This is a genomic window from Arthrobacter sp. 10N410 (assembly GCF_056394945.1).
In genome coordinates this window covers 343,916-565,133 of record NZ_JBFTIP010000003.1, presented here as the reverse complement: position 1 = coordinate 565,133, position 221,218 = coordinate 343,916, and the positions used below count along the sequence as shown (strand labels likewise).

Annotated in this window: 208 protein-coding genes, 4 tRNA genes, 1 other RNA gene and 1 pseudogene (2 of these 214 cut by a window edge); 105 read left to right on the top strand and 109 right to left on the bottom strand. The window is 69.1% G+C overall.

Annotated elements, in window-relative coordinates; genetic code table 11:
* Both AC1DB8_RS10345 and AC1DB8_RS10340 read right to left on the bottom strand, forming a co-directional pair.
* A protein-coding gene (locus AC1DB8_RS10345; RefSeq protein WP_476892955.1) for a GNAT family N-acetyltransferase crosses the window boundary here: on the bottom strand, nt 1-272 show its 5' portion. The gene continues 268 nt to the left of window position 1, outside the view; 272 of the gene's 540 nt are visible here — the first part of the coding sequence; the start codon lies at nt 270-272; its stop codon lies off the left edge, out of view.
* Between the two features lie 5 nt (nt 273-277).
* Nucleotides 278-1,588, bottom strand: a complete 1,311-nt coding sequence (locus AC1DB8_RS10340; protein ID WP_476892954.1) for a DUF445 domain-containing protein — start codon at nt 1,586-1,588, stop codon at nt 278-280.
* Nucleotides 1,589-1,638: 50 nt separating this feature from the next.
* Here AC1DB8_RS10340 and AC1DB8_RS10335 point away from each other — a divergent pair, with 50 nt between their 5' ends.
* A complete protein-coding gene (locus AC1DB8_RS10335) occupies nt 1,639-2,526 on the top strand; it encodes a glycerophosphodiester phosphodiesterase (RefSeq protein WP_476892953.1) in 888 nt (295 codons plus the stop codon).
* An 81-nt stretch (nt 2,527-2,607) separates the two neighbouring features.
* Here the strand turns inward: AC1DB8_RS10335 and AC1DB8_RS10330 are convergent, their stop codons facing one another.
* Both AC1DB8_RS10330 and AC1DB8_RS10325 read right to left on the bottom strand, forming a co-directional pair.
* On the bottom strand, nt 2,608-4,200 hold the full coding sequence (locus AC1DB8_RS10330) for an ABC transporter permease (RefSeq protein WP_476892952.1): 1,593 nt from the start codon (nt 4,198-4,200) through the stop codon (nt 2,608-2,610).
* Nucleotides 4,193-5,182, bottom strand: coding sequence for an ABC transporter ATP-binding protein (locus tag AC1DB8_RS10325; protein ID WP_476892951.1), 990 nt, complete (start codon nt 5,180-5,182; stop codon nt 4,193-4,195). The genes AC1DB8_RS10330 and AC1DB8_RS10325 overlap by 8 nt, the downstream gene beginning before the upstream one ends.
* Before the next feature lie 144 nt (nt 5,183-5,326).
* Between AC1DB8_RS10325 and AC1DB8_RS10320 the strand changes: the two genes are divergently transcribed.
* From AC1DB8_RS10320 to AC1DB8_RS10305, 4 genes are all read left to right on the top strand, one after another.
* Entirely contained in the window at nt 5,327-5,782 is a 456-nt protein-coding gene (locus AC1DB8_RS10320) for a DoxX family protein (RefSeq protein WP_476892950.1), read from the top strand.
* Nucleotides 5,779-6,534, top strand: coding sequence for an AzlC family ABC transporter permease (locus tag AC1DB8_RS10315; protein ID WP_476892949.1), 756 nt, complete (start codon nt 5,779-5,781; stop codon nt 6,532-6,534). Before AC1DB8_RS10320 ends, AC1DB8_RS10315 begins: the two co-directional genes overlap by 4 nt.
* The gene (locus tag AC1DB8_RS10310; RefSeq protein ID WP_441418032.1) at nt 6,531-6,842 is read left to right on the top strand and encodes an AzlD domain-containing protein; all 312 of its coding nucleotides are present in this window, start codon (nt 6,531-6,533) and stop codon (nt 6,840-6,842) included. The genes AC1DB8_RS10315 and AC1DB8_RS10310 overlap by 4 nt, the downstream gene beginning before the upstream one ends.
* Nucleotides 6,843-6,910: 68 nt before the next feature.
* Nucleotides 6,911-7,189, top strand: a complete 279-nt coding sequence (locus AC1DB8_RS10305) for a hypothetical protein (protein WP_476892948.1) — start codon at nt 6,911-6,913, stop codon at nt 7,187-7,189.
* Nucleotides 7,190-7,249: 60 nt separating this feature from the next.
* Here AC1DB8_RS10305 and AC1DB8_RS10300 read toward each other — a convergent pair whose 3' ends face one another.
* From AC1DB8_RS10300 to AC1DB8_RS10290, 3 genes are read right to left on the bottom strand one after another with little or no spacing between them, the layout of a single operon-like run.
* The gene (locus tag AC1DB8_RS10300; protein WP_476892947.1) at nt 7,250-8,173 is read right to left on the bottom strand and encodes an NADP-dependent oxidoreductase; all 924 of its coding nucleotides are present in this window, start codon (nt 8,171-8,173) and stop codon (nt 7,250-7,252) included.
* Between the two features lie 60 nt (nt 8,174-8,233).
* Nucleotides 8,234-8,650 (bottom strand): YkvA family protein, encoded by a 417-nt coding sequence (locus tag AC1DB8_RS10295; RefSeq protein ID WP_441418029.1) that lies wholly within the window; start codon nt 8,648-8,650, stop codon nt 8,234-8,236.
* A 19-nt stretch (nt 8,651-8,669) separates the two neighbouring features.
* Complete coding sequence (locus AC1DB8_RS10290; protein WP_476892946.1) at nt 8,670-9,323, bottom strand: TetR/AcrR family transcriptional regulator; 654 nt, start codon at nt 9,321-9,323, stop codon at nt 8,670-8,672.
* Between the two features lie 122 nt (nt 9,324-9,445).
* On the opposite strand from AC1DB8_RS10290, the gene AC1DB8_RS10285 reads away from it, so the two are divergent.
* From AC1DB8_RS10285 to ppsA, 7 genes are all read left to right on the top strand, one after another.
* Entirely contained in the window at nt 9,446-9,772 is a 327-nt protein-coding gene (locus AC1DB8_RS10285) for a thiamine-binding protein (protein WP_476892945.1), read from the top strand.
* Between the two features lie 70 nt (nt 9,773-9,842).
* Nucleotides 9,843-10,520: an O-methyltransferase gene (locus AC1DB8_RS10280; protein ID WP_476892944.1), complete on the top strand. Its 678-nt coding sequence runs from the start codon at nt 9,843-9,845 to the stop codon at nt 10,518-10,520.
* A 152-nt stretch (nt 10,521-10,672) separates the two neighbouring features.
* The gene (locus AC1DB8_RS10275; protein ID WP_476892943.1) at nt 10,673-11,764 is read left to right on the top strand and encodes a hypothetical protein; all 1,092 of its coding nucleotides are present in this window, start codon (nt 10,673-10,675) and stop codon (nt 11,762-11,764) included.
* Nucleotides 11,758-13,170 (top strand): PIG-L family deacetylase, encoded by a 1,413-nt coding sequence (locus AC1DB8_RS10270; protein WP_476892942.1) that lies wholly within the window; start codon nt 11,758-11,760, stop codon nt 13,168-13,170. Before AC1DB8_RS10275 ends, AC1DB8_RS10270 begins: the two co-directional genes overlap by 7 nt.
* A 65-nt stretch (nt 13,171-13,235) precedes the next feature.
* Nucleotides 13,236-13,973, top strand: coding sequence for a glycosyltransferase family 2 protein (locus AC1DB8_RS10265; RefSeq protein ID WP_441418177.1), 738 nt, complete (start codon nt 13,236-13,238; stop codon nt 13,971-13,973).
* A 162-nt stretch (nt 13,974-14,135) separates the two neighbouring features.
* On the top strand, nt 14,136-16,805 hold the full coding sequence (locus tag AC1DB8_RS10260) for a cation-translocating P-type ATPase (protein WP_441418023.1): 2,670 nt from the start codon (nt 14,136-14,138) through the stop codon (nt 16,803-16,805).
* Between the two features lie 82 nt (nt 16,806-16,887).
* Nucleotides 16,888-19,311 carry a phosphoenolpyruvate synthase gene (gene ppsA, locus AC1DB8_RS10255; RefSeq protein ID WP_476892941.1) on the top strand — a complete coding sequence of 808 codons (2,424 nt, stop codon included), beginning with the start codon at nt 16,888-16,890 and terminating at the stop codon, nt 19,309-19,311.
* Here ppsA and AC1DB8_RS10250 read toward each other — a convergent pair.
* On the bottom strand, nt 19,259-21,193 hold the full coding sequence (locus tag AC1DB8_RS10250; RefSeq protein WP_476892940.1) for a heavy metal translocating P-type ATPase: 1,935 nt from the start codon (nt 21,191-21,193) through the stop codon (nt 19,259-19,261). The genes ppsA and AC1DB8_RS10250 overlap by 53 nt on opposite strands.
* Before the next feature lie 160 nt (nt 21,194-21,353).
* Here AC1DB8_RS10250 and AC1DB8_RS10245 point away from each other — a divergent pair, with 160 nt between their 5' ends.
* Nucleotides 21,354-22,286 carry a polysaccharide deacetylase family protein gene (locus tag AC1DB8_RS10245; protein ID WP_476892939.1) on the top strand — a complete coding sequence of 311 codons (933 nt, stop codon included), beginning with the start codon at nt 21,354-21,356 and terminating at the stop codon, nt 22,284-22,286.
* Nucleotides 22,287-22,347: 61 nt separating this feature from the next.
* Complete coding sequence (locus AC1DB8_RS10240) at nt 22,348-25,560, top strand: HAD family hydrolase (RefSeq protein ID WP_476892938.1); 3,213 nt, start codon at nt 22,348-22,350, stop codon at nt 25,558-25,560.
* A 68-nt stretch (nt 25,561-25,628) separates the two neighbouring features.
* Here AC1DB8_RS10240 and AC1DB8_RS10235 read toward each other — a convergent pair whose 3' ends face one another.
* The 6 genes from AC1DB8_RS10235 to AC1DB8_RS10210 all read right to left on the bottom strand — a co-directional run bounded on the left by AC1DB8_RS10235 (nt 25,629) and on the right by AC1DB8_RS10210 (nt 30,746).
* Nucleotides 25,629-26,633, bottom strand: a complete 1,005-nt coding sequence (locus AC1DB8_RS10235) for a zinc-dependent alcohol dehydrogenase family protein (protein WP_476892937.1) — start codon at nt 26,631-26,633, stop codon at nt 25,629-25,631.
* 65 nt (nt 26,634-26,698) lie between these two features.
* The gene (locus tag AC1DB8_RS10230) at nt 26,699-27,550 is read right to left on the bottom strand and encodes a universal stress protein (RefSeq protein ID WP_476892936.1); all 852 of its coding nucleotides are present in this window, start codon (nt 27,548-27,550) and stop codon (nt 26,699-26,701) included.
* Nucleotides 27,551-27,636: 86 nt separating this feature from the next.
* Nucleotides 27,637-28,752 carry a YihY/virulence factor BrkB family protein gene (locus tag AC1DB8_RS10225; protein WP_476892935.1) on the bottom strand — a complete coding sequence of 372 codons (1,116 nt, stop codon included), beginning with the start codon at nt 28,750-28,752 and terminating at the stop codon, nt 27,637-27,639.
* Nucleotides 28,753-28,833: 81 nt separating this feature from the next.
* On the bottom strand, nt 28,834-29,430 hold the full coding sequence (locus AC1DB8_RS10220) for a DUF3618 domain-containing protein (protein WP_476892934.1): 597 nt from the start codon (nt 29,428-29,430) through the stop codon (nt 28,834-28,836).
* Nucleotides 29,431-29,445: 15 nt separating this feature from the next.
* Entirely contained in the window at nt 29,446-29,877 is a 432-nt protein-coding gene (locus AC1DB8_RS10215) for a phage holin family protein (RefSeq protein WP_441418014.1), read from the bottom strand.
* Nucleotides 29,874-30,746 (bottom strand): ATP synthase subunit B family protein, encoded by an 873-nt coding sequence (locus AC1DB8_RS10210; protein ID WP_476892933.1) that lies wholly within the window; start codon nt 30,744-30,746, stop codon nt 29,874-29,876. The genes AC1DB8_RS10215 and AC1DB8_RS10210 overlap by 4 nt, the downstream gene beginning before the upstream one ends.
* 181 nt (nt 30,747-30,927) lie before the next feature.
* Here AC1DB8_RS10210 and AC1DB8_RS10205 point away from each other — a divergent pair, with 181 nt between their 5' ends.
* On the top strand, nt 30,928-31,908 hold the full coding sequence (locus AC1DB8_RS10205; protein WP_476892932.1) for a spermidine synthase: 981 nt from the start codon (nt 30,928-30,930) through the stop codon (nt 31,906-31,908).
* Nucleotides 31,909-31,936: 28 nt separating this feature from the next.
* On the opposite strand, the gene AC1DB8_RS10200 is transcribed toward AC1DB8_RS10205, so the two are convergent.
* Nucleotides 31,937-32,854, bottom strand: coding sequence for a LysR family transcriptional regulator (locus tag AC1DB8_RS10200; RefSeq protein ID WP_476892931.1), 918 nt, complete (start codon nt 32,852-32,854; stop codon nt 31,937-31,939).
* Nucleotides 32,855-32,987: 133 nt separating this feature from the next.
* Between AC1DB8_RS10200 and AC1DB8_RS10195 the strand changes: the two genes are divergently transcribed.
* The 3 genes from AC1DB8_RS10195 (at nt 32,988) to AC1DB8_RS10185 (ending at nt 35,960) form a co-directional block, all read left to right on the top strand.
* A complete protein-coding gene (locus tag AC1DB8_RS10195; protein WP_441418010.1) occupies nt 32,988-34,367 on the top strand; it encodes an MFS transporter in 1,380 nt (459 codons plus the stop codon).
* A gap of 68 nt (nt 34,368-34,435) precedes the next feature.
* Nucleotides 34,436-35,185, top strand: a complete 750-nt coding sequence (locus tag AC1DB8_RS10190) for a 3-hydroxybutyrate dehydrogenase (RefSeq protein WP_175322546.1) — start codon at nt 34,436-34,438, stop codon at nt 35,183-35,185.
* A gap of 142 nt (nt 35,186-35,327) precedes the next feature.
* Nucleotides 35,328-35,960, top strand: a complete 633-nt coding sequence (locus tag AC1DB8_RS10185) for a flavin reductase family protein (protein ID WP_476892930.1) — start codon at nt 35,328-35,330, stop codon at nt 35,958-35,960.
* A gap of 149 nt (nt 35,961-36,109) precedes the next feature.
* Here the strand turns inward: AC1DB8_RS10185 and AC1DB8_RS10180 are convergent, their stop codons facing one another.
* Nucleotides 36,110-36,409, bottom strand: a complete 300-nt coding sequence (locus AC1DB8_RS10180; RefSeq protein ID WP_476892929.1) for a hypothetical protein — start codon at nt 36,407-36,409, stop codon at nt 36,110-36,112.
* A 229-nt stretch (nt 36,410-36,638) separates the two neighbouring features.
* On the opposite strand from AC1DB8_RS10180, the gene AC1DB8_RS10175 reads away from it, so the two are divergent.
* Nucleotides 36,639-37,091, top strand: coding sequence for a DUF5956 family protein (locus AC1DB8_RS10175; RefSeq protein ID WP_476892928.1), 453 nt, complete (start codon nt 36,639-36,641; stop codon nt 37,089-37,091).
* Here the strand turns inward: AC1DB8_RS10175 and AC1DB8_RS10170 are convergent.
* Entirely contained in the window at nt 37,079-37,453 is a 375-nt protein-coding gene (locus tag AC1DB8_RS10170) for a hypothetical protein (RefSeq protein WP_476892927.1), read from the bottom strand. The two genes, AC1DB8_RS10175 and AC1DB8_RS10170, sit on opposite strands and share 13 nt — an antisense overlap.
* Entirely contained in the window at nt 37,450-37,788 is a 339-nt protein-coding gene (locus AC1DB8_RS10165; RefSeq protein ID WP_441418005.1) for a hypothetical protein, read from the bottom strand. Before AC1DB8_RS10165 ends, AC1DB8_RS10170 begins: the two co-directional genes overlap by 4 nt.
* A 205-nt stretch (nt 37,789-37,993) precedes the next feature.
* On the opposite strand from AC1DB8_RS10165, the gene AC1DB8_RS10160 reads away from it, so the two are divergent.
* The 4 genes from AC1DB8_RS10160 (at nt 37,994) to AC1DB8_RS10145 (ending at nt 42,722) form a co-directional block, all read left to right on the top strand.
* Complete coding sequence (locus AC1DB8_RS10160) at nt 37,994-38,869, top strand: IclR family transcriptional regulator (protein WP_476892926.1); 876 nt, start codon at nt 37,994-37,996, stop codon at nt 38,867-38,869.
* A 159-nt stretch (nt 38,870-39,028) separates the two neighbouring features.
* On the top strand, nt 39,029-40,732 hold the full coding sequence (locus tag AC1DB8_RS10155) for a urocanate hydratase (RefSeq protein ID WP_441418003.1): 1,704 nt from the start codon (nt 39,029-39,031) through the stop codon (nt 40,730-40,732).
* Nucleotides 40,729-42,321, top strand: a complete 1,593-nt coding sequence (hutH, locus tag AC1DB8_RS10150; protein WP_441418002.1) for a histidine ammonia-lyase — start codon at nt 40,729-40,731, stop codon at nt 42,319-42,321. Before AC1DB8_RS10155 ends, hutH begins: the two co-directional genes overlap by 4 nt.
* 164 nt (nt 42,322-42,485) lie before the next feature.
* Nucleotides 42,486-42,722: a hypothetical protein gene (locus tag AC1DB8_RS10145; protein WP_441418001.1), complete on the top strand. Its 237-nt coding sequence runs from the start codon at nt 42,486-42,488 to the stop codon at nt 42,720-42,722.
* A gap of 92 nt (nt 42,723-42,814) precedes the next feature.
* Here the strand turns inward: AC1DB8_RS10145 and AC1DB8_RS10140 are convergent, their stop codons facing one another.
* Entirely contained in the window at nt 42,815-43,051 is a 237-nt protein-coding gene (locus AC1DB8_RS10140) for a hypothetical protein (protein ID WP_441418000.1), read from the bottom strand.
* A gap of 190 nt (nt 43,052-43,241) precedes the next feature.
* On the opposite strand from AC1DB8_RS10140, the gene AC1DB8_RS10135 reads away from it, so the two are divergent.
* On the top strand, nt 43,242-44,546 hold the full coding sequence (locus AC1DB8_RS10135) for a cation:proton antiporter (protein WP_476892925.1): 1,305 nt from the start codon (nt 43,242-43,244) through the stop codon (nt 44,544-44,546).
* 35 nt (nt 44,547-44,581) lie between these two features.
* Here the strand turns inward: AC1DB8_RS10135 and hutG are convergent, their stop codons facing one another.
* A complete protein-coding gene (gene hutG / locus AC1DB8_RS10130; protein ID WP_476892924.1) occupies nt 44,582-45,553 on the bottom strand; it encodes a formimidoylglutamase in 972 nt (323 codons plus the stop codon).
* A gap of 170 nt (nt 45,554-45,723) precedes the next feature.
* Nucleotides 45,724-47,166: an NCS2 family permease gene (locus AC1DB8_RS10125; protein ID WP_476892923.1), complete on the bottom strand. Its 1,443-nt coding sequence runs from the start codon at nt 47,164-47,166 to the stop codon at nt 45,724-45,726.
* 112 nt (nt 47,167-47,278) lie between these two features.
* On the opposite strand from AC1DB8_RS10125, the gene AC1DB8_RS10120 reads away from it, so the two are divergent.
* A complete protein-coding gene (locus AC1DB8_RS10120; RefSeq protein WP_476892922.1) occupies nt 47,279-47,956 on the top strand; it encodes a copper resistance CopC family protein in 678 nt (225 codons plus the stop codon).
* Between the two features lie 21 nt (nt 47,957-47,977).
* Here AC1DB8_RS10120 and AC1DB8_RS10115 read toward each other — a convergent pair whose 3' ends face one another.
* The gene (locus AC1DB8_RS10115; RefSeq protein ID WP_476893036.1) at nt 47,978-48,631 is read right to left on the bottom strand and encodes an FAD-binding protein; all 654 of its coding nucleotides are present in this window, start codon (nt 48,629-48,631) and stop codon (nt 47,978-47,980) included.
* A 379-nt stretch (nt 48,632-49,010) separates the two neighbouring features.
* On the opposite strand from AC1DB8_RS10115, the gene AC1DB8_RS10110 reads away from it, so the two are divergent.
* The 5 genes from AC1DB8_RS10110 to AC1DB8_RS10090 all read left to right on the top strand — a co-directional run bounded on the left by AC1DB8_RS10110 (nt 49,011) and on the right by AC1DB8_RS10090 (nt 55,981).
* Nucleotides 49,011-50,048 (top strand): universal stress protein, encoded by a 1,038-nt coding sequence (locus tag AC1DB8_RS10110; RefSeq protein WP_476892921.1) that lies wholly within the window; start codon nt 49,011-49,013, stop codon nt 50,046-50,048.
* A 47-nt stretch (nt 50,049-50,095) separates the two neighbouring features.
* A complete protein-coding gene (locus AC1DB8_RS10105; RefSeq protein WP_476892920.1) occupies nt 50,096-52,903 on the top strand; it encodes a PEP/pyruvate-binding domain-containing protein in 2,808 nt (935 codons plus the stop codon).
* Nucleotides 52,904-52,963: 60 nt separating this feature from the next.
* Nucleotides 52,964-54,106, top strand: a complete 1,143-nt coding sequence (locus tag AC1DB8_RS10100; RefSeq protein ID WP_476892919.1) for a LolA family protein — start codon at nt 52,964-52,966, stop codon at nt 54,104-54,106.
* An 83-nt stretch (nt 54,107-54,189) separates the two neighbouring features.
* On the top strand, nt 54,190-55,128 hold the full coding sequence (locus AC1DB8_RS10095; protein ID WP_441418175.1) for an ABC transporter ATP-binding protein: 939 nt from the start codon (nt 54,190-54,192) through the stop codon (nt 55,126-55,128).
* A 7-nt stretch (nt 55,129-55,135) separates the two neighbouring features.
* On the top strand, nt 55,136-55,981 hold the full coding sequence (locus tag AC1DB8_RS10090; protein WP_441418174.1) for an ABC transporter permease: 846 nt from the start codon (nt 55,136-55,138) through the stop codon (nt 55,979-55,981).
* A 27-nt stretch (nt 55,982-56,008) separates the two neighbouring features.
* Here the strand turns inward: AC1DB8_RS10090 and AC1DB8_RS10085 are convergent, their stop codons facing one another.
* From AC1DB8_RS10085 to AC1DB8_RS10065, 5 genes are all read right to left on the bottom strand, one after another.
* Entirely contained in the window at nt 56,009-57,439 is a 1,431-nt protein-coding gene (locus AC1DB8_RS10085) for a C40 family peptidase (RefSeq protein WP_476892918.1), read from the bottom strand.
* A gap of 242 nt (nt 57,440-57,681) precedes the next feature.
* On the bottom strand, nt 57,682-58,602 hold the full coding sequence (locus tag AC1DB8_RS10080) for a cation diffusion facilitator family transporter (protein ID WP_476892917.1): 921 nt from the start codon (nt 58,600-58,602) through the stop codon (nt 57,682-57,684).
* Between the two features lie 29 nt (nt 58,603-58,631).
* Nucleotides 58,632-59,084: a metallopeptidase family protein gene (locus AC1DB8_RS10075; RefSeq protein WP_441417990.1), complete on the bottom strand. Its 453-nt coding sequence runs from the start codon at nt 59,082-59,084 to the stop codon at nt 58,632-58,634.
* A 10-nt stretch (nt 59,085-59,094) separates the two neighbouring features.
* Nucleotides 59,095-60,144: a DMT family transporter gene (locus AC1DB8_RS10070; protein ID WP_441417989.1), complete on the bottom strand. Its 1,050-nt coding sequence runs from the start codon at nt 60,142-60,144 to the stop codon at nt 59,095-59,097.
* Nucleotides 60,145-60,279: 135 nt separating this feature from the next.
* A complete protein-coding gene (locus AC1DB8_RS10065; protein ID WP_476892916.1) occupies nt 60,280-61,161 on the bottom strand; it encodes an ArgP/LysG family DNA-binding transcriptional regulator in 882 nt (293 codons plus the stop codon).
* Between the two features lie 68 nt (nt 61,162-61,229).
* Here AC1DB8_RS10065 and AC1DB8_RS10060 point away from each other — a divergent pair, with 68 nt between their 5' ends.
* A complete protein-coding gene (locus AC1DB8_RS10060) occupies nt 61,230-61,832 on the top strand; it encodes a LysE/ArgO family amino acid transporter (protein WP_476892915.1) in 603 nt (200 codons plus the stop codon).
* 30 nt (nt 61,833-61,862) lie between these two features.
* On the opposite strand, the gene AC1DB8_RS10055 is transcribed toward AC1DB8_RS10060, so the two are convergent.
* Complete coding sequence (locus AC1DB8_RS10055) at nt 61,863-62,906, bottom strand: PHP domain-containing protein (RefSeq protein ID WP_476892914.1); 1,044 nt, start codon at nt 62,904-62,906, stop codon at nt 61,863-61,865.
* A gap of 197 nt (nt 62,907-63,103) precedes the next feature.
* Between AC1DB8_RS10055 and AC1DB8_RS10050 the strand changes: the two genes are divergently transcribed.
* The 15 genes from AC1DB8_RS10050 (at nt 63,104) to AC1DB8_RS09980 (ending at nt 74,591) form a co-directional block, all read left to right on the top strand.
* Nucleotides 63,104-63,176 (top strand) — tRNA-Glu (locus AC1DB8_RS10050).
* A 114-nt stretch (nt 63,177-63,290) separates the two neighbouring features.
* A tRNA-Asp gene (locus AC1DB8_RS10045) sits at nt 63,291-63,364 on the top strand.
* A 48-nt stretch (nt 63,365-63,412) separates the two neighbouring features.
* A tRNA-Phe gene (locus AC1DB8_RS10040) sits at nt 63,413-63,488 on the top strand.
* Between the two features lie 371 nt (nt 63,489-63,859).
* Entirely contained in the window at nt 63,860-66,616 is a 2,757-nt protein-coding gene (locus tag AC1DB8_RS10035) for an ABC transporter transmembrane domain-containing protein (protein ID WP_476892913.1), read from the top strand.
* A 169-nt stretch (nt 66,617-66,785) separates the two neighbouring features.
* The gene (locus AC1DB8_RS10030; RefSeq protein WP_441417981.1) at nt 66,786-67,232 is read left to right on the top strand and encodes a hypothetical protein; all 447 of its coding nucleotides are present in this window, start codon (nt 66,786-66,788) and stop codon (nt 67,230-67,232) included.
* 111 nt (nt 67,233-67,343) lie between these two features.
* Entirely contained in the window at nt 67,344-67,802 is a 459-nt protein-coding gene (locus tag AC1DB8_RS10025; RefSeq protein WP_441417980.1) for an Asp23/Gls24 family envelope stress response protein, read from the top strand.
* Nucleotides 67,799-67,990, top strand: a complete 192-nt coding sequence (locus tag AC1DB8_RS10020) for a hypothetical protein (protein WP_441417979.1) — start codon at nt 67,799-67,801, stop codon at nt 67,988-67,990. Before AC1DB8_RS10025 ends, AC1DB8_RS10020 begins: the two co-directional genes overlap by 4 nt.
* Nucleotides 67,987-68,355, top strand: coding sequence for a hypothetical protein (locus tag AC1DB8_RS10015; RefSeq protein WP_441417978.1), 369 nt, complete (start codon nt 67,987-67,989; stop codon nt 68,353-68,355). Before AC1DB8_RS10020 ends, AC1DB8_RS10015 begins: the two co-directional genes overlap by 4 nt.
* Nucleotides 68,352-69,038 carry a hypothetical protein gene (locus tag AC1DB8_RS10010; RefSeq protein ID WP_476892912.1) on the top strand — a complete coding sequence of 229 codons (687 nt, stop codon included), beginning with the start codon at nt 68,352-68,354 and terminating at the stop codon, nt 69,036-69,038. The genes AC1DB8_RS10015 and AC1DB8_RS10010 overlap by 4 nt, the downstream gene beginning before the upstream one ends.
* Complete coding sequence (locus tag AC1DB8_RS10005; RefSeq protein ID WP_441417976.1) at nt 69,035-69,646, top strand: hypothetical protein; 612 nt, start codon at nt 69,035-69,037, stop codon at nt 69,644-69,646. Before AC1DB8_RS10010 ends, AC1DB8_RS10005 begins: the two co-directional genes overlap by 4 nt.
* A 251-nt stretch (nt 69,647-69,897) precedes the next feature.
* Nucleotides 69,898-71,187: an ABC transporter substrate-binding protein gene (locus AC1DB8_RS10000; RefSeq protein WP_441417975.1), complete on the top strand. Its 1,290-nt coding sequence runs from the start codon at nt 69,898-69,900 to the stop codon at nt 71,185-71,187.
* Between the two features lie 6 nt (nt 71,188-71,193).
* A complete protein-coding gene (locus AC1DB8_RS09995) occupies nt 71,194-72,231 on the top strand; it encodes a carbohydrate ABC transporter permease (protein WP_441417974.1) in 1,038 nt (345 codons plus the stop codon).
* Nucleotides 72,228-73,118: a carbohydrate ABC transporter permease gene (locus AC1DB8_RS09990; protein ID WP_441417973.1), complete on the top strand. Its 891-nt coding sequence runs from the start codon at nt 72,228-72,230 to the stop codon at nt 73,116-73,118. The genes AC1DB8_RS09995 and AC1DB8_RS09990 overlap by 4 nt, the downstream gene beginning before the upstream one ends.
* Nucleotides 73,119-73,142: 24 nt before the next feature.
* On the top strand, nt 73,143-73,397 hold the full coding sequence (locus AC1DB8_RS09985) for a hypothetical protein (protein WP_441417972.1): 255 nt from the start codon (nt 73,143-73,145) through the stop codon (nt 73,395-73,397).
* A 96-nt stretch (nt 73,398-73,493) separates the two neighbouring features.
* The gene (locus tag AC1DB8_RS09980) at nt 73,494-74,591 is read left to right on the top strand and encodes a LacI family DNA-binding transcriptional regulator (RefSeq protein WP_476892911.1); all 1,098 of its coding nucleotides are present in this window, start codon (nt 73,494-73,496) and stop codon (nt 74,589-74,591) included.
* Between the two features lie 49 nt (nt 74,592-74,640).
* Here the strand turns inward: AC1DB8_RS09980 and AC1DB8_RS09975 are convergent, their stop codons facing one another.
* Together AC1DB8_RS09975 and AC1DB8_RS09970 are read right to left on the bottom strand one after the other, a co-directional pair.
* Nucleotides 74,641-75,552 carry a DUF8083 family protein gene (locus tag AC1DB8_RS09975; protein WP_441417970.1) on the bottom strand — a complete coding sequence of 304 codons (912 nt, stop codon included), beginning with the start codon at nt 75,550-75,552 and terminating at the stop codon, nt 74,641-74,643.
* Nucleotides 75,553-75,583: 31 nt separating this feature from the next.
* Complete coding sequence (locus AC1DB8_RS09970) at nt 75,584-76,390, bottom strand: exodeoxyribonuclease III (protein WP_441417969.1); 807 nt, start codon at nt 76,388-76,390, stop codon at nt 75,584-75,586.
* Nucleotides 76,391-76,547: 157 nt separating this feature from the next.
* On the opposite strand from AC1DB8_RS09970, the gene AC1DB8_RS09965 reads away from it, so the two are divergent.
* From AC1DB8_RS09965 to AC1DB8_RS09945, 5 genes are read left to right on the top strand one after another with little or no spacing between them, the layout of a single operon-like run.
* Nucleotides 76,548-78,047 carry a CoA-acylating methylmalonate-semialdehyde dehydrogenase gene (locus tag AC1DB8_RS09965; RefSeq protein WP_476892910.1) on the top strand — a complete coding sequence of 500 codons (1,500 nt, stop codon included), beginning with the start codon at nt 76,548-76,550 and terminating at the stop codon, nt 78,045-78,047.
* Complete coding sequence (locus tag AC1DB8_RS09960; protein ID WP_476892909.1) at nt 78,047-79,153, top strand: enoyl-CoA hydratase/isomerase family protein; 1,107 nt, start codon at nt 78,047-78,049, stop codon at nt 79,151-79,153. Before AC1DB8_RS09965 ends, AC1DB8_RS09960 begins: the two co-directional genes overlap by 1 nt.
* Entirely contained in the window at nt 79,146-80,126 is a 981-nt protein-coding gene (mmsB, locus tag AC1DB8_RS09955; RefSeq protein WP_476892908.1) for a 3-hydroxyisobutyrate dehydrogenase, read from the top strand. The genes AC1DB8_RS09960 and mmsB overlap by 8 nt, the downstream gene beginning before the upstream one ends.
* The gene (locus tag AC1DB8_RS09950; protein ID WP_476892907.1) at nt 80,123-80,899 is read left to right on the top strand and encodes an enoyl-CoA hydratase; all 777 of its coding nucleotides are present in this window, start codon (nt 80,123-80,125) and stop codon (nt 80,897-80,899) included. The genes mmsB and AC1DB8_RS09950 overlap by 4 nt, the downstream gene beginning before the upstream one ends.
* Before the next feature lie 47 nt (nt 80,900-80,946).
* The gene (locus AC1DB8_RS09945) at nt 80,947-81,501 is read left to right on the top strand and encodes a hypothetical protein (RefSeq protein ID WP_476892906.1); all 555 of its coding nucleotides are present in this window, start codon (nt 80,947-80,949) and stop codon (nt 81,499-81,501) included.
* A gap of 10 nt (nt 81,502-81,511) precedes the next feature.
* Here the strand turns inward: AC1DB8_RS09945 and AC1DB8_RS09940 are convergent, their stop codons facing one another.
* The 4 genes from AC1DB8_RS09940 to AC1DB8_RS09925 all read right to left on the bottom strand — a co-directional run bounded on the left by AC1DB8_RS09940 (nt 81,512) and on the right by AC1DB8_RS09925 (nt 84,990).
* The gene (locus AC1DB8_RS09940; protein WP_441417963.1) at nt 81,512-82,144 is read right to left on the bottom strand and encodes a class I SAM-dependent methyltransferase; all 633 of its coding nucleotides are present in this window, start codon (nt 82,142-82,144) and stop codon (nt 81,512-81,514) included.
* Between the two features lie 117 nt (nt 82,145-82,261).
* On the bottom strand, nt 82,262-82,690 hold the full coding sequence (locus AC1DB8_RS09935) for a DUF1761 domain-containing protein (protein ID WP_441417962.1): 429 nt from the start codon (nt 82,688-82,690) through the stop codon (nt 82,262-82,264).
* Nucleotides 82,691-82,747: 57 nt separating this feature from the next.
* On the bottom strand, nt 82,748-83,254 hold the full coding sequence (locus AC1DB8_RS09930; protein WP_441417961.1) for a MarR family winged helix-turn-helix transcriptional regulator: 507 nt from the start codon (nt 83,252-83,254) through the stop codon (nt 82,748-82,750).
* Nucleotides 83,255-83,256: 2 nt separating this feature from the next.
* Nucleotides 83,257-84,990, bottom strand: a complete 1,734-nt coding sequence (locus AC1DB8_RS09925; protein ID WP_441417960.1) for an AMP-binding protein — start codon at nt 84,988-84,990, stop codon at nt 83,257-83,259.
* A gap of 289 nt (nt 84,991-85,279) precedes the next feature.
* Between AC1DB8_RS09925 and AC1DB8_RS09920 the strand changes: the two genes are divergently transcribed.
* A complete protein-coding gene (locus AC1DB8_RS09920) occupies nt 85,280-86,413 on the top strand; it encodes an acyl-CoA dehydrogenase family protein (RefSeq protein WP_476893035.1) in 1,134 nt (377 codons plus the stop codon).
* Between the two features lie 66 nt (nt 86,414-86,479).
* Here the strand turns inward: AC1DB8_RS09920 and AC1DB8_RS09915 are convergent, their stop codons facing one another.
* From AC1DB8_RS09915 to AC1DB8_RS09900, 4 genes are read right to left on the bottom strand one after another with little or no spacing between them, the layout of a single operon-like run.
* Nucleotides 86,480-88,237, bottom strand: coding sequence for a sensor domain-containing diguanylate cyclase (locus AC1DB8_RS09915; protein WP_476892905.1), 1,758 nt, complete (start codon nt 88,235-88,237; stop codon nt 86,480-86,482).
* A gap of 11 nt (nt 88,238-88,248) precedes the next feature.
* Nucleotides 88,249-88,863 carry a DinB family protein gene (locus tag AC1DB8_RS09910; protein ID WP_476892904.1) on the bottom strand — a complete coding sequence of 205 codons (615 nt, stop codon included), beginning with the start codon at nt 88,861-88,863 and terminating at the stop codon, nt 88,249-88,251.
* Nucleotides 88,864-88,894: 31 nt separating this feature from the next.
* Nucleotides 88,895-89,569, bottom strand: coding sequence for a response regulator (locus tag AC1DB8_RS09905; RefSeq protein WP_476892903.1), 675 nt, complete (start codon nt 89,567-89,569; stop codon nt 88,895-88,897).
* Entirely contained in the window at nt 89,566-92,250 is a 2,685-nt protein-coding gene (locus AC1DB8_RS09900) for a DUF4118 domain-containing protein (protein WP_476892902.1), read from the bottom strand. The genes AC1DB8_RS09905 and AC1DB8_RS09900 overlap by 4 nt, the downstream gene beginning before the upstream one ends.
* Nucleotides 92,251-92,419: 169 nt before the next feature.
* On the opposite strand from AC1DB8_RS09900, the gene AC1DB8_RS09895 reads away from it, so the two are divergent.
* Nucleotides 92,420-94,396 carry an APC family permease gene (locus tag AC1DB8_RS09895; RefSeq protein WP_441417955.1) on the top strand — a complete coding sequence of 659 codons (1,977 nt, stop codon included), beginning with the start codon at nt 92,420-92,422 and terminating at the stop codon, nt 94,394-94,396.
* A gap of 35 nt (nt 94,397-94,431) precedes the next feature.
* Here the strand turns inward: AC1DB8_RS09895 and AC1DB8_RS09890 are convergent, their stop codons facing one another.
* Nucleotides 94,432-95,067: a PAS and ANTAR domain-containing protein gene (locus AC1DB8_RS09890; protein ID WP_476892901.1), complete on the bottom strand. Its 636-nt coding sequence runs from the start codon at nt 95,065-95,067 to the stop codon at nt 94,432-94,434.
* A 172-nt stretch (nt 95,068-95,239) separates the two neighbouring features.
* Complete coding sequence (locus AC1DB8_RS09885; RefSeq protein ID WP_013599688.1) at nt 95,240-95,443, bottom strand: cold-shock protein; 204 nt, start codon at nt 95,441-95,443, stop codon at nt 95,240-95,242.
* Between the two features lie 160 nt (nt 95,444-95,603).
* Here AC1DB8_RS09885 and AC1DB8_RS09880 point away from each other — a divergent pair, with 160 nt between their 5' ends.
* The gene (locus AC1DB8_RS09880; RefSeq protein ID WP_441417953.1) at nt 95,604-96,347 is read left to right on the top strand and encodes a glycosyltransferase family 2 protein; all 744 of its coding nucleotides are present in this window, start codon (nt 95,604-95,606) and stop codon (nt 96,345-96,347) included.
* On the opposite strand, the gene AC1DB8_RS09875 is transcribed toward AC1DB8_RS09880, so the two are convergent.
* From AC1DB8_RS09875 to AC1DB8_RS09850, 6 genes are all read right to left on the bottom strand, one after another.
* Nucleotides 96,344-97,309, bottom strand: a complete 966-nt coding sequence (locus AC1DB8_RS09875) for an alpha/beta fold hydrolase (protein WP_441417952.1) — start codon at nt 97,307-97,309, stop codon at nt 96,344-96,346. The two genes, AC1DB8_RS09880 and AC1DB8_RS09875, sit on opposite strands and share 4 nt — an antisense overlap.
* A gap of 58 nt (nt 97,310-97,367) precedes the next feature.
* On the bottom strand, nt 97,368-98,438 hold the full coding sequence (locus AC1DB8_RS09870) for an alpha/beta hydrolase (RefSeq protein WP_441417951.1): 1,071 nt from the start codon (nt 98,436-98,438) through the stop codon (nt 97,368-97,370).
* Nucleotides 98,439-98,541: 103 nt separating this feature from the next.
* A complete protein-coding gene (locus tag AC1DB8_RS09865) occupies nt 98,542-101,277 on the bottom strand; it encodes a PEP/pyruvate-binding domain-containing protein (protein ID WP_476892900.1) in 2,736 nt (911 codons plus the stop codon).
* 11 nt (nt 101,278-101,288) lie between these two features.
* Nucleotides 101,289-101,603, bottom strand: coding sequence for a hypothetical protein (locus AC1DB8_RS09860; RefSeq protein WP_441417949.1), 315 nt, complete (start codon nt 101,601-101,603; stop codon nt 101,289-101,291).
* 93 nt (nt 101,604-101,696) lie between these two features.
* Nucleotides 101,697-102,752, bottom strand: coding sequence for a zinc-dependent alcohol dehydrogenase family protein (locus AC1DB8_RS09855; RefSeq protein WP_441417948.1), 1,056 nt, complete (start codon nt 102,750-102,752; stop codon nt 101,697-101,699).
* Nucleotides 102,753-102,792: 40 nt separating this feature from the next.
* On the bottom strand, nt 102,793-103,368 hold the full coding sequence (locus AC1DB8_RS09850) for a TetR/AcrR family transcriptional regulator (protein WP_476892899.1): 576 nt from the start codon (nt 103,366-103,368) through the stop codon (nt 102,793-102,795).
* A 105-nt stretch (nt 103,369-103,473) separates the two neighbouring features.
* Between AC1DB8_RS09850 and AC1DB8_RS09845 the strand changes: the two genes are divergently transcribed.
* Both AC1DB8_RS09845 and AC1DB8_RS09840 read left to right on the top strand, forming a co-directional pair.
* The gene (locus AC1DB8_RS09845) at nt 103,474-104,688 is read left to right on the top strand and encodes an MFS transporter (RefSeq protein ID WP_441417946.1); all 1,215 of its coding nucleotides are present in this window, start codon (nt 103,474-103,476) and stop codon (nt 104,686-104,688) included.
* A gap of 11 nt (nt 104,689-104,699) precedes the next feature.
* The gene (locus AC1DB8_RS09840) at nt 104,700-105,560 is read left to right on the top strand and encodes a 3-hydroxyacyl-CoA dehydrogenase family protein (RefSeq protein WP_441417945.1); all 861 of its coding nucleotides are present in this window, start codon (nt 104,700-104,702) and stop codon (nt 105,558-105,560) included.
* 23 nt (nt 105,561-105,583) lie between these two features.
* Here AC1DB8_RS09840 and AC1DB8_RS09835 read toward each other — a convergent pair whose 3' ends face one another.
* The 8 genes from AC1DB8_RS09835 to AC1DB8_RS09800 all read right to left on the bottom strand — a co-directional run bounded on the left by AC1DB8_RS09835 (nt 105,584) and on the right by AC1DB8_RS09800 (nt 113,515).
* Nucleotides 105,584-106,387, bottom strand: coding sequence for an SDR family NAD(P)-dependent oxidoreductase (locus AC1DB8_RS09835; RefSeq protein WP_441417944.1), 804 nt, complete (start codon nt 106,385-106,387; stop codon nt 105,584-105,586).
* A 10-nt stretch (nt 106,388-106,397) separates the two neighbouring features.
* Complete coding sequence (locus AC1DB8_RS09830; protein ID WP_476892898.1) at nt 106,398-107,990, bottom strand: class I adenylate-forming enzyme family protein; 1,593 nt, start codon at nt 107,988-107,990, stop codon at nt 106,398-106,400.
* Entirely contained in the window at nt 107,987-109,288 is a 1,302-nt protein-coding gene (locus tag AC1DB8_RS09825; protein ID WP_476892897.1) for an MFS transporter, read from the bottom strand. Before AC1DB8_RS09825 ends, AC1DB8_RS09830 begins: the two co-directional genes overlap by 4 nt.
* 169 nt (nt 109,289-109,457) lie before the next feature.
* Nucleotides 109,458-110,615 carry a PucR family transcriptional regulator gene (locus tag AC1DB8_RS09820; protein ID WP_441417942.1) on the bottom strand — a complete coding sequence of 386 codons (1,158 nt, stop codon included), beginning with the start codon at nt 110,613-110,615 and terminating at the stop codon, nt 109,458-109,460.
* Nucleotides 110,608-110,844, bottom strand: a complete 237-nt coding sequence (locus AC1DB8_RS09815; RefSeq protein ID WP_441417941.1) for a hypothetical protein — start codon at nt 110,842-110,844, stop codon at nt 110,608-110,610. The genes AC1DB8_RS09820 and AC1DB8_RS09815 overlap by 8 nt, the downstream gene beginning before the upstream one ends.
* Nucleotides 110,831-112,027, bottom strand: a complete 1,197-nt coding sequence (locus tag AC1DB8_RS09810) for an acetyl-CoA acetyltransferase (RefSeq protein WP_441417940.1) — start codon at nt 112,025-112,027, stop codon at nt 110,831-110,833. The genes AC1DB8_RS09815 and AC1DB8_RS09810 overlap by 14 nt, the downstream gene beginning before the upstream one ends.
* Complete coding sequence (locus AC1DB8_RS09805) at nt 112,024-112,725, bottom strand: CoA transferase subunit B (RefSeq protein ID WP_441417939.1); 702 nt, start codon at nt 112,723-112,725, stop codon at nt 112,024-112,026. The genes AC1DB8_RS09810 and AC1DB8_RS09805 overlap by 4 nt, the downstream gene beginning before the upstream one ends.
* A 43-nt stretch (nt 112,726-112,768) precedes the next feature.
* Nucleotides 112,769-113,515 (bottom strand): CoA transferase subunit A, encoded by a 747-nt coding sequence (locus tag AC1DB8_RS09800; RefSeq protein ID WP_441417938.1) that lies wholly within the window; start codon nt 113,513-113,515, stop codon nt 112,769-112,771.
* Between the two features lie 230 nt (nt 113,516-113,745).
* Between AC1DB8_RS09800 and AC1DB8_RS09795 the strand changes: the two genes are divergently transcribed.
* Nucleotides 113,746-114,519, top strand: a complete 774-nt coding sequence (locus AC1DB8_RS09795) for an IclR family transcriptional regulator (protein WP_476892896.1) — start codon at nt 113,746-113,748, stop codon at nt 114,517-114,519.
* Nucleotides 114,520-114,801: 282 nt separating this feature from the next.
* On the top strand, nt 114,802-115,782 hold the full coding sequence (locus AC1DB8_RS09790) for a plastocyanin/azurin family copper-binding protein (RefSeq protein ID WP_476892895.1): 981 nt from the start codon (nt 114,802-114,804) through the stop codon (nt 115,780-115,782).
* Between the two features lie 39 nt (nt 115,783-115,821).
* Here AC1DB8_RS09790 and nadE read toward each other — a convergent pair whose 3' ends face one another.
* A complete protein-coding gene (gene nadE, locus AC1DB8_RS09785) occupies nt 115,822-116,646 on the bottom strand; it encodes an ammonia-dependent NAD(+) synthetase (protein ID WP_441417935.1) in 825 nt (274 codons plus the stop codon).
* A gap of 208 nt (nt 116,647-116,854) precedes the next feature.
* Here nadE and AC1DB8_RS09780 point away from each other — a divergent pair, with 208 nt between their 5' ends.
* Entirely contained in the window at nt 116,855-118,108 is a 1,254-nt protein-coding gene (locus tag AC1DB8_RS09780) for an FAD-dependent oxidoreductase (protein WP_441417934.1), read from the top strand.
* A 77-nt stretch (nt 118,109-118,185) separates the two neighbouring features.
* On the opposite strand, the gene AC1DB8_RS09775 is transcribed toward AC1DB8_RS09780, so the two are convergent.
* From AC1DB8_RS09775 to acsA, 5 genes and pseudogenes are all read right to left on the bottom strand, one after another.
* Nucleotides 118,186-118,428 (bottom strand): acyl carrier protein, encoded by a 243-nt coding sequence (locus tag AC1DB8_RS09775; protein ID WP_441417933.1) that lies wholly within the window; start codon nt 118,426-118,428, stop codon nt 118,186-118,188.
* 13 nt (nt 118,429-118,441) lie between these two features.
* Nucleotides 118,442-119,842 carry a dihydrolipoamide acetyltransferase family protein gene (locus tag AC1DB8_RS09770; RefSeq protein WP_476892894.1) on the bottom strand — a complete coding sequence of 467 codons (1,401 nt, stop codon included), beginning with the start codon at nt 119,840-119,842 and terminating at the stop codon, nt 118,442-118,444.
* Nucleotides 119,835-120,816: pseudogene (locus AC1DB8_RS09765) on the bottom strand (alpha-ketoacid dehydrogenase subunit beta). Before AC1DB8_RS09765 ends, AC1DB8_RS09770 begins: the two are co-directional and overlap by 8 nt.
* Complete coding sequence (gene pdhA, locus AC1DB8_RS09760; protein WP_476893034.1) at nt 120,813-121,820, bottom strand: pyruvate dehydrogenase (acetyl-transferring) E1 component subunit alpha; 1,008 nt, start codon at nt 121,818-121,820, stop codon at nt 120,813-120,815. The pseudogene AC1DB8_RS09765 and the gene pdhA overlap by 4 nt, the downstream one beginning before the upstream one ends.
* 8 nt (nt 121,821-121,828) lie before the next feature.
* Nucleotides 121,829-123,727, bottom strand: coding sequence for an acetate--CoA ligase (gene acsA / locus AC1DB8_RS09755; RefSeq protein ID WP_476892893.1), 1,899 nt, complete (start codon nt 123,725-123,727; stop codon nt 121,829-121,831).
* Between the two features lie 145 nt (nt 123,728-123,872).
* Between acsA and pyrE the strand changes: the two genes are divergently transcribed.
* From pyrE to AC1DB8_RS09735, 4 genes are all read left to right on the top strand, one after another.
* Nucleotides 123,873-124,457, top strand: coding sequence for an orotate phosphoribosyltransferase (gene pyrE, locus AC1DB8_RS09750; RefSeq protein WP_175322180.1), 585 nt, complete (start codon nt 123,873-123,875; stop codon nt 124,455-124,457).
* 105 nt (nt 124,458-124,562) lie between these two features.
* On the top strand, nt 124,563-125,330 hold the full coding sequence (locus AC1DB8_RS09745; protein ID WP_476892892.1) for a GAF and ANTAR domain-containing protein: 768 nt from the start codon (nt 124,563-124,565) through the stop codon (nt 125,328-125,330).
* Between the two features lie 96 nt (nt 125,331-125,426).
* On the top strand, nt 125,427-125,978 hold the full coding sequence (locus tag AC1DB8_RS09740) for a hypothetical protein (protein WP_441417928.1): 552 nt from the start codon (nt 125,427-125,429) through the stop codon (nt 125,976-125,978).
* Between the two features lie 173 nt (nt 125,979-126,151).
* A complete protein-coding gene (locus AC1DB8_RS09735; RefSeq protein WP_476892891.1) occupies nt 126,152-127,192 on the top strand; it encodes a thioesterase domain-containing protein in 1,041 nt (346 codons plus the stop codon).
* Between the two features lie 30 nt (nt 127,193-127,222).
* Here AC1DB8_RS09735 and AC1DB8_RS09730 read toward each other — a convergent pair whose 3' ends face one another.
* Nucleotides 127,223-128,089: an HAD-IIA family hydrolase gene (locus AC1DB8_RS09730; protein ID WP_441417926.1), complete on the bottom strand. Its 867-nt coding sequence runs from the start codon at nt 128,087-128,089 to the stop codon at nt 127,223-127,225.
* 52 nt (nt 128,090-128,141) lie between these two features.
* On the opposite strand from AC1DB8_RS09730, the gene AC1DB8_RS09725 reads away from it, so the two are divergent.
* The 4 genes from AC1DB8_RS09725 to AC1DB8_RS09710 all read left to right on the top strand — a co-directional run bounded on the left by AC1DB8_RS09725 (nt 128,142) and on the right by AC1DB8_RS09710 (nt 131,571).
* The gene (locus tag AC1DB8_RS09725; protein WP_441417925.1) at nt 128,142-128,828 is read left to right on the top strand and encodes a TrmH family RNA methyltransferase; all 687 of its coding nucleotides are present in this window, start codon (nt 128,142-128,144) and stop codon (nt 128,826-128,828) included.
* A 144-nt stretch (nt 128,829-128,972) separates the two neighbouring features.
* Entirely contained in the window at nt 128,973-129,920 is a 948-nt protein-coding gene (locus AC1DB8_RS09720; RefSeq protein WP_476892890.1) for a hypothetical protein, read from the top strand.
* Between the two features lie 203 nt (nt 129,921-130,123).
* Nucleotides 130,124-131,143, top strand: coding sequence for a class II fructose-bisphosphate aldolase (gene fbaA / locus AC1DB8_RS09715; RefSeq protein WP_175322196.1), 1,020 nt, complete (start codon nt 130,124-130,126; stop codon nt 131,141-131,143).
* Nucleotides 131,144-131,145: 2 nt separating this feature from the next.
* Entirely contained in the window at nt 131,146-131,571 is a 426-nt protein-coding gene (locus AC1DB8_RS09710) for a DUF3151 domain-containing protein (protein ID WP_476892889.1), read from the top strand.
* Nucleotides 131,572-131,719: 148 nt separating this feature from the next.
* On the opposite strand, the gene AC1DB8_RS09705 is transcribed toward AC1DB8_RS09710, so the two are convergent.
* Together AC1DB8_RS09705 and AC1DB8_RS09700 are read right to left on the bottom strand one after the other, a co-directional pair.
* Complete coding sequence (locus AC1DB8_RS09705) at nt 131,720-132,352, bottom strand: uracil-DNA glycosylase family protein (RefSeq protein ID WP_441417922.1); 633 nt, start codon at nt 132,350-132,352, stop codon at nt 131,720-131,722.
* 196 nt (nt 132,353-132,548) lie between these two features.
* A complete protein-coding gene (locus AC1DB8_RS09700) occupies nt 132,549-133,757 on the bottom strand; it encodes a cobalamin-independent methionine synthase II family protein (protein WP_441417921.1) in 1,209 nt (402 codons plus the stop codon).
* Between the two features lie 378 nt (nt 133,758-134,135).
* Between AC1DB8_RS09700 and AC1DB8_RS09695 the strand changes: the two genes are divergently transcribed.
* The 4 genes from AC1DB8_RS09695 to AC1DB8_RS09680 all read left to right on the top strand — a co-directional run bounded on the left by AC1DB8_RS09695 (nt 134,136) and on the right by AC1DB8_RS09680 (nt 137,621).
* Nucleotides 134,136-135,425, top strand: coding sequence for an adenylosuccinate synthase (locus AC1DB8_RS09695; RefSeq protein ID WP_441417920.1), 1,290 nt, complete (start codon nt 134,136-134,138; stop codon nt 135,423-135,425).
* Nucleotides 135,426-135,815: 390 nt separating this feature from the next.
* Nucleotides 135,816-136,283, top strand: a complete 468-nt coding sequence (locus AC1DB8_RS09690) for a hypothetical protein (RefSeq protein ID WP_476892888.1) — start codon at nt 135,816-135,818, stop codon at nt 136,281-136,283.
* 88 nt (nt 136,284-136,371) lie between these two features.
* Nucleotides 136,372-136,920, top strand: a complete 549-nt coding sequence (locus AC1DB8_RS09685) for an RNA polymerase sigma factor (protein WP_441417918.1) — start codon at nt 136,372-136,374, stop codon at nt 136,918-136,920.
* Nucleotides 136,917-137,621, top strand: coding sequence for a hypothetical protein (locus tag AC1DB8_RS09680; protein ID WP_476892887.1), 705 nt, complete (start codon nt 136,917-136,919; stop codon nt 137,619-137,621). Before AC1DB8_RS09685 ends, AC1DB8_RS09680 begins: the two co-directional genes overlap by 4 nt.
* Nucleotides 137,622-137,730: 109 nt before the next feature.
* Here the strand turns inward: AC1DB8_RS09680 and AC1DB8_RS09675 are convergent, their stop codons facing one another.
* The 7 genes from AC1DB8_RS09675 to AC1DB8_RS09645 form a co-directional block, all read right to left on the bottom strand.
* Nucleotides 137,731-138,228 (bottom strand): CoA-binding protein, encoded by a 498-nt coding sequence (locus AC1DB8_RS09675; protein ID WP_476892886.1) that lies wholly within the window; start codon nt 138,226-138,228, stop codon nt 137,731-137,733.
* Nucleotides 138,225-139,580 carry an O-acetylhomoserine aminocarboxypropyltransferase/cysteine synthase family protein gene (locus AC1DB8_RS09670; protein ID WP_476892885.1) on the bottom strand — a complete coding sequence of 452 codons (1,356 nt, stop codon included), beginning with the start codon at nt 139,578-139,580 and terminating at the stop codon, nt 138,225-138,227. The genes AC1DB8_RS09675 and AC1DB8_RS09670 overlap by 4 nt, the downstream gene beginning before the upstream one ends.
* Complete coding sequence (sfnG, locus tag AC1DB8_RS09665) at nt 139,580-140,785, bottom strand: dimethylsulfone monooxygenase SfnG (protein ID WP_476892884.1); 1,206 nt, start codon at nt 140,783-140,785, stop codon at nt 139,580-139,582. The genes AC1DB8_RS09670 and sfnG overlap by 1 nt, the downstream gene beginning before the upstream one ends.
* Nucleotides 140,778-142,883 carry an acetate--CoA ligase gene (locus tag AC1DB8_RS09660; RefSeq protein WP_476892883.1) on the bottom strand — a complete coding sequence of 702 codons (2,106 nt, stop codon included), beginning with the start codon at nt 142,881-142,883 and terminating at the stop codon, nt 140,778-140,780. Before AC1DB8_RS09660 ends, sfnG begins: the two co-directional genes overlap by 8 nt.
* Complete coding sequence (locus tag AC1DB8_RS09655; protein ID WP_441417912.1) at nt 142,874-143,785, bottom strand: ABC transporter permease; 912 nt, start codon at nt 143,783-143,785, stop codon at nt 142,874-142,876. The genes AC1DB8_RS09660 and AC1DB8_RS09655 overlap by 10 nt, the downstream gene beginning before the upstream one ends.
* Nucleotides 143,785-144,825: an aliphatic sulfonate ABC transporter substrate-binding protein gene (locus tag AC1DB8_RS09650; protein WP_476892882.1), complete on the bottom strand. Its 1,041-nt coding sequence runs from the start codon at nt 144,823-144,825 to the stop codon at nt 143,785-143,787. Before AC1DB8_RS09650 ends, AC1DB8_RS09655 begins: the two co-directional genes overlap by 1 nt.
* 123 nt (nt 144,826-144,948) lie before the next feature.
* Nucleotides 144,949-145,809, bottom strand: coding sequence for an ABC transporter ATP-binding protein (locus AC1DB8_RS09645; RefSeq protein ID WP_476892881.1), 861 nt, complete (start codon nt 145,807-145,809; stop codon nt 144,949-144,951).
* Between the two features lie 338 nt (nt 145,810-146,147).
* Between AC1DB8_RS09645 and AC1DB8_RS09640 the strand changes: the two genes are divergently transcribed.
* From AC1DB8_RS09640 to AC1DB8_RS09615, 6 genes are all read left to right on the top strand, one after another.
* Nucleotides 146,148-146,573 carry a CoA-binding protein gene (locus AC1DB8_RS09640; RefSeq protein ID WP_476892880.1) on the top strand — a complete coding sequence of 142 codons (426 nt, stop codon included), beginning with the start codon at nt 146,148-146,150 and terminating at the stop codon, nt 146,571-146,573.
* Between the two features lie 65 nt (nt 146,574-146,638).
* Nucleotides 146,639-147,052: an MmcQ/YjbR family DNA-binding protein gene (locus AC1DB8_RS09635; protein ID WP_441417908.1), complete on the top strand. Its 414-nt coding sequence runs from the start codon at nt 146,639-146,641 to the stop codon at nt 147,050-147,052.
* Nucleotides 147,049-147,597 (top strand): DUF1990 family protein, encoded by a 549-nt coding sequence (locus AC1DB8_RS09630; RefSeq protein WP_476892879.1) that lies wholly within the window; start codon nt 147,049-147,051, stop codon nt 147,595-147,597. Before AC1DB8_RS09635 ends, AC1DB8_RS09630 begins: the two co-directional genes overlap by 4 nt.
* A gap of 12 nt (nt 147,598-147,609) precedes the next feature.
* A complete protein-coding gene (locus AC1DB8_RS09625) occupies nt 147,610-148,212 on the top strand; it encodes a tetratricopeptide repeat protein (protein WP_441417906.1) in 603 nt (200 codons plus the stop codon).
* 50 nt (nt 148,213-148,262) lie between these two features.
* A complete protein-coding gene (locus AC1DB8_RS09620; RefSeq protein ID WP_441417905.1) occupies nt 148,263-148,580 on the top strand; it encodes a putative quinol monooxygenase in 318 nt (105 codons plus the stop codon).
* A gap of 67 nt (nt 148,581-148,647) precedes the next feature.
* Entirely contained in the window at nt 148,648-148,941 is a 294-nt protein-coding gene (locus AC1DB8_RS09615; RefSeq protein ID WP_476892878.1) for a DUF503 domain-containing protein, read from the top strand.
* Between the two features lie 83 nt (nt 148,942-149,024).
* Here the strand turns inward: AC1DB8_RS09615 and purL are convergent, their stop codons facing one another.
* The 3 genes from purL to purS are packed head-to-tail and all read right to left on the bottom strand — an operon-like array spanning nt 149,025 to nt 152,366.
* The gene (gene purL / locus AC1DB8_RS09610; RefSeq protein ID WP_441417903.1) at nt 149,025-151,358 is read right to left on the bottom strand and encodes a phosphoribosylformylglycinamidine synthase subunit PurL; all 2,334 of its coding nucleotides are present in this window, start codon (nt 151,356-151,358) and stop codon (nt 149,025-149,027) included.
* Entirely contained in the window at nt 151,355-152,113 is a 759-nt protein-coding gene (gene purQ, locus AC1DB8_RS09605) for a phosphoribosylformylglycinamidine synthase subunit PurQ (protein ID WP_441417902.1), read from the bottom strand. Before purQ ends, purL begins: the two co-directional genes overlap by 4 nt.
* 1 nt (nt 152,114) lies before the next feature.
* Nucleotides 152,115-152,366: a phosphoribosylformylglycinamidine synthase subunit PurS gene (gene purS / locus AC1DB8_RS09600; protein WP_011690410.1), complete on the bottom strand. Its 252-nt coding sequence runs from the start codon at nt 152,364-152,366 to the stop codon at nt 152,115-152,117.
* Between the two features lie 245 nt (nt 152,367-152,611).
* On the opposite strand from purS, the gene AC1DB8_RS09595 reads away from it, so the two are divergent.
* The gene (locus AC1DB8_RS09595) at nt 152,612-152,797 is read left to right on the top strand and encodes a hypothetical protein (RefSeq protein ID WP_441417901.1); all 186 of its coding nucleotides are present in this window, start codon (nt 152,612-152,614) and stop codon (nt 152,795-152,797) included.
* Nucleotides 152,798-153,087: 290 nt separating this feature from the next.
* Entirely contained in the window at nt 153,088-156,348 is a 3,261-nt protein-coding gene (locus AC1DB8_RS09590; RefSeq protein ID WP_476892877.1) for a S8 family serine peptidase, read from the top strand.
* 101 nt (nt 156,349-156,449) lie between these two features.
* Here the strand turns inward: AC1DB8_RS09590 and AC1DB8_RS09585 are convergent, their stop codons facing one another.
* The 4 genes from AC1DB8_RS09585 to AC1DB8_RS09570 all read right to left on the bottom strand — a co-directional run bounded on the left by AC1DB8_RS09585 (nt 156,450) and on the right by AC1DB8_RS09570 (nt 158,909).
* A complete protein-coding gene (locus AC1DB8_RS09585; protein ID WP_441417899.1) occupies nt 156,450-156,830 on the bottom strand; it encodes a serine protease inhibitor in 381 nt (126 codons plus the stop codon).
* Nucleotides 156,827-157,807 carry a 3-methyladenine DNA glycosylase gene (locus AC1DB8_RS09580; protein ID WP_476892876.1) on the bottom strand — a complete coding sequence of 327 codons (981 nt, stop codon included), beginning with the start codon at nt 157,805-157,807 and terminating at the stop codon, nt 156,827-156,829. Before AC1DB8_RS09580 ends, AC1DB8_RS09585 begins: the two co-directional genes overlap by 4 nt.
* Nucleotides 157,782-158,345 (bottom strand): SSI family serine proteinase inhibitor, encoded by a 564-nt coding sequence (locus tag AC1DB8_RS09575; RefSeq protein ID WP_476892875.1) that lies wholly within the window; start codon nt 158,343-158,345, stop codon nt 157,782-157,784. Before AC1DB8_RS09575 ends, AC1DB8_RS09580 begins: the two co-directional genes overlap by 26 nt.
* Before the next feature lie 69 nt (nt 158,346-158,414).
* Entirely contained in the window at nt 158,415-158,909 is a 495-nt protein-coding gene (locus tag AC1DB8_RS09570) for a MarR family winged helix-turn-helix transcriptional regulator (RefSeq protein WP_476892874.1), read from the bottom strand.
* 78 nt (nt 158,910-158,987) lie between these two features.
* Here AC1DB8_RS09570 and AC1DB8_RS09565 point away from each other — a divergent pair, with 78 nt between their 5' ends.
* Nucleotides 158,988-159,212, top strand: a complete 225-nt coding sequence (locus AC1DB8_RS09565) for a hypothetical protein (RefSeq protein ID WP_175322223.1) — start codon at nt 158,988-158,990, stop codon at nt 159,210-159,212.
* Between the two features lie 183 nt (nt 159,213-159,395).
* A complete protein-coding gene (locus AC1DB8_RS09560; protein ID WP_441418171.1) occupies nt 159,396-159,629 on the top strand; it encodes a hypothetical protein in 234 nt (77 codons plus the stop codon).
* 93 nt (nt 159,630-159,722) lie between these two features.
* Here the strand turns inward: AC1DB8_RS09560 and AC1DB8_RS09555 are convergent, their stop codons facing one another.
* The 5 genes from AC1DB8_RS09555 to ffs all read right to left on the bottom strand — a co-directional run bounded on the left by AC1DB8_RS09555 (nt 159,723) and on the right by ffs (nt 165,991).
* Nucleotides 159,723-161,081: an aspartate kinase gene (locus AC1DB8_RS09555; protein ID WP_175322225.1), complete on the bottom strand. Its 1,359-nt coding sequence runs from the start codon at nt 161,079-161,081 to the stop codon at nt 159,723-159,725.
* A 452-nt stretch (nt 161,082-161,533) separates the two neighbouring features.
* The gene (locus AC1DB8_RS09550; protein ID WP_476892873.1) at nt 161,534-162,121 is read right to left on the bottom strand and encodes a GNAT family N-acetyltransferase; all 588 of its coding nucleotides are present in this window, start codon (nt 162,119-162,121) and stop codon (nt 161,534-161,536) included.
* Between the two features lie 8 nt (nt 162,122-162,129).
* A complete protein-coding gene (gene recR / locus AC1DB8_RS09545) occupies nt 162,130-162,729 on the bottom strand; it encodes a recombination mediator RecR (RefSeq protein ID WP_476892872.1) in 600 nt (199 codons plus the stop codon).
* 51 nt (nt 162,730-162,780) lie between these two features.
* Complete coding sequence (locus AC1DB8_RS09540) at nt 162,781-165,867, bottom strand: DNA polymerase III subunit gamma and tau (RefSeq protein WP_476892871.1); 3,087 nt, start codon at nt 165,865-165,867, stop codon at nt 162,781-162,783.
* Nucleotides 165,868-165,894: 27 nt separating this feature from the next.
* Nucleotides 165,895-165,991, bottom strand: an RNA gene (gene ffs / locus AC1DB8_RS09535) — signal recognition particle sRNA small type.
* Nucleotides 165,992-166,216: 225 nt separating this feature from the next.
* Here ffs and AC1DB8_RS09530 point away from each other — a divergent pair.
* A tRNA-Ser gene (locus tag AC1DB8_RS09530) sits at nt 166,217-166,301 on the top strand.
* 101 nt (nt 166,302-166,402) lie between these two features.
* Here AC1DB8_RS09530 and AC1DB8_RS09525 read toward each other — a convergent pair.
* The gene (locus tag AC1DB8_RS09525) at nt 166,403-167,314 is read right to left on the bottom strand and encodes an oxygenase MpaB family protein (protein ID WP_476892870.1); all 912 of its coding nucleotides are present in this window, start codon (nt 167,312-167,314) and stop codon (nt 166,403-166,405) included.
* Between the two features lie 313 nt (nt 167,315-167,627).
* Here AC1DB8_RS09525 and AC1DB8_RS09520 point away from each other — a divergent pair, with 313 nt between their 5' ends.
* From AC1DB8_RS09520 to AC1DB8_RS09505, 4 genes are all read left to right on the top strand, one after another.
* Complete coding sequence (locus tag AC1DB8_RS09520; protein WP_476892869.1) at nt 167,628-168,839, top strand: M23 family metallopeptidase; 1,212 nt, start codon at nt 167,628-167,630, stop codon at nt 168,837-168,839.
* 101 nt (nt 168,840-168,940) lie between these two features.
* Entirely contained in the window at nt 168,941-169,426 is a 486-nt protein-coding gene (locus AC1DB8_RS09515) for a glutathione peroxidase (protein ID WP_476892868.1), read from the top strand.
* A 259-nt stretch (nt 169,427-169,685) separates the two neighbouring features.
* Nucleotides 169,686-170,897 carry a formaldehyde dehydrogenase, glutathione-independent gene (fdhA, locus tag AC1DB8_RS09510; protein ID WP_441418939.1) on the top strand — a complete coding sequence of 404 codons (1,212 nt, stop codon included), beginning with the start codon at nt 169,686-169,688 and terminating at the stop codon, nt 170,895-170,897.
* Nucleotides 170,898-171,103: 206 nt separating this feature from the next.
* Complete coding sequence (locus AC1DB8_RS09505; protein WP_441418940.1) at nt 171,104-172,048, top strand: phosphodiesterase; 945 nt, start codon at nt 171,104-171,106, stop codon at nt 172,046-172,048.
* Between the two features lie 47 nt (nt 172,049-172,095).
* Here the strand turns inward: AC1DB8_RS09505 and AC1DB8_RS09500 are convergent, their stop codons facing one another.
* Nucleotides 172,096-173,736, bottom strand: coding sequence for a stealth family protein (locus AC1DB8_RS09500; protein ID WP_175322233.1), 1,641 nt, complete (start codon nt 173,734-173,736; stop codon nt 172,096-172,098).
* Nucleotides 173,737-173,774: 38 nt separating this feature from the next.
* Complete coding sequence (locus AC1DB8_RS09495; protein WP_476892867.1) at nt 173,775-174,686, bottom strand: hypothetical protein; 912 nt, start codon at nt 174,684-174,686, stop codon at nt 173,775-173,777.
* A 212-nt stretch (nt 174,687-174,898) separates the two neighbouring features.
* Here AC1DB8_RS09495 and AC1DB8_RS09490 point away from each other — a divergent pair, with 212 nt between their 5' ends.
* Nucleotides 174,899-175,198: a type II toxin-antitoxin system VapB family antitoxin gene (locus AC1DB8_RS09490; RefSeq protein WP_175322235.1), complete on the top strand. Its 300-nt coding sequence runs from the start codon at nt 174,899-174,901 to the stop codon at nt 175,196-175,198.
* Nucleotides 175,191-175,871, top strand: coding sequence for a LytR C-terminal domain-containing protein (locus AC1DB8_RS09485; protein ID WP_441418942.1), 681 nt, complete (start codon nt 175,191-175,193; stop codon nt 175,869-175,871). Before AC1DB8_RS09490 ends, AC1DB8_RS09485 begins: the two co-directional genes overlap by 8 nt.
* A 73-nt stretch (nt 175,872-175,944) precedes the next feature.
* Here AC1DB8_RS09485 and AC1DB8_RS09480 read toward each other — a convergent pair whose 3' ends face one another.
* Nucleotides 175,945-176,583, bottom strand: a complete 639-nt coding sequence (locus tag AC1DB8_RS09480; protein WP_441418943.1) for a TetR/AcrR family transcriptional regulator — start codon at nt 176,581-176,583, stop codon at nt 175,945-175,947.
* A 242-nt stretch (nt 176,584-176,825) separates the two neighbouring features.
* Between AC1DB8_RS09480 and AC1DB8_RS09475 the strand changes: the two genes are divergently transcribed.
* Nucleotides 176,826-177,074 (top strand): hypothetical protein, encoded by a 249-nt coding sequence (locus AC1DB8_RS09475; RefSeq protein ID WP_476892866.1) that lies wholly within the window; start codon nt 176,826-176,828, stop codon nt 177,072-177,074.
* A 15-nt stretch (nt 177,075-177,089) separates the two neighbouring features.
* Here AC1DB8_RS09475 and AC1DB8_RS09470 read toward each other — a convergent pair whose 3' ends face one another.
* Complete coding sequence (locus AC1DB8_RS09470) at nt 177,090-177,800, bottom strand: DsbA family oxidoreductase (protein ID WP_476892865.1); 711 nt, start codon at nt 177,798-177,800, stop codon at nt 177,090-177,092.
* Between the two features lie 114 nt (nt 177,801-177,914).
* Complete coding sequence (locus AC1DB8_RS09465; RefSeq protein WP_476892864.1) at nt 177,915-178,451, bottom strand: N-acetyltransferase family protein; 537 nt, start codon at nt 178,449-178,451, stop codon at nt 177,915-177,917.
* Between the two features lie 194 nt (nt 178,452-178,645).
* Between AC1DB8_RS09465 and AC1DB8_RS09460 the strand changes: the two genes are divergently transcribed.
* Nucleotides 178,646-179,794, top strand: coding sequence for an MFS transporter (locus tag AC1DB8_RS09460; protein WP_476893033.1), 1,149 nt, complete (start codon nt 178,646-178,648; stop codon nt 179,792-179,794).
* A gap of 242 nt (nt 179,795-180,036) precedes the next feature.
* Here AC1DB8_RS09460 and aceB read toward each other — a convergent pair whose 3' ends face one another.
* Nucleotides 180,037-181,701: a malate synthase A gene (gene aceB, locus AC1DB8_RS09455; RefSeq protein ID WP_476892863.1), complete on the bottom strand. Its 1,665-nt coding sequence runs from the start codon at nt 181,699-181,701 to the stop codon at nt 180,037-180,039.
* A gap of 205 nt (nt 181,702-181,906) precedes the next feature.
* On the bottom strand, nt 181,907-183,235 hold the full coding sequence (gene aceA / locus AC1DB8_RS09450) for an isocitrate lyase (RefSeq protein ID WP_441418948.1): 1,329 nt from the start codon (nt 183,233-183,235) through the stop codon (nt 181,907-181,909).
* Nucleotides 183,236-183,376: 141 nt separating this feature from the next.
* Here aceA and AC1DB8_RS09445 point away from each other — a divergent pair, with 141 nt between their 5' ends.
* From AC1DB8_RS09445 to AC1DB8_RS09435, 3 genes are all read left to right on the top strand, one after another.
* Nucleotides 183,377-184,888, top strand: a complete 1,512-nt coding sequence (locus AC1DB8_RS09445) for a helix-turn-helix domain-containing protein (RefSeq protein WP_441418949.1) — start codon at nt 183,377-183,379, stop codon at nt 184,886-184,888.
* A gap of 165 nt (nt 184,889-185,053) precedes the next feature.
* Complete coding sequence (locus AC1DB8_RS09440) at nt 185,054-186,802, top strand: pyruvate dehydrogenase (protein WP_476892862.1); 1,749 nt, start codon at nt 185,054-185,056, stop codon at nt 186,800-186,802.
* A gap of 188 nt (nt 186,803-186,990) precedes the next feature.
* Complete coding sequence (locus tag AC1DB8_RS09435) at nt 186,991-188,265, top strand: serpin family protein (protein WP_476892861.1); 1,275 nt, start codon at nt 186,991-186,993, stop codon at nt 188,263-188,265.
* Between the two features lie 98 nt (nt 188,266-188,363).
* Here AC1DB8_RS09435 and AC1DB8_RS09430 read toward each other — a convergent pair whose 3' ends face one another.
* A complete protein-coding gene (locus AC1DB8_RS09430; RefSeq protein ID WP_476892860.1) occupies nt 188,364-189,227 on the bottom strand; it encodes a hydroxymethylpyrimidine/phosphomethylpyrimidine kinase in 864 nt (287 codons plus the stop codon).
* 142 nt (nt 189,228-189,369) lie between these two features.
* On the opposite strand from AC1DB8_RS09430, the gene AC1DB8_RS09425 reads away from it, so the two are divergent.
* Together AC1DB8_RS09425 and AC1DB8_RS09420 are read left to right on the top strand one after the other, a co-directional pair.
* The gene (locus AC1DB8_RS09425) at nt 189,370-190,761 is read left to right on the top strand and encodes an MFS transporter (RefSeq protein WP_476892859.1); all 1,392 of its coding nucleotides are present in this window, start codon (nt 189,370-189,372) and stop codon (nt 190,759-190,761) included.
* Nucleotides 190,762-191,093: 332 nt separating this feature from the next.
* Nucleotides 191,094-191,792: a queuosine precursor transporter gene (locus AC1DB8_RS09420; protein ID WP_476892858.1), complete on the top strand. Its 699-nt coding sequence runs from the start codon at nt 191,094-191,096 to the stop codon at nt 191,790-191,792.
* Nucleotides 191,793-191,851: 59 nt separating this feature from the next.
* On the opposite strand, the gene AC1DB8_RS09415 is transcribed toward AC1DB8_RS09420, so the two are convergent.
* The 7 genes from AC1DB8_RS09415 to AC1DB8_RS09385 all read right to left on the bottom strand — a co-directional run bounded on the left by AC1DB8_RS09415 (nt 191,852) and on the right by AC1DB8_RS09385 (nt 198,592).
* Entirely contained in the window at nt 191,852-192,814 is a 963-nt protein-coding gene (locus AC1DB8_RS09415; RefSeq protein ID WP_476892857.1) for a type IV toxin-antitoxin system AbiEi family antitoxin domain-containing protein, read from the bottom strand.
* Nucleotides 192,815-192,998: 184 nt separating this feature from the next.
* Nucleotides 192,999-193,748: a dienelactone hydrolase family protein gene (locus AC1DB8_RS09410; protein WP_441418956.1), complete on the bottom strand. Its 750-nt coding sequence runs from the start codon at nt 193,746-193,748 to the stop codon at nt 192,999-193,001.
* 123 nt (nt 193,749-193,871) lie between these two features.
* Nucleotides 193,872-195,170 (bottom strand): tRNA guanosine(34) transglycosylase Tgt, encoded by a 1,299-nt coding sequence (gene tgt, locus AC1DB8_RS09405; RefSeq protein WP_476892856.1) that lies wholly within the window; start codon nt 195,168-195,170, stop codon nt 193,872-193,874.
* Between the two features lie 33 nt (nt 195,171-195,203).
* Nucleotides 195,204-195,929 carry an SRPBCC family protein gene (locus AC1DB8_RS09400; protein ID WP_476892855.1) on the bottom strand — a complete coding sequence of 242 codons (726 nt, stop codon included), beginning with the start codon at nt 195,927-195,929 and terminating at the stop codon, nt 195,204-195,206.
* 90 nt (nt 195,930-196,019) lie between these two features.
* Nucleotides 196,020-197,087 carry a DUF6707 family protein gene (locus AC1DB8_RS09395; RefSeq protein WP_476892854.1) on the bottom strand — a complete coding sequence of 356 codons (1,068 nt, stop codon included), beginning with the start codon at nt 197,085-197,087 and terminating at the stop codon, nt 196,020-196,022.
* Between the two features lie 121 nt (nt 197,088-197,208).
* Complete coding sequence (locus tag AC1DB8_RS09390; RefSeq protein ID WP_175322253.1) at nt 197,209-197,748, bottom strand: NUDIX hydrolase family protein; 540 nt, start codon at nt 197,746-197,748, stop codon at nt 197,209-197,211.
* Nucleotides 197,749-197,794: 46 nt separating this feature from the next.
* Nucleotides 197,795-198,592, bottom strand: coding sequence for a VOC family protein (locus tag AC1DB8_RS09385; RefSeq protein ID WP_476892853.1), 798 nt, complete (start codon nt 198,590-198,592; stop codon nt 197,795-197,797).
* Between the two features lie 43 nt (nt 198,593-198,635).
* On the opposite strand from AC1DB8_RS09385, the gene AC1DB8_RS09380 reads away from it, so the two are divergent.
* The gene (locus AC1DB8_RS09380) at nt 198,636-199,253 is read left to right on the top strand and encodes a YdeI/OmpD-associated family protein (RefSeq protein ID WP_476892852.1); all 618 of its coding nucleotides are present in this window, start codon (nt 198,636-198,638) and stop codon (nt 199,251-199,253) included.
* 41 nt (nt 199,254-199,294) lie between these two features.
* Entirely contained in the window at nt 199,295-200,110 is an 816-nt protein-coding gene (locus AC1DB8_RS09375; protein ID WP_476892851.1) for a phosphatase PAP2 family protein, read from the top strand.
* On the opposite strand, the gene AC1DB8_RS09370 is transcribed toward AC1DB8_RS09375, so the two are convergent.
* From AC1DB8_RS09370 to AC1DB8_RS09350, 5 genes are all read right to left on the bottom strand, one after another.
* The gene (locus AC1DB8_RS09370; protein ID WP_476892850.1) at nt 200,107-202,026 is read right to left on the bottom strand and encodes a glycogen debranching N-terminal domain-containing protein; all 1,920 of its coding nucleotides are present in this window, start codon (nt 202,024-202,026) and stop codon (nt 200,107-200,109) included. The genes AC1DB8_RS09375 and AC1DB8_RS09370 overlap by 4 nt on opposite strands.
* 105 nt (nt 202,027-202,131) lie before the next feature.
* Nucleotides 202,132-203,307, bottom strand: coding sequence for an ABC transporter ATP-binding protein (locus AC1DB8_RS09365; RefSeq protein WP_441418964.1), 1,176 nt, complete (start codon nt 203,305-203,307; stop codon nt 202,132-202,134).
* Nucleotides 203,304-204,896, bottom strand: a complete 1,593-nt coding sequence (locus tag AC1DB8_RS09360; protein WP_441418965.1) for an ABC transporter permease — start codon at nt 204,894-204,896, stop codon at nt 203,304-203,306. Before AC1DB8_RS09360 ends, AC1DB8_RS09365 begins: the two co-directional genes overlap by 4 nt.
* 3 nt (nt 204,897-204,899) lie before the next feature.
* Nucleotides 204,900-205,952: an iron ABC transporter substrate-binding protein gene (locus AC1DB8_RS09355; RefSeq protein WP_476892849.1), complete on the bottom strand. Its 1,053-nt coding sequence runs from the start codon at nt 205,950-205,952 to the stop codon at nt 204,900-204,902.
* A 164-nt stretch (nt 205,953-206,116) separates the two neighbouring features.
* Nucleotides 206,117-207,463 (bottom strand): glycoside hydrolase family 76 protein, encoded by a 1,347-nt coding sequence (locus AC1DB8_RS09350; protein WP_476892848.1) that lies wholly within the window; start codon nt 207,461-207,463, stop codon nt 206,117-206,119.
* Between the two features lie 159 nt (nt 207,464-207,622).
* Between AC1DB8_RS09350 and AC1DB8_RS09345 the strand changes: the two genes are divergently transcribed.
* Together AC1DB8_RS09345 and AC1DB8_RS09340 are read left to right on the top strand one after the other, a co-directional pair.
* On the top strand, nt 207,623-208,447 hold the full coding sequence (locus AC1DB8_RS09345; RefSeq protein ID WP_476892847.1) for an SDR family NAD(P)-dependent oxidoreductase: 825 nt from the start codon (nt 207,623-207,625) through the stop codon (nt 208,445-208,447).
* A gap of 80 nt (nt 208,448-208,527) precedes the next feature.
* Entirely contained in the window at nt 208,528-209,661 is a 1,134-nt protein-coding gene (locus AC1DB8_RS09340; RefSeq protein ID WP_476893032.1) for an acyl-CoA dehydrogenase family protein, read from the top strand.
* A gap of 17 nt (nt 209,662-209,678) precedes the next feature.
* Here the strand turns inward: AC1DB8_RS09340 and AC1DB8_RS09335 are convergent, their stop codons facing one another.
* On the bottom strand, nt 209,679-210,506 hold the full coding sequence (locus tag AC1DB8_RS09335) for a DUF1684 domain-containing protein (protein ID WP_476892846.1): 828 nt from the start codon (nt 210,504-210,506) through the stop codon (nt 209,679-209,681).
* 79 nt (nt 210,507-210,585) lie between these two features.
* Nucleotides 210,586-211,221, bottom strand: a complete 636-nt coding sequence (locus AC1DB8_RS09330) for a TetR/AcrR family transcriptional regulator (RefSeq protein ID WP_441418970.1) — start codon at nt 211,219-211,221, stop codon at nt 210,586-210,588.
* A gap of 209 nt (nt 211,222-211,430) precedes the next feature.
* Here AC1DB8_RS09330 and AC1DB8_RS09325 point away from each other — a divergent pair, with 209 nt between their 5' ends.
* The 3 genes from AC1DB8_RS09325 (at nt 211,431) to AC1DB8_RS09315 (ending at nt 215,522) form a co-directional block, all read left to right on the top strand.
* Nucleotides 211,431-212,111, top strand: a complete 681-nt coding sequence (locus AC1DB8_RS09325) for an NADPH-dependent F420 reductase (protein ID WP_441418971.1) — start codon at nt 211,431-211,433, stop codon at nt 212,109-212,111.
* A 243-nt stretch (nt 212,112-212,354) separates the two neighbouring features.
* A complete protein-coding gene (ppc, locus tag AC1DB8_RS09320; RefSeq protein ID WP_476892845.1) occupies nt 212,355-215,174 on the top strand; it encodes a phosphoenolpyruvate carboxylase in 2,820 nt (939 codons plus the stop codon).
* A 42-nt stretch (nt 215,175-215,216) separates the two neighbouring features.
* Nucleotides 215,217-215,522 carry a hypothetical protein gene (locus AC1DB8_RS09315; RefSeq protein WP_441418972.1) on the top strand — a complete coding sequence of 102 codons (306 nt, stop codon included), beginning with the start codon at nt 215,217-215,219 and terminating at the stop codon, nt 215,520-215,522.
* 61 nt (nt 215,523-215,583) lie between these two features.
* On the opposite strand, the gene AC1DB8_RS09310 is transcribed toward AC1DB8_RS09315, so the two are convergent.
* Together AC1DB8_RS09310 and AC1DB8_RS09305 are read right to left on the bottom strand one after the other, a co-directional pair.
* Entirely contained in the window at nt 215,584-216,228 is a 645-nt protein-coding gene (locus AC1DB8_RS09310) for a DedA family protein (RefSeq protein WP_441418973.1), read from the bottom strand.
* A gap of 43 nt (nt 216,229-216,271) precedes the next feature.
* Nucleotides 216,272-217,207, bottom strand: coding sequence for an RluA family pseudouridine synthase (locus AC1DB8_RS09305; RefSeq protein WP_476893031.1), 936 nt, complete (start codon nt 217,205-217,207; stop codon nt 216,272-216,274).
* A 198-nt stretch (nt 217,208-217,405) separates the two neighbouring features.
* Here AC1DB8_RS09305 and AC1DB8_RS09300 point away from each other — a divergent pair, with 198 nt between their 5' ends.
* Together AC1DB8_RS09300 and AC1DB8_RS09295 are read left to right on the top strand one after the other, a co-directional pair.
* Nucleotides 217,406-218,098: a helix-turn-helix domain-containing protein gene (locus AC1DB8_RS09300; protein ID WP_476892844.1), complete on the top strand. Its 693-nt coding sequence runs from the start codon at nt 217,406-217,408 to the stop codon at nt 218,096-218,098.
* Nucleotides 218,091-218,783, top strand: a complete 693-nt coding sequence (locus tag AC1DB8_RS09295; RefSeq protein WP_476892843.1) for an SRPBCC family protein — start codon at nt 218,091-218,093, stop codon at nt 218,781-218,783. The genes AC1DB8_RS09300 and AC1DB8_RS09295 overlap by 8 nt, the downstream gene beginning before the upstream one ends.
* A 105-nt stretch (nt 218,784-218,888) precedes the next feature.
* Here AC1DB8_RS09295 and yczR read toward each other — a convergent pair whose 3' ends face one another.
* Entirely contained in the window at nt 218,889-220,409 is a 1,521-nt protein-coding gene (gene yczR / locus AC1DB8_RS09290; protein WP_476892842.1) for a MocR-like transcription factor YczR, read from the bottom strand.
* A 61-nt stretch (nt 220,410-220,470) separates the two neighbouring features.
* Between yczR and yczE the strand changes: the two genes are divergently transcribed.
* On the top strand, nt 220,471-221,151 hold the full coding sequence (gene yczE, locus AC1DB8_RS09285; RefSeq protein ID WP_441418977.1) for a membrane protein YczE: 681 nt from the start codon (nt 220,471-220,473) through the stop codon (nt 221,149-221,151).
* A 43-nt stretch (nt 221,152-221,194) separates the two neighbouring features.
* Here yczE and AC1DB8_RS09280 read toward each other — a convergent pair whose 3' ends face one another.
* Nucleotides 221,195-221,218, bottom strand: the 3' portion of a protein-coding gene (locus tag AC1DB8_RS09280; RefSeq protein WP_476892841.1) for a DNA-formamidopyrimidine glycosylase family protein. The gene runs 813 nt beyond the window's last position; 24 of the gene's 837 nt are visible here — the last part of the coding sequence; its start codon lies beyond the right edge, outside the window; its stop codon occupies nt 221,195-221,197.

Sequence of the window (221,218 nt, the reverse complement as noted above, 5' to 3'; positions counted from 1 at the left end):
AGCCCGCAGTAGCCGATGACCTGCCCCGAACTTTTTTGCTCCGCCGCCAGCAGCCCCGGGAAGGGGAGCCCGTCGTACCGACGGATCCCGTCGGCGATTTCCTCCAGCGTGGGGTGGCCGTCGGGACTGATGCGGCGATGCGGCGGGACACGGGGGTCGCGTTCGGTCCAGAGCTCGTGCTGGACCGCGGCGTCGGACACGCGCAATGGCCGCAGCAGCAACCGGCCGGTTTCGAAGGCGGCCTCCGGGCGGGGTGTCTGTGCCGGATCCATCCGGGTCAGCCGAAGACGAAGTGCGCGGCGGTAAAGATGGCCAGCCCGGCGAGGGCGCCCACCACGGTGCCGTTGATCCGGATGAACTGCAGGTCCTTGCCCACCTGGAGTTCGATCTTCTGCGAGGTCTCCTCGGCATCCCAGCGGGCCACGGTATCGGTGATCACGCCGGCAATGTCCGAGCGGTAGTTGTTCACCAGGTACCCGGCGGCGTCGCCGATCCAGGTGTTCACCTTGCCGGCCAGCTCGGGGTCGACCACCAGCCGGGTGCCGAAGTCGTGCACGGCGGCCTTGAACTTCACCGTCAGTTCGCTGTGCGGATCGTCGACGGCGGCCAGCAGTGCGGCCTTGACCGTGCCCCAGGTGCGGGAGGCGAGTTCGCGGACCTCCGGGTCGCCCAGCACCTGCGCTTTGACGCCCTCGGCGCGGGCGATCATGACCGGATCGTGCTGCAGGTCCTGGGCCAGTTCTTTGAGGTATTTGTCGATGGAGAGCCGGACCTGGTGTTGCGGATCCGCCTGCACGGCCCGGGTGAATTTCAGGATCTCCACGTAGACCTTGTCGCCTACGAGCCCGTCCACGAACGTAGGCACCCAGGTGGGGGAACGGTCCGTGACCAGCCGGTTGACCGTTTCGTGGTTGTCCCGCACCCAGTCCACCGTACGGTCCACGAGCAGGTCCACGAGAGCGTGGTGGTGGCCGTCGTCGAACACGCGCTGGGCGAGCCGGCCCACCGGCGGTCCCCACGGCGGCGCCAGCAGGTGCCGGCGGACCATGCCCTCGATGACGGCTTGGACGTCGTCGTCGTTCAGCACCGTGAAGGCGCCGCGGATCACGGCGGCACCTTCCTTGGCCACCCGCTCGGCTCCGCCGGCCCCGGACAGCCAGCCGCCGACCTTGCGCGCAATGTCAACGCTGGCCAGTTTCTCCTTCACCACCTGTTCGGAGAGGAAGTTGGTCTCCACGAATTCGCCCAGCGACGCCCCGATCTGGTCCTTGCGCCGCGGGATGATCGCGGTGTGCGGGATCTTCAAGCCCAGCGGGTACTTGAACAGGGCCGTCACCGCGAACCAGTCCGCGAGGGCGCCCACCATGCCGCCCTCGGCCGCTGCCCGGACGTACTCAAGCCACGGGTACTGCTTCTGCAGGGCGAAGGCGAGTACGAAAATGACGGCCATGCCGATCAGCAGCGACACCGCCAGCAGCTTCATCTTCCGCAGCGCCGCGGCCTTTTCTGCGTCCGCGGCGGAGAGTCGGTGTTCGACGCCGGCCGGGGGGACGGCGGGACGGGCGGGTCGTTCAGTGTTCACCTGCATGTGCCCAGCCTAGCCGCGCATCCGTAACCGACGTCCGCTAACGTGTCAGCATGACTACCGAGGAGTCCGCCGCCGCCCGCCCGCTGGTCTACGCCCACCGGGGCGCCAGCGGAGCCTTCGCCGAGCACACCCGTGCCGCCTATTTGCAGGCGATCGCCGATGGGGCCGACGGCGTCGAATGCGACATCCACCTGACCCGCGACCAGCACGCGGTGCTGCTGCACGACGCCAACCTGGACCGCACCTCGGACGGCACCGGCCCGGTCGCGGACCACACCCTGGCGGAGCTGCGGCTGCTGGACTTCTGCTCCTGGAAGGGCGCCCGGATTCCCGAGGAGTACGGCGCCCGGTCCGAGCAGTTCCTGACCCTCCCCGAACTGCTCGACATCCTGCGCCTGGCCGGCCGCGAGATCGGCCTGGCGATCGAACTCAAGCACCCCAGCCCCTACCAGCTCAAGCTCGAGGACCGGGTCCTGGCTGTCCTCGAGTCCGAGGGCTGGGACCGGACCACCTCGATGCTGGACAACATCCGGGTCTCCTTCATGAGCTTCAGCCCCGACTCGGTGAAGCACCTGCTCCAGAGCGTGCCCGCCGCGGCCATCTGCCAGCTCGTGGACGACGTGAACGTGGAGGAAATCCGCGAAGAACTCGGCCTCGGGGCGATCACCGGCGGCGCCCTCGCCAACGTCATGAAAGCTGCGCAGACCGAGGGGGAGCGGATCCTGGACGACTGCGAGGTGGGCCTGGCCGGGCCCGGCATCGGCTACGTGCGCGGACACTCCCGCACCGTCCGGCGCTGGCTCGAATCGGGCCGCCGCTTCCGGGTCTGGACTGTGGACTCGGCAGACGATGTCGACCTGTGCCGTGAACTGGGCATCCACGAGATCACCACCAACCGACCCGCCGAGGTCCGCGCCCAGCTGCTCGCCCCGCTCTAGGGCATTGCTGCGGGCCGGGGGCCACGCCCGGGGCATGAGGGCAGCCCTCTGCCCCCCCGCGGCGAGGTCGGAACGGTGCCCTTAGGCGGCCAGATCCCGCCGTCGCCAGCCCAGGTAACCCAGCGCGGCGAGCCCGACGGCGACGGCGGTCAGGCCCAGCAGTGCCGGCACCGCGTCGGTGCCCACCGGCAGCAGTGGGGAGTGCCGGAACGGGGAGAGGTCCATCAGCCATCCCGGGGCGTTCCAGAGCACGCCGAACTCTCCGAGCGCCACGAAGGCAAGCAGCACGCCCCAAACCGCGCCGGCCAGCCGGGGCACCCAGCCAAACACTGCCAGCGCCACGCTGGTCAGCACCCACGCGGCGGGGATCTGCGCGAGCGAGGCGACCATGGCGCTGCCCACCAGCCCGCTGTCCTGGACGGCGGCTGCGGCGCCGACACCGATCGAGACCCCGGCCAGCACCATCAGCACCGCGACCCCGGCCAGCGCAAAGATATAGTGGCTGCTCGCCCAGCGGCTGCGCGTGGTGGCCGTCCCCAGCAGTGCTTCGGTGTGCCCGGCGGACTCCTCGCTGCGCAGATGGTTCACCGACGCCACCCCGTAGGCCGCGGCGAGCAGGCCCATGATGCTGATCTCGGCGGCCAGGAAGGCGTCCCGCAGCGCGGACGCGCCGCCGATCAGTTTGATCAGCTCCTGCGCGTTGGGGGAACTGAGCATCTCCGCCACGTTGCTGACCAGCGAGCCGATAACGACGCCGAAGACGACGAACGCCGCTGCCCAGGCCAGCCACACCCTGTGCTGCAGGCGCACGGCCAGAGCCCAGACCCCGGAGAGCGAGCCGACGGCGGGGCCGGGACGCTCGTCGCGGAGCCCCGCGCCCAGGTCCCGGCGTGCCCGGAGCACAAAGGCCGCCGGGATGAGGAGAAGGCAGAGTGCGACCGGCAGCGCCAGCACCCACCATCGGTCCCCGGCGAACGCACGGATCTGCTGGTTCCAGCCGATCGGCGAAAGCCAGGAGAGGAACGATGGGCCCGGTTCGGCAAGGTCTCCGACGGCGCGCAGGCCGTAGGTGACGGCGACGACGCCAACGCTCAAGCCGGTGGCAGCGCGGGCGCTCGCGGTCAGTTGCGCGGCTACGCCGGCCACGGCGCTGAAGGCCATCCCGGTGGCGGCCCAGCCGAGGCCGAAGGCCAGCGACCCGGCAGCTGGCAGGCCGCCGGCGGCGAGGGCGGCGGCGGACAGCAGTCCCACGCCCAGGCTGGCGCCCAGGCCGATCATGAGGGCGGCGGCCAGGGCGGCGTCGCGTCCCAGCCGGCCGCCGCCGAGCAGCTCCAGCCGTCCGCCCTCCTCGTCTGCCCGGGTATGTCGGATGATCAGGATGACCATGAGGACCGCGAGGATGGCGGTCATGAACGCGGTGTATTTGATCACCGAGAGCGCCCCAAGGGAGGCAGGATCGTAGATGCGACCGAACATCGCCACCATTGACGCGGTGGCGTTCACCGCATTGGCGGCTTCGATCCGGCTCCGGACGTCGGGGTAGAGGTCCGCGCCGGCCACCGCCGTCGAGTAGGCAACGACGGCGAATCCCAGCACCCACACCGGCAGCAGCCAGCGGTCCCGCCGCAGCCACAGCCGGACCAGCGTTCCGGTGCCGGCCAGCGTCTCAGGCATTGCCGGATCCCGGCGCGGCAGGCCCCGCAGCCGCGGATCCCACGGCTTCGGCCCCGGTGTCCCGCGGGGCCGCCCCGGTCCCGGCGTTAACTGAGCCGTTCCCGGGGCCATAGTGCCGCAGGAACAGGTCCTCCAAGGTCGGCGGCTGGCTGGTCAGCGCCCGCAGCCCGGCCGCGGTAAGGGCCTGCAGGAAAGGGCCCAGCCCGGCGGGATCCACCTGGGCGCTAACCCGGTGGTTGACCACCACCACATCGTGCACGCCGGGCAGCAGTTCCAGCCCCGGCGGCACGGCGGCGACGTCGGCGGTGACGGCGGTTCGGGTCAGGTGGCGCAACTGCTCGAGCGGGCCGGCCTCCACCACCCGACCGGCGCGGATGATGCTCACCCGGTCGGAGAGCGCCTCGGCTTCGCTGAGGATGTGGCTGCTCAGCAGCACGGTGCGCCCCTGTGCCCGGAGTTCGCGGACGCAGCCCCGGAAGGCGTCCTCCATCAGCGGGTCCAGTCCGCTCGTGGGTTCGTCCAGCAGGAACAATTCGGCGTCGGTGGCCAGCGCGGCGACAAGGGCCACCTTCTGCCGGTTGCCCTTGGAATAGGTGCGGGCCTTCTTGGTCGGATCCAGCTCGAAAAGCTCCAGCAGACGGTCCCGCCGTGCCCGGTCCTGGCCGCCCTGCAGCTTGCCCAGGAGACCGATCACCTCGCCGCCGGTCAGGTTGGGCCACAGGGCCACGTCGCCGGGAACGTACGCCAGCCTGCGGTGCAGCGTCGCGACGTCGCGCCAGGGATCCAGTCCCAGCACCCGGATGGATCCGGCGTTAGACCTCAGCATGCCCAGCAGCAGCCGCAACGTGGTGGACTTGCCGGAACCGTTGGGTCCCAGGAAGCCATGCACTTCGCCGGCGGCCACCTCGAAGTCCAGGCCGTCGAGGGCGGTCACGGCCCCGAAACGCTTTACGACGCCGGTCATCTGCACGACACTGCTCATAGTCAACAAGGTACTCCCGGGCACCGCTCCCGGACCCCTGCGGAAGGTCCTGCTTTCGCGGCCCACGCCCGGGTGGCGCAGCGCACCCGGCGCAGGTTAAGGCCCCGGTTACCGGGCGCCCCGCCGCTGTGGTTGCATGGTTGCATGCCTTTCCGCTGGTCCCCCCGGGCAACCCAGACACTTTCCGCGGCCGCCCTGAGCGGGCTGCTGCTGGCCAGCGCGGCCAAACACTTCCGCGATCCGGACTTCTTCACCCCGGTGGTCCCGGAGTTCCTCTGCCGCGACGACTCAGGCAGCCGGCGCAATGGACCCCTCGCCGTGCTGTCCCGGGAGGAATGGGTGGCGGCGAGCGGTCTGCTGGAGGTCGGCGCCGCCGTCGGACTCCTGATCCCGCCCACCCGCCGTGCGGCGGCCGGCTGCGTCACCGGAATGTTCACCGCCTTTCTTGCCGGACACCTGGACGCGCTTCGCAGGGCGTTCGGACCCGGGGGAACGCCCGCGCAGCGCCGCATCCACAGCCTGCGGCTGCCGCTGCAGGCACCGCTCATCGCCTGGGCCTGGAGCCTGACGAAGCCGGTCCCGAAGCGTCGGCGCCGGTGAAGCTCGCGCAATCCCCGGCCGTCCGGGTGGGACTCTCCATCAGCATCGCCACCGGGCTCTACGGGGTGTCCTTCGGGGCGCTGTCCGTCACCTCCGGCCTCGATTTCTGGCAGACCATGGCCCTGAGCCTGCTGCTCTTCAGCGGCGGCTCGCAGTTCGCGTTCATCGGCGTCGTGGCCGGGGGCGGCTCCGGCGTCGCGGCGATGAGCGCCGCCACCCTGTTGGGCATGCGCAACGGCATCTACGGGATGCAGCTCAACGCCTTGCTCCAGCCGCGGGGCTGGCGCCGGTTCGCCGCCGCCCACGTGACCATCGACGAATCGACGGCCACGAGCACCGGCCAGACCGACCCGGCGGAGCAGCGCCGGGGTTTCTGGACGGCGGGGCTGGGCATCTTCGTGCTGTGGAATCTGTTCACCGCCGTCGGCGCGCTGGCCGGCAGCGCCCTTGGCGACCCGAAGCAGTGGGGGCTCGACGGCGCCGCGGTGGCGGCGTTCCTCGGCCTGCTGTGGCCGCGGCTCAAGGGCCGCGAACCCGTCGCGATCGCCGTCGTCTGCGCCCTGGCAACCGTCCTGGCCGTCCCGCTCGTGCCAGCCGGGGTGCCCATCCTGGTCGCCGCGTTCGTGGCGGCGGTGGTCGGCTGGTTCAGTCACGGCCGCAGCGACGAGGGCCTCGAACCCGACGTCGACCCGTATGCCGAGGAGCATGAGGCTGTCCGTCGCTCCGGACACAGCCCGGGGGAGGCCTCATGACGCTCTGGCTCTGGCTCCTGCTGTCCTGCGTGCTGGCGTACGCCTGGAAACTGGTGGGATACCTTGTCCCCGCCAGCCTGCTGCGCAATCCGCGGATGTCCCGGATCGCCGGCACCATGACGATCGGGCTGCTGGCCTCCCTGACCGTCGTGAACACAGTGGCGTCCGGGCAGTCCCTGGCGCTGGACGCGCGGCTCGGTGCCCTGGCCGCGGCCGCCGTCGCCCTGTGGTTGCGGGCGCCGTTCCTGGTGGTGGTCCTGGCTGGCGCCGGCGCGGCGGCCGGGCTGCGGTTGCTCGGCTGGAACTGACGCTCCGCCGTCGGGCGCTCAACGGTCTTTAGCCCCTAGCCGGGCCGGGCGCCCAATGGGAGCATTCGATGATGACCGAAAAAGACGTTCCGAATGCCGCTGCGTCCGGGCCGGGCGATGCGGACGCGGTGACCCCGGAAGCCGCGGGAGCGGATGCCGCCGGGAAGGCGCACCATTCCAAGCCGCATGAGCACTTCGTTTCCCCGGGCGCGGAATCCACTCGGGAACTGCGCGAAATGGCCCGCCGCCGCCGTGAGGCCGAAGAGAAGCTGCAACAGCATTTGCAGGAGGCGCACCACCTGCACGAGGTCAAGGAAAAGCCCGCGGAGGATCAGGGCGGGCACTGACGGGTTCAGTTTCAGGGGTCGGCGGGACGGCGGCAGCCGGACTCCGGCTGCCGCCGCTCATCAGGCGTCGACGGTCACGACAATCTTGCCGCGGGTGTGTCCTTCCATGCTGAGGCGGAAGGCGTCTGCCGACTGCGCCAGCGGGAAGGTCTGCGCCACCTCGACCCGGAGCTTGCGCTTATCGACCAGCTCGGCGAGCTCCCGCAGATCGGCGCCCACGGGGTTCACCCACATCCAGGTGCCGCCGTGCTGCTCAACGTCGCTGTCAGCGATGGAGGCGTGCCGGCCGCCGTCGGCCAGCACCGCCAGGGTGGTGTCGAGGTTGCCGCCGACGAAGTCCGCCACGATTTCCACTCCTTCGGGGCGAAGTGCCCGCACCCGGTCCGCGAGCCCATCACCGTAGCTGACGGGTTCGGCGCCGAGGGAGCGCAGGAACTCGTGGTTCTTTTCTGATGCCGTCGCGATCACATGGGCACCCGTCGCCGCGGCGATCTGGATTCCGAGGGACCCGACGCCGCCGGCCCCGCCATGGATCAATACGGTCTCGCCGGCCTTGAGGCCCAGGCGCGTGAGGACCTGATAGGCCGTCAGTCCCGCCAGGGGAAGCCCGGCGGACTCGTTCCACCCCAGCGAGGCGGGCTTGCGGGCGAGGAGGCGTTCCGGGAGGGCGATGTATTCAGCGAAGCTCCCGCCGTGGACATAGTCTTTGCGGCCATAGGCGATGACTTCATCGCCGGGCTGGAAATGCGGCGCGTCGATGCCGACCGATTCCACGACGCCGGCCACATCCCAGCCGGGAATCGCCGGGAACTGCAGGTCCATGACGGCATCCAGGTAGCCGGCCATGATCTTCCAGTCGACCGGATTTACCGAGGCTGCCTTGACCTTGACCAGGACCATGCCCGGCCCGACCTTTGGCATCGGGCGGTCGGCCAACTCGAGGACGTCCGGATTTCCATATTCGCTGTACGTTATCGCCTTCATGCAGGCGTCAACGACTGCTTCCGGGACCCTATTCCGCGTCCGGCCAACGAGTGGGCCAGCTCACCGGGCGGTGCCGAGGCCGGCCAGTTTCAGGATCAGCTGCAGGCCCTCCGGCGTCCCGGGCCAGTGCCGTTCGACGGACTCCGCGCCGGCCCGGGCGACCACGGAGCGCAGCACCAGGGCGACGATCACGACGTCGTCCGCGTAGCCGATGACGGGCAGGAAGTCGGGCACCAGGTCGATCGGCGAGAGCAGGTAGGCCAGCAGCAGGGCGAGCCGGACGCGCACGCCCACCGCGACGGTGCGGTCGGCCACCAGCCGCCGGATCAGCCGGAGCAGGTCCGGCAGCAGCCGCAGGGCGTCCTTCATGGTGACAGTTTCGGGGTGCCGCCGCGCGTAGCCCCAGAGCAGCACCAGCAGCGCGGCATACACCAGCAAGAGGCCGCCGAGGACGCCGGCAGCGGTTTCCCATGTCATGGGCTCAACGGTACGTGTTTCAGTAGGTAGAGCCGAAGCCGACGCCGAATGCGGTGCCGTACGCGGTCCCTGGCACCAGCGACTGCGGTGGCAGCGGACGATCGGGCCGTTCTGCGCGGATGGCGTCCTCGACCAGGGCGACCGGACGGCGCCAGGCATCCGAACCTGCCTCCATCGTGTCCACCACGCCGATCAGCATGGCCAGCAGCCGGATCATGTCCGTCATCGAGATGTCGCTGCGCAGCGTGCCCTGGCCCTGGCCGCGGCCCAGCAGCACGGCCACCGATTCGATCAGGTCGCCGGTGATGCCGGTCAGCACGCCGCGGCGGCCGGCCACCGCGCCGAGGAGGTTGGCTTCGTCGCTGGCAACCCCCATCAGCGCGTCGACGACGCGGAACAGGCCCTCCGCCGCGTCCTTGCCGGCCAGGGCCTCTTCGATGACCGGGTTCACCCGCAGTTTCAGCTGCTGGTGCAGCGCGGCAAGCACGAGTTCTTCCTTGTCGGCGAAGTTCCGGAACAGCGTCGCGGGGCCCACCCCGGCCGTGACGGCGATGGTCTGGAGCGGGACTTCGGGGCCGTGCTCACGGAAGCACTGGCGGGCCGCGGCAATGATCTTGTTGACGTTGCGCGCTGCATCCGCACGGAGCGGCCTGCGGTCTACTGCCCGGTTCATTTGCTCAGGGTAGCAACGCGGAGGTGGAGGAAACCTGTTACCGGCGGGTACGCCCAATTGTGACGTGTCGGCCCGAGATTGCGGGCCCGGGCAGGCCGGATCCCGCGTGGCAGACTGGAGCCATGTTGCTTGCATTTTCTGTCGCACCCTCCGGCCGTCCCAGCGGCGCTCCCGCCGGCTCCGAAGCCGACGACGCCTCGGTCCACCATGCCGTCGCCGAGGCGGTGCGGATCGTCCGTGAGTCCGGGCTGCCGAACCACACGGACTCGATGTTCACCACCATCGAGGGCGAATGGGATGAGGTGTTCGACGTCGTGAAGCGCGCCACGCAAGCCGTGGGCCGCTATGGCAGCCGCGTCTCGCTCGTGATCAAGGCCGACATCCGCCCGGGCTACACGGGCGAACTGACCGGGAAACTGGACCGGCTGGAGAAGGCCCTGGGCGAGTAGCCGCTCCGGGCCTGGGCCGGGCGGCCGCCGGCCCTACCCACCGGCGGGGGTAGCTGAAAGACTGGGCCGCATGATCGAGCATCAGCCCACATCCCGCTGGATCGCCGTCGAGGAGTACCTCTCCGGCGTGGTGGTCCGGCCCGATACCTCGCTGCGGCGCGCCGTGGCCGCCGCCCTGGAAGCAGGGATGCCGCCCATCGAGGTCGCCCCGAACGCCGGCAAGCTCCTGAAGCTGCTGGTCCAGCTTTCCGGCGCCCGCCGGGTGCTGGAGATCGGCACGCTGGCCGGGTTCAGCACCATTTGGATGGCACAGGGCCTGCCCGACGGCGGCCGGCTTGTCACCTGCGAATACCTGCCCCGGCACGCCGAAGTGGCGCGCGCCAATCTCGACCAGGCCGGGCTGGGCCACCTCGTGGAAATCCGGCTGGGCGCGGCCCTGGACACGCTGCCCGCGCTGGAAAGCGAGGGCGCCGGGCCTTTCGACTTTGTGTTCATCGACGCGGACAAGGAACACAACCTGCAATACCTGGACTGGGCCATCAGGCTGGGCCGGCCCGGCACCACGGTGGTGATGGACAACGTGGTGTGGGAGGGCGCGGTGCTGGACCCGGCCCTGGATCCTGTCAACGCCCCGGGGATCATCGCGGCGCTGGAGATGATGGGCGAGGACCCGCGGCTGGACGCCACCGTGATCCAGACTGTCGGCTCCAAGGGCTGGGACGGCTTCGCGCTCGCCCGCGTGCGGTAGTGCGGGGTGGTGTGCGGTACGGCGGCCCGGTCCGGCGGGCGAGAACCGGGCGAAGTGCTAAGTATGCTTAGATTTACCCAGCGGCGGCTTCGACCGGCCGCTACAGGCACGGACAACACCAGGCGCACATCGCAAAGGACACGGACGAGGCAATGAACGCGACCCAGGAAGCCCGCCCTCCCAAGGCCGTGCGGATCAGCTCCACGCCGGGCGAGCTGGCCGGGATCTCACCGCTGCTGGACGCCGCCGAGGCGGGCGTCGGGGACGTCCCGGCCCTGCTGGCACTCGCCAAGGACGCGGGGGAGTGCGCCCCGAAGCCCGGGGCGGGCAACACCGCGTTGCTGTGGGAGATCCTCGCGTCGGTCACCGCCGTCGACGTCGCCGCCGGACGGATCCTGGAACCCCACCTCGACGCCGCCGCGATCCTCGCCCAGGCCGCTGCGGCGGATTTCGATGATGCCCCCGCCGATCTCCCCTTCGACGGCACCTGGGGCGTTTTCGCCGCCGAGGCCCCCGGGCTGAGGCTGGAAGCCAAGGACGCCGGCGGCGCCGTCGTGCTGACCGGCTCCAAACCGTGGTGCTCCATCGCCGCGCAGCTCGACCACGCGGTGCTGACCGCGCATCTCGACGGCGGCGGCCGCGCCGCCTTCGCCGTCGACCTGCACGCCGCCGGGGTCGGCTTCGCGGACCCGGAATGGACCAGCCTGGGCCTGCGCGAGGTCCCCAGCGGCACCGTGCACTTCGACGCCGTGCCGGCCATACCGCTCGGCCCGGCCGGCTGGTACTACCAGCGTCCCGGGTTCGCCTGGGGCGGCATGGGGGTCGCCGCCTGCTGGTTCGGCGGCGCCGTCGCCGTGGCCCGCAACTATGTTGAGTCCCTGAAACAAGCGGCCGACGGCGGCCGCGAACCGGACCAGCTCGCCCTCGCCCACCTCGGCGAAATCGACCGCACGCTGACCGGGCTCACCCAGTACCTCGCCCGGACCGCGGCCCGGATCGACGCCGGGGAGCTCTCCGGCGCCGGCGCGTGGAGCGAGGCGCTGCGCGTCCGCGGCAGCGTGGCCGCCGCCGTCGCACGCATCCAGTCGCTGGTCAGCCAAAACCTAGGGCCCGCCCCGCTGGCCTTCGACGCACGCTACGGCAAACGCATGGCCGACCTCTCCCTCTACGTCCGGCAGCACCACGCCATGCGCGACGACGCCCAACTCGGCGCCCTGACGTTCAAAGGGGACCACCCATGGTGAGCTTCACGCACAACGACGCCGGGACGCCCGAAGAGGACTGGGCCCGCAGCGGCGCCGCCGCCCTGCCGGAACTCCCGCTCGACGCCGGGGAGCTGACCGGCACGGCGTTCATCGTCCTGGCCGCCCACCCCGACGACGAATCCCTCGGTGCCGGCGGCCTGATGGCCCGGCTGCACGGGCTCGGCGCGGAGGTGCGGGTGCTGCTGTGCACGGCAGGGGAGGCCTCCCACCCCGATTCGCCCAGCACCACACCGAAACAGCTTGCCGACCTGCGGCTGCGCGAATTCGCCGGCGCCCTCGGGCGGCTCGTCCCGGACGCCGGCTGGCAGTACCTCGGGCTGCCGGACGGGAAGCTCGCGGGCCACCGGGACCAGGTCCTCGCCGCGATCCGCGAGGCCGCGGCTGCCACCGGCCGGCCCGCGGACCGCGTCGTCCTGGTGGCGCCCTACCGGAACGACGGCCATACCGACCACGACGCCCTGGGCTCCGCCGCCGCGGAAGCGGCAGCCGCCTCCGGCTACGGGCTGCTGGAGTACCCGGTCTGGTACTGGCTCTGGGCCGGCCCCGAGGACCCGGCCTGGCAGTCCTGGCTGCGGCTCCCGCTGACCCCGGCCGAGGCGCAGGCCAAGGCGCAGGCCATGGCGGCGCACACCTCGCAGGTCCGGGCGCTCTCGGACCAGCCGGGGGACGAAGTGCTGCTCCCGCCGGCCTTCCTGCAGCACTTTTCCCGGCATTGGGAGACCTTCGCCTGGCAGCGGCCCGGCACTCCGGCTGTCCCACCGGCCGGTGCGGCGGCACACGCCGCAGTCGCGCCCTCCGCCTACGCCGCGGCGGACGCGGAGGGCCTCTTTGACACCGTCCACGCCCGGAGCGAGGATCCCTGGGAGTACGCCACCAGCTGGTACGAACACCGCAAGCGCGCGCTGACGCTCGCGGCGCTCCCCGGCCGGAGCTACTCCGCCGGCCTGGAAATCGGCTGCTCGATCGGCACCCTCAGCGTGGAACTCGCCGAACGCTGCGGCAGCTTCCTGGCCGTCGACGCGAGCAGCGCGGCACTGGCCCACGCCGCCCGGCGGCTCGCGCACCTGCCGGCCGCGCGGACCCGCCACCTGACGGTGCCGCAGGACTGGCCGGAGGGCGCATTTGACCTGATCGTGGTGTCGGAAGTGGGCTACTACCTCTCGCCGGAGGAGCTGGCGGCCCTGTTCGACCGGGTCGAGGCCACGCTGCTGCCCGGCGGCACCCTGGCGCTCTGCCACTGGCGGCACCCGATCGAGGGCTGGGAGCTCGACGGCGACACCGTCCACGCAGCAGCCCGCAGGCAACTTCGCTGGGCCGACGCCGGCCTCTACCGGGAGCGCGACTTCGTGCTGGAAGTCTTCCGCGCCCCGGAGCCGCTCGCGTGAGCAACGTGGCGGCCCCGGCCGGGCCCCCGCAACGACGCCCCGGCATCGACGCCGTCGCCGTCGTGATGCCGGCCCACAACGAGGACCAGCACCTGGACCGGGCGCTGCGGGCAGTGCAGCGCGCCGCCGACGAGCTGCAGCGGCAGCGGCCCGGCGTCGCCGTCCGGGTGACAGTGGTCCTGGACAGCTGCACCGACCGCTCCGCCGAGATCACCGCAGGTTACGTCGACGCCGACCCGCGCTTCGGCGCGCTCGACGTCCGGCTGCGCAGCGCCGGCGCGAGCCGGGCGGCAGGCGTCCGCGCCGCCGTGCTCGGCCCGCAACGGCGCGCCCCCGGCCAGCGTTCCGAACCGCGGCCCTGGCCGGGACGGACCTGGCTGGCCAACACCGACGCCGATTCGCAGGTCCCGGTGAACTGGCTGGTGCGGCAGCTCGAATTCGCCGAAGCCGGTGCCGACGCGGTGCTCGGCTCGGTGGAACCGGACCCGGTCGGGATGGACCCGGAACTGCTGCGCCGCTGGCTGGACCGCCACCCCTTCGAGGAAAACCACCCGCACATCTACGGCGCCAACTTCGGCGTCCGGGCCTCGGCCTATCTGGCCGCGGGCGGGTTCTCGCACCTGGAAACGCACGAGGACCGCACCCTGGTCCAGAGCCTGCGCAGCCTCGCCTTCACCGTCCTCGCAACGGACAGCATGCGGGTGCTGACCTCAGGCCGGACCCACGCACGGGCGCCCCACGGCTTCGGGACGTACCTGCGTTCGCTGGGACGGCAGCGGCCGCCTGCCGCCACTGGCAGCTGAGGGCGGGCCCGGCAACCGAAGCCGTTCCGGGGCAGCGTAGCCGCGCGCCGGCGCCCGGTGACCTTTGGCCCTAACCAGGGGTGCCGCGCCGGAGCATCCTCGGAGGCATGATGCACCTGGGCAGTGCCGGCGTTAGGTGCTGCGCATGACGGGCGGCGGACGGTGAACCCTGCCGCGGCCGGGCCGCTGCCCGGGATCTCCGGACTGAGCTCGGCGGAGGCTGCCCTGCGGCTGGAGCGTGCCGGGGCAAACCGGCTGCCCGAGGTCCGTGCCGTGCCGGGCTGGCGGCGGCTGCTGGCAGAACTGACCCACTTTTTTGCCGTCATGCTCTGGGTGGCGGCCGCCCTCGCCTTTGTCGCCGGCATGCCGCAACTGGGCATCGCCATCATCGTGGTGATCGTGGTGAACGGGGTATTCGCCTACATCCAGCAGGAGCGCGCCCAGCACGCGGCCGCCAAGCTGCGCGAATTGTTGCCCGCCATGGTCTCGGTGCGCCGGGACAATCGCATCGTCAAAGTGCACACCACCGAGCTGGTGCCCGGAGACGCCGTCGTGCTGGTTGCCGGCGATCGGGTGCCGGCGGATCTCCGCCTGGCCCTGGCTGCGGGCTGCACGGTGGACGAATCGATGCTCACCGGCGAAAGCGAAGCGGTCAGCAAGGCTGCGGGGGACACCGTGTTCGGTGGAACCTTCCTGGTCATCGGCACGGCCGAAGGGGTGGTGGCCAGCACCGGGGGACAGACACGGCTCGCCGAGATCGCGTCACTGACCGGCAAGGTCGAGGCGCCGCCGAGCCCGCTGGCCCTGGAACTGCAGCGGATTGTCAGGATTGTCGCCGGCGTGGCCCTGGGCATCGGCGCCTTGTTCTTCATCCTCTCGCTGCTGGTGGGCATCTCCTGGCGCGATGCGTTCCTCTTCGCAATCGGCGTGGCGGTGGCGCTGGTGCCCGAGGGCCTGCTCCCCACCGTCACCCTCTCGCTCGCCATCGGAGCCCAGCGGATGGCCGCGCGCAAGGCCCTGGTGCGGAACCTGCAGGCGGTCGAGACGCTTGGCTCCACCACGTTCATCTGCACGGACAAGACCGGAACCCTCACCCAGAACCGGATGAACGCCGTCGAGGTCTGGACACCCTCCGGGCTGCTCGGCGTCACCGGGAACGGCTACGCGCCGGAAGCCGAGGTCACGGGGGAGGGTGGCGCGGACGCCGGAGCGGCGGCGTTCCAGGCGGGGCAGCGGCTCAGCGCCGCCGCCCGTGCCGCCTCGGTGGGCCGGGCGGTCCCGCACGACGGGCAGTGGATCGCCGAGGGAGATCCGATGGAGGCCGCCATCGACGCGCTGGCCACGCGGCTGGCCGGCCCCGGCGGCGGGCCGGCGGAGCCAACGCCGTCGCACCGCTTCGCCTTCGATCCGCGACGGCTGCGCGAGTCCGCCATCGTCGGTACGACGCTGTTCGTCAAGGGGGCCCCGGAGTCCGTGATCCCCTTGTGCCGGGGCGACGGCGACAGTGAGGGCGACGGCGACGTGGACGGCGCCGGCGGCGCCGACCGTGCCCTGCAGATGGTGGACCAGATGGCCTCGCACGGGCTCAGGGTCCTCGCGGTCGCGCAGCGGAGCCTGCCCGGACCGGTGCGGGACGGCACGACGGCGGACGAAGTGGAGAGCGGGCTGACGCTGCTGGGCCTGATCGGCCTGCACGATCCGCCCCGCGCCGAGGTCCGGCTCTCGCTGCAGGCGGCCCGCGACGCTGGCATCAAGGTGGGTATGGTCACCGGCGACCACGCCTTCACGGCCGCCGCCATTGCCCGGGAAACCGGCCTGATCGGCTCCCCGGAGCTGGTGCTGGAGGGCCACAACCTGCCGGAGGATGACGAGGTCCTGGCCGCGTTGCTGGACCGCGACGGCGTCGTGGTCAGCCGGGTAACGCCGGAACAAAAGCTCCGGGTGGCCCGGCTGCTGCAGCACCGCGGCCACGTGCTGGCCATGACCGGTGACGGCGTCAACGACGGGCCTGCGCTGCAGCAGGCGGACATCGGCGTCGCGATGGGCCTCAGCGGCACGGATGTGGCCCGCGAGGCGGCGGACCTGGTGCTGCTCGACGACGACTTTGCGACGATTATCGCGGCCGTGGAGCAGGGCCGCGCCACCTACGCGAATATCCGCCGTTTCCTGACGTACCACCTCACGGACAACGTCGCCGAGCTGACGCCGTTCGTGTTCTGGGCCCTGTCCGGTGGCCGGTTCCCGCTGGCCCTGAGCGTGCTTCAGATCCTCGCCCTGGACATCGGCACCGACCTGCTGCCGGCCCTGGCCCTCGGCAGCGAAGCGCCCAGCAAAGGGGCCCTGAAACGTCCGCCGGAGCGCCGGCACCTGATGGACCGGGCCCTGATGTTTCGGGTCTTCGGCCTGCTGGGCCCGGTAGAGGCGCTGATGGAGATGACCGCTTACACCGCCGTTCTCTTCGGAGCCGGCTGGAGCCCCGGAGCCGCACTGCCGCCGTCGGACGCGCTGATGGCGGCCTCCGGCGCCGCGTTCACCACCGTGGTCCTGGCCCAGCTCGCCAACGCCTTCGCCTGCCGCAGCGCCACCTCCCCGCCCTGGCAGCTGGGCTGGTTCACCAACCGGCTGCTGCTCTGGGCCGTGCTGGCGGAGCTGGGGCTGCTCTCCGTCTTCCTGTTCCTTGGCCCTGTCGCCGGCCTGCTGGGGCATGCCCCGCCGACACCCGGCGGGCTGGCCGTGGCCCTCGCCGCCATTCCGGCGGTCTTGGTCGCGGACTGGCTCTACAAGCTGGCCCGGCACGGCACGTCCGGGCGGCCCGCCCAACGCGCCGGCTAAGAGGTCCAAAGCCTCTGACCCCACACCGCCCCGGGCCGCAGGATCGGACCATGGATGGACAAACGCCCAAAGGAGCGCCGGCATGCCCGAGCACGTGAAGTGGTTTGAAGAAATTGGCATGGGGGACGTCCCGCAGGTCGGCGGCAAGAACGCCTCCCTGGGCGAGCTCATCCAGTCCCTCAAGGCCCGGGGTGTGCGGGTTCCCGATGGCTTCGCCACCACCGCCGCGGCCTACCGGACCTTCGTCGCGGCGAACGGGATCGAACCGGCGATGCGCTCGCGGATCCTGGCCTACCGCTCCGGGGACGCGACGCTGCGCGAGACCGGGGAAGCCATCCGGGAGCTGTTCCTGGCCAGCGATTTCCCGCCGGACATCGCCGACTCCATCCGCTCGCACTACCGCGATCTGGGCCAGCGCGCCGGGCTGGAGCGGCTGTCGGTCGCGGTACGCAGCAGCGCCACGGCCGAGGACCTTCCCGATGCCAGCTTCGCCGGCCAGCAGGAAACCTTCCTGAACGTCACCGGCGACCGGGAACTGATGGACGCCTGCCGACGGTGCTACGCCTCGCTGTTCACGGACCGGGCCATCAGCTACCGGGAAGTCAAGGGCTTCGACCACCTCGACGTCGCACTCTCGATCGGGGTCCAGCGGATGGTGCGCTCCGACGTCGGCGCCTCCGGAGTGATGTTCTCGATCGATACAGACTCCGGGTTCCCGTGGGCTGCCGTGATCAGCGCCGCCTGGGGTCTCGGCGAGACGGTGGTGCAGGGCACGATCAACCCGGACAAGTACCTCGTCTTCAAGCCGCTCCTGAGCGAGGCCGCGGCGGCGGAAGGACCGGCGGAAGGGCTGGCGGAAAGGCCCAGCCCGATCATCGAAAAGACCCTCGGCTCCAAGGCGCAGAAGATGGTCTACAGCCGCGGCGGCCACGCCCGCACCCGCACCGTCGACACCTCGGAAGCGGAACGCCGGTCCTTCGTCCTGGCCGACGCCGAGATCCTCACCCTGGCCCGCTGGGCCGTGAGCGTCGAGGAGCACTACCGCCGGCCGATGGACATGGAATGGGCCCGGGACGGTGTGACGGGCGAGCTCTTCATGGTCCAGGCCCGGCCGGAGACGGTGCAGTCGCAAAAGACCGGTTCCCGCTTCACGCTCCACCACCTGCTGGAAACCGGGGCGGTGCTGGTGACCGGGGCGGCGATCGGCGACTCGATCGCGCAGGGGACGGCGTGCGTGATCAGGAGCGCCGCTGACATCGACAAGTTCCGGGACGGCGCCATCCTGGTCACCGAAATGACCGACCCGGACTGGGTGCCCATCATGAAGCGCGCCGCCGGGATCGTCACCGACCACGGCGGCCCCACCAGCCACGCGGCCATCGTGAGCCGGGAACTGGGGGTGCCCGCCGTCGTCGGGACCGGCAACGCCACCAGTGTCCTGGCCGAGGACCAGGCCGTGACCCTGTCCTGCGCCGAAGGCGATACGGGCCGCGTCTATGCCGGCAGCCTCGCGTTCGAAACCGAGGACGTGGATCTGGGCGAGCTGCCGGCGACGCGCACCAAAGTCATGGTGAACATCGCCAGCCCCGCGGCCGCCTTCCAGTGGTGGCGGCTGCCCGCGGACGGCGTCGGGCTGGCCCGGATGGAGTTCATCATCAGCGCCCTGATCCGGGTCCACCCGATGGCGCTGGTCCACCCGGAACGGGTCGCGGACCCGCAGGAAGCAGCGCAGATCCGGGAACTGACGCGCGGCTACGCCGATCCAGGCGACTACTTCGTGGACGCCCTGGCGCTGGGCATCGCGAAGATCGCCGCGCCCTACCATCCGAACCCGGTGATCGTGAGGCTCAGCGATTTCAAGACCAACGAGTACGCGCACCTGATCGGCGGCGCCTCCTTCGAGGAGGCCGAGGAGAACCCGATGCTCGGCTTCCGGGGTGCCTCGCGCTACTACGACGCGCGGTACCGGGAAGGCTTCGCGCTCGAATGCCGGGCGCTGAAACGGGTCCGGGAGCGGATCGGCTTCAGCAACATCATCGTCATGGTCCCGTTCTGCCGGACACCGCAGGAGGCGGACAAGGTGCTGGCGGTGATGGCTGAGAACGGGCTGGTCCGCGGCGAGCACGGCCTACAGGTGTACATGATGTGCGAGATCCCGTCCAACGTGGTCCTGGCTGAAAAATTCGCCACCCGCTTCGACGGCTTCTCGATCGGCTCGAACGACCTCACCCAGCTGGTCCTCGGCGTGGACCGGGACTCGGCGCAGCTGGCGGCGCTGTTCGACGAGCGCGACGAGGCCGTCATGGCGATGATCAGCGAGGCGATCCGGAAGGCGCACGCGGCAGGGATCAAGATCGGTATCTGCGGCCAGGGCCCCAGCAACCACCCGGAGTTCGCGGCGTTCCTGGTTGGCGAGGGCATCGATTCGATCTCGCTGAACCCGGACAGCTACCTCAGGACCGTCCCGCGGATCGCGGAAGCCGAGAAGCTGGCGTCCGCGGGCTAGGCCGGCCGGCCGGCCTGCCCGGCCGCGGGGTCCGCATCCCGGAGCCCAACGCCCGGAGCGCGTTCAGGATGGTGGCGAGGTCCACCACCTCCTGGGAGAGGGCGCCGGCGATCGCCGGAACGTAGCCCGCGGCTGCAGCCAGCATCAGCGCCACGCTCAGCGCGATGCCGATCCAGATGCTCTGCAGCGCCACCTTCACGGTGCGCTGGCCGATCCGCACGGCCGAGGCCACCTTGGACAGGTCGTCCAGGATGATCACGACGTCGGCGGACTCGCCGGCCGCCGTCGAACCCCGCGCGCCCATCGCGATCCCGACGTCGGCGACGGCCAGGACGGGGGCGTCGTTGACGCCGTCGCCCACCATCATGACCGGACGGCGGGGCAGAGAGCGCACGGCCTCCACCTTGTCCGGCGGCAGGCACTCGGCGCGGACATCGGTCAGCCCGGCCTCTGCCGCGATGTGCTCGGCGGTGGCGAGCGCGTCGCCGGTGAGCATGACCGTCCGGGTGGCGCCGAGTTCCCGGAGTTCGGCCACGGTGCGGCGGGTTTCCCCGCGGATCGGGTCGCTCATCACCAGGGCCCCGGCGAACTCCCCGGCCACACCCACGTAGATGGCGAGCTCGCCGCTGGCCAGCTCGGTTTCGACGACACCGGCGGCCGATTCCGACACGAAATTTGGCTTGCCGACGACGACGTCCCGGCCGTCGAAGCGCGCCCGGACGCCGTGCGTGGCGAATTCGGTGGCCTCCGTGGCGGACTCGAAAACCAAGCCACGGGACCGTGCCGCGTCCATCACCGAGGCGGCGAGCACGTGGGAAGAATATTGCTCGGCGGAGGCCGCGAGCCCGAGGACCCGGTCCTCGGTGAAGGACCCCGCGGTCCGGATGCCCACCAAGGAGGGGCGGCCGTAGGTCAGGGTGCCGGTCTTGTCGAAGGCCACCGTTTTGATCCGGCTCAGCTGCTCGAGAACCCCGGCGTACTTGACGATGATGCCGCCACGCGCGGCACGGCTCATGCCGCCAAGGAACGCCACGGGGGCGGCGATCAGCAGGGGACACGGCGTGGCCACCACCAGCACCTCCGCGAACCGGACCGGGCTGCCGCTGACGATCCAGCCGATCGCCCCGAGAACGTAGGCGAGGGCGGTGAACGGGACGGCGTAGCGGTCGGCCAGGCGGACCATGGGTGCCTTGCTGTCGGCCGCTTCTTTCACCAGCGCGACGATGCGGCTGTACTGCGAGTCCTCCATCAGCGCCGTGACCTGCATCCGGATGGCCGCTTGGCCGTTCAACGACCCGCTCATCAGGCCCTCGCCGGCGGCACGCTCCACCGGCAGGCTCTCCCCGGTCAGCGAGGATTCATCAAAAGTTCCGGACTCGGAAAGCAGCACTCCGTCCAGCGGCACCACTTCGCCGGGCCGCACCAGCAGGATGTCGCCGACTTCGACGTCGGTGGCCGCCACGTCCTCGTGCTGGCTGTCGGTTTCGGCGGCGTGGCTTCCGGCGGCACCGCCGTTGCGTTCCCGGTGGGCTGTCTGCGGGACGCGCTCCAGCAGGGACGTCAGTTCCTTCTTGGCACGGCCGGCGGCGTAGTCCTCAAGGGCGGTGCCGCCGGCCATCATGAGCACGATGATCATCGAGGCGACGAATTCGCCCACCAGTACGGTGCTGACAATGGCGGTGACGGCCAGGATGTCGATGCCCCACTGGCCGCCGACCAGGCGGCGGACCATGCCGACGGCGAGGTAGGCCGCCACAGCCAGCGCATAGATGCTGGCGGCGATCCGCGCGATAGCTTCCTGGCCGGAGGCAAGCAGCAGGATCACCGCCAGGAGGGCGGCGACTGTGCCCGTGACAAGCGGATACCGGAGCGCAATTTTCACGGTTGTCCCGCCTCGTTCCTCGCGCAAGACCCGGCGTCTGCGCCTACTTGCATCCTACTGCGCGGCCCTCCCCTCCCGGGCTCCCGGCCGGGCGGACACCTGGGGGTTCGTCGGGCCTTTCAGCCCTACCACGCTGGGGCCTGTGGTGCCATGGTGAGGCATGTGGTCGATCTTCGCCGGGCGCCGGCGCCGGGTGCTTGCGCTGGTGGCTGCGGTGCTGCTGGTGGTCGGCGCGGTGGTGACGGCAGTTGTGCTCTCCGGGGGACCCCCTGCCGCCGCTCCGTCGACGGCCCCGGCCACCGGCGCGGCGTCGGCTTCCGTTACCTCTTCGCCGACGCGCACTGCGCCGGGCACCCCCTCACCCGCTGCGACGCCAAGCCGGTCGCCCCTGCCGCCGTCGAGCGCCGCTCCGATCCCTCCGCCGCCCCCGCCGCCCCCGACACCCGCTGCCCCGTTCCCCGCGGCGCTCCGGGGCGCCGACGTCGAGGTCATCCCCGGCGCGGGCCGCGTGGTTGCCCTGACTTTCGACGCCGGGGCCAATTCGGCGGGCCTGCCCAGCATTCTGCGCACCCTCGGCGCCGCCGGAGTGCGGGCAACGTTCTTCCTGACGGGCAACTGGGCCAGCGCCAACCCCGCGGGCGTCGCCTCGATCGTGGCCGCCGGCCACCGGGTGGGCAACCACTCGATGACGCATCCGGGGTTCACCTCCCTCACCGACGCCCAGATCGCCCAGCAGCTCGCCGGCGCGCAGGCCGCTATCACGGCCGGAGGCGCGGATTCCCGGCCGCTTTTCCGCTTCCCGTTCGGCGAGCGGGACGCACGGACCATCGCCGCCGTGAACGCGCGGGGCTACCTGCCGGTGCGCTGGACGGTCGACACCCTCGGCTGGAAGGGCTCCAGCGGCGGCGTTACGGTCCAGATCGTCGCCGACCGGGCGCTCGCCGGCCTGCAGCCGGGGGAGATCGTCCTGATGCACATCGGCTCCAACCCCGACGACGGCACCACCCTGGACGCCGACGCGCTGCCGCAACTCATCAACCGGAGCCGCCAGGCCGGTTACGGCTTCACGACCCTGGACGCGCTCCTCGGCTGACCGCCCGTAACCGGGCCGACCGCCACTGTTCCCCGACGGGGATGACTGCTACGAATAACGCATGACGGAGTCGCCCACAGTTGCAGCTGCCCTGGCACCCGTCGACGCGGTGGTCTTTGAACTGGACGGCGTGGTGCTTGATACCGCGGAACTCCGTGCCGCTGCCTGGAAGCGGCTCCTCGATGACGTCTTCCGGGACCCCCGGTTGCCGTCGCGCGCCCGCCGGGACCCGATTGCCGACGCCGACTACACCCTTTACATCGAAGGCAGGACGCCCGCCGAGGCTGCCTCGGCGTTCCTGGCCTCGCGCGGCGTCTCGCTTCCGCCGGGTTCGCCGGCGGATGGTCCGGGCGACTGGACGGCATTCGGACTCGGGAAACGCCAGGACGAACTCTTCGGCCAACTGCTGCGCGGCCAGCCGCCCCGGGCCTTCCCCGGCACCCTGGCCCTGCTGGAACGGCTCCGGGCCGGCCGGATTCCGGTGCTGCTGGCCACGTCGGCGCCCAACGCGGGCGCGCTGCTCGCCACCGTCGGCCTGGAAGGCTTTTTCGACCATGTCGCGGACGGCCAGGCGGCGCTGCGGCAGGCCATCCCCGGCAAGCCGTCGCCGGCCCTGGCCCTCGAAGCGGTGCGGCGGCTGGACATCCCGCCCGGCCGGGCCATGGTCATCGAAGCGGCCGTCGCCGGGGTCGAAGCGGGCCGCCGCGGCGGCTTCGGGCTCGTCGTCGGGATCGACCGGACCGGCCGGCGGGCCGAACTGGAAACCGCCGGCGCCGACATCGTGGTCGAAGACGTCAGCGAACTGGACATCGGCCTGGTCATCACGCACCCCTGGATGCTGGTCTACGAGGGTTTCGACCCGGCCCACGAAGGGCACCGGGAGGCGCTGACCACGCTGGGCAACGGCTACATGGCCACCCGGGGTGCGGCGCCGGAGCACCGCGGCGGTGAGATCCACTACCGCGGGAGCTACCTGGCAGGGGTCTACAACCGGCTGGCCAGCGTCGTGGAGGGCCAGAAGACGGTGGACGAGCACATGGTGAACATTCCGGACTGGCTGCACCTTGACCTGCGGATCGAGGGCGGCGCCTGGTGGTCGGAGGGAGGCCTGGTGCTCAAGCAGGAGCGCCGCACCCTGGACCTCAAACGCGCGCTGCTCACCCGGGAGGCGCTGCTGGAGGACGACGCCGGCCGGCGGCTGAGGCTGGTGCAGCGCCGCCTTGTGTCGATGGCGGAGCCGCACCTAGCCGCGCTGGAGACGGTGCTGACCGCGGACGGCTGGAGCGGCAGCATCAGCGTCCGCAGCGGCTGCGACACGGACGTGACCAACTCCAACGTCCCGGAGGACGCTCAGCTGTCCAACCGGCACCTGACGGCGGTGCAGGTGACGGAATCCGACGGTGGGGAGTCCGCCGGGGGGCACACCGCCCGCGGGCAGAGTACTGCCCGACGGGGCGCCGTCGTGCTGAACGTCCAGGTGCAGACCAGCCAGAGCCGGGTCGGCATCGCCCTGGCGGTCCGCACCGAGGTGTCAGGGCCGGCTAACTCCGCCTTCGAGCAGCTTGGCGGCCTGTACGCGCACCGCTTCGAGGTGGCGGCCGCGGACGGGACAGCGGTGACGGTGACCAAGACGGTGGGGGTCGCCAGCTCCCGGGACCACGCGGTTTCCTCTCCGCTGACCGGGGCGGAGGCGGTGCTGGCGCGCGCGGGCGGCTTCGAGGCGCTGCTGGCGGAGCATGAGAAGGCCTGGTCCCTGCTGCTGGCTCCGTTCATCATCGAGTCCGACGCCCCGTCGCAGGCGCAGCTGATCCTGAACCTGCACGTGTTCCACCTGCTGCAGACACTGACGACGCACACCGCCGAGCTGGACGCGGGCGTGCCGGCCCGCGGACTGCATGGAGAGGGCTACCGCGGGCATGTCTTCTGGGACGAACTGTTTGTCCTGCCGGTGCTGAACTCCCGGCTGCCCTCGCTCGCGCGGGAGCTCATCGACTACCGCTGGCGCCGGCTCGGCACGGCCCGGGATGCGGCGCGGGCGGCCGGGCTGCGGGGCGCGCTGTTCCCCTGGCAGAGCGGCAGCGACGGCACCGAGCAGACGCCCAAGCTGCTCTTCAACAAGCTGTCCGGGCACTGGATGCCGGACTACTCGCACCTCCAGCGCCACGTGGGCCTGGCCGTGGCCTACAACGCCTGGCAGTACTTCGAGGCCACCCAGGACCGCGGCTGGCTGACCCAGCACGGCGCGGAACTCATTGTCGACGTCGCCCGCCTGTTCGCCTCGATGGCGGACTACGACGCCATCGAGGACCGGTTCCATCTCAGGGGTGTGATGGGGCCGGATGAGTACCACACCGGCACCCAGGGCAACCCGGGCGGAGGCCTCGACGACAACGCTTACACCAACATCATGGCCGCGTGGGTGTTCGACCAGGCGGAGTGGATTATGCGCTCCGTCCAGGGGTTCGACATGGAGGACCTCCGGGCCAGGCTCGGCGTTACGGCAGCGGAAATCGCTGGCTGGGAGCGGCTGAGCCGGCGCATGTTCGTGCCCTTCCACGGGGACGGCATCATCAGCCAGTTCGCCGGCTATGGCGCGCTCCGGGAACTGGACTGGACCCACTACCGCCGCAGCTACCGCAACATTGAACGGCTGGACCTGATCCTGGAAGCCGAAGGGGACAGCACCAACCACTACCGGCTGGCCAAGCAGGCCGACGTCCTGATGCTGCTCTACGTCCTGGGCGAGGACCAGCTCGTGGGATTCCTCGGCCGGATGGGCTACAACGTCACCGCCGCCCAGATGGCCGCGACCGTGGACTTCTACCTGGCCCGGACCGCGCACGGCTCCACACTCAGCCGGGTGGCGCACGCCTCGGTCCTCGCGCAACGGGATCCTGAGCGGGCGTGGGCCACGTTCCGCGAAGCCTTGGACGCGGACCTGGACGATACCCAGGGCGGGACCACGAGCTCGGGCATCCACCTGGGCGCCATGGCCGGCTCGATCGACGTCGTCCAGCGCAGCTTCGCTGGACTGCGGATCACCCGGGACGCCCTCGACTTCACGCCCAGGCTCCCGGCTGAACTGCGCCGGGTCGAGTTCCAGGTCCGCTACCGCGACCAGCTGCTGGCGGTGCATCTGGAAACGGACCGGCTCATGGTCTCCGCCGCCCCCGGGGACGCCGCCCCCGTGCTAGTCCGGGTTGGCCCCCGGAAGGTGCTGCTGCGGGCCGGCGAACAGCATGAATTCCTCCGCGCCGATTCCGCACCCAACTAGCTGGCAGTTGTTGTCGTTTTGAGCCCTCAAAACGACAACAACTGCGAGCCAGTTGGGCGGGGCCTGCTTCAGGAGGCCACGCGGATGACGGCGGCGCCGGTCACCCGGTCCCCGGCGAGGTCCCGCAGCGCCTGGTCTGCGGCGTCGAAGGGGTAGGCCACCGTGGTGGGGCGCAGCGGAATCTCGGCGGCGAGCCGGAAGAACTCCTCGCCGTCGGCCCTGGTGTTGGCGGTGACGCTGCGCAGTTGGCGCTCCTGGAACAGCTCGGCGGCGTAGTGCAGCGGCGGAATGTCGCTGAGGTGGATGCCTGCGACGGCGAGGGTTCCGCCACGGTCGAGGGCACGCAGCGCCGGCGGCACGAGGGTCCCGGCGGGAGCGAAGAGGATGGCGGAGTCGAGGGGGTCCGGGGGCTCATCCTCGGCTCCGCCGGCGAAGGTGGCGCCGAGGGCCAGGGCGAGGCGGCGGGCTTCGGGAGACCGCGTCATGACGTAGACCCGGGCCCCCTGGTAGAGCGCAATCTGTGCGGCGAGGTGGGCCGAGGCGCCGAAGCCGTAAATGCCCAGCCGGCCGCCGATCGGCAGTTCCGCCCGGCTCAGGGCGCGGTAGCCGATGATGCCCGCGCACAGCAGCGGAGCCGCCTCCTCGTCCGGGAAGATTTCGGGCACCCGGTAGGCGAAGTCCTCGGCGACGGTGATGAGTTCGGCGTAGCCGCCGTCGCGGTCCCAGCCCGTAAAGGTGGGGGACAGGCACAGGTTTTCCTGCCCGCGCAGGCAGAACCGGCAGGACCGGCAGGTGCCGCCGAGCCAGGCCACTCCCACCCGCTCGCCCGGGCGGAACCGGTCCGCGCCCGGGCCGGCGCCGATCACCTCGCCGATCACTTCGTGCCCGGGAACGACGCCGGCCCGTCTGGGGGCCAGCTCGCCTTCGGCCAGGTGCAAGTCCGTGCGGCACACCCCGCACACCCGCACGCGCAAAAGGACTTCCCCGTGGCCGGGGCTGGGGTCCGGGCGCTCGCCGGATACCAGCGGACCCGTCGCGATTGGTCCGGGCTGCGCAACCCACCAGGCTCGCACAGGGCCTCCTTTTCTGGCTTCTCTTCCTGACCCGGGCTGCGGCGGCCGTGATCCCGGGGTCGGAATCAGCACGTGATCATGACGTTGCAGGCCGCCTTGTGCAGCACCGCGGAGACGGTGTTGCCAATGCCTCCGCCGCGGTTGTGGGTGCCCAGCACCAGCACATCCGCATCTTCGGCCGCCTCCACGAGTTCCTTGGCCGCCGCCCGGCCCTCCTTCAGCGTGCCGGAGACTGCCAGCCCGGGGGCGAGTCTCCCTGCTTCGCCGAGGGAGTACTCCAGCAGTTCCGCGCCGTGGAGCGGGGCGTGGCGGCCGTGCTCCGCCAGGTCGCCGCCATGGTCCGGATCAACATGGACCAGCTGCAACTCGGCGCCCATTGCGACGGCGAGGCGGGCGGCGTCGGCCAGCACCGCCGAGCTGTGGGCCGCGGCATCGACGCCGACGACGACGGGCCTGCCGGGCAGGTGCGGACGGCGGACCACCATCAGCGGGCACGGGGCGGCGCCGGCCAGCTCCAGGCAGACCGAGCCGGCGAGGTGGCCGAGCACGCCGCCTATACCCCGGCTACCCACCACAAGGAGGGAGGCGTCCGCGGCGGCCCGGCGCAGGACCTGTGCGGGCAGTCCGGCCTCCATGACACCGTCGACGGCGAGCCCGGGGTCAACGCCGTGGGCCAGCCCCACGCCCTCGGCGAGGATGGTCTCGGCGGAATGCCGGAGGCCGCTGCCAGCCACGCCTTTGACGGGTCCCAGGTCCTTGGTGAACATCGGCCAGACCCAGGCGTGGACCACCCGCAGGGGGACTCCCCGGAGGGCGGCGTGGTCGGCGGCCCAGCGGACAGCGAGTTGAGAGGATTCGGAGCCGTCGTAGCCCACGGCGACGGCGGCGGGCCGGGGACCTGCTGCGGGTGCCGGCATGGATCCTCCCGGGTAGGCGGACGTAGCACTCCCCAGCGGTGCGTCCCCCAGTACTACCCGTGCGGGGAACGGGACGGCTAGGGGCTTTAGTCCCCCGCCCGTTCGGGGCCGCTGTGTTCTTCCCGCAGCTCCCGTCCGCGGCGGATGTCCTCTTCCTCCTTGGCCTGCAGCTTGTCGCTCTTCTTCGTGTCGCGCGGCGGCAGCTGGATGGTTTCCTCGGCCTCGATGCCGGCCTGGAGCTGGCGGCCGCGTTCGGTTTCGGCGTCGAACTCGGCGCCGAAGAGCAGCGACATGTTCAGGATCCAAAGCCAGAGCAGCGCGATGATGACGCCGCCGATTGCACCGTAGGTCTTGTTGTAGCTGTTGGAGTAGGCCACGTAGAAGCCGAACGCCAGGGATGCCAGCAGGAAGACCACCAGGGCGATCGCCGATCCCATGCTCATCCAGCGGAATTTGGGCTGCTTAACGTTGGGGGTGGCGTAGTAGAGGATGGCAATAGCCACGATCACGAGCACCAGCATCACCGGCCACTTGGCGATGTTCCAGACGGCCAGGAACGCCCCGCCCAGACCGATGATGTTTCCGACGGACTCGGCCACCGGGCCGCTGAGCACGAGCATCGCGGCCAGCACGACGACGATCAGCAGGTTGACGACCGTGACACCGAGCATGGTGCCGCGCAGCTTCAGGAACGGCCGGCCCTCGTCGGTCTCATACACCCGGTTCATGGCCCGCCCGAACGCCCCGACATAGCCGGAGGCGGACCAGAGGGCGGTGAGGAGGCCCACGATGAACGTCAGGCCCGCGGCCGAGGAGCTGGCCAGTTCTTCGACTACCGGGCGGATCGTGTCCACGGTCTGGCCGGGTGCGATGCCCTGGACGATGTCCAGCAGCGCCGAGGTGGTTTTCTGGGCGTCTCCGAAGAGACCCAGCAGGGACACCAGCGCCAGGAGCGCCGGGAAGATTGAGAGCACCGAGTAGTAGGTCAGCGACGCCGCGAGGTCGGGGCACTGGTCTTTGGTGAATTCCCGCAGGGTCTTCTTGGCGATGTACTTCCAGGAGGGCTTGGTGACATCGGTGGGGCGGTCCGGCTTGCGCGCGTCGTCCGGGGCGGGGGCAGTGCGCGCCTTGGCGGTGCTGCTCTCGGGGGTTTCGGCGTCGTCCATGGAGCCAGTGTCCGCCTTGGTGAGGTTCTTGGCCATCGGAATCTTCTTTCGTGGTTAAGCGCAGCGGCCGGCTGCCCAGCGCGTCAGCGAGGGCAACCGGCCGTCTTCCGGGTCGGGCTAGGCCTGCTGGACGTTGTCCTTGGCGTCGGCCGCACGGTCCTTCACGTCGGCGACGGCCGTCTGGCCTTCACCCTTGACGTTCTGGGCGGCGTCGGCGGCCGTGGCCTTGACGTTCTCCATGGCGGCCTGGGCAGGCTCCTTGAGACCCTCGGCCACGTGCTGCGCGGCTTCGGTCAGCTCCGTGGTGAGCGGCTCGGCGGCCGTCTTCAAGGCGTCCGCTGCCTCGCGTTCCTTCTGGCTCGCCGGGATCAGCGAGGACACCAGCAGGCCGGCGCCGAAGGCGATGAGCCCTGCGGCGAGCGGGTTGCCCTGCGTCTTGGTCTTGGCCAGGTGCGGTGCGTCGGCGACGGCGGAGCCGGCGTCGTTCAGGTGCGAGGCGGCACTGCCGCCTGCGGAATGCACGTTGCCGGCGGTGTGGTCGGCTGCTCCCATGACTTTCTCCTTCACTCCGAAGACGGCGTCCTTGACCTTGTCGGTTTGGCGCTGGACGATGTGCGACGGCGTGACCTTGTCGGCCACGGCGTCGACGTTGGTGCCGAGCCGGGCGCGGGTTGCTTCAATGTCGGCGCGGATGGCATCCGGGTTTTCAGTCATTGTGTTTTCCTCGCTCTAGTGGCTGGGCTTGAGGGTCGGGGGGATTTCCTGGAGGGTTTCCGCGGTCTGCGGCATGCCCTTCATCGCCTTGAGTTCCTTGCGGCCCATCGAGGCCAGGACGGCGCCGATGATGCCCCAGATGATCGCGACGACGACGCCGGACCATCCCAGCCCCATCAGCGTTCCCAAACCCCACCAGAGGGCGAGGGAGAGGAACAGCAGGACGAAGTGGCCTGCGACGCCGGCGCCGGCGAACATGCCGCCGCCCTTGCCGGCCCGGCCGGCGGTCTGCTTCAGTTCGGCCTTGGCGAGCTCCACTTCCTGACGCATCAGGGTGGACATGTCCCGCGTGACGTCACCTAGTAGATCGCCCAGGGAGTTGGTTTCCGCTTTCACATGGGCCTCGGTGGGAGGCATCGGGGCGCCCGTGGGCATCTCGCTGCTCATCGACGGCCTCCGTCGAACGGATCCTTACGGTCGGGGTCGACGGTGGGATCAATGCGGTACGGATCGGCGGCCAGCGGGTCGTTAGCCCACTGGTCGGCGTGCGCGCCGGTGCCCTCAAGCGGGCTGGGCGGGTAGGTATCGGCTACGCCGGCGGTCGTCGTCTCCGGGTAGGTCACCGGCGGCGGGGGGACCGCGACGCCGGCGTCGGGCACCCGGGTGACCGGGGCGCTGTACTGCGCCGGGGTGCCGGTGGTGCCGGTGGTGCCGGTGGACGTCGTATCCGGAGCCCCGGCGCTGAGGCTGCGGCTGAGGCGTCCGGCCAGGATGCCGGCGCCGGCAGCGGCCAGCAGGAAGGTGCCGGGCCGCTGGCGGGCGAAGGACTTGACCTCATTGAGCAACGAACCGGGGTCGCGGTTGTCAAGCCACGTCGCCACGGACTGTGACCGCTCGGCGGCCTGGCGGATCAGGTCGGTCGCGACGCCGGGCTGGTCCGAGGCCTCAGCCATGGTGTGGAGTTCGCTGGAAATGGAGCGCAGGCCCTGGGCAGCCTTCTGCTGCTGCGTGCCGGCCTGGGCGGTCAGGTCCGTCCGGGCCTGGTTGATGAGGTCCTTGGCGTTGCTCTTGACCTCGCCGGCCACGTTGGCCGCTTCGGCCTTTGCCGTTTCGGTAACGTTCTGGGCCGATTCCGCGGCCTGCTGCTTGACCTCGCCGGCTTCGCCCTTGGCGGTGTCGGTCTTCGAGGGCGTCCCGGTGGAGGCGGGCGGGAACGTCGAGCTCTGCCGCAGTGCCGGCTCTGTACCTAGCTCCGTGCCCTGCGTCGCCGTCGGGGTTCCGTAGCTACCGTCCTGGGGCCATTGGTTCTCTGTCATCGTCGCTCTCTTTCCTTGTAGATCTGCTGCCGGTTAGCAAACCAGCAGCGCCGAACGCGAATAGTAAGCATGATTACTATTAGATAGTAAGCACGCTTCGCATTTGATTACAAGGAAATTTTGAAAATCGGCCGGCGCTGGCCAGCTAGGGTTGGTCCATGAGCGGAATGGCGGATAGCTGATGGCAAAGCGCGGCAGGGCGGCCGGGCGAAACGCCGGGACGTCGACGCCGGGAGTGGTGGAAGTGCCGAAGGGCAGCCGCCCGGACGGCCCGGTCGCGGGCGTCTACTACATCGACACCGGCGACTGCGAGCTGATCCCGGACCAGGACAACTCGACCGGGTGGCTGCTGCGGATCAACGGCGTGATGAGCTCCCATATCGACCTCGCCGACCCGCTGTTCCTTGACTTCGAGTACATGCGCTGGATTGCGGCGCTGGTCGAGTCGCGTTGGCCGCCGCCGACCCGGCCGAAGCTGCGTGCCCTGCACCTGGGCGGGGGGGCCTGCTCGCTGGCGCGCTACTTCCACGCCGCCTATCCGGACGCCCGGCAGGTGGTGGTGGAGCTGGACGGGAAACTTGCCGAGTACGTCCGCGGCTGGTTCGACTTGCCCAAGGCGCCGCTGCTGCGCCTGCGCGTGGGGGAGGCCCGCGAGGTTACCGAGAGCCTCACGCCGCAGACGCGGGACCTCATCATCCGCGACGTCTTCGCCGGCTCCGTCACACCGCGGCCGCTCACCACCAGCGAATTCACCGGCCACGCCAAGCGTGTCCTGGCGCCCGGCGGGATCTACCTGGTGAATTCCGGCGACGCCCCGGCGCTGGCCAACGCGCGCGAAGACGCTGCCACGATCGCTGCGGCCTTCGAGCACACGGTAATCATCGCCGACCCGGCCATGCTCAAGGGCCGGCGCTACGGCAACATGATCATCGCCGGCAGCGACGCGCCGTTCGACGACGACCCCGGCCTCGCACGGCGCCTGCTGGGCGGCGCGGTGCCGGCGCACATCTGGCACGATGCCAAGGTGCGCGCCTTCGCCGCCGGCGCCGCCGTCCGCCACGACCCGGAGGCGGCGGTCCCGCTGGCGGCAGTCCCGACGTCGGCGAACCCGAAAGCCGCGGACCCGAAAGCCGCGGACCCGACGTCGTCGACTGCTCCGTAACGGCCCTTTTGCGGCCCCAAAACGGCGCCTACGGAGCAATCGCTGCGTAGCCGCCCCGGCCCATCAGCGCCTCGCGGTGAGCGTCGGTCTGCTCGCGCAGGGCCTGGACCACGGCGGCGACGGCCGGCCGGCGCATCGAGTCGGGCCGCAGGACCATCCAGTAGGGCAACCGCTCGGCGAACTCATCGGGCAACAGCCTGACCAGGTCCGGATGCAGGTCCGCGGCGAAGCAGGGCAGGAAGCCGATTCCGGCCCCGGCCCGCGTCGCCTCCACGTGGACAAAGACATTCGTGGAGCTCAGCCCGTCCCGCATGGTCGGCACCAGCCGCCGCGGGGCGTCGAGGTCGTCCACCTGGAGCATGGAATCGACGAAGTAGACCAGCGGATGCGCCTCCAGTTCGTCCACGGAGCGCGGCGTCCCGTACTCGGCCAGGTAGCTCCGCGAGGCGTACATCCCCAGCATGTATTCGCCGAGCCGGGCCGCCTCGGCCCGGTGCACCTGCGGCTCGCCGACCACCACCTCGATGTCCAGGCCGGAGCGCTGCTGCAGCGCCCGCCGGGTCACCGTGATGATCTCCACGCTGAGCCCGGGGTGGTGGCGGCGCAGCCGGGCCACCGCGGGGGCCGCGATGTAGGCGCTGAAACCGTCGGTGGCGGTCATCCGCACGACGCCGGTGACGGGATCCGGCGTCGTGCCGGGCTTTTCGAGCGAGCGCACGGCGCCTTCCACCTGCTCGGCGACGGCGACCGCGGAGGCGCCGAGTTCCGTCAGTTCCCAGCCGCCCGCGGCCCGCGACAGCACGCGGCCGCCGAGGGCCTTCTCCAGGGCAGCGATCCGGCGGGAGACCGTGGTGTGGTTCAAGCCCAGGACCTGGGCCGCCGTCGTAAATTTGGCCGAGCGCGAGACCGCCAGCAGCACCAGCAGGTCGTCGGGATTTGCATTCATATCTGCAATTCTGCACATACATCGTGCCGGTTTGGCCATTGAACCGCAAGGAATCTGCGGCAATACTCGATGAAGCCCATTTTCAGTGCTGTGCATCACGGCGCGTGTCATCGTGGACACTAAGGAGAACGAGATGAGCGTAGACCAACGCTCCGCAACACCCCCCGCCGCAGCCACCAAGGGTGCAGGCCTGAAGAAAATCGTCGCCGCATCGATGGTCGGCACCGTCGTGGAGTGGTACGAATTCTTCCTCTACGCCACCGCCGCCACCCTGGTGTTCGGCAAGTACTTCTTCCCCGCCACCGGCAATGAACTGGACGGCATCATCCAGGCGTTCCTGACCTACGCCGTCGGTTTCGTCGCCCGCCCGCTCGGCGGCATCGTCTTCGGCCAGATCGGCGACAAGCTGGGCCGCAAGCCCACCCTGCAGCTGACCATCGTGATCATCGGTGTGTCCACCTTCCTGATGGGCTGCCTCCCGGGCTTCGTCGACATCGGCTACCTCGCGCCGGCCCTGCTGGTGGCGCTGCGCTTCATCCAGGGCTTCGCGCTGGGCGGCGAATGGGGCGGCGCCGTGCTGCTCGTTGCCGAGCACAGCCCCAACGAGTCCCGCGGCTTCTGGTCCAGCTGGCCCCAGGCGGCGGTCCCGGTCGGCAACCTGCTGGCCACCCTGGTCCTGTTCATCATGTCCAACGTGCTCAGCGCCGCGGATTTCCTCGGCTGGGGCTGGCGCGTGGCGTTCTGGCTCTCCGCGGTGATCGTGTTCGTCGGCTACTACATCCGCACCAACGTCTCCGAAGCCCCGATCTTCCTCGAGGCCAAGGCGCAGCTGGAGCAGGAGCAGGCCGCCAGCTACGGCGTCCGCGAAGTCATCCGCAAGTATCCCAAGGGCATCCTGCAGGCCATGGGCCTCCGGTTCGCGGAAAACATCATGTACTACCTCGTGGTGAGCTTCGCGATTGTCTACCTCAAGAGCGTCCACAAGTACGACACGTCCTCGCTGCTGCTGGCCCTGTTGATTGCCCACCTCATCCACTTCCTGGTCATCCCGCAGGTCGGACGGCTTGTGGACAGCTGGGGCCGCAAGCCGGTCTACCTGGTCGGAGCCATCACCGGAGCCACCTGGCCGTTCTTCGCCTTCCCGATGTTCGACACCCGCAACCCCGTCGTCATCGTGCTCGCCGTGACGATCGGCCTGTGCCTGCACGCCTTCATGTACGCCGGCCAGCCGGCGCTGATGTCGGAGCTGTTCCCGACCCGGATGCGTTACGCGGGCGTCTCGCTGGGTTCGCAGGTCACCTCGATCTTCGCCGGCTCGCTCGCGCCGCTGCTGGCCACCGCGTGGCTCAAGGACACCGGTTCCTGGCTGCCCACCGCCATCTACCTCCTGGTGGCCTGCGCCATCACCACGGTGGCAGTGCTCAGCCTCAAGGAAACCAAGGGCATCGCCCTCGAGGACGTGGACCGGGCCGACGCCGAACGTGAAGGCCTTGCAGTAGCGGCCGTCCGCTGAGCTGCTTGAACGTCCGCTGAACTGCTTGAATCTGATGACCGTGAATCTCTGAACTGGAAGGCTGGGTAATGGAAAATACACTCAACGGCCGCAAGGCATTGGTCACCGGCGGCGCGGGCGGGATCGGCGCTGCCAGCGTCCGTGCCCTCGCTGCCAGGGGCGCGAAGGTGGTGGTTGCCGACGTCGACGAAGCCGCCGCCACCGCCCTCGCCGACGAAGTCGGGGGCACCGCGTGGGCGGTGAACCTGCTCGACGTCGAGGCCCTGCAGACGCTCAGCCTGGATTGCGACATCCTGGTCAACAACGCCGGGATCCAGCGCATCAGTCCGATCGAGGACTTTGATCCGGCAGATTTCCGCCGCATCGTCACCCTCATGCTTGAGGCGCCGTTCCTGCTGATCCGGGCTGCGTTGCCGCACATGTACGCCAACGGCTTCGGCCGGATCATTAACCTGTCGTCGGTCCACGGGCTTCGGGCCTCGCCGTTCAAGAGCGCCTACGTCTCCGCCAAGCACGGCCTGGAAGGGCTGAGCAAGGTGACGGCGCTGGAGGGCGGTGCCCACGGTGTCACGTCCAACTGCATCAACCCCGGGTATGTCCGGACGCCGCTGGTCGAGTCGCAGATTGCGGACCAGGCCAAGGTGCACGGCATTCCGGAGTCCGAGGTGCTGGCCAAGATCATGCTCACCGAGGCGGCCGTGAAGCGGCTGGTCGAACCCGAGGAGGTGGCCTCGCTGGTGGCGTGGCTGGCCTCGAACGACGCCGGCATGGTCACCGGCGCCAGCTACACCATGGACGGTGGCTGGTCCGCCCGATAGGGCGCTCACAACTCCGACCCGCTGGCTCTGACGCGCTGGCCCTGACCCGCCCGGGCATCTCTGCCCGGGCGGGTCAGTTGTCTGTCAGCCGGGCCAGGTTTGGTGGCGGCTTCGCCGCGGGGCGTGCCGCTAGGCTGGGGGCATGCGCAAGGATTTCAGCCCCGCCGACTTGCCCTCCGAAGAGTTTTACCGGCTGCTGACAGCCGTCGTCGTGCCCCGTCCTATTGCCTGGGTTTCCAGCACCTCCGTCGAGGGGGTGGACAACCTCGCTCCGCATTCCTTCTTCACTGTCGCGTCGGTGACACCGCCGATCATCCAGTTCACCTCGGTGGGCCGGAAGGACACGTTGCGGAACATCTCCGCGCGAGGCGAATTTGTGGTCAATCTTGCGCCGGCCGACTTCCTCGCCGAGGTCAACGCGACCGGCACCAACTTCCCGCCGGAGGTCAGCGAGTTCGATGCCGCCAATCTCACCCGGGAGGCCAGCCTGACGGTCAGCGTGCCCCGGGTGGCGGAGTCGCCGGCGGCCCTGGAGTGCCGCCTGCATTCGACGCTGGCCATGGGTGACTGCGTGCTGGTGTTCGGCGAGGTCACCCACGCTGCGGTCTCTGCCGATGTCCTGGATGGCAGCCACCCGCGCATCGACCTGCTCGGGCCGCTGGCCCGGCTCGGGCGCGACGAGTGGGGGCACCCGGGGCCGGTTCAGGAACTAGGCCGGATCCGGAGGTCCGACTGGCCGGGCGATTTCCGGCGGAGGGCCGAACGGGAGGCTTAGCCGCCCGCGTAGGGGCCCGGGCCGGCGAGCAGCCGGCTTGATGCTGCCAGGAGGTCGGTGTGGCGGTCTGTGGGGTGCCGTCCTGCAGCGCCGAGTCGGGGAGACGGAAGGACTTCCCGGAGCGGACTGCAAAGGACGTCCTGGTCTGCCTATTCGGGTTGCCGTACGTTGCGGTGATCGAAGTAGAACAGGGTTCCGGCGGGAGTCCCGGGGATGCGCAGGCCGACGAACGGGGCGCGGATGACCTCGACCGTCCCTTCCCTGCGCCCATTGAACGGGTCGTCGCCCACGACCAGTTGGCCGATGCGGAACGGGACGCGGCCTTCGTAGACGCGGCGTGCAGCCTGCCGCAAGGCCCGGGCGACACGGGCAGCCGGCTGCGGGCGTGCGGGCTGGGCTGTCCTGATTGGCTGTTCTGTGCTGATTGGCCGTGCTGGGGAAATGCGCATCGGGCTGCTCCTTGCCAGCGAACGAAGTTCCTTCACGGGGGACCGAAACGACGTGGACAGACTCCCCAGCCTTGCCGTCTTCGTTCCGGCGCCCCCGTCCGCCCACTGTACGAACTCGTCCCACCAGTAACACGCGTAACACGTACCCCTTCTTCGCCGACCACCACTTGGATCCCGGTCACGGGATACTCGGGGCAACGAATTCCGGCGCGACGGTTAGGGTGGGCCCATGAGTGAGGACCCGTGGGGTGCCAGGCAGGCGTCCACCGCGCCCGAAGGCTGGATTCCGGCGCCCGAAAACGGCTGGGGTGCGCTTATGGTGTGGGCCGCGGGTCCGCCAAACGTCGTGCGGGTCCCCGCCGCGCCCCGCAACCGGGAGACCGTCGTCGTCATCCAATACAGCGACGGACGCGTGACCCGGGAACCTTCGCTCCTGACCGACGCGGACCTGGAGTCGATCGACGACGATATCGACACCTATCTGGTTCATGCCGGCCTGCCGCCCCGCCCGCGCGGCTTCGACTGGTACCTGCGCCCGCCGGCCGCTGCCGCTAATGGTCCCGATGCTTTCTGGGCCGCCGTCTGGGAAGGCGCGACGGCGGGGCTGCCTAACGACGGGATGCACCCGTCGCGGTTGAGGGCAGCCACCCCGGCGGCGATGGTCCGGCTCTACCGGGGCTGACGGCGAAGGTTCCGCCAGTGGAGCGCCACCGCCGCGACTATTAGCGGGACGTGGATCGCCGGGAGGTTGTGGGCAAACCACTTCGGCAAATAGATGTCCGTGACGGAGCCGGTGCTGTCGCCGAGCCGTTGAGCGACCGCCGTGAGCGGGCAATGGAAGCCGTTGCCCGCAAAGACCGCGGTTTCGGCGAAGACCACGGCGCCGGCGACGCCCGCCCTCCGGTCGGAGCGTCCCCGGATCCCGGAGTACAGGACATAGACCATCGCCGCCTCGATCGTGAACCACGCCAGGGTATGGACCGCCTTCACCGCTTTCAGCTGCGCCCCCTGGAACTCCGTGCGCCGGGTAACCACACCCGTCACCCGGGCTGCTGCAGGGCGAGGACGATGATGGCTGCGTTAATGCCCAGCCCGATCAGCCACCACGGGTTGAACGTGAGCACCAGCAGGGCGGCCGAGATTCCGGCCCCGGCTACCGTGACCGGGATCCACCACGGCGCCGCCACCAGGAGTCCCAGGCCCGCCAGCCCCAATACCGCCGCGGCGGCGATGGCCAGGGCAACAGCGAGACGGCGCACCTCCCCGGCGAAGGGGGACCGGCCGACGTCGAACGGCGCCTTTTCGTCCGGCCGCGGCAGCCAGATGGCGAGATGAACGAGGCCGTGGGCGATTAAGAACAGTCCTGCGATCCAGCGCACGGCGGTCCTCCTGATGTTCCGGCGGCTTCGTTCAGCGAAGCACCTTCTCCCGTGGCCGGGCTAGGGGCGGAAGTCCCCCGCCCGGTCTAGCATGATTGTCTGGTATTCCAGACAATGTGAGATGCGCTGGGTCCTTGAGAGTGGAAAGCCGGGCGCATGCTTAAGTACGGGATACCGGACACACACCCGAAACGAAGAGGACCACATGTCAGCCGCCAACGCCACCACCCCGCCCGTGGGAACCCCCAGTGCCCCGCCGAAGCCGGCTGCGGCCAGGCCGGCCGCCGCCAGGCCGGCGTCCAAGGTGCCGGCGGCCGAGAACACGCTGCGGATCCTGAAACTGCTGGCCTCCAAGCGCGGGCCGATGGCGGCGTCGAACATTGCCACCGCGCTGGGCCTGCCGCGCTCCAGTGTCTACCATCTGCTCGGCGTGATGGAGGCGAACGGTTTTGTGCTGCACCTGCACGAGGAGCAGCGGTACGGGCTCGGCATCAGCGCCTTCGAGCTCAGCTCCGCCTACTCCCGCCAGGAGCCGCTCTCCAGGCTCGGCCGGCCGATGCTTGCGACGCTGGTGGACGTGATCGGGGAGAGCGCCCACCTCGCCGTGCTGCACGGCAGGGACGTGCTCTACATCGTCGAGGAGCGGGCGAAAAACCGGCCCTCCCTCGTGACCGACGTCGGCGTCCGGCTACCCAGCCACCTCACCGCGAGCGGCCGGGCGATCCTGGCCGCGCTGCCGAAGTCCCAGGTCCGGGCGCTATACCCGAACGCCGCGGCCTTCAGTGCCCGGCACGAGACCGAATCGCCGATCACCAAGTACTCCGCACTGTCCTCGCATCTGGACCAGGTCCGGCAGCGGGGCTACGCCACCGAACACGGCGAAGTGACCCCCGGCTTCGGCTCGATCGCGGCCGCCGTCACGGACCACACGGGCTGGCCGACGGCCGCCGTCGCCGTGACGTTCCTGGAGGACAAGCTGCCCACGGACCAGTGGCCGGTCCTGGCCGCGCGGGTCAAGAAGGTCGCGGACGATCTCTCGGTCCGGATCCACGGCCGCCCCAGCCCAACTAGCTCGCAGTAGTTGTCGTTATGGCTGCGCAAAACGACAACTACTGCTAGCCAGTTGGGTCTGGAATCCCGGACAGCACCCTCACGAAGCCCCTGTTTCCGGGGCTCCGGACAGGCTTTAGTTGATACAGAACCTCTCCCAGGAACCACCCGAAACAACGAAGGAGCCCCCATGGCACCCGCCGATTTCACCACCGGTGCCCGCCCGGTCAAAGCAGCCCGCGGCACCGAGCTCACCGCCAAGAGCTGGCAGACCGAAGCCCCGCTGCGCATGCTGATGAACAACCTGGACCCCGAGGTGGCCGAGCGCCCGGATGACCTCGTGGTCTACGGCGGCACCGGCCGCGCGGTCCGGTCCTGGGCGGCGTTCGACGCGATCACCCGCACCCTGGAAACCATGGAAAAGGACGAAACCCTCCTGGTCCAGTCCGGCAAGCCGGTCGGCGTCTTCCGCACCAACGAGTGGGCGCCGCGCGTGCTGCTGGCCAACTCCAACCTCGTCGGCGACTGGGCCAACTGGCCCGAATTCCGCCGGCTCGAGGCCGAGGGCCTGATGATGTACGGCCAGATGACCGCCGGGTCCTGGATCTACATCGGCACCCAGGGCATCCTGCAGGGCACCTTCGAGACCTTCGCCGCGATCGCCCGCAAGCTCACCGGGGACGAAAACGGCACCCTCGCCGGCACCCTGACCCTCACCGGCGGCTGCGGCGGGATGGGCGGCGCGCAGCCGCTCGCCGTCACCCTCAACGAGGGCGCCTGCCTGATCGTCGACGTCGACGAGAGCCACCTGCGCCGCCGGGCCGGCAAGCGCTACCTCGACGAGGTGGAGACCGACCTCGACACCGCCATCGCCAAAGTGCTCAAAGCCAAGGAGGAGCGCCGCGGCTGGTCGGTGGGCTACGTCGGCAACGCCGCCACCGTCTTCCCCGAGATCCTGCGCCGCCACAACGCCGGCGAGCTCACCGTGGACATCGTCACGGACCAGACCTCGGCGCACGACCCGCTGAGCTACCTGCCCGAGGGCATCACGGTGGAGGAGTGGCACCGCGAGGCCGCCGCCGACCCGGAAGGCTTCACCAAGAAGGCGCAGGCCTCGATGGCCAAGCACGTCCAGGCCATGGTCGAATTCCAGGACGCCGGCGCCGAGGTCTTCGACTACGGCAACTCCATCCGCGACGAGGCCCGCAAGGGCGGCTACAACCGCGCCTTCGAGTTCCCCGGCTTCGTGCCGGCCTACATCCGCCCGCTCTTCTGCGAGGGCCTGGGCCCGTTCCGCTGGGTGGCCCTGTCCGGCGACCCCGAGGACATCGCGGTGACGGACAAGGCCATCAAGGAGCTGTTCCCGGAGAACAAGCACCTGCACCGCTGGATCGACGCCGCGCAGGAGCGCGTCGAATTCGAAGGCCTGCCGGCCCGCATCTGCTGGCTGGGCTACGGCGAGCGGGCCAAGGCCGGCCTGCTGTTCAACCAGCTGGTCAAGGAGGGCAAGGTCAAGGCGCCCATCGTGATCGGCCGCGACCACCTCGACTCCGGCTCCGTCGCCTCCCCGTACCGCGAGACCGAGGCGATGGCGGACGGCTCCGACGCGATCGCCGACTGGCCGCTGCTCAACGCCCTGCTCAACACCGCGTCCGGCGCCACCTGGGTGTCCATCCACCACGGCGGCGGCGTGGGCATCGGCCGCTCCATCCACGCCGGCCAGGTCTCCGTCGCCGACGGCACCGAGCTCGCCGCGCAGAAGCTTGAGCGCCTGCTCACCAACGACCCCGGCATGGGTGTCATCCGCCACGCCGACGCCGGCTACGAGCGCGCCGTCGAGGTCGCCAAGGAACGCGGCGTCCGCATCCCCATGAACGAAGGAACCACAAAGTGACCCTTACGACCCACTCACCGCTCACCGTCACCCTCGGCTCCAGCGGCGTCACCCCCGAGGACGTCGTCGCCGTCGCCCGCCACGGCGTCCACGTGACCATCGCCCAGGACGCCCTCGACGCCGTCGCCAAGGTCCGCGCCCACATCGACGACCTCGCGCACAGCGAGACGCCGGCCTACGGCATCTCCACCGGCTTCGGCGCCCTGGCCAACCGGCACATCCCGGGCGGGCTGCGCACCCAGCTGCAGAAGTCGCTGATCCGCAGCCACGCCGCCGGCATGGGCCCGGCCGTGGAACGCGAGGTGGTCCGCGGCATCATGTTCCTGCGCGCCAAGACCCTCGCTTCCGGCCGCACCGGCGTCCGCCCCGTGGTGCTGCAGACCATGGTGGACGTGCTCAACGCCGGCATCACGCCGGTGGTCCGCGAATTCGGTTCGCTGGGCTGCTCGGGCGACCTCGCGCCGCTCTCGCACTGCGCCCTGGTCCTGATGGGCGAGGGCGAAGCCGTGGGCCCGGACGGCGAACTGTTCGGCGGCAAGGGCGGACGCCCCGTCGCCGAGCTCCTCGCCGCGCACGGCATTGAACCCGTCACCCTCGCCGAGAAGGAAGGCCTGGCGCTCGTCAACGGCACCGAGGGCATGCTGGGCATGCTGCTCATGGCCATCGCGGACATCCGCCAGCTGCTCACGACGGCGGACATCACCGCCGCGCTCAGCGTCGAGGCGCTGCTCGGCACGGACCAGGTGTTCCTGCCGGAGCTGCACGCCGCGCTCCGGCCGCACCCGGGCCAGGCCGCTTCCGCGGACAACATGCTGCGGGTGCTGTCCGACTCCCCGATCGTGGCCTCGCACCGGGTCAACGACACCAAGGTCCAGGACGCCTACTCGCTGCGCTGCGCCCCCCAGGTGGCCGGCGCCGTCCGCGACACCGTCGACCACGCTGCGCTGGTCGCTTCGCGCGAACTCGCCGCCGCGATCGACAACCCCGTGGTCCTGCCGGACGGCCGGGTCAGCTCCAACGGCAATTTCCACGGCGCCCCGGTGGCCTACGTGCTGGACTTCCTCGCGATCGCCGTCGCGGACCTGAGCTCCATCGCCGAGCGCCGGACCGACCGGATGCTGGACCCGGCCCGCTCGCACGGGCTGCCGGCCTTCCTCGCCGCGGATCCCGGCGTCGACTCCGGCCTGATGATTGCGCAGTACACCCAGGCCGGGCTGGTCTCGGACAACAAGCGGCTGGCCGTTCCGGCGTCGGTGGATTCGATCCCGAGTTCGGCCATGCAGGAAGACCATGTCTCGATGGGCTGGCACGCGGCCCGCAAGCTGCGCCGCGCGGTGGAGAACCTGCGCCGCGTCCTGGCGATCGAGCTGGTGACCTCCGCCCGGGCCCTGGACATCCGCACCCAGCTCTCCGGCGGCGAACTCACGCCGGGCCCGGCAGGGGCCGCAGTGATCGCGGTGCTGCGCGACGTCGTCGAGGGGCCCGGAACCGACCGGTTCCTCTCACCTGAGCTGGAGGCAGCCGACCTGCTCGTGGCCTCAGGCAAGGTGCGCGCCGCCGCCGAATCCGCCGTCGGAAATCTGGCCTGACGGCAAAGAAAATACGAGCCGGCCGGGCATTTCCCGGCGCCCCCGAAATGTTCGGCAACACGGCCGCCGGGGGCGCAGCAAATGTAGTAAGAATATGATGTAGCCCACACCAAAGACGTTGTGGCGGAAAAGTAAAAAACGAACCTACAAAGGGGTAGAAGTTCATGAAATCACGCGGGACGGTCATGTCCAGGCGCACGGCGTTCGCCGCCACGGTCTCCGACTGGAGGAGCCTCAAGGCGGGGGACCAGGTCGAAATCCTCAAGCACGCACAGCTGCTGGCAGCCGGGGAAGTCGAAGAAGTGTCGTCCAGCGGAAATGTGCTCTGGCTGGTGCCGGGTACACCCTCGGAGGCGCAGCTGTTCCTGAAGTCCGACGGTGTGCAGGTGCGGCGCAGCTAGGCGCCGGCGCCGCGGCGCAGAATCAAGCACAAAGAAGGGCCGGTGAGGGGTGCATCCCTCACCGGCCCTTGGCCTGTTCCGGCCCGCGCTGACTAGGCCGCGACGTCCTCGTGGGTCTCACCGAAGGGCACGGTGTCGTCCAGCGCCACGGTGTAGGCGCCCGGCTCGTGGCGGGTAACCCGGATCCCGCAGCGGCGGTCCTGGACGGCCGAAGCGATCAGGGTGTTAACGGCGTTTTCGAGGCCGTGGTGGACCTCCTCCGCCCTGGCAAACGAGAGCTTGATGGACGTGGCGTCAGAGGCCTGGGTCCGCATGGTGTGTGTGTTCATTGACTGGTCTTTCCTAGAATCTGGCCGGTTGGCCACCCGCTATTCTAGTCTGTCCGGCGTGGCGTCCCGGTCCGGAGCCGATAGTGTGCAGGTGGCGGTATATCTTTTTAGGCGAGGGGCGCCGTTCTGTTGGAACGGCGCCCCGACCCATTCCGGGCCTGCACCCCGGTTGTGGCAGGAGGGCGTGCACATGTTCGAAGCTCCCAGTATTGTCTTTTTTGCGGCCGGAATCGCCGTCTTCATCGCGGCGGTGCTGCCCAAGCTGCTGCGCAACGCGCCCCTGTCGATGCCGATGGTTTTCCTCGGGGCAGGGATGCTGGCGTTCACGCTGATGCCGGCCCTGCCGAACCCCGACCCCCTGCAGCACGGGGAGTTCTTCACCCACCTGACCGAAGTCTGCGTCATCATCTCGCTGATGGGCGCCGGACTGGCGCTGGACCGGCCCGTCGGTCGCCGGCGGTGGTCCACGACCTGGCGGATGCTGGGCCTGGCCATGCCGCTGTGCATCATCGGCCTGACCCTGCTGGGAATGTGGTTCCTGGGGCTCGGCCTTGGGGCCGCGCTCCTGGTCGCGGCCGCCCTGGCCCCGACCGACCCGGTCCTGGCCTCCGAGGTGCAGGTGGGGGAGCCCGCGGACGAGGAAGGCGAGACCGAGCGCGAGGACGAGATCCGCTTCGGCCTCACCTCCGAAGCGGGCCTGAACGACGGGCTGGCGTTCCCCTTCGTCTACCTGGCCATCGCCATCAGCTTCGTGGGCGCCTCGCCGTCGGGCTGGCTGGGTCACTGGCTGGCCGTGGACGTGCTCTGGCGGATCGGCATCGCTGTGCTGCTGGGACTCGCGACGGGCAAGCTGCTGGGGCGGCTTTTCTTCACGGCCCGGCATGAGAGCGTCCGGCTCTCCAACCACTCCGAGGGCTTTGTGGCCCTCGCGGCGACATTCCTTGCCTACGGCGTCACGCAAATGGTCGAGGGTTACGGCTTCGTCGCAGTGTTCGTCTGCGCTGTCACCATCCGGGCCGCCGAGCGCACGCACGGCTTCCACCGGGTGATGCACTCGTACGTGGAGCAGCTGGAACGGCTCATGACCGTGGTCATCCTGGTGCTGCTGGGCGGGGCGATCGCACGCGGCCTGCTGGCCGGGATCGGCTGGACAGAGGTGCTGGTGGCGTTGGCGTTCCTGCTCCTGGTCCGACCGCTGGCGGGCTGGCTCGGGCTGGCCCGGGGCAAGACCGGCCCGCGGGAACGCATCGCCATCTCCTTCTTCGGCATCCGCGGCATCGGCTCGCTGTACTACCTCGGCTACGCCCTCGGCCGCGGCAACTTCAGCGCCCAGGCGCAGGAACTCTGGGCGTTTGTGGGACTGGTCGTGGCCATGTCGATCGTGCTGCACGGCGCGACGACGGCGCCGGTGATGAACCGGCTGGACCGGCTGCGTGAGCGCCGCGCGGTGGAGCAGCACGGCGACGAGGGGCAGGCGCCGCGCACCGCCATCTGAGCGCCCCCGGCGAGCCGTGCCGCGCCGCCGGCCAGCTACCGCAGCAGTGTGTTGATCAGCCTCGCGGCGACCCTTGCGGTACGGCCGTCGACGTCGAAGTCCGGGTTCAGCTCCGCGACATCAAGGTGCAGCAGTTTCCCGCTCGCGGCCACCTGCCGGCAGACGGCGCTGATCACCGGCAGCGGGACGCCGTAGGCCGCCGGGGCGCTCACCCCGGGCGCCACCGACGCCGGCAGCACGTCCAGGTCGATGGTCAGGTACAGCGCGTCCACCTGGGCCAGGAACGCGGCCACGAAAGCCTGCGCGGCGTCCGCGGTACACTCCTCGTCCAGCAGGTAGTCCACGCCCAGTTCCGCGGCGGTCCGGAACAGCGCCTTGGTGTTGTTCGGTTCGGAAATCCCGACGACGGCGTACTTTAGTTCGCGTCCCGCGGCGGCTTCTGCCCGGGCCATCTGCAGGAACGGGGTGCCGGAACTGGGCACCGGCTCGTCGCGGAGGTCGAAGTGCGCATCCAGGTTCAGCACGCCCACCTTCAGCCCCTCCCGGACCGCGGCGGAGCCGGCCACGCCCAGGTAGCTGGCGAAGGCGGTCTCGTGGCCGCCGCCGAGGACCACCGGCAGGGCGCCGGCGTCGAGCAGGCCGGTGATGGCGAGCCCGGCCCGTGCCTGCCCGGCCTCCAGCGCGTCCCCGGTGACGGTGACGTCGCCGGCGTCGTGCACTTCCCGGTCCAAATGGAAGGCCAGTGGGCCGAGGGCGGCGCGGATGGCGGCGGGCGCGGCGGCGGCCCCGACCCGGCCCTTGTTGCGCCGCACTCCGGCGTCGCTGCCGAAGCCGAGGATGACGGCGGGACGCGCGCCGGCGGACGCGGCCGGCTGCCGGTGCCCGAGCGGGTGGGCAGTGTAGGGCGTCACGGCCTGCCACCAGCGGCGGTGGTCGGCGCCGTCGCCGTCGAACCGTCCGGTCCAGGGCTGCGGCGGGACGTCGGCGGTGCGGGCGGAAGAAGGCATGTCCCTAGCTCACCGCAGCCCGTGCCGGAAAACCAGCAGCGCCGCCGTCGGAGTGTCCGAAATCCCGGAAACCCTGCTTAAACGCCGCCGAGATGACATTTCACGGCAATGTTTTCCAAAAACACTGCCGCGAAATGCCATCTCGGCGGATGGGAGTCGGTCCGGGATCCTTAATGGATGCCGAGCGCGGCCTCGATCGGGCCGATCCCGAAGAACAGCAGGAACGCGGCGGCCACGGCCCACATCAGCGGGTGCACCTCGCGGGCGCGGCCCTGGACCAGGCGGATCAGCACGAAGGAGATGAATCCGGCGCCGAGGCCGTTGGCGATCGAGTAGGTGAACGGCATCAGCGTGAAGGTCAGGAACGCGGGAATCGCGATGCCCCAGTCCAGCCAGTCGATCTTGCCGACCTGGGAGACCATCATGAAGCCGACGACGACGAGCGCCGGAGCCACGGCTTCGAACGGCACCAGGTTAATCAGCGGGGTGAAGAACATGGCAACGAGGAACAGCAGGCCGGTGACGATCGAGGCCAGGCCCGTGCGGGCGCCTTCGCCGATGCCTGCGCCCGATTCGACGTAGATCTGGTTGGAGGAGACGGACGCGCCGCCGCCCACGATTGCGCCCAGGGCGTCAATCTGCAGCACGCGGTCCACGTTGGGGATGTTGCCGTCCTTGTCGATGGTGCCGGCCTCGGTGGCCAGGCCAACCATCGTGCCCATGGCGTCGAAGAAGATGCTCAGCAGGATCACGAACGCCAGCAGGGTCGCGGCCACGAAGCCGAGGTGCTCGAAGGCGCCGAACGGGTTGGCCTTGCCGATCAGGGACAGGTCCGGGGCGGCCCATTCGGTGAACTTGGGCGCCACGAGGGACCAGCCCTGCGGGTTGAAGTTCTTGCCATCGAAGCTGGGCCCGATGTGCAGGGTGAATTCCAGGATCACGGACAGGATTGTGGAGGTGATGATGCCGATCAGGATCGCGCCCTTGACCTTGCGCACCACGAGGGCGATGGTCAGGACCAGGCCGATCACGAACACCAGCGTGGGCCAGCCCAGCAGCTTGCCGTCGAAGCCGAGGCCGACGGGGACCGTGGTGCCCGCGACGTCCGGGATGCGGCGGACGAAGCCGGCGTTGACCAGGCCGATCAGGGCGATGAAGAGGCCGATGCCGACGACGATCGCCGTCTTCAGCCCTTCCGGGACCGCCCGGAACACGGCGGTCCGGAAACCGGTGAGCACCAGGATCAGCATGGTGACGCCGGAGAGGACCACCAGGCCCATCATGTCCGGCCAGGTCAGGCCCGGGTTGGTGGCGACGGTGACGGCCACGAAGGCGTTGACGCCGAGGCCGGTTGCCAGCGCGAAGGGATGCTTGGCCCAGGCTCCCATCAGGATGGTCAGGATGCCAGCCACGAGGGCGGTCACGGCGGCGACGGCCGGGAAGCCGAGCGTTCCGCCGGACGAATCCGGGCCGGAAAGGATCAGCGGGTTCAGCACCACGATGTAGCTCATGGCGAAGAACGTGGCGAACCCGCCACGGATCTCGCGCGAGAAGTTCGACCCCCGCTCGGAAATCTTGAAATACCGGTCGAGTGCAGAGCCCTGCTTAAGCATTGGTCCTCCGGGAGGGAAAAGGGGTGTTAGCTAAATCCTATTAGGCGTGACGGCGCCCACCCGCCAAACTCGCCTAGTCTGTAAGGAAGCCAACACAAGGAGCAGGCCAGCCATGCGTTTCATCCGACAACTTCCGGGCGCCCTGCTGGGCCTGATCGTGGCGGCCACGGTCCTGCTGGGCTCAGCCCTCCTGGCTGCCGGTCCGGCGTCGGCCCACGACGCCGTGGAGTCGACCAGCCCCGCCGCCGGCGCGACGGTGCCCACCCCGCCGGCAGCGGTTGCGATCACGCTCAGCAATCATCCGCTCGCCCTCGGCACACAGATCAAGGTCAGCGACGCCACCGGCAGCAACTGGGCCGATGGCGGTGTGGACATCGTGGACAACGTGGCCTCGCAAAAGCTCAAGGCGGGCGCGCCGGCCGGGCTCTACACGGTGCAGTGGCGGGTGGCCAGTTCGGACGGCCACCCGATAGAGGGCACCTTCACCTTTACCGCGGCGGCAGGCGCGACGGCGGCCGGCAGCGCACCTGCGCCGGGCACGGTCCCGACGCTGGGTACCGCCCAGCCGGGAGCGACCATCGCCCCCTCGCCGGCGCCGGACGCCTCGCAGCCCTTTCCGTGGAGCATCGTCATCTTCGTGGCGGTGGCAGTCGGCATCCTGGTGGCCCTGGGACTGATGGCAAAGCGGCGGCTTAATGGCGGCGACGACGAAGACGGCTATGGCGACGCCGAGACATACGCCGACACAGCCACCAACCCGGACGAATCCACCGGGGGACCCCGGAGCTAGGCTGGAGGCGGGAGACGGCTCCTAGGCTGGCAGCGCCAGCCCCGCGGACAACAGCGCGGGCATGCCTTCCGGATGGACTTTGGCGGAAATCGCCTGGCCCACCAGCTTGGCCTGGCGCAGGACTTCCTTCGGCGTGGGGGTAATCAGCTCGCCCACGCCGACGAGGTACATGCCGAGTGCGTGCATGGCCGCCATGAGGTTCTGGCCCGCGGCAACCCCCAGCTCAGCGAGCATGCGGCGCAGTTGGCTGTGCGCGCAGCGGGTGAGGACCAGATGGTCGGCGTACAGGATTCCGTTGGGGGTGCTGACGGCCCACTGCTGTGCCGGCTGCGCGGTTCCTTGGAAGTCCAGGCTGGCGTCCGCCGGGCCATCCGCGTCAAGGTGGTCCAGTTGCAGCGCGCGGACGTTGTTACGGACATCGAGGTGGTGGCTGGCTGCGTAGTTCCGCAGGTGGCGCAGGATCTCGTTGCGCTCCCGGAGGGTGGCTGCGTCCGCCGCGTCGCAGCGCTGCAGCGAGGAAGTGTTGGCCGGGTTCCCGGCCCCGAGCAGATCCAGGCCGTCCACCACGATGGCTTCAACCCCCCGGCGCTGCAGCTCGCTGGCGACCGCCAGCCCGGACAGGCCCGTGCCGATGACCACAGTGCTGGTCCGTTCGATTCCGCCGTACACAGGCATGCTCGACACTGCGGGGTCCCTCCTCGAATGATGCGGATTCCGGGCCCATGCCCGGAACGCTTTTCCGGCGATCCGTCCCGACGCACTCCACAGGGGGAGGCTGCGATCTGAAAGACGAGTCTCGGTTCAGCAATGCCTCAGAGGATACCCAAGATTGCGGGCTGTGAACAGGGCCGGCCCGACATTGTATTTATGCGGGTTTTCGCCGGTTTGTCCGGGTTCCGGCAGACGCATTAACCAATGATCCGCGGGTTTCCGGGGCCACGGAGGCCGTGCAAACACTGGGTAAACCTTGCCTGCGTCCCGGGTGGAAGCCGCGGCCTGACTCTTCTGGCAGAATAGCCGCAACACAGCCACGTAACGCGAGGAGGCGGACCCCATGGCCCGAGAACAGGTGCATCCGGATCCGGCGGGGGACGCCGCCGGCCACGGCTCCGCTCCTCGGGGCATAGTGGTCGGTGTGGACGGCTCGGACCACAGCCACTGCGCCCTGGTGTGGGCGGCCCGGGAAGCCGAGCGCCGGCACCGTCCGCTGCACATCGTGACCGCCTACTCGGTGCCGGTTTTTGCCGCGTCCGGGCTGGACGGCGGGTACGCGACGGTGGACGATTCGGTAATCCGCGAGGGCGCGGAGGCCATCCTGAAGCAGGCGCTGGACAAGGTCGCCGGGTACTCCATCGACGTCGATGCCTCGGTGGAGAATGGCGACGCCTCCGGTGTCCTGCTGGAAATGACGGAAACCGCCGAGCTGCTGGTTTTCGGAACCCGCGGCCGGGGCGGCTTCGTGGGCCGGCTCCTCGGTTCGGTCAGCAGCGCTCTTCCCGCCCACGCCAAATGCCCCACGGTCACGGTGCCGCTGATCTGCGGCGACCGGCTGGGCGAAACCACGCAGGACAAACACGTCAGGGCCGAACGGGAAAAGTCAGGCCACCAGCCGGTGGAAAACGTCGTGGTGGTGGGCGTGGACGGCTCCGAGCAGGCCCGGGTGGCGGTCCTCGAAGCGGCCGCCCAGGCTGAACGCCTCTCCGCGCCGCTGCGCCTGGTCTGCGCCGTTCCGCAGTACAGCGGCTCGCTTGCCTGGGTTCCGGCCCCGCTGGACCGCGAGGCCCTCTTTGCCGATATCCGGGTCCAGCTCGACGCCGGCGTGGCCTGGATTAAGAGCCACTTCCCCCAGCTCGACGTCGAAACCCAGCTCGTCGACGGGTCGCCGATCGACATCCTCGTCGAGGCGAGCCGGCACGTGGAACTCGTGGTGGTGGGCACCCGCGGCCGCGGCGGCTTCGCCGGGATGCTGCTGGGATCCACCTCGGACGGCATCCTGCACCACGCGAAGGGCCCCGTCATGGTGGTTCCGGACCGGGATGACCCGCGGCTGGCCGACCGGCCCAGCTTCGGACCGATGCTCGGCGACTCGTAGCCCGGATCCGGGAGCACGCGCTTCCCCAGTGAAGGGAGGGCCGGCAGGTGGAGCAGTTACCCGTTCCAAACGCGCCCCGGCATGAGCCGGACCCGGGGCTGGTGCTCGGCTTGGAGCTGGTCGGCGCGGAGCTGCTAAGCGCCGTCGGCGGCAAGGCCGCCAACCTCGGCGAACTGCTGCGCGCACGGCTCCCGGTGCCGGCCGGCTTCTGCCTGACCACACAGGCCTACCGGCGCGCCACCTCGGGTGCAGGGCTCGAAACCATCCACGCCGGGTTGGCCGCGGCCGCACCGGGGGACCTTCCCGGACTCGCCGGACTGGCCGCCACCGCCCGCCGCCTGGTCCTGGCCGTGGACATCCCGGCCGACATTGCCGAGGCCGTCAGAGAGGCCTATTCGGCGCTGGGACCGGACACCCCGGTGGCGGTCCGCTCGTCCGCTACCGCCGAGGACCTGCCGTTCGCCAGCTTCGCCGGACAGCAGGACACCTTCCTGAACGTCGTGGGCGCCGACGCGGTCCTGGCCGCCGTCCGGCAGTGCTGGGCCTCGCTTTGGACCGACCGCGCCGTGAGCTACCGCGCCATCCAGGGGATCAGTCCGGCGGCCGTGTCGCTCGCCGTTGTGGTCCAGCGGATGGTGGACGCAGCCGTGGCCGGCGTCCTGTTCACCGCCAATCCGGTCACCGGCAGGCGGCATGAGGCGGTCATCGATGCCAGCCCGGGCCTCGGCGAGGCGGTGGTGTCCGGGGCGGTCAACCCGGACCACTTCGTCATTGACAGCGGCACCCGGAGAATTCTCGAGCGCCGGATCGGGAGCAAAGCGGTGGTGATCCGGCCGGTGCCGGGCGGCGGAACCGAGCGGACCTTCCGGTCCGGCGCGGGCCAGCAGCCCTGTGTCGACGACGTCCAGCTCCTGGGCCTGGAGCTGCTCGGCCGCCGCGCGGAGGTGCACTTCGGGGCGCCGCAAGACCTCGAATGGGCGATCGACAGCGGCGGAGCGGCATGGCTGACGCAGTCGCGCCCCATCACCACGCTCTACCCCCTGCCGGAGCGGCCGGAGCGGGCGCCGGTCCGCGATGGAACCCGCGTCTACCTTTGCTTCAGCCTGGCCCAGGGCCTGACCCGGCCACTGACCCCGATGGGGCTGGCAGGCTTCCGGCTGATCGCCTCGTCCGTGGCGCGGGCGGCGCATTTCGAGGTTCCCGCACCGCACGACGGGCCGACGCCGTATGTCCAGGCCGGGCAGCGGCTCTTCTTCGACCTGACCCCGGTGGTGCGCAGCACCGTCGGGCGGGCCATCGTGCCCCGGGTTTTCGACGTGATGGAAGCCCGCTCCGCGGCAGTGCTGCGGGAGCTGTTCGGGGACCCCCGGTTTTCCGTCACCAGCAGGTCCCCGTGGCGGCTGCTGCGGCACATCGGCCCCGTGGCGGCGCGGGCCAGGGTGCCCGGGTCGCTGCTTCGTGCCCTGTTCAGGCCCAAGGCCGCGCGGTGCCGGGTGGAACAGTTCGGCGAACGGTTCCGGGGCACCCTGGTGGTCCCCGCCGGGTCCACCGCGGTGCAGCGGCTGGACCACGTGGAGCGCATCCTGGGCCGGGAGCTCTTCCCGGTGGTGCCCAATGTCCTCCCGCTGCCGGCCCTGGGCTTTGCCCTGCTCGCGGCCGCCGGCAGGCTGCTTGGACCTGCCGGCGGCCCAGGTGCGCTGCAGCCGGTCCTGCGGGGGCTGCCCAACAACGTCACCACCGAAATGGACCTGGCCCTCTGGCGGCTCGCCTCGGCCATCCGGGCCGACGCCAGCGCAACCGCCGTCTTCGACGGCGCAGGCTTCGATGATGCCGTCGTGCCGGACCTCGTCCGCCGCTACCGCGACCGGACACTGCCCGCCGTCGTGCAATCCGGGATCGCCGGCTTCCTGGGCCGCTACGGTCACCGGGCGGTGGCGGAAATAGACCTCGGGATGCCCCGCTGGTCCGACGATCCGACCCACCTCCTCGGCGTCCTGGCCAACTACCTGCGGCTGGAGGATCCGGGCCAGGCCCCGGACCGGCAGTTCAGCAAGGCGGCGCGCGACGCCGAGGCCCAGGTGGAGCGACTGGTCGCCGCCGCGGGGGAGCGGGGCAGGCTGCGGGCCGCGCTCGTGCGGGCGGCACTGAAGCGCACCCGGATGTTCGCCGGGCTGCGCGAACTGCCGAAGTACCACATCGTCGAGGCGATGGCCGCGGTGCGGGGACAGCTCCAGGCCATCGGGACGGAGCTGGTGGCGTCCGGACGTCTCACGGACGCGGACGACGTCTTCTTCCTGGACCTGATCGAGGTCCGTAACGGCCTCGCCGGGAGCCAGCTGCAGCACCTCGTCGCGGAACGCCGCGCAGCCTATGCCCGCGAACTGGGCCGCCGCCACATTCCGCGGGTGCTGCTCTCGGACGGGACGGAACCGGAGGCGCTGCAGGACGGCGCCGCCGGGGCGGGGGCAGGAACCCCCGGAGTGCTGACCGGCACGCCCGCATCGGCCGGCACCGTCACCGGCAGCGCCCGCGTCATCCTTGAGCCGCAGGGGGCGCGGCTGGAGCCCGGCGAGATCCTCGTGGCACCCTCCACGGATCCGGGCTGGACGCCGCTGTTCCTGACTGCCGGCGGCCTCGTGATGGAAATGGGCGGCCCCAACTCGCACGGCGCCGTCGTCGCCCGGGAGTACGGGATTCCCGCAATCGTCGGGGTCCCGGACGCCACCTCGCTGATCGTCACCGGGCAGGCCGTCACGGTCGACGGCGCCGCCGGCACCGTCGTTCCGGACAGGCCGCGGAACGGCGGCGGGCCAGCGGCGGGCGTTGCCCCGGAGGAATCTGCCGGGACACGGTGATGCCGGCCGCATCCGGGCGTAATGTTGAAACATGAGCTGCCAAGATGGAGCGCGGTCGCAATGACCCGTACCTGGTTGCGCTGGCTGCCAGCCGCAACCGTTCCCGCCGTGATCGCCGCCGGGGTGCTGGCGGGATCCCTGCCGGCCAGCGCGGGGGACCCGCTGCCCGCCAAATCACCCGAGCAGGTGCTGGAGCTGATCGCCCAGCACCGCGACCCGTCCTTCTCCGGAACCCTGGAACAGACCTCGGACCTGGGCCTGCCGGACCTTCCCCAAACCGGCCCGGGAACCGCGTCCGGTGACACCGCCTGGCTGGAGCTGCTGACGGGACCGCACACGGCCCGGGTCTACCGCGACGGGGCGGACAACGCCCGCATCCAAGTGCTGGACCGGCTCGCCGAACGTGACGTCATCCGGCACGGCGACCAGCTCTGGTTCTACAACTCCAAGGACAACACCGCCGCGCACGCGGTCCTCCCGGCCGGCGGCCGTCACCCGTCCGGACAGGAATCCGTGCCGACCCCGGACCGCCTGGCCGCCAAGCTGCTCGCCGCCCTCGACCGGAGCAGCAATGTGAGCGTCGGGACGGATGTTGAGGTCGCCGGCCGCGCCGCCTACCAGCTGGTGCTCACCCCCAGGTCCACGGCCACGCTGCTGGCCTCCGTCTCGATTTCGGTGGACGGCCAGAGCGGAATGCCGCTCGGCGTTGAAGTGAAGGCCCGCGGCCAGTCCGATCCGGCGTTCAGCGTCGCGTTCACTAAACTTTCGCTGCAGGCGCCGGACGCCGCGATCTTCCAGTTCAGCCCGCCGCCGGGTGCCACCGTCAAGGAGCTCCCGGTCCCGGACCACAAAGCGACCGGCGCCAAGGAAAAGCGCGGCACTGCCACGAAGGCCCCGGGCACAGCCACAAAGGCCCCCGGCACGGCGTCGAAGGACAAGGTCAAAGTCAGCGGAACCGGCTGGGAATCCGTCGTCGAACTGCCGGCTGGCTCCCTGACCAAGGCAGCACCGGCCAAGGGAGGGCCGGAGCAGCAGGGCGGCCCCGGGAGCGCGGCGTCGCTGCTGGCCCAGGCGACGGTGCCCGTGGCCGGCGGCAGGCTCCTTTCGACCGCCCTGCTGAACGTGCTGATCCTCGACGACGGCCGCGTCTTCGCCGGGTCGGTCCCGCTGGAACGGCTCCAGGCCGCGGCTGCCGCCCGGTGACCGCCGTCGCGCCGGTACCCGAACTGCCGTCCGCCGAACTGAGCATCGAGACCCGGGGCTTGAGTAAGCGCTTCGGCCGGCAAATGGCGGTCGACGGCGTCGACCTGGCCGTACCCCGGGGCTCGGTCTTCGGTTTCCTGGGCCCCAACGGCTCCGGCAAGACCACCACCATCCGGATCATGCTGGGCCTCGCAGCTGCGTCGAGCGGCTCGGTCCGCGTCCTGGGCGAGGAGATGCCGCGGCAACTGCGCACCGTGCTGCCGCGGGTGGGCGCCCTGGTCGAGGGGCCGGCCTTCTACCCCTTCCTCTCGGGAGCCGCGAACCTGCTGCGCTTCGACGCCGCCGATCCGGAGGCCCAGGCCGGGACGCGGCGCGCGCGGGTGCGCACCGCGCTGGAACGGGTGGGCCTGGCGCACGCCGCGGACAAGAAAGTCCGGGCCTATTCGCTGGGCATGAAGCAGCGGCTGGGGATCGCCAATGCCCTGCTGGCACCCCGGGAGCTCCTGGTGCTGGATGAGCCGACCAACGGCCTGGACCCGCAGGGCACGCGCGAGGTGCGGCACCTGGTGCGGTCCCTGGCCGCGGACGGCGCCACGGTGTTCGTCTCCAGCCACCTGCTCGCCGAGGTGGAACAGATCTGCACGCACGCGGCCATCATGAGTGCCGGACGCCTGGTGGCCCAGGGCCCGCTGGCGGGGTTGCGGCAGGCCGGGCAGTCCAGGGTCCGGCTGCTGACGCCCGACCCCGGCGCCGCGGCCAGGGTGATGGCCGGCCTGGGATTGACCCCCGACGGCGGTGGTTCTGGCAGCGGACAGCCCGACGGCGGGGGATCCGCAGCCGCGGGCGAGGTGCTCTATGCGCCGCTGCCTTCCGGCCCCGCCGGAGGCGCCCCCACGCCCGAACAGCTGGTGGCGGCCCTCGTAGCGGCCGACGTCCGGGTCCGCGGCTTCACCGTGGAACAGGGCAGCCTCGAGGACCGCTTCGTCGAGCTGACAGGGGAGGGGTTCGACGTTGCCCAGTGATTCGACGGTGCAGGGCGGGGCAGCGGGCCCTGCCACGGCCCCGACCCTGCGGCTGCTCGGCTCCGAGCTGGGGGTCCTGTTCCGGCGCCGCCGGACCTGGGCCATGTTGCTCGCCCTGGCCGCCATTCCGGTGCTGATCGCCGTGGCCGTGCGGCTCTCCTCGGCGGTGCCGCCCGGGCGCGGGCCCGCGTTCCTGGACCGGATCAGCCAGAACGGGTTGTTCGCCGGCGTCACGGCCATGCTGGTCGCCGTCCCCTTGTTCCTCCCGCTCACGATCGGGGTGGTCGCCGGGGACACCGTGGCGGGCGAGGCAGGACTGGGAACCCTGCGGTACCTGCTGGCGGCCCCGGCCGGGCGGGGAAGGCTGCTGGTGGCCAAGTTCGCGGGCGCGGTCGTGTTCGCCGTCGCGGCCCCGTTCACGGTGGCCCTGGTCGGGGCAGGCATCGGCGCCGCGCTCTTCCCGGTGGGTCCCGTGACCCTGCTGTCAGGGGACTCGATCGGCGCCGCCGAGGCGTTGGGGCGGCTGCTGCTGATTGCCGCCTATCTGGCCGTGTCCCTCGTGGGGCTGTCCGCCATCGGCCTGTTCATGTCCACCCTCACGGACGTGCCCGTCGGCGCGATGGCGGCAACGGTGGTGTTCGCCGTCGTCTCCCAGGTCGCCGATGCGCTGCCCCAACTGGAGTGGCTGCACCCGTGGCTCTTTACCCACCGCTGGCTCGACTTCGCCGACTTACTGCGCCAGCCCATCGTCTGGGACTCGTTCGCCGCCAATGCCCTGCTGCAGGGCGGCTATCTGGCCGTCTTCGGCGCCCTCGCCTACGCCCGGTTCACTACGAAGGACGTGCTCTCCTAGGGCATCCGGGCGACGCCGTTCCGGGCATCAGTACCGGGCGGCGTAGGGGTAGAGCTGCATCCCGGCCATGGACGCGAGGTCCGTCACGGTGATCCCGCTCTCCGGGTTCAGCGCCTGCACTACACGGCCCCCGCCAAGGTAGATGGCCACGTGGTAGAACCCCGGGGCCGAGCCCCAGACCAGCAGATCCCCAGGCTGCGCTGCGGCAAGCGGCACCTTCACCGGCGCCTGCGCAAACTGCTCGGCGGCGGTGCGGGGCAGGCTCTTGCCGGCCGCGGCGAACGCGTTCTGGACCAGACCGGAACAGTCAAAGCCGTAGGCGCCCGTTCCGCCGTATTGGTAGAAGTAGGGCGCGCCCACCTTGCCCATGGCCGAGGACAGCGCTGTCTGGTTGGAACCGCCGGGGGCCGGGGCCGGGACCGGGGCCACCGGGGCCGGAGGCGGCGGGGCCGGCGCGGGGGCCCGCGGAGGAGCCGGGGACGGCGGGACGGGCGCGGGATCCCGTGGCGCCGGGACGGTCGGCGCCGGCCGCGGCGCGGCTGAGGCCGGCGGTGCGGGCGGCCTGGGCGTCGTGCCGGACGGCCGGCCCGGGGTGGCCGGTGCCGGCTGCGCTGCCCGGGCAGGCTGTCCGGTGGGCGCCGCCTCCCGTGTCAGGGCCGCGAGCCGTGCCTGCTGGCGCTGCCGGTCGAGTGCGTCCACCCGCGCTGATTCGAGCGCCACGGTGGTGTTGCGAAGGGTGGCGAGTTGGCCGACCAGGACCGTCCGCTGCGCCGCGGCCTCTGACACTGCTTTCTGCCGGTCCGCGTCGGCGCGTTCGGCGTCGGCCTTGCGGGACTCCGCGGTGCGGGCAGCATCATCGGCGGCGCGGTCGGCCTCGGCGGCGGCATCCTTCGACGACCGGGCGGCGGCAGCGGCGGTCTCTGCTGATTGGAAGGCGCGGGTGCGGCAGGCGGCCACCGCCTCCAGCGTGGCGGCCTGTTGCAGCGCCTCGCCGTTCCCGCCGACCAGGTTGCCGAGCGCCGGCGTCATCCCGCCATTGCGGTAGAGATCACCGGCGAGTTGGCCAATCAGTTTGCGCGCCTTTTTCTGCTCAGACTCGGCGGCGGCGGCCTTGGCTTCCGCCAGCTCGGCGGCATCCCGCCGGATCTGGAGTTCCACCAGGGCATCGACGTAGGCGTTGTTGGCGGCGAGCGAGGTGGCCAGGCCGGCCTCCTTGGCCGCGGAAGCGTCGGCCAGGATCCGGTCGATCCGGTTGACCTGATCCGCCGTCGCGCTTTCGCTGGCCTTCGCCGCGGCGATGTCCGCGGGCGTCGGGAGGTCCGGCGCGGCCGGCATCCTCAGGCCGGGGACCGACTTCGTGGCGGCCGGGGCGGCCTGGGCGGGGATCGCCAACGTTCCGAGCAGTACGACGGCGGTGCACAGGGCGGCGGCCCTGCCGCCGGGTCCGGTCCAACTCATGGAAAAACCTCGTTGCAGTCAGGCTGGCGCGAGCGAGGTCTGAAATTGGCGCATGAAAAAGCCCCTCTGCGGATCGCCCAGCAGGGACGAGGCTACGTGCCAAATACCACTTTGGCAACAAGAGTCACATCAATAACATAAACAACAACAATGTCATTTGGTCACATTCGCAGGGGCGTGTCGAGCATTGCGGCGGGTGCCGGGGCGGGGCAGATGTACCCGTAGACCGCTGCGCCGGCCGGTCAGGCGTGCTGGTGCGCCTCGTGTTCCGCATGGGTGGCCGGTTCGAGCTGGAAGGTGCAATGTTCGGTGTCGAAGTGCGAGCCAAGGCAGGTGACCAGTTTGTCCAGCACCCTGTCGGCGCCGCGGGCGCCCAGCGCAGCGTCCTCCACGACCACGTGGGCAGAGAAGACCGGCACCCCTGAGGTGATCGTCCAGATGTGGATGTCGTGGACGGACACCACGCCGTCGACGGCCAGGATGTGTTCGCGGATCATCTGGACGTCCACGCCCTTGGGAGTGGCTTCGAGGAGCACGTCCACGACGTCCCGGAGCAGGTGCCACGCCCGGGGCAGGATCATCAGCGCGATCAGGATCGAGGCGATGGTGTCAGCGGCCTGGTAGCCGGTGACCATGATGACGATGGCCGCGACTATGACGGCGAAGGAGCCCAACAGGTCGCCCAGGACTTCCAGGTACGCTCCGCGGACGTTGAGGCTTTCCTTCTGTGCGCCGCGGAGGATCATCAGCGAGACCAGGTTGGCGACCGCGCCCAGGACGGCGGCGAACAGCATAACGTCGGTGTGGACCTCGGGAGCCGAGCCAAGGCGCCGGATGGCTTCGGTGAAGATGACCACGGAAATGACGATCAGGACCAGCGCGTTGGCCAGCGCGGCCAGGACCTCCGCCCGCTGGTAGCCGTAGGTCCGCGCATCGCTCGCCGGCCGCGCGGCAATCCAGGCCGCCAGCAGCGCGATGAAGACGCCGGCGGCGTCGGAGAGCATGTGCCCGGCGTCGGCGAACAGGGCCAGCGAACCGGAAACGAGGGCGCCCACGACCTGAATCAGGACCACGGACAGGGTGATGCCCAGCACGGCGATCAGGCGCTTGCGGTGCTTCCCGGTCGCCGTGATCCCATGTGAGTGGCTGTGGTCGTGTCCCATGATTCCAAGGCTAGTCCCACCGGAGGCGGCTAGCCCCAGCCGAGATCGTGCAGCCGTTCGTCGCTGATGCCGAAGTGGTGTGCGATCTCATGGACCACGGTGACCGTCACTTCCTCGACCACGTCCTCGCGGGAGGCACAGAGGTCCAGGATCGGCTGGCGGTAGATGGTGATCCGGTCCGGCAGCGAACCGGCGTCCCACCAGGAATCCCGCTCGGTCAGCGGCACGCCCTCGTAGAGGCCCAGCAGAACCGTGTCCGGGTCCTCGTCCGGTTGGGGGGTGTAGTCGTCCTCGATGAAGACCGCCACGTTGTTCATGGTCTTCGCCAATTCCGGCGGGATCCGGTCCAGGGCGTCGCCCACCGCGGCTTCGAATTCGTCCTCGGACATCGGGAACGGTCCGTGGTGGCGGTCGTGGTTGTGGCCTGCGTCGTCGTTCCCGCTGGGCACGATCGGCAGGCCGGGAGGGAGTGATGCGGGCATACCCGGAACTCTATGCCCTGGCCGGTGCGCCCCGCAGCGGCCGGGAACGGCGCCGGGTCAGCGCGACGCCGGCGAGGCAGATCACGCCGCCCACGAGGCCCCAGATGGTGGGGATCTCGCCCAGCACCAGCCAGGAGATCAGGATGGTGGTCCCGGGCACCAGGTAGGTGGTGGCGGCAAGCCGTCCGGCGTCGATCAGCGAGAGCGCATAGGCCCAGGTGGTGAACGCGATCGCAGTGGGAAAGACGCCCAGGTACACCAGCCCCAGCGTTGCGGGCAGCGGCGCCGCCTGCAGTTCAGCGACGAGCTGGCCGCTAAAGGGCAGGCAGCACACGGCGCCTACCATGATGCCGAACCAGGTGGCCTGGGCCGCGGGGAACTTCCGGAGCACCGGCTTCTGCACGATCACGCTCACCGCCGCGAGAGCGGCCGCGAGCAGGCAGAGCAGCACGCCGGCAACGTCCGCCGTCGAGCGCTGGCCGGAACCGAGGGCAATCACTGCCACGCCGCCGAAGGCCACCAGGCTGCCGATGATCAGCCAGCGCGGGAAGCCTTCCTTCAGGATGATCCCGGCCATCACGGCGACGAGGATGGGGTTGACGTTGATCAGCAGGGCGGCGGTGCCGGCGTCGAGCATGTGTTCGGCGGCGTTCAGGGCAACGTTGTAGCCGCCGAACCACATCACGCCGTAGGCCAGGATGGGCCACCACTCACGGCCCCGGGGCAGCACGGCGGTCTTGCGGAACTGCGGCAGTACCACGAGACCCAGCACGACGGCGGCCACGGCAAGCCGTCCCAGGGTCAGCGGTCCGGGGGAGAAGCTGGGGCCGACCGCGCGGATGCCCACGAAGGCCGACGCCCAGAGCACCACGGTGACGACGACGGCGGCGATTCCGAGCCTGCTGATCTGCCCGGGCCGGCGGGTTGCCTGCGCCGCGGCCGGTGGGGCGGCATGCGAGGCCGCTTCGTGCGTGCTGTCCGGGTGCGTGCCGTCCGGGTGGGTATTGTCCGGATGTGCGCTGTCCGGGGAGGGGGAGCCTGTCTCGGCTGTTGTTGCCATGCTGCCAATCTAGCCCGTGCGGCGGCCCGGCAGCTGGCGGGAATCGGTCAGGTCTAGTCGGTTTACTGCCAAAATGCAGCCAAGCCCAGCGCCGCGCCCGGCCCGGCGCACCGGCGCAGATTCAGCGGCCCTGATTCACCGGAGCGGGCGGGCGGCGGCCCGGATGGCCGCCGCGACCTCGTCAAGTGCGGCCGATCCGTGCCGCCATTGCTGCCAGTGGAGTGGGACATCCACGTGCGCCGCGGGATCCAGTGCCGTCATCGTGCCGCGCTGCAGTTCCTCCGATACTTCGATTTCGGGGAGCAGCCCCCAGCCCATCCCCCAGCGGATGGCTTCGCCGAACTCGTGGGCGGCCGGAATGTAATGCCGGGGCGCGTTCAATGCCGTGCGGCTCACCCACCGGAGGTATCGGTCCTGTAAATCATCCTTGCGGTCGAAAACAATGACCGGGGCGGCGGCGAGGGTAGCCGCCGAGGCGCCGCCGGAAAACCACCGGGCGGCGAAACCGGGGGTGCAGACCGGCAGGTAGCGCATGACACCCAGCCGCCGTGAGGTGCAGCCGGGCGCCGCCTCGGCCGTGGTGGTGATGGCGGCGGCCGCTGCGCCGCTGCGCAGGAGGCCCAGCGAATAGTCCTGGTCCTCCCGGAGAATCTCGAGCTGGACCCTTCCCGCCACCGCGGCCAGTCCGGCCAGCGCCCAGGTATGCAGGGAATCGCTGTTGATCACCAGGGTCAGGCGCGTCCGCCCGTGCGGTTCCTCCGGCCGCAGCTCCTCGGCAAGGTCTGCGGAAAGGAGCTCCAGCTGCCGGGCAAACCGCACCACCGCCTGGCCGGACTCGGTGAGTCCCGCCGGCCGGGCCCGGGTGAGCACGGGACGGCCGACCGCGGCCTCGAGGGCACGGATCCGCTGGCTGATGGCCGAGGGGGTCACGGATAGGTGGGCGGCTGCGGCGTCGAAGCTTCCGTGCGTGACGATGGCAGCCAGCGTCCGGGCCTGCTCGGGGGAGATGTCCATCATTAGCCAATCTTATGTGGCAACAGAAAGATTAGCTGGCTTCATCTTTGCCCGGCGCTTACCGTCGAAGGGTGATCCTTCCCCTGTTTTCCGGCCTCTCCGCCGGCCTGTCGCTCATTGTGGCCATAGGCGCGCAAAATGCCTTCGTCCTCCGACAGGGCATCCAGCGCTCCCATGTGGCCATGGTGGTGGCGGTCTGTGCCGTTTCGGACCTGGTGCTGATCGTGCTGGGCGTCGCCGGCATCGGCGTCCTCTTGGACCGGACGCCCGCCGCCCTCGTGGTGATCAAGTGGGCGGGAGCCGCGTTTTTGCTCGTCTACGGAGCGCTCGCGGCCCGGCGCGCGATCGGCGGGGAACAACTGGACCTGCCCGGGGACAAGCCCCCGGGCAGCAGGGCGGCCGTGCTGGCCACCTGCCTGGCTTTCACCTGGCTGAACCCGCACGTCTACCTGGACACCGTCTTGCTGCTCGGGTCGCTCGCGGCCGCCCACGGCGAGTCCGGACGCTGGTGGTTCGCGGCCGGCGCCGGCCTTGGAAGCATTGCGTGGTTCACCGCCCTCGGCGCGGGGGCGCGATTCCTGGCCTCCGTGTTCCGGCGCCGGGCGGCCTGGCGGGTGCTCGACGCCGCAATCGCCGTCGTGATGATCACGCTTGCTGTGTTGTTGCTTGCTTGAGCGCCGCGCCCGCCTGGCCGGCCCCGGCCGCTACTCTCCGCGCCCGGACCACTCGAGGAGTCGTTCCACCGGCCAGGTGGTGATGATCCGCTCCGCAGGCACGGCGTTCCGGGCGGCCCGCTCCGCGCCGTATTGCAGGAAGTCCAGCTGGCCCGGAGCGTGCGCGTCGCTGTCGATGCTGAAGAGGCAGCCGGCGTCGAGCGCGAGCTGGATCAGTTCATCCGGGGGGTCCTGGCGCTCCGGCCGTGCGTTGATTTCGACGGCTACGTCGTTCGCCGCGCATGCCGCGAACACACGCCTCGCGTCAAAGTCCGAGGGCGGCCTCGTCCCGCGGGAGCCGTCCAGCAGGCGGCCGGTGCAGTGGCCGAGCACCCTGGTGTGCGGATCCTCGATCCCGGCCAGCATCCGCCGGGTCATGGTCCGACTGTCCGAGCGGAGCTTCGAGTGCACGCTCGCCACCACGATGTCCAGGCGGTCCAGCAGTTCCGGTGCCTGGTCCAGCGTTCCGTCCTCCAGGATGTCGACCTCGATGCCGGAGAGCAGGCGGACCGGGGGGTGGCCTGCGCCTGGCCCGGGGGCCTGCGCGGCCACGATCCCCGCGACCACCTCCAACTGCTCGGTGAGGCGTTCGGCGCTGAGGCCGTTAGCGATCTTGAGGGTGGGGGAGTGGTCGGTCAAGGCCAGATATTCGCGGCCCAGCATCCGGGCCGCGTCCAGCATGGACTCGATCGGCGAGCCGCCGTCGGACCAGTCGCTGTGCGTGTGCAGGTCGCCGCGGAGGTTCGCCAGCAGTTCATGGCCGCCGGCGGCGAGGGGCTCGGCGCCGCGTTCCCGCAGGCCCGCGAGGTAGTCGGGGACGCCGCCGCCGACCGCCTGCGCAATCACCTCGAAGGTCCGGTCGCCGATCCCCTTCATCCGTTTCAGCCGGCCGTCGGCCGTCCGTGCGGCCAGTTCCCCGGGGGAGAAGCCGCCGATGAGTTCGGCCGCCTTGCGGAACGCCTGGACCTTGAAGGTGGTGGCGCGTTCGCGTTCGAGCCAGAAAGCGATCTCATTGAGGGCAGCGGTGGCGTCCATCTGACCATCATCCGCACAGCCGCATGGGCCCTGTCCAGAGCTTATTCCCGGGTTGTGGAGTGGATTTTGGAGATTCCGGAAGTTGGCCCTATAGTTTTATAGGTCCAGTTCGGAGGAACCCGAAGGGAACAAAAACGGAAGGCTTCGGCCCTTAATTTTTGCCCTTGTTTCAGTGGGTTTTACCGGATGGCGTCCTGGCCCCCATCGTCTAGCGGCCTAGGACACCGCCCTTTCACGGCGGCGGCACGGGTTCGAATCCCGTTGGGGGTACGCAAGGAACTGGTCAAGCCGGACCAAAAAGTCTGGTAGGCTAAAGGCCTTGAAAAATTGCAGTAGCGATACTGCAGGCAGCAAGAAACAGCAGTAAACAAGCAGTAAAAGCAAGGCCCTGTAGCGCAGTTGGTTAGCGCGCCGCCCTGTCACGGCGGAGGTCGCGGGTTCAAGTCCCGTCAGGGTCGCTCTGATTGCCAGAAGAAATTCCGGCCGTCATGGTGACACGTCACCTAGGCTCTGTAGCTCAGTTGGTAGAGCGTTCGACTGAAAATCGAAAGGTCACCGGATCGACGCCGGTCGGAGCCACCACTGGGAAGCATCAGTTCATAAACGAACTGGTGCTTTTCTTCTTTAACCCACCCGCCGCTCCGTAATGGCCCTATTGCGGCGTGAAACGGCCCCTCTGGAGCAATCGAGGATGCCCGGAAGCTCGGTCCGAACCTGCAGGCACTACGCAGAGGCTACGGATAGACAGGACGCGGCGCAGGGGGTAGACATTGAGCGAACCCATGGCGTAGAGGGGGAGGACGCTCAGTGGAGATCGCCGACAGCTCGGATCTGCAGGAGACGGACACCGTTGGGAAGTGTCCGTGTGCAGGGGCCCGCTTCAACCCCGCTGCCTGCGGCCGCCTCGCCCGGCGCCGTCGGAGCGGCCGCTTCGCCGGGCAAAGGGCGCCCAGATGTTTGTGACTTTTTGGCGGTTTCGCCGCGCCTTGGCACCACGCGCCGCGGCGTTGGCCGCCGGAGCTGCCCTGGTGGTCCTCGCGGCTGCCCTGCAGGTGGCGCTGCCGTGGCCCCTGAAAGTCATTGTCGACGATGTGCTCAAGACCCCGGGCGCTGCGAGCAAGAACGAGTTCCTGCGAACGTTCGGTGCGGCCGGGCTGGAAGGTCAGCAGCTGCTGGTGGTGGCAGTTGCGTGCCTGTTGGTGTTCACCCTGGCGAATGCGGCGGCCAACTATTTTGGGGCGCGGCTGCTCAACGGCGTCGGAGAGCGGGTAATGGCATCCGTCCGCTCCGAGGTGTTCACCCACCTCCAGCGGCTCTCCCTGTCCTTCCACGACAAGCAGAGGCTCGGGGATCTGGTGACTCGGGCGACCACGGATGTCGACTACGTGCGCGCCATGATCATCTCAATGCTGGCTGTCCTGGTACCCAACATCCTCATTCTGGCTTTCATCACGACGATCTGCATGGTGGTTGATCCGGGCTTCGCCATGATCGCCCTGGCGGTCTCACCGGTGTTGTTCGCTACGGTGCTGATGTACCGCCCCCGCATCAAGGCTGCGTCCCGGGCCGCGCGGAGAAGGGACAGCGACATTGCCTCCACGATGGCGGAGACCTTCTCCTCGGTGCGGGTTATGCAGTCCTCTTCCAGCGAGGCGCGCCATGAGGCCGATTTCCAGCTCCGCAATGCCGCGCGGATGAATGCGGGCCTGAGGCTGGTCCGGTTGCAGGCAGCACTGTCCCCGCTGGTGGATGTCATCGTCACACTCGGCACCGTCGTCGTGCTCTGGGCGGGCGTGCAGCGGGTGCTGGACAGTTCAATGACGCTGGGACTGTTGCTGGTCTTTCTGGCGTACCTCAAAGCCCTTTACGATCCGATGAAGGAACTTTCCAAGCTGACGACGGTCATGAGCCGGGGCCAGGTCAGCGCGGAGCGGCTCCAGGACGTCCTCAGCACCGCCCCGGCAATCACGGACCCGCCCGGTGCCCCGCCGGCGCCGCGGCTGGCGGGCGCGGTGGAGCTGCGAGATGTCGACTTCCACTACGACGATTCCGAGGTGCTGCACAAGATTAACCTCCGTGTGGAGCCGGGCCGGATGATTGCGCTGACCGGGCCCACCGGTGCGGGCAAGTCAACGGTGGTCAGCCTTATTCCGCGGCTCTACGACGTGACGGGCGGCGCTGTTCTCCTCGACGGCGTGGACGTCCGCGAACTGCAGCTGGCCTCGGTGCGCCAGCAGATCTCGATGGTCCTGCAGGAATCCATCCTGTTTCACGGCACCATCTACGACAACATCGCCTACGGATCGGACAACGTCACTCCGGAACAGGTTTTCGCCGCAGCCCACGCCGCGCATGTCGATGAATTCGTTGATCAGCTGCCGCTGGGCTATGACACCCCGGTTGCCGAGCGGGGCGTCAGCCTCTCCGGCGGACAACGCCAGCGCATCGCGATCGCCCGGGCCCTGGTCCGCGATACACCGATCGTCATCCTCGATGAGCCCACCTCCGGCCTGGACGCCATCTCCGAACAATACGTGATGGAGGGAATGGACCGGCTGATGGCCGGGCGGACTGTCATCGTGATCGCGCACCGCCTCTCCACTCTCCGGCGCGCGGACAAGATCTACGTGCTGGACCACGGGCGGATTGTGGAAAGCGGTAACCACCGGCAACTCCTCGCAGCCGGCGGTCTCTACAGCCGGCTCGACGGGCTGCAGGGGGCCCAAGATCCTCCAGCCTTGCCGCTGCCTGCGCGGGGCGCGATCCGCGAGGGAACGCCGGCGAGGCCCGCGACCTCGGGAGCCCTCCCCTGGCGGATCGGAAGGGAGGGCGCGCTGGAGGTGCTGTTGGTCCACCGGCGCCGTCATCAGGACTGGTCCATCCCCAAGGGAAAAGCCCAACCGGGCGAGACGGACCAGGAATGTGCGCTGCGGGAAGTGGGCGAGGAGACGGGTCTCGTCTGCCGGGCCGGTGCGGAGCTGCCGCAGGTGACCTATCTGGACCGCCGCCGGCGCCTCAAGACGGTGCGCTACTGGGCCGCGGAGGCCCAGGGCGGCGTCTTCTCGGCCAACGATGAAGTGGACGAGGCCCGCTGGTTCAGCATTCCGGCGGCGCTGCGCACGCTGAGCGAACCACGCGAACGGCCCGTGCTTCTCGCACTGGGCGGCGTCCTGGAGCGGGAACTTGGGATCCGTGCGGTGCCGGCCCGGGACAGGATGCTGCTGCTTATCCGCGGGGCCACGGCAACACCCCGCCAGCTGTGGGACCACTCCGAACTCACCCGGCCGCTGGCCCACGAAGGACGCACGACAGCCCGCTCCCTCGAAGGACTCGGCTCGTTCTTCGAAATAAACCGGATCCTCTCCGCGCCGGCCGCCCGGTGTATCGGCACTGTTGAACCGCTGGCACGCCGTGCATCCCTGACGGTGGAAGTGGCCAGTGATCTTTCCGATGGCCGCATCGAACGGGCGATGCGGCTCGTCGACAACGCCCGCGGCACGGGGACCGTGCTGTGCACGCATGAGGATGTCATCGCCTCGGTCCTGGACCGCCTGGCCGCGCGCGACCGGACAACCCTCGACAGCCGCGCCGGCCGCCGGCGCGGCTCGGTCTGGGCCCTGACCGGGGACACGTCACGCTACACCGGCGCGTATTATCTCCCCATGCCCGAGGCGGTCCGCCTGCCCGAACAGCGCGCGACCAACAATTAGCTGTCCAACGCCGCGCGGGACGATAATTCCCTCGCCCGACACGGGCGCCGTGACCAGGGTTGGGGACACGCCGGCACTCCCGGCTAGACTCGCACGCTGGGGAAGAACGCCATCGCTGCGGACAGTCCCTGGACGGATCCGCGGCGCACGCCCGACCAGAAGAGTGATTTTGACGAAAACTGCACGCCCGCTGACCGTGACCGCCCTCCTCGCCGCCCTGGCGCTAACCGCCTGCTCTGCGCCGGAAGCCGCGGCCCCGCCGTCGTCGTCGGCCCCCGCACCGTCCGCCTCCGCGACGCCCAGCCCCACCAAGTCCTCCGGCCCCTATGGCGACTTCCCGACGGCGGCCGAGGCCTGCAAGACGATTTCGGAGCAGGCCACGGGCGCCTCGCTGTTCCCGCTCTCGGCGGCACAGGGCAAAACCGCCGAACTTGAGCAGCTCAAGGCCGAACTCAGCCGCACGGCCGAACGCGTACCGGACAGCCTCAAGGCCGACTTCGCCAAACTCAACGAGGTCGCCGTCGCGGGCCTGAGCGACCAGACCGTCTATTCCAGCGGCAAGTTCCAGGACGCCATGGCTCCCGTGACCGGTTGGATTGCCGCCAACTGCAAGTAGCTCCTCGGGCACATGGCTCCCGGGTCCGAAGCGGCCCGGAAATCCAGGCGATGTGGCCCCACCGTCGGCCCTAAGGGCTAGGGTGGTGTCAAAGAGAAGGGGGAGTGCCAGATGGAGTACCAGAATCCTCAGTCCGCGGATCCCGGGGTGGGTCTGCCGGCGGCGGCCCGTGCCGCGACCGGCCGCACCGTGATTTCCGAAGCCGCTGTCGCCAAGGTTGCCGGCATCGCCGCCCGCGCCGTTCCCGGCGTGTATTCCCTGGGCACCGGGCCTTCCCGCGCCCTGGGCGCCATCCGCGACGCGGTCGGCAGTTCGGACCACGCTGCCGGGGTGCGCGCCGAGGTCGGCGAGACCCAGGTGGCCGTGGACATTGACCTCGTGGCGCTCTACGGCACCCCGCTGCATGCATTGGCGGACCAAATCCGGGCGGCTGTCTATGCCGCCGTGGAGGAACTCGTCGGCCTCCAGGTCATTGAAGTCAATATCGAGATCCATGACGTCTTCGTCCCCGGTCCGCCCAAGCCCGCGGCCTCCGGCGAGGCACGACCCACGAGGGAGGCCCTGCAGTGAACCTGACCGTAGTCGGCATTGCGGCCGGCGCTTTCCTGGCTTTCATGTCCTTCACGTTCGGGGCCTGGGGCTTCCTCGGCTCCCTGCTCTTCATGGCCGTCGGAGCCCTGCTGGGCCGTGCGGCGGAAGGGAAACTGGACCTGCGCAGCGTCGTCGATGCCCTCACGGGCCGGCGATCCTCCTCATGAGTTCCACCGCCGGACGGCTGCTGGCCGGACACAACCGGATCAGCACCCAGGCCCTCACGAGCGTGGCGCGGGCCGCAACTGCGGAGGCGCTCGGTGTGCCGCCGCAGGACGTCCGGGCCGACTGGGCCGACGACGACGGCCTGCTGGCCCTGTCCCTCGTCACGCCTATCGCCGTCCCGTCGCTCACCGCGGTGCTCCGGGACCCGGCCCGCGTGGCATCCTTCGGCGGCCCCATCTGGGACCGTGCGGTGGCCGCGAAGGCGGAGATTCTGCGCCGCGTCACGGAGCTCAGCGGCGCGCAGCTGAGCCGGGTGGACATCCGCATCAGCGGGGCCAGCGTCAGTGACGGAGGGCGGGTCCGGTGAGCCAGGCCGCCGAACGCCCCTACGGCGGCGCCGGGTCCCCGGAGGCCGCTGGCACGGGCACCCACCCAGCCGGATCCGGTCCCGCCGCGAGTCCCGGGGCAGACCCAGGCGACGCCGTAACCGAGCGGGTCCTAGCCCGCGAGACCAGCTCGTCCCGGGCGTCAGCCGCCGTCATCGCGGCAGTCCTGGTGATCGGGCTGTGCGTCTACGCCCTGCTGGAAACGGCGGTGCGGGCCGTTGGGCAGCCGCCGTGGCTGATCGATCCGCAGACCGCCGCCGAGAAAGTCATCGCCCTCCCGGCCGGAGTCCCGCCGCTCCTGCTCGGCGTCGTCGGCGCGGTGCTGTTCGCGGCCGGGCTCTTTTTCTTCCTCAACGCGGTGTTGCCCGGACGGCGGGCCCGGCACGTGCTCGCCGACGCACGGGCCGCCGTCGTGGTCGATGACGAGGTGATCGCCTCGGCGCTGGCGCGGCGCGCCCGGCTCGCCGCCAACGTGACGCAGGAGCAGGTGATGGTGGTGGTGTCCCGGCGGCAGGTGCTGGTCAACGTCCGGCCCACCTCCGGTGTGCCGCTCCGCGCAACGGACGTCCAGTCCGCCGTGGAGGCGGAGCTCCGAGACATGGCGCTCTCGCCCCTGCCGGAGGTCCGGGTCAACCTGGCCTCCTCGGGGGTGATCGGCGCGTGAACGGTACCCCGCGGATCCTCAACCGGATCCTGATCGGCATCCTCGGCGCCAAGCTCCTGGTCATCGGGGCCCTGCTGATCCTGCTGGCCACCGTCCCCGCCGTCGGCCGCTGGTGGCAGTACTGGTCGGCGGGGGTATGGGCCGGCGCCCGCGGACTCTTCGACCGCACCCGCTTCCCAGGGGGGACCGAGAGCTGGCTGTGGATCGTCATAGTGGTCCTGCTGCTGCTCGTCATCGGGGTCATGGTGGCCTGGCTGGCGCAACAGGGCAAAGGCCGCGCGAACCTGCTCGTCGCCGAGGACGACGCCGGCGAAGTGCCCGGCAATGTCCGGATCGGCGGCGGTGTGGCGGAACAGGCCCTCCGGGCGGCACTGGCCGACCGGCCTGACCTGGCCGGCGCCACGGTGGCCACCTACGAGTTTGCCGGCGAGCCGGCCCTGCGGATCCGGGTACAACCGCGCCAGGGCGTCGCCCCGCACATCCTGGCTGCGGAGGTCTCGGCCCTGGTGGAGGCACTGGATGCCGTGATCGGGAAGCGCACACCCGTGCTGATTCACATCGGCTCCGGCGCTCGGTCCAGGTTCGGCCGCGCCGAACGCGTCCGCTGAGCCGACGCCGGGCTTCGGCCGGCTGACGGTGAGGTCTTGGACACATTTGCCCCACCGGAAACGCAGGCCCCAGCCCGATGGCAACCCCGCACCGCCGCGGCAACGCGCGGAATGACCGCCGCCGCAGGCGGTCTCCATTGCGTAAAGGTTTAATGTAAACGCTTGCATTCCTCACCGCCGGGTCGCTAGTGTGATGGTCACCACACCAACTGCACCACCGGTCCAGCCGGTACTCAGCGAGGAGCACCTGTATGAAATCCCGTAATTACCTACTTCCCGTAGCCGCGGCCGGTGTCTTGGCCCTCTCCCTCTCGGCCTGTGCTGGCGGGGGAGGCGGCGGTGGCACCACGGGCGGTGGCGGCGGCGGCGACGCGGCAGCCAACCTGGACGGGCGCGGCCCCATCACCTACGTGCAGGGCAAGGACAACAGCAACGTGGTCCGGCCGCTGATCGAAAAGTGGAACGCCGCGCACCCGAACGAGAAGGTGACGTTCAAGGAGCAGACCGACCAGGCCGACCAGCAGCACGATGACCTCGTCCAGAACTTCCAGGCCAAGAACGCCAACTACGACGTGGTCAGCGTTGACGTCGTCTGGACCGCCGAATTCGCGGCGAAGGGCTGGCTGCAGCCGCTCAAGGACAAGATGGCGCTCGACACCGCCGGAATGCTGAAGCCGACCCTCGACGCCGCGTCCTACAAGGGCACCCTGTACGCCGCGCCGGAGTCTTCCGACGGCGGCATCCTGTACTACCGCAAGGACCTGGTTCCCACGCCGCCCAAGACCTGGGACGAAATGATGGGCATGTGCTCGATCGCCAAGGCCAAGAACATGGGTTGCTACGCCGGCCAGTTCTCGAAGTACGAGGGCCTCACGGTGAACGCCTCCGAGGCGATCAACTCCTTCGGCGGTTCCGTGCTGGACAAGGACGGCAAGCCGAGCCTGAACACGGAGGAAGCCAAGACCGGCCTCAGCAACCTCGCCAAGGCCTACGCTGACGGCAACATTCCGAAGGAAGCCATCACGTACAAGGAAGAGGAATCCCGCCAGGCCTTCCAGGACGGCAAGCTCCTGTTCCTGCGCAACTGGCCGTACGTCTACAACCTGGCCACCACCGAAGGATCTTCCAAGGTCAAGAACGTGCTGGGCATGACCGCACTCCCGGGCAAGGACGGCCCCGGCGCCTCCTCGCTCGGCGGCCACAGCGCCGGCATGAGCGTCTACTCCAAGAACAAGGCCACCGCGCTGGACTTCCTGAAGTTCCTCACCACGGAAGAAACGCAGAAGTTCTTCGCCACGCAGGGTTCGCTGGCTCCGGTGCTGACCAAGCTCTACGACGACAAGGAACTGGTTGCGAAGCTGCCGTACCTGCCGGTGCTGAAGACCTCGATTGAGAACGCCGTCCCGCGTCCGGTGACCCCGTTCTACCCGGCCGTTACCAAGGCCATCCAGGACAACGCATACCCGGCCATCAAGGGCGAGAAGGCAGTGGACGCAGCGCTGTCGGACATGCAGAAGTCCATCGAAACCCAGTCAAAGTAGTCCAAAATGGCAACTGAATTGGGCCCGACGCCGGTTAAGAAGCCGGCGTCGGGCGGGACCGAGCTCCACCACGCACCCAAGGGGGTGGGGGAGGACAACGTGATCGCCAGCCAGGGCAGGTGGGCGTCCTGGCTGCTTGCCCCCACCATCATCGCGCTGGCTGTCGTTATCGTTTACCCGATTATCAGCGCCATCGTGATGTCCTTCCAGGCCGACGCCGGCCTGGATCCGGCCACCGGCCTCTTCACCGAGGGCGGCCCAGCCGGCTTCTCGAACTATGTCAACTGGATCGCCCAGCAGTGCACGTCGCCCGACGGCGGCACAGTCGCCTGCCCGCCGGGGACCCTGGGTTCCCAGTTCTGGTCCGCGACCGCCACGACGTTCTTCTTTACCGTTGTGACCGTGGCCCTGGAGACCGTGCTCGGCTTCTGGATGGCCATGATCATGGCCCGCACCTTCAAGGGACGCAGCCTGGTCCGCGCCGCAGTGCTGGTTCCGTGGGCCATCCCCACCGCCGTCACTGCCAAGCTGTGGCTGTTCATCTTCGCGTTTGAGGGCATCGCCAACAAGCTCTTCAACACGACCATCCTGTGGACCGGCAGCGAGTGGCCGGCCAAGTGGGCGGTCATCATCGCCGACGTCTGGAAAACGACGCCGTTCATGGCGCTGCTGATCCTGGCCGGCCTGCAGATGATTCCTGCCGAGGTGTACGAGGCAGCCAAGGTTGACGGCGCTTCGGCCTGGCAGCGGTTCCGGATGATCACCCTGCCGCTGGTGAAGCCGGCGCTCATGGTGGCCATCCTCTTCCGCACCCTCGACGCGCTGCGCATGTTCGACCTGCCGTACATCCTGACCGGCGGGGCCAACAACACCACCACGCTGTCCATCCTGGTGATCAACCAGATCAGGCAGGGCTTCAACGTGGCGGCGGCACTGTCCACCATTACGTTCATCATCATTTTCCTTGTCGCCTTCATCTTCGTGCGCTTCCTTGGCGCGAACGTGGTGGAGCAGCAGACCGGCGCTAGTAAGGGGAAGAAATGACCACCGCCGCGACCGAGCTGCGCGCGCAGCAGGACCGGGGGCGCAAGGTCGCCCAGAACCGGGAAAAGTGGGCCCAGGGCCGGACCTACATCAGTGCCCTGGTGATCCTCATCTGGTGCCTCGCCCCGGCCTACTGGATGGTGGTGACCGCCTTCCGCGACGTCGGGTTCACCTACGACACCTCGATCCTGCCGACGCACGTCACGCTGGACAACTTCAACACCGCGTTCGATACGTCCTTCGGGAACCACTTCGGCCAGGCGCTGCTGAACAGTGTGTTCATCGGCGTCGTGGTGACCGTGGTCTCGCTGCTGATCGGCGTCTTCGCGGCCTACGCCCTGGCCCGGTTGAACTTCCGGTTCAAGTTCCTTGTGCTGGGCTTCATCCTGGGGGCCTCGATGTTCCCGGGCGTCGCCCTCATCACCCCGCTGTTCCAGCTGTTCACCAACATCGGCTGGATGGGTACCTACCAGGCCCTGATCATCCCGAACATCTCGTTCGTGCTGCCGCTGACCGTCTACACGATGACGTCGTTCTTCCGCGAAATGCCGTGGGAGCTCGAGGAATCGGCGCGGGTGGACGGCTGCACGCAGGGCCAGGCCTTCCGGAAGGTGATCATGCCGCTCGCGGCTCCCGCCATCTTCACCACGGCCATCCTGGCGTTCATCTCCTCGTGGAATGAATTCCTGATCGCCAGCCAGCTTTCGTCCGACGCGACCCAGCCGGTCACCGTCGCCATCGCGAGCTTCGCCGGCGCACAGCCCAACCAGATCCCCTACACGGCGATCATGGCGGCTGGCACCATCGTGACCATCCCGCTCGTGGTCCTGGTGCTGGTGTTCCAGCGCAAGATCGTGGCCGGGCTGACGGCCGGCGCCGTCAAGTGACGGTTTCCTGATGGCGGATTACTGATGGCACGCGGACAGAACCAGGGTGAAATCCACCCCACGCACCGCAGGGTGCGTTCGGGCGAGGACTTCGACATCATCATCGGGTTCCTGGGCTTCTGGGCGCTGGTCCTGCTGGCGGTCACCGTCTGGATGGAGGTGACCGCCCAGCCGGCCGTCGGCTGGGCGCTCGGGCTGCTGGCGACGCTGCTGGCCCTGTACGGAATGATCCGGCTCCGGCGGCGTTTGCCCGGCCGGACGGCCACCCGGCGGCGCTGAGGGCGCGCGCTGGGGCGGATCGGAAACTAGGAAGGACCGGCGCCGTGGGGGCGGCACGCTAGCCGCGCTTCTGCGGGTAGCCGACAAGGGGATACGGTGGCACGGACAACAGACAGGGCGCAACGCGGCGGCCACTCCGGCGTCAGCATCGAGGATGTGGCGGCCGCCGCGGGCGTCTCCACCGCCACCGTCTCCCGGGCCGTCCGGGGGCTGCCCAGGGTCTCTCCCGCGACCCGGGAAAAGATCCTCGAAATCGCCGAGGCCCTGGGCTACGTGGCCTCCTCCTCGGCGTCGGGCCTGGCCACCGGCCGCACCCGGACCATCGGGGTGCTGGCCCCGTTCGTGAGCCGCTGGTTCTTTTCCAAGGCCATTGAAGGCGCGGACCGGGAGCTGCACGGCCGCCAGTACAACCTCTCGCTCTTCAACCTGGGCGGTCACGGCAGCCACCGCGAGCGGCTGTTCAGCAAGACCATGGTCTACAAGCAGATCGATGCGCTCCTGGTCCTCTGCATGGCACTGAGCCGCGAGGAACTCGAGCACCTGCAAAAAATCGACATCCCGCTCGTCGTGGTGGGCGGCCACGTCGAGGGCTGCGCCTACATCGGGATCGACGACTACGAGGCGGCCTCCACCGCGGTGCGCCACCTCATCGGCCTGGGCCACAAGGACATCGCGCTGCTGCACGGCGACGACGAAACAGACCTGAACTTCGACGTTCCGCGGGTACGCATCAAGGCGTTCCAGGATGTCATGGCCCAGTCCGGGCTGGATGTCCGGCCCGAATGGGACGAGTGGGGCGACTTTACCGTCCGCAGCGGCCAGGACGCGTTCAAGCGGCTCTGGGACCGGCCCGGACCGAAGCCCACCGCGATCTTCTGCGCCTCGGACGAGATGGCCATGGGGGTCCTGTTCGAAGCCCGCCGGGCGGGCGTCCGGATACCGGAGGACCTGTCCGTGGTGGGGATCGATGACCACGAATTCTCCGCCGCCGTCGGCCTCACCACCGTCGGCCAGCGCCCCGACGAGCAGGCCGAGCTCGGTACCAAGATGCTGCTCGATGAGCTCGACGGGATTGCCGGGGCCGTGCGTTCCACGGTGGCTCCGCACCGGCTGATCGTGCGGGACACGACGGCGGCCCCGTTGCTCGCGGTGCCGCTCGCCCCGGCTTCCGGCCAGGGATCCCGGCGGGCTTAGGCCGCGGGGTTCGGCGCCGGGACCGGGCTTCGGCGCCGGCGGTACGGGCTCAGGAGGCGCGGGCCAGCTGCCGGATCGGAATCCAGCGGGATGCAAGACGCCGGTAGGCGGCCGCCGCTCCGGTCATGTCACCCTCGGCAAGGCACTCGATCCCCAGCCGCACGTCCATCGGGGACTCGTCCGGGTAGACCTTGTCCGCCACCGCGCCGTAATCAAGCTCCACGACCGACTCGGGGTGGAAGAGTTCGAGCCACTCGGTGAGCTGGGTCAGGTCCTCCAGCATGTCCAGGTCCGGGGCAGCGAGGGCAAGATGCGCGACGGCATGCCGGACCCGTTCCAGTGCGGCGGCGATCGTTGCCCGGATGCGCACGGTGACGATCCGGCCGTCGGACTCCACCACGTCCGTGGGATCGGATTCCTGGAAGAGGCAGAACCAGCTGAACGGAATGCCCCAGGTCGACGCGCGGGTGTGCACCCGGCCAAGCCCCTCGCGCGCCTTCACCTGGTCGATGCGTTCCTGGTGCCGGTCCCGCTGCTCCTCGGGGATCAGCAGCTGCGCCAGCGGGCCGTGGATCCCCTCCATCAACGCGTTGGCGGCCAGACCGGCGCGGAGCACCAGCTGGCTTGGGCAGTACAGCAGCCTGGCCGGCAGGACTTCGCCGTCGCCGATTTCCTCCCCCTTGCCGGCAGCGTCGTTGCGGGCGGCGGCGGAACCGCTGACGGCCAGCACACGCACCAGGTCGGTCTGTCCGGTGGGGAAGGGATCCCCGCCGGGGCGGGTGATGCGGCCCAGGGAGGCCAGCAGCTCGGCGTTCTCCACCGCGGCGCGGGACTCCGCGCGGGCACCGGCGGTCCGCAGGGCCGCCTGTTGCTCGGCCGGGAAGGCCTCCAGCGGCTCGTAGACCCGGAGCGTGGAGGAGAACGGCAATCCGGCCTGGCCACGGTAGAGGTTGCCCGTCATCGCGGGCCTGCGCTTCCCTGGCGGGCGTCCATCAGTCGGCCAGCTCCACGATGACCGGGGCGTGGTCCGAGGCGCCCTTGCCCTTGCGCTCCTCGCGGTCGATCGAGGCCCCCGAGACCCGGGCAGCCAGCGCGGGGGAGGCGAGGACGAAGTCGATCCGCATCCCCTCCTTCTTCGGGAAACGCAGCTGGGTGTAGTCCCAGTACGTGTACACGCCCGGCCCGGGCGCGTGCGGGCGGACGACGTCGGTGAACCCGGCGTCTTCGAAGGCGTGGAAGGCCGCGCGTTCCGGTTCGCTCACATGCGTCAGGCCCTCGGCGCGGAAGTAGTCGATGTCCCACACGTCCTCGTCCCGCGGGGCGATGTTCCAGTCACCCATCAGCGCGATCTGCGCCTCCGGGTCGGCCCGGACCCAGCCCTCGGCGTGGGCGCGGAGCGTGTCCAGCCAGCTGAGCTTGTACGGCATGTGCTCATCATCGAGCGCCCGCCCGTTGGGGACATAGAGGCTCCAGACCCGGATCCCGCCGCAGGTCGCACCGATCGCGCGGGCTTCCTGCACCTCGTCCTTGCCGCCCTTGCCAAAGACGGGCTGGTTCATGAAGGTGCGCTCGACGTCGTCGAGCCCCACCCGAGAGGCGATGGCCACCCCGTTCCACTGGCTCAGGCCGAAGTGCGCGACCTCGTAGCCCATCCGCTCGAACAATTCCCAGGGAAAGTTGTCGTCCTTGCACTTGGTTTCCTGGATGGCCAGGACGTCACAGTCGGTGCGCTGCAGCCAGGCCTCAACGCGGTCGGCACGGGCACGGAGCGAGTTCACATTCCAGGTAGCAATCTTCACAGTTCCTAACTTACCGTTCCTTGGCCGGGCGGCGGTGCGGCAAGTACGCGCCGGACAGGGCAGGCCGCTGCGGCCGGGCACTCTGGAGATTAGTAGGAAGTCCGAGTATATTCGGGTGCAGAGATGATCTAGGTCACATGCAAAGGAGCATTCCATCATGGTTCGTGAGCTTTCCCATTACGTCGGAGGACAACACGTGGAGGGCACCTCGGGGCGCTTCAGCGACGTCTACGATCCCTGCACCGGCGAGGTCCAGGCGAGGCTTCCCCTGGCCAGCGCCGAAGAAGTCCGAAACGTGGTCGCCAATGCGGAGAAGGGCCAGCTGGAATGGGCTGCCATGAACCCTCAGCGCCGCGGCCGGGTCCTGCTGAAGTTCGTGGACCTGGTCAACCAGAACATGGATGAGCTCGCCACCCTGCTGTCCTCCGAGCACGGCAAAACCTTCCTGGATGCCAAGGGCGACATCCAGCGCGGCATCGAAGTGGTCGAGTTTGCCGCCGGTGCCCCGCACCTGCTCAAGGGCGAGTTCTCCGACAGTGCCGGGACCGGCGTCGACGTCCACTCGATGCGGCAGCCGCTCGGCGTCGTCGCCGGCATCACGCCGTTCAACTTCCCGGCCATGATCCCGCTCTGGAAGTCCGGTCCGGCCCTGGCCGCCGGCAACTCCTTCATCCTCAAGCCCTCCGAGCGGGACCCCTCCGTGCCGCTGCGGCTGGCCGAGCTGTTCACCGAGGCCGGGCTGCCGGACGGCGTGTTCAACGTGGTCAACGGCGACAAGGAGGCCGTGGACGCGCTGCTGGAGGACCCACGCGTCCAGGCCATCGGCTTCGTCGGTTCCACCCCGATCGCGCAGTACATCTACGCCACCGCCGCCGCGCACGGCAAACGCGCCCAGTGCTTTGGGGGCGCCAAGAACCACATGGTGATCATGCCGGACGCGGACCTGGACATGGCCGCGGACGCCCTGATCGGCGCCGGATTCGGCTCCGCCGGCGAACGCTGCATGGCGATCTCGGTGGCCGTCCCGGTGGGCAAGGCCACCGGCGACGCACTCGTCGCAAAGCTGCAGGAACGGATCGCTGACCTCAAGGTGGGCCACAGCCTCGCCAAGGACTCGGACTTCGGGCCGGTCGTGGCCGCCTCCGCCAAGGAACGGATCGAGGGCTACATCGCCTCCGGCGTCGAGGAAGGCGCCAGCCTGCTTACGGACGGCCGCGGCCTTAAGGTGGAGGGCTACGACGGCGGGTTCTGGGTAGGCCCGACCCTCTTCGACAACGTCACCAAGGACATGAAGATCTACCAGGAGGAGATCTTCGGCCCAGTGCTCAGCGTGCTCCGCGCCGAGGACTACGACGAGGCCCTGCGACTCTGCAGCGAACACGAATTCGGCAACGGTGTGGCGATCTTCACCCGCGACGGCGACGCCGCCCGCGACTTCGCCAGCCGCGTCCAGGTGGGCATGGTGGGTATCAACGTCCCGATCCCGGTGCCGATCGCCTACTACACCTTCGGCGGCTGGAAGGCCTCCGGTTTCGGCGACCTCAACCAGCACGGCGCCGACGCCTTCCGCTTCTACACCAAGACCAAGACGGTCACCACCCGCTGGCCCTCCGGCATCCGCCAGGGCGCCAGCTTCGTGATGCCGGAAGGCAGCTGATGGCGGCCCGGCCCTCCGATGAGACCGCCGAAGAATCCGCCGAGGTCCTCTTTGAGCGCCGCGGCCGGCTCGGCGTCATCACGCTGAACCGGCCCAAGGCCGTCAACGCGCTGACCGCCGGCATGGCGGCGGCGATGCTGGACCAGCTCACCCTCTGGGCCGACGACGACGCCGTCGCCGCCGTGTTGGTCCGCGGCGCCGGCGAACGGGGGCTGTGCGCGGGCGGGGACATCGTGGCGATCTACCGGGACATGCTCGACGGCGGCGACGCGACGGCGGATTTCTGGGCCGTCGAGTACCGGCTGAACCTGCTGATCTCGGACTACCTCAAGCCCTACGTGGCGTTCATGGACGGACTGGTCCTGGGCGGCGGCGTGGGAATCTCCGCGCACGGCTCGGTCCGGATCGTCACCGAACGCACCCGGATGGGCATGCCGGAAACCACCATCGGCTTCGTGCCCGACGTCGGCGGGACGCTCCTGCTGTCCCGCTCGCCCGGCGAGACCGGCACCCACGCGGCCCTCACCGGGGCGCATCTGAGCGGCGCCGACGCGTTGTTCCTGGGCCTCGCGGACACCTTCGTGCCCTCTGCAGAGCTCGCTGAACTGGCCGCGGCGCTGGAAACTGAACCCGTGGACGCCGCCGTCGCACGCTTCGCCGGGGAAGCACCCCCGTCGGTCCTCGCCGCGCAGCAGGAATGGATTGACGCCTGCTACTCGTCCGACGACGCCGAAGAGATCCTGGACCGGCTCCGCACCGTGGGCGGCGAGGCCGCCGACGTCGCCGAGACCATCGCGGGCAAGTCCCCCACCGCCGTGAAGGTGGCGCTCGCCTCGCTGCGCCGCGCCCACGGCCTGAGCCTGGCCGAAGCCCTGGAACAGGAGTACCGGGTGGGCCTGCGGTTCCTCGCCGGGCCCGACTTCCGCGAGGGCATCCGCGCCCAGGTCGTGGACAAGGACCGGACGCCGCACTGGCAGCCGGCCAGCCTGGCCGAGGTCAGCGGCGACGACGTCGAGGCCTACTTCGCGCCGCTGGGGGAGCGTGAACTGCAGCTGTCGCCGCAGGCGAAGAGTTCAGAGACGAACATGGAGAAGAACAATGTCTGAGACCGCTGCGCCGGAAACCGCTACGCCCGCCCTTGGCGCCATCGCCTTCCTCGGCCTGGGCCACATGGGCGGCCCGATGGCCGTCAACCTGGTCAAGGCCGGCTACACGGTGACCGGCTACGACGTGGTGCCGGCGGCGCTGGAAGCCGCGCGGGCCCACGGGATCGCGACCGCGGACACGGCCGCCGAAGCCGTCGCGGGCGCCGCCGTCGTGCTGACCATGCTGCCCAGCGGCAAACACCTGCTGGACGCCTACCGCGGCACCCCCGGCGAGCCGGGACAGCACAGCCAGCCGGGCCTGCTGGCCGCCGCGGCGCCGGGGACTATGTTCCTGGACTGCTCGACCATCAATGTGGACGAGGCCCGCGAGGCCTCGGCCCTGGCGGTGGCGGCCGGCCACCGGGCCGTCGACGCCCCGGTTTCCGGCGGCGTGGTCGGAGCCGAAGCCGGAACGCTGACGTTTATGGTTGGCGCGCTGGAGGAGGACTTTAAGGCCGTCAAACCGATGCTTGAGGTGATGGGTAAACGCGTGGTCCACTGCGGCGGGCACGGCGCCGGGCAGGCGGCCAAGATCTGCAACAACATGATCCTGGGCGTCTCAATGATTGCCGTCAGCGAGGCCTTCGTGCTCGGCGAGAAGCTCGGGCTGACACACCAGGCGCTCTTCGACGTCGCCTCCGCCGCGTCGGGGCAGTGCTGGGCGCTGACCACCAACTGCCCCGTGCCCGGCCCGGTCCCCACCAGTCCCGCCAACCGCGACTACCAGCCGGGGTTCGCCGGGGCGCTGATGGCCAAGGACCTGAAGCTCGCGCTCAACGCGCTCGAAAGCACCGGCGTCGCCGCCCGGCTGGGCCCGCTGGCCTCCGAAATTTACGATACCTTTGCCGCGGAAGGCGGTGCCGGCCGGGACTTCTCCGGCATCATCACCGACATCCGGGACAAATCCGAACATCAGCCGAGGGGACAGGCATGACCGACTACGCAAACATTCTGGTGGAGCGCCGCGGCCGCGTGGGGCTCGTGACGCTCAACCGGCCAGAGGCGCTGAACGCCCTGAACAAGGCCACCATGGACGAACTCGTGGCCGCCGTGTCCGCGATGGACACCGACCCCGGGGTCGGCGCCGTCGTGGTGACTGGCTCGGCCAAGGCCTTCGCTGCCGGCGCGGACATCAAGGAGATGCAGTCCAAGGGCTACATGGAAATGTACGCGGCCGACTGGTTCCGCGGCTGGGAGGACTTCACCCGGCTCCGCATTCCCGTGGTGGCGGCGGTTTCCGGCTTCGCCCTGGGCGGCGGCTGTGAACTGGCGATGATGTGCGACTTCATCATTGCGGGGGACAACGCCAAGTTCGGCCAGCCCGAAATCAACCTCGGCGTGCTCCCCGGAATGGGCGGCTCGCAGCGGCTCACCCGCGCGGTGGGCAAGGCCAAGGCGATGGACATGATCCTCACCGGCCGCTTCATGGACGCCGCGGAAGCCGAGCGCGCGGGGCTCGTGTCCCGCGTGGTTCCGGCCGCCGACGTCGTGGAGGAAGCCGTCAAGGCCGCCGAGGTGATTGCCTCCAAGTCCAAACCGGTGGCCATGGTGGCCAAGGAAGCGGTCAACGCGGCCTTCGAAACCGGGCTGGCCCAGGGCGTGCTGTTCGAACGCCGGGTGTTCCACTCGCTCTTCGCCACCGAGGACCAGAAGGAAGGCATGGCGGCCTTCAGCGAAAAGCGGCAACCCGACTTCACCCACCGCTAAGCGGCGCCTGCTTGCCGCAGCGATCCAATTCCGACAGCGAGGCGGCCATGCACGCAGGCTTTCTGGGGGTAGGGGCGACGCCGGAGGAGGTCCGGGCCGTGCTTCCCGGCGACGGGCTGGTCCCGGTCCCGGATGTGGTGATGGACCGGGGCTTCGGGCTGCCGGCCCCGCCCGACGCCGTCTGGCCGTGGATCGTCCAGCTGGGCAAGGAACGTTCGGGTTGGTACCTGCCTGGCTGGGCGGAAGCCCTCATTCCGGCCCGGCGCCGCGCCCTGCGGACCATTGATCCCGCACTCCAGGACCTCAGCGCCGGGGACGTCATTGCTGATTGGGGCGGCCCCAATGCCAGCTTCGAAATCGTCGAGGTGGACCCGCCAAAGGCGCTGGTGCACCGCTCGCAGCGCGGTGCGCTCACCATCAGCTGGGCGATAGTGCTGCGACCGTCGTCGGGCGCGGCAACCGGGACGCGGGTGCACCTGCGGCTCCGGCTCGCCGGCGTTAGACGCCGACGACTCGTGGAACTCGGCGGGGGCCTGTTCGATCTCCTGACCATCGCCGGACTCGCGGCCGGGCTGCGGGAAAGGCTGGGCACCCGGGGGTGACGCGGCCGCGCTAGGCCTTGCGCTTGGCGCGGAGCACCGAATCCCGGACCGTCACCGGTGCGCCGTCGGAATCTGCGGTGGCCCGCGGCCGGGACGTGCAGGTGACGATCTCCCACTCGTGCGGATCGAGCTCCGCCGCGAGCTGCTCGGCGGTGAAGAGCAACCCCGGGGCGGAGGGCCGGCGCACGCTGGTCTCCAGGTCCGAGGGGTGGTGGCCGACGATCAGCAGCGTCCCGCCCGGTGCCACCGACGCGGCGAGCCGGCTGTAGACGCTGTCGCGCTGCGGGGCGGGCAGGTGCAGGTACTGGGCGGAGACCAGGTCGAAGGTCCCGGCCGGCGGCGGCGAGGCCGTGAGGTCCTGGTGCTGCCACGTGATGCGGGCGGCGGTCTCCGGGTCGTCTTCGAGGGCGGCGGCCGCCCGGGCCAGGGCCACGGACGAGATGTCCACCGCCGTCACCCGCCAGCCGCGCCGGGCAAGCCAGGCGGCGTCGGCGCCTTCTCCGGCGCCGACGTCGAGGGCGGAACCGGCCGCCAGGTCCGCCACCTCGGCGACCAACTGGGGGTTCGGTTGCCCGCTCCACACTGAGCCGTGCTGGCCGTGCTGGCGGTACCGTTCGTCCCAGAACGATTCGTCGAATTCCATGCAGCTCTCCTCCGGTGCCCGTGCCGTGCGGCAGGGCGCCTGCCGCCTATCCAGTCTAGGCACGCCCGCCCGTCCCCGGGGCGGCGCGGAATGGCAGCGCCTGCCGCTGCTGAAAGGCTACGCGGCGCTGATCCCGAACAAACCGATGATCAGAGCCATCACCATCAGGGTTACGAGCTCATGGGCGCAGTTCAGCACGGTCAGGCCAACGGGGCGGCCCTCGAACGCGTCGTGCGTGATGAAGCGGGCGGCCGTGAACCCGGCCCACAGGATCAGGGCGGTAACCAGGGTGTTGGCGAGGAAGTTTCCGCCGTAGAAATGCTGCGAGATGGCGGCGGAGCCAGCCAGCACCCAGGCGCTGACAAAGCTGACCACCAAGGTGATCAGGATGGGCTTGACGGCGTCCCTGGCGTCCCCGCTGGGGCTGACCTTGGCGATGCGCATCCAGTAGTTGCCGAACACTTTGGGCGTGTACCAGACGGACCCGACCACCATGCTGGACAGCGTGGCCAGCAGTACCGCCCAGATGTTGATCTCCGGAATCATGGGGCTCTCCTCACCTCCTGGCCGTCCGGCCGACGGCCCGCAAACGAAGTGTACGGCTTAGCCGCTGAAGTCCCCGGCATTGCGCCGGAAGTTACCGAGGATCCGGATCAGCTGCTCCACATCCTGCTCCTCGAAGCCGGATTGGCCGAAGACCTCCGAGTTCAGCACCGCCGTCGCCCGCTTGGCCAGGGTGCGCCCCTCCGAGGTGAGCTCGATCAGCGTGGTCCGTCCGTCGGTGGGGTGCGGGGAGCGGAGCACCAGCCCGGCTTCCTGCAGCCGGTCGACGGCGTTGGTCACGGACGTAGGGTGGACCTGGAGCAGGGCGCTCGCCTTGTTCATAGGGAGCGCCCCGCTGCGGGCAAAGCTGAGCAGGGCCAGCAGTTCGTAGCGCGCGAACGTCAGCCCGAAAGGCTTGAGCGCGCTTTCGATCCGTGCCAGCAGGATCTGCTGGGTCCGCATGACGGCCGTGATGGCAGCCATCGGGGCGGCGACGTCGGCCCAGCCGTGCCGTTCCCAGTTCCGCTGGGCGTCGGCGATCGGATCACGCGGCAGCGGGGTGCCCATGCCTAGCCCTGCCCTTTCAGCCCGGGGAAGTCCGCCTCCGAGTACTCTGTGCCGAGGCCCTCCGGCACGCCGCCGGCCCCATGCCGCAGTTCCTCGCTGTGCCGCAGCTCCACCCGCCGGATCTTGCCGGAAATGGTCTTGGGCAGTTCGGCGAACTCCAGCCGGCGGATCCGTTTGAACGGCGCCAGGTGCTCGCGGCAGTAGCGGAGGATGTCCTCGGCCAGCTCGGGCCCGGGTTCGTGGCCGGCCGCCAGGACCACGAAGGCCTTGGGCACGGACAGTTTGAGCGCGTCGGGGGAGGGGACGACGGCGGCCTCCGCCACCGCCGGGTGCTCGATCAGCACGCTCTCCAGCTCAAACGGGGAGAGCCGGTAGTCGGAGGACTTGAAGACGTCGTCGCCCCGGCCCACGTAGGTGATGATGCCGCGTTCGTCCCGGCTGGCCATGTCACCGGTGTGGTAATAGCCGTCGCGGAAGGCCTCGGCCGTCTTTTCCGGGTCCCCGTAGTAGGCCTTCATCAGCCCGACGGGCCGCGGGTCCAGGCGCAGGCACAGCTCGCCGTCGTCGGACTCCTCCCCGGTGGCCGGGTCCACGAGGACGACGTCGTAGCCGGGCAGCGGCCGGCCCATCGCGCCGATCTTGATCGGCTGGCCCGGGGTGTTGGCGATCTGCACGGTGGACTCGGTCTGTCCGAAGCCGTCCCGGATCGTCTGGCCCCAGGCGCGGTGGACCTGGTCGATCACTTCGGCGTTGAGCGGCTCGCCGGCGGAAACCACCTTCGTGGGCGGGTTCTTGAGCAGGGTCAGGTCGGCCTGGATCAACATCCGCCAGACCGTGGGCGGGGCGCAGAAGCTCGTCACCCGCTCGCGGTCCATCTGCTCCATCAGCGCCTTCGCGTCGAAACGCTCGTAGTTGTAGATGAACACGCAGGCCTCGGCGATCCAGGGCGTGAACACGTTGGACCAGGCGTGCTTGGCCCAGCCTGGTGAGGCGACGTTCAGGTGCACATCGCCCGGCTCCATCCCGATCCAGAACATGGTGGACAGGTGGCCCACCGGGTAGGAAGTGTGGGTGTGCTCCACGAGCTTGGCCTTCGAGGTGGTGCCGGAGGTGAAGTAGAGCAGCAGGGTCTCGTCGGCCAGGGTCGGCGCGTCCGGGCTGAAGTCTTCCGCCGCGCCCGCGGCCTCGCTGTACTGAAGTGCCGCTGTGTTGGTTTCGGCGTTGCCGGCGGCGCCAATTTCGATCAGGCGGTAGTCACCCGGGACGCCGGTGAACTTGTCGATGTTGGCGCTTCCGACGGCGGCCCAGCTGGCCCCGCCGCGTTCCACCCGGTCCTGCAGGTCGGCCGGACCCATCAGCGTGGTGGTGGGGATCATCACGATCCCGAGCTTGATGCCGGCCAGCATCAGCTCCCACAGCTCCACCTGGTTGCCGAGCATGATGATCATCCGGTCCCCGCGGCGCACGCCCTGGGCCCGGAGCCAGTTGGCCACCTGCGCGGAGCGCGCCGAAAGGTCAGCGAAGCTGCGCCGCGTGGCCGTGCCGTCCTGCTCCACGATCACCAGGGCGGGCTTGTCCGCCTTGGCCGGATCGGCGGCGATCTGGTCGAACCAGTCCAGGGCGAAATTGAACTCCTGGAAGCGCGGCCATTTGAATTCCTGCCGGGCGGCGGCGTAGTCCCCGCGCAGGGCCAGCAGCCTGTCCCTCGCGGCGCGGAATTCCTCAGTGACGGTCATGGTGCACCTTTCGCAGCCGGTCGCAGCCAGGCGGTCCGGTGGCGGCCGCCGCTGGCCTAGTGATCCACATCACTGTGCAATATACTAGGACATCCAAGGGTTTGGAAGAGCCGATGTTGCTGCCGATGCGCGGCACATTACGAAGGGATATGTGCCCGTGCAGTCACAAGGAAGTGCCGGCGGACAGACCGCCGTCCAGGCAATGGCAGGCCAGGCAACGGCAAGCCGCGGCGCCGCGGAAAGTTCGGCCCAGGCCCCGGCAACTCCGCCGTTCCCGGACGCAGACCTGATGTACATCGTGGACCTCCTGCCCGCGGACGAGCGGGAGCGCTACCAGGGGATCCGGGATTTCCTGCAGGCCCGGATCCGCGCCGCATCGATCGACTACTGGAACCGCGAGGAGTTCCCCTTCGGCCTGCTCGCCGAGCTGGGCAAGCACGGCCTCGGCGGCCTGCAGACGGACGGCAGCTCCAAGCTCTTCAAGGGGCTGATGTATGTCGAGGTGGCGCGCGCCGACGTCTCGCTCTCGGCGCTGGTGGGGATCCACAACGAGCTGATCGTCGGCATGATCGACGAGCTCGGCTCGGAGGAGCAGAAGGCCCGCTGGCTCCCGGGGCTCACCGCCTTCACCCAGCTCGGCGCGTTCGCCCTGACCGAGCCGGACCACGGCTCGGACATCGCCGGCGGACTGTCCACCACGGCGCGGCTGGAGAACGGCGAATGGGTGATCACCGGAGCCAAACGCTGGATCGGCGCCGGCACCATCGCCGACTTCGCCCTGGTCTGGGCCCGCGACGTCGCGGACCAGCAGATCAAGGGCTTCATCGTCGAGACGGACCGGCCCGGCTACACCGCCACCAAAATCGCGAACAAGATCGGCCTGCGGATCATGCAGAACGCGGACATCGTCCTGGACGAGGTCCGCATCCCGGAAGCCAATCTGCTGCCCGGTGCCACGGACTTCTCGCGGGCCAACGAGCTGCTGCGGGACTCGCGCGCCTGGGTGGGCTGGCAGGCTGCCGGCATCCAGTTGGCCGCGTTCGACGTCGCCCGGGCCTACTCGCTGGAACGCAAGCAGTTCGGCAAGGAGCTGGCGCGCTTCCAACTCGTGCAGCAGCAGCTGGCCGAGATCCTCGGCAACGCCAGCGTCTCGCTGGCGTTGATGGCGCAGCTGGCGCGGATCCAGCAGGAGGGCAAGCTGGACATGGTGCAGGCCGCTATGGCGAAGTCCACCACCACCCGGCTGGCGCGGGCCTCCGTCGCGATGGGACGCTCGCTCTTGGGCGGCAACGGGATCAGCACCGACTTCGAGATGGGCAAGCTCTTCGGCGACGCCGAGATCCTCTACACCTATGAGGGGAGCTACGAGATCAACTCCCTGATCGTGGCGCGGGCCGTTACCGGGAAGTCCGCTTTCGTCTAGAGTCCGACGCGGCCGCGCTCCGGCTGGCCGCGGCCGGCCGGAGCGCGGCCGCGAGCCGGGAACGCCCTAGCGTGAGGCGCCGTAGCGTTCGCTGCGGTTGCGGCCGGCGTGCTTGGCCGCGTACAGCGCCCGGTCCGCGCAGGCCAGCAGGCTGTGGCTGCCGGCGTCGCGGAGTTCGCAGACGCCGGCCGAAACCGTGATGGAGCCGACCTCGCCGAACGGCTCCGACTCGATCGCCTTACGGGCCCGTTCCGCCGCGAGCAGGGCCTCGGCGCCGTCCGTCCCCGGCAGCAGCCAGACGAATTCCTCACCGCCGAAGCGGGCCACGATCTCATCCTGGCGGGCGACGCCGCGGAGCCGGGCCGCGACATCCGCGAGCACCACATCGCCGATGATGTGGCCGAAGGTGTCGTTGACCTTCTTGAAGTGGTCGATGTCGAGGACGACGGCGCTGAGGCTGGTGCCGCGGGTGGCCGCCAGTTCAATCTCGTGCGAGAGGTGCTGCTCGAGGGCACGCCGGTTGGGCAGGCCGCTGAGCTGGTCGGTGGTGGCCTGCCGCTCCAGGCTGGCGCGGGCCTCGGTGTTGCCGATGGCAATTTCCACCAGTTCGGCGAACTGGGCCAGCCGTTCCAGCATCACCTCGGTGACGCCCGTGCTGGACTTCGAGGTCAGGTTAACCACGCCCCACAAACTGCCGTGGACCCTGATCGGGGCGCCCGCCGCGGACTGGAAACCTCCGGCCCGCATCTGCTCGGCGGCGGGGCCCCCTTCCGGGCCGTAGACCACCAGGGCGGGCTTGCCCGTGACGGCGACGCGGACGGTGGCCGAGATGTCGGTCGGCGAAAAAACGTGCGTGCGGCTCAGGGTGGGCGGCAACGCCGGCGCCATCGCCACGATTTCCGCTGACAGTGCGCCGGTGAAACGGACGACGGCGGCCGAGTCCACCTGGAAGAGGTCCCGCACAATGAAAGCGACCTGCTCCGAGATGGCCGCCGGGGCGGCGTTGCGGGCGACGGCGGTGGCGATCTCGTGCAGCGCGGCCCACGTCTGTTCCTGCCGGAGCCGATCGGTGACGTCGACCGCCACCACCATGCCGGCGGTTGCGTCGTCGTCGGAGTAAACGGGGCCGGCCTTCAGTCGGTAGGTGCGGGGCCCGATCTGCCGGGTCCAGGAGACCTCCTGGCCGGACAGCGCGGCGCGGTAGCGGGGTTCCAGTTCGTTGGCGAGGGCGCCGTCGAGCACATCGTGGATCCGCCGGCCCTCGAGCTCGGCGGAGCGGTAGCCGAAGGCCTCCAGCTCCTGGCCTTCGGCGATCAGGTAGCGCAGTTCCGAATCGAAGAGCAGGACAAAGACGCCGGGGACACTGCGCGCCAGTGCCCGGTAGCGGTCGGTGTCCCGCTGCTGGCGGCGCTCGGCGAGCACCCGCTCGGTGATGTCCGTGACCATCACGAAGAAGCCCTGAACCCCGCCGTCGCTCAGGTCCGGCATGTAGGAGACCTCGGCGAAACGCGTCGCACCTGCGGCATCCGTGAGCGTGCGCTTGAAAAGCTGCGGCTCGCCGTCGAGGACCTTGGAAATGTGGGGGTAGTTGGCCTCGTACACGGCGTCGCTGAGCAAATCCCGGATGTGGATGCCGTGCAGTTCCTCGGGGGAGACCCCGAACCACTTGCGGTACGCGTCGTTGGCCAGCCGGTTGCGCAGCTCGGCATCCCAGTAGCCCACCATCGCCGGAATGCCGTTGAGCACGGCCCGCAGCTGGGCGGGTACCTCCGGCAGCGGCGGCTGCCGTGCGTTCTCCAGGGCGAGAGCGCTGTGAATATTCATTGCCCCAGTATCTATTGCGGCGGCTCCCGACGGAAAACCGGGGCTGCCGCCCTCGCGGCCGCCCGGGCGGCCGTCTCTATCCTGTTCCGGTGGGCCGCCCAATCCTCGCCAGTACGTGGCGTCAGGTTTGGGTCGCCGGGTCCTTTCCCGGCCGTCCCGTCGATGAGTTCGCGGAGGATGTCCGCATGGCCCAGATGCTGCGCCGTTTCAACGCACAAGTGGACCAGGATCTGCTGCAGCGTGACGTGCCGGCGGTCCTCGGCCCACCATGGAACCTCGCCCGGGGCGTCCAGCGGAAGGGCCTCGATGGTGGCATCGCTGTGGGCAGCGGCGGCGTGGTGCAGTTCCACAATCTGGTCCCGGGTCTCGTCCGGGGTCGCCCACAAGTCGGCATCCGGTTCGGCACCCTCTTCCAGCCAGGGCAGGGGCTGGGCGTGGGGGCGGCCGAACACTTCGCCGAAGTAGCCGATCTCGACGCTGGCCACGTGCTTGACCAGGCCCAGGAGGTTGGTTCCGGTGGGCGTCACGGGCCGGCGGATGTCGTACTCATCCAGACCGTCCAGCTTGGCCAGCAGTTCGGCGCGGCGCAGGCGCAGGTAGCGGTGCAGAATCTCCTTCTCGTCCATGCCCGGAATCCTACCGGGGCCGCCCGCCGCTTCAGGGCTGGAAGCGGTAGCCGATCCCGGCCTCGGTGAGCAGGTGCCGGGGTGAGGCGGCATCCGATTCCAGCTTGCGGCGAAGCTGGGCCATGTACACCCGGAGGTAGTTGGTCTCCTTCGCGTAGGCCGGACCCCATACCTCGGACAGCAGCTGTTGCTGGGTGATGAGCTTCTCCGGGTTACGGACCAGCACTTCCAGCATTTTCCACTCCGTCGGCGTGAGCCGGACGTCCTCGCCGTCGCGGGTGACCCGGCGCTTGCCGAGGTCCACGGTGAAGGCGTCGGTTGTGACCACCGGTTCGTGCTCCGGATCGGCGCTGCGGCGCAGCAGCGCGCGCAGACGGGCCAGCAGCTCGTCCAGCCCGAACGGCTTGGTGATGTAGTCATCGGCGCCGGCGTCGAGAGCCTGGACTTTGTCGTCCGAGCCATGGCGGGCGGACAGCACCAGCACGGGAACCTGGCTCCAGCTGCGGAGTTTCGCGAGGACTTCGGTGCCGTCCATGTCCGGGAGGCCAAGGTCCAAGACGATCAGCGCGGGCGGGATTCGGGCCGCAGCCAGGAGCGCGGACCGGCCATCCGCCGCCGCCGTGACGTCATAGCCGTGGGCCCGCAGCGTGATCCGCAGGGCGCGCAACAGGTAGGGGTCGTCGTCGACCACCAGCACTGCGGTCATGGTACGTCCGTGGGGGAAGAGAGGATCGGCGGTGCATGGTGGCGCCGGACCAGGGCGGACTGGGGCTCCAGCGGCGCCTGGTCCGGGTCCTCCCGGAAGGGTGCACCCTCGGAGATCGGCAGGCTGATGACCATGGTCAGACCGCCTCCCGGCGTGGCCTCCGCGCTGAGCCGGCCGCCCATGGCCTCGGTGAACCCTTTAGCCACGGCGAGGCCGAGGCCGACGCCGCTGGCCCGGCTCGCGTCGTCCAGACGCTGGAAGGGACGGAACATCTCCACGACCTTCTCCGCCGGGACTCCCGTGCCGTGGTCGATGATCCGCATCTCCCCGGCGGGCCGGCCACCCACCATTGCGGGACTGAGTCCGCCGCTGCTGCCCGTGAGCACAATGTCCGAATCCGGGGCGTACTTCACGGCATTTTCCACGATGTTCGCGATGACACGCTCAAGCATTCCGGGATCCGCCTCCACCTCCGGCATGTTCGCCGGCAGCTCCACCCGGACCCGTCCGGCCGGGATTCCGTGCAGGCCGCCGCCCACCACCTCGTACCAGCGCACGGGCCGGAGCATGGGGGTGACGGAATCGGAGGTGATCCGGGACATGTCCAGCAAGTTTCCCACCAGGCTATCGAGCCGGTCGGAGCACTCGTCGATGGTCGCCAGCAGCTCCTGTTCCTCTTCCCGGCTGTAGCGGACACCGGGCTGACGCAAGCCCCCGACCGCGAGTTTAATGCCGGCCAATGGGGTGCGGAGGTCATGCGAGACGGCGCGGAGCAGCGAGGTGCGTACCGTGTTGCTTTCAGCAAGGCGGGCCAGCTGGCTCCGGCTGGCCTGCAGTTGCTGGTTCTCCAGCTGGGCCAGCAGGTGCACGCCAAACGCGCCAAGCAGACGCCGGTCGCTGGCCGGAAGCACCCGCCCGGAAAGGACCAGCCGGGTGGTGGCATTGATCTGTTCGACGTTGTCCCCGGACGGTCCGTCAGTGGTCGACGGGACCCCGCCCTGGCGGGCTGCCACGGGTGGAAAGTCGCCGACGCCGGCAAGCAGCCGCCACTGCGCTGGTCCCGGCCCGGCGTCGACGTCGCCGCCAGCCAGGCCGAACAGGGCGGCGCCGCGGACCTGGAAGACGTCCAGAGCCTGTTCCAGCAGGCCCGTGACGGTGTCTTCGGAACCCGCTGCGCCGCGTGACAACTCGGCCAGCGTGGTTGCTTCGGCCCTGGCCCGGGCGGCCTCCTTGGAGCGCCGCGCGGAGAGGTCGACGACGACGGCGACGGCGGCGGACACGCCCACAAAGACCAGCAGGGCGAGAACATTCTGGGCGTCGCTGATGGTCAGGTTGCCCAACGGTGGGGTGGAGAAGTAGTTCACCAGCAGGCTGCTCCACAGCGCGGCGAAGATCGCAGGCCACAGCCCTCCGACCAGCGCCACAGCCACGGAACCCGTCAGCTGCACCAGCATGGACGTGGCCAAGTTCTTGTCCGGATTGACCGCCAGCAGCAGCTGGAGCAGCGCAGGAACAACAACAGCGAGGCCGAAGCCGACGCTGACGCGGAGCCTGCCCAGGTCCCTGTGCCGGTTCCGGCGCACACCGCTTGGGGCACGCTCCTGCGGCACGAGATGGACATCGATGCCGGCGGAAGCGCGGAGCACCCTGGCGGTGGTGCCCCCGCCACGGAGGCCCGCCATCAGGCGGGCTGCAGGGTCCTTGCGGGAGACGCCAAGGACCAGCTGGGAGGCATTGACGCTGCGCGCGAACTCCAGCAGCGCGTCAGCCGGATCCTCGCCGGTGACCACGTGGTAGCTGCCGCCAAGGTCCTGGACCAGCTGCCGCTGCCCTTCAAGGGCCTGCGGCGACTCGTCCGCGATCCCTTCGGAGGCCCTGACATGGACGGCCAGCAGGTCGATGCCGCTGACGCGGTGGAGCAACCGGGCGCCGCGGCGGATCAGCGCCTCGCCCTCGGTGCCCCCGGCCAGTCCGACCACGACCCGTTCCCGGGCCGGCCAGCTGTTGCTGATCCGCTTACCCTCCCGGTAGCTGGCCAAGCCCTCGTCCACCCGGTCGGCCAGCCACAACAGCGCGAGTTCGCGCAGGGCCGCCAGGTTCCCGGGGCGGAAGTAGTTGGACAGTGCCGCGTCCACCCGGTCCGGCGGCACAATTTTGCCGGCCGCCACACGCTGCCGCAGGAGGTCGGGGGAGAGGTCCACGAGTTGGAGCTGGTCGGCCCGCCGGACGACCCCGTCGGGGACGGTTTCCGCGGGACGGCCCTGGGTGATCGCACTGACGACGTCGGCCAGGGAGGCAAGCTGGTGGATGTCGAGGGTGGACAGGACGTTGATCCCGGCCGCCAACAGTTCGTCGATGTCCTGCCAGCGGTGCCGGTTCCTGCTGCCGGGGGCGTTGGAGTGGGCGTACTCGTCCACCAGGGCGGTGGCCGGCGCCCGGAGCAGGACGGCGTCCAGGTCCAGTTCCTCGACGTCGAGCCGGCCAAGGGGCACCCGGCTTGGCCCAAGCACTTCGAGACCCGCCAGCAGTGCGCGGGTCTCGCGGCGGCCCCGGTCGCGGGCGAAGGCGACGACCACATCCTCGCCGGCGCCCTGGAGCCGGTGCCCTTCCCGGAGCATGGCGTAGGTCTTGCCCACGCCCGGGGCGGACCCCAGGAAGATGCGCAGCGTTCCACGTGCCATGCAGCCATTCTTCCATTCCGACCAAGCCCCGGCGGAGGAGCGCGGCGTAAAGGATTCATCAAGATCCGCGCCAGGGGGGCTGCCGGAGTCCCGGCCGCTGCTAGCTTCGCAACTGAGGGGCAGAATGCGGCGCCCGCCCGTGAGAGAGGCGCCGTGAGGAAAGGACGAGATGACCACCCTGAGCAGGCCGCCGGTAGACCCGTCGGCGCCGAAGCCCGCCCGCCGGACCATCCTGCGGAATTGGCTGCTGGTGGGGCTGCAGGACAGCAAGGGCGCGCACCAGGGCCCCGGCGGCGTGCCCACGGCCCAGGAGAAGAAGCACACCTGGTGGCAGGTCATGTGCCTGACCGGCGTCGACTACTTCTCCACCCTGGGCTACCAGCCGGCCATCGCCGCGCTCGCCGCGGGGGTGATTTCGCCGCTCGCGACGCTCGTCCTGGTGGCGATTACGCTGCTCGGCGCGCTGCCGGTCTACCGCCGCGTCGCCGGCGAGAGCCACCGCGGCGAAGGGTCCATCGCCATGCTGGAACGGCTGATGCCGCGCTGGGGCGGAAAGCTCTTCGTCCTGGTCCTGCTCGGCTTCGCCGCGACTGACTTCATGATCACGATGACGCTGTCCGCCGCTGACGCCACCGCCCACCTGGTCCAGAACCCGGTGGCGCCCGGTTGGCTGCAGGGACAAAACGTCCCCGTCACCCTGATCCTGCTGGCCCTCCTCGGAGCGGTGTTCCTGCGCGGCTTCAAGGAAGCGATCGGCGTCGCCGTCGTGATCGTCGGACTCTATCTGGGCCTGAACGTCGTGGTCGTCGCCGCGTCGCTTTGGGAGGTGCTGAGCCATCCGCTGGCCGTGGACAACTGGTGGCAGGCCATCTCCACCTCGCACGGAAACCCGCTGCTGGCGGTCGGGTTCGCGCTGCTGGTCTTCCCCAAACTCGCCCTGGGCCTCTCCGGGTTCGAAACCGGCGTCGCCGTAATGCCGCAGATCAAGGGCCATGCCGACGATACCGAAGAGTACCCGGCCGGCCGGATCCAGGGCGCGCGCAAACTGCTGACCACCGCCGCCCTGATCATGAGCACCTTCCTGATCGTCAGCAGCTTCACCACCGTGGTGCTGATTCCGGAGCAGGAGTTCCAGCCCGGCGGCCAGGCCAACGGGCGCGCCCTGGCCTTCCTGGCCCACGAACACCTCGGCGTGGGCTTCGGCACCGTCTACGACATCTCCACGATCGCCATCCTCTGGTTCGCCGGCGCCTCCGCCATGGCCGGGCTGCTCAACCTCGTGCCGCGCTACCTGCCCCGCTACGGGATGGCCCCCGGCTGGGCCCGGGCCGTGCGTCCCCTGGTCCTGGTCTTCACCCTCATCGGTTTCCTGATCACATGGCTCTTCGACGCCGACGTCGACGCGCAGGGCGGCGCGTACGCCACCGGCGTGCTGGTGCTGATGACCTCGGCGGCCGTGGCCGTGACCCTTTCGGCCCGCCGCCAGCGGCAACGCAAGCGCACCGTGGGCTTCGGCGTCATTGCGGTCGTGTTCATCTACACCACCGTGGCCAACATCATCGAACGCCCCGAAGGCATCCGGATCGCGTCGATCTTCATCCTGGGCATCATCGTGATTTCCCTGCTCTCCCGCGCCCGCCGGTCCTTCGAGCTGCATGCCACGCACGTCCATCTGGACCGGCAGGCGCTGGAGTTCATGTCCGACGAGCTGGAAGGGCCGCTCCGGATCGTCGCCCACGAGCCGCTGCGCCTCAGCGCGGAGGCGTACCGGCAAAAACTGGAGTCCGCGATTGAGGTCAGCCACCTGCCGCTGGACTACCGGGCGCTGTTCCTGGAGGTCATCGTGGATGATTCCTCGGACTTCGAAACCGAACTGGAGGTCCGCGGCATCACCCGGCACGGCTACCGGATCCTTGAAGTGCACGGCCCCGTGGTCCCCAACACGATCGCCTCGGTGCTGCTGCACATCCGGGACGTGACCGGGCTGATGCCGCACATCTATTTCCGCTGGACCGAGGGGAACCCGCTCACCAACCTGCTGCGCTTCCTCGCGTTCGGCGAAGGAGAAATCGCGCCGGTCACCCGCGAGGTGCTGCGCGAGGCCGAACCCGATGTCACACGGCGGCCCTGGGTGCACGTCGGCTAGGACTGGGCGGCAACCAGTGGCTCGGGCTGGGGGCGCTACAGGGTAGGAAGATCCTGGCTCTTCGCATCCCTGGGCGTGGCCGTGGCGCGCTCGACGATTTCGCTGGCAATGGCGGTGACCTTGCGGTTCGTGTCGGCGCTCAACTGGCTGATGAGCCCGAATGCTTCATCTGCGTTGACCCCCGTGCGCCCCATGAGGATGCCTTTCGCCTGTTCGATAACCGCCCGGTTGCGGGCGGATGCCGCGACGGCTTCTGTGGCGAGTTGATGGCGGTCAGTATGGATTGATTGGGTGAGGTCCACGATGACGCCCCAGACACCGACGGGTGTAGTGCCTTCGAGGATGTAGTCCGCGGAGAAGAGCAACTTGTGCTGCCGGTTCTTTTTGTCGCGGATTGAGACGTAGATGGACGATGGCCCGCCCACGGTCGCCACGCGTTCCCAGTAGGCCTGGACTTTTGGCCGGTCTTCGGGCTCGAGGTGGGGGAAGACCATTTCCATGGACGGGACCACTTCGCCCCGTTCATACCCGTAGATTCGGTAGAGGCCGTCAGACCAGCGGAAAACGCCGTCGGCGAAGTAGTACTCGACCAGCCCGGTGGGGCAGTCGAGGAAGTCGTCGTTGGGGGCCCGGTCAGGGACTGACCCCGGATATTTGCTCTTTGATGTCATGGGCCGGGCCGTTCGACGTACTGCGCCCGGCGTTCCTGCGTCTGGGCCTGAAAGGTCCAGAATATCGCAGGGCCACTGTCTGACAACGAAACAAAGCCCCTCCGGAGTGACTCCGGAGGGGCTTCATGTTTTCTAGGAGAAGTGTTCCGGCAGGCCGGGCCTTCCTGAAAGCTTAGAGCGGGCGGATGTTCTCAGCCTGGGGGCCCTTCGGACCCTGGGTGACGTCGAACTCGACCTTCTGGTTCTCGTCCAGCGAGCGGTAGCCGCTGGAAGCGATTGCCGAGTAGTGGGCGAAAACGTCGGCCGACCCGTCATCCGGGGCAATGAAGCCAAAACCCTTTTCGGCGTTGAACCATTTAACTGTGCCTGTAGCCATGCCTTTATCCTTCTGAAATGCTGCTGATCTCCGGCGGCCACGGAAGGCCAACGGCTGCGGAGACATTCGTCCGCTGTCCCCAACGTACGGGGCGCAGGGCCGCGGTGCAAGAGGCTGAGTGCGGGAGTTAATCCCGGGCTGGAGCTATAGTCGGCTCACCATGACAACAATCTCGGTGGTCATTCCCACCCGGAACGATGCGCAGATGCTCGCCGCGTGCCTGGCGGCACTCGGCAGGCAGAGCCGCCGCGCCGACGAGGTGATCGTGGTGGACAACGGCAGCACCGACAACACTGCCGCGGTCTGCACGGCCGCCGGGGCGCGGCGGATCGTCGTTGACCTGCCCGGAATCGCGGCGGCTACCGCCCGCGGATTCGACGAGGCGGACTCGGAAATCATCGCGCGCCTGGATGCCGACTCCGTCCCGCCCGCCGACTGGCTGGAACGTGTCGAAGCCATCCTGGACAAGGCCGGTCCGCTGACCGCGGTGAGCGGGCCCGGGAACTTCTACGGCGGGACGCGGTTTGCGCGCTGGGTGGGCCGGAACATCTGGATTGCCGGTTACTTCTGGGCCATCGGTCTCCTGCTGGGGCATCCGCCGCTGTTTGGCTCAAATTTCGCCCTGCGGGCCGACGTCTGGGAAAAGATCCGCGGCACGGTCCACCGGGGCAGGCCGCCGGTGCACGACGACCTCGACATTTCCTACCAGATCCCGCCGGAGGTGTCCGTGCTCTGGGAGCCGGCGCTGCGGGTAGGCGTCTCGGCCCGGCCGTTCGAAAGCCGGCACGCCGTCGGGCGCCGGCTGTCGATGGCGTGGACGACGTTCGGCGTCGAGTTCAGGTCCGAGCGCCCGCTGCGCCGGCGCCGCCGCCGCAAGCGGTGGGAACGCGCCCACCGGCGCTAGCTGCCTGGCGGCGCCCCGTCGGCGTCGGCGTAGAGCGCGATCAGGTCCCGGCTCATCTGGTGCGGCGACGTTTCGCTGGGGCTGTGGCCGCCGCGGTAGACGGAGATCTTCGCGCCGATCGCCTGCGCAAAGCGGCGGTGCAGTGCGAGCGGCCAGAGGTCGTGTTCGCCGACGGCGACGAACTTCGGCAGCGCCGCCGCGGCCAGGACCGGCCGGAGGTCCGGGGCGTGCTGCATCAGCCCGAAAATGTCGTTCACAGCCTTCCGGCGGGTGAAGCGGAAGCGGTATCTCACGAAACGGATCCGGTTCTGCCCCACGCGGACCACGTTGCTGCGGATGCCCGCGATCATCAGCGCCGCGCCGACCCTGGCGCTGGCCCAGCCGCTGAACCGGCCGATCCGCTGGACCCCCCGGAAGCTGTTGCCGGGCTCGGGTGGGCAGCTGAGCAGCGTGAGGCTGCGGAACAGCTCCGGCCGTTGCGCGAACGCCACCTGCGCGACGATCGCGGCGAAGGAGTAGCCGACGACGTGCGCGGCGCCCTCCCCGTCCTCCAGCAGGGCGATCAGGTCGTCGGTGAAGAGCTGGTAGTCGTAGTGCTCCCGCGGCGGGTCGAGGTGCTCGGGGCCGGCGTCGGCGGACTCATACTGGCCCGCGATGTCGCAGCTGAGCACAAAGTAGCCGGCGGCCGCGAGCCGGGGCAGCATCAGCGAGAAGTCTTCCTTGGACCCCGTCGCGCCCGGGACCATCAGCACCCGTGGATGGGCCGGGTTGCCCATGGACAAGGTCGCCAGCTCACCGCTCGGCGCATGGAAGGTCCCGCGGACAGAGCCCGACGGCGGGGCGAACCAGTCGACGTCGGGCAGGGCGGCGTCCAGCCGGGCGGCCTCGTCGATGAGCCCCGAGCCGAAGACCCCGGGGTCCGGTTCCGGTGTGCCCGGAAGGTTGCGGCCTGTTGACGCCATGGACTAAACATAGCCCCCGGCGCGGGGGCGGTTCCCGGACGGCGGTCCGCCGGGGTCCTCAGGCGCCGGCCACCCTGCGCACGAACGCGTGCAGGCGGCGGTAGACCTCCTGCGACTCCGGGTAACGGAAGTCTTGCTGCCACGTGTGTTCGGTGTTTGGGGAGTCCCAGCCGTAAATCAGGGTGTCAACGTGCACCTCGTGCTTCCGCAGGCGCTCTATGAAGTTCAGGTTGGCGGCGTAGAAGAAGTCGCGTTCCGAGGTGGTCACGAAGACCGGCGGGAACCGGGCGTCGAGCCACTCGATCGGGGACAGGAAGCCGGCCGCCCTGCGCAGCTCCGCGATGCGGCGTCGGCCAGGGCGGCGCGCTGCCCGGGGCAGGAGCATCCGGACGAAGTCCAGGCTGAGGACGAAGCCCTTGTCGAAGAACACGGAGAAGTCCACGACGCTGCAATGCTGCACCAGCCCGCGCAGGCTTGAGGCGGGGGTTGCCGGCGCCAGCGCGTAATGGCCGGCCAGTTCGGGACGGAAGCTGGCAGCGGCAAGGAGAGCGGCGATCTGGCCGCCGGCGGAGTCGCCGCCGAGGACAATCCTGGCGGGGTCGCCGCCGAAGCCCGCGATGTTGTCGCGGACCCAGGCCAGCGCAGCGTTGGCGTCCTGGAGGACGTGGGCCATGTGGAAGCGCGGGGCCCGGCGGTAGTTCACGTTGACGGCGACCATCCCGCCCTCCGCTTGGCTGGCGCAGTACTTGGTCAGCGAGGCCTTGTCGCCCGAGGTCCAGCCTCCGCCGTGGAAGTAGACATAGACCGGCTGCGGCCCGGCGCCGTCCGCAGGAGCGGCCCCAGCGGCGGACGGGGTGATGACGTCCAGGCGGTGAGCCCTGATGCCGTCGCCCACGAAGTCAATGTCGTGGAAGTAGTCGACGCCGGTGACGGGGTCGGCGTTGAAGCGGGCCTTTTCGCTCGGGCCCAGCGAGTGCATCAGGACCCGCCAGGCCCACACCGGAACCCGGCGGAGCACGCCGCGCGCGCGGCGTGCGAGGCCGAAGGCGCCGCCGGCCCGCTGTGCAGGGTATTGCACGGGCTGCTGCGGGAAGGGTTGCTGGGGTGGGGGCTGGACCGCCGGGGTCATGCTGCCATTCTAGCTGGCACGGCTGTGCTACCACGGTGAGGACAGCCTGTTCCCGGCGGCACCCGGGGCTACGCCCCGGGCCTCAGCCTGGGTGCGGCTGAGCTCAGTCCGGCAGTTCCTGGACCGTGCCGGCGGCGCCGTCCACGGTGACCCGCTGGCCGGTGTGCAGCCTCGTGGTGGCATCCGGCACGCCCACCACCGCCGGGATCCCGTACTCACGGGCGACCACGGCCCCGTGCGAGATGACGCCGCCCATCTCCATGACCAGGGCACCGGCCGTCATGAAGAGCGGGGTCCAGCCGGGGTCGGTCGAAGGGGCCACCAGGATTTCGCCGGGCTCGAGGCGGGCGCCTACCGGGTCCAGGATCACCCTGACCAGCCCGGTGGCGGTGCCGGCCGATGCCGGGGTCCCGGACAGGGCGCCGGTGGCCGGACGCTTCGCCATCACGGCGGCCTCCACGTCGGTCCCGTCCGAGAGCAACACCCGCGGGATGTGGCGGCGGCGCAGTTCGACGTCGTACAGGCGGCGGCGGCTCGCGACGAGAGGCTGCATTCCGGCACCCCGCAGGGCCACCCGGAGCTCGGCGAAGTCCAGGAAGAACACATCGTCGGGCGCCGCGATAACCCCGGCACGCACCAGCTCTTCGCCAACCAGCAACAGCTGCCGGTGCATTTCGCCGAGGATCTTGACGATGTGGAACTTGGGCAGCTCGCGCAGGCCGGACAGCTCCCGGACCCGGCGCAGGCACAGCTCGAGCAGCCGGGCCCGCCACTGGCCCCGGGCGCCGGCGCGCTCCACGAGACTGCGGATCCTCTCCTCCGCGTGCTCGGCGGCCCGGCGGAATTGCCGGTCCGGGGCCTGCTCGGGGTCCTCGACGCGCAGGTAGTTGGAGATCATTCCCAGGATGTGGTCCGGCTGGTCCGACCAGCGCGGCATGCCCAGATCGATCTCGGCCACCGCCCGGTGGCCGTACCGGACCAGGAAGTCACGGACCCCGGCCTGCGCCGGCGCGGGAAGCGAGCCGGCGCGGTATGCCGCCGCGAGCCGCGCCGGGTCCTGCGCCAGGAAGACGTCCCGCGAGTCGGGATCGGCGCCGATCCCGACGGCCAGTTGCCAGAGTTCCAGGTCCATCTCGGTGGTCACATTGTGCGGCAGCCCGCGCAGTACCGCCTCCAGCTCGCGCGGCGGGGCGATGCCGCGAAGCAGCCGCCGTGCCACGGCCAGCATGATGTAGCCCACGGATGGCCCGGGCAGGGTGGCGCGGATCAGCCCGTCAATGGTCCGATTGGTGATCAGTTCGGTGTAGTCGAGCCGCTGCACGGCGGTGGCGGGCTCGGGCAGCACCAGCTCCGCTTCGAGGCGTTTTCCGTAGGCCTCGGCCCGGCGAAGTTCGGCCTCAGGCCGGAGGGCGGCGCCAAACAGCGCCGGGATCAGGCCGAGGAGCATGGCCAGGGTGGTGCTGGCCTCGGCGCCTTGGACCTGCCCACCGCCGGTGGCCCGGGCGGGCCGGGGGAGGGCCTTCCGGGGGCGTTGCCTGAGCGCGAATCGCGGATCCGCCAGCAGTTCGGGGAAGATCGCGGCCGATCTGCCGTCCGCCAGCGGCAGCACCCGCGTCAGGTAGCGGCGGCCCCACTTGTTCTGCACAATCGCGGTGAGGTCCACGTACATTCGCAGCCCGGGGTTGACGTACCGCCAGGGGCCCTTGCGGTTCCGCATCAGGCCGAGGGCCGCGAGCCCGATCGGCGTGATCGGTCGGGTGAGCCCCTGGAACAGGGTGCCGCAGAGGTAGACGCGCGCCCCGGCCGAGGGCGGATCAATGGGGGTCGGGGTGTTGGAGAACGGATCCTCCAGCGGATACAGCGTGGTGATCGGACGGGACTGCGTCAGCCAGGCCTTGCCCGCGGCGTCGATGACCCACTCCACATCCTGCGGCGCGCCGAAGAGACGCTGGACTGCGTCGCCCAGGCGGGTCAGTTCGGTGAGTTCGGCGTCCGCCAGGCTCCAGCCGCGTGCGGGACCGCCGTCGCCCGGAACCCGGGCCAGGACCGCCGCCGTCGCGGTGTCCACGGTGAACTGGTCAGGATTTACGGCGCCCGACACCACAGCCTGCCCCGCGCCGGGGCTGGCGTTGATCACCGTCTCGGTCCGGGTTCCGGTCACCGGGTTGGCGGTGAACATCACGCCTGCAGTGGCGGCGTCGACCATGAGCTGGACGACGACGGCGAGCCCCACCTCGCGGTGGCTGATCCCGTTGGCGGACCGGTAGGCCACCGCCCGGTCGGTCCATAGCGAAGCCCAGCAGCGCCGCACGGCGTCGACGACGGCGTCGGCGCCGCTGACGCCGGTGAACGAGTCCTGCTGGCCGGCGAAGCTTGCAAAGGGCAGGTCCTCGGCCGTGGCCGAGGACCGCACCGCGACGGCCGGCTGCGCGCCCAGCAAGCCGTAGGCCTCCCGCAGCGCCGCGTCGACGCCGGGCGGAACCGGCGCTGACAGGATCAGCTCTCGGGCGCTGGCCGCCAGGCGGTCCAGTTCCGCCGGCCCCGGACCGGCCGCCTGGCCAGCCGCTGCGCCGGTAGCGCTGTCGGCGGGCGCGCCGTCGGCAGCCGCGTCGAGCCGGGCGGCCAGGGCTGCCAGCGCGGGCGGGGCCGCGAGGCGGTAGGCGTCGGTGGTGAGGCAGAAGCCGCGCGGCACCGGAAAGTCCGCGGCGGTGAGCCTGCCAAGGTTCAGCGCCTTACCGCCGACCGACCGCAGGGGAGCGGAGGCGGTCCGGCCAAGGTCCAGCACGAACTCGTCCGGCGCAGCGGCGTCCGGCTCACCGTCGTCCGCTTCGGAGCGCATGGCTTGCGCGCCTAGTCGCTCGCCGGGTCGCCGGCGTCCTCCCACTGGACGTCCAGGTTGCGGAACACCGGCGGCGAATCGCACAGGGCCGCCATGCGCGCCGCGAATTCGGAGGTTTCCGGCCGCCGGGAATTCTCCATCGCCGACTCGTAGGAATCGAACTCGACGATGGTGAGGTACGTGCCGGGCCGGTCACGGTCCGCGGTGTTCAGGATCCGACGGAAGGTCGGGGCGGTTTCACCCTCGGTCCGGGAGGGCCTGCCGAGCGCTTCGATCTCCTCAATGCGGGACGACTGGTATTCGATGATCTGCACAAACCTGGCCATGACGGCTCCTTGACGGCTGCGGGTGCTGATGCGCATCACGCTAGACCCGCCGTCCCGGCAGTGCAAGGGCCGCACGATCCCCTGCCCGTTCGGCTAGGGCGTCAGCAGGACCTTGATGGCGCGCCGTTCGTCCATGGCGCGGTAGGCCTCCGGCGCCTCCTCCAGCGGCATGACGACGTCGAACACCCGGCCGGGGTTGATGCTGCCGTCCAGCACGTCGGCGAGCAGTTCCGGAATGTAGGTCCGGGCGGGAGCCATCCCGCCGCCGATCGAGATGTTGGTGTCGAACAGGTAGCGCAGCGGAATCTGGGCGCCGCCGGTCGGCACGCCCACGAAGCCGAGGGCGCCGCCCGGGCGGATGCTGTGCAGCGCCTGCTCCATGGATTCCTTGGTGCCGACGCATTCCAGCACGGAATCGGCCAGCACTCCGCCGAGCAGTTCGCGGACCTTCGCGACGCCGTCGTCCCCGCGCTCCGCGACGATGTCCGTGGCGCCGAACTCCCGGGCGATGGCTTGCCGGTCGGCGTGCCGGGACATGGCGATGATCCGTTCCGCGCCCAGCCGCTTGGCGGCCAGGACTCCACAGAGGCCCACGGCGCCGTCGCCCACCACGACGACGGTCCGGCCCGGTCCCGCTTTTGCCGCGAGGGCTGCGTGGTGGCCGGTGGCCATGACGTCGGAGAGGGTCAGCAGGCTGGCGCGCAGCGCGTCGTCGGGCTCGGTGATGCCAGGAACCTTGACGAGGGTGGCGTCGGCGAGCGGGACCCGGACTGCCTGGCCCTGGCCTCCGTCGATGGCCAGCCCGGCGTCGTCCTTGCCGCCCCAGCCGGCCAGGTGGTCGCAGGCGACCGAGACACCGTTGAGGCACTGCGGGCACTTGCCGCAGCTGACCACGAACGGCGCGATCACCAGGTCCCCCACGGCCAGATCGGTCACCGCGTCGCCGATGCTTTCGACCAGGCCGATGAACTCATGGCCGATCGCACGCGGCTCGTGCGTGGGCCGCACGCCGCGGTACGGCCACAGATCGGAGCCGCAGACGCAGGAGGCGGTGACCTTGACGACGGCGTCGGTGGGCTGCTGGACGGTGGGGTAGTCGCGGTCTTCAACCCGGATGTCGCCGGGGCCGTGGATGATGGTGGCGCGCATGGGGGCTCCTCGCCTGGTCGTGGATGGGGTGGAAACGAGTCTAGTCCTGGACGTCGGTGGCGGTCCCGGGGCGGAGCAGCCGGCTGATCCGGTCCTGGACCCTCAATTCCGGGGCGGACTCATGGTTGAACAGGATGCGGTAGATGACCGGCGCCACCACGGTGTCGATAATCTCCCGGGCCGCCGGCGCGGTTTCGCCGCGGGCTTCGGCCAGCCTCCGGAGCTCCTCGACATGGCCCTGCATAAGAGCGAAGTAGTCCCGGGTCACGGCGCCGTCCGCGAGCATGTCCCGCAGCACCTGCCGCCCCAGCGGGGAGGAAAATTCCTCGACGTAGGGGACGAACCAGGCCTCCATGTCCCCCCTGAGCGACCCGGTGTCCTCCACCTGCTCGGGCAGCATCCGGTTGGACGCGACGGCGGCGAGCAGCCGCGGCAGGTCCCCCCACCGCCGATAGATGGTCGAGGAGTTCACGCCGGCGCGTTCCGCCACCAGCGGCACCGACAGGGCCGAGCGGTCGCCGTCGTTCTCCTCCAGCAGCGCCCGGACCGCCTGGTGCACTGCCTGCTGGACGCGGGCGCTGCGGCCGCCGGGTCGCGGAGTCGCTGTAGCCATCATCACACCATGCTAAGGCACAACTTCTGCTTTAGTGGCGGCGTCCGGTGCTAGTCTCTTAATGCACAGATTGTGCGTTAGTTATCTGGTTGGCAGGCAGGGAAAGCATTGAAGAACACCGGTACCGCGTTCTGGCTTCACGCGGCGCTCCTGACGGTCTTTATCGGGGCCTCGTCGGCGCCGTCGCCGTTGTACGAGTTTTACGCTCGGGAATGGGGGCTCGGCTCCGCCGCTGTGACGGTCGTCTTCGCGGTGTACGCGGTGGCCGTGCTGCTGACGCTGCTGGTGGTCGGGTCGCTGGCGGACCATCTCGGCACGCGGCCCGTGCTGCTGGGGGCCGTGGCGCTGCAGATCGGGGCCATGATGACCTTCGCCTTCGCTCCCGGTCCGGAAATGCTCCTTGCGGCGAGGGCCCTGCAGGGTGTCGCTACCGGCGCGGCCATGGGCGCGGCCGGCGCCGCTCTGCTGGCCTTCGAAGGCGCCGGCCGCCGGGGCCGTGGTTCCCTCGTGAACAGTGCCGCTTCGCCGGTCGGGCTCTCCATCGGCGCGCTCGGCTCGGCGTCCCTTGTCCGGTTCCTGCCGGAACCGACCAAGACCGTGTACTTTTTCCTCGCGGCCCTGCTGCTGGTTCTCGGGACCGCCCTGCTGTGGCTGCCGAGCGCGGGGCGGAAAGCCCCCGGCTGGCTCCGTTCCCTGGTTCCCGAGGCGAAGGTCCCCAGTTCCGCGCGCAAGACAATGGCTGCGACCATGCCGGTGGCGGCCGCGACCTGGGCGCTCGCAGGCTTCTACCTCTCCCTCGGCCCTGCCCTTGCGCATTCGATCACGAAGGACAGTTCCGTGCTGGTGGGCGGGCTGGCCCTGTTCGCCCTCTTCGTCCCGGGGGCGCTGGCAATCCTCGTCGTCCGCCGCTGGTCCGACCGGAACACGCTCCTGACCGGCGTCGTCTCCCTGATCGCCGGGATATCCCTGACAGTCCTCGCCGTGCAGCTGGGGTCCGCGCCGCTCTACTTCACCGGCACCATGGTGGCCGGCGTCGGATTCGGCAGCGGCTACTTCGGCGCGATGCGGATGACGCTGCCGCTGTGCGGGCCGCACGAGCGCATCGGGATGCTCTCCAGCATCTACCTGATTTGTTACCTCGGCTTCAGCGTCCCGGCCGTGGCCGCCGGGCTGCTGGTCGCCGTGGCAGGGATGAAGGGGACGACGCTGATCTATGGTGCCGCGCTGGTGCTGGCCGCCGTCCCCGCCCTGGTGCTGACCGCCAAGGCGACGACCCGCAACAACCCCATCAACCCGGTTGCTGGACCGTCAGCAGCCTCCTGAAAGGAACTGACATGAGCTTCACCCTTCCGGCCGACATTGCAGGCCGACCCATCACCGTGATCGGCGGCGGCACGCTGGGCCGCCGCATCGCGCTGATGCTCTCGCTCCGGGGCGCCGAGGTGCGCGTCTTCGACACGAACCTTGCCGTGGCCCAGGCCGCCGTCGACTACATCGGAACCGAGCGTCCCGGCGTCGCGGATGAGTTCGGCGGCACTGCCGAGGGGCGGTTCACGGCCGGCGATGACCTTGCCGCAGCCCTCCGGGACGCCTGGCTCGTTGTCGAGGCGGTGCCGGAAAAGCTCGAACTCAAGAAGAAGATCTTCGCTGATCTTGACCGGCTGGCCGCGCCCGACGCCGTGCTGGCGAGCAATTCCTCCTCGTTCGCTTCGGCCGAATTCATCGACGGGGTGGACGCGCCGGAACGCGTCCTGAACCTGCACTTTTACATGCCGCCGGCGGTGCGCTCGGTGGAGCTGATGTCCAGCGGCCGCACCGATCCGGCGATCATTGAGCTGCTGATGGCCGAGCTGCCGAAATACGCGCTGACCCCGCACCTGGTCCGCAAGCAGAGCACCGGCTTCATCTTCAACCGCGTCTGGGCCGCGATCAAGCGCGAGTCCCTGCTGGTTGTGGCGGAGGGGGTTGCCGAACCCGAAGACGTCGACGCCTTGTTCCTCGACGTGTTCAAGGCCGACACCGCACCGTTCCGCTTCATGGACCAGGTGGGCCTGGACGTGGTTCTCGACATCGAAAACCACTACTGCGGGCTGGCCGGCGTGGAGAACAAGTCGGCGCCGCTGTTGCAGGACTACATCGAAAAGGGCTGGCTGGGGGTCAAGAGCGGCCGCGGTTTCTACAACGACTACTCCTGACCTTTGTTGCCCTAATCGTTGCCCTAGAAGCCCAGTGAGATGCCGCCGTCGACCCGCAGTTCGATCCCGGTGACGTAGGCGGACTCGTCGCTGGCCAGGAAGACTGCGGCATTGGCGACGTCCCAGGCGGTGCCCATGTGGCCCATGGGCACCTGGGCGTGCCGCTTCTTCAGCATCTCCTCGCGCTGCCCGTCCGCGTAGGCGCCGGCCAACTCGGCGGATTCGGTCACCATGGGCGTTTCCATCAGCCCCGGCAGGATGGCGTTGACCCGCACGTGCTTCGCCGCGTACTCCGCCGCGGTGGTGCGGCTCAGGTGGTTCAGCGCCGCCTTGGAGGAGTAGTAGGTGGCGTACGGGACGCCGGTCCAGCGGATGCCCGCCAGCGAGGAAATGTTGATGATGGAGCCGCCGCCCTGGGCAACCATGTGCGGGATGACGTGCTTCATGGTCAGGAACGGGCCCTTCAGGTTGATCGCGTGGACCCGGTCCCACTCGGCCTCGTCGAGTTCAACCACGCCGCCTACCTTGGCGATGCCGACGTTGTTGTCGAGGACGTCGATCCGGCCGAATTCTTCGATGACGGACGCGACGGCGCGGCCCACCGCGGCCGAGTCCGTCACATCGAAGGCGAGATGCCGTGCCTGGCCGCCCTCGGCCAGGATCAGGCCCTCCGTCTCCTTCGCTGCCGCCTCGTTGACGTCCGCGCACACCACCGTGGCGCCCTCGCGGGCAAACGCGATGGCCGTGGCCTTGCCGTTGCCCATTCCCGGGGCGCTCGAACCGGCGCCCACCACGAGGGCAATCTTTCCCTGCAGTCTCTTCGTCATCAGTGTTCTCCTAGATCTTGGATTTCTCGTTGCGCCAAAAAGTTTCGCGGATGTTCTTCTTCAGGACTTTGCCGTTGACACTGCGCGGCAGCGCGGGGACCAGGTGTACGGCTTTCGGTGCCCGGATGCTGCCCAGTTCCTGCTTGCACAGGGCGATGACTTCCGCCTCTGTGACGGTGCAGCCCTCGTTCAGTTCGACGACGGCGGTCACCGCCTCGCCCCAATCAGGGTGCGGGGAACCGACGACCGCGCAGTCGCGCACGGCCGGGTGGCTCCAGATCACCTGCTCGACTTCGCTCGGGTAGACGTTGAAGCCGCCGGAGATGATCAGGTCCCGCCGCCGGTCGGTCAGGTGCAGGTAGCCCTCCTCGTCGAAGACGCCGATGTCGCCGGTGTGCAGCCAGCCGTCGCGCAGCGCCTGCGCCGTTTGATCCGGGTTCTTGTAGTAGCCCTTCATGACCAGGTCGCCGCGGACGCAGATCTCGCCGGGGGTCCCGGCCGGAAGCGCCTGGCCGTCGTCGTCGCGGATCTCGACCTCGACCAGCGGATACGGCCGGCCGCAGGAGGAGAGCCGGGAGTCCGGGGCGATCGCGCCGGCCACGAAGTGCTCATCCGGGCGCAGGAAGGTCACCGACGCCGGCGCCTCCATCTGTCCGTAGAGTTCCATCATCACCGGACCGATCGCCGTCAGTGCCTGGCGCAGCTTCTCGACCGACATCGGGGCCGCGCCGTAGATCAGGTAGTGCAGCGAGGAGAGGTCCCGTGGTTGTTCCTTGAGGACCTCCAGGAGCCGGTAGATCACGGTGGGAGGCAGGAACAGGTCCGTCACCGCGTACCCCTCGATCGCGTCGAGGACTGCGCGGGGGTTCGCCTTGGGCAGGACCACCACGGTCCCGCCGCGGGCCGTGGCGGCCAGGCTCAGCAGGCCCGCGGTGTGCGTCATCGGCGCGGCGGCGAGGTTCACCACGGCATCCTCCGAGCCGTAGTGGGCCGCCATCATCAGGTGCGCCACAAACGCGGACAGGCTCCGGTTGGTGTTCATGACGCCCTTCGGCAAACCCGTGGTGCCGCCGGTGGGGGCCAGTGAGACCACGTCCTCCGGGGCCGCGTCGACGGCCGGCTTGGTCGCCGGCTGGGCCGCGATCCACTGGCTGAAGGGGGTTGTCCCGGGCGTCCCGGGTGCGGCGGAACCCGCGGCCTCGGCGGCGGCGTCCGGCCCGAACCGGATCCAGTGACGGACCCCGGGCAGCCCGTCCTGGAGCTGCCGGACCGGCTCGTCCAGGCCGGCATGGAAGATCACCAGTTCCGCGTCGAATCCGGCCAGCAGCTGCGCCGTTTCACCGGTCGGGCTCGCCGGGTTGGCCGGGATCCAGGTCAGTCCCGCCCGCCAGACGCCGAGCACACAGATCCACGCGAGGGGATCGTTCGGGGAGAGCACCGCGATCTTGGCATCGGGGGAGAGGCCCGAGTCCAGCAGTGCGTTGGCGATCCGGCAGGACAGTTCGCCGGCCTCGGTGAAGGTGAAGGCGGTTTCTTCCTGCACGTAGGCGACGCCATTCGGGTTGCAGCTCCAGCCGCGGTCAAAGAATCCGATCACGCTCACTGCGGCAGCCCCGTCCGGTAGCTCTCCTTGAGGCGCAGGAAGACCGCCGTCGTGATCGCAGCGAGGATGGTCAGGTACCAGCCGAAGGCGTCGATCATCTTGGCATCGGCCAGCCAGGTGGCCACGTACGGTCCCGTGCCGCCGACCAGCGCCACGCCCAGGGCGTAGGGGAGGCCGATGCCGGCGGCCCTGATCCGGGCCGGGAAGAGCTCGCACATCACGGCGGAGGTGATGGAGGTGTAGCAGGCGAGCAGCGTCAGGGCGGCCATCTGAACCAGCAGCAGGGACAGGAAGCTGTTCTGCAGCATGTGGAGCAGGGGGATGGTCAGCACGGTGAAGCCGACGCCGAACGCCAGCAGCAGCGGCTTGCGTCCGATCCGGTCCGAGAGGATGCCCATCAGCGGCTGCAGGACCGCGAAGTAGCTCAGCGAGATCAGGCCAACGAAAAGTGCGTTCTTCATGTCGAAGCCCACCGTGATGTGCGCGTAAGTAGGCAGGTAGGAGGAGAAGACGTAGAAGAACAGGGTCGGCGCGGCGTTGATGCCAAACACCAGCAGGCATTCCTTGGGGTGGGTGCGCATGAACTCGAAGGCCGAGGGCCGGGCGGGCTTGGCACCGGGCGGGACGGACGAATCGGCGGCGTCGTCGAGCGCCAGCGTTTCTTCGGCGAAGCGGCGGATGAACAGGCCGGCCACCGCGCCGAGGGTTCCGATGGCGAACGGCACGCGCCAGCCCCATTCGTGCATGGCGTCGTCCGGGAGCCCGGCCACGAGGAGCGCCACGGAGCCGATCGCCACCACGTTGCCGAGCGTCGCGCCGATGTAGAGGAAGCTGGAGAAGAAGCCGCGGCGGCCCTCCGGAGCCGACTCGACCAGGAACGTCGAGGAGGCAGCAAATTCGCCGCCGGTGGAGAGGCCCTGCAGGAGCCTGGCCACCACCAGCAGGATCGGCGAGAGCACGCCGACCTGGTCGTAGGTGGGTGCCACGGCCACCAGCAGGCTGCCGACGCCCATCAACATGACGGTCGCCGTTAGCGCCTTCTTCCGTCCCAGGCGGTCCGCCACCATGCCGCCCAGCAGGCCGCCGAGCGGCCGCATGAAGAAGCCGACGGCGAAGATCGCCATGGCGCTGAGCAGCGGGACCACGGGGTCGCCGGTCTTGGGAAAGAACTGGCTGGAAAAGTACAGCGCCAGCATGGAATAGACGTACCAGTCGAACCATTCGACGATGTTGCCGACCGTTGCGGCCGCGAGTTGACGGGTCCTGCTGACGGGTGGTGCTGCGGTGATGACGCTCATCCGGTGACTCCCAGATCCGATGGGCCCGGACGAAGGGTGCCGCATCGTCCGGCCCGTCGGGCACAGGGGTCAGCAGTTCGTCCGGCTGTGATGCAGACCACGCTACGGATGCGCCGCGGCCCCGAACATGGAGCCAGCTCAAAGGGAACGGACCGGGGGTTGTGGATTCCTACAACGGGCCGTCGACGGGCCTGTCTGGGCCGTCCTGGCAGGCCTCGAATGCCCAGCAGAGCTCCACGAGGGTCCCGGTCGCGTCGAGCCGGGTGCCGGTGAGCTGCTCGAACTTCTGCAGCCGGTAACGCAGCGTGTTCTCATGCACGGACAGTGCCCGCGCGGCTGCGGATATCCGGCGGTCGCTGGCCAGGTAGGACCGCACCGAGTCCAGCACGATCCGGCCGAATTCGGCGTCGTCGGCGAAAGGCGCCAGGTAACGCCGGCGCAGTACCTCGGTGACGTCCGGATCGCCGGCCGCGGTGCGCCAGGTCAGGTCCTCCAGGCAATAGGAGCCCCGGTCCGCCCGCCGCCACGCGGCAGCAAAAACGCGGTCGGCGACGGCGTCGGACTGAGCCAGGGCGGTGAGGGGCCGCGGGGGTCCGACGGCGACGGTCGCTGCCGCGCTGCCGGCAGCGGGTTTGGCGGCGAGGAAACCGACGACGTCGCCGGCCAGGACGGTCAACACCCCGTCGCCGCTGCGCAGCGGCGCCACCAGCTCGCCGAGAAGCTCGTCCGGGGACGTCCCCGGCCTGGCACGTGCGCGCAGGGCGCGGAATTCGCGCCGCGGATCGATCCCGAAGTCGGCGGAACGGGACACCAGTTCGGCGCCGGCGAGGGTGCCGGCCAGCACGGCGCGCAGGTAGCCCTGCCGGAGTTCGTGGTCGCGCACGGCCTGCCGGACGCTGCTTTCGCGGTAGGAATGCACCAGGGCCGCCGTGTAGGAATCGCTGACGCCCCAGAGCACCCGGTGCGCGGCGAGGACTTCCCGGTCGCCGAGCCGTAGCTCCTGGGCGATGTCGAGGAAGCGGTCCTGGATCACGGCCATGGAGAGGCGGTAACCGCGCAGCACGTCCTCGATCCGCAGGCCCTGATGAAACCGGACCTGCGCCACCCTGGCTTCGAGGCTGAGCTGCGATGACTCCGGCACGGTCCCGGATTTCACCGCCTGGATGGCCATCCGAAGGTTTTGTTCCACCGAGGAGCTGATGTCCGTCTCGGCCACGCCCCGGTACCCGGCCACGTCGGTGACGCAGCGCTCCACGCTGCTGGCCTTCAGGTACTGCAGGTCCCGGAAGAGCAGGTCGGCCACGTTTTCAATGCTGGACTCAGCCAAGGTTCGCCTCACACCACACTTGGGTCCCGTCGGCCTTATGGAGCATGGCGCGCTCGGCCGAGGTCCAGTACCTGACCCAGAGGATCTTTCCGTCCGGGGTCGCGAGCTCCACCGTTGCGGCGGCCGGGACACGGCCGGGCCGGCGCACCATCACGGGTGCGCCGGCCGCCAGGCCAAGCCAGTTGGTGACCCGTACCAGGTCCGCGGGCGGCGCCTCAGACGGCTTCAAGCACGCTGACGTAGTTCGCAATGCCCACGCCCCCCATATTCTGAACCGCGGCACGTCGCGGGGCGGCCAGCTGCATGTCCCCGGCGGTGCCGGTGAGCTGCATCGCCGCGATGACATGCTGCGAGACGCCGGTGGCCCCGACCGGGTGGCCCTTGGCCTTGAGTCCGCCCGAGACGTTGACCGGCAGCTTGCCGTCCTTGAAGACCCAGCCTTCCTTGACCGCGCGGGCGCCCTGGCCCGGCTCGGTCAGGCCCATGGCCTCGTACATCAGCAGCTCGGCGATGGTGAAGCAGTCGTGCACCTCCGCGAAGTCCAGGTCCTCCAGCCCGACGCCGGCCATGCCCAGGGCCCGCTGCCAGGAGGCGCGGGTCGCGGCAAAGGCGGTGGGGTCGCGGCGGTCGGTCGGGAAGAAATCGTTCGCCTGGCCGAAGCCGGCCAGCCGGACCGGCGCGGTGGCGCCGCCGGTGGGTGCAACGCTGAGCACGACGGCGGCGGCGCCGTCGGAGACGGGGGAGCAGTCGGTGCGGCGCAGCGGGTCGGCGACCATCGGGTTCTTGTCCGAGACGGTCTGGCAGAACTCCTCGCCGAGGTCCTTGCGGAGCTGGGCGTAGGGGTTGTCCACGCCGTTGCGGTGGTTCTTCGCGGCGATCGTGCCGAGCACGTCGGAGAGGTTCCCTGCGCTGGCGCCGTAGCGCTTCTCGTAGTGCTTGGCCACTTCGGCGAAGAGCCCCGTGAAGCCGGTGCTGGAGGGCTTGCCGGCCATGTCGTAGTCCGCACCGAGCAGGGCGGCGCCCACGACGTCGGCGCCGGCCTGGGTCATCTTTTCGGCCCCGATCACCAGGACCGTCTTGGCGGTACCCGCCAGCAGCGACTTGGTGCCCTGCTGGAACGCGGCCGAGCCCGAGGCGCACGCGTTCTCCACCCGCGTCGACGGCACGTTGGCGAGCTGCTCCGAGACCTGCAGTGCGAGCGAGGACGGGAACGCCAGCGGCATCATCCCGGAGTTGAACTGGCCCAGGTAGATCTCGTCGATCTGGCCGGGCTCGATGCCCGCGTTGCCGATCGCCTCGGTGGCAACCTGGACGATCAGGGACTCGAGGGTCTCCTCCGTGAGCTTGCCGAAGCGGCTGTGGCCCCAGCCGGTGAGCAGGACATCCTTGCCGAACTGGTCCTTGAGGCTCATGCCGTGGCTCCTTCCAGGCTGCCGGCTTCACGGGTGACGTCGAGGGAGGGATCGACGTCGAACTCGGCTTCGGTCTTTTCGCGGATCTCCGGCACGGTGGCGCCGGGGGCGAGGCGGGTGAGCGTGAGCTGGCGAACGCCCGTTTCTGCATTTTTCACCAGGTCAAACACTGCGAGGTCGCTGATGATGCGGTCCACGCAGCTCAGCCCGGTGAGCGGCAGGGTGCATTCCTTCACGATCTTGGCGGTGCCGTCCTTGGCGTTGTGTTCGGTGAGGACCACGACGCGCGGGGTGCCGGCCACGAGGTCCATGGCGCCGCCCATGCCCTTGACCATCTTGCCGGGGATGGTCCAGTTGGCCAGGTCGCCGGCGCCGGAGACCTGCATGGCGCCGAGGATGGCGACCTTGACGTGGCCGCCGCGGATCATGCCGAAGGAGGTGGCCGAGTCGAAGATGCTGCCGCCGGGCAGGACGGTGACCGTCTGCTTGCCGGCATTGATCAGGTCCGCGTCCTCCTCGCCCTCGTAGGGGAACGGACCCATGCCGAGCAGGCCGTTCTCGCTCTGCAGCACCACGCGGACGCCCTCGCGCAGGTTGTTGGCGACGAGCGTGGGGATGCCGATGCCGAGGTTGACGTAATCGCCGTCATTGAGTTCTTCGGCCGCGATGGCGGCCATTTCGTTCCGGGTCCAAGCCATGGTGTTTCTCCTGAAAAGTGTGGGTGGCGGCGCTCAGGCCGGATTAGACGGTGACGGCGGAGGCGGCAGCGTTGTCCGTCTCGGCCGCTTCGGCGCGGGGCCGGACGGTGCGCTGCTCGATGTCCTTGGCCCGGTAGCTGGCCTGCACCAGGCGCTGCACGAAGACGCCGGGGGTGACGATGTGGTTGGGATCGAGTGCGCCGGGTTCGACGATCACCTCGGCCTCCGCAACGGTGACGATGCCGGCCGTGGCGACCACGGGATTGAAGTTCTGCGCGGTGTAGCGGTAGATCAGGTTGCCGTCCGTGTCCGCGGTGTGCGCGTGGACCAGGGAGACGTCGGCCTTGATGGCACGCTCCTGGACATACGTTTCGCCGTCGAACTCCGCCAGCGGCTTGCCTTCGGCGACGAGGGTGCCGACGCCGGTCTTGGTGTAGAAGGCCGGGATGCCGGCGCCGCCGGCGCGGAGGCGCTCGGCGAGGGTGCCCTGCGGGGTGAACTCGACCTCCAGCTGGCCGGCGAGGTACTGCTCCGCGAAGAGCTTGTTTTCGCCCACGTAGGAGGCAATGACCTTGCGGACCTGGCCCGCCTCGATGAGCACGCCGAGGCCCTTGCCGTCCACGCCCATGTTGTTGGAGACCACGGTGAGGTCCTTGACGCCGGAGTCCCGGACCGCCTCGATCAGGTCTGCCGGAATGCCGCTGAGGCCGAAGCCGCCGACCGCCAGCGTCATGCCGTCCCGCAGCACGTCCTGCAGCGCCGCTGCCGCGCCGGATTTCACCTTTGACATTTGCATCTCCTCATTGAGCTTCTGAGTAACCGGCGGCCTGGCCACGGGACCGCCGCCGTGATCCACGTTGTGGACTGTTCGCCTGAGGAAGGAGCCTATGGTGTGGCGTAGAGCACTGTCAACGCCGCAAATCCGCAACTTTCCGTGCTTTTTTACAGTGTGGACGCTAGGCTAGGCACTGTCCACAATGTGGATGGTTTGATGATTGTTTTGCGAAATGCGAGGAAAAGATGAACTCCGTCCCCGTACAGGGAGCCCAGGTGGTAAGCCGCGTCGCGGCCCTGCTGAGGATCGTGGGACGGAAGCCGGAAGGCTCCCCGCTCGTGGAACTGGTCCGCGAATCCGGTCTGACGCGTCCCACCGCCCACCGGCTGCTCACTTCCCTGGCCGCCGAGGGACTGCTGGACCAGGATCCGCACAGCGGCAACTGGGTGCTGGGCCCGGAGATCCTGCTGATGGGATCGGTGGCTTCGGCGCGTTTCCCGCTGGAGGACATTGCCCGGCCCAGCCTGCGCCGGCTGGCAGAGGAAACCGGGGAGAGCGCCTTCTTCTCGATCCGCCGCGGCGCCGAGACGGTGTGCCTCCTCCGGGAGGAGGGCAGTTTCCCGGTCCGCTCCTTCGTGCTGCATGAGGGTGTCCGTTTTCCGCTGGGCGTTGCCTCCGCCGGCACCGCCATCATGGCGTTCCTGCCCGCGGCGGAGCAGGAAGAACTGCTGGCCGGCTGGGCCACCCACGCCGGGAGCTTTGCCGCCGCCCACAGCGAGGAAGTGGTCCGCGCGAACCTGGAAGCGACGCGGCAGGCAGGCTATTCGGTCAACCCGGGCCTGGTGCTGGAAGGCAGCTGGGGAATGGGCGCCGCCGTATTCGACCAGCGCGGCCGGCCGGCGTGGGCGCTGTCCCTGACCGGGATTGAACCGCGCTTCCGGGCGGACCGCCGCGAATACCTCGGGCGCCTGCTGATGGACGAAGCGCACCGGATATCCCTGCAGCTGCAGGGCAGTTGAGCCGCCGCCGGCGCCGTCTCGACAAACCGGCTGGCGCGGAGCACGATTGGAATTGCAGCCGTGGCTGCATGCGCTTTAGACAGCGCCCATTCCCCAGTCCGGGTGGCGCGTCTGGCCCAAAAACTACTTCCCCGCCTTAATGCTGGGGGACTGGGAGCAGGAGAAGAGAGCGGCGGACGCGGTCCAGGCCGGAGCGAAACGGCGTCGCGGGAAGCGGCGTCGGCGCACCAGATGAGCCGGTTTCCCGGCCGCAATCCTCCAGCCCCAAAAGGAATGAGTCCCATGACTCGCCGAGCAGAATCCCCTCACGCGCCGCGCTTGCTGCGCGTTCTCATCGCTTTCATCGCCGCGCTCGTGTTGCCAGTTACCGTCAGTGCTCCAGCCGTCAGCGCTGCCGCCGTCGCGGGTGGCGAAGAATCCGCCAGGACGTGGACGGTCCAGGTCGGGTCCGAATCCTCGAGCCAGGCCATCCAGGGCATGGCCTTCCTGCCCGGAAACATCTACATCAACGCGGGCGACCAGGTCACCTGGGAGGCCAACTCCGCCGAGATCCACACCGTGACGTTCCTGGCCAAAGGCCAGTCCCTGAGGTCCACCCAGCCCTTCAACCCATCGCTGCCGCAGAACATCTACCAGCGCGGCGGCAAGGCCTATGACGGGCATTCGTATTACAACTCCGGGGTCATGACGAACGTGTCCGACAGTGGCTTTAAGCAAGTCACGAAATACACCCTGGCATTCCCGCGCAAGGGCAACTTCACCTATTACTGCCTGGTCCACGGCATGGCCATGAAAGGAGTTGTCCACGTCCGGGCGGCCGGAACCGACTACCCGTACAGCCAGGCGCAGTACGACCGCCAGGCGGGGAGGCAGGAACGGGCCATCCTGCGGGACGGACGCCAGGCATGGGAGGACGCCCGGGACCAGGCGGACGAACACACCGTGATCGCGGGAACGGATAACGGAACGTCCATGGTGATGCGCTTCGTCCAGCAGAAGGTCGAAATCCGGGTGGGCGAGAAAGTGACCTTCGTCAACAGCGGCATGGGCGCCCCGCACACCGTCACTTTCGGCAAGGAACCCGCCAATGTCTTCGTCCCCCGGGGCAACCCGGCGAAGTTTGCCGGTGGAGACCTCAACTCAGGAATCATGCCCCCGCACAGCAAGTTCACCGTGACCTTCACCAAGGCCGGCGAGTTCGACTACATCTGCGGCCTACATGACTTCATGGGCATGGTGGGCACCGTGGAAGTCCGGAGGTGACCGGGCGGAACGATCCGGCCAGGAACCCTTAGCGGAGCGTCACTGCTTCCACCAGGTGTCGAAGATGGTGACCGGGACGGTGCGCTTGTGCCGCGTCCGCAGGTATTTCTGCTCGATCAGCTCGGCCGCGGCGTCGGGGATGTCGCGGCCTTCGAGGTAGTCATCGATGGTGTCGTAGCTCAGGCCGAGTTCTTCCTCATCGGTGCGTCCGGGCTTGTGGTCCAGGAGGTCCGCCGTCGGGACCTTCTCCCAGATGCGGGCCGGGGCGCCGAGTTCGGCCAGCAGGGCGCGGTTCTGGCGCTTGTTCAGGCCGAACAGCGGCAGGATGTCCGCGCCGCCGTCGCCGTATTTGGTGAAGAATCCGGTCACGGATTCGGCGCCGTGGTCGGTGCCGATCACCAGGTAGTTGTGCTCCCCGGCCAGGGCGTACTGGGCGATCATGCGTGTGCGGGCCTTGGTGTTGCCCTTGTGGAAGTCGGAAATGCCGTTGCCCACGGTCTTTTCGAATTCATCCTCGAAGCCGTCCACCGCGGCCGAGATGTTGAAGGTCCACTCCGTTTTGGCCCGCACAAAGTCCAGGGCCGCCTGGGCGTCGTCCTCATCGTGCTGCACGCCGTAGGGAAGCCGCACCGCGACGAAGTTCGCCTCCACGCCCTCGGCGTCGAGCTCCTCGACCGCGAGCTGTGCCAGCCGTCCTGCCAGCGAAGAGTCGAGGCCGCCGGAGATGCCTAGGACGAAGCCCTTGGTGTGGCTCGCCTTGAGGTAGTCCTTGAGGAACATGACGCGTTTGCGCACCTCCCCGGCGGGGTCGATCCGGGGCTGCACGCCCATTTCTTCAATGATCTTCGCCTGGAGTTCACGCATGCCTCACAGCCTAGCCAGCCGAGTCAATCGTGCTCAACTGTTGCCGACCGGCCGGGTGCCCGGTTTCGCTATGCTTCCGGACCGCCGCTGAGCTTCCGGACGGCCGCTAGGCGGGTCCGCGCTGCGTCTGTCCGGAACCGCCGCCCGAATCCGGAAGCGCCGCCAAGACCCCTCCCCCCGGCACCCCTCGCAGGCGTAGCGTATGGCCATGGAGACGACGGGATGCGTGGTGGCCGGCGGCGGTCCGGCCGGGATGATGCTCGGCTTGCTGCTGGCCCGGGCCGGGGTGCAGGTGACGGTCCTGGAAAAGCACGCGGATTTCCTGCGCGACTTCCGCGGCGACACGGTGCACCCGTCCACCATCCGGCTGATTGACGAACTCGGCCTCGGCCAGGAGTTCCGCCGCCTGCCGCAAAGCCGCCTGAAGAGCGTCGTGTTCCCGGTCCCGGGCGGGCCGCCGGTGACCATGGGCGACTTTGATTCGCTGCGGCCGCCGTACAACTACATCGCCATGATGCCGCAGTGGGATTTCCTCAACTTCCTGGCCGCAGCTGCTGCCGAGGAGCCCGGCTTCACCCTGCTGATGAGCCACACGGCCACCGGGCTGGTTCGCGACGGGGGCCGTGTCCGCGGGATCCGGTTCCGCGACCCGGACGGCGCGCAGGACGAGCTCCGGGCGGACCTGGTGGTCGCGACGGACGGCCGCCACTCCGCGTTGCGTGCCGCCGTCGGGCTGGCGCCGAAAGAGTTTCCGGTTCCTTTCGACACCTGGTGGTTCCGGCTGCCCCGGTATCCCGCCGAACTTGGCGAAGTGGCCGGGCTGGTGCCGGCGTTCGGCCCCGGGGAGGCGCTGGTGGCCTTGTCCCGCAACGATTACTACCAAATGGGCTACCTCGCCCCGAAAGGCACCGACGCCAGGATCCGTGCGGAGGGCGTCGAGGGCTTCCGGCGCCGGATCGCCGGGCTTCGGCCGGACCTCGCGGACCGGGTGGACGCCATCCGTTCCCTCGATGACCTGCACTGGCTCGACGTCCGCCTGGACCGGCTGCAGTCGTGGCACGTCAACGGTCTGCTCTGCATCGGCGACGCCGCGCATGCGATGTCCCCGGCCGGCGGTGTCGGCATCAACCTCGCCATCCAGGACGCCGTGGCGGCGGCGGAAATCCTCGCCCCCGCGCTGCTCCGCGGCCGGGTCACGGCGGCGGACCTCCGACGCGTCGAACGACGACGGCGGCTCCCGACCGTCGTCGTGCAGACGGGACAGCGGCTCATGCACCGCGCGGTCTTTGGCCCGATCATGGCCGGACAACGCACCAAGTTTCCGGCCGTCGCGCTCTTCCTGGCCCGGCGGATTCCAGCGGTCCGCCGCATCATTCCCCGGCTCATCGGCTTCGGACCCCGCCCGGAACACGCCCCCGCCTTCGCGCGCCGCGCCGAGGCCCGGCCCCAGCCGCACGCCTAGCCCCTCACTGACGTCGATGGCTGCGCAGGTGCCCATTGGCGTCACCAAAACGGCGGTTACGGAGCAGCGGATGCGCCTCAGCCGTGCGCGACGAGGTAACTGATCAGGCCGTCGACCGTGGCGACTGCCGGATAGTCGCGCTCCGGGATGTCCACGCCGGTCGCCGTGTCGATGGTTTCAACGAGCCGCAGGAAATCCAGCGAGTCCAGCTCGAGGTCCTGCCGGAGCCGGGCCTCGCCGCCGACGTCGTCCAGCTCAACATCCGGTGCGACTTTCCCCAGCGCGGCACGCACCGCGGCCCGGGCATCCTGTTCATTCATGGTGTCTCCGTCTTCACAGTTCGTCCGGCTTCTGCAGCAGCTCTTGGATCCGGGCAAGGAAGCGGCCGCCGCGCAACCCGTCGCTGACCCGGTGGTCGGCCGAGAGGGTGGCGATCGCGGCGGCCCGGACGCCCAGCATCCCGTTCTCCGCCCAGGGTTGCTCCAGCACGCGGCCAAAGCCCACCATCGCCACCTGCGGCGGATAGATCACCCCGTAGACGCTGTCCACGCCGAGGTCCCCGAGATTCGTCACGGTGATGGTGGGGTCCGCCATCTCGGCGCGCTGCAGCCGTCCGGCCCGCGCGCGGCTGACCAGGTCCCGCAGCTGTTCCATCAGCTCGTCGAGGGCCAGGGTGTCGGCGTCGTGGAGCGCGGGGGCCACCAGGCCACCCTGGCGCAGGGCCACCGCGACGCCCAGATGCACCGCGGCGCTGGGCCGGTACTCCCCGTCCAGATAGAAGCCGTTGACCTCCGGGACTTCCTTGGCCGCGAGCGCCGCCGCCTTGAGCAGGAGGGCGGAGGGCACTAACCGGGACGCCACCGGCCGCTGCGCATTGACGGTCTGCATCCAGCCGACGGCGGCGCGCAGGTCCAGGGTTGTGCTCAGGTAGTAGTGCGGGATGGTCTGCTTGGAGCGCGACATCAGCGCCCCGATGGCCCGGCGCAGGGTGGCCACCCGTTCGCGGGCCTCCGCGGGCTTCTCCGCAGCCTGCGCCGGCGCTTCCGGCGGGGCCGCTTCGGCCTCAGCCGCTTCCGCAGCCTGCGCCGATGCCGCCGGCGCTTCCGCAGCCGCCCCTCGCGGTCCCGCCTCCCGGAGACCGGCCTCCGGCTGGCGGGCTGCGGCGCCCTGCACGTCTTCGACGGTCACGGCGCCCTCCGGTCCGGTGCCGGCGACGGACGAAAGCTCGACGCCGAGTTCGGCGGCGAGCCGTCTGGCCCGCGGCGAGGACCGCACCCGCCCTGCGGCCGCCGGACGGGCTGCCACGGCGTGCTCCACGTCGGCGCGGGTGATCGCGCCATCCTTGCCGGTGCCGTGGATCCGTCCGGTGTCGACGCCGAGCCGGTGCGCGAGGTGCCGGACCGGCGGCGCGATCGGAGGGGCTTCCGGGGGAGGGGCCGGCTTCGCGGCCGCGGGCCGGGGCGGCGGCGCCTCGCGGCTGGGAGCCCCGACCTCGGCCGGGGTCTGCGTGATCCGGGCCAGCGGCGTGCCCACCGGCACGGTCTCGCCGATGTCCACGAGGAGGTCCGCGACCACCCCCTCCTGGAAGGATTCGACGTCCATCACGGTCTTGTCCGTGTCCACCACGGCCACGAGGTCGCCGCGGCGGACGTAGTCGCCGGGCTTGACCAGCCATTCGACGATCTTGCCGTGCTCCATATCGGCCCCGAGCGAGGGCATCAGGAAGTCACCCACGTGTCCCGACCGCCTCCCGCGCTGCCGCGACGACCCGTTCCGCAGAGGGCAGGGCGGCGAGTTCAAGGTGCTTGGAGTAGGGGATCGGCACCTCGGCGCTGCAGACCCGGCCTACGGGCGCGTCCAGCTCGAAAAACGCGTGTTCGCTGATCCGGGCGCTGATTTCGGCGGAGATGCTGCCGCTGCGCCAGCCCTCGTCCACCACCACGGCACGGTGTGTCCTGGCCACCGAGTCGAGGATGGCGGCGTCGTCGAGCGGCCGCAGCGTGCGCAGGTCCAGCACTTCGGCGTCGATGCCTTCGGCGGCGAGCTGCCCGGCGGCCTCGAGGGTGAGGGGGAGCGTCCCGCCGTAGGTGATGAGTGAGACGTCGGCGCCGGGCCGCCGGATGGCGGCGCTGCTGATGTCCACCGCCCCGGCGTCCTCGGCGAGTTCGCCGGGGACGTTGTAGAGCGAGCCGTGTTCGAAAGATCAGCACCGGGTCCGGGTCCTGGAGCGCGGTCCACAGCATCCCGCGGGCGTCTTCGAGGGTGGCGGGGGTGAGGATCCGCAGCCCGGGGATGTGCGCGTACCACCCCTCCAGGCTGTGCGAATGCTGGGCACCAAGCTGGCGTCCGGCCCCGGTAGTCATCCGGATCACCAGCGGCACGTGGAACTGGCCGCCGGACATGTGCAGCAGGGATGCGGCGTTGTTCACGATCTGGTCGAGGGCCAGGAGGCTGAAGTTGACGGTCATGATCTCCACGATGGGTCGCATCCCGCCGAGCGCGGCGCCGATCCCGGCGCCGACGAACCCGGACTCGGACAGCGGGGTGTCGCGGATCCGTTCCGGCCCGAACTCCTCCAGCAGGCCCAGGCTTACGGCGAAGGAGCCGCCGTAAGCGCCCACATCCTCGCCCATCAGGAAAACCCGCTCGTCACGCTGTAGGGCGTCGCGGATCCCGGCCCGGAGCGCCTCCCGGTAGCTGGATTTCATGACCCGTCCCCTTCCTGCCAGGCGCCGGGGTCGCTGTACACAAAACGAGTGAGGTCCTCGAACGGCTCCGGCGTGCCGGCCTCCGCAACCTCGACGCCGGCCGCGACTTCCGCTTCGGCGTCGGCCTGCAGTTGCTGCCAGTCCGCTTCGGTCAGCTGGCCGGCGGCCTCCATCGCCGAGCGCAGCAGCGTGATCGGATCCCGCTCCAGCCACCGCGCCACCTCGGCCTTGTCCCGGTACCGTTCCGGGTCGAACATCGAATGCGCCCGGAAACGGTAGGTGCGCAGTTCCAGGAAGTGCGGCCCGCCGCCGGCCCGGACCGCGTCGACGGCGCGACGGGCGGTCTCCTCGACGGCCAGCACGTCCATCCCGTCCACGGCCCAGGCGGCAATCTCGTAGCCGGCCGCCTTCAGCGCGATGTCGGTCTGCGACTCGGAACGGCCCAGCGCCGTGCCCATCGCGTAAAGGTTGTTTTCACAGCAGAACAGCACCGGCAGCTGCCAGAGAGCGGCGAGGTTGAGGCTTTCATGGAACTCGCCCTCCGCGACGGCGCCCTCACCGAAAAAGCACACGGTGACGCGGGACCGGCCGGCCATCTTGTCCGCGAGCGCCAGCCCGACGGCGAGCGGCAGTCCGCCGGCGACGATCGCGTTCCCGCCGTAGAAGCGCGTGGCGGCGTCGAACAGGTGCATGGAGCCGCCGCGGCCTCGGCAGCAGCCCTCCACGAAGCCGTACATCTCGGCCAGGATCGAGCCGGCGGACACGCCGCGCAGCAGGGCGTGGCCGTGCTCCCGGTAGGTGGCGACGACGGCGTCCTCCGGCGCGAGGGTTTCCAGCACCCCGGCCGCCACCGCCTCCTCGCCGATGTAGACGTGCAGGAAGCCGCGGATCTTGGCGGCGCTGTACAGCTCGACGCACTTCTCCTCGAGCTGGCGCACACGCAGCATCTGCAGCAGCAGGTGCCGGCCGTGCGCGGGATCCAGCGGCCCGGCGGACGCCGCCATTGGCCCGGTCACTGCGGTCCCTCCGGCGCCGTGCCGGCTGCCCGTCCCGCAGCGCCGGGCTGCCCGCCGGGCTGGCCGTCGGGCTGGCCGTCGGGCGCCGCCCCCGGCGGGGACTCGATGGTGGACGTGTCGCCCTCCGGGAGCCCCAGTTCGCGGGCCTTGAGCAGGCGCCGGAGGATCTTCCCGCTGCGGGTTTTCGGCAGCGCCGTGGTGAAGTCCAGCAGCCGGGGTGCCACCGCGGGCCCCAGCCGTTTGCGCGCGAACCCGATGATATCCAGCTGCAGTTCCTCCGACGGCTCCCAGCCGGGGCGCAGCTCCACGAAGGCCTTGACCACCTCGCCTGCCACCGGGTCCGGAACGCCGATCACGCCGGCCTCGGCCACCGCCTCATGTTCCATCAGCGAGCTCTCCACCTCGAACGGGCCGATCAGGTGCCCCGAGGACTTGATCACGTCGTCGCCCCGGCCCACGAACCAGTAGTAGCCGTCGGCGTCGCGCTTGGCGAGGTCGCCGGTGAGGTACCAGCCGCCCACGAAGCACCGCCGGTAGCGCTCCTCCTCGTGCAGGTAGCCGCGGAACATCGAGGGCCAGCCGGGCCGCAGCGCAAGCTCACCCATCGTGTCCGGCGCGGTGACCAGCACCGCCTGCCCGTCCCTGAGCATCGGCTTGTCCTGTGCGTCCCGCACCACCAGCGCGGCTTCGATGCCGGGCAGCGGCCGGCCCATGGAGCCGGGGCGGATCTCGGTGGCCGCGAAGTTCGAAATCATGATGCCGCCGGTTTCGGTCTGCCACCAGTTGTCATGCACCGGCTGGCCGAAGGCTTCCTTGCCCCAGACCACGACCTCCGGATTGAGCGGCTCGCCGACGCTGGCGACAAAGCGCAGGGCGGACAGGTCGTGCCCCGTGGCGCGGTCCACCCCGGCCTTCATCAGCATCCGCAGCGCGGTGGGCGCGGTGTACCAGACGGTCACGTGCTGCTCGGCGAGGATCCGGTACCAGCGGTCCGCGTCCATCTCCTCCTCGTCCACGATGCTCGTCACGCCGTGGCTGAGCGGGGCCAGGACCCCGTAGGACGTGCCGGTCACCCAGCCGGGATCGGCCGTGCACCAGTAGATGTCCTCCGGATGCAGGTCCAGCGCGAAGGTGCCGGTCGCGTGGTGGGCGGTGACGGCGTCGTGGACGTGGATGGCGCCCTTCGGTGTCCCGGTGGTGCCGGACGTGAAGTGCAGCAGCGCCATGTCCTCGGGCCGGGTCGCCGCGATCTGCCCGTCGGCCGGGGCCGTCTGCAGCAGCGCGGCCAGGTCCAGGGTGCCCGGTTCCGGGCTGCCGTCGGCGTCGATCAGCAGCACATGCCGCAGCTCCGGCAGCGAGTCGCGCAGCTGGGCCACTTTCCGCCGGTAGAGCGCCCGGGTGGTGATGAGCGCGCGTCCGGAGCCCAGCTGCAGCCGCTGCCGCACGGGCTCCGGCCCGAAGGCCGAGAAAAGGGGGCAGAACACGCTGGCGTTCTTGAAGGTGCCGAGCATCGCAATGTACAGGGACGGGTTGCGGCCGGTGAGGGAGAAGACGCGCTCGCCGCGCCCGACGCCGAGGCTGCTCAGCACCGCGGCGAACCGGCTGCTTTGCTCTGCCAGCTCCGCGTAGCTGAGCGCATGGCTGCTCCCGTCGGCCCGGATGAAGCGCAGCGCCTCGCGGCCGCCGAGCCCGCCGGCCGCATGCCGGTCGGCCGCCTCGAAGGCGATATTGAGGCCCCGGCCATCCGGCAGGCCGGAGAGCTCCCGGCGGGCGTGATCCCAGGAGAACGCCGCGCAGCTGGCGTCATAGTCCAAGAGGTTGGGCCGAACCCGGAAGCTGCCGGGGTCCTTGGGGATTGCCGGCCAGCGGGTGGAAGGTTCGGTTCCTGCCGTCATGCTTACATCGGACGCCCGCCCCGCGCCGGCTGCCAGTGCCGTAAGTCCCGTGCGTGCGGGCCGGCCCGGGAGGAGGCCGCCGCCTGGCCGACATCTGGCGCCCGGACGGGGATCCGGGCCGGCGCCTGCCACTAAACTGGGTCCCATGACTGCCACCAGTGACTTTGCGGCCGACGCCGCTGCCGCCCGTGCCCGCCTCCTGGAACTGATCAAGGAGCTGGCCGTCGTGCGCGGCAAGGTCATCCTCTCCAGCGGCGCCGAGGCCGACTACTACATCGACCTGCGCCGCATCACCCTGCACCACGAGGCGTCCAAGCTCGTCGGCCAGGTCATGTTGTCCCTGCTGGACGACGCCGGGATCGACTTTGAGTGCGCCGGCGGGCTGACGATGGGGGCGGACCCGGTGGGCACCGCCGTCATGCATGCCGCCGTCGACGCCGGCCGCCCGGTGGACGCCTTCGTGGTCCGCAAGGCCCAGAAGTCCTACGGCATGGGCCGCCAGGTCGAGGGGCCCTCGGTTGAGGGCCGCAAGGTCCTGGTCCTCGAGGACACCTCCACGACGGGCGGCTCCGCGCTGACCGCCGTCGAGGGCGTGCGCAAGGCCGGCGGCAACGTCGTGGCCGTCGCCGTGATCGTGGACCGCGACACCGGCGCCAAGGAAAAGATCGAAGCCGAAGCCGGCGTCCCCTACCTGTTCGCTTTCGGCAAGGACGAACTGGGCCTGAGCTAGGGTTTCACCGGCGGCGGACACGTATGGACGGTGCTTTGGGGGTGACTTATCATTTCTTAAATACCCCCATCGGTACCTCTGTACCCGTAGTTGGAGAAACGCGCTATGCTCCCGCCCCAGGAATACCCTGCAACCGTCAGCACCGTCGACCAGGTCCAGAACCTCATCCTCGACAGCACTGACTTCGAAGAGTTTCTCAACGAACTCGCGCGTTTTTCCGCGCACCAGGTGGCAGGCAAGGGCGACGACGCGCTGTGCGGGATCACCCTGCTGCGGGACCGGAAGGCTGCGACCATCGGCTGGAGCAGCGAATCCGCCCGGGAAGTGGACGAGATCCAGTACCGGCTGGCGCAGGGTCCCTGCCTGACGGCGGCGCAGGAAGAGCGCGAGGTCTACGTCCCGGACCTTTTCGAGGAAGACCGCTGGGGCCCCGATTACGCCACCGCCGTCGCCTCGCACGGGCTGCGCTCGGTGCTTTCGGTGCCGTTCCACCTGCAGGGCGAAGCCCAGGCCGCGCTGAACCTGTATTCGGACGCACCGCACAAGTTCGACGGCGACGTCGCAGACCGGGCGCGTGACTTCACCCGGCAGATCTCCCAGGCGCTGCGCATGGCCGTGCGCTTTTCCCTGCACACGGACAGTGCCACGAACCTGCGGGCCACGCTCGAATCCCGCACGGTCATCGATATGGCGATCGGCATCGTGATGGCGCAGAACCGCTGCAGCCAGGAAACGGCGGTCCAGATCCTCACCGACGCGTCGAGCCACGGCAACGTGAAACTGCGCGACATTGCCACCTCGCTGGTGGAGTCCGTTGGCGGTTCGGCGACGCGGACGCACTTCCAGGAGCCGGGACGGCAGGCCGCCGGCTGACTAGCCGGCTGATCCGGGGACTTGTGCCCGCCCCGTCCCGCCGTTACGCTGATTGAGGTTGAGCCGTCGGCCATAGACACTTTCTTTGGAGTACCTATGGACCAATCTCTCAATGCCCAGGTGAAGCTCGATGTCGCCGCAGACGTCATCCGGATCGATGTCCGGGGCAGCCTCAGCCAGGATTCCCGCCCCGCCCTGATGCAGCTGATCCAGCGCATCCGACGCATGGGCGTCAGTTCACACATCCGCGTCGATCTCGCGCACGCCGACTTCGTGGAATCGGCCGCCCTTGCCGGTCTGCGCAACGACCTCAACGCCATTGACGGAGGACCCGGCCAGTTCGACGTTGCCGGGGCCATGCCTGTTGCTGCCGGGGTTTCGCTTGAACTACAGATGTTCGGCGACGACTTCGGAAAGGTGTTCCAGCCGCTGGACCTCTCTGCGGATTTCGTGGCCTCGATTAACCCGTCCGGGACCCGACCGCTGGCCCGCTACTCCGACGATGAGCTGCTGGCCGCCAGCGACTGTGTCTTCGGCAAGCTGGATGATCCGCGGAACGGTGCGCCCTCGGAGCTCCTGGCCAGGTACGAAGACATCAGCCTGGAGCTCGCCCGGCGCGAAGTCGGCCGCGCGCCCGAACCGGCCTAGGACGATCCCTCCGTTCCGCGACGCGGTTAGTCCTCCGCGACGCGGAAAAGTCCGCTCGACGCGGGATTTCCGGCGCGCCAGGAATATTGCGCGTCGCCGGGCCGGAACCGCGTCGCGGATCGCTGTTTCACGCTCCGTTTCTGCTGCACCGTCGCAGTGGCTACGGTAGAGGTGTGCCGCATGAGACGGAAGCGAACGACGGGCGCGAACCCCGGGACGCCGAGGCCCGCGTACTCCGGCATGCCGCTGAACTCGAACGGTTTTCGCGGCGAAACTTCCTGATCGGCGCGGGTGCCGCCTCGGTCCTGGCCGGGGACATGCTGTTCACCCGCCGGGTGCAGGCCGAGCGGCGGGTGAACAAGATCCTCCCGGTGCCCGACGACGTCGCGGAACTGTATTTCCCCCACGCCAGCTGGTTCCTTTTCCCCGGCTACAAGACCAGCTGGGAAGAGGCGCAGTGGATCCTGAACTCGCTGCGCGGCGCGCTGACCAAACGGGGCCAACTGGCCGCCGTCGGCTATTCCAACCTTGGCCTGGACATCGACAAGATCGTGATCGCGGTCATCGAGCACATCCGCGCCCACCAGCTCGACACCATCTACTTCTACGGCCACAGCTTCGGCGGCATGGTCGCGGTGCAGGTCGCCGCCCGGTTGCTGGAACTGCATGGCGTCAAGGTGGCGTTCATCCTGCTCGACTCCAGCCCTTCCAGCCGGTATGACGTCCTGGACCAGAGCTGGTTCGAGGGGGTGGTGTTCCTGTACGAGAGCGGGTTCCGGTTCCCCACCGTGCTGCGCGGCGGCTACGAGCTCGGCGAACGCATGCTGAACAAGCATGAACGCAGCTGGGGCCAGGTGCTGGACCAGACCCTGGAACAGCTCTCGCCGATTGCCCCGTCCAGCGTGCTGATCCAGACCGAATCGGCCTACATCTACCACTTCGACCTGAACCGCTTCGTCGGCAAGCTGGGGGACGCGAAGATGGCATTCATCGGCAACCCCGGGGACCAGACCGTGAGCTACGAGACGGCGCGGGACACCTGGATGCTGCGGTTCAAGGCGAACATGGTCTCGGATTCATTGCGGACGGACGGGGCGCGGCCGGCGCATGCCAGCCCGCAGTGGAACCCCTCGGTCTACCGGTCGCTCATCGAGGAGCTCCAGGACGAGTTCCTGCCGCTGCCGTCCGGCGGCGGCAAGAAGACCGCCTTCTAGGACGAGGGCGGACCCCTCGGACTAGTCCGTTCAGATCTGGTTCTTAAGGTCCGCGACCGAGTTCAGGATCTGGTTGGGCCGGAACGGGTAGGCCGCAATGTCGTCCTTATGCGTGATGCCGCTGAGCACCAGCACCGTGTGCAGCCCCGCCTCCATGCCGGCGATGATGTCCGTGTCCATCCGGTCCCCGATCATGGCGGTGGTCTCCGAGTGCGCGTCGATCTGGTTCATCGCCGAACGGAACATCATCGGGTTCGGCTTGCCCACAATGTAGGGTTCGCGGCCGGTTGCCTTGGTGATGAGCGCGGCGATCGCACCGGTGGCCGGCATCGGTCCGTCCTTGGAAGGCCCGGTGGCGTCGGGGTTGGTCGCGATGAAGCGGGCGCCGCCGAGGATCAGGCGGATGGCCATGGTGATGGCTTCAAAGGAGTAGGTCCGGGTTTCGCCGAGCACCACAAAGTCGGGGTCCTGGTCGGTGAGGATGAAGCCGGCTTCATGCAGCGCCGTCGTCAGCCCGGCCTCGCCGATCGTGTAGGCGCGGTTGCCGGACTCGGAGCCGCGTACCTGGTCCTTGAGGAACTGCGCCGTGGCCAGGGCCGAGGTCCAGATGTTCTCCTCCGGGATTTCCAGGCCGGAACTCTTCAGCCTCGCCGCGAGGTCCCGGGGGGTGAAGATGGAATTGTTGGTCAGGACCAGGAACCGCTTGGACGTGTCCACCCAGCGCTGGATCAGTTCCGAGGCGCCCGGGATCGGCTGGTTCTCGTGGACCAGCACGCCGTCCATGTCTGTCAGCCAGCACTCGATCTCTTGGCCGCTGCGATACACCGAGGACGTGGACCGCACGTCATCGGAGTCTGAACGCTGGTCTGTCCCTTGGTCTTCATACTGGTCCGCCATGGTGCCCTCCGCCGATAGTGTGCCGCAACAGGTCCCAGTCTAATGTTGAGTCGTGACTGAACCCGAGACTCCCAGCGAACCCACTGCCGGCAGCGCGGCCGTTCCGGACGGCGATGCGGAGCCCAAGGCGGAGGTCGGCGTCGGCCCCTGGCAGGGGCAGTGGCCGGAGGGCGAACATTGGGACCCGGACCTGCTCGCGGACGGCGACCGCCGCAACGTGGTGGACAAGTACCGCTACTGGAAGCACGAGGCGATTGTCGCCGAGCTGGATTCGCGGCGCCACAACTTCCACATCGCGATTGAGAACTGGCAGCACGACATGAACATCGGCACCGTCGTCCGCACCGCCAACGCGTTCCTGGCCAAGGAAGTCCACATCATCGGACGACGCCGGTGGAACCGCCGCGGGGCGATGGTCACCGACCGCTACCAGCACGTCCGCCACCACGCCACCGTTGAGGACTTTGTCGCCTGGGCGCAAGGGGAGGGGCTGGCCGTGATCGGGATCGACATCTTCCCCGATTCCGTCCCGCTGGAAACCTACGAGCTGCCCCGGGACTGCGTGCTGGTATTCGGCCAGGAAGGCCCGGGCCTGACGCCGGAGGTCCATGAGGCCGCCGTCGCGACGCTGTCGATCGAGCAGTTCGGTTCCACCCGCTCGATCAACGCCGCCTCCGCGGCCGCGATCGCGATGCACGCCTGGATCCGCCGGCACGTCTTCAACCAGCTCCCGGGGTAGCGGCACCCCGCCCCGCGCGCGAAATGGCACTTGACGGCAGTGTTTGCGCCCGACACTGCCGTGAAATGCCACCTCGGCGCGGATTGCGGCAAAGGGCTGTGGATAACCGCATCGGACAGTGCCCGAAGCGGCAAGACTGGGCCCATGCGCCGGGCACCGCTTCCGTTCCATCTGACCACCGGATCCTTCTCACTCCGTGCCGCGGACAAGGCCGGCGTCACCCGGACGCGGACCGCGGCGCGGGATCTGGTGACCGTGTCCCGTGGCATTCGGGTGCCGGTGGACTCGGCCGCCGCCGGAGCGGCCGCCCTGCGCGCCTATACCGACCTTGATGACGATTCCATTCTCGCGCTCGGCTCGGCGGCCCGCCTCTGGGAAGCACCGCTGCCGCCCTGGCAGGGCGAAGACTGGCACATCCACCTTGCCCGCCGCCGCGGCTCCAGCATGCCGCGGCGGGCAAACGTCGTCGGGCATCTTCTGACGCTGCTGCCGGACGAAGTGGTGGAGCTCGACGGCGTCCGGCTCACCTCGCCGGCCCGGACGTGGCTGGACCTGGCCGCGGTTCTGGGGCCCGAGGAACTTGTTGCCGTGGGCGATTCCCTCGTCTGCGAACACGGTCAGGGACATCCGTTTCCCCGCCGGGCATTGTGCAGCGTCGCGGACCTGAGGGAGATGGCGGCCCGGCACCCGGGAGTCCGCGGCGTGCGCAAGGCGAGGACCGCCGCCGAACTCATCCGGGTGGGCGCCGACTCGGCGCCGGAAACGCACATGCGCCTCGCCTTGGTGCGCGCGGGCCTGCCCGAGCCGGTGCTGAATCACGTGGTGTGGGGCGAGCCGATGTGGGGTGGGGACACGGCCCCCGTGCTCTGGCCCGACGCGGCGTACCCGCAGTGGAGGCTCGCGCTGCAGTACGACGGGGCGCACCACAACGGGGAGGAACAGTACCTGAAGGACATCCGCCGGGCCGACACCACCGCGAGGTTCGGCTGGCTGGAGCTCCGGGTTTCCCGTTTCGACCTCGCCGGTGACCGCCCCGCCGTCGTCCGCAAGGTTCGGGCGGCGCTGGAGAGCCGGGGCTGGCGCGCGAAGTGACAGTTCGCGGCAATGTTGGGCGGCCACACTGCCGCGTGGTGCCATCTCGGCGGGAGGCGACGCAAGGCGCGGGAGCGAGTGTTACAGCCCCCGCGTGACCGGAGACACTGCCGTGCGCAGGAATGGCTAGGATGGTTCGTAGCCGACGAGGTTCACTCCAGGGTCAACCCAGCCCGCAGACGAAATTCACTTTAGGAGTCAGCATGCCCATTGCAACCCCAGAGATCTACTCCGAGATGATCGACCGCGCAAAGACGGGCGGCTTCGCGTTCCCGGCCGTCAACGTCACTTCCTCCCAGACCCTGAACGCCGCCCTGCGCGGCTTCGCCGAGGCCGAGTCCGACGGCATCGTCCAGGTCTCCACCGGCGGTGCCGCCTACTGGTCCGGCGCCTCCACCAAGGACATGGTGGCCGGTTCCCTGGGCTTCGCCGCGTTCGCCCGCGAAGTGGCCAAAAACTACGGCGTCAACATCGCCCTGCACACGGACCACTGCCCCAAGGACAAGCTGGACGGCTTCGTCCTGCCGCTGCTCGCCGCCTCCGAAGCCGAGGTCAAGGCCGGCCGCAACCCGCTCTTCAACTCGCACATGTGGGACGGCTCGGCCGAAACCCTGCAGGAGAACCTCCGGATCGCGCGTGAACTGCTCGCTCGCACCGCCGCGGCCAAGATGATCCTCGAGGTCGAGATCGGCACCGTCGGCGGCGAGGAAGACGGCGTCGAGAACGCCATCAACGACAAGCTCTACACCACGGTCGAGGACGCCCTCGCGACCATCGACGCCCTCGGCTCCGGCGAGAACGGCCGCTACATCACGGCCCTGACCTTCGGCAACGTGCACGGCGTGTACAAGCCGGGCGGCGTCAAGCTGCGTCCGGAGATCCTCAAGGACATCCAGGAGCAGGTCGGCGCGAAGATCGGCAAGGCCAACCCGTTCGACCTCGTCTTCCACGGCGGCTCCGGCTCCTCCGAGCAGGAGATCGCGGACGCCGTCTCCTACGGCGTGATCAAGATGAACATCGACACCGACACCCAGTACGCCTACACCCGCCCGGTGGTGGACCACATGTTCCGCAACTACGACGGCGTCCTGAAGGTCGACGGCGAGGTCGGCAACAAGAAGCTGTACGACCCCCGTGTCTGGGGCGCGTCCGCCGAAGCCGGCCTGGCCGCCCGCGTGGTCGAGGCTGCCCAGCAGCTCGGCTCCACCGGCAAGACGTTCTAGTCATGTCGGACGAGTTCCGCAAGAACCTGATGGGCCCCGAGCCCACGCTGCTGCCTGCCGAGACTGAGGTCAACGCGGGGCTGGATGCGGGCCAGGAGGCGCTGGATCTGGTGGAGAAGCACCCGACGTCCTCGCTGCTCTGGGCCGTGCTGGCCGAGGACGCGTGGAAGGAAGGCCGGACCATCGATTCCTACGCCTACGCCCGGGTCGGCTACCACCGCGGCCTGGACTCGCTGCGCCGTAACGGCTGGCGCGGCGTGGGCCCGATCCCGTGGGAGCACGAACCGAACCGCGGCTTCCTGCGCGCCCTGTACTCGCTGGGCCGCGCGTCCGCGGCGATCGGCGAGGCCGAGGAGCCCGAGCGGATCGAGAAGTTCCTCAAGGACTCCGACCCCACCGCCAAGGCAGCCATCGAAGCCGAGGGCTGACAGGCACCGCGATTTAACGCAACGCGGGGTCACTTACGGCCCATTCCGCCACCGCGGATGGGCTGTAAGTGACCCCGCGTTGGGGTTTAAACGACGACGGCGGGCGCTCACCTTTCGGTGGGCGCCCGCCGTCGTTAACGCGGGTGGGTCAGCTGGCCTTGGCCAATCCGGTGCGGGCCATGGCGTCGGCGTAGGCGACGCGCATGTCCTCGAGGTACTGCTCCTGGCGGGCCGGGGTGCCGGCGAACGCGCGGCCGCTAAGCGAGCGGACCTTGTACGTCTTCAGGCCGCGGCGCCAGATCATCGGCACCTCGGTCTTGAGCAGCAGGTTGGCCAGGCGGTTGGCTTCGGTTCCGTGCGCCACAATGACGGACGCGCGCGGCACCAGGGCGAGGAACTTCAGCAACGGCTTGAGGCCGGCCGAGATCTGGTCCGGGGTGAACTTGCCGTTCGGCTCCTCGCCCACGTGCCACGGGTGGACGTTCCACGGCATGACGAACTCCGGGCGCAGGCCCAGCTTCCACTGGATGCCGAGCATGCGGGTGGCAGCTTCCTCGTCCCCGGCCGTGATGAAGCCGGACGGATCCGCCGTGCCGATGTTGGAGTACAGGCTGATGATGCGGCACTCGTCGATGTCGTGGGCGGGATCCACGTAGGGGACCGTGGTGCCAGCTTTGGCGGTCTGCAGTGCGTCGCACAGTTCGTTGACCGGCGCGACGTTAGCTTCGTAACGGCGGCTCAGGAGCTGTTCGCGGAAATTTTCAGTGGCCAGTGCTGTCATGTATTGCTGGGTCTCCTGCGGATTGGTAAAGCTGCCAGACCGGCTGCGGGCACGCCAAAGACAGGGCGCGCGGAGGCCGGAGTGGTTTGAAAATGTGGTGTGGACCGATTCCTGTTCGGTCTCTACCAGTCTATCAAGCCCCGCGAAATGTCCGGCGAGTTGCCCGGGCCGGCAGCGGCCGGCCGGCCCGGTCCGGCTACCAGAGCCGCTTGCTGGCCCGCCGTGCGCCTTCCCCGAGCGCTTCGAGCTTGGCATAGGCGATCTGTGGATGGACGCGGCCGCCGAGGCCGCAGTCCGTGGACGCAATCACGTTTTCGCGGCCCACCAGGTCCGCGAAGCGCACGATCCGGTCCGCCACCAGGTCCGGGTGCTCGACGACGTTGGTGGCGTGGGAGACGACGCCGGGGATGATCGACTTTCCCTCGGGAAGCTTGGTGTCCTCCCAGACCCGCCATTCATGCTCGTGCCGCACGTTGGCCGCCTCGAAGGAGTAGGCGCCGGCGTTGATCTGCAGGACGGAGCCGATGATGTCCGCGAAGGGGATGTCCGTCGTGTGCGGTCCGTGCCAGGATCCCCAGCACACGTGCAGCCGGATCTGGTCCTGCGGGAGGTCCCGCAGCGCCCAGTTGGTGGCTTCGACCCGGAGCTGGATGAACTTCAGGTAGTCCTCGAGGCTCGGCTCGGGGTTGATCTGGTCCCAGCTCTCGGCCAGGGAGGGGTCGTCGAGCTGGACGGTCAGGCCGGCGTCGATGATGGCCTTGTATTCCTCGCGCATGGCATCGGCGCAGGCGTAGAGGAGTTCCTCATCGCTCTGGTAGTACTCGTTGGCGACGCGGGCGCAGGAGCCGGGGGAGAGGGAGGCGACGAACCCCTCGGTGAGGCCGGCCGCGGCCAGGCCGGTCTTGAGGTTGGTGATGTCCGAGGCCACGAGCGCCTGGCCGGTGTACGTCAGCGGCCCGGCGATTTTTGGCTGTGTGACGGCTTTGCGGTGGGCCAGGATCCCGGAGGAGGGGTCGTTGTACGCGTCGTTGAACTTTTGCCGGTCACGGCGGTCCGGGAACGAGGTGAGGACGATGTGGCCGGGCGAGGAACGGTGGACCTTGGCGTCGGCCCAGCGGTCCACCTCGGTGGGTTCCAGTCCGCCGAGCCGGGAGAAGGAGTAGTTCCACCAGGCGCCGTAGTCCACCGTGCTGGACATCGTGTGGCCGTACTCGCCGTCGTTGGGGATGTCGACGCCCAGATCCTTCTGGCGCTGCACGACGTCCACCACCGAGGTCTCCAGCAGATCCAGGAACTCGGGGGTGACGCCGTCGGCTTCCTTGGCCTCGTTCGCGGCGATGAGCTCCGGCGTCCGGGGCAATGAGCCGGCGTGGGTGACGCGGATGTGGTCGGTGTTCTGGGACATGGCGCGGTTTCCTTCCATCGGTCCTGGCGGTAGCACCCTCGCTGGCAGGCCGGCCACGGAGGCAGGCTGAGTCCGGCAGGGTTGCTGCGGCGTCAACGGTCCAGGTCCCTCGGCCGCTCGGGATGGTCACTCTCACCTAATTCCACCCACGCCTTTGCCGCAAGTCGTGCCCGCTATGTGTCGCAGTGTCCACGCGGGGAGCAAAAACGGTGCCGGCCACCGATTTCGGCTAAACTTGGGTGGTAAGAGCCCCGGACTCTGGCGTTGATGGTAAGAGCACAGCGGTAGATCCGGGGCATTCTCATGAACGGTGCTGAGCTGCGGTGACCACCTGGTGGATCACACACAGTCCGGCCCGAACGAATGGGGGAGGATCCCATGCCAGCAATCGTGATCGTCGGAGCCCAATGGGGCGACGAAGGCAAAGGTAAGGCCACCGACCTGCTCGGCGGCCGTGTCGACTACGTCGTGAAGCCCAACGGCGGCAACAACGCCGGGCACACCGTCGTCGTGGGCGGTGAGAAGTATGAGCTGAAGCTCCTTCCTGCCGGCATCCTGAGCCCGAACGCAGTCCCGGTGATCGGCAACGGTTGCGTGGTGAACCTTGAAGCCCTGTTCCAGGAGATCGATGGCCTCGAAGCCCGCGGCGCGGACACCTCCAAGCTGCGCGTCTCCGCCAACGCCCACCTCGTGGCGCCGTACCACCAGGTGCTGGACAAGGTCACCGAACGGTTCCTCGGCAGCCGCGCCATCGGCACCACCGGCCGCGGCATCGGCCCCGCCTACATGGACAAGGTGGCCCGCCTCGGCATCCGCGTCCAGGATGTGTTCGACGCCTCCATCCTGCGGCAGAAGGTCGAAGGCTCGCTGCGGCAGAAGAACGAACTGCTGGTCAAGGTCTACAACCGCCGGGACATCGAGGTGGACGAGATCGTGGACTACTTCCTGTCCTTCGCCGAACGCCTGCGCCCGCTGGTCATCGACAGCACCTTCGTGCTGAACAAGGCGCTGGACGAGGGCAAGGTGGTCCTCATGGAGGGCGGCCAGGCCACGTTCCTGGACGTCGACCACGGCACCTACCCGTTCGTGACCTCCTCGAACCCCACCGCGGGCGGAGCCTCCGTGGGCTCGGGCATCGGCCCCACCCGGATCTCGCGCTCCATCGGCATCATCAAGGCCTACACCACCCGTGTCGGCGCCGGACCGTTCCCCACGGAGCTGTTCGATGAGATGGGCCTGTACCTGCAGAAGACCGGCGGCGAGTTCGGCGTTAACACCGGCCGTCCGCGCCGTTGCGGCTGGTACGACGCCGTCCTGGCGCGCCACGCCTCCCGCGTGAACGGCTTCACGGACTACTTCGTGACCAAACTTGACGTGCTCACCGGCATCGAGCAGATCCCCGTTTGCGTGGCCTACGACGTCGACGGCGTCCGCCACGACGAAATGCCGATGACCCAGACCGAGTTCCACCACGCCAAGCCGATTTTCGAGTACTTCGAGGGCTGGACCGAGGACATCACCGGCGCCCGCACCCTGGACGACCTGCCGGAGAACGCCCGGAACTACGTACTGGCCCTGGAGAAACTCTCCGGCACCCGGTTCTCCGCGATCGGCGTCGGCCCGGACCGCGACCAGACGATCGTGGTCAACGACCTCATCAACGACTGACGCTTCAGCAACCGGCGCACGACGGCGGCGGGTCACCTGCAATGGTGACCCGCCGCCGTCGTCGTTAAAGCCGCAGTTCGGGACCGTCGCGGGGGCCGCCCAAAAAACAAGAAAGAAATTCTCATCGGTGCGTAACCTTTCGGTGTGCCCCAGCGATTACTCCTTTGTAAGCGCCGCCCGGAGCCCTGGTCCCCCCACCAGCTCCGGCCGGCCTTGTAGCTGAAGATCCGACCGGCGCCTGCCCCCATCAGGCGCCGGGGACTTCGAGAGAGATCCGACGGGCACCTGCCCCATCAGGTGCCGACAGGACTTCGACCGTAAGTGCCGGCTGGCGCCTGCCCCCATCAGGCGCCGGCCAGCCTTCAACCAACCAAAGGATGTACGTTTTACATGAAGAGTGTTAGCAAGACCACCAAGATTGCTGTCGGCGCCGCGATTCTCGCGGTCGGAGGTTTCTCCGGAATCGGCCTGGCCAACGCGGCCCAGACGTCCAGCACCCAGCAGGCTGAAGTGAACCACGCTACGCCCGCCACCCCCGCTGTTCCGGCTACCACGGAACTGCCCGACGCACCCGCCACCCCGGCCGTTCCGGCCGTTCCGGCTACCCCGAACGCTGACGGGTCCGCCAAGGGCGACGCCGACGTCGAGGGTACCGAGGGTGCCGCTGAGGGCTCCGTGTCCGCCGATAAGGACGGCGTTGCCGTCGACGGTGCCGCCAATGCCAAGGGCGCTGCCGAGGCCAAGGCCCACGCCGGCGTAACCGTCGCCACCCCGGCCGTTCCCGCCGCCAAGGGCGCCCCGGCTGTCAAGGCCGTGCCGGCTGTTCCGTCGGTTGAGCAGCCCAAGCTCGACAAGTAAGCACCAAACGCCTCTCTTCGGAGGCGACGGGGTGCGGCCGCTAGACTATCGGGGGCCGCACCCCCTGCAGTAACGGAAGGAAAGCCTCTTGGCAGACCAGCTGAGCGACGATGAACTGTCAGCAGCTCTGGCTGGCGACCCGTCAGGATTCAGCGCCGTCTACACCGTGATCTCCCCGGCGGTGCTCGGCTACTTCCGGGCCAAGGGCGTCGACGACGCCGAGGCCCTCACCCAGGACGTCTTCGTGGACGTTCTGCCGAGACTGGCCAACGTCACCGGCGGCCACACCGGGTTGCGGACCTTCATCTTCTCCGTCGCCCATGCCCGGCTGGTCGACCACCACCGGCGCGCCGAACGCACACCGTACCTGGCCGAATATGACCCGCTGAACGACGCGCGGTGTTCCGCTTCCGCGGAGGACGAGGCGCTTGGTTCCCTGGGCGGCCTGTCCCACACACTTGCCCGGCTCAACGAAGAGCAGCGGGAAGTCCTGGTCCTGCGGATCGTCGCAGACCTCTCCATCGATCAGGTGGCCGGCATCATGGGTAAGACCCCGGGTGCCATCAAACAGCTTCAGCGGCGCGGGCTCAGTGCCCTGCGCGAACTTGTAACCGAAAAGGACCACGCAGCATCATGACCGGCACGCGCGACCCCCAGCAGGATGGCAGCATCCAGGCGATGCTCCGTGACTCCGGCCTCGAAGCTGCCGCCGAACTCCGCAGCACCCTCGAGCAGCTGCAGGCCCTGGTGCCGGAGCAGGCACCGGCGCCCCGCGCAGACCTTGCCGCGCTGCTCTCCGCCGGTTCAGCTGATGCGGTGGCCCGCTCCGCCGACGACCTTCCGGCCGGTGTGAGCAACCTGGCGGACCGGCGGCGCGGCCACAAACGCCGGATGGCCCTGGTTGGTGGCGCCGTAATCGGTGCAATGAGCCTCGGCGCCGGCGCCGTGGCGGCCTCCAGCCATGACTTCCGTGAGAATGTGGGCCACACCCTCGGCGTTATCTTCCACCCCGCCGCCCCCAGCCGGACCCCTGCCCCTTCCGGCGGCACGCCCTCGGATCTGCCGGCGGCCCCGGTTCCGGTGCCGGCTGGCACGTCTCCGTCCCTGGCTGGTCCGGCAGCGCCCTCGGCCCCGGCAGCAGTGCAGGTCCCGAGGCATGCCGGCCCCGTCGCTACTCCTCCCGCCGTCGGCCGCGGCGGAGTTCTTCCGACGCCGGGACACCGGCCCGTAAAGCCCGGCTCCCAGGGCCAGAACGGCCGGGGCCTCGTACCCGGGCCGCTGCCGACGTCCCCCGCACTTCCCGGGCTTCCGACGGCTTTCCCCACCGCCAAGCCGTAGCGGTCGCGCCGCCTGGGCATCCCGGTTAACCCAAGTAGCTCGCAGTTGTTGTCGTTTTGAGTGCTCAATACGACAACAACTGCGAGCTAGTTGGGTTTAGGGGCCTCGTTTAGGCGAGGACCTGCCGCTTGGAGGAGATGACACCGGTGTCGAAGCCCGCCAGGTGCAGGCCGCCGTGGAAGCGGGCGTGCTCGATCTTCACACAGCGGTCCATCACGACGTCGAGTCCGGCCGCTTCGGCTTCCTTCGCGACGTCCTCGTGCCACGAGCCCAGCTGCAGCCAGAGCGTCTTGGCGCCCGCGGCGATGGCCTCGTCCAGCACGCCGGGCAGGTCATCATGCTTGCGGAACACGTCGACGATGTCCGGGCTTTCCGGCAGGTCAGAGAGCGAAGCGTACGTCGGCTCGCCCAGGATCTCCTTCACCACCGGGTTCACGAAGTAGACCTTGTAGCGGGTCGAGGACTGCAGGTAGGTCGCGACGAAGTAGCTCGCCCGCGACGGCTTGTCCGAGGCGCCCACAATCGCGATCGACTTGGCCTGGCGCAGCAGGGCCAACCGCTCGGGCGCCGACGGGCCGGTCCAGGTACGGGTTTCTTCGGTGCTCATGCGTTTGCTCCGATCGTGCAGGTATCCGCGGGAAGGACTTCCCCGGCCGATGTGTCCGGGGCTGGATCTTCGGTTGCCGCGTCCAGAGCCTGGTCGAGGTCCCAGAGGATGTCCTCGATGTCCTCGAGGCCGATCGAAATCCTGACGAGGTCCTCCGGGATGCCGGCGGATTCGAGCTGCGCCGGGCTGAGCTGCTGGTGGGTCGTGGAGCCGGGGTGGATCACCAGGGTCCGCGAGTCGCCCACGTTGGCCAAGTGCGAGGCCAGTTGCAGGGACTCGATGAACTTCTGGCCCGCGGCTCGGCCGCCCTTGACGCCGAAGGAGAACACCGAGCCGGGGCCCAGCGGCAGGTACTTCCGGGCCCGGTCGAAGTGCGGGTGCGAGGGCAGGCCGGAATAGTTCACGTAGGCCACCCGCTCGTCGGCTTCAAGCCATTCGGCCACCGCCTGGGCGTTCCTGAGGTGCTCGTCCAGGCGTTGCGGGAGCGTCTCCACGCCCTGCAGCAGCTGGAACGCCGACTGGGGGGACAGTGCGGGTCCGATGTCGCGCAGCTGCTCGCAGCGCAGCTTGGTGAGGAAGCCGTACTCGCCGAAGTTCCCCCACCAGGAGACGTTGCCGTAGGAGGCCACCGGTTCGGTCATGGTGGGGAACTTGCCGTTGCCCCAGTTGAAGCGGCCGCTTTCGACGATGACGCCGCCGAGGGTGGTGCCGTGGCCGCCGAGGAACTTCGTGGCGGAGTGGATCACAATGTCCGCGCCGTGCTCGATCGGCCGAACCAGGTACGGGGTGCTCAAGGTGGCGTCGACGACGAGCGGGATGCCGGCGTCGTGTGCAACCTTGGCCAGCCCCTCAAGGTCCTGGACCTCCGACGAGGGGTTGGCCACCACCTCGACGAAGATCGCCTTGGTGTTGTCCCGGACTGCGGCGGCGTAGTCCGCCGGGTCGGTGCCGGCCACGAACGTGGTGTCCACCCCGAAGCGGCGCAGCGTGACGTCCAGCTGAGTCACTGTGCCGCCGTAAAGCTGGGATGCCGCCACAATGTGGTCGCCGGACTGGGTGAGCGCGGCGAAGGTAATGAACTCCGCGGCCATGCCAGAGGATGTGGCCACCGCGCCGATGCCGCCCTCCAGCGAGGCGATGCGCTCTTCAAACGCGGCCACCGTGGGGTTGCCGATCCGGGAGTAGATGTTGCCGTATTTCTGCAGCGCGAACAGGTTGGCGGCGTCTTGGGTGTCCTTGAACACGAAGGACGTCGTCTGGTAGATCGGCACGGCCCGGGCGCCGTGTTCGGCGTCGGGCGTGCCGCCGGCGTGCAGGGCGCGGGTGCGGAAACCGAACTTGCGGTCAGCCATTACGCGTTCACCAGCTTGCTGGCAGTGCCGGTGGCGGCCGGGGTGCCGGACAGGTCGAGCTCGACGCCGTGCTTGCGGGCGAGGTCCGCCTCGAGTTCGCGCACGATCGGCAGGATGTCCGCACCGAACGCGGCGACCTCCTCCTGGAAGTGCAGGTAGCCGGTGAGGAAGAGGTTCACGCCGATCTTCTTGTACTCCACAATCCGCTCGGCGATCTGCTCCGGGGTACCGATCAGCTGGGTCTTGAAACCGTCGTTGTACTGGACCAGGTCCTCGAAGCTGGAGTCGGCCCACATACCCTTGCCGTCCTTGGTGGACGCGCCGGCCTCCTGGACGGCGGCGCGGAAGCCCTCGACGGCGGGCTTGTGCGCCTTCTCGACGATCTCGCGCAGGGTGTCGCGGGCTTCCTTCTCGGAGTCGCGGGCGATGACGAAGCCGTTCAGGCCGAACCTGGGGGAGGGGAGAGCCCCCTCAGCGCCGCGCCCGGTGTCACCGGCAGCGGCAACCACGCCGGCGATGTTCTCCTTGAAGCCTTCCAGGTCCTTGCCGTTGGAGAAGTACCAGTCCGCGACCCGGCCTGCCGTGGCCTGGGCCGCGGTGGAGTTGCCGCCGAAGAAGATCTCCGGGTGCGCCCGCCCGGGCACATCCACGGGTGCCGGCTGCAGGGTGAAGTCGGTGATGTTGTAGTACTTGCCGGACTGGCTGTACTCCTGCTCGGTCCACAGCCCGCGGAGCACGCGGATGAACTCCTCGGTCCGGACGTAGCGCTCGTCGTGTTCGAGCCATTCGAGGCCGAAGTTCTCGAATTCGGCCTTGAGCCAGCCGGAAACGATGTTCACGGCGGCGCGGCCGTTGGAGATGTGGTCCGCGGTGATGATGAATTTAGCCAGCACGCCGGGGTGCCACATGCCCGGGTGGACGGCGGAGATCACCTTGAGCCGCTCGGTGGCGGCCAGCAGGGCGAGGCTGAACGAGGTGGCCTCGTGCTGCTTGTCCGCGCCGTAGGAGGCGGCGTAGCGGGTCTGGGTCAGCGCGTATTCAAAGCCGGAGTTCTCGGCGATCCGGGCCAGCTTCTTGTTGTACTCGAAGTCCCAGCCGGTGCGCTGTTCGATGGTGGACACCACCAGGCCGCCGGAGACGTTGGGGACCCAGTAGGCGAACTTCAGGGGTTCGGAAAGACGGGCGACGCTGCTGGTGTCAGTCATTGGTGTTCCTTACTTCTGGGGTATTTCCGGTGTTATTGCGGTCGCGCAGGACGGTCTGGATGCCGGCGATCGACGGTTCATTCTGCAGGGAGGTCGTGTCGCCGAGCGTGGTTCCTTCGAACAGCTGCGTCAGCAACCGGCGCATGATCTTGCCGCTGCGGGTCTTCGGCACATCGGGAACGACGACGACGTCGCGCGGCTTCGCGATCGGCCCGATCCTTTCTCCGACCCAAGCCTTCAAATCCGCGGTGATTTCCTCCGTAGCCGCGCATCGCGCGAGCGAGGAACGAGCGAGTGAAGTGATCGGACCGGGGTCCCCGGGCGAGCTTGCGAGCTCGGGGGAGTCCGGGAACGCTAAGCGGCGGGAGGGGATCATCGCCGATTCCCGAAGCACAACGAACGCCACAATCGCGTACCCGGTCTTCGGGTCGGCGACCGGGCAGACGCCGGCCTCCACGACGTCCGGGTGCGAGACGAGGGCAGATTCGATCTCAATCGTGGAGAGCAGGTGCCCGGAGACGTTGAGGGTGTCGTCCACCCGCCCGAGGATCCAGATGTCGCCGTCGTCGTCGTACTTGGCGCCGTCGCCGGCGAGGAACCAGCCTTGCTCGGCGTACTGGCGCCAATAGGAATCGAAGTAGCGTTGCGGGTTGCCCCACACGGTCCGGGCGATGGCGGGGCCGGGGGCGTCCACCACGATGAAGCCCTGGACTCCGGGCGGGACGGTGTTGCCCGCCTCGTCCACGATCCGGGTGCCGACGCCGGGCAGCGGCCGGGCCGCGCAGCCGGGTTTGAAGTCGGTGTCCGTCGGGGCGGGGGAGAGGATGGTGGCGCCGGTTTCGGACTGCCACCAGGTGTCCACCACCGGCGCCGTGCCGGCGCCCACGTTCTCCCGGAACCAGCGCCATGCCTCGGGGTTGACGGCTTCGCCGACGGTGCCCAGCAGACGGATGGAGGAGAGGTCGTAGCCGGCCGGGACGCCGTCCGGGAACCAGCCCATCAGCGACCGGACCAGGGTGGGGGCGGTGTAGTACTGCGTGACGCCGTAGCGTTCGATGATTTCGAAGTGCCGGCCCGGGTGCGGGGTGTTGGGCGTGCCCTCGAAGATCACCTGCGTGGCGCCGTTGGAGAGCGGGCCGTAGAGCTCGTAGGTGTGGGCGGTGACCCAGGCCAGGTCCGCCGTGCACCAGTGGACGTCCCGGTCGCGGAGGGCCGGGTCCGGGTTGCTGAAGAGGTGCTCGAAGCTCCAGGACGCCTGCGTGAGGTAGCCGCCGGAGGTGTGGACCAGGCCCTTGGGCTTTCCGGTGGTTCCGGAGGTGTACATGATGAACAGGGGTGTCTCGGCGTCGAACGCCTCGGGTTTGTGGACGTCGGAGGCGGCCCCGACGGCGTCGTGCCACCACACGTCACGGCCTGCGGTCATCGGGACGGCGGCCAGGTGTTCCGGCGCGGTGGTGCGGTTGACCACCAGGACGTGTTCGATCGCGTTGTCCCCGGCGACGGCCGCGTCCGCGTTCGCCTTCACCGGCACGGCGACGCCGCGGCGGAACTGCCCGTCGGTGGTGACCAGCAGCTTGGCGCCCGTGTCTTCCACCCGGAACTTGAGCGCCTCGGCCGAGAAACCGCCGAACACGAGCGAGTGGATGGCGCCGATCCGGGCCACGGCCAGGGTGATGATCACCGTTTCGGGGATCACCGGAAGGTAAATGACCACCCGGTCGCCCTTGGCGATGCCGAGCTCCAGCAGGGCGTTGGCGGCCTTGGCCACGTCGCGCTGCAGTTCGGCGTAGGTGATGGTGCGGCGGTCGCCGGGCTCGCCCTCGAAATGCAGTGCCACCTTGTCGCCGCGTCCCGCCGCTACATGACGGTCGACGCAGTTGTAGGCGACATTGAGCTTCCCGCCGTCGAACCAGCTGATCTGCGGGCCCATGCCCGCCGCGGCGTCGGCCGGGACGCAGCGGTGCGCGGTGTGCCAGGGCTTGTCCTGGCCCGGCACGTCCGCCCAGTCGAGCCGGAGGGCGGCCGCCTCCCAAAACGCGATGCGCCCTTCCCCGGTGGAGGGGAGACTGGCCGGTGCTGTCTCGGTAGCTACGCCCATCGTTTCACCGCCCATTTCTCGGCGAGGCCCAGCAGGGCGTCGGTGACCTTGCCGATCACGGCCAGCAGCACGATCGCCAGCAGGAGCCGGTCCGTGCGGCCGTTGTTCTGCGAATCCGTCAGCAGGAAACCGAGCCCCATTGAGGAGGCGATGAGTTCGGCGGCGACCAGGAACAGCCAGGCCTGGGCCAGCGCGAGCCGGAGCCCGGAGAACACGGCCGGCACCACCGCCGGGAGCTGGACCGTGGTCAGCAGCTTCACGCCCTTGAGCCCGAAGGCCCGCGCCGCTTCGACCAGGTTCCGGTCCACGTGACGCAGCGCGAGTGAGACCGTGGTGAAGACTGGGAAGAACGCACCGATCAGGATCAGGGTGATCTTGGAGTCCTCGCCGATCTTCATCCAGAGGATCAGCAACGGCACCCAGGCCAGCGACGGGACGGCCCGGAGCGCGCCGATGGTGGGCGCGAGCAGGGCATCCGCGAACCGGGACAGGCCCACCAGGGACCCAAACACCAGTCCCAGCGCCGCGCCGGCCGCGAAGCCGATCAGCACGCGCTGGGTGGAGATCGCGATGTGCTGGCCGAGCTGGCCGCGCTGGAGCAGGTCTAGGCCGGCCTCCAGCACCATGGCCGGCGGCGGAAGCTGGACCACGCTGAACACCCCGGCGGCCGTGGAGAGTTGCCAGGCGGCCAGCACCGCAGCGGGAATGATCAGTCCAAGGAGCAGACGCGCCCAGCCGTTGGCCAGGATCCCGGCGGGGGACCATCCGTTCGCCGGGGAGCCGCCTCCACCCGTGACGGGGGAGTCCGGCTGGGCGGCGTCTGCCGGAGTTGCGGGGACGGCTGCAGCGCGCCCATCCGCAACGTTGTTGCCGGTGAGGTAGGGATTTCCGAGGTGGGTCATCAGGAATCCTTGATGGCGGACGCGTCCGCCTTCTTCACCAGCGAGTCATCGAGAAGCGAGGCGACGGCGTCGTCGATCTGCTTCTGGCTTGCAACGTCCCCGGTTTCCACGAAGGTCGGGCCGATCTTCGCGAGGACCTTGCGCTGGGCCTCGCCCGGCGCCGGGTCGACGTCGAGGTTGCTGCGCTGCAGCACCACGGTCTTCGCGACGGCGAGGTCCAGTCCCGCCGCGTCGGCGAGGATCTGCGCGGTTTCCTCCGGGTTGGCCGCCGCCCAGGCACGCGCCTTCTCGTAGGCGTTGACGACGGCCTGCGCCTGCCTGGGCTTCTCCTTCAGGAAGGATTCGGTGGCGTTCAGGAAGCCGTAGGTGTTGAAGGAGAGGTTCCGGTAGAAGAGCTTGGCGCCCTTCTGCTCGGCCCCGGCCATGATCGGGTCGAGCCCGGACCACGCATCCACCGAGCCGTTTTCCAGCGCCGCACGGCCGTCGGCGTGCTGCAGGTTCTGCACGGTCACGTCCTTGGCGGACAGGCCGGCTTCGGAGAGCGACTGGAGCAGGAAGAAGTACGGGTCGGTGCCCTTGGTGGCCGCCACCGACTTGCCCTTGAGGTCGGCCACCGTGCTGATGCCGGAGCCCGGCTTGGTTACGAGCGCCGCCCACTCTGGCTGCGAGAAGATGTCAATCGCCTTGATCGGCGATCCGTTGGCCTTGGCCAGGAGGGCAGCCGAGCCGGCGGTGGAGCCGACGTCGATCGCGCCGGACCGCAGCGCCTCGTTGGCCTTGTTCGAGCCGGCGGACTGGACCCAGTTGACGGTGACGCCCTGGTCCTTCAACGCTGTCTCGAGCCAGCCTTTCTTCTTGATCACGAGGCTCAACGGGTTGTAGGTCGCGAAATCGATGTTCAGTGCGGCGGTCCCGGCGGCGCCGCTTGCTGCGGGCTTGCCGGAACCCTCGCCGGCGACGCAGCCGGTGAGGGCCAGGGCGGCGGAGACGGCCGCGGCCGTGAGGACCGAGCGGCGGGTGGTCTTGCGGGCGAAGGGCATGGAGGTTCCTTTGAGAACGGTGGATGCGGATGCGGAGGAGGGGAAGGACGGTGGGGCGGGCCGGCGCGGCAGGCTCTGGCTGTGGCGCGGCCCGCGGCCGGTTGTCCGGGGAGCGGTGGGTGGTTAGTGGCCGTCGACGCCGAGGCTGGCCAGGAGCGAGGCCCGCATTCGGGCCAGCTCCGCGGAAGCCCGGTCCCGGGGACGTTCGCCGGGGACGACGACGGTGCGGACAATCGTCGCGCCCGGCGCCGGGGTGCCGGATTCGGTTCCGCGGGCTGGTTCCTTGCCGAGGACGATGATGCGGTCGGCCAGCTGGAGGGCTTCGTCGACGTCGTGGGTTACCAGCAGCACGGTGGTGGGCTCCGCCCGGTGGACCTGCAGCAGCAGGTCCTGCATCTTGATCCGGGTCAGGGCGTCGAGGGCGCCGAAGGGTTCGTCGAGCAGCAGGACGCCCGGGTTGCGGGCCAGGGCGCGGGCCAGGGAGGCACGCTGGGCCATGCCGCCGGAGACCTCGCGCGGCCGGTGCTTGGCGAAATCCTGCAGGCCCACGAGTTCAAGGAGCCGGGGGACCTTGGCCTTGCCGTCCCTGGCGCTGACACCGGTGGGCAGGCCGATGGCGATGTTGGCCTGCAGGGTGTGCCAGGGCAGCAGGCGCGGCTCCTGGAAGGCGAAGGCGCAGCGCGCATCCACACCCTGTACCTGGACGCCGTCGATCTCGACGGCGCCGGCACTGGGGGCATCGAGGCCGGCGGTGGCGCGCAGCAGGGTGGACTTGCCGCAGCCGGACGTGCCCAGGATGGCGAGGACTTCACCGGCCAGGACATCGAAGTCCACGTCGCGGAGCACGGTGTGGGCTTCGCTGCCGGAACCGAACGCTCGGCGCAGGCCGCGGAAGGACACCGGCAGCGCGGGCGTGCGGGTGGTTTCCCCGGCGGAGGCGTCCGCGGACGCGACAGTTGCGGAGGGGGACAGGACAGCAGTCATAGGAGTACTCCATCGATCCTGGCAGTAGCACCCTACGGAACGAGCCTCCGGCACGGGTGGTCAGTCCGGCCGTTCCCGTGGCTCGCTACCTTGCTATCGGCGGGTTCCGGGGAGGAACTCCGACGACCAGGGTTGCTGCGGCTTCATCGATCCAGGTCTCTCGGCCGCTCGGGATGGTCACTACCCACTAAAACGGAATCACCGATTTCCCCCAAATCCGGCGCGTAATATTCGGACACCTGCCCGCTTCCCCTGGGCTGCCGGTCGATTGTTCGAAATGCGGCCCGGGCCGTCCGGCGCGGCACGGCCCAGTCACTGGTCGGCCTTAGGCTGTGCACATGACCCATGTGAACGACCCCGCGGTTATCGAACGGCTCCTGCGCACCAAGGGCAGGTGGGCGATCGTGGGCCTGACCACCAACGAGTGGCGCGCCGCCTATGACACGTCGCTGTATATCCGCGACCGGCTCGGCATGGAAATCATCCCGGTCAATCTTCCGGCCGACCCGGTACACGGCGAGACGGGCTACGCCAGGCTGTCCGACATTCCGGCGGCCAAGCAACCGCCCGACGTCGTGGACTGCTTCGTGAATTCGCACAGGGTGGGCGACGTGGTGGACCAGGCGATCGCCGTCGGAGCGAAGGCTCTCTGGCTGCAGCTGGGCGTCATCGACGAAGCCGCCGCCGCACGTGCCAAGGCGGCCGGCCTGGACGTGGTCATGAACGCGTGCCCGGCCCAGGAGGCGCCGCGCTTGGGGCTCTGACGGCCGCCGTCGCCGACGGCGACCACTGCCGGTAGCTGCGCTGACGGCCGGGCTAGGCTGGGAGCATGGACGCAGCAGCACTCCGCAGGATTTGCCTGGGCTTCCCGGGCGCCTTCGAGGACTATCCGTTCGGCCCCGATACCGCGGTCTTCAAGGTCCGCGCCGCGGTGCCCGGCGGGGCCCGGCACGAGGCCAAGATGTTCGCCCTGTCCGCACTGGACCCCGCGGACTTGGTCGTGAGCTTGAAGTGCGAACCCGCGCTCGCCGAACAGTTGCGGGCTGCGCATCCGGAAATTACCGGCGCCTGGCACCTGAACAAGCGGCACTGGAACGGGGTGCGGCTGGACGGTTCGTTGCCGGATTCCATGGTCCGCGACATGGTGGAGGACTCCTACGACCTTGTGGTCGCCGGCCTGAGCCGCCGCCAGCAGGAGCAGCTCGGCTGGGCCCGGCTGGCCCGCGGGGAGGCGCAGCCGTGACCGGGCCGCGGATTGCCAGCGGCGAGCTGAACTATGCGGGGATCGGCGCCACCGAGACCGGCGCGCTGCCGGACGGGATCGAGTGCCTCGTCACCCAGGCCTACGTCGGCGACGGTGAAGCCGCCTACCGCCGGGCGGTGCAGGGCCTGCTGACCTGGCAGCTGCACAAGCGCGCCGGGTTGCGCGTCCGGGCGGAGTCCGACGTCGTGCGCCCGGGGACGCGCGTGGTGAGCGGGTTCGGCGTCGGCCCGTTCCGGATCAACGCGCCCTGCGAGGTGGTGTGGGTGCGCCGACCCGTAGCCGGCGGCGGGCCGCAGTCCGCGGGATTCGGCTACGGGACCCTGCCCGGGCATCCGGTCCGCGGCGAGGAATCGTTCGAAATGTCGCTCGACGAACAGGGTCTCGTGCTGATCAAAGTCACCGCTTTCGGGGTTCCGGCCAACTGGTTCTACGCGGCCGGGGGCGCCGTCACCGCCGGGGCGCGCCGGATCGTCACTTCCCGATACCTTAGGAGTGCGCAAGAACTGGCCGCAGGTGTGAACTGAGAGGTGCAGAAAATGCTGAATCAACAGACCCTTGACCGCTTCTGGAACTTTGACGACCCCGGCCTTTCGGAGGCCCGCTTTCGCGCGGCGATCGCGGATTCGGCTTACGACGACGACGAACGTGCCGAGCTCGCCACCCAGCTGGGCCGTGCGATCGGCCTGCAGGGCAGGTATGAGGAAGCCGACGCGCTGCTGGACTCCATCGACGGCGACGAACCCACGGTGGCCGTCCGGGTGCTGCTGGAACGCGGCCGAGTGCTGAACAGCAGCGGCCACGCCGAGATGGCGGTCCCGCTGTTTGAGCAGGCCGCCGAACTCGCCGACCACCTGGGCGAGGATTTCCTGGCCGTCGACGCCCTGCACATGCTGGCGATCGCGGACACCGCGCACGCCGAGACGTGGACCCGTAGCGCCCTGGAGTACGCGTCCACGGCGCATGACGCCCGGACCCGGCGCTGGATGGTGGCGCTGCACAACAACCTCGGCTGGACGCTGCACGAGGCGGGACGCTGCGCCGAGGCCATGGTCGAGTTCCAGCTCGCCGAGCAGTGGGCGGAAAGGGTGGGCACGCCGCAGCAGCAGGAACGCGCCCGGGCGGCCATCGATGCCTGCTGAGGCTCTGCCAGAATTGAAGCTCCGGAATTCCCAATGAAAGGCAACAACTCGTGATCTTCATCGTCGTTAAATTCAAGGTCAAGCCCGACTGGTCCGAGCGCTGGCTCGGCCTCGTGGAGGACTTCACCCAGGCCACCCGGCAGGAGCCCGGCAACCTGTGGTTCGACTGGTCCCGCAGCGTGGAGGACCCCAACGAATTCGTCCTGGTCGAGGCCTTCAAGGACGACGCCGCCGGCGACCACGTCAACAGCAGCCACTTCAAGCAGGCCATGGCGGACATGCCGCAGGCACTGCAAGAGACGCCCCGGATCATCAGCCGCCAGTTCGACGGCGAGGGCTGGGACCGGATGGGTGAGCTCACCATCTGACCGGCGTCGATTGCTCCGAGCTTGCAAGGCTAGGGAGCCGGTGGGAAGCAGTCGATAGGCTGGGGTCATGTGGATCGGTTGGATTGAATTCGACGTCCTGCTCGGCGACGTTCACACCCTCAAGGAGAAGCGCTCAGTCGTGCGGCCGGTCTTGGCCGAGCTCAAGCGCCGCTTCGACGTCTCCGTGACCGAGGCGGGATTACACGACCAGTACCGGCGTGCCGTGATCGGCGTCGGCCTGGTTGCGGCTGACCGGGCGCACCTGATCGAGGTGCTTGCCGCCGTCGAACGCTTCATGGCCGCAAGACCGGAACTCGAGCTGCTCAGCGCCCGCCAGCGCGAACTGCGCAGCGACGATTAAGAAGCAACGCGGGGTCACTTACGGCCCATCCCGAGGGGATTTATGGGCGGTAAGTGACCCCGCGTTGCTTGGAGCCGGAAGTGCTAGCCGAAGTACTTCGGCAGGGTCGCCTCGTGGGCTTCGCGGAGTGCGTCCAGGCCCAGGGTGTCGACGCCGTTGATCTCCAGCTTGCCGCTCTCCGCGTCCACGACGCCGATCCGGACGTGCTCGAAGCCGCGGGCGGTGCACATGTCCTTGAACCGGATTTCCTCCGAGCGGGGCACTGCCACAATGGCGCGGGCCTGGGACTCGGAGAAGAGCGCGGTGAACAGGTCCACGCCGTCGCGGTCCATCACGTCCTGCAGCGAAATGCGGGCACCGACGCCGTAGCGCAGCGCGGACTCGACGAGGGCCGCCGCGAGGCCGCCTTCGGAGAGGTCGTGCGCGGAGTCGACCATGCCGTCGCGTGAGGCGTTGATCAGGATTTCACCGAGCTCGCGTTCCGCGGCGAGGTCCACCTTGGGCGGCAGGCCGCCCAGGTGTCCGCGCAGGTTGGACCATTCCGAGCCGTCCAGTTCCGCCGCCGTCGTGCCCAGCAGGTAGATGGCCTGGCCGTCCTCGCGCCAGCCCGAGGGCGTGCGGCGGGCGACGTCGTCCAGCTTGCCGAGCACGGCGACCACCGGGGAGGGGTGGATCGGCACGCTTCCGGTCTGGTTGTAGAGCGAGACGTTGCCGCCGGTGACCGGGATGCCGAGCACCATGCAGGCGTCGGACAGGCCGCGGATGGCCTCGGCGAGCTGCCACATGACGTCGGGATCCTCGGGGGAGCCGAAGTTCAGGCAGTCGCTGACGGCCATCGGCACGGCGCCGGAGGTGGCCACGTTGCGGTACGCCTCGGCGAGGGCCAGCTGCGCGCCGTGGTACGGATCGAGGTAGGTGTAGCGGCCGTTGGCGTCGGTGGCCAGGGCCACGCCCAGGCCGGTTTCCTCGTCCACCCGCACCACGCCGGCGTCGTCCGGGAACGCCATGGCGGTGTTGCCGCCGACGTAGCGGTCGTACTGGTCGGTGATCCAGGACTTGGAGCACATGTTCGGCGAGGCGACGAGCTCGGTGACCGCGGCGGCCAGTTCCGCCGGGGCGGCGGGGCGGCCGGTGTCCTGCACGGAGCCGGTGAAGGCGTCGGCCTGGACGGCGTCCTGCCACTCCGGGCGGGCGTACGGGCGGTCGTAGACCGGACCGTCGTGGGCCACGGTGCGCGGGTCGACGTCGACAATCACTTCGCCGTCCCAGGTAATGATCAGGCGGCCGGTGTCGGTTACCTCGCCCAGCCATGAGTACTCCACGGCCCACTTGTCCATGACCGCTTCGAACGCGGCGATGTTCTCCGGGGTGACCACGGCCATCATGCGTTCCTGCGACTCGGACATCAGGATCTCGCCCGGCGTCAGCGTGGGGTCGCGCAGCAGCACGGAGGTCAGCTCGACCTCCATGCCGCCGTCGCCGTTGGAGGCGAGCTCGGACGTGGCGCAGGAAATGCCGGCCGCACCCAGGTCCTGGATGCCCTCAACCAGGGATCCCTTGAAGAGTTCCAGGCAGCATTCGATCAGGACCTTCTCGGCGAAGGGGTCGCCCACCTGCACGGCGGGGCGTTTGGAGGGCTTGGTGTCATCGAAGGACTCCGAGGCCAGCACCGAAGCGCCGCCGATCCCGTCGCCGCCGGTGCGGGCACCGAACAGCACCACCTTGTTGCCCTTGCCGGAGGCGTTGGCGAGGCGGATGTCCTCGTGCCGCATGACGCCGACGGCGAGGGCGTTGACCAGCGGGTTGCCCTGGTAGACGGAGTCGAAGACCATTTCGCCGCCGATGTTCGGCAGGCCCAGGGAGTTGCCGTAGCCGCCGATGCCGGCCACGGCGCCGTGCATGACGCGGGCGGTGTCCGGGTGGTCGATGGCGCCGAAGCGCAGCGGATCCATCACTGCCACCGGGCGGGCGCCCATCGAGATGATGTCGCGGACAATTCCGCCGATGCCGGTCGCGGCACCCTGGTAGGGCTCCACGAACGACGGCGAGTTGTGCGACTCGATCTTGAACGTCACGGCCCAGCCGTCGCCCAGGTTGGTGACACCGGCGTTCTCGCCGATGCCCACGAGCATGTCCTTCTTCATCTCCTCCGTCACCTTTTCGCCGAACTGGCGCAGGTGGTTCTTGGAAGACTTGTAGGAGCAGTGCTCGCTCCACATCACGGAGTACATGGCCAGCTCGGCGCCGGTCGGGCGCCGTCCGAGGACCTTGACGACCTCGTCGAACTCGTTCTGCTTCAGGCCCAGCTCGGCCCAGGGGAGCTCGGTGTCCGGGGTCCGGGCCGCGTTCTCCACGGTGTCGATGTTGAACTTCTTGGCGGTCTCCGCGGGCGCCGCCACTGCGGGTGTCTCCGTCATTTGTTGTCTCCCACGATCTTGTTCAGGACAGAGGTGAAGAAGCCGAGGCCCTCGGTGCCCGAGCCTTCTTCCGGGCCGAAGCCGGCTTCGACGGCGTGCTCGGGGTGCGGCATCAGGCCCACGACGTTCCCGGCGGCGTTGGAGATGCCGGCGATGTCGCGGCGGGAGCCGTTCGGGTTCCAGCCGACGTAACGGAACACCACGCGGCCCTCCGCCTCAAGCGCGTCGAGCGTCTTCTCGTCCGCGATGTACTGCCCGTCCTGGTTCTTCAGCGGCACCGTGATTTCCTGGCCTAGAGCGTAGTCGCGGGTCCAGTCGGTCGTGTTGTTTTCGACCCGCAGGACCTGGTCCCGGCAGAGAAACTTCAGGTGGTCGTTCTTGATCATCGACCCGGGCAAAAGGTGCGACTCGGTGAGGATCTGGAAGCCGTTGCAGATGCCGAGGACCGGCAGCCTGGCGTCCGAGTTGGCGGCATCGATGACCTTGGCCATCAGCGGCGCGAAGCGGGAGATGGCACCGGCGCGGAGGTAGTCGCCGTAGGAGAAACCGCCGGGGATGACGACGGCGTCGACGTCGCCCAGGCTGGTGTCCGCGTGCCAGAGGGCCACCGGGGTGGCGCCGGCCAGGCGCACCGCGCGGGCGGCGTCGCGGTCATCGAGCGTGCCCGGGAAGGTGACGACGCCGATCTTGGCACCGGCGAGCTGGGGGTGAGCGGCGACGGCCACGGCCTCACCGATCAGGGGAAGTTCAGTCATCTCAGGCCTCGACGACCTCGACGTTGACGACGTCCTCAATGACCGGGTTGGAGAGCAGGGTTTCCGCGGCGTTCCGGGCCTGGGCCAGGATCTCCTCGGTCACCTCGCCGTCGACGGTCAGTTCGAAGCGCTTGCCCTGGCGGACAGAGCTGAAAGCGGTGAAGCCCAGGCGGGGCAGTGCACCCACGATGGCCTTCCCCTGCGGGTCGAGAATCTCGGGCTTGGGCATGACGTCGACAACGATCCGGGGCATCCGGCAACTCCTGTGCGTGAGCATTGGGTAAGGGCGCAGCGGAGTAGTGCCGTCTCACGCCGATCCGCTGTGTGGTGAGGACAACGGTGTTTAACAACAACATGGAACGGGCGCTCCGCGAGCTTGCACGGCCATTCTACCGGGCGGCGTGCATCACGGCGCATTCGTGACCGGGCGGTGCTCCCGGCGGCCCGGGTCTGGGGCGGCTATGGTCTCTGCAGGGTGCGCTCAGTAGGATGAGCCCCATGGCTGAGAAATCGAAATCCGTGTTGCTTCCTGTGATGGCCGCCGCCGTCTTCGCGGGCCTTGGCAGGATGGTGTTGCAGAAGATCAAGGCGGACCGGGCAGCCAGGTCCAGCAATGTGGCCGGCCCCCTTGATGACAAGACGAGGGCCTGGATCAGCGAGGTTGTCCGAACGCCCCGCCAGTAGCCAGCCGGTGCGGCCGGGGCCCAGCAGCCCCCATTAATTTCCCGTTTAAAGCCGAGGCGGCGTCGCCGCCCCGGCTTTGCCATGCCCCGGGAACGCGTCGATTGTCGAGTGATGTGACTAATTTCGATTAGTCACCTGTGGTCTATGTCATATTCAGCTCTCAGTCTGTACTGTATGAATCGGCTGGTATCCGCTGGGGGCGAGAGTCACCTCCTGATCCCGCACCCGAACCAGCCGTCGTCCCCGGCAATGGCGCCGGGACCGTTCCTTCTGAAAGGTTCCAATCACTCGTGAAATCACCAGGAAAGAGCTTCCTTCGAAGCGGGGGACTCCGGAGGGCCGCGGCACTGACCCTGGGCTTGCCGGTTCTCCTTTCAACAGTCGCCATTGCGCCCGCCACCGCGGCGCCGGCCCAAGGATCCGGCGTCGCCGGAATCGCGCAGAAGAATCTGGACCCCGCCAACTACCGGGATGGTCGGTACATCGTCGTGCTGGCTGAGAAACCGGCGGCCACGTACGACGGCGGGACGGCGGGTTTGGCGCCGACCAAGCCGCAGCAAGGCAAGAAGCTGGACACAAAGAAACCGGCCGTCCGGCAGTACGAAGCCCACCTCGAGAAGAAGCAGGCCGAAGTCGCCGGGAAGCAGAACGTCGCGATCAAGCGCCAGTTCACCGCGGCAGTCAACGGCTTTAGTGCGAACCTGACCTCAGACCAAGCAATCAAGCTGGCGAAGAACCCGGACGTGCTGGTGGTTGCACCTGACACCGAGAACGCTCCTGACTACTCCAGCACCGATTTCCTCAAGCTCAGCGGTGCCAATGGCACCTGGAACACCAAGTTCGGCGGCCAGGCGGCGGCCGGCAAGGGCGTCGTCGTCGGTGTTATCGACACCGGTTACACGCCGGGCAGCGCCTTCTTCGCCGGCGACCAGGTCAAGCCGCTCGTCGGCAGCCCGGTGGTCGGTGTGCCGTACCGCACTGAAGACGGCAAGATCGCCATGCTCAAGGCCGATGGAGACACCTTCGTTGGCGAGTGCCAGAAGGGCACCGAAACCGGAGCGGACTTTGACGGCTCGGCCTGCAACTCCAAGGTGCTCGCGGCGCACTACTTTGCCGACGATTTCACGAGCTATGTCAAGCCCGAGAACCGCTCTCCGCTGGAGAAGCTCTCCCCGGTCGACGTCGCCAGCCACGGCACGCACACGGCCAGCACCGCCGCGGGCAACGCCAATGTGGAGACGTTCGTTGACGGCCGCAGCTTCGGCCTGACCAGCGGCATGGCTCCGGCTGCCAAGCTGTCTATCTACAAGGTCTGCTGGGAAGACACGGATCCGAATACCGGCGGCTGCTATTCCTCGGCATCCGTGGCGGCCATCGATCAGGCAATTCAGGACGGCGTCGACGTGCTGAACTACTCGATCTCGGGCTCCACGACCACCACCACCGACCCGGTGTCCATGGCCTTCCTGTCTGCCGCATCGGCGGGTATCTTCGTCTCCGCCTCGGCTGGCAACTCCGGTCCAACCGCGAGCACGGTCAACCATGGCGCTCCGTGGCTGACCACGGTTGCCGCAAGCAGCTTCTCCCAGGAATTGCAGGGCACCGTCGAGTTCTCTGACGGCACCAAGTTCCGCGGCGCCAGCATCATGAACCGCGAGGTCAAGGACGCGGGTGTCGTGCTGGCAGCCAATGCGGCCGCCACCGCCGGGGACGCCAATGCGGCACTGTGCGGACCCGACACCCTGGACCCTGCCAAGGTCGCCGGAAAGGTTGTGGTCTGTGACCGCGGCGTCTTTGACCGCGTTGCCAAGAGCGCGGAGGTCAAGCGCGGCGGCGGCGTCGGCATGATCCTGGTGAACCTGAGCAACTCCTCACTCGATACGGACAAGCACTCCGTTCCGACCGTCCACGTGAACCCGCCGGCCACCGAGGCCATCAAGGCCAAGGTGGCCGCGAACCCGGCCATCAAGGTGTCCCTGATCAACAAGGACACCACCGGGCTTCCGCTTGAGGCGCAGCCGCAGATTGCCGGCTTCTCCTCCCGCGGCCCGCTGCTCGCCACCGGTTCAGACCTGCTGAAGCCGGACGTTGCTGCTCCCGGTGTTGCCGTACTGGCCGGCGTTTCGCCGATCGGCACTGGCGGGGACAACTTCGGCTTCATGTCCGGAACGTCCATGGCTGCACCGCACGTAGCGGGATTCGGCGCGCTGATCCTCGGCAAGAATCCGAAGTGGTCACCGGCCATGGTCAAGTCTGCGATGATGACCACCGCCTCCGACGTCAAGCTTGCCAATGGAAGCAAGGACCCGGACGTCTTCGCGACGGGTGCAGGCCAAGTCGATCCGGCCCGCGTCCTGGATCCGGGCCTCGTCTATGACGCCAATGACGAGGACTACCTGAAGTTCATCCAGGGCACCGGCGTCGACCTCGGCATGCCGGGTCTCGGCGTGACCAAGCCGCGGGATATGAATGTACCGTCCTTCGCGCTGGGCAACCTCACAGGCAAGATCGAGGTCACCCGCACGCTGACCGCACTGACCCCGGGCACCTACCGCGTCAAGGTCGATGTGCCCGGCGTCAAGGTGACCGTTACGCCGTCCATCCTGACCTTCGGCTACGCCGGCGACAAGAAGACCTTCAAGGTCTCGTTCGAAAACCAAAACGCGGCCCTGGGCAAGTTCGCCATGGGCACGCTGACGTGGCAGGGTGCAAACAAGAACGTCGCGTCCCCGGTTGCTGTCCGCCCCCAGGCGGTCGTGGCGGCCAGCGATGTGGCCTTCTCCTCCGAGGGTGGCACCGGCTCCGGCGCCATCAAGGTGGTCTCCGGCAGCAACAGCCCGATCAACATGACCCTCGACGGGCTGTCGAAGGCCGATTCGTCTGCCATCGAGCTGGTGCCCGGCGATGCGATTCTCGGGGCCAATGATGCAGCGAACTTCGGAAAGTCGGTTCAGGTCCCTGCCGGTGCACCGTTGGCCAAGTTCTCCGCCCTGTCCTCGGATCCGAATGCGGACTTCGATATGTACGTCGTGACCCCGGCCAATCAGCTGGTTCAGGTCGCAACGTCCTCGGCGAGTGAGTCCCTGTCCATCCCCAATCCGGCTCCGGGAACTTACCGGATCTTCGTCAACCTCTACGCCAGCCCCAACGGCCAGGCTACGAAAGCAAGCGTCGATGCGGCCGTCCTTGGCGCCAATGTCGGCAATGCGACTCTGACCCCGAACCCGCTGCGGCTCGCGAACGGAACGTCCGGCCAGGTCACCATGAACTGGAAGGGGCTGGCAGTTGGCTCCTACATTGGACGCGTGACCTACGCAGGCGCCAGTGAGCCGACATTTGTCAGCGTGCTGGTGACCCCGGCCGGCGCCGTAGTGGTTCCGCCGACTTCGGAGGACCAGGACAGCAACGACGGCCCCGGGGAGAGCACGGACCAGGGTAAGCACAACGGCAAGGATCACAAGGACAAGAAGGAGAAGGGCAAGAAGGTGAAGAAGGAGAAGGGCAAGATCCAGAATGCGGAGCTGTCCAAGGCTCCGAACAACGCCATCTAGGCGACTGAACACCAAGTAACAGCGATGGTCGGCGGTTTTCACCGCCGGCCATCGCTGTTTCACTGTGTTCTGACGTGCCTCCGTGTTTAGGCGGCGTCGCCTCAGATGGCCCCGGTTGATCCCGCTGTGCCGCCCAGCAGTGGCGCCATGGCACGCCAGCGGGCAATTTCGCAACCGTCGGTACGGCTGAATTCGCTACGAACGTCGCGGCCCAGGTAGCGTCCGGTGACCACGGCCACCTGCGGGCCGCCGTACTGCTGGGTGCACAGCCGCGGCGGGCCGGGGAGGGGGAAGAAGATTTCCTCGCCGTGCTGGCGGAGGGCCTCGAGTGCCGCGGCAGGATCCGGCAGGGTGGATGCGGCGGAGGCCCCGCCGTCGTCGGCGACCAGGCGGAAACTGACCTCCGGCGCCCCGGGCGCCTCCGTCAGCGTGATTGTGAGGTCGACGTCGTGCGGGCTGTCCGCTCCGTGGGTGGCCGTCATGGGCGTCCTTCCTGGGCCGCGGGAAGCGGGGGAGCCGCGACGGCGGCGGCCTCCAGCAGCGGCGTGAGTTCCTGCAACAGCCGTCGGCGCAGTTCCTGCGAGGCGTCGGCGAAGGCCCGCTGGTGCTCCACGTATTCGGCTTTGCCATCCGGGGTTTCGATCCGGATCGGCGGGTAACCCCATTCGCTCAGTTCGTAGGGGGAGGCCTGCATGTCCATTGCGCGGATCCGCCAGGAGAGTTCGAAGCAGTCCATGACCAGCTCGCTGGGCAGCGCGGGCGCCAGTTTGTAGGCCCACTTGTACAGGTCCATGTTGGCGTGCAGGCAGCCGGGCTGTTCCATGGTCCGTTGGTTCTCGCGGCTCGGCTTCAGGGTGTTCAGCGGCACCGCGTCAGGGGTGTAGAAGCGGAACGCGTCGAAATGCGAGCACCTGATCCGGTTGTCCTCGACCACCCGGTCCGTCTGCTCGGAACCGAGCCGCAGCTTCAGGTACTCGTGCCGCAGTTCGAATTTGTCCTGCCGGTAGACCATGGCCCACTCGTGCAGCCCGAAGCAGCCGAACTGCGCCGGCCGGGCGGCCGTCCCCGCCAGGATGATGCCGGCAAACTGCACGGCGTCGCGCCGCTCGCCGAGGAACCGTTCGACGTCCACCGTCACCGCGTCCGTGCCGGGCGCCAGCCCCGCGGCGGCGAGTTCGCCGGCGTCGGGCACACGGTAGTACTTCCAGCCGGAACGCTCCGCTGTCGCCGGCCCGGACAGCACGACGCCGGCGCCCGGGTGCCAGCGCAGCAGCTGGCCAGGTTTTTGGGTGTAGTACGTGAAGAGGAAGTCTTCCACCGGGTGCTTTTGGCCGGCCGACCTCCGGGCGAGGTAGGGATCGGAATAGGTGCGGACGCGCTGCTGGTGGGCGGCTTCGCGCGCCAGCCAGGCGTCCTGCGGAAGGTGCTGCAGTTTAGACAGCCCCTCCGGTTGAGCCAAGGATGTCCTTTGCGGCCTTCCACTGGGCGATCTCGCAACCGTCCCGCAGGCCGAACTTCGACTCGACTGCCTTACCGTCGACGGAACCGGTGACGGTCGCCTGGTCCGGGCCGCCGTACTGCTGGGTGCACGCCTGGTCGGTGGCCCGGGGTGCGGGGCTGAGGAGCGCCGCATTCTTCTTCAGGGCGGCGCAGGCCGCAGCGGCGCTGGGGTGTTTGCTTTCCGCCGCCGGAACGCCGTTCTGGCAGACCAAGGTGTAGTTGACGGCCTTCGCGCTTTCGGAGGGCTTGATCATGATGGCCAACTCGGCGTTGCCCTGCCCGGGTCCGGCGGTAGGGGCCTCGGCCGACGGCGAGGGAGCCGGCGCGGTGGTTTCGGTGTCGGCGGAGGGGGTGCCGCCCGGCGTCGAGGCGGAGGCAGAGGCAGAGGCAGGGCCGGTGGACGAGGCGCTCGGCGCAGGTCCGCCGCCCGGTGAGCAGGCAGCCAGTCCGACGGCCGTCATCAAGATGAGCGCTGTGGGAATCAGGTTCTTGCGCATGGGCTCTTCTCCTCGGTCTCAGCCCCATTCTAGCGCCGCGGCCGGTCCCGGGCGCGGGGCGGAAGTACCCTAGCTGCGGGTATTGCCGTCCGCCGCCCGGGTGGCGTCGATGAGCCGCATCATGGCGGCATGCAGTTCGCCGACCTGCTCCCGGTCCAGGCCCAGCCGGGCCATCATGGTGCCGGGGACCGCCGTTGCTTGTTCCCTCAGCGCCGCGCCGCGGGGCGTCAGCCGCACGGCGAGGCTGCGCTCGTTGCCCTCGGCCCGTTGCCTGGTGATGTAGCCCGCCGTTTCAAGCCGCCGCAGCAGGGGCGAAATCGTGGCCGGTTCCTGGGCGAGGGCATCGCTGATGTCGCGGACGGTCCGGGGGCTGGATTCCCACAGACAGAGCATCACGAGGTACTGCGGGTGGGTGAGTCCCAGCTTGTCCAGCACCGGTTTGTAGGCGCCGACCACGCTGCGGGACGCGACGGTCAATGCGAAGCAGAGCTGGTGTTCCAGCAGGAGGTCCTCGTCCACGACGGCGGCTGCGGGACTTCCGGGGGTTCCGATGACATCGGTCATCCGGCCTCCTTCAAATAGTTAGTGTGCTAATTATTAGCGTACACTGGTGGAACATCAGGTACGAAGGAGTGGGTAGCGATGGCTAAGGACAACACCGCCCAGCGGTTCATGCGGGCGACCGGAAAGCTGCGGGCCGTCTTTGGCCCGGCCAGCCGAACCTCGCTTGGCCATGAGATGACGGAGCAGAACCGCCAGCTGCTGGCCCAGCGGCAGGCCGAGACCCAGCAGTGGGAGACCCTGCACCGGCCAGACGGCAGCACCTACGTGGTGCCCCGAAACCCCGAGGACAAGTCCCTGCGCTAGGCCGGCCCGGCCCGCGCCGCTGCCTAAGCGGCGGGATCCGACCTTCGCACCGGCGAGGGTTCCCACCGCGCATTTTGCCGCAGTCGGGCGTAAAATGGGCACACTGGCGCCGCCCGCGCCACCGCTGTTCCGAATGGCCCATTAGCAGGAAATGGCCTTTCAGTAGGAGAGGGGGTGGGAAATATGGCACATGCGCTGAGGAAGGCTGCACTGAGCCGGCACCTGCACCCATCGTCCTGGGTGCGATTCCTGTTTGGACCCGCCTCGCGGGGGGATACCACCGCTCCGGTCGTGCACAGGCACGATGATTACGAGCTAGCGTCGGAGACCGATCTCGCCGGCTTCGAAGTGGAAACTGACTCGCAGGGACATCACTACGCCGTCCGCCGGGAAGACCTCCCGAAGGAACAAGTCTGACCCGCGCGGGGGCAGGACGGAAACGAAGAAGGGAGCGGCAGGTGCCGCTCCCTTTCTTATCGGCCGCGAAGCGGTCCGTGGCCTCCAGAAGTCCTAGCGGCCCGTGCCGCCGTAAACCGTGGCCTCGTCCTCGCTGTCCAGGTCGAAGGCCTTGTGGATGGCGCGGACGGCGTCGTCCAGCAGGTCGGCGTGGGTCACCACGGAGATGCGGATTTCCGAGGTTGAGATCATGTTGATGTTGATCCCGGCCTCGGAGAGTGCTGCGAAGAACCGTGCTGAGACGCCAGGGTGCGAGCGCATTCCGGCGCCGATCAGGGACAGCTTGCCGATCTTCTCGTTGTATTCGATGTTCTCGAAGCCGATCTCGGCCTGTGCGGCGCGGAGGGCGGCGAGGGCGTCGGCGCCTTCGACGATCGGCAGCGTGAACGAGATGTCCGTCCGGCCGGTGCCGTGGGTGGAGACGTTCTGGACGATCATGTCGATGTTGGAGTGCGCGTCGGCGATGACCTGGAAGATGGCCGCAGCCTTGCCGGGGATGTCCGGAACGCCGACCACCGTGACCTTGGCTTCGGAACGGTCGTGTGCAACGCCGGAGATGATTGGCTGCTCCAAGGCAACTCCCTCTTGAATCGTGATCTTGTCATCGGCGCTGGGCAGGACCCAGGTGCCTTCGTTCTGGCTGAATGAGGAGCGGACGTGCAGCGGCACCCCGAAGCGGCGCGCGTATTCCACGCAGCGCAGGTGCAGGATCTTGGCGCCGGAGGCCGCGAGTTCCAGCATTTCCTCGCTGGAGATGCGGTCGATCTTCCGGGCGGACGGGACTACGCGCGGGTCCGCGGTATAGATGCCGTCGACATCGGTGAAGATCTCGCAGACATCGGCGTCGAGGGCCGCGGCCAGCGCCACCGCCGTCGTGTCCGAGCCGCCCCGGCCGAGCGTGGTGATCTCGTTCGTGGTGCGGCTCATGCCTTGGAAGCCGGCGACAATCGCGATGTGCCCCTTGTCCAGGGCCGTGCGGATCCGGTGCGGGTCAACGTCTATGATCCGGGCCTTGCCGTGGATGCCGTCGGTGATCATGCCGGCCTGGGAACCCGTGAAGGACTGGGCGGAGGCGCCGTATTTGTTGATGGCCATCGCGAGCAGGGCCATGGAGATGCGCTCACCGGCGGAGAGGAGCATGTCCATTTCCCGGGCCGGGGCGGAGTCGGTCACCTGGGCGGCCAGGTCGAGGAGTTCGTCGGTGGTGTCGCCCATGGCGGAAACAACGACGACGACTTCATCGCCGGCGTTGTGGGCGTCCACCACGCGCCGGGCGACCCGTTTGATACCTTCCGCGTCCGCCACCGAGGAACCGCCGAACTTCTTCACGACGAGGTGCTTGGTGGCGGCAGGAATCGCGGGCAGCTCCTGCGGCTGCGGTCCGGGGTGGACTTCGGTAGTGGGCAAACTCATGCGCGCACCCTCACTGGATCATCGGGGTTCTGGGCGAAGCTACTAAACGGCGCAGCCGAACGGCGCGACAGCTACTTCTGAACCAAGTTTATCGCCGTCGGCGGCCCGGAGTTGAATTGTGACCGAACGCCGGACGGACCGGGGCCGCTGCCGGTGCCCGCTTTTGGTGGACATGCCCGTCGTCCGTCCCGGGGAGAGGACGTGTCCCGCTGCGGCCGTGGACATGCCCGTTCGTGGGCACGGAGGGTGGACATGTTCGTCGGCGGCCTTGGACATGTCCACTCCCGTGCGCGGAGGATGGACATGTGCGTTTGCGGCGTTGGACATGTCCACTCCTGTGTTCGGGGGATGGGCATATGGGCACTATGTCCATTCGCGGCAGGGGCCGTTGGGCATGTCCATCGGCCGTGCCCGCCGTGTTTGCCCCGGCCCCCCTGCGCGCGGTAACTGGTTCAGTCGAGCCGGTCGAGCCGGTCGAGCCGGTAGCGCCAGGACGGAAGCTTCTTGCCCGCAGTGTCCTCGGCCGCGGTGAAATAGCGGTCTTGCCGGAAGCCGAGGCTTTCCAGCAGCCTGCGCGAGGGGAGGTTGGGTTCGTAGACGCCGGCGAAGACAGTCCGGCTTCCACGGGCGGTGAACAACCATTCCACGAGGGCGCCGGCGGCTTCCCTGCCGAGGCCCAGCCCGTGGTGATCCGGGTGCAGGATGTACCCCAGGCTCGCGGCATGGGCAGGGAGCCTGCCGGGCAGCGGGGGAGCCTCTGAGTTCCAGGTCCGGCCGTCTCCAATGACCTCCCCGCTGGCCCGGAGCTGGATGGCCCAGGCGAAACTGAACCACTCCGCGGTGGAAGCCGCCGCAGCGGCCTGCACTTTCCGCGACCGGGCGCTGTTCGCGTCCGGGCTGAGGGCTTCATGGGAGAGATACCGCACGGCATCCGGGTTGCCGCGGAACCGCAGGACGGCGCCGTCGTCGTCGGCGGTCAACGGACGCAGGATCAGGCGCTCGGTGCCGATTGGGGCGGGAGCGCCGCCGTCGGGGGCCACTGGGCCCGTCAGCTCAGCGCGTTGCGGCGGCCTTCGAAGGCGCGGCCCAGCGTGACTTCGTCGGCATATTCGAGGTCGCCGCCGACCGGGAGGCCGGACGCGAGCCGCGTGACGGCGATGCCGATCGACTTGAGCATCCGGGCCAGGTAGGTGGCCGTTGCTTCGCCCTCGAGGTTGGGGTCCGTCGCGATGATGATTTCCTGGATGGCGCCGTCGTTGAGCCGGGTGAGCAGCTCGCGGATCCGAAGCTGTTCCGGGCCGATCCCGGCAATCGGGTTAATGGCGCCGCCCAGTACGTGATAGCGGCCGCGGAAGGAACGGGTGCGCTCCACCGCCAGCACGTCCTTGGACTCCTCTACAACGCAGATCACGGAGGGGTCGCGGCGCGGATCCCGGCAGATGTTGCACAGATCCTGCTCGGTGACGTTGCCGCAGACCGTGCAGAACTTCACCCGCTCCTTCACCGACGTGATGGCCTCGACCAGGCGCTTCATGTCCTGCGGATCGGCTTCGAGGATGTGGAAGGCAAGCCGCTGGGCGGACTTGGGCCCGACGCCGGGAAGGCGGCCGAGCTCGTCGATCAGCTCCTGAACTGCACCTTCGTACACAATTTCCTCGTTCGTTTGGGGGAGTGGCGGCCCGTGCGGCCGCCGGGAGGGCTAGAAGCGCGGCGCCAGTGGGCTTCCGTCCAGGGAACGCTCTTCCAGCAGCTTCCCGCCCAGAATACGCTCGACGGCGGCGCGGCCGAAGACGCCCGACTCCTCGATGGTTTCGTCGTCGGCGCTGGGGACGTCCTGGACGTAGCTGGTGGCGGCGACGGCGGCGCGCGCTGGTGCCTTGGCCCGTCCGGCTTCCGCCTCGGGGCTGTTGGACAGGCGCTGGTAGAGGCTCTGCCGTCCGGAGGCTGCAGGGGCGCCGACCGGAGCCGTGGCCGCGACCGGGGAGGCCGCGGCGGTGATGACCGTGGGCCCGGCGGCGGCAGGGGCGGGCCCGGCCGCAGGTGCCCGGGTGGCAGCGGCGCCGTCGAATCCGGATCCGGATCCGGATCCGGCGGAAAAGGCGCCTACCGGCTCCGGGATCTGGGCAGCCGCGGGCTCGTAGTGCGGCGGCTCCGGCTCGGGGGTGCGTTGCGCGGACTCCGCCACGGCCTCCGTGGAGGTGTGCCGCCCCACGTTCAATTCCGTGCCGACGGTCCAGACCCCGGGGGACTGCTCGACGGCGCGTGCCCACGGGTCCTCGGCGGCATCCTTGGCGGCCGGGGCAGGCGCCGGGGCAGATGACCGGGTCGTAGCGGGGGCTTCCTTGCTGGACCGGGCTCGGGCCGGGGTGCGCGCCGGTGCGGGCGCCGCTGGGGACGCGGGCCGGGCGGCTTCCGGGGCTGAGGGATCCCAGTCCAGCGGCGGCTCTTCATCCAGTGGCGGGGCGTCCTCGTCCCGCGGGGGACCCCAGTCGTCGTCCGGGTACGAGTACGAACCACCGGGCTCGGAGGCGGGGCCGTCGGTCGGTTCAGGGGCCGGGCCTGTGGGCGCGGCGGTCGCTGCCGGCGCCGACACCGGCTCGACCGGGGCCGGACGGGCAGGCTCCGGTGAGGGCGCAGATGCGGACTGCGGCGCGGGCGTTTCCGCGGCGGCGGCAGGTCCGGTTTCGACCCCATTGCCGGCCGTCGACGGGGATTCCGGGGCAGCCCCGGTCGCGGCGGGGGCAAGGCCCCATGCCACATCCGCCGACGTGGCCGGGGCCTCCCGGCTAGCGGGCGCTTTTGGGTTTGGCTCAGAGCTCGCTGAGCTGTTGGTGCCGCCGGCGACGGCCGTGATCTGGCAGTCGATGCCGATCGTCTTGTGGATCGCCTGACGCAGGTTCTCGGCGTGGTCCGCCCGGCCGAAAGCGCCGGCGAGCCCGGATGTCGTGAAGGAAAGGGTCAGGACCTGATCCTCGAAGTGCCCCACCTGCGCATTTGGTTCGACGAGAGCCCAGGTGCTGCGCTTGATCTTGGTCAGGGTCTGCAGGATCTCGGGCCACGCACGGCGCAAGACCTCGACGTCGGGTCCGGACCCGGACCCGGAGACCGCCGCGGGGGCGGGTGCAAGGGCTGGGGCAGGCGTCGCTGCAGCGGCGCCGGCCCCGGGGCGCTCGGCCGGTTCATTCCGAGCCGGTTGGGCCGGAGCCGCCGGTGGGGACGGGGCGGTCTGGGCCGATTCGGTCGGTGCCGGCGGTGCTTGCTCCGGGCGGGAGGCGCCGTTCTGAGACGCGGATTCCTCCACCGGCCAGTCGCTGGTGCTGACCCGCGGCGCCGTGAGCGCTGGCCGTTCCGGCTGCGCTTCCTGCGGCAGCGCCTCCGGGGCCGGGCTGGCCGAGGGCGCGCTGGTGGCGGCAGCCGGGGTCCGGTCCGAGGTTTCGGCAGGCCGGTTGGAGAGCGGGGCGGGCGGAGTTGCCCGATGTGCCTGCGGTGATGCCTGGGCCGCGGCAGCCGATGCCGCTGCAGGGGCGTGGCCGGGAGGCGTAGGAGCCGGTGCCAGTGCCGGTGCCTGGGCGGCAGCCGGCGACGATACGGGGGCGGGCGTCCCGACGTCGTTCCCGGCGTAATTCAGGCGCCGCTCCACCCGGTCGATCCGGGCGGCGATGCCGCGTTCAGTCTGCTCGGAGCTGGGCAGCAGGATGCGGGCGCACAGCAGCTCGAGGTGCAGCCGGGGGGACGTGGCACCGGTCATCTCGGTGAGCGCCGTGTTGGTCACGTCTGCAGCACGGGACAGTTCGGCCGCGCCGAGGTTGTGTGCCTGGTTTTGCATCCGCGCGATCTGGTCCGCGGGCATGCCGCGCAGGATCGATTGGGCGCTCTCCGGCATGGCCTGCACGATGATCAGGTCACGGAAACGCTCGAGCAGGTCCTCGACGAAGCGGCGGGGGTCGTGGCCGGTCTGGATGACGCGGTCCACGGCGCGGAACACGGTAGCGGCGTCGGACGCGGCGACAGCCTCGACGACGTCGTCCAGCAGGGAGGCATGCGTGTAGCCCAGCAGGGCCACAGCCAGTTCGTAGTCCAGGCCGTTCGGGCCGGCGCCGGCCATGAGCTGGTCCAGCACTGAAAGCGAGTCGCGCACGGAGCCGCCGCCGGCGCGGATGACGAGCGAGAGTACGCCCGGGGCCACAGGGACATTCTCCTGCCGGCACAGCAGTTCCAGGTATGCCATGAGCGGCTCCGGCGGGACCAGCCGGAAGGGGTAGTGGTGGGTGCGGGACCGGATGGTGCCGATCACCTTGTCCGGCTCCGTGGTGGCGAAGATGAACTTGATGTGTTCCGGCGGCTCTTCGACGATCTTGAGCAGCGCGTTGAAGCCGGCCGAGGTGACCATGTGGGCTTCGTCAATGATGAAGATCTTGTAGCGGTCGCGGACCGGGGCGTAGGTGGCGCGTTCGCGCAGGTCCCGGGCGTCGTCGACGCCGCCGTGGCTCGCGGCGTCGATCTCGATCACGTCGAGCGAACCGGCGCCGCCGCGGGCCAGTTCGATGCAGCTGGGGCACACGCCGCAGGGGGTGTCGGTGGGGCCTTCGGCACAGTTCAGGCAACGCGCAAGGATGCGGGCGGAGGTGGTTTTACCGCAGCCGCGTGGGCCGGAAAAGAGGTAGGCGTGGTTGACGCGGTTCTTCCGCAGGGCCGTCATCAGCGGGTCGGTGACGTGTTCCTGCCCGATAACGTCCGCGAACGAATCGGGGCGGTATCTGCGGTAAAGAGCGGTAGTAACAGTCACAGCTAAACCCTACCAATCGGCACAGACATAAAAGACCCCCCATGCACCCGCCAGAGCCCATTTACCCTTGCTACCTTCCGGTCCTGGGGGAGTTCAACAGGATGACGCCACATGAGGGGCCGTCGATTAGTTTACCCGACGATCGGGCGTGCCCCGAATCCGGGTGTTGGCCTGCTGTTTCGCGGCGGAACATGCCCATTCTTCGGGCCGCGGCGTGGGCATATGGCGACTATGTCCAACGTCCGATTGGAGCGTGGGGCATGTCCCGTGGCCGCAGGGCGGAGGGCTCAATTGGGCGAAGCCGGGAAGTTCAGGTAGTCTAGTATCTGCTTTTGATTCAGAAGCTACTGGAGAATTCGCCTAGCGGCCTATGGCGCACGCCTGGAACGCGTGTTGGGTTAACGCCCTCGGGGGTTCAAATCCCCCATTCTCCGCGTTTGGCCCCGGTCCATCGGACCGGGGCCTTTTTGCGTCCTGAGCCAGCGCGCCGCAGACGCGGGCCCCGCCGCAGTGAGGGTCCGCCGCCCAGTCACACTTACCCCGCGAACCCCAGCCGGCGGAGCCTTTCGCGTGCTGCCTGCTCGCTCGGGCCAACCCGCCCCAGGGCGAGATGGACGACGCCGAGGGTCACTTTCGTCGCCAGTTTCACCGGCAGCGGGATCGGGCCCAGCCTTGCGGTCCGAAGCCCCAGCATCTCCCGGTATTTTGGCTCCAGGCTGGCCACCGCTGCCGCAAAGAGCACCCGGTACCCGGGCCTGAGTGCGGGGTGGAGCGGGGGATCGCGGATGAAGGCCACGGTTTCGGCAACCTTGGCGCCCGAGGCGAGTTCGCCGTCGTCGTACCAGCGGTCAAGCTGCCGGCGCATGTCAGCCTCGCTCAGCGGCGGCGCCTCCACGCCCATCAGCCTCCCCGCCTGCGCCCACTCGCGGACGTAGGCGTCCGGGCCGCCCGGAATCGGCCCGCCCCAGATCTTGTGCGCGGACAGAAAGGCATCCGTGAAAGCGATGTGCACCCAGCGGAGCAGCTCCGGATCGTTCGCCGCGTAGGGCCGCACGACGCCGTGGCCGTCGGTGAATTCTCCGTGCACCGACTCGTGCAGCCGCAGCACCCAGCCGGACGCGGCGCGGGCGGCCCCCGTGGACCCGTAGGAGACGGTGAAGATCCAGCGGATGGTCCCGGCGAGCCGGCCCAGGGGGTCTTCGCGGAAGCGGGAATGGTCGTGCACCCCGGCCAAAGCCCCCGGGTGCAAGGCCTGCATCAGGAGGGCGCGGATGCCGGCAACAATCGTCGGCATGCCCCCGTGCACCGCCCAGACGGCGGAGCCCGGAAGGTGGAAGCCGGCGTCGTCGCCCTCAGCCAGGCGCCCCACCCACTCCGGGACCGCATCCCGGGTTCCGGTGAACGTCTGTTTGAGCTCGGACTGCCACTCCCTGAGGACATTGCGCATACTCCTATTCTTACCCGGTCGGTGCTGGGCCAGTACCTGTTTTCCCTGCGGGGCTACTGGGGCGCCACCCAATCCGCCGCGCGGTGGCCCGAAACCGCCCCGAACCTCGCGCGGACCCAGGCATTGCGGAGGTTCACAGACCCGGTCGAGTGTGTTCACATAAGGGGGTGGGCCCGTTGGGATGGGGGCCTGACGGAAAAATCGCGGGAGTCACATCGTGGGAAAACACTGGGGAAACTCAACGAGTGCGCAGTCCAAAACTTCGGAGGTCGTCGCGCGCTCTCTGGCGGCAGCCACGGGTCTGGCTCTTGCGGTGCTGGTTTTCGGTCCGTCCGCACCGGCGGGACCGTCAGCCCGGGATGCGGCGGTGCCGCTGGCCACCGGCTCCGCCGGCCCGGGTTTGCTCGCTCCCGGGATCGCCTCTGACCCCGGGGGTGCGGCACGGGAGACCTCAAGGCTGACCGTAGACCGGCATGCCCTCATTTCCTTCGCCCGGACCACGGTCCAGACCACGTCCAAAGACGGCAAGGTCGAGCTCCGGGTCGCGTCGGCAGGCCTCTCGCGCCCGCCGAAGGGCTTCCTGATGGCGCCCCTCGAAACACTGCTGGAGTCATCCCCGTTCGGGCTGCGCACCAGCCCGCTGACCGGAACCGCCGGCGAGTTCCACTGGGGCCAGGATTTTGCCGCCCCGTGCGGGACCCGGGTGTATTCGGCCGACGCCGGTGTGGTGCGGGCCGTCGGATGGCACCCCTGGGGCGGCGGCAACCGGGTGGAAATTGACCACGGCAACGGCCTGATCACCACGTACAACCACCTTCAGGGCATCGCCGTGAAGAAGGGCGAATCGGTGGGAGTGGACGAAGTCATCGCCAAGGTGGGCACGACGGGCTCGTCCACGGGCTGCCACCTGCACTTCGAGACGATCCTCAACGGCTCGCACACCAACCCCTTGGACTGGAAGTTCCTCCCCACGCGGCAGGTGGACCGTCTCGACAACATCCAGATGGTCAGCTATGCGCCTGCTGCCGGCAAGCAGGGTGCCGGCAGCGCGGGGAGCGCCGGCGCGGACTGGGCCATTCCGGTGTCCGAAGATCACACCCATGCGGTGACCGGCGGGGTTCAGGAGACACACGTACCCGACGTTCCGGCCACTGCCGCGGCGAAGCCGTCACCGACCCCCACCGGCTCGCCGCTAGCGACATCGACGCCGCCCGCCGCGCCGGCGCCGCCCGCCGCGCCGGCGCCGCCCGCTCCGCCGGCGCCGCCCGTTCCGCCGACACCGCCCGCCACGCCGACGCCGACCGCTCCGGCGACGACCGCGCCGACGCCGGTGCCGACCGCTCCGCCGACGACCGCGCCGGCACCGGCCGAGCCCCCGACCCCCACCCCCACACCCGCGGTGACTGATCCGGCGTCGGACCCGACCGCGCCCGCTCCGGCCCCCACCGCTCCGGCGGTCCCAGCGGAAACCGTCTCCACCGAGCCGACGGGCGCCCTGGAACCCGCGATCTCCCCGACTCCGTAGCCACGGCAGTCCGGCGCGGCCCGTACCCATACCCACGCGCCGTGGCAGCGAATTACCGTCGTGAACTGTTCCTGCCCCCAAGCCCGCGAGGAAACCAAGCCATGACATCCCTGCACTCCATCCCGCTGACCCTCAACGACGGCACCGAAACGGACTTTGGCCGGTTCCGCGGCCAGGTGGTGCTGGTGGTGAACGTGGCATCCCAGTGTGGTTTCACCCCCCAGTACGCAGGCTTGGAGGCGCTCCACAACAAGTTCCGCGAAGAGGGCTTCAGCGTCCTCGGCGTCCCGTGCAACCAGTTCGCCGGGCAGGAGCCGGGCGCCGACGCGGAAATCGCCGAGTTCTGCGAACGCAATTTCGGTGTGACGTTCCCGCTGACGACCAAGGCCAACGTCCGCGGCAAGAACCAGCATCCGCTCTATGCGCAGCTGACCAAGTTCAAGAACGGCCTGCTGCCGGGCCTGGTGAAGTGGAACTTCGAGAAGTTCCTGGTGAATCGCGACGGCGAGATCGTGGCCCGATTTGCGCCCACCGTGGAGCCCGACTCAGCCGAGGTCATCGAGGCAGTGCGGCAGGCGCTCGGCTGAGCCGCCGTCGGACCACCGCTGGTCCCTGCCAGCCAGCTTTGGGCGGCGGGGGAATGCAAGGGCACAAGGGGCCCTATCCCTCAGCATGCTTCAGGCCTAGACTGGCGAAACCCTCCGACATTCCGGGCATACCTGCGGCGCAGACACCTCTGCCCGTCGGCCGTGCAGCCGACGTAGCCCCGTGGAGGGCGCATCAGAACGCTTCGTGAGTCACAACTGGGCACTCAACATTGGGGTCCGTGAAACCAGGAGGAAAGTGATGACAGGAAACAAAGCCGTTGCCTACAAAGGGCCAGGAAAAGTCGAACTTATCGACATTGACTACCCCACCTTCGAACTCAAGGACGGCCCGGGGGTCAACCCCGCCAACGTGGGCCGCCCGGTGCGCCATGGCGTAATCCTTAAAACCGTTGCCACGAACATCTGCGGCTCGGACCAGCACATGGTCCGCGGGCGCACCACCGCCCCGGCAGACCTGGTGCTGGGCCACGAAATCACTGGCGAAGTCGTGGAAGTCGGCCCTGACGTCGAGTTCATCAAGGTGGGGGACATCTGTTCCGTCCCCTTCAACATCGCCTGTGGCCGCTGCCGGAACTGCAAGGAGCGCAAGACCGGCATCTGCCTGAACGTCAACCCCGCCCGTCCGGGCGCCGCGTACGGATACGTGGACATGGGCGGCTGGGTCGGCGGCCAGGCCAACTACGTACTGGTCCCGTATGCGGACTGGAACCTGCTGAAGTTCCCCGACCGGGACCAGGCGCTGGAGAAGATCATGGACCTGACCATGCTCTCGGACATCTTCCCGACCGGCTTCCACGGCGCCGTCACTGCCGGCGTCGGCGTGGGCTCCACCGTCTACATCGCCGGGGCCGGACCCGTGGGCCTCGCGGCGGCCACCAGCGCGCAGCTGCTCGGCGCCGCCGTCGTAATTGTCGGTGACATGAACGAGGACCGGCTCAAGCAGGCGCGCAGCTTCGGCTGTGAGACCGTCGACCTGTCCCAGGGCGGACCGGCCGAGCAGATCGAGCAGATCCTGGGAGTCCCTGAGGTCGACTGCGGCGTCGACGCCGTCGGCTTCGAAGCCAAGGGGCACGGCCACGACGCCAAGGAGGCCCCGGCGACGGTGCTCAATTCGCTGATGGAACTCACGGCGGCCGGCGGTGCCCTCGGCATTCCCGGACTCTACGTCACGGGGGATCCGGGTGGCATTGACGAGGCAGCCAAGAAGGGGGCCCTTTCCCTGAGCCTGGGCACCGGCTGGGCCAAGTCGCTGAGCTTCACCACCGGGCAGTGCCCCGTGATGAAGTACAACCGCGGGCTCATGATGGCGATCCTGCACGACAAGGTCCACATCGCGAAGAACGTCAACGCCAAGGCGATTTCGCTCGAGGACGCACCGAAGGGCTACGCCGAGTTCGACGCCGGTGCCGCCACAAAGTACGTACTCAACCCGAACGGCTACCTGAGCTAGCCGCGAAGCAACCGAGTAATCCACTTTCCGGCGGACACAGCCTGCATATACGTAAGCAGGTATGTGTCCGCCGGAATACTCGATTTACACCCTTTTTCAAACATGCCTACTGGAGTTTGCACATTGCCGGCCGAATGTCTGGTTGGATAGATCTAACTGAGAGGGACGCTGGAGGCATCTGCCGCCACCCAACCAGGAAGGTTGCAATGGAGCTCATCGAGGCCGAGCACCCCCGGCCACGTCATTTCCTACTCCACCTGAGCGATCCGCATTTGCTGGGCGGTACGGATCCCCTGCACGGCGCGGTGGACGCAGATTCCCGGCTCAGACAACTCTTCGAGCAAGTCCGTGCCTCCGGCGCGCGCCCCGAAGCCGTGATCTTCACCGGCGATCTGGCCGACCGCGGCGAGGCGGAGGCCTACTCCAAGCTGCGCGGCATCGTGGAACCTGCCTGCCGGGCCATGGGCGCCAAAGTCATCTGGGCGATGGGCAATCACGACGACCGGACCAACTTCCGGACCAGGCTGCTGGACCAGCCGGCCGACGACGCACCTGTGGACCACAGCTACTTCATCAACGGCCTCCGGGTCATCACGCTGGACACCTCCGTCCCCGGGTTCCACCACGGCGAACTGAGCGCTGCGCAGCTGGAGTGGCTCGCCGCCGAGCTTGCCACCCCGGCACCCGACGGCACCATCCTGGCCTTGCACCACCCGCCGGTGCCCTCCGTGCTGGATCTTGCCGTACTGGTTGAACTGCGCGGCCAGGCAGCGCTTGCCGGGGTGCTGCGGAACTCCGACGTGCGAACCATCCTGGGCGGCCACCTGCACTATTCAACGACCGCCACATTTGCCGGCATCCCCGTCTCGGTCGCGTCCGCCACCTGTTACACCCAGGACCTGAACGTCCCGGTGGGCGGAAGCCGGGGCCGGGATAGCGGGCAGTCGTTCAACCTGGTCCACGTCTACGAGCACACGATCGTGCATTCGGTGGTGCAAGTGGGCGACACGATGCCTGCGGTGGGCGAATTCGTCACGGCCGAAGAGGCCCAGCGGCGCATTGCCGCCGCGGGGATCCGGATTCCGCGCCAGGCCAGGCTTGAGGATCCGGCACAAACCCCGGGCCACCGCCGGATCACCACCCGGAACTAGCCGGCAGCTGCTTTCGCCGGCAGCTTCCCCGCGGCTAGTTCCCGCTTTTACTTCTCCCAGGGCGCCTTGATCGGGAAGTACTTCTCCAGGAAGTCCGTCACGAGTTCGGCGCGCTCCTCGGCAGCCACCTCCGGGAAACTTCCGTCGTTGAGGCAGAAGAAATCCATGTTGCGCTTCGAGAGCAGCTTCGGCAGGTAGTTCAGGCCGGCGCGGGCCGTCGTGTCCACGTACCGCACCTTGGCCGCGGTCTGGGTCACGGCCCGGCCGGTCAGCAGCGCGTAGTAGTGGTAGAACGAATTCGTCACGGAGATGTTGTCCGCGGCCCGGAACCGGCTGGCCGCCGTCTTCGCGAATTCGGCCGGGAACTCCTGTTCCATCTGCGCCACGACGCTGCGCCGGAGCGGCGCGGCGGTGTGTTCCAGGTGGCGGGTGGTGATCCGCCCGAACCGGTCCCAGAGCAGCTTGCGGTTCACCCGCGCCGCGTTCTCGAAACCGCTGCGCTCGGCGTCGTTGTCTCCCAGCCCGATCCGCGTCTCCGCCTCAATGAACTTGGTGATCCCGCCCGGGGTGAAGAACATGTCCGGCCGCACTGCCCGGCCGAAGAACATGTCGTCATTGGAATACAGGAAGTGCTCGGAGAGGCCCTCGATGTGGTGGAGCTGGCTCTCGACCGCCTGCGAGTTGTGCGTCGGCAGCACGGAGGGGTCGGCGAAGAACTCCTCGCTGCGGACGATCGTCACGCTCGGGTGGTCCGCGAGCCACTCCGGGGCGGGGGAGTCCGTCGCGATGAAGATCCGCCGGATCCACGGCGCGAACATGTAGACCGAGCGCAGGGCATACTTCAGTTCATTGATCTGGCGGAAGCGTGCCTCGTGGTCGTCTCCCTCGCCCACGACGACGCCGGCCATCCTCGCCCGGCGCGCGGCGATGTACTCGGGCGAGCTGCCGTCCACCCAGGAGAACACCAGATCGACGTCGAAGCTGATGTCGCTGGCGTGGTCGGCGAACATGTTTTCGATGGTGGGCCAGGTGTGGCCGTAGCGTTCGACGGTGCCGCGGACGGCGTCCTGGGCCAGCAGGGTCCGCCGGGTCAGTGAGTTTTCGATCGGCAGGATCAGCTGGTCGCCCTCAAAGCTCCAGAGCTCCAGCTGGACGCCGGCCGAGGCGCCGAACTCGAGGCCGCCGTCCGGTTCCACCCGGGGCCGGTACAGCCGGAAGATCCGGGCCTGGCGGTTGAGTGCAAGCTCACCGTCGGCCACCAGCACGGAGGACTTCTTCTTGGCGTCCACGGTCATCGAGTAGAACGGTTCGTCCCGGCAGGCCTCCACGAGGGCGGCGCGGAGTTCCCGGCGGTTCTTCCAGTCCACGGCGATCACGGGGCGGTCGTTGTTGCCGCGGACCAGCAGGTAGTCCAGCTTTGCCCCGGCAAGCACGGAGCGCACGAACAGCAGGTCTTCCACCATGGCCTGGTACGGCGTGCGGTTTTCATTGATCAGCGCATACCTGCCGTGCCGGCGCACCACGTCGGAGCGCGTCCGGAGTCTGGCGACGGCGGCCGGCGAGGTGATCTCCGCGTGGGCGTGGTTGTCTTCGCTCGCCTGGCTGCCGTAGTAAATCTCGTCCTGGATCAAGGCGTCTGTAATGTCGATTCTCCGAGTGGTTGAAGGTGCGTGGATCTCTACTTGCATAATAACCCGGGGCGCAAAAACGGCCGGGTGCGGGGCGCTCAGCCGGCCAGGGCAGCGCGCCAGTGACGCAGGAAGGCCGCGCCGGCGTCGTCGTGGATGACCTCGTCGCCGAGCCCCAAGTCGGCCGCGGTCAGGATTCCGTACGGCTTGACCGGCACGCCGTCGGCGGGACGGACGTCCACGTGCTTCACCGGGTGGTCGTTGTGGTGCAGCCAGTCGGCCATGGCGTAGTCGGTGCGCGAGTCGCCCACCGTCCGCCAGGCCTGCGGGGTGATGCCCTGGGCGGCCAGCAGCTCCACAGCCCGGCTGGCGCCGAGGTCCTTGCCCAGCCGGACGGATTCGATGTCGGTGGAGATGATGGTGGGGTCGACCCGGTAGTCGATCTGGTCATCGCTGTTCGGGGCGTGGTGGTCCAGCCGCACCACCCCCAGGCCGTGGCGGCCCATCAGGGCCATGGCGTCGGCGTCGAACAGCGCCTGTTCCTCGCGGTAGTCGGAGTTGGCGACGGCGACGTGCTGTTCCACGGAGACCATGGCCCGTTTGGTCTCGTCGTAGAACATGTGGGCGGAGTAATCCTCCGCGACAAGCCGCCGCACATCGTCCCCGAACGCCTGCGGGATGGCGAGTTCCCGGTCCACGTGCACGGCGCCGGCCCCGGCGGCGGTGTAGCTGAACCAGACGGCGCCCTTCTCGCAAATGGCGTGGATGGTGAGCCCCTCCGGCATTCCGGCAGCGATCATCGGCCCCATAACCTGCTCACGGATGAAGGCATCCGAACGGCCGGTGTTGAAAATGACCGGAATCCCGGCGGCCGCGAGGGCCAGCAGGTCCGCGATGATTCCCGGCTGGACGGTGCGGGTGAGCGGACTGGCCACGGGACCGTCGACGTCGAGCAGCAGGGCCAGCGGCGGGGCCGAAGGCACCAGGGCGGAGGTCTCGGTTACAGTCATGCCTCCATTCTCTCAGCCGGGCCGGAACTTCGCCTCCGCCGGCGGACTCGTGACGCCGGGGCTCCGGACGGGCTAAAGCCGGAATGACCTTTCTGTGCCCGGCAGTGACAGCACCGGACATATCGATGACAAATGGTCACTGTTTGGCCACAACCTCCGGCGCCGTGGCGACTTTGATTCCCCTGACCGGTGATCTTCCTTAGGCTTGCATGGTGATCTTCAAAGCTGTGGGCGAGGGACGCCCGTACCCTGACCATGGTTTCAATACGCCCAAGGACTGGGCGGCGTTGCCGCCGCGCCCGGTCCGGCTGGACGAGCTCGTGACCACCAAGCGCACCCTGGACCTGGAAGCGCTGCTGGCCGAGGACTCAACCTTCTTCGGGGACCTCTTCCCGCATGTGGTGGAATTCCGCGGCGTGCTCTATCTCGAGGACGGCCTGCACCGGGCCGTCCGCACCGCCCTGCACCAGCGCACCGCGATCCACGCCCGCGTGCTGGTGATAAATGGCTAGGAAGCCGAAGGATCTCTCGGTCCTGCACGGGCACCACGTCATCACCGGCGCCGATCTGCGGGCCACGTTCGCGGAGCAGGACGAGCTGTACAACCGGGTCCGGAAGCGGCGGCGCATCCTGCACGGCGCGGTCCTGTTGATCCTGCTCGGGCTGCTTGCCGCAGCCATTGTGGTGGCCTTGGCCATCATGAACGGCCAGATCAAGCTCCCGACGGCGGAGCGCAGCCAGGCTGCTGCGCCGCTGTGCCCGGACGCGACGTACGACTACACGCCGCCCGGGAAGATCAAACTGAACGTCTACAACTCCACAAGCCGCCCGGGTTTGGCCCGGACGGTGGCCAACGAGTTTGCGGCGCGCAAGTTCGTGGTGGGGGCGGTCGGCAACACCGAGTCCGGCTACCGCGGTGTGGCACTGGTGGTGTCCGGGGCTGCCGGCCAGTCCGCGGCGTTCAGCGTCCAGCGCAACCTGCCCGGCTCGGACTACGTCCAGGACGGCCGCAGCGACGCCAGCGTGGACGTCATCCTGACCGGGGACTTCAAACAACTGGCCAAGCCGGGGCTCGTGGACCAGACGCCGGGCAAGCTCAGCTGCCCCCGGGAGACCCGCCGGGTAGTCGAAGATCCCAGCCTGCCCGTGGTGCCGACCATCGTCCCGGCCAGCCCCAAGCCCTGAGTCTCCGGGAGGAAGGCGTCCAGGAGGAAGGCTTCCGGGAGGAAGGCTTCCAGGAGGAAGCGGGCGGGCTCGGCTACGCGCTCACGCGCAGGGGGCGGCCGGCGTCGTCGAACCTGGCCCCGGCACCCAGCTGGATGAAGCGTACCGTCCGGGCGATCCGCGCCTCCGCTTCCGGGTCCGCGCCGGCCCCGTCCCCGCGGGCCGCACTGGAGGAGAGCGTGCCGTGGATGAGCTGGGCAAGCTGGGTGATGTCCGCTTCGGGGAGATAGCCCTGGGCCATGCCGTCGCGCAGGATGTCCTGCAGCAGGAGGCTGAGTTCACCGACGTGGTCCGCCAGTTTGGCGAAGGAGGCAGGGGACAGGACAGCCCCCATGGCGGGGCCCGGCGGCAGGTGGCGGCGGCTCAGGTCCGCCACCTGGGCCCGCACGTAGAGCGCCAGCCGCTCCACGGGGTTCTCCAGCGAGGCCAGGGAATCACGCAGTTCGACGAGGAACCGTTCCGTCTCGTCCAGTGCGTAGGCAATGAGCAGCTCTTCGATGTCCGCGTAGTAGTTGTAGACGGCGGTGCGGCCGATCCGGGCGTGCCGGGCGACGTCGGTCATGGTCAGGCCGGGCAGCCCGTGCGTGAACAGCAGTTCGCCGAACGCGGTCAGGATCCGGCGCTGGGTCTCGGCTCGTTGGGCGGCGTTGCTCGCGGCCGAAATCCTGGGCATATGGACACTTTAGCGCGATCTGTCAGTAAAAAGGGGCGAAGCTTCGGCGTGCGTGCGCTCGCCGCCCCCGAGGCTGCCCCCGAAGCTGCCCCGCACCCGTCGGCGGCGTTCGGCGGCAGCCGGAGCCAAACCGGTCCGTGACGCGAGAAAAACATGCACCGGAAACGCCGCCGAAACCTCACCCGTGCATGCTGGTGCCAATGGAGCCCCGACGGAGGGGCTCCGCTGGGGAGGAGTTGGCTATGGGTAGGGAAGGTGCGATCCGGACGTGCGGGGAACTGGCCGCCGGGGACGAGATCGAGGCGTGGCACAACGGCAAGTTGTTCCACCGCGGGCGGGTCACCCAGACAATCCCGCTGATGGAGCTGTTCTGGATCCTGGACGCCCGGACCGGCGCCCGGAAACTGCTCGACGTCGAGGCGCTGGAGATCGTCCGCTGTGCCCCGGCCTCGCGGCTCGGGGTCACCGCAGGCCTGGCTCAGCCCGCCTAGGCCTCGGACGGGGACTCAGACAGGGCACCCGTCCGGGCCGCATGCGACGCCGTCCGAACCGGACGTGCCGGCGTCGACCATAACGAGCGGGTGGCTTTCCTGCCACGCCTGCTCCAGGGCTGCAGTGAAGGTTTCCGCGGGCTGGGCCCCGGAGATGCCGTATTTGCGGTCGATGACGAAGAACGGCACACCGCTGATGCCCAGGGCCCGGGCCTCGGCGAAGTCCTGCCGGACGTCGTCGGCGTACTTGTCCGAACTGAACAGCTCGTCCAGTTCGCCGGCGTCGATCCCGAGGTCGAGGCCCAATGAGGTGAGGTATTCACGGCTGCCGATGTCGCGGCCGTGCTCGAAGTGGTCGCTGAGCAGCCGTTCCTTGGCGGCATCCCGCTGACCGTGCGCGGCGGCGAGGTGGATCAGCCGGTGGGCCGTGAAGCTGTTGGCCACCACGACGGCGTCAAAGCGGTAGTCGAGTCCCTCGGCGCTGGCCAGGGATGCCACGTGCTCGAACATGCCGGCGACCTGGTCCGGGGCCATGCCTTTGCGGGTGCTCAGGTAGTCCAGTTCGGTGCCGTCGTAGTGCTCCGGCAGGGACGGGTCCAGCTGGAAGCTGCGCCACTGCACCTCCACCCCATCGCGGTGCGGGAACGCCGCGAGCGCGGTCTCAAAACGGCGCTTGCCGATATAGCACCAGGGGCAGGCCACGTCGGACCAGATCTCAATCTTCATGCTGGCGACAACCCCGCCGGGCCCGCGCTCATTCCCGTCGGCCCGCCAGCTTCCAAAGTCCGTTCCCGCGGTCAAGGGACGCGGAGGGACGCGGAGGGACGCGGAGGGGCGTGGTCAGGGCGCGAGCGAGCGTTCCATGACGAAGTCGTGCTCCACCGTGCTCCCCAGCCTGAACGACTTCGTGCCGACCTTCCGGAAGCCGGACTTCTCGTAGAACCTGATGGCACGGGCGTTCTGGCTGTTCACGCCGAGCCAGAGGCCGCGGGCGCCCGCGGCCGACGCCGCGACGATGCTGGCCTGCATCAGTTCGGCCGCCGCGCCGAGGCCGTGGTGCTCCGGGTGGACGTAGCACTTGCTTAGCTCCGTGCTCGGCCCGGCCCCGAGGACGGCAACCACGTCCGGATCCTGCGTGGCGCGGTCCAGGAGCAGGCTGTAGCCGCGGAGCGCCCCGCCCGCGTCGAGCACGAGCACGGTGACGTCCGGATCGGCCAAGTAGTCGCGGAAATTGGCTTCGCTGAGTGTGTTGGCCAGGTGCGCGGCGATGTCCTCGGGCTGGGATTCCGGCGGGCAGGCGAGCGGAAAGGTGATGGCGGCGAGTTCGGCCAGCGGGCCCGCGTCGTCGGCCGTTGCCTTCCGGATGAGGTGCGTCATGCGAAAAACCCTAGTCCGCGGACCGCGCTGCTTGACCTTCGTGAAGCTGGCTCCGTCATGTTCCGGCGGGTGCCGGGCGGGCCGCAGCCGCGCGTGATAGCAATGGGACTGATGAAAACATATTTCTGCCCGGATGCCAGTCCGCGGACCGCCGGGTGAGTGCCCTGGCGAAGATCCCGCGCGGCGGGCTCCTGATGATCGCGATCGGACTCATCGCCCTCAACATGCGCGGGCCGTTCGTGGCGGTCGCGCCGGTGGTGGGGAACATGCAGCGCGACCTGGGCTTTTCGCCGGTCGAAATCGGCTTCCTGACGGGCATCCCGGTGCTCTGCTTCGCGCTGGCCGCGCCGCTGGCATCGCTGACGGGCCGGAAGCTGGGGCCGGAGTTCGCAATCACGCTGACCCTGCTGGGCGTACTGCTCGGCGTCGTGGTCCGCTCCGCGGGCGGGGGTGCCCTCGTGATGCTGGGGACCGTGATTCTTGGCATCGCCATCACGATCGGCAACATTGTGGTCCCGCTGATCATCCGGCGCGACTTCAGCCCGGCCAAGCAGGCAGCGGCCATGGGCACCTACACCGCCGCGCTGAATATCGGCTCCTTTGTCACGTCCATGATTACGGCGCCGTTGGCGGAACTGCTCGGCTGGCGTCCGGCCATCGCGGCGTGCGCCCTCTTCGCGGTTGCGGCCGGCGCGGTGTGGGTGCTGGCCGCCGGCAGCAGTTCGCTCCGGCCCGAAGCGATCCCGGGGGCGGATCCGACCCGAACGGCGGGGCGGCCCGCGTCGCGCTGGATCACCGTGGCGCTGACCGCGGGATTCGCCGGCCAGGCGTTTTCCTACTACGGGGTCACCGCCTGGCTGCCCAGCCTCCTTGCCGACGAACTGGGGCTGGCGCCGTCGGCGGCCGGCGCCGGATCCTCGCTCTTCCAGATCCTGGCGATCGCGGGCGGCCTAGGCGTCCCGTTCGTGGCGCGTTTTGCCAGCACGACGACGGTCGGACTCACCTTGGGGGCGCTGTGGCTGACGGTGCCGCTGGGGCTCCTGCTGGCGCCCGAGCTGTGGTGGCTCTGGTCCTCCTTCGGCGGCGTGGCCCAGGGCGGCGGCATCACCCTGATCTTCATCGCCATCATCCGGCTGGCCCGCGACCAGGCCTCGGCGGGCCGGATGTCCGCCGTCGTCCAGGGCTCCGGCTACTGTTTCGGCGCCGCGGCTCCCACCCTGCTGGGCTTCGTGCACGGCATCTCGGGCTCGTGGACCGGGCCCCTGCTGATGATCCTGGGCTCGGTGGCCCTGTTCATCCTGGGCTGCGCGCTGTCCCTGCGCCACATCCCGAAGGCGCACTGACCTCACTGAGCCCGGCCGGGCACCCCGGGTGAACGGACACTTGAGGCCCATGTTTTGTGGAAAACATGGGCCTCAAGTGTCCGCTCGACGCCGTTGTCGGGGACGGGGAGGGTCTTCCGTTGCCGGGCTGCCGCCCCGGATTTCGGGGTGCCTGTTGCGAAGGGCGTGGCAGCCCGGCGGACGGAATTCTTGCTGGGCCCGGGTGCGGACGCCGTAGGCGGCGCCCGCGCCGGGCCGGGCGGCTAGACGGCCACGAGGTCCTCGCAGTTGGCTGCGGTGTCGGCGCTGTCGCGGGCTTCGTGCAGGAAGCGGTCGTAGGCCGGCAACGTCAGGAAGGCGGGGAACTCGTTGCCGAGCGTGACCTCCTCGAAGATGTCCCTGGCATCGGCGAAGCGGTCGCCCTCGAAGCGTTCCAGCTTGGCGAACTCCTCATCCAGCATGTCCTCCACCCACTCGCGGGTGATAACGTCGCCCGCGTCCGTGATGGCGCGGGAGAAGATCCACTGCCACAGCTGCGAGCGGGAGATTTCCGCGGTGGCGGCGTCCTCCATCAGGTTGTGGATGGCCACCGCGCCGTTGCCGCGCAGCCAGGACTCGATGTAGCGGATGCCCACCTCGATGTTGTTCCGCACGCCCTGCTCGGTGATCGTGCCCGTGGTGGAGGAGATGTCAATCAGTGCGCGGTCATCCGGCGTGACATCCTCGCGGAGGCGGTCCAGCTGGTTCGGACGGTCGCCGAGGACGCCGTCGAACACCTCGCGGCACACCGGCACCAGGTCCGGGTGCGCCACCCAGGAGCCGTCGAAGCCGTCGGCCGCCTCGCGGGTCTTGTCGGCGCGCACCTTCTCGAACGCGATGGCGTTGGCTTCCTCGTCCTTGCGGTTGGGGACGGCCGCGGCCATGCCGCCAATCGCCATGGCGCCGCGCTTGTGGCAGGCCCGCACCAGTTGTTCGGTGTAGGCCCGCATGAACGGCTGCGTCATGGTGACCTGGCCGCGGTCCGGCAGGACAAAGCGCGGTCCGCGGGTGCGGAAGTTCTTGATCAGCGAGAAGATGTAGTCCCAGCGGCCGGCGTTCAGGCCCGCGGCGTGCTCGCGCAGTTCGTAGAGGATCTCCTCCATCTCGAACGCGGCCGTGATGGTCTCGATCAGCACCGTGGCGCGGATGGTGCCCTGCGGGATCCCCAGCAGGTCCTGGGCCAGGACGAAGATGTCGTTCCACAGCCGCGCCTCGAGGTGGTTCTCGATCTTCGGCAGGTAGAAGTACGGCCCCTTGCCCTGGGCGATCAGGCGGCGGGCGTTGTGGAAGAAGTACAGGCCGAAGTCCACAATGCCGCCAGCCACCGGGGCGCCGTCGATGAGCATGTGCTTCTCCGGCAGGTGCCAGCCGCGGGGCCGGACCACGATCGTGGGCAGTTCCTCGGCAGCGCGGAGCTTGTACTCCTTGCCTTCCGGGGAGGTGAAGTCGATCCGGTGCTCCAGCGCGTCGGTGAGGTTCAGCTGGCCCTGGATGACGTTGCGCCACGTCGGGGTGGAGGAGTCCTCCATGTCAGCGAGCCACACCTTGGCGCCGGAGTTCAGCGCGTTGATGGTCATCTTCTTGTCCACCGGGCCGGTGATCTCGACCCGGCGGTCGGTCAGTCCCGGTGCCGGGGGAGCGACGCGCCATTCCGGGTCGTTGCGGATGGACTCGGTCTCGGGGAGGAAACGCGGGTCCTGCCCCTTGCTGATCTGCTGGCGGCGTTCCTGCCGGGCCCGCAACAGCTCCTGCCGGCGCTCCGCCGTCGCCCGGTGCAGCTTGGCAACAAAAGCCAGCGCGTCCGGAGTCAGAACCTCGCCCTGCCGGCAAATCGGCTGTGCGGTCAACGTAACCCCGTTGATAGTGAAGTTGTCAGTGAAGCTGTTCATTTCAATCTCTCCTTAGAGAAGAAGCAAGGTCGACGGCGAATGGTGACTCAAGCGCGAGGCCAAAGGTGCCGGGATTGCGGCAGCCTGCGTAAAAGGGGCCCTGTGTCCGGGCCCGTCCTCGCTCAGCGAGGTCGGACCCGGACGCGGGGAATAGCAGGCAGGGCAATGCCGGACCGAAGGCCGGATGCAAGGCCGCCGTCGTGAGTTAGTGGAACTGGCCTTCTTCTGTGGATCCCACGAGGGCCAAAGTGGATGCGTTCGGGTTGAGCGCGGTGGCGATGTCGTCGAAGTAGCCGGTGCCGACTTCGCGCTGGTGCTTAGTGGCGGTGTAGCCGCGGGCTTCGGAGGCGAATTCCTTTTCCTGCAGCTCGACGTAGGCGCTCATGCCTTCCCGGGCGTAACCGTGGGCGAGGTCGAACATCGAGTAGTTCAGGGCGTGGAAGCCGGCCAGGGTGATGAACTGGAAGGTGAAGCCCATGGCGCCGAGTTCACGCTGGAACTTCGCAATCGTGGCGTCGTCGAGGTGCTTGCGCCAGTTGAACGACGGCGAGCAGTTGTACGAAAGCATCTGGTCCGGGAAATCGGCCTTGACCGATTCAGCGAACTTGCGGGCCAGCTCCAGGTCCGGGGTGCCGGTTTCCATCCAGATGAGGTCGGAGTACGGGGCGTAGGCCTTGGCCCGGGCGATGCAGGGTTCGATACCGTTGCGGACCTTGTAGAAGCCCTCGGCGGTCCGTTCGCCCGTGATGAATTCCTGGTCGCGCTCGTCGACGTCGGAGGTGATCAGGGTGGCTGCCTCGGCGTCGGTGCGGGCGATGACGACCGACGGTGTGCCGGCGACGTCGGCGGCGAGACGGGCGGCGTTCAGCGTCCGGACGTGCTGCTGGGTGGGGATCAGGACCTTGCCGCCAAGGTGGCCGCACTTCTTCTCCGAGGCGAGCTGGTCTTCCCAGTGCACGCCCGAAGCGCCGGCCTGGATCATCGACTTCATCAGTTCGTACGCGTTCAGCGGTCCGCCGAAGCCGGCTTCGGCGTCGGCCACGATCGGCACCATCCAGTCCTCGACGGTCTGGATGCCTTCGGAGAACTCGATCTGGTCAGCGCGGAGCAGGGCGTTGTTGATGCGGCGGACCACCGTGGGAACGGAGTTGGCCGGGTACAGGGACTGGTCCGGGTAGGTGTGGCCGGAATTGTTGGCGTCGGCGGCAACCTGCCAGCCGGAGAGGTAGATGGCGCGGAGGCCGGCCTTGACCTGCTGCACGGCCTGGTTGCCGGTCAGGGCGCCGAGGGCGTTGGTGTACTTGCCCTCCTTGTGCTCCTCCGTGAGCTGCTTCCACAGCTTCTCGGAGCCGCGGCGGGCCAGCGTGTGTTCTTCGGAGACGCGGCCGCGGAGGCGGACGACGTCGGACGCCGAGTAATCCCGAGTGACACCTTCCCAGCGCGGGTTGGCAGCCCACTCGAGCTCCAGGGCGGCGGCCTGCTCTGTTGTGTCCTGGCCGGCCGGCTGCTGGGTGGGCTCAAATGCTGCAGTCATCTTTGTCTCCTTGATGGGTCCCGGCCCGCCAGTCTGCGTCTCTGCAAGTCCTGGCGGGTTGTTCCGAGGTAGTGAATCTTTCTGTGAGATCTACTTTTCTTTACTTTCAAGGGGGTTTCTAGGGGAAATCTATGGAAAGAAATGCACTTCTTCCCGTATTCTCAAGAAATGCATCCAAGCAGCTGGAACCGTCAGGCAGTACCGCCGTCCCACCCCGCCGAACCAGAGGTGGATGTCATCAGCATGGGCCGAAGGGTCCGGCATCTGCGCAAGGCGGCCGGGCTCACGCTCGATGACCTCAGCGCCACGGTCGGAACGGCCCCCAGCCAGCTGAGCCTGATCGAGAACGGCAAGCGTGAGCCCAAACTCGGCCTGCTCCAGCAGCTTGCTGCTGCGCTTGGCGTCAGCATCGACGAGCTGCTCGGCGCCGAACCGCCGAACCGGCGTGCGGCCCTGGAGATTGAGCTGGAGCGTTACCAGCGCAGCCCCATTTACGAGTCCCTGAAGCTGCCCAAGATCCGCATCAGTTCAAGGCTGCCGATGGACGTGCTGGAGTCCATGGTGGGGCTGCAGCATGAGCTGGAACGCCGCCTCAACGAGCAGGTCGCGACGCCGGAAGAGGCCCGGCGCGCCAACGGTGAACTGCGGGCCATGATGCGGGAGCGGAACAATTACTTCCCGGAATACGAGGCGGAGGCGCAGAAGGTGCTGGCGTCGGTGGGCCACACGTCCGGCCCGCTGTCCCACCATGTCATCGCCGACATCGCCGGGCACCTTGGCTTCAGCCTGCACCATGTGGGCGACCTGCCGCATTCCACCCGCTCGGTGACGGACCTCAAGAACCGCCGAATTTACCTCACGCAGAACGCCCGGAGCGACCACGACCCCCGATCGGTGCTGCTGCAGGCCCTGGGCCACTACGTGCTGGGCCACCAGACGCCCACCAACTACGGCGACTTCCTGATGCAGCGCGTCGCCACCAACTACTTCGCCGCCGCGCTGCTGCTGCCGGAGCAGGCCACCGTGGAGTTCCTGCAGAAGGCCAAGGCGGCCAAGGAAATCGCGGTGGAGGACATTAGGGACGCGTTCGCCGTGTCCTACGAGACCGCGGCGCACCGCTTCACCAACCTCGCCACGCAGCACCTGGACCTGCGCACGCACTTCCAGAAGACGCACAAGAGCGGCATCATCTACAAGGCATACGAGAACGACGGCGTGACGTTCCCGCAGGACCACACCGGCGCCATCGAGGGCCAGCCCTCGTGCAAGAACTGGACCTCCCGGGTGGTGTTCGACGTGCCGGACAAGTTCAGCGCCTACAACCAGTACACCGACACCCCGGCCGGGACCTACTGGTGCACGGCCCGGACGGAGCGTTCCGCCAACGGGGAGTTCTCGCTCTCGGTGGGGGTGCCCTACGCGCAGGTCAAGTGGTTCCGCGGCCGCGACACCACGGAGCGCTCCAAGTCGACCTGCCCGGACGAGAGCTGCTGCAAGCGTCCGCCGGCCGCCCTCGCCTCCGAGTGGGCCGGCAACGCCTGGCCCTCGGCCCGCGCCCACTCGCACCTGCTTGCCGCGATGCCGCCCGGCGCCTTCCCCGGCGTGGACGAGACCGAGGTCTACTCCTTCCTGCAGGCGCACTCCGGGAACTGAGTTCGACGGGACCGGGCACTCTCCCTCAGGTCCGTCGGGCTGGGGGGAGCGTTCGGTGGTTTGGTTGCCGAACCTGTGGGAGCGTTTTCTGGGCGTGGCTGACAGGCGCGCAGACTATATTGGCCAGTGTCAGCTCATCGATCCATCTCGCGGGAGCGTGCACCCATGGCCAAGGAACTTGCCACCCAGCTTGTCGAACAACTCCAGGCTGCCGGCGTGCAGCGGATTTACGGGATTGTTGGCGACAGCCTCAATCCGATCGTCGACGCCGTCCGGAAGACCGGCGGGGCCGCGAAGGGCGGGATCGACTGGATCCACGTCCGGCACGAGGAGGCCGCAGCGTTCGCCGCCGCCGCGGAAGCCCAGCTGACCGGCAAGCTCGCGGTCTGTGCCGGGTCCTGCGGGCCCGGCAACCTGCACCTGATCAACGGCCTGTACGACGCCAACCGCTCCGGCGCCCCGGTGCTCGCCATCGCCTCGCACATCCCGAGCAAGCAGATCGGCAGCAGCTTCTTCCAGGAAACCCACCCGGACCGGCTCTTCAACGAGTGCTCGGTGTACTCCGAGCTCGTCAGCACGGCCGAGCAGGCGCCGCGGGTGATGCACAGCGCCATCCAGCACGCCGTCGCGCTCCGCGGCGTCGCCGTCGTGACCCTGCCTGGCGACATTGCCGGGCTGGAGGCGACCGCCGAAACCCCGGCGCCGGCAGCCTTCCGGCCGGCCGCAATGGTGCCGGACCCCGCCAGCGTGCGGGAACTGGCGGACGCCATCAACGACGCCGGTAAGGTCGCCATCTTCGCCGGGGCCGGCGTCGACGGCGCGCACGACGAGGTGATCGCGCTGGCCGAACTCCTCGCCGCGCCGATCGGTCACTCGCTGCGCGGCAAGGACTTCATGCAGTACGACAACCCCTACGACATCGGCATGACCGGGCTGCTCGGCTACGGCGCCGCGGCCGAGGGGATCGAGGACGCGGACCTGCTGATCCTGCTCGGCACCGACTTCCCCTACGACCAGTTCCTGCCCGGGACCCGGACGGCGCAGGTGGACCGGGCCGCGCAGAACCTGGGCCGGCGGACCGACGTCGACGTCGCCGTGCACGGCGACGTGCTTCCGACGCTGACTGCGCTGATGCCGTTGCTGAAGCCGAAGAAGAGCCGCCGCTTCCTTGACGCGATGCTCAAGAAGCACGACCGGCTGATGAACAAGGCCGTCGGGGCGTACACCCGCAGGGTCGAGAAGACCGAGCCGATCCACCCGGAGTACGCGGCCTCGCTGCTGGACCAGGTGGCGGCCGAGGACGCGGTCTTCACGGCGGACACGGGCATGTGCAATGTCTGGACCGCGCGGTACATCAACCCTCTGGGCACCCGGCGGCTGATCGGCTCGTACCTGCACGGCTCCATGGCCAACGCGCTGCCGCACGCCATCGGGGCCCAGCTCGCATACCCGGGACGCCAGGTGGTTTCGGTCTCCGGCGACGGCGGGCTCTCGATGTTGCTGGGGGAGCTGATCACCGTCGCGGCGCACCGGCTTCCGGTCAACGTGGTGGTCTTCAACAATTCCACCCTGGGCATGGTCAAGCTGGAGATGCTGGTGGACGGGCTGCCCGATTTCGGCGTCGACGTCCCGGACGCCAACTATGCGGAGGTCGCCCGCGCCCTGGGGTTCCACGCCGTCCGCGTCACGGATCCGTCCCGGATCGAGGCCGCCTACCGGGAGGCGTTCGCGCACCCCGGACCCTCGCTCGTGGAGCTGATCACCGATCCCAAGGCACTCTCGATCCCGCCGAAGATCAAGGGCGCGCAGATCCTGGGCTTCGCCACGGCGATGTCCAAGGTGGTGCTGAACCGGGGAGCCGGCGAGGCCGTGAGCATGGCCCGAAGCAACCTGCGCAACATCCCTCGGCGCTGACGGGCCCTCGCGGACCCGTGGCCCGCCTCCGTTTCGACGGTTCCGTGCAGGTTCGACGCTGGGACGCATCGAGTGGGCGGGGAACCGTCGAAATGGCCAAGGGCTAGCGCGGGGCGGCCCCCCGCTGGTTGACTGGCCGTAGGCGGATCCTCGCCGTTTTACGCGGTGGTACAGGCCTTGGGGGCGCGATGAAAAAGAAGATTCCGGCACGCATTATTGCTTCCGCGGCGGTCATGGCGCTGGTCCTCTCGGCCTGTGCGGCCTCGCCGCCGGCGCTGTTGAAGGCCGACGGCGTCGAACGCGTTTCGGTGGACCGCGCCGCCTACCCGGCCGAGTTGGCTCAGCTCCGGGCGTCGGCGCGGAAACTGGGCGCAGCACTCCTCGCGGACGGCGGGGAGGCCGGAAACGGCAACGTGGTCTCGTCCCCGGGCAGCCTGCTGATTGCCCTGGCCATGCTGCGGACAGGTGCGACCGGGGCAACGGCCGCCGAGATGGACAATGTCCTGGGCCTCCCCGCCCAGCACCGCGACGAAGCCCTGGATTCGCTGCTCTCTTCCCTGGAAGCCTTCGACGGCGACCCCGGCTCGGTGGACGAGAAGAATCCGCCCCGCCGGCCGGTCCTGCACACCGCCAACGGCCTGTTCGTGGACAAAGGTGTGCCCACCGGAGAGGGGTACCTGCGTTCCCTGGCCCGGTACTACGGCACCGGCGTGTACCCGGTGGACTTTCAGGATGAGGACACCACTAAGCCGGCAATCGACGCCTGGGTGAACAAGAACACCGGAGGCCGGATCAAGAAAGCGCCTGCGGAGTACAGCAAATACAACACCTTCAGCGTGCTCAACTCGGTGTACTTCGCGTCTGCCTGGAAGGTGCCCTTCGACCCGGCGGACACCGCAGACCGTCCCTTCACGACGGCGGCCGGCCGGCAGGTATCGGTACCCACCATGTCCGGCGTCCAGGATCTCCCCTTTGCCCAGGGAAACGGCTGGCAGGCCGTCGATCTTCCCTATGCCGAGGGCTTCGTGATGCGCCTGGTACTGCCGGATTCCGGAGCTCCCGGCACCGGGGTGCCATACCTTGCCGAGGCTGCGCGGGCCCTTGACGCGGCCGCCCCGTCGCCCACCCAGCTTTCCCTCCCGCAGTGGAACCAGAAGAGCATTTTCGAGTTGCGCGAGGTCTTCGCCAGCCTCGGCCTGCGGGAGACGCTCCAAACCGAGACGGACTTCAACTCAATCCAGCGTGGCCTCAAGATCACGCAGGCCGGCCAGTCCGCCAACATCACCGTGGCGGAAAAGGGCACGATTGCCGCCGCCGTGTCCCAGGTCAACGCGGAGGCGGTGAGCGGCGCCGCTTTCACGCACACGATCCGTTTTGACCGGCCGTTCGTCTACGAAATCGTCCACGTCGAGACCGGGCTGCCGCTGTTCATGGGCCGGGTGTCCGACCCCAGCCAATCATGAGGCGCTCGCTCAGATTCTGCCGGTCAATATCGACCGACTCCTCAATCAGTGAGGGAGCGGCTGTTCGGTAGCCGCCGGACCTGAGGGAGCGTCGTCGGCTAGCGCGGGCCGCCCTGCCAGAGTGCGTCGAACGGCGCGCCCGAGGCCACCCGGTTCCGGATCCCCGCAGTGACAAAGTCTTTCGCCGTGCGGGCGGCCTCCAGCGGCGTCGCGCCCTTGGCAAGCTCCGCGGTCACGGCGGCGGCCAGCGAACAGCCGGCGCCGGAAACGGCGACCTCGCCCACCTTCGGGGCGGAGAGGACCTCCAGCGTCTCGCCGTCGTAGTAGACGTCGACGGCGTCGGGCCCGGCCAGGCGCACGCCGCCCTTGGCGAGCACCGCGGCGCCGCTGAGTTCGTGGATGCGGACGGCCGCGGCCTTGAGCGAGTCGACGTCGGTGATCTCCAGCCCGGAGAGCGACTCGGCCTCAAAGTGGTTCGGTGTGACGAAGGTGGCCAGCGGCAGGATCTGTGCCTTGAGCGCCTGGTCGGTGTCCAGGGCGTGGCCCGGCTCCTGGCCCTTGCAGATCAGCACCGGGTCCAGCACCACGTTCCGGAACGCAGAGTCGGCCAGCGCCGACGCCACCGTGGAAATCGTCGCCGGGCTGCCCAGCATGCCGATCTTCACCGTGTCCAGCACGGACGGCGCGCCGGACGCGGCGCCGTACGCCGCCGTCGTCGCCTCCAGCTGGTCGGCGATGACCTGCTGGTCCACCGCGACGAAGCGGTGGTTCCAGTTGTCTTTCGGGTCGAAGGACACGATGCAGGTCAGGTTCGCGATGCCGAAGACGCCGAGTTCCTGGAAGGTCTTCAGGTCCGCCTGCGCGCCGGCGCCGCCGGTGGCCTCGGAGCCGGCGATGGTCAGGGCGACGGCGGGGTAGGCGCTGGCGTCGGAGGTCACGTTGTCCACGGCGTAAGAAGTCATGGACCCATCCTGCCACTCGGGGAAAACGGGCCGCATTGTGCGTATGACCAATATGACCAAAACCCGAGTGTTCTGGATCACGGGAACTAAGGTGGCGGACGGTGTTGCTCTCTTGCGACGCCGGATCCAGGAAGGTTCATTGATGAGCACCCAACTGTCCGAAGCGGCCCAGACCCGAAAAGCCGTCGGCAACATCCTCAAAGGCTCGGCCGGCAACCTCGTCGAGTGGTACGACCTCTACGTCTACACAGTCTTCGCGGCTTACTTCCAGTCGCACTTCTTCAACTCCAAGGACGAGCTCCAGGCCGGCCTCGAGGCGATGGCGGTCTTCTCGACGTCGTTCCTGATGCGCCCGATCGGCGCCTGGTTCTTCGGCCGCTACGCGGACCGCAAGGGCCGCAAGGCCGCGCTGACGCTGAGCGTGACGATGATGTCCGCCGGTTCCTTCGCTATTGCGGTGCTCCCCACCCAGCAGCAAATCGGCCTGTGGGCAATGATCCTGCTGGTCCTCATCCGCGTGATCCAGGGTTTCTCGGTGGGCGGCGAGTACGGCACCAGCGCCACCTACATGTCCGAGGCCGCCACCACCAAGCGCCGCGGCTTCTTCTCCAGCTTCCAGTACGTCACGCTGATCGGCGGCCAGATGCTGGCCCTGCTGGTCCTGGTCATCCTGCAGAACGTTATGCCCAAGGGCGACTTGGGCGAGTGGGGCTGGCGGATCCCGTTCGCGATCGGCGGCGTCGCGGCCCTCGTGGTGCTCTGGCTCCGGCGTTCCATGGAGGAGACCGTCTCGGCCGAACAGATCGAGGCCGCAAAGGCCCCCGCGGTGGCCGGTCAGGCGCAGCCGGGCACCATGAAGCTGCTGTTCACCAGCTACTGGAAGCCGCTGATGATCTGCATCGGCATCACGCTCGGCGGCACGGTGGCGTTCTACACGTACACGAACTTCATCCTGAAGTTCATGAATGACACCTCGGGCATCGCCAAGACCGACACCTCGGTGATCAACTTCTGGGCGCTGTTCATCTTCATGCTGCTCCAGCCGGTCTACGGCATCATCTCGGACAAGGTGGGCCGCAAGCCGCTCCTGCTCTGGTTCGGCATCACCGGCGTCCTCTTCACGTGGCCGCTGCTTTCCGCCCTGGCCGGCACCAAGGATCCGCTCACGGCGTTCCTGCTGATGATGGGCGGCCTGCTGATCGTGGGCGGGTACACGTCCATCAACGCCCTGGTGAAGGCCGAGCTGTTCCCCGCGTCCATCCGCGCCCTCGGCGTCGGGCTGGGCTACGCGATCGCCAACTCGCTCTTCGGCGGCACCGTCCCGCTGATCGGCGCGGCGCTGCAGAAGGCCGGCCAGGAAGAACTGTTCTTCACCTACGTCACAGTGGCCATCGCCATCTCGCTGCTGGTCTACATCTTCGCGCTGAAGAACAAGAAGTCCACGCACCTGGACCACGAACAGGGCCACGCCTGGGAGCCCGCGGCTGCCCGTGAGGACGACGGCAAGGATCTCGTGGACGCCTCGCGCCGCTAGGGTTCCGAACGCTACCCTGGCGCCGTTTCGACGGTTCCCTGCCGATTCGACGCTACGCAGCGTCTTGTCCGCAGGGACCGTCGAAACGGCGCACCGCGGACGACGGCGGGCTGCCGGCTTCTGGACTTCGGTCCGGACCCGGCGGCCCGCCGTCGTCGTTAACGTCGGCGCTGCGACTGCGGGGGCGGCCGCCGGGGGTGCGGCGGGCAGGTGCGAGAATGGAGGCGGGTCCGGGCGAGTGCAGCCGGGGCCCTCCAGTGCTAATACAGCCGGCCGACCCGCCCGTTCACGCGAACCGGGCCGCCGAGCGAACCACTACGAATGGAACACCCATGACTTCCGCCAAGACCTTTCCGGCTGCCGCCCCGCCGAAGTTCGCCTCGATCGGTTCCCCATACTTCGGCATCATGCTGGCCGTCATGGCCGTGGTGCTGATCCTGTCCAACATCGGCGCCTCCAAGGGCGTGGCGATCGGCCCGATCATCACCGACGGCGGGTTCTTCCTCTTCCCGCTGGCCTACATCCTGGGCGATGTCATCAGCGAGGTCTACGGCTTCAAGGTGGCGCGCAAGGCGATCATCACCAGCTTCGCACTGTCAGCTTTCGCGTCCCTCTGCTACTGGGTCATCATCGCGCTGCCCGGCTTCGATGACGAGTATGGGGCCGCCAAGCAGTCCGCGCTGGAAGGCGCCCTGGGCCCGGTCCCGCAGATCGTGCTCGCCTCCCTGCTGGCCTTTTTCGCCGGCCAGACGATCAATTCCTGGATCCTGGTAAGGATGAAGGCCCGGACGGGGGAGAAGTCCCTGTGGGCCCGCATCATGGGGTCCTCCGTGGCCGGCGAGTTCGTGGACACGCTGATCTTCTGCAGCATCGCTGCCTCCGTGATTGGAATTACCGACGCAGCGATGTTCGTGAACTACGTCCTCGTTGGATTCCTCTACAAGACGCTCGTGGAGTTCGCCTTCGTGCCGCTGACCACGCTCGCCATTGGCTGGGTGAAGAAGCGCGAACCCAGCTACGGGACTGTCTAGCTCCGCCCGCAACATCCCCCGTGTCGACGGTCGCGAGCCCACTCGACGCTGAGAAGCGTCTAGCCGGGAGCGGACCGTCTAAACGGCGCGGAATCAGCCCCGGCGCCGCGGTTCAGCGCCCGCAGGACCCGGTATTTGAACTCCACCTCGTTGAACAGGTGCTTCCACTCGATTCGGAGGAACGTCCAGCCCTGCTCCGTCAGCGCCTTCTCGCGCTGCCGCTCCGCGAATAGGACCTCTCCGGTGGGCCGGTAGTCGAAGTACTTGCTCTTGCCGTCGAACTCGAGGGCAACCTTGCGCTCGGGCCAGGCTAGGTCCAGCCGGTATTCCCCGAGCGGCGTCAGAACGCTGTACTGCAGCTCGGGCGGCGCAATCCCGATCCGGTGCAGCAGTTCCCTCGTCAGGCTCTCTCCGGCTGATTCGGAGCGAGGATCGGCCAACTCGAGGGCCCGGCGCAGCGCCAACACTCCGTTACGCCCGGCTAGGGCACCACACTGGGCGCGGATCATGCCGAGATCCGCCCCCAGGCGGGCCGCATGATCAATCAGGATCACAGCCTGCGGCACGGTGAACATCAGGCAGCAATCCACGACCGTGCGTTCCAGGGACGTGCACGGCAATCCGTCCACGAAGCACATCTCGCGGCTTGTCACCCGCCTGGTGTGGGCGACGACGTCGCGCCCGTGCGAAATCCGCGAGGGGCAGCCGTTCTGCGTCAGGTGCACGCGGTCATCGACCCTCCACAGCTGGAGTTCATGGAGGCTGGCACCTGAGATGTGGCTGTACACGAAGCCTCCCGCCGACGTCGTCAGCGTTCCGAGCGCATGCGCCGAAATCAGCTGCCGACGTCGGGCCGGGGCATCAAGGCCCCGCCACCACTCGCCGCGGGCGTAGCAGCCACGGCGCAGCCGGACGAGGGTTCCGTCCCGGACGTGCCTGGCAATGGCCCGGGAATTTCGTCCGGATGCCAAAAGCTGGTCCGTGCGCCAGAGGGTCCCGTCGTCGGGAAGTTTGGTGGGCATGGGACCAGCTTTGGCCAACCGGCCGGCTCGCTCCAGAGCGCCGTGGGGTTATGTGGACAACGCCGTTTCGACGGTTCCCTGCGCTAAGGCTGCTTGGTTACATCGAGCACGCAGGGAACCATCGAATCGGCCCGGATCGTCGAAACGGCCAGGACCATCGAAACGGCGAAGGCCGGGCGGTCCGTCAGGCCTTGAGCGTCCCGTCGAGGAGCTCGCGAAGCTCGCGGAAATGCCGTTCCGTGGCCTCCGGGTGGAACGCAGAGGTGTCCGCCATCGAATAGCCGTGGGGTGCCCCCGCGTAGACCTCGTTGGCAGCCTTCAGGCCCGCCGCGTCCAAGGCCGCACCGAGACGGGCAACGGCGTCGGTATCCATGCTCCGATCATGATCGGCGTGGCCGAAGACGAACCGGGCACGGGCGTTGCCGAGTCCCAGGTGGGGGCTGTCGGGCTCGTCGGTCGCCAGGCCGCCGCCGTGGAAGCCGCCGCAGGCAGCCACAGCGTCCGGGTGTGCGGTGGCGGTGCGGACAGCAAGCCGGGCGCCCATGCAGTAGCCGGTGACGCCGACCGGGCCGGGGGCGACGCCATCCAGACCGCCCAAGGCCGCCAGCCACGCGTCGATGTCCGGCAGGGCTTTGTCCGTGGTGAGGCGGCCGACCCGCGGGAAGGCGGCTGCGCCTGCCGCCTCGCGTCCCTCCGGCGTGGTCATGTCCAGGTCCGGGGCCAGTTCGGCAACCGTTCCTTCGCGGTAGAAGACGTTCGGGGCCAGGACAACGTAGCCCCAGTCGGCGATGCGCTGCGCCATGTCCTGGATGCGGGGGCGCAGGCCGAAGGCGTCCATGTACAGGATGACGCCCGGGAACGGGCCCTCACCGGTGGAGGGGCGGGCCACCAGGGCCTCGGCTGTACCGTCTGCGGCGGGAATCTCGATAAACATCCGGCCAGCCTATCCGACGCCATTTAGACGGTTCCCTGCGCGTTCGACGTTTACCCGCGTCGAACGCGCGGGGAACCGTCGAAACGGCCGAAGGAGGGACGGGGGCGCGGCCGGAGCGGGAGCCTAGGAGTAATACCGGCCCAGGGTCTCGGCCTTGAATTCGAAGAAGGTGCCGGCCTCGATGGCGAGGCGGGCGTCGTCGACCATTTTCACCACGAAGCGCTCGTTGTGGATCGAGATCAGGGTGGCCGAGACCATCTCCTTGGCCTTGAACAGGTGATGGATATAGGCCCGCGAGTAGTTCAGGCAGGCGTAGCAGTCGCAGCCTTCCTGCAGCGGACCAAAATCGCGTTTGTACATGGCGCCGGAGAGGTTGTACCGGCCGGTGGGGTGGTAGAACGCCGAGTTGCGGGCCACCCGGGTGGGGGAGACGCAGTCGAAGGTGTCCGCGCCGTTTTCGATCGCGGTGAAAATGTCGTCGGGCTCGGAGATGCCCAGCAGGTGCCGCGGCTTGTTCTCCGGCAGTTCCTCGTTGCACCAGCGCACGATCGTGCCCAGGTTTTCCTTCTCCAGCGCCCCGCCGATGCCGAAGCCGTCGAAGTTCATGGCGCCGAGGTCCCGGCAGGCCTTGCGGCGCAGGTCCTCGTACTGGGCGCCCTGGATCACGCCGAACAGCGCCTGGTAGGGTTTCCCGGCACGCTCGGAGGTGAGCCGGAAGTGCTCGGTGATGCAGCGTTCGGCCCAGCGGCGGGTGCGCTCCAGGGACTCCTCTTGGTAGCCGCGGGAGTTCTGCAGCGTGGTCAGCTCGTCGAAGGCGAACATGATGTCCGCGCCGATCTGGTGCTGGACGTTCATCGAGATCTCGGGGCTGAACCGGTGCCGGTCGCCGTTGAGGTGGCTCTTGAACCAGACGCCCTCCTCGTCCACGTGGGCCAGGCGTTCCTTGCCGGGCGCGACGGCGTCGTCCGGGCCGGAGTGGTCCACCGACTTCATGTCGATGACCTTCTTGAACCCGGACCCCAGGCTCATCACCTGGAAGCCGCCCGAGTCCGTGAACGTGGGGCCGCGCCAGTTCATGAAGGCGCCCAGCCCGCCGGCCTCGTCCAGGACGTCCGCGCCGGGCTGCAGGTACAGGTGGTAGGCGTTGGCCAGCACGGCCTGCGCGCCGAGATCGGCGACGGCCTCGGGCAGCACGGACTTCACCGTGGCCTTGGTTCCGACGGCGATGAACGCCGGCGTCTGGATCTCCCCGTGCGGGGTGGCGATGGTGCCGGTGCGGCCCAGGAATTCCCCGCCGTTCGCCGCCACCTGCGCGCCCGACGGCGCACACGTTTCGCTCAAGCGCTTGCCCACCCGGAAGGAAAACTCGGATTGCCGGGCAGGCAGCGGGGCGGAGGGGGCGGGTTCAGGATTCGCTGGCACCGTTCAAGTGTGCCAGCTAACACCGCGGAACCCTTAGTGCAGCGGGTCCGATGTGGGGTAGTTCTCAGCGCGCCAGCTGTCCCAGTAGTTGCGGATGGCCTCCATCTGGTGGGCGCCGAGCTCGTAGGTGGAGACGATCACCAGGGAGCCGCCGTCGGGCCGGACCTCGGGGATGGCGGGCTGGTCCGCCACGATGACGAGGCCGTCGCCGTGTTCGGCGTACCCGTGCACGGTCAGGCCCACCTGGTGGTTGCTCCGGAACCAGACCTTCCCGGCAATCTCCTCCCCGGTGGCCAGGGTCAGCGAGTACGGCTCGCCCGGCGCGGGCACATCGGCCAGGCCCAGCTTGTCGATCGCGGAGCCACCCGTCCCGGGCACCGAGAAGAAGAACGTCCGCCGGTTGCCGTGCGGGTGGCGCTCGAGGGCGAAACGGAGCTGGTGCAAAAAGGTCAGCCAGCCCTGGGTGATGTCCTCGTCCCAGGCCGCCCACTCCGAATTGTGGTCGATCGCCGCGCGCGTCACGCTGACCTCCGTGCCGGCGGGGACCGGTTTGAGGGTGAAGATGTCGCCGCCGTCGACGACGAGCGACGAGTGGTCCGCGCTCTCGACCACGTTGGGGCTGAAGTAGATCGCGTTGATCTCGGCGGCCTGGTCGTCGGCCTCCCAGCCGTGCCACTGGGCCACCTTCGCGGGTTCGCGCAGCATCGTCCAGACCTGCGGCGCGTCAGAGTTGATCACCACGCTGAGATTGTTCGTCATGGGGCTGAATTTACCCCGCCCGGCCCTGCCCGGGTAGGGCCAAACGCCCACCGATCGGCGTCCCGGGCGGGCCGCGTTCCGCCGGCGCGCTCAGCCGCGGACGGACTCGAGTTCGTTGCTGATCCGGCGTTCTATTTCCGGGCCTCCGATGGTCTGCGAGCCGCCGTGCGCGCGCAGGAAGAGGAGCGCCTCAAGCCGCAGCAAACGCCACTCCCGCTCCGCATCCGGGTTGGCGTTGTCGATGGCGCGGAAGATTTCCTTGTCGTACAGGTTTGGCTCGTTGAGTGAGCGCTGGCGCACCTTGGCGTTTATCCGCGACTTAAACGGGTCCGTCTCCATGGCGTCCGGCGCCCGCAGGAACTTCTCATAGACGGCCGCGCGTTCGTCTTCCCCGCGCTGGCGGCAAATGTAGCTGGCCAGCGCCAGAGACGCTTCCACCGACGCCCAGCGGCCCGGGTTCCCGTCGAAGGGCAACACGTTGAGCAGGTCCGCGACGGCGAGGGCGTTGTCGGCGTCCTTGAGCACGACGAACAGTTCATGCGCCAGATCGCTGAGGTCCTTGAGGCAGCTGCCGGACTTGGTGTTGATGCCCTTGGTGAGCCGGTCGCTAAGCAACAACACGCCCAGCGCATCGGGGTGCGCCTCGGCCGCGGCCTCCACTACGGACTCCGGAGTTCCCTCCGCGATCGGGATCAAGGCCAGGTCCGCCTCGCTCGGTCCACTGACGGCCGGCGGAACCACCGGCGGCGGCGGGACGACGACGGCGGACGGCGACGTCGGGCTGCCGTCCTCCGCGGGACGGGGCGGGACCACCTGCAGTTCCGGGCCGGCGTCGTCCGCGGAGGGAGCGGCGGGTTCGCCGGAGGCGGTCTCCGGAGCATCGTCGTCCTGGCGGCCGGCGTCGTCCACAGGGGACAGCTCCGCGGCCTCGGTCGGGGCGTCCCGGACCCGGACCACGGAGCCGGCGGCGATCCGCAGCACTCCGCCCCCGGTGAGGGTGGCGCGGACGATGGCGGGGGAACCGAAATCGTCGTTGTCGACGTCCACACGCTGGATTTCGGCGGTGCGCGTGGCGTCGGGCAGGAGCAGCAGATCCCCGGTCTGCAGAGATCCCGCCTGCCGTTCGCTGTAGTTCAGTGAGGCTGTGGGGTGGGTCATCTGGAGTCCTTAACTTCTCTTTCGGTCCGCTCAACAGTCTACAAAGACCGGCGCGCGAAGTCGGGGACGCCGGGGCGGCCCGGTCGTCCCGGGGGCGGTCCAGCTGCTCCGGGCAGACTCCCTAGTGGCCGACGCCCGCGAACGCCAGTGCCTGGCGGATCAGGGCGCCGCGGCCGCCGCTGAACTCCAGCTGCACGTCCGAGCTCATCACTTCCTCCGGGGTCATCCAGGTCAGTTCCAGGGCGTCCTGCCGCGGAGAGCATTCGCCGGTGACGGGGATGATGTAGGCCAGGGCGACGGCGTGCTGCCGGTCGTCGGTGAAGCCGGTGTGGGACGGGGACGGGAAGTATTCGGCCACCGTGAAAGGGACCGGGCTGATCGGCAGTTGCGGGAAGGCGAGCGGGCCAAGGTCCTTTTCCATGTGGCGCAACAGGGCCGCCCGGATGGTCTCGCGGTACAGCACCCGGCCGGAAACCAGGGACCGGATCATGGTGCCGTCCTCGTCGGCCTGCAGCAGGGTGCCGACCTCGTTCACGAACCCGAGCGGGTCAAGCCGGACCGGAACGGCCTCGACGTAGACCATGGGAAGCCGGCCGCGGGCCTCGAAGAGATCCTCGTCGGAAAGCCAGCCGGGATTGGGGTCGGGGGTGCGAACGTTCATGGTTAAGTTCTACCCCATCCGCGTTCCCCGGGCGTGGTCACCCTGTCTATTCGGACCCGGGGGCCGCGGCGATCCACAGGGCGTGGGGGTGGGCGGCACTGCCGTCCGCATCGGGGTTGCCCACGTGCAGCAGCGGCAGGGCGGCCTCCTCGACCGCCGCAACGTCATGCCCCGCCTCGGCGAGCCGCTCGCGCAGAGCGTCGAGGTCGCCGTCGTATTCGAAGGCCAGCCCGGCGCTCCCGGCGCCCGCCGCGGTTCCGGCAGCGGCGCCGACCATCAGGACGCCGCCGTTTTTCGCCGTGAACGCCTCCGTTTCGACGATGTCGGGGTCGGCGTAGCCGACACCGGGTGCGCCCGGCACCGGGCGGGGGCGGGCGCCGATGTCGCGCAGGGTCTGGGTCGCCGCCCGCGGATCCTGCGCGAACCAGACGCCGACGACGGCGAGACCCGGCTCCGCCTCCGCAGACGTGGACCAGGTGCCGTCGGACGCGCGCACGGCGGGATCTGCCAGGAAGCTGAACCCATCCGGCGAAGAGACCCGGCACGAGGAACCGTGGTCGGCGTCGATGAGCTCCGCCGTGGTGCCGCCGGCGGCACCGGTCGCGGCACCGGCTTCGTTGGTCCGGCGGGCAAATTCCGCCAGGTCGCCGACCTCGACGCCGAAGGAGGTGGTGCCGTCCTCCGCGGACCCCGCCTCGGCGAAGTGCAGTGCCAGGCGTCCCGCGCCGGCGTCGAACTCCCGCCAGGTGGGCTCGTCGGCGGTCTTTACCATGCCCAGGTCGGTCAGCAGCCGCTCCCACTGATCGAGCCGGGAGGTGAAATGGATGGGGCGGACACGCAGCATTGGTATCTCCCTGATGGTTCGGGGCCGGGAGCACAATGGTGCCATGGCTGCTGAGCTAAGGGAACTGCTGGTGAAAGACGCCGCCGAGTGGCGCGCGTGGCTGGAACAGCACCACGCGGAGAGCCCCGGGGTGTGGCTGGTACTGCACAAGAAGGGCGGCTCGGTTACCGAACTGGACTACGAGGCCGCCCTGCAGGAGGCGCTGTGCTTTGGCTGGATCGACGGGCAGGGCAGGCGCCGGGATGCCGAGACGTCCTTCCAGCGGATGACCCGTCGGGGGCCGAAAAGCGTCTGGTCGGCGCGGAACGTGGAGCGCGTCGGGCGCCTCGAAGCGGCCGGCCGGATGGCCCCCGCCGGGCGCGCTGCCGTCGACAGCGCCAAGGCCGACGGACGCTGGGAGGCGGCCTATGCGGGCCAGGCCGCAGCCGAGGTGCCGGAGGACCTGGCCGCGGCGATCGCGGCGGACCCCCGGGCGCAGGCGATGTTTGCGGTCCTGACGTCGGTGAACCGGTTCGCGCTGATCTACCGGACCAACTCGGTCAAGCAGGCCGCCACCCGGGAGCGGAAGATCGCCGGCTTCGTGGACATGCTCGCACGCTTTGAAACGCCGTACCCGCAAAGCCGGCGGCCGGATCCCGGACCTTCAGCGACTTCCCGGTAACCGTCCGGGAGCCCGACAGCCTGGGGTGGGAAAATAGCCCAATGCCTACCACCCAAAGCGGGCCCTCGCGCGCCGCCGCCCCCACCCAGCGTTCGCAGCGCACGCTGTTCTTTGCCGCCGCAGGCCTGTTGGTGGCCGGCGAGGCCGTGTTCTGGCTCATGCTGGCCGCAGTCCAGACGGACTCGGGGCTCGCGTTGCTCGACGGCGGAGTCCATGACGCCCTGGTGGAGGACCGGTCGCCCCTCGCCACAGGAATCCTGGCTGCCGTCAGCACGGTCACCTCGCCAAGCTGGATGACGGTCATCGGGGGCCTGCTCGCGCTCGGCTGGGCGGTCTGGAAGCGCGAAATCTGGCGGCCGGCGTTGCTCCTCGGAGCCATGGCGGCCGCCTTCGGCGTGTCCACCCTGATCAAACACGAGGTCGCGCGCGGCAGGCCCTCGGCTACGGACTTCCTGATGGGCCCCGACGATGCCCTGTCCTTCCCCTCCGGGCACACCTTTGGTACCGGCGTCTTCCTGCTGGTGCTGGTGTACCTGCTGCTGGGCAGCGCCGGCGCCCGCACGGCGCGGCGTTCGACGGCGGTGCTGGCCTTCTCGGGGGCCGCCCTCGGCACGTTGCTGGTCGCGTTCAGCCGGCTCTACCTCGGCTACCACTGGCTGACGGACGTGGTCGCCTCGCTGGGCCTGGCGGTGGCCGTCACCGGCGTCGTGGTCCTGGTCGATGGCCTGCGCGGCGCCCGGACGGCGGACCCCCGGATGGCGGACCCGGACCAGGCGCCGGCCGCGCCGGCACTTCCGGCCTACCCGGCACTTCAGGCCGAGCCGGGTCTGCCGGCCCGGGCGGAGCAGAGGCCCTAGAACGCTACGCCGAGCGCCTGGGCGAGCACCACCGCGGAGGCTGAGGACCACGCCTGCGGGTGGCAGGAGGCCGGATACGGCACCGCGCGCCCCGACTCGGCCGCGGTGACGCCGGCGAAGAGCTCCGGGAGCCGGTGCCCGAACGACCCCGCGGCGCTCAGCAGGCCCTCGGCCAGCACCCGTGCCTCGGCGGTGAATCCCTCGCTGAGCAGGCCCCTGATCGCGATGGCGGTGTCGTGGCTCCAGACCGAGCCGCAGTGGTAGCTGAAGGGCCAGAATCCCGCCGCGCGCCGGGACAGGGTGTGCAGGCCGTAGCCGGAGAACAGCTCCGGGCTGAGCAGCCGGTCCGCCACGAGCCGCGCCTCCGCGGCGTCCAGGATCCCGGTGCCCAGCAGGTGGCCCATGTTGGAGCCCGGGATGTCCAGCGGTTCGCCGTGGCCGTCGAGCGCCATGGCGGGGAACCGGCCGCCGTCGTCCTGAACCCAAAAGCGCTCGCGGAAGTTGTGTTTCAGCGCCTCGCCGAAGTCGCGCAGCTCCTGGGCCCCGGGTTCGCCGTACGAGTCGAACAGTTCTGCCGTCCCCACGGCTGCCTGGTAGGCGTAGCCCTGCACCTCGGAGAGTGCGATCGGGCCGTCGGCCTGGCGGCCGTCGCGGAACTGCATGGCGTCCCGGGAGTCCTTCCAGCCTTGGTTGCTCAGCCCGTGGCCGGAGGTGTCCTGGTAGCTGAGGAACCCGCCGTTGCCGGAGTCTGCACCGGCCATCCCGGCGGCCAGCAGCCACTGCGCGGCGCGGGCGGCGTTCGGCAGCAGGGCGCGGACCGCGGCGTCGTCGGTGCCGGCGCGGCCCAGCTCGCCGAGCAGGCACAGCCACAACGGGGTGGAGTCCACGGCGCCGAAGTACACCGGGGGCAGCCGCAGGGCCTGGCTTTCCAGCACCAGTTCCTTGGCCCGCAGTTCGTGCAGGATCTTGCCCGGCTCCTCGGCCGCTGCAGGGTCCGTTTTGGTGCCCTGGTAAGCGGCAAGGGCGCGCAGGGTCCCGGCGGCAAGGGCGGCGTCGAACGGCAGCAGCAGCCGGGCCGCCCAGAGCGAGTCCCGGCCGAACAGGGTGAAGTACCAGGGCGCCCCGGCGGCGAGGAACGGCGCCTCAGGGGCTTTCCGGGTGGCCAGCCGGAGCCCGTCGAGCTCGTCGAGGGCATTGTCCAGGAGCAGGCCGAGGTCCCCCTCCGGCTCGGTCCGGACCCGGCGGGCGGGCGGCGGCGCGGCCACCACGATGTCCTCGGTGTCGGCCAGCACGGCCTGCCACTCGGCTTCCAGCGGCCTGCCGCGGCCGGCGGTCCCGCGCCAGATCAGCCGTTCGCCGCGGGCCACCCTGCCGGGCGCGGAAACGGTCAGGGTCTTGCCGCCCTCGCTCCAGCGCAGCGAGGAATCATCCGCCGCCGCGGGCTGCAAGGGTTCGCGGTAGCGCCCGAGCCGGATGGCGGCCATGTCGGTAAAGTCCGCAGCCAGCCGCACCTCAACCTCCGCGTCCAGGGCCTCCAGCGAGGTGCTCAGCCGCAGCGAGACGCGGACAGCGCCGGGCGTGACGGTCCAGGTCTGCACAAGTTCGACGGCGGGATCCTCGGTGGGGCCCTCGATGCCGCGCACGAGTCCGCGGACCCGGAGCACCCCGCCGGGGGAGGCCTCGACCGTGGCCGGTTCCGGGGCGAAGCCGTTGACGGTCACCTCGGCCCGACACAGCATCCGGGTGTCGCCATGCAAGAGCCCGGTGAACCAGTCGCCGGCGCCTGTGGCGGTGGCTGTACCTGCGGCGCTCTCGCCGGATACATCGCCGGCCAGCCGGCCGTCGGCGTCGAGCCACAACTGGGTGGGGGCGGCCACGGAACAGTGCTGACGGTGGAGTGCTGGCTGAACAGTCATGCGCCCCAGCCTATGCCGGAAGGCCGGGGCGGACCTAGGCCCGCCCGCGGTGCCGCCCGCCTGCAGGTCCGCCCGTCTGCGGGCACGTCGCCCGACCGGCGGGGCTCAGTCCTGCGTGGTGTCCTCCATCGGGAAGGCCACGGCCTCACCCACCACCCTCAGGCACAGTTCGGTGCCGGGCCGGGCGATCGACGCGTTCCAGTGCCGGATGGTGATGATCTCGCCGCCGCCGGGGTAGCGGTGGTCGGCAACGGCGCCCTCGGCCAGGACCGGAGGAACGGCCAGCTTGAGCCGTACCGTGGTCTCCGGGCCGAAGTAGTCCGTGTCCACCACGGTGCCGCGGATGGGGCCGTCCTCCGCGATCCGGATCTGCTCGGGCCGGAGCATGAGCTGCACCCGTCCCTGTGCCGGCGGCCGGCGGACCGGAATGCCGCCCAGCGAGCAGGTGGCCAGGGAACCCTCCATCCAGGCGTCGAGGATCACGGCGTCGCCCAGGAACTCCGCGGTGGCCCGGTCCGCCGGGCGGGTGTAGACCACAAACGGGTTGCCGATCTGGGCGAGCTTGCCGCCGCGCATCACGGCGACCTGGTCCGCGAAGGAGAGCGCCTCGGCCTGGTCGTGGGTGACCAGGATGGTGGTCACGCCGGCGTCGTGGAGCACCTTGCCGACGGCGCGGCGGGTGGCGACGCGCAGCCCGGCGTCGAGCGCGGAGAACGGTTCGTCCAGCAGCATCAGTTCGGGCTCGCGGGCCAGGGCGCGGGCCAGCGCGACGCGCTGCTGCTGACCGCCGGAGAGCTGGTGCGGCCGCCGCTTGGCCATGGCCGGGTCCAGGGCGACCATCTCGAGCAGCTCCGCGACGCGGGCCTTGACTCCGCGGTGGCCGCCGGGGAGCTTGCCGGCGTCCAGTCCGAAGGAGATGTTCTGGCCCACGGTCAGGTGCGGGAAGAGGGCGCCGTCCTGGGCCACGTAGCCGACGTGCCGCTTGTGCGCGGGCACCCAGAGGCCGTCGCCGGCTACCTTGCGGCCATCGAGTGAGATGCTGCCGGTGTCGGGGTGCTCAAAGCCGGCAATCAACCGCAGCAAGGTGGTCTTGCCCGAGCCGGAGGGGCCCACGATCGCCGTCGTGCCGCCCTTCGCGACGGAAAGGTTGACGCCCTTGAGGACGGCCTGGGAACCGAAGTTCTTGGTGACGGCCTCGACTTCCAGGTGGCTGTTGGTGCTGGGCGCCACGGAGGGTGCGATCCGGGGTTCCGGAAGTCGGGAGGGGTTTTGTTCGGTCACTGTCCCGCTGCTTTCTTGGACTGCTGGAAAAGAAGGTAGGTCATCGGCGCCGAGATCAGGATCATCAGCAGGGCGTAGGGGGCGGCACCGGCGTAGTCGATTTCGCTGCTCTTGCTCCAAAACTCCGTGGCCAGGGTGCGCGTCCCGTTGGGGGAGAGCAGCAGGGTGGCCGTCAGTTCGTTCACGATCCCAAGGAACACCAGGGCAGCGCCGCCGGCCGCGGCCGGAGCCGTGAGCCGCAGGGTAACCCGGAGGAAGGCCAGCAGCGGAGGCTTGCCGAGGGCCTGGGCCGCTTCGTCGAGCTCCTTGGGGGCCTGCGAAAGCCCGGAGCGGATGTTCACCAGCGCCCGGGGCACGAACAGCAGGACGTAGGCGGAGATCAGCAGTGCCGTGGTCTGGTAAAGGTCCGGTGCCAGCCGGATGCTCACGGTGACGAAGGCCAGGCCGACGACGATCCCGGGCATGGAGCTGGTGACGTAGTTGGAGAGCTCCAGGGCCTTGCTGAACCAGCCGGGATGCCGCACGGCGAGGTACGCCATCGGGAACGCGACCACGGTGGTGGCCAGGGCGCCGGCCAGGCCGTAGCCGAGCGTCTGCAGCAGCGCGGGCAGGAACTCATCGGCGGCCCAGATGTCCGGCCCGCCGGCGAAGATCCAGCGCAGCACGAACGTCAGCGGAAGCCCGAAAGCCAGCGCGGTCAGGGCCAGCAGGGACAGCTGCGCGGGCAGCTGGTAGGCGTGCAGCGGCAGGCGCAGTGCGCGGGCCTGGGCGCCGGAGCCCACCCGGGCGTAGCGGGCGGTGCCGCGGCTGCGGACCTCCACGAGGAGCAGGATCAGGCAGAGGAACACCAGCACGCTGGCCAGCATGTTCCCGGCCGTCCCGTTGAAGGTGGACTGGTACTGGACCATGATCGCGGTGGTGAAGGTGTCGAAACGGATCATCGCGAAGGCGCCGTACTCGGCCAGCAGGTGCAGTGAGACCAGCAGCGCGCCGCCGGTCATCGCGATCCGCAGCTGCGGCAGCACCACACGGAAGAAGGCGCGCCACGCCCCAAGGCCCAGCGAGGCGGCGGACTGCTCGATGGCGGGGTCCAGGCGGCTGAGCGTCGCGGCGGCGGGGATGTAGACCAGCGGGAAATAGGACAGGGTGGCGATCAGCACGCCGGACCAGAGCCCGCCCATCGATGGCACGGCCGAGACCCAGGCGTAGCTGTTGACGAAGGCCGGAACCGCGAGCGGCGCCGCGAGCAGCACGGCCCACCACTTGTGTCCCTTGAGGTTGGTGCGTTCCACCAGCCACGCGCCGCCCACGCCCAGGATCAGGCAGAGCGGCACGGTGATCAGCGTGAGCAGCACGGTGTTGAGCAGGAGCTCGCCTACCCGGGCGCGGAAGATCAGGCCGACGGCGGTGTCCCAGCCGGTGGCGACTGTCATGACCGCCACGTAGCCGAGCGGGATCAGCGAAAACAGGGCGATCAGGACCGCCAGGATGGCTACCACGGAAACGCCGAAAGGCGGGCGGGGGCGTTTGCCCCTGCCCGCCGTCGTCGTGCTTCCGGTGGTTCCGGGAGCCGTTAGCGTTTTTGTCACTGCTTAGAGCAGTCCTGCCTTGGTCATCAGGTCGGTGACCTTGGCGGAGTTCAGCTTGGCCGGATCGACCTTGGGTGCCTGCAGTTCCTTGAGCGGAACCAGTTTGTCGTTGGACGGGACGTCCGAGCCGACGGCGTACTCAAAGGAGGTGCCCTTTTGCAGCACTTCCTGGCCCTTCTTGCCGGTGATGAACTTCAGGAAGGCCTGGGCGGCCGCCGCATTCTTCGAGGACTTGAGCACGCCGCCGCCGGAGACGGACACGAACGCGCCGGGGTCCTGGTTCTTGAAGTAGTGCGGCGTGACGTTCTTGGAGTTCTCGCCGGTCTTGGCCTGGTCGCCGTAGTAGTAGTAGTGGTAGATCAGGGCGGCGTCCACCTCGCCGGCGTTGACGGCCTTCATGGCAGTGCTGTTGCCCTTGTACGCCTTGTAGTTCTCCTTCATGCCCTTGAGCCATTCCTCAGTGGCGGCCTCGCCCTTGAGTTCGAGCAGGGCGGAGACGATCGCCTGGAAGTCGGCGCCGGACGGCGATGCCGCCCACTTGCCCTTCCACTCGGGCTTGGCCAGGTCCAGCATGGACTTGGGCAGCTTGTCCTGGCTCAGCTTGGCCTTGTCATAGACCAGCACGGTGGAGCGGGCGGCGATGCCGGTCCACTTGTTCGTCGAGGGCCGGAACTCGGCCGGAACCTGGTCGACGGTGGCCTTGTCCACGTCCGCGAACAGCCCGGCGTTTTCCACCTGGGCCATGGCGGGGGAGTTCTCGGTGAGGAACACATCGGCGCGGGAGGCCGCGCCTTCCTGGATGATCTGGTTGGACATTTCGGTGTCGTCGCCCTGGCGCAGGGTGACCTTGATGCCCGTTTCCGAGGTGAAGGCGTCAACCCATTCCTTGGTCAGGGATTCGTGCTGGGCGTTGTAGACCGTAATCTCGCCGGCCGGCTTGCCGTCGGCTCCGGTGGTGCTGCCGGAGGTCGATGCGCCGGAGCCACAGGCTGCGAGGCTGAGGGCGGCGGTGGCGGCGAGGGCGATGCCTGCCAGCGCATTGTTGCGGATCTTCATGAGGCTACTTTCTGCAAGGAAAAGGTCGTAGGTGCCTAACCTCCGTGAGCGGGAAGTTAGGGCATGCTCACTACGAAAAACTGTAGGTTAGCCAAACCTAAGCAACCAAGCCGAGAGCGCCTTAAGTGAGGAGGATCACACCAATTACGAAACTATTGCGTGACCTAATTCCCTGTGGAGGCTTCCTGGGCCGCTGTGGCGCTCTGCGCGGCGTCGCCCGCGTGGGTGGCGCCGGCCTCTGGGGTGGCAACGGCCGGAGCGCCAGCGTCTTCGGCCGCGGACTCTCCGCCGGACTCCTCGGCGGACGGCTTCCCGACGGCGGGCAGCTTCCCGGCGATCGATGCCGCAGCTTCCATGACCATCCAGGCCTGCAGCTGTGTGGACAGTTCGACGGCGGACCCCGCCGGGTAGCTCCGGCGCGCCGGCAGCTCGGGGCGGGCCGAGAAGACCAGCCGTGCCCCGTTGCGTGCCAGCGGCTCCTGCGCCGCCACCAGGCGGCGGCCCTCCCAGAACGCCTCCGCGGTATCCGTCACCAGCAGGGCCGCCTCGGCCCGGGTCTCGGCGGACAGCCGTTCATCGACGGCCGCCAGGGCCAGGTAGCGGATGAGGACACCGGTGAAGAGGCCGCCGTCGCCGGTTCCCTCAGATCGGAGCACCGTGGCCTTGCGCCCCAGCAGCGGGGCCTGGACCGTGAGGCTGCGCCCCACCGCCGCGACCAGCGCAGCCGCCCGTTCCAGGTTCGCCTCGCCGCCCAGCTCCAGCAGCGCACCCAGGACCGGGCCCTGGTTGTAGGTGTAGATGGCGCTTTCCAGCACCAGCTCCCCGCCGGGGGCGATCCGGAGGCCGTCCCGGTACATGCCCTGTTCCGGGTCGTAGAGCTTGGCGTCGAGCCAGTCGAGCAGGGCCTGTGCCTTGGCCGACTGACCGGTCCGGGCGTAGTACAAGGCGATCGGGGCCGTGGCCGGGGTGTTTTTGAAGTCGCGCTTCTTGCTCCAGAACGTGCCCCCGCCCAGGTCGTCGGTCGAGGCCGAGTCGAACTGGAGGGTGAGGCTCTTGAGGACCTTGGCGTTGCGGCGCCTGCCGGAGGTCTTGCGGGTGTCTTCGGCGAGCTTCTCCAGCCGCAGGGTGGCGAGGGCCAGCCAAGCCATGTCGTCGTAGTAGCTGTTGACGACGGTCAGGAAATTGCGCAGCCGGATGCCGGTGACCAGCCGGGAAGCCAGCTTGCCGGCGCTGGGCAGGTTGTCGCCGTCGAACTTGGCCGGGGTGTGGCCCTCGACGCCGAGTTCGCGGCGGCCGGTATCCACGAGGCAGTCCACATAGTGTGCCTGCCACCAGTAGTGCCACGGCCGGGCCAGGTTCTTGAGCCTGCCGGAGGGGCGGGAAATCGCGGCGATGTGGGTGCCGGGCAGGAAGAAGAGGCGCTGCCCGAACAGCCGGGTCACCGAACGCGCGGCCTCATCGGCGCGGAAAGACCAGTTCGGGGCGGGGGAATGGGCAGGTGCTGCGGTCATGGTTCAAGCCTAGTGGCGGCGGCGGCTCCGGCGCGGAATCTCAGGGCGGAGGTGCGCAATGTTTGCATTCCAGTTAACCTGAACTAACTAATGTTCCCTGGTGCCGGTGGGTTGCGCACAGCTCACGGCCGGGTTCCGGTTCCACATCAAGGAGGATGCATGGACGTCTTGGGTACTGTCGCACTGATCACGGGCGGGGCTTCCGGTCTGGGGGCCGCGACGGCCCGGCGGCTGTTCGATGCCGGCGCGTCCGTGGTGCTGGTGGACCTGCCTTCCTCGGCCGGGGACGCCTTAGCCGCCGAGCTCAACGCGTCTGCCGACGGCGGCGCTGCGGGCGGCGGTGCGCCGGTACCGGCGAACCGTGCCGTCTTTGTCCCGGCGGACGTCACCAGCGAGGAGCAGGTGCAGGCCGCCGTCGACGCCGCCGTCGCCCTTGGGCCGCTGCGGATCGTGGTGAACTGCGCCGGCATCGCCACCCCGGGCAAGGTGCTGGGCCGGGACGGTGTGCTGCCGCTGGAGACCTTCAGCCGGGTCATCCAGATCAACCTCATCGGCACCTTCAACGTCATCCGCCTGGCCGCCGCGGCGATGGCCGCCACCGAGCCAGTTGCAACCGAGCTGGGCGGCGAGGAGCGCGGCGTCATCATCAACACCGCCTCTGTCGCTGCGTTCGACGGACAGATCGGCCAGCCGGCCTACTCGGCTTCCAAGGGCGCCGTCGCCGCCATGACGCTGCCGATCGCCCGCGAACTGGCGCGCTCGCTGATCCGCGTCGTCACGATCGCGCCCGGCATCTTCGAAACCCCCATGATGGCCGGGCTGCCGCAGGAGGCGCAGGACTCGCTGGGTGCGCAGGTGCCGCACCCGTCCCGGCTGGGCCGGCCCGCCGAATACGCGAACCTCGCCGCGCATATCGTGGACAACGCCATGCTTAACGGTGAGACCATCCGGCTCGACGGCGCCATCCGGATGGGACCGAAGTGACCCTCGACGTGGGCACTTCCGCTGCCGCGGACCCGGCAGTGTCCGGGCTGCCGACTGCCGATTTCTTTGACTTTGAGTCGATGCTGAGCGCTGCCGAACAGGCGAAACTGGCCGAACTCCGGGACTTCCTGGCCCGCGAGGTGGCGCCGTTCGCCACCCAGTGGTGGAACGACGCCGAGTTCCCGGCGCATATCCTGCCCAAGCTGGCGGCGCTGGAGCTCAGCGCACCGGCCCAGCGCGGCTACAGCAACCTGTTCGCCGGCCTGGTCATCGCCGAGATGACCCGGGTGGACACCTCGCTGGCGACCTTCTTCCTGGTCCACCATGACCTGTTCGTGGAGTCGCTCTACGGTTTTGGTTCCGAGGAGCAGAAGGCCCGGCTGCTGAAGGACGCGGCCGACCTGCGCACCACCGGGGCCTTCGCACTGACCGAGCCGGACCACGGCTCCGACGTGGCCGGCGGGATGGAGACCACAGCGCGGCGCGTGTCCGGCGGGGACACCGGCGACCACTGGGTGCTCAACGGTGCCAAGCGCTGGATCGGCAACGGGACGTTCTGCGACTACATGCTGGTCTGGGCCCGCGACGAGGCCGACGGCGGCATCCGCGGCTTCATTGTCGACGCCACGCTGCCCGGCGTGCGCCGGAGCAGGATCGAAAAAAAGATCGCGCTGCGGACCGTGCAGAACGCCGACATCGTGTTCACCGACGTGCAGGTGGCCGAGGCCGACCGGTTCGCCGGGATCAACAGTTTCGAGGACACCAACGAGCTGCTGCGCGGTTCGCGGATCATGGTCGCCTGGCAGGGCGTGGGGCAACAGCTTGCCGCGTTCGACGTCGCCCGGCAGTACGCCGTCGAACGCCGCCAGTTCGGGCGGCCGCTGGCCAAGTTCCAGCTGGTCCAGCAGCAGCTGGTGACCATGCTCGGGAACGCGGTGGCCAGCATGGGCATGATGGTCCGGATTGCCCAGCTGCAGGATGCGGGCGCGGCCGACATGCCACAGGTGGCGCTGGCGAAGTCCTATGTGAGCGCCAGGATGCGGGAAACCGTGGCGATGGGCCGGTCCCTGCTGGGCGGCAACGGGATCGTCACCGACTACCGGATGGCGAAGATCTTCGCCGACGCCGAGGCGATCTATACCTATGAGGGCTCGTACGAGATCAACACCCTGATCGTGGGCCGCGCCGTGACCGGGGTGTCCGCGATCGTCTAGCCAGACGGGCCCTGCTGCTAGGCGAAGGGCTGCTTTTCGCCGGCTTCGATCCGGTAGTCCAGGCTGTTGTTCTTCACCGGCATGGGGCAGGTGCCGTACGGGGTGAAGGCGCTGGGGTAGTTGATGGCCCGGTTGAAGTCCAGTACCACGGTGTTGTCCGGCCGCGGCCGCGCCGTGGAGACCTTGCGCCATTCGTCCGTCGTGTCTCCATTGGTCTCGTCGTGGAACGTGACGGTGAGGGCGCCGAGTTTCTCCTCCTCGGCCTGCAGGTGGCATTCATGCTCCTGGCCGGGGAGCCGGAACACGAGCTCGCCTACGGAACGGTGCACGCCGTCCACCAGCGGGTTGGCGGTCCCGATGGGCACGTCCACCGGCTCGGGATAGGGCGTAAACCGCGCCTCGATGACCAGGTCCGGCCGGTAATCAAAGGTGGGTACGCCGTCGAACCCGGTGAACACCGGCGACTTCGAATCCCGGGTGCGCAGCGCGTATCTGTTGGCCCGCATGGCGAGCTCCACCCTGACCTGCCGGCCGTCCGTCCCGCCGAACTGGACCCACAGCAGCGACTCTTCATTGCTAAGCGCCGCGCTGATGGTCCCGTCCACGGGCTCGCCGGTCTCCACCAGGGTCAGCCCGTCGGCCGCGGCTGCGGTAAGGAACGCCGTCGTGCCGTCCGTGGACCAGAGGCCGGGGACGAGTTCGACGGCGGCCGGGCTCTCCGGCAGCCACTGGAAGGAGGTCAGGGTGAGCCAGCCATAGGCACTGGCGAGGGCCTCGTTGCGGTTCTTGCGGAAGCGCTGCCAGCGGGCGAGCTGTGCGTCAGTGGGGGAGGGGGCGGCGGTCAAAGGGCACCTCTGCGGGTATCAGCCCAACTAGCTCGCAGTTGTTGTCGTTCTGAGGGCTCAAAACGGCAACAACTGTCTGTCAGTTGGGGGTGGGCGGGTTGGTCAGGGCGGCCGCAACCAGTTGGGCCGCGGTGGTGCGGGCGGCGGCGGCAGCGGCGGGGTCGGCGTCGAGCACACCGCTGGCCAGGCCGCCGTCGAGGACGAGGGTCAGGCTGCGGGCCAGTCCGTCCGGATCCTGGGCGCCGGCCTGCTCCGCCAGGTCCCGAATCCACGCCAGGATGTGCTGTTTGTGGGCGACCGTCCGTTCATGCACCCGGGTGCCGGAGGCCGACTCGGCCGCGGCGTTGATGAAGGCGCAGCCGCGGTAGCCGTCCCGACGGCAGGCGGTGGAGAGCGCGTCGAACAGGCCCACGAGTTGATCCGCGGCGTCCGGCCCGGCGGCTTCGGCGGCGGCGTGCAGCTGCCCGGTCCAGACCCCGTCAACCTGTTCCAGATAGGCCAGGATCAGGTCATCCTTGGCCGGGAAGTACTTGTAGAAGGTGGCCTTCGCGACGCCGGATTCGGCGATGATCGTGTCGATGCCGGCCGCCCGGAGTCCCTGCGCGTAGAAGAGCCGGAAGGCCGTCGCCAGGATCTTGTCCTTGGCCTGCCCTGCCGGCGTCCGGACACTGCGCGGCCCGACGGCGGTTGGTGCGGTGGCTGCTGTCGGCGTCATAACTTCATGGTACACAGACCAGTCTGTCCGGGCGCGGTCCGGGGCCGTCTGACGGGGCGGCCGGCGGAGCCAGCCGAGGCCGCTCCCAGGTCGCAGTCCGCCGACGGGACGCTTGCCGTAGACAGTTCTGTCTGGTAGCGTCTCGCCCAGCGGTAGACGGACTTGTCTACCCCCAATGATCCGAAAAAGTCCTACCGAATGAGGTCACCATGAAAATTGCAGTATTCGGCACCGGCACGGTCGGCCCCGCCGTCGCAGGCGCCCTGGCAAAGCTCGGCCACGATGTCGTCATCGGAACCCGCGATCCGCAGGCCACGCTGGCCCGGACCGAGGCGGGACCGATGGGCGGCGTCCCGTTTGCCCAGTGGCACGCGGAGCACGGCGAAATTTCCCTGACCACCTTCGCCGAGGCCGCCGCCGGCAGCGAGATCGTTGTCAACGCCACCAACGGCACCGGTTCCCTCGATGCGCTGGCCGCCGCCGGCGCCGCCAACCTGGCCGGCAAGGTCATCGTCGACATCGCCAACCCGCTCGACTTCTCCCAGGGCTTCCCGCCGTCACTGAACCCGGTGAACACCGACAGCCTCGGCGAGCAGATCCAGCGCGCCTTCCCGGACGCGCGGGTAGTCAAGACGCTCAACACGATGAACGCCGGGATCATGGTTGACCCGGCCAGCGTGGCCGGCGGTGACCACTCGGTGTTCGTCTCCGGCAACGACGCGGACGCCAAGACGGTGGTGGCGGGGCTGCTGGCGGACCTGGGCCACCGCGACATCATCGACCTGGGCGACATCACGACGGCCCGCGGGACGGAAATGCTCCTGCCGATCTGGCTGCGGCTCTGGGGCGCCTTCGGAAACGCGGACTTCAACTTCAAGATCGCCCGCTAAACCCGCCCGGGCCCCGCCGGGTCCAGCCGAACTGGCTCGCAGTTGTTGCCGTTTTGAGCGCTGAAAACGGCAACAACTGCGAGTTAGTTGGGTGCAGCGGCCGTCGTCAAGGGTCCCGACACTATCTGAGACGGATTCCCCGCGTGAGCGTGAGCCGGGTAACATCCCATGGGTACAAGTAACCCGGCTCACAGTATCCAGCGCAGTGTACGAGCCAAGTCGAACCCTCGAAAGATTGTTTCCATGGCTGACACTGCATTGACTTCCGGTACGGACCTCGCCTCCGAACTGCGCGCCGACGTCCGCCGGGTGTCCACCCTCCTCGGCGAATCCCTGGTCCGCCAGCACGGCCCCGAGCTCCTCGACCTCGTCGAGCAGGTGCGGCTGCTGACCAAGGAATCGAAAGAGGCCGCCCGGGGCGGCGCCGATGCCACCGGGCCGTGGAGCTCGTACGACGTCGTCGCCCAGGTCCGCGAACTGCTCGGGTCGCTGCCGCTTGAGCAGGCAACCGACCTGGTCCGGGCCTTCGCGTTCTACTTCCACCTGGCCAACGCCGCCGAGCAGGTCCACCGGGTCCGCGGGTTGCGGAGCCGGCAGGAAAAGGACGGCTGGCTGGCCAAGGCCGTCGAGGAAATCGCCGAACAGGCCGGATCCGCCGTGCTGCAGGATGTCGTGGATGAACTCGACGTCCGGCCCATCTTCACCGCGCACCCCACCGAAGCCTCTCGCCGTTCGGTGCTGGATAAGATCCGCCGGCTTTCCGACGTGCTGGCCGAATCCACCCGGGAGGGCACCTCGGCCCGCCGCCGCCAGGACCGCCAGCTGGCCGAGGTGATCGACCAGATGTGGCAGACCGACGAGCTCCGCCAGGTCCGGCCCACCCCTGTGGATGAGGCCCGGAACGCGATCTACTACCTCACCGGGATCCTCGGCGACGCCATGCCGGAGATGCTCTCGGACCTGTCCGAACTCCTCGGCGAGCACGGCGTCACCCTGCCCGTCACGAAGGCGCCGATCCGCTTCGGCTCCTGGATCGGCGGTGACCGGGACGGCAACCCCAACGTCACCGCCGGCGTCACCCGCGAAATCCTGCAGATCCAGAACCAGCACGCCGTCCGGATCAGCATCGGCCTGATCGACGGGCTCATCTCCATCCTGTCCAACTCGACCGCGCTGGCGGGGGCGGACCAGGCGCTGCTGGACTCGATCGACGTCGACCTGGGGAACCTGCCCGGACTGGACCGCCGCGTCCTGGAGCTCAACGCGCAGGAACCGTACCGGCTCAAGCTCACCTGCATCAAAGCCAAGCTGCTCAACACCGGCCGCCGGGTCGCCGCCGGCTCGGCCCACGAGCCCGGCCGCGACTACGCCGCCACCGCCGAGCTCCTGGCCGAACTGGGCCTGCTCGAGGTCTCGCTGCGGAACCACCACGCCGGCCTCGCCGCCGACGGTGCGCTGGCCCGCGTCCGGCGCGCGATCGCCTCCTTCGGGCTGCACCTCGCGACGCTGGACATCCGCGAACACGCCGACCACCACCACGACGCCGTCGGGCAGCTGATGGACCGCCTCGGCGGCCCCGGCGTGCGCTACGCCGAACTGAGCCGCGCCGAACGGCTCGAAGTGCTCGGCTCCGAGCTTGCCTCCCGCCGCCCGCTCTCCGGCCACCCGATTAAGCTCGACGGCGTCGCGGACGGCACGTACGACGTCTTCCGTGAGATCCGCCGCGCCCTGCGCACCTACGGCCCGGACGTGATCGAGACGTACATCATTTCCATGACCCGCGGCGCGGATGACGTCCTGGCCGCGGCCGTGCTGGCCCGCGAGGCCGGGCTGGTGAACCTTTTCGGCGAGGCGCCCTATGCCAAGATCGGCTTTGCCCCGCTGCTGGAAACCGTGGAGGAGCTGCGCGCCTCGGCCGAGATCGTGGACGCGCTGCTCTCGGATGCGTCCTACCGCGAGCTGGTCCGGCTGCGTGGCGACGTGCAGGAAATTATGCTCGGCTACTCGGACTCCAATAAGGAATCCGGCGTGATGACGAGCCAGTGGGAAATCCACAAGACACAGCGCAAGCTGCGCGACGTCGCGGCCAAGCACGGCGTCCGGGTGCGGCTCTTCCACGGCCGCGGCGGCTCGGTGGGCCGCGGCGGCGGCCCGACCTACGACGCGATCATGGCCCAGCCCAACGGCGTGCTCGAAGGCGAGATCAAGTTCACCGAGCAGGGCGAGGTCATCTCGGACAAGTACTCGCTGCCCGAGCTCGCGCGCGAGAACCTGGAGCTCTCCCTCGCCGCGGTGCTGCAGGGATCGGCGCTGCACCGTACCCCGCGCACCTCGGAGGACCAGCGCGAGCGTTACGGCCACGTCATGGAGACCATCTCCGATGCGGCATTCGCCCGCTACCGGACCCTGATCGACAATCCGGACCTGCCGGCCTACTTCATGGCCTCCACGCCGGTGGAGCAGCTGGGCTCGCTGAACATCGGCTCCCGCCCGTCCAAGCGCCCCGATTCCGGTGCGGGCCTCGAGGGGCTGCGGGCCATTCCGTGGGTGTTTGGCTGGACCCAGTCGCGGCAGATCGTGCCGGGCTGGTTCGGCGTCGGCTCCGGACTTAAGGCTGCGCGCGAGGCAGGCAACTCGGCCCAGCTCGTGGAGATGATGGACGGCTGGCACTTCTTCCGCTCGGTGCTCTCCAACGTCGAAATGACGCTCGCCAAGACGGACATGGACATTGCCGGCTACTACGTTTCGACCCTGGTGCCGGCCGAGCTGCACCACCTGTTCCACGCCATCCGCGCCGAATACGAGCTGACCGTGGCCGAGATCCAGAACCTGACGGGGGAGGACCTGCTGCTCGACGCGCAGCCCACGCTCAAGCGCTCGCTCGAGATCCGGGACCAGTATCTGGACCCGATCAGTTACCTGCAGGTGGAGCTGCTGCGCCGCGTCCGCGCCGAGGCCGCGGCAGGGGAGGGCATGCCCAACGCCGAGATCGACGAACGCCTCCAGCGGGCCATGCTGATCACCGTCAACGGCGTCGCGGCGGGCCTGCGCAACACCGGGTAGTCCGCGCCCCGGCTCCGGGGCGCGTCCGGCTAGGGTTGTTCCATGCCGTCGTTCCAGACCAGACTCAAGATCACCGGACTCAAGCCGGGCACCCCGCCGGAAGCCGTGATGGCGGCTGCCGTGGAGGCGCTGGGAACGCGGCACCACGTGGAGGCCAACCAGCTGGAACTCGCCGGCGGGGTCCCGCAGCTGAACCTCCGCTTCCTGGTGGACGCCACGGCCTACGCCGCGGAGAACAGCCAGGCGCTGGAGTCGGCCGCCATGATGCGCGACGCCGTCGAACGCGTTGCGGTGACCGGGAACCTGACCGTGCTGCGGCGCAACCGGGGACGCTGGGCGCCGGTGTAGCCGCGCGGGCCCAGCCGCGCGTGGCCCAGCAGCGCGGGCCTGGGCCGGCGGAGGTGCCGGTCTAGAAGTCCAGCTCCGCGTCGGGGTCCGCCTCGGGGGAGCCGGGTTGCACCACGGGGGAGCGGTTGCCGCGGCGGCGGGTGACGACCACCCCGACGACGGCGCCGATCACCAGCCCAAGGCCCACCCCGATCAGCGAGCTCGCCCAGAACGGCAGCTTGGTGGCCGAACCTGTGATGTACCCCAGGCCCACCGACCAGACCGCCCACAGGCTGCCGCCCAGTGCCGCGCAGAAACTGAAACCGCGGGTGGACACGTTGGCGATCCCCGCCGCGGCCGTGGTGGCAAGTCGGCCGCCCGGGATGAAGCGGATGCCGATGATGGCCCCGTAGGTCGACGATCGTCCGGCCCGAGCGATGGCCAGGTGCACGCCGCTGTGGAACCTGCGGCCCCAGCTCCACCGGTCCAGCACGTGGCTGAGGCGGCGCTTGAAGAGCTGGAAGACCATGATGTCCCCCAGCCAGGAGGCCAGGGCGGCGAGAATTGCCACCAGGAAAACGTTGGCCCGGCCGTCGGCAGACAGGGCTCCGGCGGTGATGACCACCATCTCGGAGGGGACCGGCGGGAAGATGGCGTCGCCGAGGACCACGGGGATGATCCAGAAATAGATCGCGGCTCCCCAGGTGTCCGCATTGGCCAGGTCCATGGGCACAAGTTACCGCATATCCGGCGGGGATCAGTGGTTGGCGCTAGTGGGCTTCGGAAAGTTCGAGCCGGCTGCGGTACTCCACCGGGCTGCCCGAGATGGGGTCCACGAAGCGGATGCCGCGGGCCAGGAGCTGAAGCGGTTTGGCGTAGTCGTCCGGCGCCTTGTCCAGCAGCTCGGGATAGAACGCGTCGTTCACAATCCCGAGTCCCAGCGACGCCATGTGCACGCGGAGTTGGTGCGTCTTCCCCGAGTGCGGCTCCAGCCGGTAGAGCGCACGGCGCGGGGCGGCGGCGTCGGGTGCGTCAAAGGTGCGCAACCGCTCGATCCGGGTCTCGGCGTTGGGCACGCCCTCGATGACCTCGGCGAGCAGGTAGCTGCGGGACTTGGTCATCCTGTTGCGCACGACTACCGGGAAGTCGACGGCGGGGTGCCCCGGGGCGGGCTCCGCGGCGGACACGCACTCGTATTCCTTCTGAACCTGGCGCTTCTCGAAGAGCACCTGGTATTTCCCTCGGGTCTCGGGGTTGGTGGAGAGCAGCAGGATGCCGGCCGTCATGCGGTCCAGGCGGTGCATCGGGATCAGGTCCGGCAGCCGCAGCTGGTTCCGCAGGCGCACCAGGGCCGACTCCTGGATGTAGGTGCCGCCCGGGGTGGTGGGCAGAAAGTGCGGCTTGTCCACGACCAGGAGGTGCTCGTCCTGGTGCAGGATGTTCAGTTCCACCGGGATGCGGGTCTCGGGCGGCAGCGAGCGGTAGTACCAGATGAAGGTGTGGCGCTGCAGCGGGGTGGTGCGGTCCAGCGGTACGCCGGCCTCGCCCACGATTTCGCCGGCGTCGAAACGGTCCTCGATGCCCTGCGGGTCGATGTGCCCCCAGCGGTGCATCATGTAGTCCATGGCGGTGTCCCACGGCCCCTCGTCCGGCAGCCGCAGGCGGGTCGCGTTCACGCCGTCACGCACGGGCAGGGGGGATTGCATCATCGGTCCATTCTACTTTGCCCGCCCCGCCGCCCCGCTTGCCCGCCGTGCCCCGCCCGCCTAAGCCCCGCCCGCCGTTTCGACGGTTCCGTGCCCGCTCGATGTTTCCAAGCGCCGCATCGGCAGGGAACCGTCGAGACGGGGCCGACGACAAAAAAGTTCTTGACAAATAAAACTGTCGGCAACGAGACTTGGAGCATGTTGGACATCGAAGTGATCGAAGACCCGGCCGCGGCGGAGGCATCCTTGGATCCGATCCGGACCCGCATCCTGCGCGAGCTGGCCGAGCCAGGATCGGCAACACAGCTGGCCGCGAAGGTGGGCCTGCCGCGGCAGAAAGTGAATTACCACCTGAAAGCCCTCGAGCGGCATGGGCTGGTCGAACTCATCGAGGAGCGCAGGCGCGGCAACGTCACCGAACGCATCCTGCGGGCGACGGCGGCGTCGTACCTGATTTCGCCGGCGGCGCTTGCCTCCGTGGCCCCGGACCCGCACCGGTTCTCGGACCGCTTCTCTGCGTTCTGGCTGCTGGCGCTCGCGGCCCGCATGGTCCAGGAAATGGGCCAGCTGATCGCCGGGGCCACCGCGGCCAGGCAAAAACTCGCCACCTTCGCGATCGACGGCGAGGTCACTTTCCGGTCCGCGGCCGACCGGGCGGCCTTCGCCGAAGAGCTCGGCGTCGCGGTGACCCGGCTCGTGGACAAGTATCACGACGGCGGCAGCGGCGTCCCGGCGGACGGCTCGCCAGAGTCCCCGGCAGCCCGGCCGGCCGGACGCAGGCACCGGCTCGTCGTCGCACTCCATCCCTCGCTGAAGGCGACGGCACGCACAACAACTCACGCAACCCCGAAAGACACAACCGGCCAAGCCAAGGAGCAGGACAATGACTGACAAGCGCGAATTCGAGATCGTTTACGACACCGAACTGCCCGGCACGCCCGAACAGGTGTGGGAGGCCGTCACGAAGGACACCCCCGCCTGGATGTTTCCCACGGACCAGTGGCCCGCGGTGCGTACCGTGGACGAGTACCCCTCGCATCTGGTCACCCGGATGGACGGCCCGGACGGCTGGTTCAACCAGCTGGAGCACGTACTGGAACCGCTAGGCGGCGGCCGGGCGCGGCTCCACTACGTCCACAGCGGCATTTTTGCAGACAACTGGGATGAGCAGTACGACGGCGCCAGCAAGCACACGGCCTTCTACCTCCACACTCTGGGCCAGTACCTGCAGCACTTCAACGGCCGGCCCGTCGTCTTCACGGACATCCAGGCGCCGGCCGCGTCCCAGGTCCCGGGCGGCTTCGACCGGCTCAAGAAGGCCCTCGGCGTCGCCGGGTCGGCCCCCGGCGACGGGGTGGAGCTGGACGTCGACGGCGTCGGGCACCTGGCCGGCGAAGTGGACTTTGCCAACGAAAACTTCCTCGGCCTGCGGACCGCCGACGCGATGTACCGCTTCTTCGGCCGCAACAACTTCGGGGCGCCGGTGGGCATGACCGTGCACGACTTCAGCGGCAGCGGGGACACCGGGGCGACGTCGAACGCCTGGGCCGGATTCCTGGCGAAGGTCTATGCCTAGGTCTGCGCAACCAAGCCCCACTCGCCGTTTCGACGGTTCCGTGCCCGCTCGATGTTTCCAAGCGCCGGATCGGCAGGGAACCGTCGAAACGGGCCGGGGGCCGGGTCAGGCGATGGCCGCGGCGGGCTGGGCGGGGAGGTTCCGGCGCAGCTGCGGGGAGCGGTCCAGCCGGTCCTGGGCCGCGCGCAGGGCCAGCACCGCTGACTCGAGCTGCTCCGGCGGCAGGGTGAACGGCAGCCGCAGGTAGTACTCGAAGGCGCCGCCGACGCCGAACCTGGGTCCCGCCGCGAGGCGGATGCCGAAGTCCGGGGCGAGCACCGCCAGGGCGGTACTGACGGGCGCGGGAAGACGGCACCAGACCGACAATCCGCCAACGGGCCGCTCCGGCTCCCAGTCCGGAAGATGCCCGCGGATCAGGTCCAGCAGGCAATCCCGGTTTCCGCGCAGCGCGGCGAGCCGGGCGGGCAGCGGCTCGGCCAGGTCATTGACCAGGTGCGCCGCGGCGAGCTGCTCCACCACTGGACCGCCCAGGTCCAGTGTGGTCCGCGCCGCGGCGAAGCGCTGGATCAGGGGCTCGCTGGCACGGATCCAGCCGGTGCGCAGCCCCGCCCAGTGCGACTTGCTGAGCGATCCCAGGGACACCACCGCCGGCCCGAACGCGGCCATCGGAGTGGAGCTGGCGCCGTCGAGGTTCAGCTCCCGCAGCGTCTCGTCTGCCACCAGCACGGTGCCTGACGCCACGGCGGCCGCTACCAGGCGGCGCCGCTGGGCGTCGGGCATGAGCCGGCCGGTGGGGTTGTGGAAGTCCGGCACCACGTAGGCCATCGACGGCCGCTGCTGCAGCAGCGCCGATTCCATCGCCTCCAGGTCCCAGCCTGCCTGGCCCCCGGCGCGGGCGTGCTCCGTGTGGGCGCCGCCGCCGTGGGCCGCGGGCATGGCCACCGTCACCGGGCGGCAGCCCGCGGCCCGGATCGCGTCGAGGGCATTCGGGTAGCTCGGATGTTCCACGAGCACCTTCCCGGACCGCCCGGCGAGGGTCCGGAGCACGATGTTCAGGGCGTGCTGCGCGCCGGAGGTGACCAGGATCTGCCCGGCGGTGGTGGGCACCCCGGCCGCCGTGTAGCGGGCCGCAATCGCCTCCCGGAGCGGACCCACGCCGAGCGCGTCGTACCCGAAGCCGGGCAGCAGCGCCGGCAGCTCCGTCAGTGCGGCGGCAAACGCCCGGTGCACCACTTCGCCGCTGGCTGGCAGCGAGGCGTAGGCCAGGTCGAGGATCCCGTCGGGAACCGCCAGCCCGGGGGCGCCGCTGAGCCGCAGACCGCCGTCGTTCCCGCCGGGATGGGCCGGGCCGTGGCTCGGGATGCAGCTCCGGCTCCGGCTGCCCTGGCCGCTGCTGAGGAAGCCCTGCTCGCGCAGCAGGGCGTAGGCCGCGGTCACGGTGGTGCGGCTGATGCCGAGGGTGGCCGCCAGCGACCGCTCGCTGGGCAGTGCCACATCGAGCGGGATCCGGCCGTCGAGGATGAGCAGGCGGACGACGTCGGCCAGCTCGCGGTAGGCGGGCGAGGCGCCGACGTTCCACTTACCCAGCAGGCGGGTGAGGGAACTCGGATTCAGGGAGCCGGACATAAAGCCAGTATTCCAAACTGGCTATGGATTACAAGGCCAGTTTTCCGGCAGGATGGTGGCCATGATGACGCGCAGACTCCTCCAGCTCCTGATCGGCCTAGCCCTGTACGGCGTTTCGCTCGCCATGGTCATCCGCGCCAGCCTGGGCACGGCGCCGTGGGACGTCTTCCACCAGGGACTCGCCGGCAGGACCGGGCTGAGTCTTGGCACCGTAGTGATCATCGTCAGTTTCCTGGTCCTGCTGCTGTGGATCCCGCTCCGGCAGTGGCCCGGGGTCGGCACCGTCAGCAACGCCGTGCTGGTGGGGGTCTTCGCCGACCTCGGGCTGGCGCTGATCCCCAAGTTCTCGCACCTGGGTGGCCAGGTCGCGCTCCTGATCGGGGCCGTGCTGCTCAACGGCGTGGCCTCCGCCCTGTACATCGGTGCCCGGCTGGGGCCCGGAGCGCGGGACGGCCTGATGACCGGACTTGCACGGCGCACCGGCTGGCCGGTGCGGGGCGCGCGGACCGGTATCGAGGTAGTGGTGCTGGGCGCAGGCTGGCTGCTGGGCGGCTCGGTCGGCGTGGGGACAGTGCTCTATGCGCTGGCCATCGGACCCCTGGTCCAGCTCCTGCTGCCGCGCTTCACAGTCCCCGAGCTGAAGTCCGCCGAGCTGAAGTCCCCCGGAGAGGTCCTGCCCGCTGCGGACGACCAGCCCGCAGCGGAAGCGGCCGTGGCCGGGGCCTCGACACCGGCCACCTAGATCCACTGACGGAGCCTGGCGGCCGCGCACCCGGCCGGCCGCGTCAGGCTCCGAGCAGGGGCTGGCA

Excerpts from the sequence above, each read along its gene's own strand:
- AC1DB8_RS10080 (WP_476892917.1), bottom strand. The coding sequence starts at position 58,602 with ATGGGACACGACCACAGCCACTCACATGGGATCACGGCGACCGGGAAG.
- AC1DB8_RS10330 (WP_476892952.1), bottom strand. The coding sequence starts at position 4,200 with ATGCCTGAGACGCTGGCCGGCACCGGAACGCTGGTCCGGCTGTGGCTG.
- AC1DB8_RS09655 (WP_441417912.1), bottom strand. The coding sequence starts at position 143,785 with ATGACCCACCTCGGAAATCCCTACCTCACCGGCAACAACGTTGCGGAT.
- AC1DB8_RS09790 (WP_476892895.1), top strand. The coding sequence starts at position 114,802 with ATGACTCGCCGAGCAGAATCCCCTCACGCGCCGCGCTTGCTGCGCGTT.
- AC1DB8_RS10025 (WP_441417980.1), top strand. The coding sequence starts at position 67,344 with ATGGAGTACCAGAATCCTCAGTCCGCGGATCCCGGGGTGGGTCTGCCG.
- AC1DB8_RS10015 (WP_441417978.1), top strand. The coding sequence starts at position 67,987 with ATGAGTTCCACCGCCGGACGGCTGCTGGCCGGACACAACCGGATCAGC.
- AC1DB8_RS10075 (WP_441417990.1), bottom strand. The coding sequence starts at position 59,084 with ATGCCCGCATCACTCCCTCCCGGCCTGCCGATCGTGCCCAGCGGGAAC.
- AC1DB8_RS09890 (WP_476892901.1), bottom strand. The coding sequence starts at position 95,067 with ATGACATCAAAGAGCAAATATCCGGGGTCAGTCCCTGACCGGGCCCCC.
- AC1DB8_RS10335 (WP_476892953.1), top strand. The coding sequence starts at position 1,639 with ATGACTACCGAGGAGTCCGCCGCCGCCCGCCCGCTGGTCTACGCCCAC.
- aceA (WP_441418948.1), bottom strand. The coding sequence starts at position 183,235 with ATGACTGCAGCATTTGAGCCCACCCAGCAGCCGGCCGGCCAGGACACA.
- AC1DB8_RS09825 (WP_476892897.1), bottom strand. The coding sequence starts at position 109,288 with ATGAGCGTCATCACCGCAGCACCACCCGTCAGCAGGACCCGTCAACTC.
- AC1DB8_RS09915 (WP_476892905.1), bottom strand. The coding sequence starts at position 88,237 with ATGAATATTCACAGCGCTCTCGCCCTGGAGAACGCACGGCAGCCGCCG.
- AC1DB8_RS09680 (WP_476892887.1), top strand. The coding sequence starts at position 136,917 with ATGACCGGCACGCGCGACCCCCAGCAGGATGGCAGCATCCAGGCGATG.
- AC1DB8_RS09885 (WP_013599688.1), bottom strand. The coding sequence starts at position 95,443 with ATGGCTACAGGCACAGTTAAATGGTTCAACGCCGAAAAGGGTTTTGGC.
- purS (WP_011690410.1), bottom strand. The coding sequence starts at position 152,366 with ATGCCCCGGATCGTTGTCGACGTCATGCCCAAGCCCGAGATTCTCGAC.
- AC1DB8_RS09330 (WP_441418970.1), bottom strand. The coding sequence starts at position 211,221 with ATGACGCCGACAGCAGCCACCGCACCAACCGCCGTCGGGCCGCGCAGT.
- AC1DB8_RS10275 (WP_476892943.1), top strand. The coding sequence starts at position 10,673 with ATGAACGCGACCCAGGAAGCCCGCCCTCCCAAGGCCGTGCGGATCAGC.
- AC1DB8_RS09375 (WP_476892851.1), top strand. The coding sequence starts at position 199,295 with ATGCCTACCACCCAAAGCGGGCCCTCGCGCGCCGCCGCCCCCACCCAG.
- AC1DB8_RS09985 (WP_441417972.1), top strand. The coding sequence starts at position 73,143 with ATGGCACGCGGACAGAACCAGGGTGAAATCCACCCCACGCACCGCAGG.
- AC1DB8_RS09925 (WP_441417960.1), bottom strand. The coding sequence starts at position 84,990 with ATGACCGTCACTGAGGAATTCCGCGCCGCGAGGGACAGGCTGCTGGCC.
- AC1DB8_RS09950 (WP_476892907.1), top strand. The coding sequence starts at position 80,123 with ATGACCGACTACGCAAACATTCTGGTGGAGCGCCGCGGCCGCGTGGGG.
- AC1DB8_RS09835 (WP_441417944.1), bottom strand. The coding sequence starts at position 106,387 with ATGACGAAGAGACTGCAGGGAAAGATTGCCCTCGTGGTGGGCGCCGGT.
- AC1DB8_RS09495 (WP_476892867.1), bottom strand. The coding sequence starts at position 174,686 with ATGACTGTAACCGAGACCTCCGCCCTGGTGCCTTCGGCCCCGCCGCTG.
- AC1DB8_RS09445 (WP_441418949.1), top strand. The coding sequence starts at position 183,377 with ATGCACTTCTTCCCGTATTCTCAAGAAATGCATCCAAGCAGCTGGAAC.
- AC1DB8_RS10185 (WP_476892930.1), top strand. The coding sequence starts at position 35,328 with ATGCGCAAGGATTTCAGCCCCGCCGACTTGCCCTCCGAAGAGTTTTAC.
- AC1DB8_RS10245 (WP_476892939.1), top strand. The coding sequence starts at position 21,354 with ATGTGGTCGATCTTCGCCGGGCGCCGGCGCCGGGTGCTTGCGCTGGTG.
- AC1DB8_RS09920 (WP_476893035.1), top strand. The coding sequence starts at position 85,280 with ATGTACATCGTGGACCTCCTGCCCGCGGACGAGCGGGAGCGCTACCAG.
- AC1DB8_RS10305 (WP_476892948.1), top strand. The coding sequence starts at position 6,911 with ATGATGACCGAAAAAGACGTTCCGAATGCCGCTGCGTCCGGGCCGGGC.
- AC1DB8_RS09575 (WP_476892875.1), bottom strand. The coding sequence starts at position 158,345 with ATGCGCAAGAACCTGATTCCCACAGCGCTCATCTTGATGACGGCCGTC.
- AC1DB8_RS09370 (WP_476892850.1), bottom strand. The coding sequence starts at position 202,026 with ATGACTGTTCAGCCAGCACTCCACCGTCAGCACTGTTCCGTGGCCGCC.
- AC1DB8_RS10210 (WP_476892933.1), bottom strand. The coding sequence starts at position 30,746 with ATGACAGAGAACCAATGGCCCCAGGACGGTAGCTACGGAACCCCGACG.
- AC1DB8_RS10035 (WP_476892913.1), top strand. The coding sequence starts at position 63,860 with ATGTTTGTGACTTTTTGGCGGTTTCGCCGCGCCTTGGCACCACGCGCC.
- AC1DB8_RS09310 (WP_441418973.1), bottom strand. The coding sequence starts at position 216,228 with ATGGACCTGGCCAATGCGGACACCTGGGGAGCCGCGATCTATTTCTGG.
- AC1DB8_RS10110 (WP_476892921.1), top strand. The coding sequence starts at position 49,011 with ATGGCCCGAGAACAGGTGCATCCGGATCCGGCGGGGGACGCCGCCGGC.
- AC1DB8_RS10340 (WP_476892954.1), bottom strand. The coding sequence starts at position 1,588 with ATGCAGGTGAACACTGAACGACCCGCCCGTCCCGCCGTCCCCCCGGCC.
- AC1DB8_RS09995 (WP_441417974.1), top strand. The coding sequence starts at position 71,194 with ATGGCAACTGAATTGGGCCCGACGCCGGTTAAGAAGCCGGCGTCGGGC.
- AC1DB8_RS10180 (WP_476892929.1), bottom strand. The coding sequence starts at position 36,409 with ATGCGCATTTCCCCAGCACGGCCAATCAGCACAGAACAGCCAATCAGG.
- AC1DB8_RS09875 (WP_441417952.1), bottom strand. The coding sequence starts at position 97,309 with ATGGCGTCAACAGGCCGCAACCTTCCGGGCACACCGGAACCGGACCCC.
- AC1DB8_RS09525 (WP_476892870.1), bottom strand. The coding sequence starts at position 167,314 with ATGCGCAATGTCCTCAGGGAGTGGCAGTCCGAGCTCAAACAGACGTTC.
- AC1DB8_RS09945 (WP_476892906.1), top strand. The coding sequence starts at position 80,947 with ATGCACGCAGGCTTTCTGGGGGTAGGGGCGACGCCGGAGGAGGTCCGG.
- AC1DB8_RS09935 (WP_441417962.1), bottom strand. The coding sequence starts at position 82,690 with ATGATTCCGGAGATCAACATCTGGGCGGTACTGCTGGCCACGCTGTCC.
- AC1DB8_RS09805 (WP_441417939.1), bottom strand. The coding sequence starts at position 112,725 with ATGGCTTGGACCCGGAACGAAATGGCCGCCATCGCGGCCGAAGAACTC.
- ppsA (WP_476892941.1), top strand. The coding sequence starts at position 16,888 with ATGCCCGAGCACGTGAAGTGGTTTGAAGAAATTGGCATGGGGGACGTC.
- AC1DB8_RS09740 (WP_441417928.1), top strand. The coding sequence starts at position 125,427 with ATGGACCAATCTCTCAATGCCCAGGTGAAGCTCGATGTCGCCGCAGAC.
- AC1DB8_RS09505 (WP_441418940.1), top strand. The coding sequence starts at position 171,104 with ATGGAGCTCATCGAGGCCGAGCACCCCCGGCCACGTCATTTCCTACTC.
- AC1DB8_RS09645 (WP_476892881.1), bottom strand. The coding sequence starts at position 145,809 with ATGACTGCTGTCCTGTCCCCCTCCGCAACTGTCGCGTCCGCGGACGCC.
- AC1DB8_RS09700 (WP_441417921.1), bottom strand. The coding sequence starts at position 133,757 with ATGTCCCAGAACACCGACCACATCCGCGTCACCCACGCCGGCTCATTG.
- AC1DB8_RS09325 (WP_441418971.1), top strand. The coding sequence starts at position 211,431 with ATGAAAATTGCAGTATTCGGCACCGGCACGGTCGGCCCCGCCGTCGCA.
- AC1DB8_RS09430 (WP_476892860.1), bottom strand. The coding sequence starts at position 189,227 with ATGACTTCTTACGCCGTGGACAACGTGACCTCCGACGCCAGCGCCTAC.
- AC1DB8_RS09350 (WP_476892848.1), bottom strand. The coding sequence starts at position 207,463 with ATGACCGCAGCACCTGCCCATTCCCCCGCCCCGAACTGGTCTTTCCGC.
- AC1DB8_RS10085 (WP_476892918.1), bottom strand. The coding sequence starts at position 57,439 with ATGAGTTGGACCGGACCCGGCGGCAGGGCCGCCGCCCTGTGCACCGCC.
- AC1DB8_RS09340 (WP_476893032.1), top strand. The coding sequence starts at position 208,528 with ATGCTGAGCGCTGCCGAACAGGCGAAACTGGCCGAACTCCGGGACTTC.
- AC1DB8_RS10055 (WP_476892914.1), bottom strand. The coding sequence starts at position 62,906 with ATGGACGCCACCGCTGCCCTCAATGAGATCGCTTTCTGGCTCGAACGC.
- AC1DB8_RS10215 (WP_441418014.1), bottom strand. The coding sequence starts at position 29,877 with ATGAGCAGCGAGATGCCCACGGGCGCCCCGATGCCTCCCACCGAGGCC.
- AC1DB8_RS10320 (WP_476892950.1), top strand. The coding sequence starts at position 5,327 with ATGCCTTTCCGCTGGTCCCCCCGGGCAACCCAGACACTTTCCGCGGCC.
- AC1DB8_RS09660 (WP_476892883.1), bottom strand. The coding sequence starts at position 142,883 with ATGGGCGTAGCTACCGAGACAGCACCGGCCAGTCTCCCCTCCACCGGG.
- AC1DB8_RS10240 (WP_476892938.1), top strand. The coding sequence starts at position 22,348 with ATGACGGAGTCGCCCACAGTTGCAGCTGCCCTGGCACCCGTCGACGCG.
- AC1DB8_RS09960 (WP_476892909.1), top strand. The coding sequence starts at position 78,047 with ATGGCGGCCCGGCCCTCCGATGAGACCGCCGAAGAATCCGCCGAGGTC.
- AC1DB8_RS10270 (WP_476892942.1), top strand. The coding sequence starts at position 11,758 with ATGGTGAGCTTCACGCACAACGACGCCGGGACGCCCGAAGAGGACTGG.
- AC1DB8_RS09420 (WP_476892858.1), top strand. The coding sequence starts at position 191,094 with ATGACTTCCGCCAAGACCTTTCCGGCTGCCGCCCCGCCGAAGTTCGCC.
- AC1DB8_RS09425 (WP_476892859.1), top strand. The coding sequence starts at position 189,370 with ATGAGCACCCAACTGTCCGAAGCGGCCCAGACCCGAAAAGCCGTCGGC.
- AC1DB8_RS09730 (WP_441417926.1), bottom strand. The coding sequence starts at position 128,089 with ATGGCGGACCAGTATGAAGACCAAGGGACAGACCAGCGTTCAGACTCC.
- fbaA (WP_175322196.1), top strand. The coding sequence starts at position 130,124 with ATGCCCATTGCAACCCCAGAGATCTACTCCGAGATGATCGACCGCGCA.
- AC1DB8_RS10285 (WP_476892945.1), top strand. The coding sequence starts at position 9,446 with ATGTTGCTTGCATTTTCTGTCGCACCCTCCGGCCGTCCCAGCGGCGCT.
- AC1DB8_RS09650 (WP_476892882.1), bottom strand. The coding sequence starts at position 144,825 with ATGCCCTTCGCCCGCAAGACCACCCGCCGCTCGGTCCTCACGGCCGCG.
- AC1DB8_RS10205 (WP_476892932.1), top strand. The coding sequence starts at position 30,928 with ATGGCAAAGCGCGGCAGGGCGGCCGGGCGAAACGCCGGGACGTCGACG.
- AC1DB8_RS09595 (WP_441417901.1), top strand. The coding sequence starts at position 152,612 with ATGGCTGAGAAATCGAAATCCGTGTTGCTTCCTGTGATGGCCGCCGCC.
- AC1DB8_RS09635 (WP_441417908.1), top strand. The coding sequence starts at position 146,639 with ATGGACGCAGCAGCACTCCGCAGGATTTGCCTGGGCTTCCCGGGCGCC.
- AC1DB8_RS09355 (WP_476892849.1), bottom strand. The coding sequence starts at position 205,952 with ATGAAGATCCGCAACAATGCGCTGGCAGGCATCGCCCTCGCCGCCACC.
- ppc (WP_476892845.1), top strand. The coding sequence starts at position 212,355 with ATGGCTGACACTGCATTGACTTCCGGTACGGACCTCGCCTCCGAACTG.
- AC1DB8_RS09625 (WP_441417906.1), top strand. The coding sequence starts at position 147,610 with ATGCTGAATCAACAGACCCTTGACCGCTTCTGGAACTTTGACGACCCC.
- nadE (WP_441417935.1), bottom strand. The coding sequence starts at position 116,646 with ATGCGTGAACTCCAGGCGAAGATCATTGAAGAAATGGGCGTGCAGCCC.
- AC1DB8_RS09475 (WP_476892866.1), top strand. The coding sequence starts at position 176,826 with ATGGGTAGGGAAGGTGCGATCCGGACGTGCGGGGAACTGGCCGCCGGG.
- AC1DB8_RS09415 (WP_476892857.1), bottom strand. The coding sequence starts at position 192,814 with ATGCCCACCAAACTTCCCGACGACGGGACCCTCTGGCGCACGGACCAG.
- AC1DB8_RS10095 (WP_441418175.1), top strand. The coding sequence starts at position 54,190 with ATGGCGGTCGACGGCGTCGACCTGGCCGTACCCCGGGGCTCGGTCTTC.
- hutG (WP_476892924.1), bottom strand. The coding sequence starts at position 45,553 with ATGCCTTCTTCCGCCCGCACCGCCGACGTCCCGCCGCAGCCCTGGACC.
- AC1DB8_RS10230 (WP_476892936.1), bottom strand. The coding sequence starts at position 27,550 with ATGCCGGCACCCGCAGCAGGTCCCCGGCCCGCCGCCGTCGCCGTGGGC.
- AC1DB8_RS10000 (WP_441417975.1), top strand. The coding sequence starts at position 69,898 with ATGAAATCCCGTAATTACCTACTTCCCGTAGCCGCGGCCGGTGTCTTG.
- AC1DB8_RS09795 (WP_476892896.1), top strand. The coding sequence starts at position 113,746 with ATGAACTCCGTCCCCGTACAGGGAGCCCAGGTGGTAAGCCGCGTCGCG.
- AC1DB8_RS10160 (WP_476892926.1), top strand. The coding sequence starts at position 37,994 with ATGTCAGCCGCCAACGCCACCACCCCGCCCGTGGGAACCCCCAGTGCC.
- AC1DB8_RS09615 (WP_476892878.1), top strand. The coding sequence starts at position 148,648 with ATGTGGATCGGTTGGATTGAATTCGACGTCCTGCTCGGCGACGTTCAC.
- AC1DB8_RS10135 (WP_476892925.1), top strand. The coding sequence starts at position 43,242 with ATGTTCGAAGCTCCCAGTATTGTCTTTTTTGCGGCCGGAATCGCCGTC.
- AC1DB8_RS09380 (WP_476892852.1), top strand. The coding sequence starts at position 198,636 with ATGGCTGCTGAGCTAAGGGAACTGCTGGTGAAAGACGCCGCCGAGTGG.
- AC1DB8_RS09930 (WP_441417961.1), bottom strand. The coding sequence starts at position 83,254 with ATGGGCACCCCGCTGCCGCGTGATCCGATCGCCGACGCCCAGCGGAAC.
- AC1DB8_RS09300 (WP_476892844.1), top strand. The coding sequence starts at position 217,406 with ATGTTGGACATCGAAGTGATCGAAGACCCGGCCGCGGCGGAGGCATCC.
- AC1DB8_RS09905 (WP_476892903.1), bottom strand. The coding sequence starts at position 89,569 with ATGACCGCAGTGCTGGTGGTCGACGACGACCCCTACCTGTTGCGCGCC.
- AC1DB8_RS09975 (WP_441417970.1), bottom strand. The coding sequence starts at position 75,552 with ATGACGGGCAACCTCTACCGTGGCCAGGCCGGATTGCCGTTCTCCTCC.
- AC1DB8_RS10145 (WP_441418001.1), top strand. The coding sequence starts at position 42,486 with ATGAAATCACGCGGGACGGTCATGTCCAGGCGCACGGCGTTCGCCGCC.
- AC1DB8_RS09400 (WP_476892855.1), bottom strand. The coding sequence starts at position 195,929 with ATGACGAACAATCTCAGCGTGGTGATCAACTCTGACGCGCCGCAGGTC.
- AC1DB8_RS09900 (WP_476892902.1), bottom strand. The coding sequence starts at position 92,250 with ATGGCACGTGGAACGCTGCGCATCTTCCTGGGGTCCGCCCCGGGCGTG.
- AC1DB8_RS10190 (WP_175322546.1), top strand. The coding sequence starts at position 34,436 with ATGGAAAATACACTCAACGGCCGCAAGGCATTGGTCACCGGCGGCGCG.
- pyrE (WP_175322180.1), top strand. The coding sequence starts at position 123,873 with ATGACTGCCACCAGTGACTTTGCGGCCGACGCCGCTGCCGCCCGTGCC.
- AC1DB8_RS09465 (WP_476892864.1), bottom strand. The coding sequence starts at position 178,451 with ATGACGCACCTCATCCGGAAGGCAACGGCCGACGACGCGGGCCCGCTG.
- AC1DB8_RS10065 (WP_476892916.1), bottom strand. The coding sequence starts at position 61,161 with ATGATGGACATCTCCCCCGAGCAGGCCCGGACGCTGGCTGCCATCGTC.
- AC1DB8_RS09870 (WP_441417951.1), bottom strand. The coding sequence starts at position 98,438 with ATGACCCCGGCGGTCCAGCCCCCACCCCAGCAACCCTTCCCGCAGCAG.
- AC1DB8_RS10100 (WP_476892919.1), top strand. The coding sequence starts at position 52,964 with ATGACCCGTACCTGGTTGCGCTGGCTGCCAGCCGCAACCGTTCCCGCC.
- AC1DB8_RS09440 (WP_476892862.1), top strand. The coding sequence starts at position 185,054 with ATGGCCAAGGAACTTGCCACCCAGCTTGTCGAACAACTCCAGGCTGCC.
- AC1DB8_RS10290 (WP_476892946.1), bottom strand. The coding sequence starts at position 9,323 with ATGAACCGGGCAGTAGACCGCAGGCCGCTCCGTGCGGATGCAGCGCGC.
- AC1DB8_RS09515 (WP_476892868.1), top strand. The coding sequence starts at position 168,941 with ATGACATCCCTGCACTCCATCCCGCTGACCCTCAACGACGGCACCGAA.
- AC1DB8_RS10220 (WP_476892934.1), bottom strand. The coding sequence starts at position 29,430 with ATGACTGAAAACCCGGATGCCATCCGCGCCGACATTGAAGCAACCCGC.
- AC1DB8_RS09385 (WP_476892853.1), bottom strand. The coding sequence starts at position 198,592 with ATGCTGCGTGTCCGCCCCATCCATTTCACCTCCCGGCTCGATCAGTGG.
- AC1DB8_RS10200 (WP_476892931.1), bottom strand. The coding sequence starts at position 32,854 with ATGAATGCAAATCCCGACGACCTGCTGGTGCTGCTGGCGGTCTCGCGC.
- AC1DB8_RS09585 (WP_441417899.1), bottom strand. The coding sequence starts at position 156,830 with ATGACGGCCACCCACGGAGCGGACAGCCCGCACGACGTCGACCTCACA.
- AC1DB8_RS10155 (WP_441418003.1), top strand. The coding sequence starts at position 39,029 with ATGGCACCCGCCGATTTCACCACCGGTGCCCGCCCGGTCAAAGCAGCC.
- AC1DB8_RS10140 (WP_441418000.1), bottom strand. The coding sequence starts at position 43,051 with ATGAACACACACACCATGCGGACCCAGGCCTCTGACGCCACGTCCATC.
- AC1DB8_RS09395 (WP_476892854.1), bottom strand. The coding sequence starts at position 197,087 with ATGACCCACCCCACAGCCTCACTGAACTACAGCGAACGGCAGGCGGGA.
- AC1DB8_RS10325 (WP_476892951.1), bottom strand. The coding sequence starts at position 5,182 with ATGAGCAGTGTCGTGCAGATGACCGGCGTCGTAAAGCGTTTCGGGGCC.
- AC1DB8_RS09295 (WP_476892843.1), top strand. The coding sequence starts at position 218,091 with ATGACTGACAAGCGCGAATTCGAGATCGTTTACGACACCGAACTGCCC.
- yczR (WP_476892842.1), bottom strand. The coding sequence starts at position 220,409 with ATGTCCGGCTCCCTGAATCCGAGTTCCCTCACCCGCCTGCTGGGTAAG.
- AC1DB8_RS09460 (WP_476893033.1), top strand. The coding sequence starts at position 178,646 with ATGATCGCGATCGGACTCATCGCCCTCAACATGCGCGGGCCGTTCGTG.
- AC1DB8_RS09965 (WP_476892910.1), top strand. The coding sequence starts at position 76,548 with ATGGTTCGTGAGCTTTCCCATTACGTCGGAGGACAACACGTGGAGGGC.
- AC1DB8_RS10280 (WP_476892944.1), top strand. The coding sequence starts at position 9,843 with ATGATCGAGCATCAGCCCACATCCCGCTGGATCGCCGTCGAGGAGTAC.
- AC1DB8_RS09675 (WP_476892886.1), bottom strand. The coding sequence starts at position 138,228 with ATGAGCACCGAAGAAACCCGTACCTGGACCGGCCCGTCGGCGCCCGAG.
- AC1DB8_RS10265 (WP_441418177.1), top strand. The coding sequence starts at position 13,236 with ATGCCGGCCCACAACGAGGACCAGCACCTGGACCGGGCGCTGCGGGCA.
- AC1DB8_RS09840 (WP_441417945.1), top strand. The coding sequence starts at position 104,700 with ATGAGCTTCACCCTTCCGGCCGACATTGCAGGCCGACCCATCACCGTG.
- AC1DB8_RS09470 (WP_476892865.1), bottom strand. The coding sequence starts at position 177,800 with ATGAAGATTGAGATCTGGTCCGACGTGGCCTGCCCCTGGTGCTATATC.
- acsA (WP_476892893.1), bottom strand. The coding sequence starts at position 123,727 with ATGACGGCAGGAACCGAACCTTCCACCCGCTGGCCGGCAATCCCCAAG.
- AC1DB8_RS09895 (WP_441417955.1), top strand. The coding sequence starts at position 92,420 with ATGACCACCCTGAGCAGGCCGCCGGTAGACCCGTCGGCGCCGAAGCCC.
- AC1DB8_RS09910 (WP_476892904.1), bottom strand. The coding sequence starts at position 88,863 with ATGGACGAGAAGGAGATTCTGCACCGCTACCTGCGCCTGCGCCGCGCC.
- purL (WP_441417903.1), bottom strand. The coding sequence starts at position 151,358 with ATGACGGAGACACCCGCAGTGGCGGCGCCCGCGGAGACCGCCAAGAAG.
- AC1DB8_RS09690 (WP_476892888.1), top strand. The coding sequence starts at position 135,816 with ATGAAGAGTGTTAGCAAGACCACCAAGATTGCTGTCGGCGCCGCGATT.
- AC1DB8_RS09880 (WP_441417953.1), top strand. The coding sequence starts at position 95,604 with ATGACAACAATCTCGGTGGTCATTCCCACCCGGAACGATGCGCAGATG.
- fdhA (WP_441418939.1), top strand. The coding sequence starts at position 169,686 with ATGACAGGAAACAAAGCCGTTGCCTACAAAGGGCCAGGAAAAGTCGAA.
- yczE (WP_441418977.1), top strand. The coding sequence starts at position 220,471 with ATGATGACGCGCAGACTCCTCCAGCTCCTGATCGGCCTAGCCCTGTAC.
- AC1DB8_RS09670 (WP_476892885.1), bottom strand. The coding sequence starts at position 139,580 with ATGGCTGACCGCAAGTTCGGTTTCCGCACCCGCGCCCTGCACGCCGGC.
- AC1DB8_RS09305 (WP_476893031.1), bottom strand. The coding sequence starts at position 217,207 with ATGCAATCCCCCCTGCCCGTGCGTGACGGCGTGAACGCGACCCGCCTG.
- AC1DB8_RS09500 (WP_175322233.1), bottom strand. The coding sequence starts at position 173,736 with ATGCAAGTAGAGATCCACGCACCTTCAACCACTCGGAGAATCGACATT.
- AC1DB8_RS09390 (WP_175322253.1), bottom strand. The coding sequence starts at position 197,748 with ATGAACGTTCGCACCCCCGACCCCAATCCCGGCTGGCTTTCCGACGAG.
- AC1DB8_RS10310 (WP_441418032.1), top strand. The coding sequence starts at position 6,531 with ATGACGCTCTGGCTCTGGCTCCTGCTGTCCTGCGTGCTGGCGTACGCC.
- AC1DB8_RS09695 (WP_441417920.1), top strand. The coding sequence starts at position 134,136 with ATGCCAGCAATCGTGATCGTCGGAGCCCAATGGGGCGACGAAGGCAAA.
- AC1DB8_RS10070 (WP_441417989.1), bottom strand. The coding sequence starts at position 60,144 with ATGGCAACAACAGCCGAGACAGGCTCCCCCTCCCCGGACAGCGCACAT.
- AC1DB8_RS09315 (WP_441418972.1), top strand. The coding sequence starts at position 215,217 with ATGCCGTCGTTCCAGACCAGACTCAAGATCACCGGACTCAAGCCGGGC.
- AC1DB8_RS10195 (WP_441418010.1), top strand. The coding sequence starts at position 32,988 with ATGAGCGTAGACCAACGCTCCGCAACACCCCCCGCCGCAGCCACCAAG.
- AC1DB8_RS09780 (WP_441417934.1), top strand. The coding sequence starts at position 116,855 with ATGGAGACGACGGGATGCGTGGTGGCCGGCGGCGGTCCGGCCGGGATG.
- AC1DB8_RS09485 (WP_441418942.1), top strand. The coding sequence starts at position 175,191 with ATGGCTAGGAAGCCGAAGGATCTCTCGGTCCTGCACGGGCACCACGTC.
- sfnG (WP_476892884.1), bottom strand. The coding sequence starts at position 140,785 with ATGACTGACACCAGCAGCGTCGCCCGTCTTTCCGAACCCCTGAAGTTC.
- AC1DB8_RS09860 (WP_441417949.1), bottom strand. The coding sequence starts at position 101,603 with ATGGCCAGGTTTGTGCAGATCATCGAATACCAGTCGTCCCGCATTGAG.
- AC1DB8_RS09570 (WP_476892874.1), bottom strand. The coding sequence starts at position 158,909 with ATGACCGATGTCATCGGAACCCCCGGAAGTCCCGCAGCCGCCGTCGTG.
- AC1DB8_RS10300 (WP_476892947.1), bottom strand. The coding sequence starts at position 8,173 with ATGAAGGCGATAACGTACAGCGAATATGGAAATCCGGACGTCCTCGAG.
- AC1DB8_RS09345 (WP_476892847.1), top strand. The coding sequence starts at position 207,623 with ATGGACGTCTTGGGTACTGTCGCACTGATCACGGGCGGGGCTTCCGGT.
- AC1DB8_RS09855 (WP_441417948.1), bottom strand. The coding sequence starts at position 102,752 with ATGCGCGCCACCATCATCCACGGCCCCGGCGACATCCGGGTTGAAGAC.
- AC1DB8_RS09775 (WP_441417933.1), bottom strand. The coding sequence starts at position 118,428 with ATGAATGAACAGGATGCCCGGGCCGCGGTGCGTGCCGCGCTGGGGAAA.
- AC1DB8_RS10120 (WP_476892922.1), top strand. The coding sequence starts at position 47,279 with ATGCGTTTCATCCGACAACTTCCGGGCGCCCTGCTGGGCCTGATCGTG.
- AC1DB8_RS09565 (WP_175322223.1), top strand. The coding sequence starts at position 158,988 with ATGGCTAAGGACAACACCGCCCAGCGGTTCATGCGGGCGACCGGAAAG.
- AC1DB8_RS10295 (WP_441418029.1), bottom strand. The coding sequence starts at position 8,650 with ATGACATGGGAAACCGCTGCCGGCGTCCTCGGCGGCCTCTTGCTGGTG.
- AC1DB8_RS09865 (WP_476892900.1), bottom strand. The coding sequence starts at position 101,277 with ATGCGCTCCGAAGCGGACGACGGTGAGCCGGACGCCGCTGCGCCGGAC.
- mmsB (WP_476892908.1), top strand. The coding sequence starts at position 79,146 with ATGTCTGAGACCGCTGCGCCGGAAACCGCTACGCCCGCCCTTGGCGCC.
- AC1DB8_RS10125 (WP_476892923.1), bottom strand. The coding sequence starts at position 47,166 with ATGCTTAAGCAGGGCTCTGCACTCGACCGGTATTTCAAGATTTCCGAG.
- AC1DB8_RS10225 (WP_476892935.1), bottom strand. The coding sequence starts at position 28,752 with ATGGCCAAGAACCTCACCAAGGCGGACACTGGCTCCATGGACGACGCC.
- purQ (WP_441417902.1), bottom strand. The coding sequence starts at position 152,113 with ATGACTGAACTTCCCCTGATCGGTGAGGCCGTGGCCGTCGCCGCTCAC.
- AC1DB8_RS09705 (WP_441417922.1), bottom strand. The coding sequence starts at position 132,352 with ATGACAGCACTGGCCACTGAAAATTTCCGCGAACAGCTCCTGAGCCGC.
- AC1DB8_RS10115 (WP_476893036.1), bottom strand. The coding sequence starts at position 48,631 with ATGCCTGTGTACGGCGGAATCGAACGGACCAGCACTGTGGTCATCGGC.
- AC1DB8_RS09720 (WP_476892890.1), top strand. The coding sequence starts at position 128,973 with ATGCGCCGGGCACCGCTTCCGTTCCATCTGACCACCGGATCCTTCTCA.
- aceB (WP_476892863.1), bottom strand. The coding sequence starts at position 181,701 with ATGAACAGCTTCACTGACAACTTCACTATCAACGGGGTTACGTTGACC.
- AC1DB8_RS09710 (WP_476892889.1), top strand. The coding sequence starts at position 131,146 with ATGTCGGACGAGTTCCGCAAGAACCTGATGGGCCCCGAGCCCACGCTG.
- AC1DB8_RS09745 (WP_476892892.1), top strand. The coding sequence starts at position 124,563 with ATGCTCCCGCCCCAGGAATACCCTGCAACCGTCAGCACCGTCGACCAG.
- AC1DB8_RS09480 (WP_441418943.1), bottom strand. The coding sequence starts at position 176,583 with ATGCCCAGGATTTCGGCCGCGAGCAACGCCGCCCAACGAGCCGAGACC.
- AC1DB8_RS09940 (WP_441417963.1), bottom strand. The coding sequence starts at position 82,144 with ATGGAATTCGACGAATCGTTCTGGGACGAACGGTACCGCCAGCACGGC.
- AC1DB8_RS09990 (WP_441417973.1), top strand. The coding sequence starts at position 72,228 with ATGACCACCGCCGCGACCGAGCTGCGCGCGCAGCAGGACCGGGGGCGC.
- AC1DB8_RS09560 (WP_441418171.1), top strand. The coding sequence starts at position 159,396 with ATGGCACATGCGCTGAGGAAGGCTGCACTGAGCCGGCACCTGCACCCA.
- AC1DB8_RS09555 (WP_175322225.1), bottom strand. The coding sequence starts at position 161,081 with ATGAGTTTGCCCACTACCGAAGTCCACCCCGGACCGCAGCCGCAGGAG.
- AC1DB8_RS09810 (WP_441417940.1), bottom strand. The coding sequence starts at position 112,027 with ATGAGCCTCAAGGACCAGTTCGGCAAGGATGTCCTGCTCACCGGCTGG.
- AC1DB8_RS09640 (WP_476892880.1), top strand. The coding sequence starts at position 146,148 with ATGACCCATGTGAACGACCCCGCGGTTATCGAACGGCTCCTGCGCACC.
- AC1DB8_RS09410 (WP_441418956.1), bottom strand. The coding sequence starts at position 193,748 with ATGTTTATCGAGATTCCCGCCGCAGACGGTACAGCCGAGGCCCTGGTG.
- AC1DB8_RS09435 (WP_476892861.1), top strand. The coding sequence starts at position 186,991 with ATGAAAAAGAAGATTCCGGCACGCATTATTGCTTCCGCGGCGGTCATG.
- AC1DB8_RS10175 (WP_476892928.1), top strand. The coding sequence starts at position 36,639 with ATGAGTGAGGACCCGTGGGGTGCCAGGCAGGCGTCCACCGCGCCCGAA.
- AC1DB8_RS09850 (WP_476892899.1), bottom strand. The coding sequence starts at position 103,368 with ATGATGGCTACAGCGACTCCGCGACCCGGCGGCCGCAGCGCCCGCGTC.
- pdhA (WP_476893034.1), bottom strand. The coding sequence starts at position 121,820 with ATGGCGGCGTCCGCCGGGCCGCTGGATCCCGCGCACGGCCGGCACCTG.
- AC1DB8_RS09800 (WP_441417938.1), bottom strand. The coding sequence starts at position 113,515 with ATGTCAAAGGTGAAATCCGGCGCGGCAGCGGCGCTGCAGGACGTGCTG.